The 224626-nt window shown below is 70.3% G+C and carries 210 protein-coding genes, 8 tRNA genes and 1 pseudogene (2 of these 219 cut by a window edge); 135 read left to right on the plus strand and 84 right to left on the minus strand.

The window, feature by feature from the left end; all coding sequences use genetic code 11:
• From AB0M67_RS10205 to AB0M67_RS10215, 3 genes are all read left to right on the plus strand, one after another.
• On the plus strand, nucleotides 1-924 hold the 3' portion of the coding sequence (locus AB0M67_RS10205) for an ABC transporter ATP-binding protein (RefSeq protein WP_365744590.1). The gene continues 423 nt to the left of window position 1, outside the view; 924 of the gene's 1347 nt are visible here — the last part of the coding sequence; the start codon falls outside the window, past its left edge; it ends in the stop codon at nucleotides 922-924.
• A gap of 92 nt (nucleotides 925-1016) precedes the next feature.
• Nucleotides 1017-2429 (plus strand): aldehyde dehydrogenase family protein, encoded by a 1413-nt coding sequence (locus tag AB0M67_RS10210; protein ID WP_365744592.1) that lies wholly within the window; start codon nucleotides 1017-1019, stop codon nucleotides 2427-2429.
• A gap of 17 nt (nucleotides 2430-2446) precedes the next feature.
• Nucleotides 2447-3535 (plus strand): zinc-binding dehydrogenase, encoded by a 1089-nt coding sequence (locus AB0M67_RS10215; RefSeq protein ID WP_365744594.1) that lies wholly within the window; start codon nucleotides 2447-2449, stop codon nucleotides 3533-3535.
• 59 nt (nucleotides 3536-3594) lie between these two features.
• On the opposite strand, the gene AB0M67_RS10220 is transcribed toward AB0M67_RS10215, so the two are convergent.
• Genes AB0M67_RS10220 through AB0M67_RS10230 form a run of 3 tightly spaced genes read right to left on the minus strand, consistent with a single transcriptional unit; the run spans nucleotide 3595 to nucleotide 6100 of the window.
• On the minus strand, nucleotides 3595-4581 hold the full coding sequence (locus tag AB0M67_RS10220; RefSeq protein ID WP_365744596.1) for a DMT family transporter: 987 nt from the start codon (nucleotides 4579-4581) through the stop codon (nucleotides 3595-3597).
• A 32-nt stretch (nucleotides 4582-4613) separates the two neighbouring features.
• On the minus strand, nucleotides 4614-5384 hold the full coding sequence (locus AB0M67_RS10225) for a winged helix-turn-helix domain-containing protein (protein ID WP_365744598.1): 771 nt from the start codon (nucleotides 5382-5384) through the stop codon (nucleotides 4614-4616).
• Between the two features lie 14 nt (nucleotides 5385-5398).
• Nucleotides 5399-6100, minus strand: coding sequence for a TetR/AcrR family transcriptional regulator (locus AB0M67_RS10230; RefSeq protein ID WP_365744600.1), 702 nt, complete (start codon nucleotides 6098-6100; stop codon nucleotides 5399-5401).
• Nucleotides 6101-6176: 76 nt separating this feature from the next.
• Here AB0M67_RS10230 and AB0M67_RS10235 point away from each other — a divergent pair, with 76 nt between their 5' ends.
• The 3 genes from AB0M67_RS10235 to AB0M67_RS10245 all read left to right on the plus strand — a co-directional run bounded on the left by AB0M67_RS10235 (nucleotide 6177) and on the right by AB0M67_RS10245 (nucleotide 8430).
• Nucleotides 6177-7328, plus strand: a complete 1152-nt coding sequence (locus AB0M67_RS10235; protein WP_365744602.1) for an acyl-CoA dehydrogenase family protein — start codon at nucleotides 6177-6179, stop codon at nucleotides 7326-7328.
• Between the two features lie 59 nt (nucleotides 7329-7387).
• On the plus strand, nucleotides 7388-7675 hold the full coding sequence (locus AB0M67_RS10240) for a YiaA/YiaB family inner membrane protein (RefSeq protein WP_365744604.1): 288 nt from the start codon (nucleotides 7388-7390) through the stop codon (nucleotides 7673-7675).
• 128 nt (nucleotides 7676-7803) lie between these two features.
• The gene (locus AB0M67_RS10245) at nucleotides 7804-8430 is read left to right on the plus strand and encodes a TetR/AcrR family transcriptional regulator (protein WP_365744605.1); all 627 of its coding nucleotides are present in this window, start codon (nucleotides 7804-7806) and stop codon (nucleotides 8428-8430) included.
• Nucleotides 8431-8538: 108 nt separating this feature from the next.
• Here the strand turns inward: AB0M67_RS10245 and AB0M67_RS10250 are convergent, their stop codons facing one another.
• Nucleotides 8539-9000 (minus strand): MaoC family dehydratase, encoded by a 462-nt coding sequence (locus AB0M67_RS10250; protein WP_365744607.1) that lies wholly within the window; start codon nucleotides 8998-9000, stop codon nucleotides 8539-8541.
• A 148-nt stretch (nucleotides 9001-9148) separates the two neighbouring features.
• Here AB0M67_RS10250 and soxR point away from each other — a divergent pair, with 148 nt between their 5' ends.
• Complete coding sequence (gene soxR, locus AB0M67_RS10255; protein ID WP_365744609.1) at nucleotides 9149-9631, plus strand: redox-sensitive transcriptional activator SoxR; 483 nt, start codon at nucleotides 9149-9151, stop codon at nucleotides 9629-9631.
• 106 nt (nucleotides 9632-9737) lie between these two features.
• Here soxR and AB0M67_RS10260 read toward each other — a convergent pair whose 3' ends face one another.
• Nucleotides 9738-10349, minus strand: a complete 612-nt coding sequence (locus AB0M67_RS10260) for a hypothetical protein (protein WP_365744611.1) — start codon at nucleotides 10347-10349, stop codon at nucleotides 9738-9740.
• A 240-nt stretch (nucleotides 10350-10589) separates the two neighbouring features.
• Here AB0M67_RS10260 and AB0M67_RS10265 point away from each other — a divergent pair, with 240 nt between their 5' ends.
• Nucleotides 10590-13436, plus strand: coding sequence for a penicillin acylase family protein (locus AB0M67_RS10265; RefSeq protein ID WP_365744613.1), 2847 nt, complete (start codon nucleotides 10590-10592; stop codon nucleotides 13434-13436).
• Between the two features lie 122 nt (nucleotides 13437-13558).
• Complete coding sequence (locus tag AB0M67_RS10270) at nucleotides 13559-15130, plus strand: protein kinase (RefSeq protein ID WP_365744615.1); 1572 nt, start codon at nucleotides 13559-13561, stop codon at nucleotides 15128-15130.
• Nucleotides 15131-15195: 65 nt separating this feature from the next.
• On the opposite strand, the gene AB0M67_RS10275 is transcribed toward AB0M67_RS10270, so the two are convergent.
• Complete coding sequence (locus AB0M67_RS10275; RefSeq protein ID WP_365745153.1) at nucleotides 15196-16515, minus strand: MFS transporter; 1320 nt, start codon at nucleotides 16513-16515, stop codon at nucleotides 15196-15198.
• Between the two features lie 118 nt (nucleotides 16516-16633).
• Entirely contained in the window at nucleotides 16634-17977 is a 1344-nt protein-coding gene (locus AB0M67_RS10280; RefSeq protein WP_365744617.1) for an exo-beta-N-acetylmuramidase NamZ domain-containing protein, read from the minus strand.
• 265 nt (nucleotides 17978-18242) lie between these two features.
• Here AB0M67_RS10280 and AB0M67_RS10285 point away from each other — a divergent pair, with 265 nt between their 5' ends.
• The 4 genes from AB0M67_RS10285 (at nucleotide 18243) to AB0M67_RS10300 (ending at nucleotide 21842) form a co-directional block, all read left to right on the plus strand.
• The gene (locus tag AB0M67_RS10285) at nucleotides 18243-19031 is read left to right on the plus strand and encodes an SDR family NAD(P)-dependent oxidoreductase (protein WP_365744619.1); all 789 of its coding nucleotides are present in this window, start codon (nucleotides 18243-18245) and stop codon (nucleotides 19029-19031) included.
• Nucleotides 19032-19247: 216 nt separating this feature from the next.
• The gene (locus AB0M67_RS10290; protein ID WP_351419582.1) at nucleotides 19248-19841 is read left to right on the plus strand and encodes a TetR/AcrR family transcriptional regulator; all 594 of its coding nucleotides are present in this window, start codon (nucleotides 19248-19250) and stop codon (nucleotides 19839-19841) included.
• Between the two features lie 182 nt (nucleotides 19842-20023).
• Entirely contained in the window at nucleotides 20024-20677 is a 654-nt protein-coding gene (locus AB0M67_RS10295; protein WP_365744621.1) for a hypothetical protein, read from the plus strand.
• Between the two features lie 325 nt (nucleotides 20678-21002).
• Complete coding sequence (locus AB0M67_RS10300) at nucleotides 21003-21842, plus strand: LuxR C-terminal-related transcriptional regulator (protein WP_365744623.1); 840 nt, start codon at nucleotides 21003-21005, stop codon at nucleotides 21840-21842.
• A gap of 40 nt (nucleotides 21843-21882) precedes the next feature.
• Here the strand turns inward: AB0M67_RS10300 and AB0M67_RS10305 are convergent, their stop codons facing one another.
• From AB0M67_RS10305 to AB0M67_RS10330, 6 genes are all read right to left on the minus strand, one after another.
• On the minus strand, nucleotides 21883-23097 hold the full coding sequence (locus AB0M67_RS10305; protein ID WP_365744625.1) for an acyl-CoA dehydrogenase family protein: 1215 nt from the start codon (nucleotides 23095-23097) through the stop codon (nucleotides 21883-21885).
• Nucleotides 23098-23106: 9 nt separating this feature from the next.
• Nucleotides 23107-24138: a phosphotransferase family protein gene (locus tag AB0M67_RS10310; protein WP_365744627.1), complete on the minus strand. Its 1032-nt coding sequence runs from the start codon at nucleotides 24136-24138 to the stop codon at nucleotides 23107-23109.
• 159 nt (nucleotides 24139-24297) lie between these two features.
• Nucleotides 24298-25209, minus strand: coding sequence for an MBL fold metallo-hydrolase (locus AB0M67_RS10315; RefSeq protein WP_365744629.1), 912 nt, complete (start codon nucleotides 25207-25209; stop codon nucleotides 24298-24300).
• A 109-nt stretch (nucleotides 25210-25318) separates the two neighbouring features.
• Complete coding sequence (locus AB0M67_RS10320) at nucleotides 25319-25654, minus strand: DUF202 domain-containing protein (protein ID WP_365744631.1); 336 nt, start codon at nucleotides 25652-25654, stop codon at nucleotides 25319-25321.
• Nucleotides 25654-26046: a DUF202 domain-containing protein gene (locus AB0M67_RS10325; RefSeq protein WP_365744633.1), complete on the minus strand. Its 393-nt coding sequence runs from the start codon at nucleotides 26044-26046 to the stop codon at nucleotides 25654-25656. The genes AB0M67_RS10320 and AB0M67_RS10325 overlap by 1 nt, the downstream gene beginning before the upstream one ends.
• Before the next feature lie 10 nt (nucleotides 26047-26056).
• Nucleotides 26057-26587, minus strand: coding sequence for an NUDIX domain-containing protein (locus tag AB0M67_RS10330; protein ID WP_365744635.1), 531 nt, complete (start codon nucleotides 26585-26587; stop codon nucleotides 26057-26059).
• Between the two features lie 95 nt (nucleotides 26588-26682).
• Here AB0M67_RS10330 and AB0M67_RS10335 point away from each other — a divergent pair, with 95 nt between their 5' ends.
• The 5 genes from AB0M67_RS10335 to AB0M67_RS10355 all read left to right on the plus strand — a co-directional run bounded on the left by AB0M67_RS10335 (nucleotide 26683) and on the right by AB0M67_RS10355 (nucleotide 32593).
• On the plus strand, nucleotides 26683-28341 hold the full coding sequence (locus AB0M67_RS10335) for an FAD-binding dehydrogenase (RefSeq protein ID WP_365744636.1): 1659 nt from the start codon (nucleotides 26683-26685) through the stop codon (nucleotides 28339-28341).
• Nucleotides 28342-28602: 261 nt separating this feature from the next.
• Complete coding sequence (locus AB0M67_RS10340; RefSeq protein WP_365744638.1) at nucleotides 28603-29565, plus strand: hypothetical protein; 963 nt, start codon at nucleotides 28603-28605, stop codon at nucleotides 29563-29565.
• Between the two features lie 42 nt (nucleotides 29566-29607).
• Entirely contained in the window at nucleotides 29608-31155 is a 1548-nt protein-coding gene (locus AB0M67_RS10345; RefSeq protein WP_365744640.1) for an APC family permease, read from the plus strand.
• Between the two features lie 156 nt (nucleotides 31156-31311).
• Nucleotides 31312-31977, plus strand: coding sequence for a molybdopterin-dependent oxidoreductase (locus tag AB0M67_RS10350; RefSeq protein WP_365745155.1), 666 nt, complete (start codon nucleotides 31312-31314; stop codon nucleotides 31975-31977).
• Nucleotides 31919-32593: a cytochrome b/b6 domain-containing protein gene (locus AB0M67_RS10355; RefSeq protein ID WP_365744642.1), complete on the plus strand. Its 675-nt coding sequence runs from the start codon at nucleotides 31919-31921 to the stop codon at nucleotides 32591-32593. Before AB0M67_RS10350 ends, AB0M67_RS10355 begins: the two co-directional genes overlap by 59 nt.
• Before the next feature lie 63 nt (nucleotides 32594-32656).
• On the opposite strand, the gene AB0M67_RS10360 is transcribed toward AB0M67_RS10355, so the two are convergent.
• Together AB0M67_RS10360 and AB0M67_RS10365 are read right to left on the minus strand one after the other, a co-directional pair.
• On the minus strand, nucleotides 32657-34054 hold the full coding sequence (locus AB0M67_RS10360) for a gluconate:H+ symporter (protein WP_365744644.1): 1398 nt from the start codon (nucleotides 34052-34054) through the stop codon (nucleotides 32657-32659).
• A gap of 20 nt (nucleotides 34055-34074) precedes the next feature.
• A complete protein-coding gene (locus AB0M67_RS10365) occupies nucleotides 34075-34584 on the minus strand; it encodes a gluconokinase (RefSeq protein ID WP_365744646.1) in 510 nt (169 codons plus the stop codon).
• Nucleotides 34585-34738: 154 nt separating this feature from the next.
• Between AB0M67_RS10365 and AB0M67_RS10370 the strand changes: the two genes are divergently transcribed.
• The 3 genes from AB0M67_RS10370 to AB0M67_RS10380 all read left to right on the plus strand — a co-directional run bounded on the left by AB0M67_RS10370 (nucleotide 34739) and on the right by AB0M67_RS10380 (nucleotide 37281).
• Nucleotides 34739-35440, plus strand: coding sequence for an FCD domain-containing protein (locus AB0M67_RS10370; protein WP_249951194.1), 702 nt, complete (start codon nucleotides 34739-34741; stop codon nucleotides 35438-35440).
• Nucleotides 35441-35566: 126 nt separating this feature from the next.
• Nucleotides 35567-36652 (plus strand): S-(hydroxymethyl)mycothiol dehydrogenase, encoded by a 1086-nt coding sequence (locus AB0M67_RS10375; RefSeq protein ID WP_365744648.1) that lies wholly within the window; start codon nucleotides 35567-35569, stop codon nucleotides 36650-36652.
• Nucleotides 36652-37281: an MBL fold metallo-hydrolase gene (locus AB0M67_RS10380; protein WP_365744650.1), complete on the plus strand. Its 630-nt coding sequence runs from the start codon at nucleotides 36652-36654 to the stop codon at nucleotides 37279-37281. Before AB0M67_RS10375 ends, AB0M67_RS10380 begins: the two co-directional genes overlap by 1 nt.
• Here AB0M67_RS10380 and AB0M67_RS10385 read toward each other — a convergent pair.
• Complete coding sequence (locus AB0M67_RS10385; RefSeq protein ID WP_365744652.1) at nucleotides 37275-38210, minus strand: pseudouridine synthase; 936 nt, start codon at nucleotides 38208-38210, stop codon at nucleotides 37275-37277. The genes AB0M67_RS10380 and AB0M67_RS10385 overlap by 7 nt on opposite strands.
• Nucleotides 38211-38394: 184 nt before the next feature.
• Between AB0M67_RS10385 and AB0M67_RS10390 the strand changes: the two genes are divergently transcribed.
• The gene (locus tag AB0M67_RS10390) at nucleotides 38395-39264 is read left to right on the plus strand and encodes a DMT family transporter (protein ID WP_365744654.1); all 870 of its coding nucleotides are present in this window, start codon (nucleotides 38395-38397) and stop codon (nucleotides 39262-39264) included.
• Between the two features lie 405 nt (nucleotides 39265-39669).
• The gene (locus tag AB0M67_RS10395; RefSeq protein ID WP_365745157.1) at nucleotides 39670-41949 is read left to right on the plus strand and encodes a glycosyl hydrolase family 18 protein; all 2280 of its coding nucleotides are present in this window, start codon (nucleotides 39670-39672) and stop codon (nucleotides 41947-41949) included.
• A 117-nt stretch (nucleotides 41950-42066) separates the two neighbouring features.
• On the opposite strand, the gene AB0M67_RS10400 is transcribed toward AB0M67_RS10395, so the two are convergent.
• A complete protein-coding gene (locus AB0M67_RS10400) occupies nucleotides 42067-42513 on the minus strand; it encodes a PAS domain S-box protein (protein WP_365744656.1) in 447 nt (148 codons plus the stop codon).
• A 590-nt stretch (nucleotides 42514-43103) separates the two neighbouring features.
• On the opposite strand from AB0M67_RS10400, the gene AB0M67_RS10405 reads away from it, so the two are divergent.
• The 7 genes from AB0M67_RS10405 (at nucleotide 43104) to AB0M67_RS10435 (ending at nucleotide 48208) form a co-directional block, all read left to right on the plus strand.
• Entirely contained in the window at nucleotides 43104-43313 is a 210-nt protein-coding gene (locus tag AB0M67_RS10405) for a hypothetical protein (protein WP_129768018.1), read from the plus strand.
• Complete coding sequence (locus AB0M67_RS10410; RefSeq protein WP_365744658.1) at nucleotides 43297-43809, plus strand: DUF6879 family protein; 513 nt, start codon at nucleotides 43297-43299, stop codon at nucleotides 43807-43809. Before AB0M67_RS10405 ends, AB0M67_RS10410 begins: the two co-directional genes overlap by 17 nt.
• Complete coding sequence (locus AB0M67_RS10415; protein ID WP_266808650.1) at nucleotides 43806-44639, plus strand: helix-turn-helix transcriptional regulator; 834 nt, start codon at nucleotides 43806-43808, stop codon at nucleotides 44637-44639. The genes AB0M67_RS10410 and AB0M67_RS10415 overlap by 4 nt, the downstream gene beginning before the upstream one ends.
• A 492-nt stretch (nucleotides 44640-45131) precedes the next feature.
• A complete protein-coding gene (locus tag AB0M67_RS10420) occupies nucleotides 45132-45269 on the plus strand; it encodes a hypothetical protein (protein WP_169435287.1) in 138 nt (45 codons plus the stop codon).
• Between the two features lie 14 nt (nucleotides 45270-45283).
• A complete protein-coding gene (locus tag AB0M67_RS10425) occupies nucleotides 45284-46471 on the plus strand; it encodes a cupin domain-containing protein (RefSeq protein ID WP_266808652.1) in 1188 nt (395 codons plus the stop codon).
• 29 nt (nucleotides 46472-46500) lie between these two features.
• Nucleotides 46501-47373, plus strand: coding sequence for an aldo/keto reductase (locus AB0M67_RS10430; RefSeq protein WP_365744661.1), 873 nt, complete (start codon nucleotides 46501-46503; stop codon nucleotides 47371-47373).
• The gene (locus tag AB0M67_RS10435) at nucleotides 47354-48208 is read left to right on the plus strand and encodes a hypothetical protein (protein WP_266808656.1); all 855 of its coding nucleotides are present in this window, start codon (nucleotides 47354-47356) and stop codon (nucleotides 48206-48208) included. Before AB0M67_RS10430 ends, AB0M67_RS10435 begins: the two co-directional genes overlap by 20 nt.
• Nucleotides 48209-48229: 21 nt before the next feature.
• Here the strand turns inward: AB0M67_RS10435 and AB0M67_RS10440 are convergent, their stop codons facing one another.
• The 4 genes from AB0M67_RS10440 to AB0M67_RS10455 form a co-directional block, all read right to left on the minus strand.
• Nucleotides 48230-49066: a recombinase family protein gene (locus AB0M67_RS10440; RefSeq protein ID WP_365744664.1), complete on the minus strand. Its 837-nt coding sequence runs from the start codon at nucleotides 49064-49066 to the stop codon at nucleotides 48230-48232.
• A gap of 239 nt (nucleotides 49067-49305) precedes the next feature.
• Nucleotides 49306-49908, minus strand: a complete 603-nt coding sequence (locus AB0M67_RS10445; protein ID WP_365744666.1) for a hypothetical protein — start codon at nucleotides 49906-49908, stop codon at nucleotides 49306-49308.
• Nucleotides 49909-50591: 683 nt separating this feature from the next.
• On the minus strand, nucleotides 50592-50942 hold the full coding sequence (locus AB0M67_RS10450) for a hypothetical protein (protein WP_365744668.1): 351 nt from the start codon (nucleotides 50940-50942) through the stop codon (nucleotides 50592-50594).
• A gap of 103 nt (nucleotides 50943-51045) precedes the next feature.
• Nucleotides 51046-51228, minus strand: a complete 183-nt coding sequence (locus AB0M67_RS10455; RefSeq protein ID WP_365744670.1) for a helix-turn-helix domain-containing protein — start codon at nucleotides 51226-51228, stop codon at nucleotides 51046-51048.
• Nucleotides 51229-51366: 138 nt separating this feature from the next.
• Here AB0M67_RS10455 and AB0M67_RS10460 point away from each other — a divergent pair, with 138 nt between their 5' ends.
• Both AB0M67_RS10460 and AB0M67_RS10465 read left to right on the plus strand, forming a co-directional pair.
• A complete protein-coding gene (locus AB0M67_RS10460) occupies nucleotides 51367-51903 on the plus strand; it encodes a hypothetical protein (protein ID WP_365744672.1) in 537 nt (178 codons plus the stop codon).
• 31 nt (nucleotides 51904-51934) lie between these two features.
• Nucleotides 51935-53206: a tyrosine-type recombinase/integrase gene (locus AB0M67_RS10465; RefSeq protein WP_365744674.1), complete on the plus strand. Its 1272-nt coding sequence runs from the start codon at nucleotides 51935-51937 to the stop codon at nucleotides 53204-53206.
• 88 nt (nucleotides 53207-53294) lie between these two features.
• Here AB0M67_RS10465 and AB0M67_RS10470 read toward each other — a convergent pair.
• A tRNA-Leu gene (locus AB0M67_RS10470) sits at nucleotides 53295-53382 on the minus strand.
• A 244-nt stretch (nucleotides 53383-53626) separates the two neighbouring features.
• Here AB0M67_RS10470 and AB0M67_RS10475 point away from each other — a divergent pair.
• The 3 genes from AB0M67_RS10475 (at nucleotide 53627) to AB0M67_RS10485 (ending at nucleotide 56302) form a co-directional block, all read left to right on the plus strand.
• Nucleotides 53627-54952 carry a M20/M25/M40 family metallo-hydrolase gene (locus AB0M67_RS10475; RefSeq protein ID WP_365744676.1) on the plus strand — a complete coding sequence of 442 codons (1326 nt, stop codon included), beginning with the start codon at nucleotides 53627-53629 and terminating at the stop codon, nucleotides 54950-54952.
• A 150-nt stretch (nucleotides 54953-55102) separates the two neighbouring features.
• Nucleotides 55103-55336: a chaplin ChpH gene (chpH, locus tag AB0M67_RS10480; RefSeq protein ID WP_365744678.1), complete on the plus strand. Its 234-nt coding sequence runs from the start codon at nucleotides 55103-55105 to the stop codon at nucleotides 55334-55336.
• Nucleotides 55337-55477: 141 nt separating this feature from the next.
• Nucleotides 55478-56302 (plus strand): chaplin family protein, encoded by an 825-nt coding sequence (locus AB0M67_RS10485; protein ID WP_365744680.1) that lies wholly within the window; start codon nucleotides 55478-55480, stop codon nucleotides 56300-56302.
• A 110-nt stretch (nucleotides 56303-56412) separates the two neighbouring features.
• On the opposite strand, the gene AB0M67_RS10490 is transcribed toward AB0M67_RS10485, so the two are convergent.
• Nucleotides 56413-56601: a DUF5703 family protein gene (locus AB0M67_RS10490; protein WP_365744682.1), complete on the minus strand. Its 189-nt coding sequence runs from the start codon at nucleotides 56599-56601 to the stop codon at nucleotides 56413-56415.
• A 47-nt stretch (nucleotides 56602-56648) separates the two neighbouring features.
• Here AB0M67_RS10490 and AB0M67_RS10495 point away from each other — a divergent pair, with 47 nt between their 5' ends.
• Nucleotides 56649-57299, plus strand: coding sequence for a hypothetical protein (locus tag AB0M67_RS10495; protein ID WP_030354640.1), 651 nt, complete (start codon nucleotides 56649-56651; stop codon nucleotides 57297-57299).
• A gap of 90 nt (nucleotides 57300-57389) precedes the next feature.
• Here AB0M67_RS10495 and AB0M67_RS10500 read toward each other — a convergent pair whose 3' ends face one another.
• Together AB0M67_RS10500 and AB0M67_RS10505 are read right to left on the minus strand one after the other, a co-directional pair.
• Nucleotides 57390-59666 (minus strand): ATP-dependent RecD-like DNA helicase, encoded by a 2277-nt coding sequence (locus tag AB0M67_RS10500; protein ID WP_365744684.1) that lies wholly within the window; start codon nucleotides 59664-59666, stop codon nucleotides 57390-57392.
• Entirely contained in the window at nucleotides 59663-60646 is a 984-nt protein-coding gene (locus AB0M67_RS10505; protein WP_365744686.1) for an aldo/keto reductase, read from the minus strand. The genes AB0M67_RS10500 and AB0M67_RS10505 overlap by 4 nt, the downstream gene beginning before the upstream one ends.
• A 128-nt stretch (nucleotides 60647-60774) precedes the next feature.
• Here AB0M67_RS10505 and AB0M67_RS10510 point away from each other — a divergent pair, with 128 nt between their 5' ends.
• Entirely contained in the window at nucleotides 60775-61827 is a 1053-nt protein-coding gene (locus AB0M67_RS10510; RefSeq protein WP_365744688.1) for an LLM class F420-dependent oxidoreductase, read from the plus strand.
• Between the two features lie 347 nt (nucleotides 61828-62174).
• Nucleotides 62175-62960, plus strand: a complete 786-nt coding sequence (locus AB0M67_RS10515) for a ferritin-like domain-containing protein (RefSeq protein WP_365744690.1) — start codon at nucleotides 62175-62177, stop codon at nucleotides 62958-62960.
• Between the two features lie 20 nt (nucleotides 62961-62980).
• Here AB0M67_RS10515 and AB0M67_RS10520 read toward each other — a convergent pair whose 3' ends face one another.
• Entirely contained in the window at nucleotides 62981-64021 is a 1041-nt protein-coding gene (locus AB0M67_RS10520; protein WP_365744692.1) for a magnesium and cobalt transport protein CorA, read from the minus strand.
• Nucleotides 64022-64105: 84 nt separating this feature from the next.
• Here AB0M67_RS10520 and AB0M67_RS10525 point away from each other — a divergent pair, with 84 nt between their 5' ends.
• The 4 genes from AB0M67_RS10525 (at nucleotide 64106) to mshC (ending at nucleotide 67702) form a co-directional block, all read left to right on the plus strand.
• Nucleotides 64106-64792 (plus strand): histidine phosphatase family protein, encoded by a 687-nt coding sequence (locus AB0M67_RS10525; protein WP_365744694.1) that lies wholly within the window; start codon nucleotides 64106-64108, stop codon nucleotides 64790-64792.
• A 138-nt stretch (nucleotides 64793-64930) separates the two neighbouring features.
• Complete coding sequence (locus AB0M67_RS10530; protein ID WP_249951178.1) at nucleotides 64931-65521, plus strand: DUF3090 domain-containing protein; 591 nt, start codon at nucleotides 64931-64933, stop codon at nucleotides 65519-65521.
• Nucleotides 65485-66312, plus strand: coding sequence for an SCO1664 family protein (locus AB0M67_RS10535; RefSeq protein ID WP_365744696.1), 828 nt, complete (start codon nucleotides 65485-65487; stop codon nucleotides 66310-66312). The genes AB0M67_RS10530 and AB0M67_RS10535 overlap by 37 nt, the downstream gene beginning before the upstream one ends.
• Before the next feature lie 160 nt (nucleotides 66313-66472).
• Complete coding sequence (mshC, locus tag AB0M67_RS10540; RefSeq protein WP_365744698.1) at nucleotides 66473-67702, plus strand: cysteine--1-D-myo-inosityl 2-amino-2-deoxy-alpha-D-glucopyranoside ligase; 1230 nt, start codon at nucleotides 66473-66475, stop codon at nucleotides 67700-67702.
• A gap of 120 nt (nucleotides 67703-67822) precedes the next feature.
• On the opposite strand, the gene AB0M67_RS10545 is transcribed toward mshC, so the two are convergent.
• Nucleotides 67823-68914 carry a PAC2 family protein gene (locus AB0M67_RS10545; protein ID WP_365744700.1) on the minus strand — a complete coding sequence of 364 codons (1092 nt, stop codon included), beginning with the start codon at nucleotides 68912-68914 and terminating at the stop codon, nucleotides 67823-67825.
• A 250-nt stretch (nucleotides 68915-69164) separates the two neighbouring features.
• On the opposite strand from AB0M67_RS10545, the gene AB0M67_RS10550 reads away from it, so the two are divergent.
• Genes AB0M67_RS10550 through AB0M67_RS10570 form a run of 5 tightly spaced genes read left to right on the plus strand, consistent with a single transcriptional unit; the run spans nucleotide 69165 to nucleotide 75000 of the window.
• A complete protein-coding gene (locus tag AB0M67_RS10550) occupies nucleotides 69165-70484 on the plus strand; it encodes an enolase C-terminal domain-like protein (protein ID WP_365744702.1) in 1320 nt (439 codons plus the stop codon).
• Nucleotides 70481-71269 (plus strand): SDR family oxidoreductase, encoded by a 789-nt coding sequence (locus AB0M67_RS10555; RefSeq protein ID WP_365744704.1) that lies wholly within the window; start codon nucleotides 70481-70483, stop codon nucleotides 71267-71269. Before AB0M67_RS10550 ends, AB0M67_RS10555 begins: the two co-directional genes overlap by 4 nt.
• A 43-nt stretch (nucleotides 71270-71312) precedes the next feature.
• The gene (locus AB0M67_RS10560) at nucleotides 71313-72386 is read left to right on the plus strand and encodes a sugar ABC transporter substrate-binding protein (RefSeq protein WP_365744706.1); all 1074 of its coding nucleotides are present in this window, start codon (nucleotides 71313-71315) and stop codon (nucleotides 72384-72386) included.
• Between the two features lie 2 nt (nucleotides 72387-72388).
• Nucleotides 72389-73975 carry a sugar ABC transporter ATP-binding protein gene (locus AB0M67_RS10565; RefSeq protein ID WP_365744708.1) on the plus strand — a complete coding sequence of 529 codons (1587 nt, stop codon included), beginning with the start codon at nucleotides 72389-72391 and terminating at the stop codon, nucleotides 73973-73975.
• Entirely contained in the window at nucleotides 73972-75000 is a 1029-nt protein-coding gene (locus AB0M67_RS10570) for an ABC transporter permease (RefSeq protein WP_365744710.1), read from the plus strand. The genes AB0M67_RS10565 and AB0M67_RS10570 overlap by 4 nt, the downstream gene beginning before the upstream one ends.
• A 55-nt stretch (nucleotides 75001-75055) precedes the next feature.
• Here AB0M67_RS10570 and AB0M67_RS10575 read toward each other — a convergent pair whose 3' ends face one another.
• From AB0M67_RS10575 to AB0M67_RS10595, 5 genes are all read right to left on the minus strand, one after another.
• On the minus strand, nucleotides 75056-75727 hold the full coding sequence (locus tag AB0M67_RS10575; protein ID WP_365744712.1) for a FadR/GntR family transcriptional regulator: 672 nt from the start codon (nucleotides 75725-75727) through the stop codon (nucleotides 75056-75058).
• 101 nt (nucleotides 75728-75828) lie between these two features.
• Nucleotides 75829-77445, minus strand: coding sequence for a glycerol-3-phosphate dehydrogenase/oxidase (locus AB0M67_RS10580; RefSeq protein WP_365744714.1), 1617 nt, complete (start codon nucleotides 77443-77445; stop codon nucleotides 75829-75831).
• A 54-nt stretch (nucleotides 77446-77499) separates the two neighbouring features.
• The gene (gene glpK / locus AB0M67_RS10585) at nucleotides 77500-79050 is read right to left on the minus strand and encodes a glycerol kinase GlpK (RefSeq protein WP_365744716.1); all 1551 of its coding nucleotides are present in this window, start codon (nucleotides 79048-79050) and stop codon (nucleotides 77500-77502) included.
• Nucleotides 79051-79087: 37 nt separating this feature from the next.
• Nucleotides 79088-79879 (minus strand): MIP/aquaporin family protein, encoded by a 792-nt coding sequence (locus AB0M67_RS10590; protein ID WP_365744718.1) that lies wholly within the window; start codon nucleotides 79877-79879, stop codon nucleotides 79088-79090.
• A 223-nt stretch (nucleotides 79880-80102) separates the two neighbouring features.
• Complete coding sequence (locus AB0M67_RS10595; protein ID WP_365744720.1) at nucleotides 80103-80867, minus strand: IclR family transcriptional regulator; 765 nt, start codon at nucleotides 80865-80867, stop codon at nucleotides 80103-80105.
• Between the two features lie 236 nt (nucleotides 80868-81103).
• On the opposite strand from AB0M67_RS10595, the gene metH reads away from it, so the two are divergent.
• The 3 genes from metH (at nucleotide 81104) to AB0M67_RS10610 (ending at nucleotide 87656) form a co-directional block, all read left to right on the plus strand.
• Nucleotides 81104-84613, plus strand: coding sequence for a methionine synthase (gene metH / locus AB0M67_RS10600; protein WP_365744722.1), 3510 nt, complete (start codon nucleotides 81104-81106; stop codon nucleotides 84611-84613).
• 229 nt (nucleotides 84614-84842) lie between these two features.
• Nucleotides 84843-85544, plus strand: coding sequence for an HAD family phosphatase (locus AB0M67_RS10605; RefSeq protein WP_365744724.1), 702 nt, complete (start codon nucleotides 84843-84845; stop codon nucleotides 85542-85544).
• A 507-nt stretch (nucleotides 85545-86051) separates the two neighbouring features.
• Nucleotides 86052-87656 (plus strand): ABC transporter substrate-binding protein, encoded by a 1605-nt coding sequence (locus AB0M67_RS10610; RefSeq protein WP_365744726.1) that lies wholly within the window; start codon nucleotides 86052-86054, stop codon nucleotides 87654-87656.
• Between the two features lie 118 nt (nucleotides 87657-87774).
• Here the strand turns inward: AB0M67_RS10610 and AB0M67_RS10615 are convergent, their stop codons facing one another.
• A complete protein-coding gene (locus tag AB0M67_RS10615) occupies nucleotides 87775-88446 on the minus strand; it encodes a response regulator transcription factor (RefSeq protein WP_046498782.1) in 672 nt (223 codons plus the stop codon).
• Nucleotides 88447-88588: 142 nt separating this feature from the next.
• Nucleotides 88589-89464: a PD-(D/E)XK nuclease family protein gene (locus AB0M67_RS10620; RefSeq protein ID WP_365744728.1), complete on the minus strand. Its 876-nt coding sequence runs from the start codon at nucleotides 89462-89464 to the stop codon at nucleotides 88589-88591.
• 106 nt (nucleotides 89465-89570) lie between these two features.
• Here AB0M67_RS10620 and AB0M67_RS10625 point away from each other — a divergent pair, with 106 nt between their 5' ends.
• The 3 genes from AB0M67_RS10625 (at nucleotide 89571) to AB0M67_RS10635 (ending at nucleotide 92556) form a co-directional block, all read left to right on the plus strand.
• Entirely contained in the window at nucleotides 89571-90818 is a 1248-nt protein-coding gene (locus tag AB0M67_RS10625; protein ID WP_365744730.1) for a site-2 protease family protein, read from the plus strand.
• 61 nt (nucleotides 90819-90879) lie between these two features.
• Nucleotides 90880-91782, plus strand: coding sequence for a tRNA (adenine-N1)-methyltransferase (locus tag AB0M67_RS10630; RefSeq protein WP_030354613.1), 903 nt, complete (start codon nucleotides 90880-90882; stop codon nucleotides 91780-91782).
• 180 nt (nucleotides 91783-91962) lie between these two features.
• Nucleotides 91963-92556, plus strand: a complete 594-nt coding sequence (locus AB0M67_RS10635) for a hypothetical protein (RefSeq protein ID WP_365744732.1) — start codon at nucleotides 91963-91965, stop codon at nucleotides 92554-92556.
• A gap of 44 nt (nucleotides 92557-92600) precedes the next feature.
• Here AB0M67_RS10635 and AB0M67_RS10640 read toward each other — a convergent pair whose 3' ends face one another.
• On the minus strand, nucleotides 92601-92921 hold the full coding sequence (locus tag AB0M67_RS10640) for a ferredoxin (protein WP_365744734.1): 321 nt from the start codon (nucleotides 92919-92921) through the stop codon (nucleotides 92601-92603).
• Between the two features lie 253 nt (nucleotides 92922-93174).
• Between AB0M67_RS10640 and arc the strand changes: the two genes are divergently transcribed.
• The 6 genes and pseudogenes from arc (at nucleotide 93175) to prcA (ending at nucleotide 98972) form a co-directional block, all read left to right on the plus strand.
• Entirely contained in the window at nucleotides 93175-94941 is a 1767-nt protein-coding gene (gene arc, locus AB0M67_RS10645) for a proteasome ATPase (RefSeq protein WP_365744736.1), read from the plus strand.
• A gap of 243 nt (nucleotides 94942-95184) precedes the next feature.
• Nucleotides 95185-96696, plus strand: coding sequence for a depupylase/deamidase Dop (gene dop / locus AB0M67_RS10650; protein ID WP_365744738.1), 1512 nt, complete (start codon nucleotides 95185-95187; stop codon nucleotides 96694-96696).
• Between the two features lie 134 nt (nucleotides 96697-96830).
• Nucleotides 96831-97049: a ubiquitin-like protein Pup gene (locus AB0M67_RS10655; RefSeq protein ID WP_030754525.1), complete on the plus strand. Its 219-nt coding sequence runs from the start codon at nucleotides 96831-96833 to the stop codon at nucleotides 97047-97049.
• Between the two features lie 94 nt (nucleotides 97050-97143).
• Nucleotides 97144-97241, plus strand: a pseudogene (locus AB0M67_RS10660) (recombination endonuclease VII); the annotation flags it as partial.
• On the plus strand, nucleotides 97223-98038 hold the full coding sequence (gene prcB, locus AB0M67_RS10665) for a proteasome subunit beta (protein ID WP_365745159.1): 816 nt from the start codon (nucleotides 97223-97225) through the stop codon (nucleotides 98036-98038). The pseudogene AB0M67_RS10660 and the gene prcB, both read left to right, overlap by 19 nt.
• Before the next feature lie 52 nt (nucleotides 98039-98090).
• Entirely contained in the window at nucleotides 98091-98972 is an 882-nt protein-coding gene (gene prcA, locus AB0M67_RS10670) for a proteasome subunit alpha (protein WP_365744740.1), read from the plus strand.
• 95 nt (nucleotides 98973-99067) lie between these two features.
• Here prcA and AB0M67_RS10675 read toward each other — a convergent pair whose 3' ends face one another.
• Nucleotides 99068-100105 (minus strand): LacI family DNA-binding transcriptional regulator, encoded by a 1038-nt coding sequence (locus AB0M67_RS10675; RefSeq protein ID WP_365744742.1) that lies wholly within the window; start codon nucleotides 100103-100105, stop codon nucleotides 99068-99070.
• Nucleotides 100106-100254: 149 nt separating this feature from the next.
• Here AB0M67_RS10675 and AB0M67_RS10680 point away from each other — a divergent pair, with 149 nt between their 5' ends.
• From AB0M67_RS10680 to AB0M67_RS10730, 11 genes are all read left to right on the plus strand, one after another.
• A complete protein-coding gene (locus AB0M67_RS10680; protein WP_365744744.1) occupies nucleotides 100255-101514 on the plus strand; it encodes an MFS transporter in 1260 nt (419 codons plus the stop codon).
• A 9-nt stretch (nucleotides 101515-101523) separates the two neighbouring features.
• Nucleotides 101524-102885: a Pup--protein ligase gene (pafA, locus tag AB0M67_RS10685; RefSeq protein WP_030354603.1), complete on the plus strand. Its 1362-nt coding sequence runs from the start codon at nucleotides 101524-101526 to the stop codon at nucleotides 102883-102885.
• A gap of 121 nt (nucleotides 102886-103006) precedes the next feature.
• Nucleotides 103007-103942, plus strand: a complete 936-nt coding sequence (locus AB0M67_RS10690; protein WP_365744746.1) for an FKBP-type peptidyl-prolyl cis-trans isomerase — start codon at nucleotides 103007-103009, stop codon at nucleotides 103940-103942.
• A 43-nt stretch (nucleotides 103943-103985) separates the two neighbouring features.
• Nucleotides 103986-104360: an FKBP-type peptidyl-prolyl cis-trans isomerase gene (locus AB0M67_RS10695; protein WP_351391100.1), complete on the plus strand. Its 375-nt coding sequence runs from the start codon at nucleotides 103986-103988 to the stop codon at nucleotides 104358-104360.
• 121 nt (nucleotides 104361-104481) lie between these two features.
• Nucleotides 104482-105438, plus strand: coding sequence for a WYL domain-containing protein (locus AB0M67_RS10700; RefSeq protein ID WP_351391103.1), 957 nt, complete (start codon nucleotides 104482-104484; stop codon nucleotides 105436-105438).
• A 17-nt stretch (nucleotides 105439-105455) separates the two neighbouring features.
• Entirely contained in the window at nucleotides 105456-106421 is a 966-nt protein-coding gene (locus AB0M67_RS10705; RefSeq protein ID WP_365744749.1) for a WYL domain-containing protein, read from the plus strand.
• 27 nt (nucleotides 106422-106448) lie between these two features.
• The gene (locus AB0M67_RS10710; RefSeq protein WP_365744750.1) at nucleotides 106449-106709 is read left to right on the plus strand and encodes a hypothetical protein; all 261 of its coding nucleotides are present in this window, start codon (nucleotides 106449-106451) and stop codon (nucleotides 106707-106709) included.
• An 84-nt stretch (nucleotides 106710-106793) separates the two neighbouring features.
• Entirely contained in the window at nucleotides 106794-106991 is a 198-nt protein-coding gene (locus tag AB0M67_RS10715; RefSeq protein WP_365744752.1) for a hypothetical protein, read from the plus strand.
• Between the two features lie 209 nt (nucleotides 106992-107200).
• Entirely contained in the window at nucleotides 107201-107494 is a 294-nt protein-coding gene (gene tatA, locus AB0M67_RS10720; RefSeq protein WP_129772623.1) for a Sec-independent protein translocase subunit TatA, read from the plus strand.
• A gap of 63 nt (nucleotides 107495-107557) precedes the next feature.
• The gene (gene tatC, locus AB0M67_RS10725) at nucleotides 107558-108511 is read left to right on the plus strand and encodes a twin-arginine translocase subunit TatC (protein WP_365744754.1); all 954 of its coding nucleotides are present in this window, start codon (nucleotides 107558-107560) and stop codon (nucleotides 108509-108511) included.
• Nucleotides 108512-108648: 137 nt separating this feature from the next.
• Nucleotides 108649-111477 (plus strand): DEAD/DEAH box helicase, encoded by a 2829-nt coding sequence (locus AB0M67_RS10730; protein ID WP_365744755.1) that lies wholly within the window; start codon nucleotides 108649-108651, stop codon nucleotides 111475-111477.
• Between the two features lie 149 nt (nucleotides 111478-111626).
• On the opposite strand, the gene AB0M67_RS10735 is transcribed toward AB0M67_RS10730, so the two are convergent.
• Nucleotides 111627-112196 (minus strand): XRE family transcriptional regulator, encoded by a 570-nt coding sequence (locus AB0M67_RS10735; protein ID WP_365745161.1) that lies wholly within the window; start codon nucleotides 112194-112196, stop codon nucleotides 111627-111629.
• Nucleotides 112197-112311: 115 nt separating this feature from the next.
• On the opposite strand from AB0M67_RS10735, the gene AB0M67_RS10740 reads away from it, so the two are divergent.
• Both AB0M67_RS10740 and AB0M67_RS10745 read left to right on the plus strand, forming a co-directional pair.
• Nucleotides 112312-112938, plus strand: a complete 627-nt coding sequence (locus AB0M67_RS10740; protein ID WP_365744757.1) for a class I SAM-dependent methyltransferase — start codon at nucleotides 112312-112314, stop codon at nucleotides 112936-112938.
• Nucleotides 112939-112994: 56 nt separating this feature from the next.
• Nucleotides 112995-113495 (plus strand): DinB family protein, encoded by a 501-nt coding sequence (locus AB0M67_RS10745; protein WP_365744758.1) that lies wholly within the window; start codon nucleotides 112995-112997, stop codon nucleotides 113493-113495.
• A gap of 69 nt (nucleotides 113496-113564) precedes the next feature.
• Here AB0M67_RS10745 and AB0M67_RS10750 read toward each other — a convergent pair whose 3' ends face one another.
• On the minus strand, nucleotides 113565-114926 hold the full coding sequence (locus AB0M67_RS10750; RefSeq protein ID WP_365744760.1) for a deoxyribodipyrimidine photo-lyase: 1362 nt from the start codon (nucleotides 114924-114926) through the stop codon (nucleotides 113565-113567).
• 205 nt (nucleotides 114927-115131) lie between these two features.
• Between AB0M67_RS10750 and AB0M67_RS10755 the strand changes: the two genes are divergently transcribed.
• From AB0M67_RS10755 to AB0M67_RS10765, 3 genes are all read left to right on the plus strand, one after another.
• Nucleotides 115132-115866 carry a PadR family transcriptional regulator gene (locus tag AB0M67_RS10755; RefSeq protein ID WP_365744762.1) on the plus strand — a complete coding sequence of 245 codons (735 nt, stop codon included), beginning with the start codon at nucleotides 115132-115134 and terminating at the stop codon, nucleotides 115864-115866.
• A 221-nt stretch (nucleotides 115867-116087) separates the two neighbouring features.
• Entirely contained in the window at nucleotides 116088-117197 is a 1110-nt protein-coding gene (locus AB0M67_RS10760; RefSeq protein WP_365744764.1) for an ATP-binding cassette domain-containing protein, read from the plus strand.
• Nucleotides 117194-117973, plus strand: coding sequence for an ABC transporter permease (locus AB0M67_RS10765; protein WP_365744766.1), 780 nt, complete (start codon nucleotides 117194-117196; stop codon nucleotides 117971-117973). Before AB0M67_RS10760 ends, AB0M67_RS10765 begins: the two co-directional genes overlap by 4 nt.
• A gap of 102 nt (nucleotides 117974-118075) precedes the next feature.
• Here AB0M67_RS10765 and AB0M67_RS10770 read toward each other — a convergent pair whose 3' ends face one another.
• A complete protein-coding gene (locus AB0M67_RS10770; protein ID WP_365744768.1) occupies nucleotides 118076-118924 on the minus strand; it encodes a siderophore-interacting protein in 849 nt (282 codons plus the stop codon).
• A 48-nt stretch (nucleotides 118925-118972) separates the two neighbouring features.
• The gene (locus tag AB0M67_RS10775) at nucleotides 118973-119878 is read right to left on the minus strand and encodes a 5'-3' exonuclease (protein WP_365745163.1); all 906 of its coding nucleotides are present in this window, start codon (nucleotides 119876-119878) and stop codon (nucleotides 118973-118975) included.
• 391 nt (nucleotides 119879-120269) lie between these two features.
• Here AB0M67_RS10775 and AB0M67_RS10780 point away from each other — a divergent pair, with 391 nt between their 5' ends.
• The 4 genes from AB0M67_RS10780 (at nucleotide 120270) to AB0M67_RS10795 (ending at nucleotide 125512) form a co-directional block, all read left to right on the plus strand.
• Complete coding sequence (locus AB0M67_RS10780) at nucleotides 120270-121355, plus strand: betaine/proline/choline family ABC transporter ATP-binding protein (protein ID WP_365744770.1); 1086 nt, start codon at nucleotides 120270-120272, stop codon at nucleotides 121353-121355.
• A complete protein-coding gene (locus AB0M67_RS10785; RefSeq protein ID WP_365744771.1) occupies nucleotides 121348-123984 on the plus strand; it encodes an ABC transporter permease/substrate binding protein in 2637 nt (878 codons plus the stop codon). Before AB0M67_RS10780 ends, AB0M67_RS10785 begins: the two co-directional genes overlap by 8 nt.
• A 236-nt stretch (nucleotides 123985-124220) precedes the next feature.
• Nucleotides 124221-124766, plus strand: a complete 546-nt coding sequence (locus AB0M67_RS10790) for a helix-turn-helix domain-containing protein (protein ID WP_249951135.1) — start codon at nucleotides 124221-124223, stop codon at nucleotides 124764-124766.
• 11 nt (nucleotides 124767-124777) lie between these two features.
• Nucleotides 124778-125512, plus strand: a complete 735-nt coding sequence (locus AB0M67_RS10795) for a helical backbone metal receptor (protein ID WP_365744773.1) — start codon at nucleotides 124778-124780, stop codon at nucleotides 125510-125512.
• Here the strand turns inward: AB0M67_RS10795 and AB0M67_RS10800 are convergent.
• On the minus strand, nucleotides 125451-126602 hold the full coding sequence (locus AB0M67_RS10800) for a TDT family transporter (protein ID WP_365744775.1): 1152 nt from the start codon (nucleotides 126600-126602) through the stop codon (nucleotides 125451-125453). The genes AB0M67_RS10795 and AB0M67_RS10800 overlap by 62 nt on opposite strands.
• Before the next feature lie 71 nt (nucleotides 126603-126673).
• Between AB0M67_RS10800 and AB0M67_RS10805 the strand changes: the two genes are divergently transcribed.
• A complete protein-coding gene (locus AB0M67_RS10805; protein ID WP_365744777.1) occupies nucleotides 126674-127738 on the plus strand; it encodes a LysR family transcriptional regulator in 1065 nt (354 codons plus the stop codon).
• A gap of 65 nt (nucleotides 127739-127803) precedes the next feature.
• Here the strand turns inward: AB0M67_RS10805 and AB0M67_RS10810 are convergent, their stop codons facing one another.
• The 3 genes from AB0M67_RS10810 to AB0M67_RS10820 all read right to left on the minus strand — a co-directional run bounded on the left by AB0M67_RS10810 (nucleotide 127804) and on the right by AB0M67_RS10820 (nucleotide 130954).
• Nucleotides 127804-128508 carry a gamma-glutamyl-gamma-aminobutyrate hydrolase family protein gene (locus AB0M67_RS10810; protein ID WP_365744779.1) on the minus strand — a complete coding sequence of 235 codons (705 nt, stop codon included), beginning with the start codon at nucleotides 128506-128508 and terminating at the stop codon, nucleotides 127804-127806.
• Nucleotides 128509-128563: 55 nt separating this feature from the next.
• Nucleotides 128564-130048, minus strand: a complete 1485-nt coding sequence (gene eat, locus AB0M67_RS10815) for an ethanolamine permease (protein WP_365744781.1) — start codon at nucleotides 130046-130048, stop codon at nucleotides 128564-128566.
• A 174-nt stretch (nucleotides 130049-130222) separates the two neighbouring features.
• Nucleotides 130223-130954 (minus strand): FCD domain-containing protein, encoded by a 732-nt coding sequence (locus AB0M67_RS10820; RefSeq protein ID WP_365745165.1) that lies wholly within the window; start codon nucleotides 130952-130954, stop codon nucleotides 130223-130225.
• 99 nt (nucleotides 130955-131053) lie between these two features.
• Here AB0M67_RS10820 and AB0M67_RS10825 point away from each other — a divergent pair, with 99 nt between their 5' ends.
• From AB0M67_RS10825 to AB0M67_RS10835, 3 genes are read left to right on the plus strand one after another with little or no spacing between them, the layout of a single operon-like run.
• Nucleotides 131054-132418, plus strand: coding sequence for a glutamine synthetase family protein (locus AB0M67_RS10825; RefSeq protein ID WP_365744783.1), 1365 nt, complete (start codon nucleotides 131054-131056; stop codon nucleotides 132416-132418).
• Between the two features lie 8 nt (nucleotides 132419-132426).
• On the plus strand, nucleotides 132427-133803 hold the full coding sequence (locus AB0M67_RS10830) for an aldehyde dehydrogenase family protein (RefSeq protein ID WP_365744785.1): 1377 nt from the start codon (nucleotides 132427-132429) through the stop codon (nucleotides 133801-133803).
• Between the two features lie 6 nt (nucleotides 133804-133809).
• The gene (locus AB0M67_RS10835) at nucleotides 133810-134601 is read left to right on the plus strand and encodes a 3-oxoacyl-ACP reductase (RefSeq protein ID WP_365744787.1); all 792 of its coding nucleotides are present in this window, start codon (nucleotides 133810-133812) and stop codon (nucleotides 134599-134601) included.
• A gap of 114 nt (nucleotides 134602-134715) precedes the next feature.
• Here the strand turns inward: AB0M67_RS10835 and AB0M67_RS10840 are convergent, their stop codons facing one another.
• Nucleotides 134716-135918, minus strand: a complete 1203-nt coding sequence (locus AB0M67_RS10840) for an amino acid deaminase/aldolase (protein ID WP_365744789.1) — start codon at nucleotides 135916-135918, stop codon at nucleotides 134716-134718.
• Nucleotides 135919-136632: 714 nt separating this feature from the next.
• Here AB0M67_RS10840 and AB0M67_RS10845 point away from each other — a divergent pair.
• Together AB0M67_RS10845 and mycP are read left to right on the plus strand one after the other, a co-directional pair.
• Entirely contained in the window at nucleotides 136633-137499 is an 867-nt protein-coding gene (locus AB0M67_RS10845; protein WP_365745166.1) for a hypothetical protein, read from the plus strand.
• A 104-nt stretch (nucleotides 137500-137603) separates the two neighbouring features.
• Complete coding sequence (mycP, locus tag AB0M67_RS10850; RefSeq protein WP_365744791.1) at nucleotides 137604-138815, plus strand: type VII secretion-associated serine protease mycosin; 1212 nt, start codon at nucleotides 137604-137606, stop codon at nucleotides 138813-138815.
• Here the strand turns inward: mycP and AB0M67_RS10855 are convergent.
• Nucleotides 138790-139479 (minus strand): serine hydrolase, encoded by a 690-nt coding sequence (locus AB0M67_RS10855; protein WP_365744793.1) that lies wholly within the window; start codon nucleotides 139477-139479, stop codon nucleotides 138790-138792. The two genes, mycP and AB0M67_RS10855, sit on opposite strands and share 26 nt — an antisense overlap.
• A gap of 41 nt (nucleotides 139480-139520) precedes the next feature.
• On the opposite strand from AB0M67_RS10855, the gene AB0M67_RS10860 reads away from it, so the two are divergent.
• Entirely contained in the window at nucleotides 139521-140255 is a 735-nt protein-coding gene (locus tag AB0M67_RS10860) for an SseB family protein (protein ID WP_365744795.1), read from the plus strand.
• A gap of 78 nt (nucleotides 140256-140333) precedes the next feature.
• Here AB0M67_RS10860 and AB0M67_RS10865 read toward each other — a convergent pair whose 3' ends face one another.
• The gene (locus AB0M67_RS10865) at nucleotides 140334-140696 is read right to left on the minus strand and encodes a DUF1844 domain-containing protein (RefSeq protein ID WP_365744797.1); all 363 of its coding nucleotides are present in this window, start codon (nucleotides 140694-140696) and stop codon (nucleotides 140334-140336) included.
• Nucleotides 140697-141072: 376 nt separating this feature from the next.
• Between AB0M67_RS10865 and infC the strand changes: the two genes are divergently transcribed.
• The 10 genes from infC (at nucleotide 141073) to AB0M67_RS10915 (ending at nucleotide 152247) form a co-directional block, all read left to right on the plus strand.
• Nucleotides 141073-141735, plus strand: a complete 663-nt coding sequence (infC, locus tag AB0M67_RS10870; protein ID WP_326612879.1) for a translation initiation factor IF-3 — start codon at nucleotides 141073-141075, stop codon at nucleotides 141733-141735.
• A 128-nt stretch (nucleotides 141736-141863) separates the two neighbouring features.
• The gene (gene rpmI / locus AB0M67_RS10875) at nucleotides 141864-142058 is read left to right on the plus strand and encodes a 50S ribosomal protein L35 (protein WP_030355333.1); all 195 of its coding nucleotides are present in this window, start codon (nucleotides 141864-141866) and stop codon (nucleotides 142056-142058) included.
• A gap of 103 nt (nucleotides 142059-142161) precedes the next feature.
• Nucleotides 142162-142548 (plus strand): 50S ribosomal protein L20, encoded by a 387-nt coding sequence (rplT, locus tag AB0M67_RS10880; RefSeq protein WP_030355332.1) that lies wholly within the window; start codon nucleotides 142162-142164, stop codon nucleotides 142546-142548.
• A 107-nt stretch (nucleotides 142549-142655) separates the two neighbouring features.
• Nucleotides 142656-143495 (plus strand): RNA methyltransferase, encoded by an 840-nt coding sequence (locus tag AB0M67_RS10885; protein WP_365744799.1) that lies wholly within the window; start codon nucleotides 142656-142658, stop codon nucleotides 143493-143495.
• 186 nt (nucleotides 143496-143681) lie between these two features.
• Nucleotides 143682-144785 (plus strand): ATP-binding protein, encoded by a 1104-nt coding sequence (locus AB0M67_RS10890; protein WP_365745168.1) that lies wholly within the window; start codon nucleotides 143682-143684, stop codon nucleotides 144783-144785.
• 123 nt (nucleotides 144786-144908) lie between these two features.
• Entirely contained in the window at nucleotides 144909-146036 is a 1128-nt protein-coding gene (gene pheS, locus AB0M67_RS10895) for a phenylalanine--tRNA ligase subunit alpha (RefSeq protein WP_365744801.1), read from the plus strand.
• Nucleotides 146036-148564, plus strand: a complete 2529-nt coding sequence (gene pheT, locus AB0M67_RS10900; protein WP_365744802.1) for a phenylalanine--tRNA ligase subunit beta — start codon at nucleotides 146036-146038, stop codon at nucleotides 148562-148564. Before pheS ends, pheT begins: the two co-directional genes overlap by 1 nt.
• Nucleotides 148565-148768: 204 nt before the next feature.
• Nucleotides 148769-149893, plus strand: a complete 1125-nt coding sequence (locus AB0M67_RS10905; RefSeq protein ID WP_365744804.1) for a PP2C family protein-serine/threonine phosphatase — start codon at nucleotides 148769-148771, stop codon at nucleotides 149891-149893.
• 396 nt (nucleotides 149894-150289) lie between these two features.
• Nucleotides 150290-151630 (plus strand): transcriptional regulator, encoded by a 1341-nt coding sequence (locus AB0M67_RS10910; protein ID WP_365744806.1) that lies wholly within the window; start codon nucleotides 150290-150292, stop codon nucleotides 151628-151630.
• 86 nt (nucleotides 151631-151716) lie between these two features.
• A complete protein-coding gene (locus AB0M67_RS10915; protein ID WP_249951113.1) occupies nucleotides 151717-152247 on the plus strand; it encodes an NUDIX hydrolase in 531 nt (176 codons plus the stop codon).
• A gap of 12 nt (nucleotides 152248-152259) precedes the next feature.
• On the opposite strand, the gene AB0M67_RS10920 is transcribed toward AB0M67_RS10915, so the two are convergent.
• Together AB0M67_RS10920 and AB0M67_RS10925 are read right to left on the minus strand one after the other, a co-directional pair.
• Nucleotides 152260-152517: a hypothetical protein gene (locus AB0M67_RS10920; protein WP_365744808.1), complete on the minus strand. Its 258-nt coding sequence runs from the start codon at nucleotides 152515-152517 to the stop codon at nucleotides 152260-152262.
• A 174-nt stretch (nucleotides 152518-152691) separates the two neighbouring features.
• On the minus strand, nucleotides 152692-153564 hold the full coding sequence (locus AB0M67_RS10925) for a 3-hydroxybutyryl-CoA dehydrogenase (protein ID WP_365744810.1): 873 nt from the start codon (nucleotides 153562-153564) through the stop codon (nucleotides 152692-152694).
• Nucleotides 153565-153744: 180 nt separating this feature from the next.
• On the opposite strand from AB0M67_RS10925, the gene AB0M67_RS10930 reads away from it, so the two are divergent.
• Nucleotides 153745-154986, plus strand: coding sequence for a family 10 glycosylhydrolase (locus AB0M67_RS10930; protein ID WP_365744812.1), 1242 nt, complete (start codon nucleotides 153745-153747; stop codon nucleotides 154984-154986).
• A gap of 78 nt (nucleotides 154987-155064) precedes the next feature.
• On the opposite strand, the gene AB0M67_RS10935 is transcribed toward AB0M67_RS10930, so the two are convergent.
• Nucleotides 155065-156018 (minus strand): DMT family transporter, encoded by a 954-nt coding sequence (locus tag AB0M67_RS10935; RefSeq protein WP_365744814.1) that lies wholly within the window; start codon nucleotides 156016-156018, stop codon nucleotides 155065-155067.
• Here AB0M67_RS10935 and AB0M67_RS10940 point away from each other — a divergent pair.
• Together AB0M67_RS10940 and AB0M67_RS10945 are read left to right on the plus strand one after the other, a co-directional pair.
• The gene (locus AB0M67_RS10940; RefSeq protein ID WP_365744816.1) at nucleotides 156017-157453 is read left to right on the plus strand and encodes a PLP-dependent aminotransferase family protein; all 1437 of its coding nucleotides are present in this window, start codon (nucleotides 156017-156019) and stop codon (nucleotides 157451-157453) included. The two genes, AB0M67_RS10935 and AB0M67_RS10940, sit on opposite strands and share 2 nt — an antisense overlap.
• A gap of 111 nt (nucleotides 157454-157564) precedes the next feature.
• A complete protein-coding gene (locus AB0M67_RS10945) occupies nucleotides 157565-158140 on the plus strand; it encodes a histidine phosphatase family protein (protein ID WP_365744818.1) in 576 nt (191 codons plus the stop codon).
• 20 nt (nucleotides 158141-158160) lie between these two features.
• Here AB0M67_RS10945 and AB0M67_RS10950 read toward each other — a convergent pair whose 3' ends face one another.
• Complete coding sequence (locus AB0M67_RS10950; RefSeq protein ID WP_365744820.1) at nucleotides 158161-159030, minus strand: hypothetical protein; 870 nt, start codon at nucleotides 159028-159030, stop codon at nucleotides 158161-158163.
• Nucleotides 159027-160967, minus strand: coding sequence for a DNA helicase RecQ (recQ, locus tag AB0M67_RS10955; RefSeq protein WP_365744822.1), 1941 nt, complete (start codon nucleotides 160965-160967; stop codon nucleotides 159027-159029). Before recQ ends, AB0M67_RS10950 begins: the two co-directional genes overlap by 4 nt.
• Before the next feature lie 145 nt (nucleotides 160968-161112).
• Here recQ and AB0M67_RS10960 point away from each other — a divergent pair, with 145 nt between their 5' ends.
• Nucleotides 161113-161889, plus strand: coding sequence for a VOC family protein (locus AB0M67_RS10960; protein WP_365744824.1), 777 nt, complete (start codon nucleotides 161113-161115; stop codon nucleotides 161887-161889).
• A 110-nt stretch (nucleotides 161890-161999) separates the two neighbouring features.
• Here the strand turns inward: AB0M67_RS10960 and AB0M67_RS10965 are convergent, their stop codons facing one another.
• The 4 genes from AB0M67_RS10965 to AB0M67_RS10980 all read right to left on the minus strand — a co-directional run bounded on the left by AB0M67_RS10965 (nucleotide 162000) and on the right by AB0M67_RS10980 (nucleotide 165044).
• A complete protein-coding gene (locus tag AB0M67_RS10965) occupies nucleotides 162000-162191 on the minus strand; it encodes a DUF1059 domain-containing protein (protein WP_249951105.1) in 192 nt (63 codons plus the stop codon).
• Between the two features lie 93 nt (nucleotides 162192-162284).
• On the minus strand, nucleotides 162285-163538 hold the full coding sequence (locus AB0M67_RS10970) for an RNA polymerase sigma factor (protein ID WP_365744826.1): 1254 nt from the start codon (nucleotides 163536-163538) through the stop codon (nucleotides 162285-162287).
• A 48-nt stretch (nucleotides 163539-163586) separates the two neighbouring features.
• Complete coding sequence (locus AB0M67_RS10975) at nucleotides 163587-163943, minus strand: YciI family protein (protein ID WP_365744828.1); 357 nt, start codon at nucleotides 163941-163943, stop codon at nucleotides 163587-163589.
• A gap of 141 nt (nucleotides 163944-164084) precedes the next feature.
• Nucleotides 164085-165044, minus strand: a complete 960-nt coding sequence (locus AB0M67_RS10980) for a MarR family transcriptional regulator (RefSeq protein ID WP_365744830.1) — start codon at nucleotides 165042-165044, stop codon at nucleotides 164085-164087.
• Nucleotides 165045-165299: 255 nt separating this feature from the next.
• Between AB0M67_RS10980 and AB0M67_RS10985 the strand changes: the two genes are divergently transcribed.
• Entirely contained in the window at nucleotides 165300-166214 is a 915-nt protein-coding gene (locus AB0M67_RS10985; RefSeq protein ID WP_365744832.1) for an ABC transporter ATP-binding protein, read from the plus strand.
• 5 nt (nucleotides 166215-166219) lie between these two features.
• The gene (locus tag AB0M67_RS10990) at nucleotides 166220-167086 is read left to right on the plus strand and encodes an ABC transporter permease (RefSeq protein WP_365745169.1); all 867 of its coding nucleotides are present in this window, start codon (nucleotides 166220-166222) and stop codon (nucleotides 167084-167086) included.
• A gap of 134 nt (nucleotides 167087-167220) precedes the next feature.
• Here the strand turns inward: AB0M67_RS10990 and AB0M67_RS10995 are convergent, their stop codons facing one another.
• Nucleotides 167221-167583, minus strand: coding sequence for a hypothetical protein (locus tag AB0M67_RS10995; protein WP_365744834.1), 363 nt, complete (start codon nucleotides 167581-167583; stop codon nucleotides 167221-167223).
• A 107-nt stretch (nucleotides 167584-167690) separates the two neighbouring features.
• The gene (locus AB0M67_RS11000; RefSeq protein WP_365744836.1) at nucleotides 167691-168614 is read right to left on the minus strand and encodes an LLM class F420-dependent oxidoreductase; all 924 of its coding nucleotides are present in this window, start codon (nucleotides 168612-168614) and stop codon (nucleotides 167691-167693) included.
• Between the two features lie 283 nt (nucleotides 168615-168897).
• Here AB0M67_RS11000 and rox point away from each other — a divergent pair, with 283 nt between their 5' ends.
• Nucleotides 168898-170322, plus strand: a complete 1425-nt coding sequence (rox, locus tag AB0M67_RS11005; protein WP_365744838.1) for a rifampin monooxygenase — start codon at nucleotides 168898-168900, stop codon at nucleotides 170320-170322.
• A gap of 180 nt (nucleotides 170323-170502) precedes the next feature.
• Here rox and AB0M67_RS11010 read toward each other — a convergent pair whose 3' ends face one another.
• The 6 genes from AB0M67_RS11010 to AB0M67_RS11035 form a co-directional block, all read right to left on the minus strand.
• Nucleotides 170503-170883, minus strand: coding sequence for a hypothetical protein (locus AB0M67_RS11010; RefSeq protein WP_365744840.1), 381 nt, complete (start codon nucleotides 170881-170883; stop codon nucleotides 170503-170505).
• Nucleotides 170884-171356: 473 nt separating this feature from the next.
• Entirely contained in the window at nucleotides 171357-172928 is a 1572-nt protein-coding gene (locus tag AB0M67_RS11015; protein ID WP_365744842.1) for an AAA family ATPase, read from the minus strand.
• Between the two features lie 563 nt (nucleotides 172929-173491).
• A complete protein-coding gene (locus AB0M67_RS11020) occupies nucleotides 173492-175321 on the minus strand; it encodes a TniQ family protein (RefSeq protein ID WP_365744844.1) in 1830 nt (609 codons plus the stop codon).
• Between the two features lie 8 nt (nucleotides 175322-175329).
• Entirely contained in the window at nucleotides 175330-176547 is a 1218-nt protein-coding gene (locus AB0M67_RS11025) for a TniB family NTP-binding protein (protein WP_365744846.1), read from the minus strand.
• Between the two features lie 53 nt (nucleotides 176548-176600).
• A complete protein-coding gene (locus AB0M67_RS11030) occupies nucleotides 176601-178649 on the minus strand; it encodes a transposase (protein WP_365744848.1) in 2049 nt (682 codons plus the stop codon).
• Nucleotides 178649-179491, minus strand: coding sequence for a TnsA-like heteromeric transposase endonuclease subunit (locus AB0M67_RS11035; RefSeq protein WP_365744850.1), 843 nt, complete (start codon nucleotides 179489-179491; stop codon nucleotides 178649-178651). The genes AB0M67_RS11030 and AB0M67_RS11035 overlap by 1 nt, the downstream gene beginning before the upstream one ends.
• A 234-nt stretch (nucleotides 179492-179725) precedes the next feature.
• On the opposite strand from AB0M67_RS11035, the gene argC reads away from it, so the two are divergent.
• From argC to AB0M67_RS11060, 5 genes are read left to right on the plus strand one after another with little or no spacing between them, the layout of a single operon-like run.
• Nucleotides 179726-180763: an N-acetyl-gamma-glutamyl-phosphate reductase gene (argC, locus tag AB0M67_RS11040; RefSeq protein WP_365744852.1), complete on the plus strand. Its 1038-nt coding sequence runs from the start codon at nucleotides 179726-179728 to the stop codon at nucleotides 180761-180763.
• Nucleotides 180760-181944 (plus strand): bifunctional glutamate N-acetyltransferase/amino-acid acetyltransferase ArgJ, encoded by a 1185-nt coding sequence (argJ, locus tag AB0M67_RS11045; protein WP_365744854.1) that lies wholly within the window; start codon nucleotides 180760-180762, stop codon nucleotides 181942-181944. The genes argC and argJ overlap by 4 nt, the downstream gene beginning before the upstream one ends.
• Nucleotides 181941-182846, plus strand: a complete 906-nt coding sequence (gene argB, locus AB0M67_RS11050) for an acetylglutamate kinase (protein WP_365744856.1) — start codon at nucleotides 181941-181943, stop codon at nucleotides 182844-182846. Before argJ ends, argB begins: the two co-directional genes overlap by 4 nt.
• A complete protein-coding gene (locus tag AB0M67_RS11055; RefSeq protein WP_365744858.1) occupies nucleotides 182843-184036 on the plus strand; it encodes an acetylornithine transaminase in 1194 nt (397 codons plus the stop codon). Before argB ends, AB0M67_RS11055 begins: the two co-directional genes overlap by 4 nt.
• Nucleotides 184037-184050: 14 nt before the next feature.
• Nucleotides 184051-184587: an arginine repressor gene (locus AB0M67_RS11060; protein WP_249951093.1), complete on the plus strand. Its 537-nt coding sequence runs from the start codon at nucleotides 184051-184053 to the stop codon at nucleotides 184585-184587.
• A 42-nt stretch (nucleotides 184588-184629) separates the two neighbouring features.
• Here the strand turns inward: AB0M67_RS11060 and AB0M67_RS11065 are convergent, their stop codons facing one another.
• The 5 genes from AB0M67_RS11065 to AB0M67_RS11085 form a co-directional block, all read right to left on the minus strand.
• Nucleotides 184630-185403: an FAD:protein FMN transferase gene (locus tag AB0M67_RS11065; RefSeq protein ID WP_365744860.1), complete on the minus strand. Its 774-nt coding sequence runs from the start codon at nucleotides 185401-185403 to the stop codon at nucleotides 184630-184632.
• Nucleotides 185403-185942, minus strand: coding sequence for an FMN-binding protein (locus AB0M67_RS11070; protein WP_365744862.1), 540 nt, complete (start codon nucleotides 185940-185942; stop codon nucleotides 185403-185405). Before AB0M67_RS11070 ends, AB0M67_RS11065 begins: the two co-directional genes overlap by 1 nt.
• An 8-nt stretch (nucleotides 185943-185950) precedes the next feature.
• A complete protein-coding gene (locus tag AB0M67_RS11075; protein ID WP_365745171.1) occupies nucleotides 185951-187318 on the minus strand; it encodes a ferredoxin reductase family protein in 1368 nt (455 codons plus the stop codon).
• A gap of 97 nt (nucleotides 187319-187415) precedes the next feature.
• On the minus strand, nucleotides 187416-188147 hold the full coding sequence (locus AB0M67_RS11080; protein ID WP_365744864.1) for a hypothetical protein: 732 nt from the start codon (nucleotides 188145-188147) through the stop codon (nucleotides 187416-187418).
• A 123-nt stretch (nucleotides 188148-188270) separates the two neighbouring features.
• Nucleotides 188271-188852, minus strand: coding sequence for a pyridoxamine 5'-phosphate oxidase family protein (locus AB0M67_RS11085; protein ID WP_365744866.1), 582 nt, complete (start codon nucleotides 188850-188852; stop codon nucleotides 188271-188273).
• 136 nt (nucleotides 188853-188988) lie between these two features.
• On the opposite strand from AB0M67_RS11085, the gene AB0M67_RS11090 reads away from it, so the two are divergent.
• Both AB0M67_RS11090 and argH read left to right on the plus strand, forming a co-directional pair.
• Nucleotides 188989-190182, plus strand: a complete 1194-nt coding sequence (locus tag AB0M67_RS11090; protein WP_365744868.1) for an argininosuccinate synthase — start codon at nucleotides 188989-188991, stop codon at nucleotides 190180-190182.
• A gap of 83 nt (nucleotides 190183-190265) precedes the next feature.
• Nucleotides 190266-191693 (plus strand): argininosuccinate lyase, encoded by a 1428-nt coding sequence (gene argH, locus AB0M67_RS11095; RefSeq protein WP_365744870.1) that lies wholly within the window; start codon nucleotides 190266-190268, stop codon nucleotides 191691-191693.
• 69 nt (nucleotides 191694-191762) lie between these two features.
• Here the strand turns inward: argH and AB0M67_RS11100 are convergent, their stop codons facing one another.
• Nucleotides 191763-192296, minus strand: coding sequence for a hypothetical protein (locus AB0M67_RS11100; protein ID WP_365744872.1), 534 nt, complete (start codon nucleotides 192294-192296; stop codon nucleotides 191763-191765).
• Between the two features lie 106 nt (nucleotides 192297-192402).
• Here AB0M67_RS11100 and AB0M67_RS11105 point away from each other — a divergent pair, with 106 nt between their 5' ends.
• Both AB0M67_RS11105 and AB0M67_RS11110 read left to right on the plus strand, forming a co-directional pair.
• Complete coding sequence (locus tag AB0M67_RS11105) at nucleotides 192403-192951, plus strand: TetR/AcrR family transcriptional regulator (RefSeq protein WP_365744874.1); 549 nt, start codon at nucleotides 192403-192405, stop codon at nucleotides 192949-192951.
• Nucleotides 192948-194489 carry an MFS transporter gene (locus AB0M67_RS11110; protein ID WP_365744876.1) on the plus strand — a complete coding sequence of 514 codons (1542 nt, stop codon included), beginning with the start codon at nucleotides 192948-192950 and terminating at the stop codon, nucleotides 194487-194489. The genes AB0M67_RS11105 and AB0M67_RS11110 overlap by 4 nt, the downstream gene beginning before the upstream one ends.
• A 60-nt stretch (nucleotides 194490-194549) precedes the next feature.
• Here AB0M67_RS11110 and AB0M67_RS11115 read toward each other — a convergent pair whose 3' ends face one another.
• Nucleotides 194550-195179, minus strand: coding sequence for a lysophospholipid acyltransferase family protein (locus tag AB0M67_RS11115; protein WP_365745173.1), 630 nt, complete (start codon nucleotides 195177-195179; stop codon nucleotides 194550-194552).
• Between the two features lie 290 nt (nucleotides 195180-195469).
• On the opposite strand from AB0M67_RS11115, the gene AB0M67_RS11120 reads away from it, so the two are divergent.
• From AB0M67_RS11120 to AB0M67_RS11130, 3 genes are all read left to right on the plus strand, one after another.
• Complete coding sequence (locus AB0M67_RS11120) at nucleotides 195470-196633, plus strand: glycerophosphodiester phosphodiesterase (protein ID WP_365744878.1); 1164 nt, start codon at nucleotides 195470-195472, stop codon at nucleotides 196631-196633.
• 74 nt (nucleotides 196634-196707) lie between these two features.
• The gene (locus AB0M67_RS11125) at nucleotides 196708-197322 is read left to right on the plus strand and encodes a sigma-70 family RNA polymerase sigma factor (protein WP_365744880.1); all 615 of its coding nucleotides are present in this window, start codon (nucleotides 196708-196710) and stop codon (nucleotides 197320-197322) included.
• Between the two features lie 37 nt (nucleotides 197323-197359).
• On the plus strand, nucleotides 197360-197878 hold the full coding sequence (locus AB0M67_RS11130; RefSeq protein ID WP_365744882.1) for a GNAT family N-acetyltransferase: 519 nt from the start codon (nucleotides 197360-197362) through the stop codon (nucleotides 197876-197878).
• A 105-nt stretch (nucleotides 197879-197983) separates the two neighbouring features.
• Here the strand turns inward: AB0M67_RS11130 and AB0M67_RS11135 are convergent, their stop codons facing one another.
• A complete protein-coding gene (locus AB0M67_RS11135) occupies nucleotides 197984-198397 on the minus strand; it encodes a hypothetical protein (RefSeq protein WP_365744884.1) in 414 nt (137 codons plus the stop codon).
• A 4-nt stretch (nucleotides 198398-198401) separates the two neighbouring features.
• Nucleotides 198402-198761, minus strand: a complete 360-nt coding sequence (locus AB0M67_RS11140) for a hypothetical protein (RefSeq protein ID WP_365744886.1) — start codon at nucleotides 198759-198761, stop codon at nucleotides 198402-198404.
• A gap of 583 nt (nucleotides 198762-199344) precedes the next feature.
• Here AB0M67_RS11140 and AB0M67_RS11145 point away from each other — a divergent pair.
• The 8 genes from AB0M67_RS11145 to AB0M67_RS11180 all read left to right on the plus strand — a co-directional run bounded on the left by AB0M67_RS11145 (nucleotide 199345) and on the right by AB0M67_RS11180 (nucleotide 210560).
• Nucleotides 199345-200436, plus strand: coding sequence for an ATP-binding cassette domain-containing protein (locus AB0M67_RS11145; RefSeq protein ID WP_365744888.1), 1092 nt, complete (start codon nucleotides 199345-199347; stop codon nucleotides 200434-200436).
• Nucleotides 200433-201104, plus strand: a complete 672-nt coding sequence (locus AB0M67_RS11150) for a methionine ABC transporter permease (protein ID WP_365744890.1) — start codon at nucleotides 200433-200435, stop codon at nucleotides 201102-201104. Before AB0M67_RS11145 ends, AB0M67_RS11150 begins: the two co-directional genes overlap by 4 nt.
• Nucleotides 201105-201185: 81 nt before the next feature.
• Nucleotides 201186-202046: a MetQ/NlpA family ABC transporter substrate-binding protein gene (locus AB0M67_RS11155; RefSeq protein WP_365744892.1), complete on the plus strand. Its 861-nt coding sequence runs from the start codon at nucleotides 201186-201188 to the stop codon at nucleotides 202044-202046.
• Nucleotides 202047-202193: 147 nt separating this feature from the next.
• Nucleotides 202194-202832: a GNAT family N-acetyltransferase gene (locus tag AB0M67_RS11160; protein ID WP_365744894.1), complete on the plus strand. Its 639-nt coding sequence runs from the start codon at nucleotides 202194-202196 to the stop codon at nucleotides 202830-202832.
• Between the two features lie 169 nt (nucleotides 202833-203001).
• Nucleotides 203002-204222, plus strand: coding sequence for a precorrin-6y C5,15-methyltransferase (decarboxylating) subunit CbiE (gene cbiE / locus AB0M67_RS11165; protein ID WP_365744896.1), 1221 nt, complete (start codon nucleotides 203002-203004; stop codon nucleotides 204220-204222).
• A 345-nt stretch (nucleotides 204223-204567) separates the two neighbouring features.
• A complete protein-coding gene (gene cobT / locus AB0M67_RS11170) occupies nucleotides 204568-207837 on the plus strand; it encodes a nicotinate-nucleotide--dimethylbenzimidazole phosphoribosyltransferase (protein ID WP_365744898.1) in 3270 nt (1089 codons plus the stop codon).
• Nucleotides 207838-208466: 629 nt separating this feature from the next.
• On the plus strand, nucleotides 208467-209696 hold the full coding sequence (gene cobA, locus AB0M67_RS11175) for a uroporphyrinogen-III C-methyltransferase (RefSeq protein WP_365744900.1): 1230 nt from the start codon (nucleotides 208467-208469) through the stop codon (nucleotides 209694-209696).
• Nucleotides 209697-209741: 45 nt separating this feature from the next.
• Nucleotides 209742-210560 (plus strand): RNA methyltransferase, encoded by an 819-nt coding sequence (locus tag AB0M67_RS11180; RefSeq protein WP_365744902.1) that lies wholly within the window; start codon nucleotides 209742-209744, stop codon nucleotides 210558-210560.
• Between the two features lie 19 nt (nucleotides 210561-210579).
• On the opposite strand, the gene AB0M67_RS11185 is transcribed toward AB0M67_RS11180, so the two are convergent.
• Nucleotides 210580-211806 carry a protein kinase gene (locus AB0M67_RS11185; protein WP_365745175.1) on the minus strand — a complete coding sequence of 409 codons (1227 nt, stop codon included), beginning with the start codon at nucleotides 211804-211806 and terminating at the stop codon, nucleotides 210580-210582.
• Between the two features lie 199 nt (nucleotides 211807-212005).
• Here AB0M67_RS11185 and AB0M67_RS11190 point away from each other — a divergent pair, with 199 nt between their 5' ends.
• From AB0M67_RS11190 to AB0M67_RS11205, 4 genes are all read left to right on the plus strand, one after another.
• The gene (locus AB0M67_RS11190; protein WP_365744904.1) at nucleotides 212006-212263 is read left to right on the plus strand and encodes a hypothetical protein; all 258 of its coding nucleotides are present in this window, start codon (nucleotides 212006-212008) and stop codon (nucleotides 212261-212263) included.
• A 202-nt stretch (nucleotides 212264-212465) separates the two neighbouring features.
• A complete protein-coding gene (locus tag AB0M67_RS11195) occupies nucleotides 212466-212672 on the plus strand; it encodes a hypothetical protein (RefSeq protein ID WP_030355447.1) in 207 nt (68 codons plus the stop codon).
• A 187-nt stretch (nucleotides 212673-212859) separates the two neighbouring features.
• On the plus strand, nucleotides 212860-213918 hold the full coding sequence (locus tag AB0M67_RS11200; RefSeq protein ID WP_365744907.1) for a phosphotransferase: 1059 nt from the start codon (nucleotides 212860-212862) through the stop codon (nucleotides 213916-213918).
• Nucleotides 213919-213997: 79 nt separating this feature from the next.
• A complete protein-coding gene (locus AB0M67_RS11205) occupies nucleotides 213998-214306 on the plus strand; it encodes a zf-TFIIB domain-containing protein (RefSeq protein ID WP_030355449.1) in 309 nt (102 codons plus the stop codon).
• Nucleotides 214307-214376: 70 nt separating this feature from the next.
• Here AB0M67_RS11205 and AB0M67_RS11210 read toward each other — a convergent pair.
• The 5 genes from AB0M67_RS11210 to AB0M67_RS11230 form a co-directional block, all read right to left on the minus strand.
• Nucleotides 214377-214448: transfer RNA gene (locus AB0M67_RS11210), tRNA-Val, on the minus strand.
• A 28-nt stretch (nucleotides 214449-214476) separates the two neighbouring features.
• Nucleotides 214477-214548, minus strand: a tRNA-Val gene (locus tag AB0M67_RS11215).
• A 21-nt stretch (nucleotides 214549-214569) separates the two neighbouring features.
• Nucleotides 214570-214641 (minus strand) — tRNA-Val (locus tag AB0M67_RS11220).
• 1 nt (nucleotide 214642) lies between these two features.
• Nucleotides 214643-214716: transfer RNA gene (locus AB0M67_RS11225), tRNA-Cys, on the minus strand.
• Nucleotides 214717-214753: 37 nt separating this feature from the next.
• Nucleotides 214754-214826 (minus strand) — tRNA-Gly (locus AB0M67_RS11230).
• A 156-nt stretch (nucleotides 214827-214982) separates the two neighbouring features.
• On the opposite strand from AB0M67_RS11230, the gene AB0M67_RS11235 reads away from it, so the two are divergent.
• The 3 genes from AB0M67_RS11235 to AB0M67_RS11245 all read left to right on the plus strand — a co-directional run bounded on the left by AB0M67_RS11235 (nucleotide 214983) and on the right by AB0M67_RS11245 (nucleotide 217771).
• Nucleotides 214983-216038 (plus strand): chorismate-binding protein, encoded by a 1056-nt coding sequence (locus tag AB0M67_RS11235; protein ID WP_365744909.1) that lies wholly within the window; start codon nucleotides 214983-214985, stop codon nucleotides 216036-216038.
• Nucleotides 216039-216860: an aminodeoxychorismate lyase gene (locus AB0M67_RS11240; protein WP_365744911.1), complete on the plus strand. Its 822-nt coding sequence runs from the start codon at nucleotides 216039-216041 to the stop codon at nucleotides 216858-216860. It begins immediately after the preceding gene.
• A gap of 71 nt (nucleotides 216861-216931) precedes the next feature.
• Entirely contained in the window at nucleotides 216932-217771 is an 840-nt protein-coding gene (locus tag AB0M67_RS11245; RefSeq protein WP_365744913.1) for a GNAT family N-acetyltransferase, read from the plus strand.
• 19 nt (nucleotides 217772-217790) lie between these two features.
• Here the strand turns inward: AB0M67_RS11245 and AB0M67_RS11250 are convergent, their stop codons facing one another.
• Nucleotides 217791-218303 carry a DsbA family protein gene (locus tag AB0M67_RS11250; RefSeq protein WP_365744914.1) on the minus strand — a complete coding sequence of 171 codons (513 nt, stop codon included), beginning with the start codon at nucleotides 218301-218303 and terminating at the stop codon, nucleotides 217791-217793.
• Between the two features lie 186 nt (nucleotides 218304-218489).
• Between AB0M67_RS11250 and AB0M67_RS11255 the strand changes: the two genes are divergently transcribed.
• Both AB0M67_RS11255 and AB0M67_RS11260 read left to right on the plus strand, forming a co-directional pair.
• Nucleotides 218490-218939 (plus strand): hypothetical protein, encoded by a 450-nt coding sequence (locus tag AB0M67_RS11255; protein WP_365745177.1) that lies wholly within the window; start codon nucleotides 218490-218492, stop codon nucleotides 218937-218939.
• Nucleotides 218940-219133: 194 nt separating this feature from the next.
• The gene (locus AB0M67_RS11260) at nucleotides 219134-219286 is read left to right on the plus strand and encodes a hypothetical protein (protein ID WP_249951066.1); all 153 of its coding nucleotides are present in this window, start codon (nucleotides 219134-219136) and stop codon (nucleotides 219284-219286) included.
• Nucleotides 219287-219292: 6 nt separating this feature from the next.
• On the opposite strand, the gene AB0M67_RS11265 is transcribed toward AB0M67_RS11260, so the two are convergent.
• Nucleotides 219293-219868 carry a CGNR zinc finger domain-containing protein gene (locus AB0M67_RS11265; RefSeq protein ID WP_365744916.1) on the minus strand — a complete coding sequence of 192 codons (576 nt, stop codon included), beginning with the start codon at nucleotides 219866-219868 and terminating at the stop codon, nucleotides 219293-219295.
• 214 nt (nucleotides 219869-220082) lie between these two features.
• Entirely contained in the window at nucleotides 220083-220496 is a 414-nt protein-coding gene (locus tag AB0M67_RS11270) for an SsgA family sporulation/cell division regulator (RefSeq protein WP_003959770.1), read from the minus strand.
• Nucleotides 220497-220686: 190 nt separating this feature from the next.
• Here AB0M67_RS11270 and AB0M67_RS11275 point away from each other — a divergent pair, with 190 nt between their 5' ends.
• The gene (locus AB0M67_RS11275) at nucleotides 220687-221157 is read left to right on the plus strand and encodes a TIGR02611 family protein (RefSeq protein ID WP_365744918.1); all 471 of its coding nucleotides are present in this window, start codon (nucleotides 220687-220689) and stop codon (nucleotides 221155-221157) included.
• 54 nt (nucleotides 221158-221211) lie between these two features.
• Nucleotides 221212-221283, plus strand: a tRNA-Val gene (locus AB0M67_RS11280).
• A 60-nt stretch (nucleotides 221284-221343) separates the two neighbouring features.
• On the opposite strand, the gene AB0M67_RS11285 is transcribed toward AB0M67_RS11280, so the two are convergent.
• Nucleotides 221344-223830 (minus strand): hypothetical protein, encoded by a 2487-nt coding sequence (locus AB0M67_RS11285; protein ID WP_365744920.1) that lies wholly within the window; start codon nucleotides 223828-223830, stop codon nucleotides 221344-221346.
• A gap of 124 nt (nucleotides 223831-223954) precedes the next feature.
• Here AB0M67_RS11285 and AB0M67_RS11290 point away from each other — a divergent pair.
• Nucleotides 223955-224026 (plus strand) — tRNA-Val (locus AB0M67_RS11290).
• A gap of 71 nt (nucleotides 224027-224097) precedes the next feature.
• On the opposite strand, the gene AB0M67_RS11295 is transcribed toward AB0M67_RS11290, so the two are convergent.
• Nucleotides 224098-224626, minus strand: partial view of an exonuclease domain-containing protein gene (locus AB0M67_RS11295; protein WP_365744922.1) — the 3' portion only. The gene runs 206 nt beyond the window's last position; the window shows 529 of its 735 coding nt (coding positions 207-735); the start codon falls outside the window, past its right edge; its stop codon occupies nucleotides 224098-224100.

Below are 224626 nucleotides of genomic sequence, written 5' to 3' on the forward strand. Positions count from 1 at the left end.
CGGGTCGCGATGGGCCGGGCCATCTCCCGGCGGCCCTCCACCTTTCTGATGGACGAACCGCTCTCCAATCTCGACGCGAAGCTGCGCAGCCATCTGCGCGCCGAGATTGCCCAGCTCACCGCCGAACTCGGCGTCACCACCGTCTATGTGACACATGATCAGGCCGAGGCGATGTCACTCGGCGACCGGGTCGCGGTGATGCGCGGCGGAGTGCTCCAGCAGGTGAGCGCGCCGCGCGAGGTGTACGCGCTGCCGGAGAACGTGTTCGTGGCCGCGTTCATCGGCACCCCCCGGATCAATCTGCTCCAGGCCGTGGTGTTCGCGCCACTGGACGGACGGATGTCCATCGACCTCGGCAAACAACGTCTTCCGCTGCCCGAACCCCTCAGCTCCGACCACCAGTTACTCCGTATCCAGCAGGGCAGGCAGATCATCGTCGGGCTGCGCTCCGAGGCGGCCCGGATCGCCGCGCCGAGCCAGGCACGCCCCGGCGAGGTGGCGCTGAGCGGCATCGTCGAGCACATGGAGTACCAGGGCCATGAGGCGCTGGTGCATCTCAACATCGGCTCCCTGCCCGCGATCGTGGCCGACCTCGAATCCCCCCGGCCCAAGTCGCCCACCCGGCGGCGCGGCAGGAGCGGCCCCGGCATGCTGGAGCGGCTCAGGGAGCGCACGATCGGCCGGGTCAGCGGCCCGGTCGTGGCGCTCGACGACCCGGAAGCGCCGCGCCCGGCCACGTACAGCCCGGAGCGCCCCGCCATCTCGGCCAGCGATCTGGTCGTCCGTACCGGCCCCGACATGCGGCTGCGCACGGGCGCGCAGGTGCCGCTCCTCGTCGATCTCGCCCACCTCTATGTCTTCGACGACTACGGCCGCCGGATCTGCCCCGCGCCGAGGGACATGCCGGGACTCGTGGAGATGTGACGGCCTCCCCTCCGGGGCCCCTGGCGCCGTAAAACTCGCACCGCTAGTTTGGTGGTGGCGGGCGAAGTCGGGCACCCCCGGAAGGAATGGCGATGCGGGCATACGACGGGATGTACATCGGCGGCGCGTGGCGGCCCGCGGCGGGGACGGACACGATCGCCGTGGTGAACCCGGCCGACGAGCGGATCATCGCGACCGTCCCGGCCGGTACGGCGGAGGACGTCGACGCGGCCGTACGCGCGGCACGTGCGGCGCTTCCCGGCTGGGCCGCCACCCCGCCCGCCGGGCGAGCCGCCCGTCTCACCGCTCTGCGCGACGCCATGGCGGCCCGTCAGGACGAGATCGCCGCGACCGTCACCGCCGAACTGGGCGCGCCTCTCGCGCTGTCCAGGAAGGTGCACGCCGGGACGCCGATCGCGGTCGCCGGTACGTTCGCCGAGCTGGCCGCCACGTACCCCTTCGAGGAGAAGACCGGCAATTCCACCGTGCTGCTGGAGCCGGTGGGTGTCGTCGGCGCGATCACGCCGTGGAACTATCCGCTGCACCAGATCGTGGCCAAGGTCGCCCCGGCCCTGGCGGCGGGGTGCGCGATCGTCGTCAAACCCGCCGAGGACACCCCGCTGACCGCCCGGCTCTTCGCCGAACTGGTCCATGAAGCGGGCCTGCCCGCCGGGGTGTTCAATCTGGTCACCGGCCTCGGACCGGTCGCGGGCCAGGCCCTCGCCGAGCACGAGGACATCGATCTCGTCTCCTTCACCGGCTCCACCGAGGTCGGCAGGCTGATCGGGGCCACCGCCGGAGCCGCCGTCAAACGCGTCGCCCTCGAACTGGGCGGCAAGTCCGCCAATGTGATCCTGCCGAGCGCGGATCTCGCCAGGGCCGTCGCTGTCGGCGTCGCCAATGTCATGACCAACTCCGGCCAGACATGCAGCGCCTGGACCCGCATGCTGGTCCACACCGACCAGTACGACGAGGCGGTGGAGCTGGCGAAGGCCGCCGCCGCCAAGTACATCGCGGGCGACCCGCTCGACAGCGCGAGCCGGCTCGGCCCGGTCGTCAACGAGAAGCAGCGGGCGCGGATCCGCGGCTATATCGAGCGGGGCGTGGCGGAGGGCGCCGTGCTGGTCGCGGGCGGCCCCGAGGCACCGCACCCCACCGGCTACTACGTCGCCCCGACCGTCTTCGCCGAGGTCACCCCCGGCATGACCATCGCCCAGGAGGAGATCTTCGGCCCCGTCCTCTCCCTTCTGCGGTACGAGGACGAGGAGGACGCCCTCCGGATCGCCAACGGCACCGTCTACGGCCTCGCGGGCGCGGTCTGGGCCCGCGAGGAGTCCGAGGCCGTCGCCTTCGCCCGCCGGATGGACACCGGACAGGTCGACATCAACGGGGGCCGCTTCAACCCGCTCGCGCCGTTCGGCGGCTACAAGCGGTCCGGGGTGGGCCGTGAACTCGGCGCGCACGGTCTCGCCGAGTACCTTCAGACCAAGTCACTCCAGTTCTGAGCCGGGAGAGAACCCTCGTGGTCCGCGCCGCCATCCTGTCCGCCGTCGGAGCCCCGCTGGAGATCGCCGGGATCGAACTCCCCGAACCTGGTCCCGGCCGGGTACGGGTCCGGCTCGCCGCCGCCGGTGTCTGTCACTCCGATCTGTCCCTGTCCAACGGCACGATGCGGATTCCGCTCCCCGCGGTCCTGGGCCACGAGGGCGCCGGAACGGTCGTCTCCGTCGGTGAGGGTGTCACGCATGTGGCGCCGGGCGACGGTGTCGTTCTCAACTGGGCCCCGTCCTGCGGGACCTGCCCGGCCTGTCTGGGCGGTGAGGTCTGGCTCTGCGACAGCGCGCTCGCGGGCGCCGCGGGCATCCATGCCCGCACCGCCGACGGCACGGAGCTCCACCCCGGCCTGAACGTCGGGGCGTTCGCGGAGGAGACGGTCGTCGCCGCCAACTGCGTCCTGCCGCTCCCGGCCGGGGTACCGCTCACCGACGCCGCCCTCCTGGGCTGCGCCGTCCTCACCGGATACGGCGCGGTCCACCACGCGGCGCGGGTCCGCGAGGGCGAGTCCGTGGTGGTCTTCGGTGTCGGCGGGGTCGGTCTCGCCGTTCTCCAGTCCGCCCGGATCGCCGGTGCGGGCCCGGTCATCGCCGTCGATGTCTCCCCGGAGAAGGAGGCGCTGGCCCGCGCGGCCGGAGCCACCGCGTATGTCGTCGCCTCCGACACCACGGCCAAGGAGATCCGCGGGCTCACCGGCGGCCGGGGCGCCGATGTGGCCGTCGAGTGTGTCGGCCGCGCCACGACCATCCGTACGGCCTGGGACTCCACCCGGCGCGGCGGCCGTACGACGGTCGTCGGCATCGGCGGCAAGGACCAGCGCGTCACCTTCAACGCGCTGGAGCTGTTCCACTGGGGCCGTACGCTCTCCGGCTGCGTCTACGGCAACAGCGACCCGTCGAAGGACCTGCCGGTGCTCGCGGAGCACATCCGCGCGGGCCGGTTCGATCTGAGCGCGCTGGTCACCGAACGGATCGCGCTGGACGGCATCCCCGCGGCGTTCGAGAACATGCTCGCGGGCCGGGGAGGCCGGGCCCTGGTGGTCTTCGAGGACGCGTAGACACGCTGGACACGCCCTGGGGCTCCTGTCGACAGACGCTCAGTCCAGCCGGGCGACGCTCAGTCCAGCCGGGCCGCCGCGTCCGCCGCCGTGCTGTCCCCGGCGGCCGTACCGGCCGTACCGCCGTCGTGCCGCGCGACCACGGCGCCGCGGCGCGGACGCGAGCGGGACACCGCCACCCCCGCCAGACACAGGGCGCCGCCCGCCAGCGTGAACAGGCCCGGTATCTCGTCCAGGAGCAGCCAGGCCATCAGAACGACCAGCGCCGGGACCGCGTATGTCGTCGCGCCCATCCGGCCCGCCGTCGTACGGGCCAGCGCGTAGGCCCAGGTCGTGAACGCCAGCGCGGTCGGGAACACGCCCAGATAGACCATGTTGAGCGTGGCCGGCAGCGGGGCGTCGGCGGCCTCGTGGAGCAGTTGTCCGGCGAACGGCAGACAGGCGACCGCGCCGACCAGACAGCCGAAGGTGGTCACCTGGAGCGCGCTCGCCTTCGCCAGCGCGGGCTTCTGCGCCACCACCCCGCCCGCGTAGGCCACCGCCGCCAGCAGACACAGCAGCACCCCCAGTACCGAGGCATGGCCCTCGCCTGACATCGACAGCCCCACCACCACCGCGCCCGCGAACGACACCGCCATGCCCGCCACCAGCCGGGGCGGAAGCGTCTCGCCCAGCAGCCGGGCGCCGAGCAGGGCGATGAGGATCGGGCCCATGTTCACGACCATCGCGGCCGTGCCCGCGTCGACCTCCTGCTCACCCCAGTTGAGCACCACCATGTAGACACCGAACCAGAGCAGACCCGACACCGCGATCCCGGGCCAGGCGGCGCGCGGCGGGAGGCCCTCACGCCGTACGAGCCAGACCGCGCCGAGGACGAGCGCGCCCGCGAGCAGCCGGCCGAGGGCCAGCGCCCCCGGCGAGTAGGCGGTGCCGGCGCTGCGGATGGAGACGAAGGCCGAGGCCCAGAGCACGACCGTGACACCCGCCGCGGCCACGGGCAGCCAGGTCGGAGGGGCGGGGCGGGCGGAGATCGTCGAGTGCGTCATACGGTGAAGGTACGCGGACAACGTGTCGGCGCTCACCGCAGTATCGCGGGCTCGATCCCCAGCCTCTCGTACAGCTCCCGCTCCCCGTCCTCGGTCACCCTCACCGCACGCTCGGAGCCGATCCGTACGCACCATCCGGAGTCCAGGGCATGGCGGCACAGCGCCGCGCCCGCCACCCCGGCCAGATGCGGCTTGCGCTCGGTCCAGTCGAGACACGACCGTACGAGCGGTCGCCGACCGGTGCGCTCAAGGCCGATGCCCTGCTCCCCGAACCAGGCGACGCCCCGGTCGGTGAGGGCGAAACCGGTGTCCTGGCGGAGCAGTCCACGTACGGTCAGCGCGTCCGTGATCGCCAGTCCGAGGCGCCCGGCGAGATGGTCGTAGCAGGTGCGCCCCCGGGCCATGGCGCTGTTCGCCCCGGCCGCGCGCAGTGTGTGGGGCCGCTCCCGCGGGGGCGTGGTGTGCGCGGCCAGATCCTCCACCAACTGGGCGGCGCGCGGGTCGGCGAACCGTACGTAGCGGTGCCGGCCCTGCCGCTCCTCCGTGAGCAGTCCGCCCGCCACCAGCTTTCCCAGATGCTCACTGGCGGTCGACGGGGCGACGCGGGCGTACCGCGCCAGTTCGCCCGCCGTCCACGCGCGGCCGTCCAGCAGGGCGAGACAGAAGACGGCGCGGGTGTCGTCCGCGAGCAGTGACGCCAGGGCGGCGAGCCGGGGGCCCGACCGGCCGGACGGTCCTGACCGCCCGGCGAGGGCGGGGTACCCGGTATGGCTGGAGTGGCTTGAGCTCTCTGTGCGTGCCATGTCTCCAGGATGCGTCAGGGACGGTTCGGCGTGGACCGAAGCGTGGCGCTCGCGGGAGCCGGTCCGGTATCCGTCGCCGACGCGTACCGCTCGTGCTGGATCGCCAGGCCGTCGAGCAGCGCCCGCAGCCCCGTCTCGAAGGCTCCCTCGTCCACCTGCCGCTGCCGCTCGGCGAGCAGATGGGCCTGGCCGAGGTGCGGATAGTCGGCCGGGTCGTACGCCGTCGCGTCGTCGACGAAGCCGCGCGCGAACGAGCCGAGCGCGGAGCCGGTGATGAAGTACCGCATCAGCGCGCCGATATGGGTGGCCTGCGCGGGCGGCCAGCCGGCCCGGACCATGGCGCCGAAGACGGCGTCGGCGACCCGGAGCCCGGCCGGCCGGCGGCCGGGTCCGACGGCGAGGACCGGGACGAGATGCGGGTGGTCGGCGAGCGCCGCGCGGTAGGAGACGGCCCAGTCGTGCAGCGCGGTGCGCCAGTCGCGGCCGTCGCTCTCCTCGAACATCGACAGATCGACCTGCGCGCTGACCGCGTCGGCGACGGCTTCGAGGATCTCGTCCTTGGTGCGGAAGTGGTTGTAGAGGGAGGGCCCGCTCACCCCGAGCTCGGCGGCGAGCCGCCGGGTGGAGACCGCTTCCAGGCCCTCGGCGTCCACGAGCGCGCCCGCCGCCTCGACGATGCGTTCTCTGCTGAGCAAAGGCTTGCGCGGTCTGGCCATGGCGCACATAGTAGGGCCTGCCAACCAGAAACTAGCAGTGCTAATTAACAGTGCTCGTCGACCGTGGGGTGCGCAGGTGAATCTGGAGCTGAGCGAGGAGCACGAGGCGGTACGCACGCTCGCCGGGGACTTCGTCGACCGTGACATCGCCCCGTACGCCGCCGACTGGGACCGGCGCGAGAGCGTCGACCGGGGGATCGTCGCCAAACTCGGCGCGCTGGGCTTCCTCGGGCTCACCGTCCCCGAGGAGTACGGCGGCTCGGGCGGTGACCACTTCGCGTACTGCCTGGTCACGGAGGAGCTGGGCCGGGGCGACTCGTCGGTGCGCGGCATCGTCTCCGTATCGCTCGGCCTTGTCGCCAAGTCCATCGCGGCCTGGGGCGACGAGGAGCAGAAGCGCGCGTGGCTGCCGGGGCTCACCTCCGGCCGTACCCTCGGCTGCTTCGGGCTCACCGAGTCGGGCACCGGCTCGGACGCCGGCGCGCTCGCGACCCGGGCCGCCCGGGACGGCGGCGACTGGGTGATCAACGGCTCCAAGATGTTCATCACCAACGGCACCTGGGCCGATGTGGTCCTGCTGTTCGCGCGCAGCAACGACGCCCCGGGGCACCGGGGCGTCTCCGCCTTCCTCGTACCGGCCGACAGCCCCGGCCTCACCCGGCGCGAGCTGCACGGCAAGCTCGGACTGCGCGGCCAGGCCACCGCCGAACTGACCCTGGACGACGTCCGGGTCCCGGCCACCGCGCTGCTCGGCCCCGAGGGCAAGGGGTTCTCCCTCGCCATGTCCGCGCTGGCCAAGGGCCGGATGTCCGTCGCCGCCGGCTGCGTCGGGATCGCGCGGGCGGCGCTCGAAGCGGCGGTCGGGTACGCGGGGGAGCGCGAGCAGTTCGGCAGGTCCATCGCCCACTATCAGCTGGTCCAGGAGCTGATCAGCGACATCGCGGTCGATGTGGACGCGGCCCGGCTGCTGACCTGGCGGGTCGCCGATCTGATCGACCGGGGCGAGGAGTTCGCCACCGCCGCCTCCAAGGCCAAGCTCTTCGCCTCCGAGGCCGCCGTACGCGCCGCCAACAACGCGCTCCAGGTCTTCGGCGGATACGGCTATATCGACGAGTACCCGGTCGGCAAACTCCTGCGCGACGCCCGGGTGATGACGCTCTACGAGGGCACCAGCCAGATCCAGAAACTGATCATCGGCCGGGCGCTGACGGGTGTGTCGGCCTTCTGAGTAGCGGCTGAGTACGGGTACGGATGTGGCGGGCGCCGGGGCCCTCGATGCTGACCGGTATGACTGAGACTTCCGTCAAGCAGCAGAACACCGCGGCCTTCTACGGTCAGGCCGTCCTCTCCTTCGGCCTGGCGCTGGCGGCCGTGACCGTCGGCATCATCAAGCTCGAAGCCAGCGCGTGGGTGCGCGGCTTTCTCGGTATCGCCGTCCTGTATCTGACGACCTCGGCGTTCACCCTGGCCAAGGTGGTCAGGGACCGGCAGGAGGCCGGGCAGATCGTCAGCCGGGTCGACCAGGCCAGACTTGAGAAGATCCTCGCGGAGCACGACCCGTTCCAGAAACTCTGATCCGCCGGCCCCCGCGAGGGAGGCCCTGCGTCGCTCTAAGCGCTTGCTCACCCTCGGGGTATGGTGTTCGTCCCGCCCGGTGGGCCGGGCGGGACGGGTGAGCCGGATGGAACGGGAAGAGGTGAGCGATGCGCGCGGCGGAGCGGACAGCGGACGGCGAGAACGCGCCGTGGGGTGAGGTCACCCCGGAGGCGGCCAGAAAACTGCTGGTCGCCGCGGTCGAGGCGTTCGCCGAGCGTGGATACCACGCCACCACCACCCGCGATATCGCCGGGCGCGCCGGGATGAGTCCGGCGGCGCTCTACATCCACTACAAGACCAAGGAAGAGCTGCTCCACCGGATCAGCCGGATCGGCCACGACAAGGCCCTGGCGCTGCTGACGGCCGCGGCCGACGGCGAGGGCACGGCGGCGCAGCGGCTCGCCGAGGCCGTCCACTCCTTCGTACGCTGGCACGCCGAGGGGCACACCACGGCACGGGTCGTGCAGTACGAGCTGGACGCGCTCGGTCCCGAGCACCGCGCCGAGATCGTCGAACTGCGGCGGCGCAGCACGGCGGCGGTGCGGCGCATCCTCGTCGACGGGGTGCGGGAGGGGGAGTTCGACGTTCCCGATGTACCGGGCACCACGCTCGCGGTGCTGTCGCTCTGTATCGATGTGGCGCGCTGGTTCAACGCGGCGGGGGCCAGGACCCCCGACGAGGTCGGCGCGCTCTACGCCGACCTCGTCCTGCGCATGGTCGCCGCGCAGAAGTAGAACGCGCGGGAGCTGGACGCGCGGAGTGGAACGCGTGGAAGCTGGACGCGCGGAGTGGAACGCGCGAAGACGGACCGGGCGGAGACAGACCGGGCGGACGCGGAGCCGTCAGAAGTAGTACCGGGAGACCGACTCCGCCACACAGGCCGGCTTCTCACCGCCCTCGCGCTCGACCGTCACGAGCGTGGTGATCTGCACCCCGCCGCCCGCCTCCGTGACCTCCGTCAGGACGGCCGACGCGCGCAGTCGCGAGCCGACCGGCACGGGGGAGGGGAAACGGACCTTGTTGGTCCCGTAGTTGATGCCCATCGTCACGTTCTCGACCCGCAGGATCTGCGGCACGAACGCGGGCAGCAGCGACAGCGTCAGATAGCCGTGCGCGATCGTCGTCCCGAACGGCCCCGCCGCGGCCCGCTCCGGGTCCACATGGATCCACTGGTGATCACCGGTGGCCTCGGCGAAGAGGTCGATCCGCTTCTGGTCGACCTCCAGCCACTCGCTGTGCCCCAACTGCTCGCCGACCCCGGCGCGCAGCTCCTCGGCGGAGGTGAAGATCCTCGGCTCGGCCATGTCCCTGCTCCCTGCCTCTCAAGCCCATGAAGCCCGTCCAGCGCGTCCGGAGCGCGTCCGGCGCATCCGTCTAAGCGCTTGCTCAGCATGTTGGGCGGGCGCGCTCCTGTCAACGCGGACACAGGGTGCACCGCCTAGGGTTTGAGGGGTGCCTCAGATTCCCGAGAAGATCCACGAACTCACCGTCGGCCAGCTGGCGGCGCGCAGCGGTGCCGCCGTGTCCGCCCTGCACTTCTACGAGTCCAAGGGGCTCATCAGCAGCCGCAGGACAAGCGGCAACCAGCGCCGCTACGGGCGCGACGCACTGCGCCGCGTCGCCTTCGTCCGTGCCGCCCAGCGCGTCGGTATCCCGCTCGCGACGATCAGGGACGCCCTGGCCGAACTCCCCGAGGAGCGCACCCCCAACCGGGACGACTGGGCGCGGCTCTCGGAGGCCTGGCGCGCGGAGCTGGACGAGCGCATCACACAACTCGGGCGGCTCCGTGATCACTTGACCGACTGCATCGGCTGCGGCTGTCTGTCGCTGGAAACCTGTGTGCTGTCCAACCCGGACGACATCTTCGGTGAGCGCATGACGGGCTCGCGCCTGCTCCCGGAGCGCCGGACTCCGAAGAGCCCCGACTGCTCCTGACGACCACGCACGGCCATCACCCGTGCCGTGCCGGCCGTGCCACAGGACCGAACCGGTCACCGATTCCGCGGGGGCGCGCCGTACCCGGGGTCCGCCCCCGCAGACCTCAGGCCACCGACGCCAGATCCTTGAACCGCACCCGCTTCGCCCGTTTCAGCGCCTCGGACGTGAGGACGGGCAGTGGTACGACGATGCCGCAGCCCATACAGACAGGTCCCGACCAGGGTTCGCCCGCCAGGTCAGGACGCCAGACGATGTCATGGTCCGCGCAGACCGGGCAGGTCGCCCCCGGGCCCGTCTCCAGTCCGGAGATCAGCCGGCGCAGCACCTCGGCCAGTGACTCGGCCGGATGGACGGCCGGGTCGTCGCACCGGGCGACGCCGTTACCGCCCCAGGTCCGCCGGTGCCAGTCGTCGAAGCTCTTGGGGCGCCGCAGCCCGTCGTACTTCTCGCGCCTGCGCCGTTCCGCGAACTCCCTCTCGTACGCGAGCCAGACGGCCCGCGCCTCCTCCAACTCGTCCAGCGCGGCCATCAGCCGCACCGGATCGGGCGCCCTGTCCTCGGGCTCGATACTGTGCCTCGCGCACAGATGATCCCAGGTCGCCCGGTGCCCATAAGGGGCAAATCGCTCCAAGCACTTGCGCAGTGAGTACCGTCGCAAGGCCAGATCGCATCGCGGGTCGCGCACCTGTCTCGCAAGACTCCGGAATCCGGCCATCGCATGCCACCTCCGTCGCTTCATCGGCGTTGAGGAATGGACGTACGCCTGCCCCATTCGGCTCCATCAAAAAACAGATGGCACCCATGGATTCCGACATTCCGGTTGTTATCGAGCTGAATTCGATGGCGATTCACAGGAACCGGCATGTGACGGTTCGGAAAAGGTGACTGATGTTCATCTTACTGATCGGTCATACCGCCGGTAACCTCCGGGCACCGGCCTCCCCGAGGAGCACCCATGCGACGACGCACCGGAAGACTCGCCAGCGCCACCGCCGCGGTGGTGTTCGCGCTGGGCGCGGCTCTGCTGACCCCGCTGCCACAGGCTGCCGCCGCACCCGTACGGGACCCCGCCCCCGCGGCGGATGCCCGCGGCGCGGCGGCCGACCCCGTCACCGATCACTGCCAGGGCCAGTGCGCCGATATCCTGCCGCCCGGCCAGAACGGCAACGCCACCCTCGCCGACATCCTCGGCAACCGTCTGTTCGGCACGTTCCCCGCCCATGCCTCCGACCAACTCGCCCGGTACGACGCGCTGGTGGCCGGTCATGGCGGACTCACCGACGCGAAGCTCTCCGACTTCTTCAACGACTCCTCCTTCGGGGTACCCGCGGACCAGGTCGAGTCGGTCACCTCCCCGCGCGCCGATGTCACGATCACCCGCGACAAGAAGACCGGCGTCCCGCACATCAAGGGCACCACCCGCTACGGCACCGAGTTCGGCGCCGGCTACGCGGCGGCGCAGGACCGGCTGTGGATGATGGACCTCTTCCGCCATATCGGCCGTGGTGAGCTGACCTCCTTCGCGGGCGGCGCGCTCGCCAACCAGGGCCTTGAGCAGCAGTTCTGGCCCTCGGCCCCGTACACGGAAGCGGAGTACGAGGCCCAGATCGAGCGGATCAGGACCACCGAGGGCGAGCGTGGCGAGCTGGCCATGGCGGACGCGCAGGCGTATGTCGACGGCATCAACGCCTACCGCCAGAAGTCCAAGGACGGCCGCTACTTCCCCGGCGAGTACGTACTCACCGGCAAGATCGACTCCATCACCAACGTCGGCGAGATCCAGCCCTTCAAGCTCACCGACCTGATCTCCATAGCGTCCGTCGTCGGCGGCCAGTTCGGCGGCGGGGGCGGCGGCGAGGTACAGGCGGCGCTCTCGCTCCTCGCCGCCCAGCAGAAGTACGGCGTCGTCAAGGGCACCGAGGTCTGGGAGTCGTTCCGCCAGCGCGACGATCCGGAGGCCGTGCTCACCGTCCACGACGGCACCCGCTTCCCGTACGCGCGCAAGCCCGCCCAGCCGCGCGGCACGGCCATGCCCGACGCCGGCTCGGTCCAGGCCGAACAGCTGGTGTACGACAGGACCGGCTCGGCCGGTACGAACGCCAAGGCCCCGGTCACCGCCCCGGAGAAACTCAAGCCGCTCCAGGGCCTCTTCGACGACGGCGTCGTCCCGCCGGGATCGCTCTCCGCCAAGCGCGGGATGTCCAACGCGCTGCTCGTCTCGGGACAGCACACCGCGAGCGGCAACCCCGTCGCCGTCTTCGGCCCGCAGACCGGCTACTTCGCGCCACAGCTCATGATGCTCCAGGAACTCCAGGGCCCCGGCATCAGCGCCCGCGGCGTCTCCTTCGCCGGAGTCGGCATGTACGTCCAGATGGGCCGCGGCCAGGACTACGCCTGGAGCGCGACCTCGGCGGGCCAGGACATCACCGACACGTACGCCATCGAGCTGTGCGAACCGAACGGCGCGCCCGCCACCAAGGCCTCCACGCACTACCTCTACCGCTCCGTCTGCACCCCGATGGAGAAGATGGAGCGCAGCAACTCCTGGAAGCCGACGGTCGCCGACTCCACCGCCGCGGGCTCCTACCGGCTCCAGGTCTGGCGTACCAAGTACGGCATGGTCACCCATCGCGCGACCATCGGCGACAAGCCCGTCGCATACACCTCACTGCGGACCACCTACCGGCACGAGGCCGACTCGATCATCGGCTTCCAGATGCTCAACGACCCCGCCCACACCAAGGACGCGGCCTCCTTCCAGCAGGCGGCGCACCGTATCGGCTACGCCTTCAACTGGTTCTACGCGGACTCGCGCACGGCCGCCTTCTTCAACAGCGGCTCGAACCCGGTGCGCGCGGCGGGCGTCGATCCGGCGCTGCCCGTCAAGGCCGAGCAGGCATACGAATGGCAGGGCTTCGACCCGGTGCACAACACCGCCACATACACGCCCTTCGCCGAGCATCCGCGATCGGTCGGGCAGGACTACTACATCTCCTGGAACAACCGGCAGGCGAAGGAGTACGACGCGGCGGGCTTCGGCTACGGCGCGGTGCACCGGGGCGATCTGCTGGACGACCGCGTCAAGAAACTGGTCGCGGACGGTGGCGTCACCCGTGCCTCCCTCACCAGGGCGATGGCCGAGGCGGCCGTGACCGATCTGCGCGGTGAGCAGGTGCTGCCGGAGCTGCTGAAGGTGCTGCGCTCGGCGCCCGTCACGGATCCGCAGCTCAGTACCGCCGTACAGCAGCTGGAGTCCTGGCGCGCGGCGGGCTCCCCGCGCAAGGAGACGGCGCAGGGCTCACATACGTACGGGCACTCCGACGCCGTACGGATCATGGACGCGTGGTGGCCGGGGCTGGTGGAGGCCGCGTTCAGGCCGGGCCTCGGTGACGGCCTCTTCCAGGCGCTCACCGCCTCCCTCCCGACCGATGAGTCCCCGGCCTCCAGCCATGGCCCGACGGGCGCGCACAGCGGGTCCGCGTTCCAGTACGGCTGGTGGGGATATGTCGACAAGGACCTCCGTCAGGTCCTGGGCGAACCGGTCCAGGCCCCGACACCGGACACGTACTGCGGGAGCGGCTCCCTGAGCGCCTGCCGTGACGCGCTCCTCACCACCCTGAAGGCAGCGGCGGCGGCGCCCGCCAGTGCCGTCTACCCGGGTGACGACAGCTGCGCGGCCGGCGACCAGTGGTGCACGGACACGATCATCCACCGGGCGCTGGGCGGCATCAACCACCCGAAGGTCAACTGGCAGAACAGGCCGACGTACCAGCAGGTGGTGGAGTTCCCGAGCCACCGTTAGCGGCCCGCGGCCGGGAGCTCGCGCGGCGTCCCCCGGGTACGAAGCGGGGGACGCCGCGGCCGATCACCGTTACAGTGACGGCCGTTGGCGCAGCGGCTGGGGGCGGCGGGGTGGGCGACGACATGAGTGACCGGGTGCGCGAAACACCCCGGCAGGGCCGCCGTTTCGGACCGTTCACGGTACTGGCGGAGCTGGCCAGCGGAGGGATGGGCCGTGTCTACCTGGCCCGCTCCCCGGGCGGCAGGACCGTGGCCGTGAAGACACTGCTGGCGGACGACGCGAGCGGTGTGGTCCCCGAGGCCGACCGGCGCCGCTTCGCCCGTGAGGTGGCGCTCGCGCAGCGGGTACGGGGGGTGTACACGGCGAGCGTCGTGGACGCGGACGCCACGGCGCCCATGCCCTGGATGGCGACGGAGTACATCGCGGCGCCCTCGCTGCGGGATCTGGTGGCCGGCTGCGGGACGTTGAGGCCGGACGCCCTGTACTGGGTCGCGGCCGGTATCGCGGAGGCACTTGTCAGCATGCACACGGCCGGCCTGGTGCACCGCGATGTGAAACCGTCGAACGTCCTCCTGCCCATCGAGGGCCCGCGAGTGATCGACTTCGGGATCTCCCAGGCCGGCGACGTCACCCGGACCCAGGCCGTGCTGGGTACGGTCGCTTTCGCCGCTCCCGAGCAGGCGAAGGGCGAGCCCACCACCCCGGCCTCGGACGTCTTCTCGCTGGGTGCGACCCTCTTCCATCTGGCGGTCGGCAGGGCGCCGTACCGGGACGGCGGCGCGGGTCCCGCCCTGGAGCAGTTGATACGGGCGGCGATGGGCGACGTGGACGTGTCCGGGCTGGCACCCGAACTCGAAACCCTGGTGCTGCCCTGCCTGGCGCTGGACCCGGCGGACCGGCCGACACCCGCCCGGATCCTGGAGATGTGCGCCGGACATCTGCGGCGCCGGCCGGAGGCCCGGGGCGGCGCCGACTGGCTCGACCCGGCCTGGATCACCGAGATCGAGCGATACCGCGAACGCCGCTCCCGGGAGGTGGAGGAGGCGCGGCGGCGCGCCGACCCGGACGCCGCGACCGGCCCGGTGGCCGCACCGCCCCGTACCTCGGTGCTGCCGCCCGCGCCGCCGGGCCCACCACCGCGCCGGCTTGCGCGGACCCGGCTGTGGGCCGCCGCGACGGCCGTCGGGTCCGTGGCGCTCGCGGTCCTCCTGGTGTTACGGCCGTGGGAGAGCGCCGGACCGACGATCGTCGCGCCCGACGAACCGGTCGGGTTCTACGCCGTGGAGCAGAAGACGACCGGAGTGTGCGGCACCGACTCCGCCGCCCGGCCCGCCCCCGATCCGTCGCTCTCCTATACGGCGGACGACCGCGGCGCCTGTGCCACGGTCTCCCGCGCGGGCGGGCTGACCGTACGGAAACTGGACGGTGTCCGCGCGTTCGAGGACCGGGAGTCGGGGCAGGGCTGGGTCGTCGAGATCACCTTCAACAGCGAGGACGCGGCGCGCTTCACCCTGCTGACGGGGCAGGTCGCAGGACGGCCGGAACCGCGCAACGAGATCGCCGTCGTCACCGGCACTCGGCTGCTGGCCAACCCCGTCGTCCTGGACCGGCTGACGAGCCCCACGGTCACGATCGCGACGAAACTCACCGAGGCCCAGGCGCGGTTCCTGGCCGGCGCGCTCGGCGCCCGCTGAGGGGCTGTTTCCTCACGGACCGAACACGGAGCGAACACGGACCGAACGGGGACGGGCCTCACGCGTCAGCCCAGTTCGCGTTCCCGTGTCTCCGGCAGCGCCCGTACGCACAGCAGGGAGACCACGGCCATCCCGCAGACGTACCAACCCACCGACGTCGAGCCGAAGCCGGCCTGGAGGCGCGGCACCACCAGGGGGGAGACCGCGCCGCCCAGGACACCGCCCAGGTTGTACGCGAGCGACGCGCCCGAGTAGCGCACGCGCGCCGGGAAGAGCTCCGGCAAGTAGGCACCCATCGGACCGGACGTCACCCCCAGACAGAACAGCGCCCCACCGAGGGCAAGCGCCATCAGCACCGGTCGCCCGGTGTCGAGCAGCGGGAACAGCAACAGGCTCCAGACCGCGGCCAGTCCGCACCCCCACAGGACCAGTCTCCGCCGGCCGTCCGTGTCGGAGCGGGTGGCGGAGAACCAGATGCCGGCCGCGAGGAAGAGGCACGCGACCAGGGAGAGCGCCAGCATCGTATTGCGCGGCACACCCAGGGTGGTCGTGGTGTACGACAGGCCGTAGGTCATCGACGTGTAGAAGAGCGCGTAGACGACGGCCATCGCGCCCGCGCCGAGCAGCAGTTCACGGGTGTGGCGTCGCAGGAGCTCCAGCAGAGGCGCCCTGCTCGCGGCCCGTTCCGCCACGGACCGCGCGAACACCGGGGTCTCGCTGATCTTCAGCCGTACGACCAGTCCGACGGCGACCAGCAGGAAGGACAGCAGGAACGGAATGCGCCAGCCCCAACTGGCGAAGGCCGCCTCGTCGAGCGACGCGGACACCAGCCAGAAGACGCCGGTGGCGGCGGAGAAGCCGACGGGCGGGCCGAGTTGGGGGAACGCCGCGTACAGCCCGCGCCGCCCGCGCGGTGCGTGCTCCACCGCCAGGAGCACCGCGCCGCCCCACTCGCCGCCGATCCCGATGCCCTGGAGGAAGCGGAGCATGACGAGCAGCAGGGGCGCCCAACTGCCCAGGGTGGCGTAGCCGGGCAGCAGCCCCACCAGCGCCGTGGACACACCCATCAGCAGCAGCGAGATGACCAGAACGGATTTACGGCCGACGCGGTCACCGAAATGGCCGAAGACGATTGAGCCGATCGGGCGAGCCAGAAAGGCCACCGCGTACGTGGAGAAGGACGCGAGCGTGGCGTTGAGGGGGGAGAGGTTGGGGAAGAAGACGTCGTCGAGGACGAGCGCCGCCGCCATGCCGTAGATGAAGAAGTCGTAGAGCTCGATGGTGTTGCCGATGAAGCTCGCCACGGCCACCCGGCGCGGACTCTCCCGGCGTTCGGGAGTGTCCGCGGCGGGCGCCGCGGGAGTGGGGGACAGAGTTTCGTCGATCACGACAGGCACTCTCACGGCCGGTGAACGACATGGTCAACGACGGCTGTTGAACACGCTCGGATATCAGGCCGCTACCGACTGTTATCAGCCGTGTGCTCGCCGACGGGCCGCACGATCACCGGTAGAGCAGATATCCCCGCCGTACGGCGCGGAACGCGGCCAGTTCGCTCTGCCACGCACCGGTCACCTCGTCGGTGTCCGCGCCCGCGTCGATCAGCGTCCGGACCTTCGTCGACCCGGTCAGCTTGTCGATCCAGTTGTCGGAGCGCCAGGCGAATCCGCTCCACGACCGCTTCGCCGTCACCAGCAGCGCGATGCCGGTGCGTACCGGATCGAACGACTCCCGGTCGTGGACATGGAGTTGGACCCCGCCGACCGTCCGCCCCTGGAACTTGGAGAAGGTCGGCGCGAAGTACGCCTCACGGAAGCGCACCCCCGGCAGCTCCAGCGCGTTGGCCGCCGCCGCCCACTCGCGGCCGATGCCCTCCGCGCCCAGCAGCTCGAACGGCCGGGTCGTACCCCGTCCCTCCGACAGATTCGTCCCTTCGAAGAGACAGGTCCCCGCGTACACCAACGCGGTGTCGGGCGTCGGCATGTTGGGGCTCGGCGGCACCCACGGCAGGCCCGTCGCGTCGAAGAAGTCGCCGCGCCGCCAGCCCGCCATCGTGACGACGTCCAGCTCCACCGGCTTCGACGTGAGGAACTCACCGTTGAACAGCCGCGCCAGCTCGGTGACGGTCATGCCGTGCGCCTGCGAGATCGGCCGGCGCCCCACGAAGGTCGCGAACTCCGGCTGGAGAACCGGCCCGAGCGCCGCCCGCCCGGTCACCGGATTGGGCCGGTCGAGCACCACGAACCGCTTGCCCGCGAGCGCCGCCGCCTCCATGCAGTCGTACAACGTCCAGATATAGGTGTAGAAGCGGGCACCCGCGTCCTGGATGTCGAAGACGACGGTGTCGACCCCGGACGCGGTGAAGATGTCCGCGAGAGGCCGGCCGCTCTTCAGATAGGTGTCGTAGACGGGCAGTCCGGTGGCCGGGTCGTCGTAACGGCCCTCGGAGCCGCCGGCCTGCGCCGTGCCGCGGAAGCCGTGTTCCGGGCCGAAGACGGCGACCAGCTTCACCCGCGCGTCGGCGTGCATGACATCCACGATGTGGCGGACGTCGGAGGTGATCCCGGTCGGGTTGGTGACCACGCCGACCTTCTCCCCGGCGAGCGTCCGGTAGCCGTCGGCGGCCAGCCGGTCGAAGCCGGTACGGACCCGTGCGCCGCCGCCGGGGTGCGCGGCCCCGGCCCCGCCTCCCGGGTGCGCCGCGACCGTCTGGCCCGCGACCATCGGACCCGCGACCGCCGGGCCCCCGGCCGTCGGGCTCGCGATCGCGGGACCCGCCCCGCTCGCCGCACCCACGACACCCATCGCACCACCGGCGGCCAGCAATCCCCGTCTGGACAGGCTCATTCCGCTACCTCCGCGCATCGGTTGTCGGCTGTCATGGCCACGCACGCTAGCGTGGCGCTCGGCCGTACGGAACGAGGCCGACCGCACGCCGCGCCGCCACCCCGCCGTCATCCGCGCCGCCACCCCCGCCGCCATCCCCGCCGTCACCCCCGCCAGGACAGGGTCCGGCCCTCTTCCCGCACCACATACCGACCGGTTAGTCTGCCGGGGTCGACGACGCCGTCGGCGAGGAGAAGGAACCGGAACGCCGGAAAGGCAGGTCCCGATGAGCTCGGTGCGCGGTGCGGGTGTTGTGGTCACAGGGGCCGGCGGAGGCATCGGCGCCGCGCTGGCCCGCGGATTCGCCGCCGAGGGCGCCCGAGTGGTGGTCAACGACCTCGACGCGGGGAAGGCCAAGGCCGTCGCCGCGGAGATCGACGCCGTCGCGGTCCCCGGCGACGCCTCCCTGATCGTGGACGGCGCCCGTGAAGCGCTCGGCGGCACCGTCGACATCTACTGCGCCAACGCCGGGCTCGGGTCGCCCGGTGACGCGCTCTCCGGCGAGGACGTCTGGTCGGCCGCCTGGGACGTCAATGTCATGGCGCACGTACGCGCGAGCAGGGCGCTGCTCCCCGGCTGGCTGGAGCGCGGGAGCGGCAGGTTCGTCTCCACCGTCTCCGCCGCCGGACTGCTCACCATGATCGGCGCGGCCCCGTACAGCGTCACCAAACACGGCGCGCTGGCCTACGCGGAATGGCTCTCGCTCACCTACCGTCACCGCGGGCTCAAGGTGCACGCCATCTGCCCGCAGGGCGTGCGTACGGACATGCTCACCGCCTCCGGCACCGCCGGCGAGCTGGTGCTCACCCCCACCGCCATCGAACCGCCCGCCGTGGCCGACGCGCTGTTCACCGCCATGGCGGAGGACCGCTTCCTCGTACTGCCGCATCCCGAGGTGGCGGGCTTCTACCAGGCACGCGCCGGTGACCCCGACCGCTGGCTCGCCACGATGAACCGCGTCCAGCAGAGGTGGGAGGCCGTCGAGGTCGAAGGCGGCGAGGGTGCGCGGGAATGACGAGCGGGTCCGCGCGTACGGCAACCCCGCGCGGTCGCGATCCTGCCCGAGCCGCCCAGGACGGCGGGTGGGAAGATCCTCGGGCGGGAACCGCGTTCCCCCTCGTGGGCGTCACCCCAGGCGTCCCGGCCGGGGGCGGTACGACGGCACGACCGTACGGGGACGGCACCCGGGACCCCACGGGGACGGCATGGAGCGAAAGGCAGGTGACGGCAGATGGCCAGAACGACGGACGGGGACGGTACCCCTGTTCCCCAGCGACTGCTGGCCGCCGCCACCCGGCTCTTCGCCGAGCGCGGCTACGACCGCACCTCGGTCCAGGAGATCGTCGAGGCGGCGGGCGTCACCAAGGGCGCGCTCTACCACTACTTCGGCTCCAAGGAGGACCTGCTCCAGGAGGTCTACGCCCGTGTCCTCCGTCTCCAGCAGGAACGTCTCGACGCCTACGCGGACGCGGACGAACCGGTGGAGCGCCGGCTGCGGGCCGCCGCCGCCGATGTCGTCGTGACGACGATCGACAACCTGGACGACGCCGCGATCTTCTTCCGCTCCATGCACCATCTGAGCCCGGAGAAGAACAAGCGGGTACGGGCGGAGCGCCGCCGCTACCACGAGCGGTTCCGCGCGCTGATCGAGGAGGGCCAGCGGAGCGGGGTCTTCTCGACCGCGACCCCGGCCGATCTGGTGGTGGACTACCACTTCGGCTCGGTCCACCATCTCTCGACCTGGTACCGCCCGGACGGCCCGCTCGCGCCGCAGCAGGTCGCCGACCATCTCGCGGATCTGCTTCTGCGCGCGCTGCGCCCCTGAGACCGCAACCCCCTTGCTCCTGCGGCCCTGTGCGCCCCCTCGGACCGAACGCGGGTGCTCTCCCTACGTACTTGTACGCATTGTGGGCGCCGCGCACCCTGGTCACTATGAGTGTTGTTCGGCCTACGGGGCGTAACGCGCCCCGTGTGTCTGACCACTCGCACATGACTCAAGGGGGACCAGTGAACAAGATCCGCGCGTTCATGCTGAGGGCCACGGTCGGCGTCTTCGCCGCCGGTACGCTCGCGGCCGGCCTGATGACGGCCCCGACGGCCGGGGCGCAGACTCCGCAGGTCACGCAGGCTCCGGGGACCTCTCGGATCTCTCAGGCGTCTCAGATCTCTCAGGCGTCTCAGGCGTCTCAGGCCTCTGAGGACGGCACCCGTGAGGTGTTCACCGCGCAGACCCGACGGGCCGGGCTGACGCCCGCCCAGGCCGACGCGCTCCAGGGCCGGGTCGACGGACATCTCGCGGCGGAGCCGGGCAGCAGACAGGTCTCCGCCAACAGGATCGCGATCCCGGGCGGCGACCTCGTCGTCGCCGCTCCCGGCCAGCGGTACGCACGCGATCTGGCCGGGCCGGCGGCGAGCGGCCGGGCGCCCGCCGCCTGTGCGTACGGACACCTCTGTCTGTACAGGCCCGGCGACTCACGTGACTACTACCGGTGCGGGACATACGGCCTGCCCTGGGTCGGGGACGGCACGTTCAACAACAACCAGACCCGCGGCACCACCGCGAAGTTCCTGAACTCCAACCGCAGCGTTCGCTGGACCTCCAGGGCACCCCAGACCGGCACGGCGACCTGGACGGGTGTCTTCTACGTCGTGCCCTGTTGACGGCCCGAGGGCCGGAAGCTCCTGTGGCGTGAAGGCCGGACGGAGCGAAGGCCCGAGGGCGTGGCGGGCCGGAGGGCGCTGGTGGAGTCGCCATGGCCGTGGCGATTGCATCGCGGGCACCCCCCTCGGCCCAGGGCTCCCGGGGTGGCGGCTGTGCGCGGGCCCCGGGAGCCCCCTGTGAGGGTGGCCGGTTCACCCCTCGGTCGGGCTGTCCATCGAGCGAGGGGTGCGGCACAATGAACACGGAGAGTATTGATTTCGGTGCGCAAAGTCATTTCCGGTGATCACTGGCCAGCACCGGCCAGTCGGGGGCGCGGGGGTTTCGATGGGGTCTGTCCTGTGGCGTGACTACGCCCATATGCTCGGTCTGGCTGTCGCCGTACTGGAACACCCGGACCCGGAGCCCGCCTGGTCCTCGGTCCTCGCCGAACTGGCCCGGGGTATGCACGCGTCGGCCGTCTCGCTCTCCCAGGCCGTCTACGCGAAGCGGACCGGCCGGGTGGTGGCGTGGAAGTCCGCGCACGCGCTCTCACAGGACTATCTGGACGCGCTGACCCGTCGCCAACTCCGCGCGGACAACCCCCTCGTGGCCCACTACACCTCCGCCCGGGACCACACCCCGCTGTCGGCGAGCCAGATCATGGGCGAGCGCTCCTGGCTGCGCAGCCGTAGCCACCGTCTGGCCCGGGGGACTCTCGGTGCCCATATGCTCGGGATTCCGCTGCCCGCCCCGGCCGGCGTCGCCAGAGGCTTTGTCCTGCACCATCCGCAGGACGACTTCACGGCGGAGGAGCTGGCGTACGCCCGCCGCGTCCAGCCGCTGCTGGTCAGCATCGACTCCCACTACAGCACTCTCGCGCGCTGGCGCGCCGCCGCGACCTGCGCGGTCCCTTCCTGTCCCGCCCCGTCTCGTGTCGCCTCCGTAGCGGACCCGGACGAGCGGGCGGCGGAGGCGGGGCTCACACCGCGTCAGCTCACTGTCCTCACGCTGCTCGCACAGGCCATGCCCGCCACCGCGATCGCCCGGCGCCTGCATATCTCCCCGCGCACCGTCCACAAGCACATCGAGGGCATCTATCGCAGACTGGGCACCTGCGACCGGCTCTCCGCGGTCATGCGCGCCCAGTCTCTCGGCCTGCTCCCACCGCCGTCGCCCGACTCCTGAGAGCCGTGTCCCGCGGTTCCGGCTCCCCGCGGTGGGCCACTCAGAGGTACTTCTTCAGTTCCCGCCGCGCCAGCGACCGCTGATGCACCTCGTCGGGACCGTCCGCGAGCCGCAAGGTCCGTGCCGCGGCCCACAGTTCGGCCAGCGGGAAGTCCTGGCTGACCCCGCCCGCGCCATACAGCTGCACCGCCGAGTCGATGATGCCGACCACCGCGCGCGGGGTGGCGATCTTGATGGCCTGGATCTCCGTGTGGGCGCCCTTGTTGCCGACCGTATCCATCAACCAGGCCGTCTTGAGGACGAGCAGCCGCAGCTGTTCGACCGTCACCCGGGCGTCCGCGATCCAGTTCTGGACGACGCCCTGCTGGGCGATCGGCTTTCCGAACGCCGTGCGGGACACGGCCCTGCGGCACATCAGCTCGATCGCCCGCTCGGCCATCCCGATCAGCCGCATGCAGTGGTGGATCCGGCCGGGACCGAGCCGGGCCTGCGCGATCGCGAAGCCGCCGCCCTCCTCGCCGACGAGATACGAGGCGGGCACCCGGACATTGTCGAACACCACCTCGGCATGGCCGCCGTGGTAGTGGTCCTCGTAGCCGTACACCCGCATGGCGCGCCGGACTTCGAGCCCCGGGGTGTCGCGCGGGACCAGGATCATCGACTGCTGGCGGCGGATGTCCTCGCCGTCCGGGTCCGTCTTGCCCATCACGATGAAGATCGCGCAGTCCGGGTTCATCGCCCCGGAGATGTACCACTTGCGGCCGTTGATGACATAGTCGTCGCCGTCCCGCCGGATCCGCGTCTGGATGTTCGTCGCGTCCGAGGACGCCACGTCGGGTTCGGTCATGGCGAACGCCGACCGGATCTCGCCCGCGAGCAGCGGCTCCAGCCACTGCTTCCGCTGCTCGGCGGTGCCGAACTGGGCGAGCAGTTCCATGTTCCCGGTGTCGGGCGCGGCGCAGTTCAGCGCGGTGGGGGCGAGTTGGGGGGAGTGTCCGGTGATCTCGGCGAGCGGCGCGTACTGGAGATTGGTCAGCCCGGCGCCGTACTCGGTGTCGGGCAGGAACAGGTTCCACAGACCCTGGGCGCGCGCCTCGGCCTTGAGGTCCTCGACGACCGCCGGGGTGTCCCAGGGATCGGCCAGCAGGGACCGCTGTTCGTGCGCGACCGCCTCGGCCGGCAGGACGTACGCGTCCATGAAGGCGAGCAGCCTCGCCCGCAACTCTTCGGTACGGGCGTCGAATGCGAAGTCCATGAGGGGTACTCAGCCTTCCTGGAGGGTGGTCAGGCCGTGCTGGATGAAGACGGGTACGAGCGCGCCGATCCGGTCGAAGCCGGGCCCCACGGTCTGGCCCAGGGTGTGGCGGTAGTGGATGCCCTCCAGGATCACGGCGAGCTTGAACCAGGCGAACGCCGTGTACCAGGAGATCGCCGAGGTGTCCCGGCCTGAAGCCGCGGCGTACCGCTCGATCAGCTCGCCGGGCGCGGGGTGGCCCGCCGCCCCGGCCGTCGTACTGATCGGGGACCCCGTCAGCTCCAGGGGCTCGCTGTACATCACCAGCAGCCCCAGATCGGTGAGCGGATCGCCGAGCGTGGACATCTCCCAGTCCAGTACGGCCCTGATCCGGTCGTCCTCATCGATCAGGACATTGTCGAGCCGGTAGTCGCCATGGATCACGGTCGGCGCGGGGGAGCCGGGCAGCGACCGGCCGAGGGCGGTGTGCAGCTCGTCGATACCGGCCAGCTCGCGGTTGCGGGAGGCGTCGAGCTGCTTGCCCCACCGGCGCAGCTGCCGGTCGAGGAAGCCGTCGGGACGGCCGAAGTCACCGAGTCCGACCGCCGCGGGATCGACGGCATGAAGCTCGACAAGCGTGTCGACCAGCGCCAGGACGGCGCCGCGGGTGCGCTCGGGGCCGAGCGGGGCGAGCTGTTCGGCCGTACGGTACGGCGTGCCCGCCACGTACTCCATGACGTAGAAGGGCGCGCCGAGCACGGACTCGTCCTCGCAGAGCAGCAGTGGCTCGGGCACCGGCACGGCTGTCGGATGCAGCGCCTCGATCACGCGGTACTCGCGTTTCATGTCGTGCGCGGTGGCCAGCACATGGCCGAGCGGGGGTCTGCGGACCACCCAGCGGTGGGCGGGATCGGCGGAATCGGTGACGGCGTACGTCAGATTCGACCGGCCGCCCTCGATCAGCCGCGCGTCGAGCGGTCCGTTCACCAGGCCGGGAAGCGCGCGGTCGAGATGGCCGCGCAGCTGCTCGGGAACGAGTCCTGGCGGCGGGACTTGGCTCATCGTGGATACCTCCGTGGGCGCTCGTGGTCGGACACTCATGATGCCGACCAGTCGGTATGTCGTCCAGTGCCCGTGCCGGTGCCGCCGCCACCACCGGTGCCCGGGGCTGCCCGCGGCTGCCCGGGACCGGACCGGCCGGGCGGCCCCGGTCAGGCCCGGTCAGGCGTGACAGGCCGGGATCGCGCCGCCGTTCATCGCGGCCATATCGGTGGCCACGGCGATCAGGGCCAGCGGTGAACCCTCGGGCAGCCCGTCCAGCTCGGCGTACGCCCGGTGCAGATTGACCACCAGCCGCTCGCTCTCCCGCAGCGCGGCGAACTTCCCGAGATCGGCCGTGCGCGCCGTCTCCAGCGGGGTGAGGCCCTTGGCATGGCCCTCCCGTGCCAGCTCGGACACATACCGCAGATACTCCTCCGTCGCGTCGAACACCGACGGGTCGGTGACCGGACCGTGCCCCGGTACGACGACGCTCGCGTCGAGCGAGCGCAGCAGATCCAGCGCCCGCAGGGATCCGCGCAGCGAGCCCGCCAGGACGAACGGTGTACCGCCCTGGAAGACCAGATCGCCGGTGAAGACGATGCCGTGCTCCGGCAGGTGCACGATCGAGTCGCCCCGGCTGTGCGCCACGCCCGGGTGGATCACCCGCGCCTCGGTCCCGCCCACGTGGAGCGTCAGCCGGTCGTGGTACGTCACGGTCGGGAGAGTGATCGGAATGTCGCCGAAGTCCGTCTCCGGCCAGATCAGCCGGAGTTCATGGCCGGCGGCCGACTGCTCGTCGCGACAGGTGTCATGGCCGATGACGGTGGCTTCGGGCACGAACTGAGCGTTGCCGTAGGTGTGATCGCCGTGGAAGTGCGTATTGACGAGCATTCGGGGAAGTGGGACGCCGGTCGTCCGGATCGCTTCGCGCAGCAGCAGCGCGCGGTGCTCGGTGGCGGCGGTGTCGATGAGAAGCGTCGTCTCCCCGTCGCTGACGAAACCGGCGTTGTTGAGGCACCAGCCGCCGTCCGGCTGGACGTAGGCATGCACCTCGGGTGCCAGTCGGACGAGATACGGATCGGTGGCAGGCATCGGACCCCTTGGTGCACGAGTGAACGGACGGGGCGATCCTGCCAGTTGACGATATCCCCGGGGACGCCGCCGTGGCGTCGTGCCCGTTTGATGCCTCCCGGCACTGCCGTCAGGCCAGCACCGCCACCGTGAACAGAGCCAGCAGGATCGTGCACCCCGCCGTGGCGATCGCCGCGCGCGCGGGCAGCGGCCCCGGCGCGGCGGCGTCCAGCGCCAGCATCCGGCGGTGCGCCACGCCCAGAAAGGCCAGCCAGACCAGGGCGCTCAGCGCGGCGCCGGCCACTCCGGCGGCCGTGGCGCCGCCATGGACCGCCTGCCGGGCCGCGAGCACGGCGACCACCGTGCACGAGAGCGTCGTACGCCGCCAGGCCAGCCGGGTCCGTTCGGGCTGGAGTCCCGGATCCCTGACCGGGGCCCCGCCCGCGTCCCCGGGCGGCGCGGCCATCAGCCGGCCCGCCCCAGGACCACGATGACCAGCATCGTGATGGCGACCAGCCCCACCGCCAGACTCAGTACCGTCGGAAACGCGGAGACGGGAAGATCCTCCTCGCGCCGCATCGCCCGCTCGCACCGCACCCAGTGATTGACCGCGCGCAGCGCGCACAGCGCGCCCGCCGCCAGCAGCGCCACCGCGAGCCCGACCCGTACGCCCCAGCGCAGGTCCGGCAGGAACTGATCGACCGCGAAGCCGCCGCCCACCAGCGCGAGCGCCGTGCGGATCCAGGCCAGGAAGGTGCGCTCATTGGCGAGCGAGAATCGGTAGTCGGGGGTCTCGCCCTCCTCGGCGACGCGCCGGGGCGTGAACCACAGCAGCAGGCCGCTCAGAAAGTCGCTCACCCGCCGCACCCTACGCGCGGTGGGCGCGGAGCCGCTCGTACGCCGCGAGCCCGTCCGGTGTCCACTCCCAGGCGTCCGGCCCCTCTCCGAGCCGGCGCTCCAGCTCCGCCTCGGGGAGGAAGCCGTGCCAGGCGATCTCCTCCACCTGCGGACGCACCGGCAGCGTGCAGCGCACCTCGTACACCCGTGACCACCAGCTCCCGGCCCCGGCCCCGTCAGTGGACTCGTACAGAAACGTGAACAGGGGTACGGGCCGGGGCAGTCCCGACACCCCCAGCTCCTCCTCGGCCTCCCGCAGCGCCGCCGCGTCGTAGCTCTCGCCCGCGCCGACGACACCGCCCACGAACATGTCGTACAGCGAGGGGAAGACCAGCTTCACCGGGGTTCTGCGATGGACGAAGACCCGGTCCTCCGCGTCGCGCGCGAGCACGAAGACCGCGCGATGGCGCAGCCCCCGCGCGTAGACCTCCCCGCGCGGTGCCCGTCCGACCACACGGTCTTCCTCGTCGACGATGTCCAGGATCTCGTCAGCAGCGCTCATGAACGCCATCCAACCAGTTGACGGGTTACTCGCACGTACGGAAGATCGGACGATCCAAAGGGCTTCACCGACCCCGCTCGCGAAGGATGGCAGCCATGGCGTACGACGCTGATGTGATCGTGATCGGAGCGGGCCTCGCCGGCCTGGTCGCCGCCGCGGAGCTGGTGGACGCGGGCCGCTCCGTCATCGTGCTCGACCAGGAGCCGGAACAGTCGATCGGCGGGCAGGCGCACTGGTCCTTCGGCGGTCTGTTCTTCGTGGACTCGCCCGAGCAGCGCCGGCTGCGGATCAAGGACAGCCGGGAACTGGCCCTTCAGGACTGGCTCGGTACGGCGGGCTTCGACCGCCCCGAGGACGACCGCTGGCCGCGCGCGTGGGCCGAGGCGTATGTCGACTTCGCGGCGGGCGAGAAGCGGGCCTGGCTGCACGGGCAGGGCATGCGGTTCTTCCCGGTGGTGGGCTGGGCCGAGCGCGGTGGGTACGACGCGACCGGACACGGCAATTCCGTGCCGCGCTTCCACATCACCTGGGGGACCGGGCCCGGGGTGGTCGAGCCGTTCGAACAGCGGGTGCGCGCGGGCGTGGCGAAGGGGCTCGTGACGTTCCGCTTCCGGCACCGGGTCACCGGCCTCACCACCACCGCGGGCGTGGTGGACACCGTGAGCGGCGAGATCCTGGAGCCGAGCGAGGCCGTGCGCGGCACCGCGAGCAGCCGTACGGTCACCGGCGCCTTCGCGTTCAGGGCGCAGGCGGTGATCGTCACTTCGGGTGGCATCGGCGGCAATCACGAGCTGGTACGCGCCCAGTGGCCCGAGCGGCTCGGAACTCCGCCGCGGAAGATGCTCTCCGGCGTTCCGGCACATGTCGACGGACTGATGCTCGGCATCACGGAGGCGGTGGGCGCCCGGCACATCAACCGGGACCGGATGTGGCACTACACCGAGGGCATCGAGAACTGGAACCCGATCTGGGCGCGCCACGGCATCCGTATCCTGCCCGGCCCGTCCTCGCTCTGGCTGGACGCGCGCGGCCGGCGGCTGCCGGTACCGCTCTTCCCAGGCTTCGACACGCTGGGCACTCTGGAGCACATCATGCGCTCCGGCCACGAGTACACCTGGTTCGTCCTCGACCAGCGCGTCATCGGCAAGGAGTTCGCGCTCTCCGGCTCCGAGCAGAACCCCGATCTGACCGGGAAGTCGGTCCGCGGGGTGATCGGACGGGCCCGCGCCGAAGTCCCTGGGCCGGTGAAGGCGTTCATGGACAACGGCGCCGACTTCGTCGTGGAGAAGGACCTGAGCGCGCTCGTACGCGGCATGAACGCGCTGACCGGGGAAGGGCTGATCGACGAGGACGGGCTGCGCCGCGAGATCACCGCGCGCGACCGCGAGATCGCCAACCCCTTCACCAAGGATCTCCAGGTCATGGCCGTCCGGGGCGCCCGGAGGTATCTGGGCGACAAGCTGATACGTACGGCCGCCCCGCACCGCCTGCTCGACCCCAAGGCGGGCCCGCTGATCGCCGTACGGCTGAACATCCTGACCCGTAAGTCGCTCGGCGGGCTGGAGACCGATCTCTCCTCCCGGGTCCTCACCGCGACGGGCGCGCCGCTGCCCGGCGTCTACGCGGCGGGCGAGGCGGCCGGCTTCGGCGGCGGCGGCGTGCACGGCTATCGCTCCCTGGAGGGCACGTTCCTCGGCGGCTGTATCTTCTCGGGCCGTACGGCGGGGCGGGCCGCGGCGAAGGCCGTCCGGTAGCGGCGGAGGCGCGCACCGGCCGGGCGTTGGGGAGGCCACCAGGCCGCCCATCAGGCCGCCCATCAGGCCGCTCACCAGGTCGGGCAGCGATCGGGCCCGGTCGGGCACCGGTACCGCACAGGCCGCGAATGGGGACCAACGGTGCGACGCGGCAGGACAGTTGGCACACTTTGCACCAAGAGGGGCCTTGACGGAAAGCGTTGCCTACCGGTTGGCTGTCCGCGATCATTGCCCGTTTATGTGCCCTGGAGGATTCCGCGGATGTCCCCGCCTCCGCCACCACCCCTGGGCCGTCCACGAAGACGGGGCTCACGCTCCGGCCACCTCTTCGATCCGGCCCTTGATGACGCCCGACTCGCGGCCGTACGGGACCAGTTGGCCCAGGGCCGCTGGTCCGAGGCGCGCACCCTGCTCGCCGAGACCGGCGACGACTGGGACCGGCGAGGCCATCGCGTCGTCGTCCTCGCACGCGCCTCCGGCGCCGCCGCCTGGACCAGGGACTGGCTGCTCGCCGAACCCGAGAGCGCTGACGCGACCACCCTCCTCGCCTGCGCCACCGTCGTCGGCGCACTGCGCGGCAAGCAGTCCGAACAGCGCGCGCGGGACGCCTGCCGCGACGCGATCCGGCGGGCCCCCGCCGATCCCACACCCTGGCTCGGACTGCTGCTGCTCGCCCGAACGCTGGGCACGGACGAGGAGACCTCACAGCTCTTCGACGAGGTCAGGACCCGGCATCCGGACCATCACCACGCCCATCATCTGATGGCGGCGCGGCTCGCGGAGCGCTATCCCGACGCCGGCCAGGACCCGTTGCACGAGGTGTACGACTTCGCGGCCTGGGCCGCGGAACAGGCCCCCGCCGACTCACCGCTCGCGATCCTGCCCGTGGTCGCCCACGCCGAGCGCTATCGCGTCCTCGCCACCGCCGGACAGGAGCCGGGCGACCCGGCGGCGTCCGCGCACTGGACCGGACGCCGCGCCCGACAGGTGCTCAAGGTCGCCTTCGACTGGTGGCTGGAGTGGGAGGCGGGGGAGCATCCGCGCGGCCGGATCGACCTCAACTTCCTCGCCCACGCCCAGTTCCAGGACGGGCGGTTGGCCGAGGCCGCCGCGCTGTTCCAGCGGATCGGTCCGCACCGGACCCCAGACCCCTGGTCGTACCCCGACCGGGACCCCCACAAAGCGTTCCTCGCCGCGCGCGACGCCGCGCTCGGCTTCGCCTGAACACCACTGAATACCGATGAACTCCGAAAGGACCACCCTGTCATGTCGACGGGCAGACCGAGCACGAGCGAGCTCAACGAGATCAATACATACAAAGGGCAGGAACGGGCGCTGCGGGCGGACCGGCTCGGCACGGTGGGACTGCTGCTCTCCGTGCTCGCCGCGAGCGCGCCGATGCTCGTCGTCGCGGGCGTCATGCCCACGGTCTTCGGTGTCATGGGCATCGTCGGACAGCCCCTGCTCTATGTGATCCTCGGCGTCGTCCTGGTGTTGTTCAGCTTCGGGTACGCGGAGATGAGCCGGCATGTGCACAACGCCGGCGCGTTCTACGCGTATATCGCCCGCGGTCTCGGCCCGACCGCCGGCGCCGGTGCCTCGCTCGTCGCCCTCGTCGCGTACAGCGCCATGCAGGTCGGTATCTACGGCATCCTCGGCTTCGAGGTCTCCGGGCTCTTCGCCACCTATCTCGACCTGACCGTGGCCTGGTGGATCCCGGCGCTCGTGGCCGCCGCGATCGTCGGTCTGCTGGGCTGGCTGAAGATCGACCTCAACGCCAAGGTCCTCGGCGTCCTGCTGATCGTCGAGTGCGCGCTGGTCGTGATCTTCGACATCGCCTCCCTCGCCGATCCGGGCGAGGAGGGACTGTCCATGGCCGCCTTCAACCCCGACACCCTGACCGGCGCGGGGTTCGGCACCGCGCTCTGCTTCTGCATCGCCGCCTTCGTCGGCTTCGAACAGGCCCCGGTCTACGCCGAGGAGACGAGCCGGCCGAACGTCGTCGTCTCGCGTGTCATGTTCCTGGCCGTCGGTTACGCGGCGCTCTTCCTGGCCTTCAGCGCCTGGGCGGTGACCGTCGCCGCGGGACCCGGCTCGATCGTCAAAGCGGCGGGGGAGCAGGGTCCCGGACTGCTCTTCGGTCTGACCGAGAGCAGGCTGGGCGGCACCTTCACCGATGTCCTGCACGTCCTGTTCGTGACCGGTATGTTCGCCGCGCTGCTCAGCTTCCACAATGTGGTCGCGCGCTACGCCTTCGCGATGGGCCGCGAGGGCCTGCTGCCCGCCGCCTTCGGCCGCACCAGCAAGTCCAGCGGCGCGCCCGCGTCGGGCTCCGTGCTCCAGTCCGCGGTCTCGATCGCCGTCATCGTGGCCTTCGCCCTCACCGACGACAAGCCGGTCGGGGACCCGACGGCCCCGGTGCTCCATCTCTTCACCTGGATGGGCAACATCGGCGCGCTCGGGGTCATCGTGCTGATGGCCGCGGCCTCCCTCGCCGTCATCGTTTTCTTCGTACGACGGGGAGCGGCGCGCCATCAGGCCGCGCGGCTGGTGGCCTCCGGGCTGGCGGGCATCGCGCTGGTGACCATCGCCGTCTACACGGTCAAGGACTTCGACATCCTCGTCGGGTCGGGGCCCGGCTCCGCGCTCAGCTGGGTGCTGCCCGGGATCATCGCTCTCGCGCTGATCGGCGGGCTGGTGTACGGACTGGTGCTGCGCTCCGTCAAGCCCGAGGTGCACGCCCGTATCGGGCTGGGCAACGAGGCCTTCCAGCTGGAGAAGGCGGCCGAGTCGGAGACGACGGCCGGGGTGTGACGTCCCGCCGTGAGGCGGACAGCACGCTCCTGACGAAAGTATGACGAACACCCGCGGTCCCTGGCTTCAGGGGGCCGCGGGTGTTCTCCTCGACGGGTGACCCATCAACCAAGCCGGCCCGAGGGCACGCCGGTAGGACGGCGCCTGGTGCTCTCCATGCTCGGCCTCGGCGCCGCGGGACTCGTCACGGCGCCCTCGCTCCAGCGCGGTCTCGAAGCCTTCCTCGGCTCGGCCGCCGACAAGGACCCGACCGGTCTGACCGGACTGCTGCCCAACGGCGGCGGCTTCCGGTACTACTCGGTCGCCGCCTCCGTACCCCGCAAGGGCCCGGACACCTACCGGCTGACGGTCGACGGACTGGTCGACCGGCCCGCCACCTACACCCTCGACGCGCTGCGCGCGCTGCCGCAGACCCGGGTCGTGCACGATGTGCAGTGCGTCACCGGCTGGCGCGTCCCGCACACCCCCTTCGAGGGCGTACGGCTCTCGCGGCTCCTCGACGCGGCCGGGGTACGGTCCGACGCCAAGGCCGTCCGCTTCACCTGCTTCGACGGCACGTACAGCGAGAGCCTCACCCTCCAGCAGGCCCGCCGCGCCGATGTGATGGTCGCGCTCAGGATGCGGGACACCCCGATCGAGCATGCCCATGGCGGCCCGGTCCGGCTCTATGTGGCGCCGATGTACTTCTACAAGTCGGCGAAGTGGCTCTCCGGGATCTCCGTCACCTCCGACGTCAGGCCCGGCTACTGGGAGGAGCGCGGCTATGACGTCGACGCCTGGGTCGGCCGGTCCAACGGCCGAGGCGACACCCCCACCGTCTGAGCCCCCGGCCCCCGGAGCCGATGGGCGGATACGGCGCTTCAGCCGGGCGGAGCGCTGGGTGCACCGGGTCACCGGCGCGCTGATGCTGCTGTGTGTGGTGACCGCGGGCTGTCTCTACGTCCCCCAGCTCGCCGAACTCGTCGGCCGTCGCCGACTTGTCGTCACACTCCACGAGTGGTCGGGGCTGCTGCTCCCCCTACCCCTGCTGCTCGGCCTCGGCTCCCGGGCGCTGCGCGCCGATCTGGGCCGGCTCAACCGGTTCCTGCCGTACGACAAGGAGTGGCTGCGCGCGGTACGGCGGCGCGACCCCCGTCCCGAGGCGCGCCCGGCGGGCAAGTTCAACGCCGGGCAGAAGCTCTACGCGGGGTGGATCGCGGGCGCCGTGCTGGTGATGCTCGGCACCGGCCTGCTCATGTGGTTCACCGGCCTCACGCCGGTCCTGTGGCGTACGAGCGCCACCTTCGTCCATGACTGGCTGGCCCTGGCCATCGGCATCGTGCTGCTCGGGCACATCGGGATGGCGTACGGCGATCCGCAGGCCCGGCGCGGGATGCGCACCGGGTCGGTGGACCGCGCGTGGGCGGAGCGGGAGCACCCCCGATGGAAGGAGGAGTGACCCGCCCCGCCCGGACGCGACGAGGTGACATGAGATGAGGCTCTTACAACACCGGTGAGGCTCTTACAACACGAGCGAGAGCAGCAGGACGAAGCCGAGCCCGACCACGGAGATGATGGTCTCCATCACCGACCATGTCTTCAGCGTCTGGCCGACGCTCATCCCGAAGTACTCCTTCACCAGCCAGAACCCGGCGTCGTTCACATGGCTGAAGAAGAGCGAGCCCGCGCCGATCGCCAGCACCAGCAGCGCCGCGTGCGTCGTCGACATGTCCGCCGCGAGCGGTGCCACCAGACCGGCCGCCGAAATGGTCGCGACCGTCGCCGAGCCGGTCGCCAGCCGGATCGCCACCGCGATCAGCCAGGCGAGCAGCAGCGCGGGGATCGACCAGTCCTTGGAGATGTCCAGGACCATCTGGCCCACGCCCGAGTCGATCAGTGTCTGCTTGAAGCCACCGCCCGCGCCGACGATCATCAGCACGCCCGCGATCGGGGCGAGTGACTTCTCGACGGTGGAGGAGATCCGGCCCTTGGTGAACCCGGCCGCGCGGCCCAGGGTGAAGATGCCGACGAGTACGGCGGCGAGCAGTGCGATCAGCGGGGAGCCGACGACATCCGCCACGCGCTGGACGGTGTTCTCCGGATCGTCCACGACGATGTCCACGAGCGCCTTGCCCAGCATCAGCACGACCGGCAGCAGCACGGTGGAGACGGTCGCGACAAAGCTCGGCCGGGTCTTCAGGTCGTCGGAGGTGCGCTGCGGCACCATCGCGTCGGGCGCCGGGATGTCCACCCAGCGCGCGGCGTACCGGGAGAACAGCGGGCCCGCGATGATCACGGTCGGGATGGCGACGACCACCCCGAGCGCCAGCGTGACACCGAGGTTGGCGCCGAGCGCGTCGATCGCGACCAGCGGCCCGGGGTGCGGCGGGATCAGACCGTGCATCACGGAGAGTCCGGCCAGCGCCGGGACACCGATCCGCATCAGGGAGTAGTTGCCGCGCTTGGCGACCAGCAGGACGACCGGGATCAGCAGCACGATGCCGACCTCGAAGAAGAGCGGCAGCCCGATCACCGAGGCGATCAGGACCATCGCCCACGGCATGGCGCGCCCGCTCGCCTTGGCGAGGATCGTATCGACGATCTGGTCGGCGCCGCCTGAGTCGGCGAGCAGCTTGCCGAGGATCGCGCCGAGCGCGATCAGTACGCCCACCCCCGCGACCGTGGAGCCGAGGCCGGCGGTGAAGCTGGTGATGACCTTGTCCAGCGGGGCACCCGCGAAGGCGCCGAGCGCCAGCGAGCCGAGGGTCAGGGCCAGAAAGGCATGGAGCTTGAAGACGGTGATGAGCAGGACGATGACGGCTATACCGGCGAGAACCGCTATACCCAGCTGCGCGTTGCCCGCCGAGGTGATCGGTTCGGCTGCGTCCGCTGCCAGCGTCTCGACACTGAGACTGGTCACGGGAGTCACGGGAACTTCCTTCAGCTTTCGAGCCGGCGCAGCGCGGCGACGGCCCGGTCGGTGATTTCTTCGGGGGTACCGGACACATCGACGGCCACGCCCGCTTCGTCCGCGCCCAGGTTCTCCAGGGCCGCGTACTGCGAGTCCAGCAGCGCGGTGGGCATGAAGTGCCCCTTGCGCCCCGACATCCGGTGTTCGATCAACGGCCGGTCGCCGGTGAGGTGGAGGAAGACGGCGCCAGGCGCGGCCGACCGCAGCCGGTCGCGGTAGGCGCGCTTGAGCGCGGAACTGCTCACCACACCGCCGAGCCCCGCCCGGCTGTGCGCCCAGGCCCCGATGGCGTCCAGCCAGGGCCGGCGGTCCGCGTCGTCGAGCGGGGTGCCGGCGGACATCTTCGCGATGTTCTCCGGCGGATGGAAATCGTCGCCCTCGGCGTACGGGACGCCCAGTGCGGCGGCGAGCAGGGGTCCGACCGTGGTCTTGCCGGTTCCTGCCACGCCCATCACCACGACGACGTGGGGGGTGCTCATCGCATGCCTCGCTGTCTTCCTCGACATCGGCTTCAGTCCGTCCCGGGCATCGGGCCGTCGCGCTACTGAAACCTATTAGGTACGACTTATTCAAGAGGCTGTGATGTAAACGTCGTACTTAATTCCGGCGGGGTGCGCCACGTAGGGTTGTCCCATGACCACTGAAGGCCGGGGCTTGCATACCCGTGTGCTGGACACTCTCGGCCTCGCCATCACCGCGGGCGAGTACCCGCAGGGCAGTGTGGTGCGCACGGACGAGGTGGCCCAGCGCTTCGATGTCTCACGCACCGTCGTCCGCGAGGTGGTCCGCGTCCTCGAATCCATGCATCTGGTGGAGTCCCGGCGCCGGGTGGGCGTGACCGTACGCCCCACCGAGGAGTGGAACGTCTACGATCCGCGCGTCATCCGCTGGCGCCTCGCCGGCTCCGACCGGCCCCGTCAGCTGCGCTCGCTGACCGTGCTGCGCTCCGCGATCGAACCCGTCGCCGCGGGCCTCGCCGCCCGGCACGCCACGCCCGAGCAGTGCGCCGCTCTCACCGAGCAGGCGCTCGGCATGGTCGCCACCTCCCGGGGCCGTCGGCTGGAGGAGTACCTCGTCCATGACATCGCCTTCCACCGGGTGGTGCTGAACGCGTCGGGCAACGAGATGTTCGCCCGGCTCGGCGATGTGGTCGCCGAGGTCCTCACCGGCCGTACGCACCACCAGGTGATGTTCGACGACCCCGACCCGGCCGCCGTGACCCTGCATGTCCAGGTCGCCGAGGCGGTACGGGAGGGCGACGCCGTCCGCGCCGAGGAACTCACCCGACAGATCGCCGTCGGCGCCCTGGAGGAGCTGGACGTACTGGCCCCCTGACGCTCAGGTGCCCGCGCGCGCTTCGGTACGGGAGGGCACCGCGGCACGGGATAGTGGGGGATGACGGAACGTTCGGTGTGTGCGCGTCCGAGCGTGTGACGGTGTGAGGAAAGGCAGGTCCTGGCAATGGCGCAGCAGGTGCAGGGGGTCGTCGCCCCCGGCAAGAACGAGCCGGTGCGGGTCGAGACGATCGTCGTACCGGACCCCGGCCCCGGCGAGGCCGTGGTGAAGGTGCAGGCGTGCGGTGTCTGCCACACGGATCTGCACTACAAGCAGGGCGGTATCAACGACGACTTCCCCTTCCTCCTCGGCCATGAGGCCGCGGGTGTCGTGGAGTCGGTCGGCGAGGGTGTCACCGAGGTCGCGCCCGGCGACTTCGTGATCCTCAACTGGCGTGCGGTGTGCGGGAACTGCCGGGCCTGTCTGCGCGGACGGCCGCAGTACTGCTTCAACACCCACAACGCCGCACAGAAGATGACGCTCACCGACGGCACGGAGCTCTCCCCGGCGCTCGGCATCGGCGCCTTCGCCGAGAAGACCCTCGTCGCGGCGGGCCAGTGCACCAAGGTCGACCCCAGCGTCTCACCGGCCGTCGCCGGACTGCTCGGCTGCGGCGTGATGGCCGGCATCGGCGCCGCCATCAACACCGGTCAGGTCGGCCGGGGCGACTCGGTCGCGGTCATCGGCTGCGGCGGCGTCGGTGACGCGGCGATCGTCGGCGCGCGGCTCGCGGGCGCGGCCCGGATCATCGCCGTCGACATCGACGACCGCAAGCTGGAGACGGCGAAGTCGATGGGCGCCACCCACACCGTCAACTCCCGCTCCACCGACCCCGTCGAGGCGATCCGTGAGCTGACCGGCGGGTTCGGCGCGGATGTCGTCATCGAGGCGGTCGGCCGCCCGGAGACGTACAAGCAGGCCTTCTACGCCCGTGACCTGGCCGGGACGGTCGTCCTGGTCGGCGTCCCCACCCCCGAGATGACGCTCGAACTGCCGCTGCTCGATGTCTTCGGCCGCGGCGGCTCCCTCAAGTCCTCCTGGTACGGCGACTGTCTGCCGTCCCGCGACTTCCCCATGCTCATCGACCTGCACCAGCAGGGCCGGATCGACCTCGGCGCGTTCGTCACCGAGACCATCGGACTCGGCGATGTGGAGAAGGCGTTCGCCCGGATGCACGAAGGCGATGTCCTGCGTTCCGTGGTGGTGTTCTGATGACCGTCCGTATCGACCATCTCGTCACCTCCGGCACCTTCTCGCTCGACGGCGGCACCTGGGACGTCGACAACAACGTCTGGATCGTCGGCGACGACTCCGAGGCGATCGTCATCGACGCCGCCCATGACGCCGCCGCCATCGAGGACGCGCTCGGCGGCCGGACGCTGCGCGCCATCGTCTGCACCCACGCGCACAACGACCACATCGACGCCGCGCCGGCCCTCGCCGCCGCCACCGGCGCGCCCGTACTGCTGCACCCCGACGATCTGCCGCTGTGGAAGCAGACGTACCCCGAGCAGATCCCGGACGGCGAGCTGACCGACGGCGCCACGCTCACCGTCGCGGGCACCACCCTCACCGTGCTCCACACCCCCGGGCACGCCCCGGGCGCGGTCTGCCTGTACGCCCCCGAGCTGTCGTCCGTCTTCACCGGCGACACGCTCTTCCAGGGCGGCCCCGGCGCCACCGGCCGGTCGTTCTCGCACTTTCCGACGATCATCGACTCGATCCGCGACCGGCTGCTCGGGCTGCCGCCCGAGACGGTGGTCCGTACGGGACACGGCGATACGACCACCATCGGCGCCGAGGCGCCCCAGCTGGCGGAGTGGATCCGGCGCGGTCACTGAGGCGGCCACCGGGACAGGGCGAGCCGGCTCTCGAAGCGGTACGGCTCGCCCGTCACCGGATCGGTGAACTCCAGTACCTTCGCCAGCAGTTGCAGCGGCGACGCGTACTCGTCAGGGCCTTCCGCCCGGACGACGGGATACACCGGATCGTTCAGGATCGGCAGCCCGAGCCGGTTCATATGGACCCGCAGCTGATGGGTTCGGCCGGTGGCCGGCACCAGCCGGTACCGGCCGAACCCGCCCCGCCGCTCCACCAGATCGATCCAGCTCTCGGAATTGGGCTCGCCGGGCACCTCCCACGCCGCCAGCACCCCGCGCTCCTTCTCGATCCGGCCGCGCACGGTGACCGGCAGCGCCACGGCGGGGTCGTACGGGGCGAGGGCCTCGTACTCCTTGCGCACCAGCCGGTCCCGGAACAGTGTCTGATACGCGCCACGGTCCCCGGCCCGTACGACAAAGAGCGTGAGCCCGGCCGTGAGCCGGTCGAGCCGGTGCGCGGGCTGCAATTCCGGCAGCCCGAGATCCCGGCGGAGCCGGGCCAGCGCGGTCTCGGTGATATGCCGTCCACGCGGGGTCGTGGCCAGGAAGTGCGGCTTGTCGGCGACCACGATCCGCTCGTCGCGGTAGACGATCCCGATGTCGAACGGCACGCGCTCCTCGCCGGCGAAGTCCCGGTGGAACCAGACGTACCGCCCGGCGGCATACGGCTCCGCCGCCCCCACAGGACCGTCCACCCCGACGAACCGCCCCTCGCGGAACATCGCGTCGACCCGCCCCGCCCCGACGGCGGCACCGAACCGCGCGACCAGATGATCCCGTACCGTCGCCCACTCACCCTTCTCGTCAGCGGGCAACCGGAGCCGTACCGGATCGATCCCGTCCCGCTGGGGAAGGGGCGAGGGGGGAGGGGTGCGATGTCTGCGTGCCACGGGTCCCCGTGTCTTCCTCGGTGTGGTCTCGGCGCCCTCTCCAGGTCGCCTCCGGCGCACGGAGCGTCAGCGCCACGATTCTATCGAGGGCGTACGACACCGGCGTCCCTCGTTCGGCCCCCGCCCCGACCGCGCGCGCCGGGATGAGAGCTGTTCCGGAACGCGTCAGCCGCATGATGGACCGGTGATCAGTGTCCTGTTCGCCGTACTGACCGCGATCAGCAACGGCTCCGCCTCGGTGCTCCAGCGCCGCGCCGCGTCCACCGTGCCCGACGCCGAGGCGATGCGTATCTCGCTGATCAAGCACCTGGCGCGGAAGAAGGTGTGGCTGGCGGGGATCGGGCTGGTGCTCGTGGCCGCGGTGTGCCAGGCGGTGGCGCTCGCCACGGGCCCGATCGCGGTGGTGCAGCCGATCTTCGTCATCGAACTGCCCGCCACCCTGCTGATCGCGAGCTGTGTCTTCCGCCGCCCGCTGGCCGGGTCCGCCTGGCTGGGAGTGGCGGCGGTGACCTGCGGTCTCGCCCTGGGCATGGCCGCCGCCGCGCCGGGCGGGGGCAGCGAGAGCGTCCCCGGGCACGCCTGGATCCCGGCCCTGTTCATCACCGGGATCTTCGAGGCCGTGCTGATCATCTGGTCGCGACGGCTGCGCGGCAACGCCCGCGCCGCGCTGCTCGGACTCGCCGCGGCCTGCGGATACGCGCTGACCGCCGCGCTGATGAAGGACGCCATGTCCCGGCTCGAAAACGGTGGTGTCCCCGCGCTGGTGACCGCCTGGCAGCTCTACGGCACCGCGGTCGCCGGGGTGGGGGCGCTGTTCCTGCTCCAGAACGCCCTCCAGGCCGGCTGGCTGGTCGCGTCCCAGCCGATGCTCACGCTCGGCGACGCGCTGATCAGCATCACCTACGGGGTGACCCTCTTCGGCGAGAGCCTGCGCGCGGGCTGGTGGCTGCTGCCCGAGCTCATCGGGGTCGCCCTGATCGCGGCGGGGTGTGTGGAACTGGCCCGCTCCCCCCTGGCCTCCGGCTCCAAGCCCCCACCGCCCCGCGTCCGCTGACCGGAAGCCCGCGCCCGGACCCACGTAACCCCCACCGACTCTGTCAAGGGACCGTAAAATCCGGGAAATTGGTCTAGCCCTTTCCCGGAGTCGCTCCGCTGGGGCGGGGGGTTGGCGGGGCGGAGCGTACCTGTCATTGGTACAGCCCAATCCCGCGCCGCGCTCATTGACGGGTGTACGACAACTGGCTTCTCTGGACAGCACTTCCACAGCACTTCCACAGCACTTCCACAGCACTTCCACAGCACACGTGTCCGATGCCGGCCACGGCGCAACGGACAGGTGCGCGTCTCCCGACCGTCTCGTCATCGGGCGCCGGCGCACGGACACGCGGCGCGGGACCCCGTTCCCGCCTCCCCCACACCAAGGAGAGCCGTGTTCACCAGACCCAGATCGATCAGATCCATGTCACCGCCCCGGCGGCGGTTCCTCGCCGCGCTCACCGCTCTCGTCCTCGCCCTGGGCGGGCTCGTCGGCATCGCCGCGCCGACGCAGGCCGCGGGCGGGCTCACCGCGTCGTTCACCAGCGCCGACAACGGGCCCTGGTGGAAAGGCACGTTCGTCGTCAGGAACAACGGCGCCGCACCGGTCAACGGCTGGTCCCTGGAGTTCGAGCTGCCGGCCGGGGTCACCATCAGCCAGCACTACAACGGGACCGCGACCGTGAACGGCTCGCATGTCACCGTGGCCAACGCCCACTACAACGCCTCCGTCCCGGCGAACGGCAGTACCGAGCCCTACAGTTACTGGTTCGTCGCCACCGGCCCGATCACCGCGCCGACCGGCTGCCTGATCAACGGCGACAAGTGCGACGGCAGCCCCGCCGCGCCCCCGTCCGCGCCGGGCGGTGTGACCGTCACCGACACCACCGCCCGGACCGTGAGCCTGAAGTGGAACGCCTCCGCCCGCGGTGACTTCCCCGTCGCCGGATACGAAGTGCTGCGCGGCGGCGCCGTCGTCGCGGCCACCGCCACCACCTCCGCCACCGTCAGGGACCTGACCCCGGCGACCGGCTACAGCTTCACCGTCCGCGCCAAGGACACCCGCGGCAACCTCGGTGAGCCGAGCGCGCCCGTCACCGCCACCACCGTGGACCCGGCGACCGACCCCGTACCGCCGACCGCCCCCGGCGGTCTGCGCGCGACCGCCGTCACCGCCGGCACCGTCGCGCTGGCCTGGAACGCGTCGACCGACAACAACCGCGTTGCCGCGTATGACGTGTACCGGGGGACGGCACAGGTCGCCACCGTCCCGGCGGACACCCTGGTCACCACGGTCACCGGGCTGAGCCCCGCCACGAAGTACGAGTTCACGGTCCGGGCCCGCGACGCCGCCGACAACCCGTCCCCGGCCAGTGCCACGCTCGCGGTCACCACACAGGAGGCGGTCGGCAACGGCCGTTACGCGACCGTCGGTTACTTCGTCCAGTGGGGTATCTACGGGCGCCAGTACTTCGTCAGGAACCTGGACACCTCCGGGGCCGCCGCCAAACTGGACGTGATCAACTACGCCTTCGGCAATATCGACCCCGTCAACCTCACCTGCCTCAACGGCGTCGTCAAAGGCGTCTCAGGCAACCCCCAGGACCCCAACGAGGGCGATGGGGCCGGTGACGCCGAGGCCGACTACGGCCGCGCCTTCGCCGCCGCCCAGTCGGTGGACGGTGTGGCCGACGACGGCTGGGGCAAGCTGCGAGGAAACTTCAACCAGCTCAAGAAGCTCAAGGCCAAATACCCCCAGCTGAAGATCGTCGTCTCGCTCGGCGGCTGGACGTTCTCCAAGTACTTCTCCGACGTCGCCGCCACCGACGCGGCACGCAAGAAGTTCGTCAAGTCCTGCGTGGACATGTACATCAAGGGCGACCTGCCCGCGTACAACGGTGCAGGCGGACCGGGCGCGGCGGCCGGGATCTTCGACGGCATCGACCTGGACTGGGAGTGGCCCGGCTCCCCGGACGGCCACCCCGGCAACCACTGGAGTACCGCCGACAAGGCCAACAACACCGCCCTGATCGCGGAGTTCCGTAAGCAGCTCGACGCGCTCGGCGGAGACCACAAACTGCTCACCGCGTTCACCCCCGCCGACCCGAAGAAGATCGACGCCGGCTGGGACGTGTCGAAGATCTTCGGCGATCTGGACTACGCCAATGTCCAGGGCTACGACTTCCACGGCGCGGGCAGCGACAACTCCTGGGAGCCCGGCCGCACGGGCCATCAGGCCAATCTCTACACCGACGCCCAGTCGCCCTATCCCAACGACTTCAGCATCGACGGTGCCGTGAAGGCGTACACCGACGCCGGGGTCAGCCCGCGCGAACTCACCGTCGGCTTCCCCTTCTACGGCCGGGGCTGGAAGGACGTCGCCGACGGCGGCGTCAGCGGCGAGTGGCAGACCGCGAACGGCGCGGCCCCCGGCCAGTTCCCGGAGGAGGCCGGGACTCGCGGCTACCAGAACCTGATCACCAGCTACCCCGGCATCACGGTCGTCCATGACCCCCAGTCGGTCGCCACCTATGGCTATACGGGCAACGGCGGTCAGTGGTGGTCCTTCGACGACACTTGGTCGATCGGGAAGAAGACCGAGTACATCAAATCCAAGGGGCTGCTCGGCGGGATGATCTGGGAGATGTCCGGTGACACTCCGAACGGCACCTTGATCAACGCCCTGTACACCGGACTCCGCTGACTCCGCCGGCTCCGCCGGCGCCCCGGCCCGACCCGGGCCGTCGGTCCGGGCCGGGCCGGGGAATGGCCACCCCGCGCAGGAGCCCGTCCGAGCGTCCGGCGGCGAGCACCGTCCGGCTCAGGAGGAGGCGGCGTGGCCCGGGGTGGCTTCCAGCAGCCGCCGGCGTACTTCCTTCTCCTGGGCCCGTCGCGCGGTGACATCACGGATGACGGCTCCGACATGGCTCGCGTTGCCGTCGGAGTCGGTCAGCAGCACCACGCTGAACTCGATGGAAATGGTCGAACCGTCCGCGGTCAGCGCGGGAACCGCCAGGAGGTCGTTGTCCCCGTACTTACTGGCGCCGGCGGCCATGGCCGCCGCGAAACCGTCCGAGTGACGCTGCCGGTGCTTCTCGGGGATGATCAGATCCAGCTCACGACCGGCGACCTCGGCCGCCGAGAAGCCGAAGATCCGCTCGGCTCCCCGGTTCCAGTAGCGGATCAGCCCCTCACGGTCGACGATCACCAGACCGTCGGGGGCCCGCGCCGCCAGCGCGAGTATCACTTCGGGGTCCAAGTCTCCCATGACGCCTCCGAGTTGCGATGATCCGTCGCCGGCACTCCACGGATCGCCGAAGGGAGTGTATACAGTCGACCGCATCGCGGGCGAGGGTGGGGCCCGGACCGCGTCCGTGAAACACGAAATGGTGCCGACCGAAATTCGGCCGACACCATCAGTGGTTGGATCGCTTGTCAGTGGTATCGCTTGTCTTGTCTGGTGTCCGAGGGGGGACTTGAACTCTCCACTCGGGCACCAGCCCACAACCGATCTGACCTGGGAAAACGCCCGCTGACAGGCTTCATTTCGGCGGGCGCTTCTCCTGTTCTTTCCTGCTGTTTCAGGCCCTCTCGGGCCCCTGTTGGTCACGCGTTGGTCATGTGACCAACCCTCCTCCGAGGCGTCCGTCCCTGGTCAGGCTTCCCGGACGGCGCCACGGGGCTACGCCCAGTCTGCACGGTCGCGTACGTGACCGCGTACCGGGGTGGGCTGGCGCGGTCGGGGACCTGTTTATGCAAGGACACGCATAGTCGCGTTCACGCATAGACGCGTAGCGCCACCCCCTCTACTGTCGTTGGCCAGGCGGCCCAAACGGGGCCAGAGCAAGGGGGTTTGGCATGGCCGAACGTTCGGCACTCACCCGGCTCACGGGCAACGGCAACGGCGAGTGCGGAGAGAAGGACTGTCCGAACGTGTACCGCACGGCTACCGGATCGTTCGTGGTGCAGGGCGACGTGTCCGCCGCCTTCACCCCGCCTGCTGGGGAAGGGCTCGTGGAAATCCCGGAGGCGGTTCTCAGGGAGGCGTTCCGTGCACTTGGATGGTGACGCGTGGAATGACTGCTTCGATTCCATGGAGCGGGAGGCGTGGCGGCTGGAGACGCTGCCCGTCTACACCATGCCCCAGGAAGCGGAGAAGCTGAAGCGCTTTCTCGCCGGGGAGAAGTCGCCGGGTGATTACACCTCGGCGTGGATGGACGAGGTCCGGCAATGGGCCTCGGAAGGAAAGAGCGTTGGCCGGGTGCATGTCGTGACGCGCCCGCTTTCGGATTACCTGCGGTTCGAGTTCGAGTATTACTACCGGCATCACGTCAAGGCGGGCGAGGATATCCGTATCCTCGATCTCACCGACCGTGAGAATCCCGGACTGCCGGATCAGGACTTTTGGATGTTCGATGAGTCCAAGGTAGTTCTGATGAATTACCGGGCGGACGGAACACAGATCAATCGGGAACTGTACGAAGGTGACCCGGAGCCGTACCGACAGTTGAAGCGGATCGCCGTGGCCGAGTCGGTTCCATTCCTGGAGTACGTGAGCGGGTGACGTTCGACCCTGAACAGTTGGGGCAGCCAAAACAGGAACTGGCAGCCCTGCTGAAAGAACTGCGCAAGCGAGCCGGCCTCACTGGGGACCGGCTCGCTCGGCGTTGCAACATGTCCCAATCGAAGATCAGCCGGATCGAGAATGGGAAAATCCTGCCGAGCCTGCTCGACCTGGAGAGAATCCTCCGGGCTGTCGTTGCTCCGCCCGAGGTCATCGAAGAGGTGATTGCTCTCGCTAGACTGGCTAACACCGAGTGGCAAGACCTTCGCTCGCTTCGCCGGAGAGGGCTGGAAAAGAAGCAGACCGAGCTTGCCGCGTTGGAATCCTCGTGTACGGAGTTCCGGTTCTTTCTGCTGTCCATGATTACTGGCCTGCTGTCCACCCCTGAGTACATCCGGGCCAGCCTCGCCCATTCTCCGGCCGACATCACCAAGACGGTAGCGAGGAAGCTGGAGCGGCAGGAAGTCCTTTACGATACGACGAAGCGGTTCACCTTCATCCTCACCGAGCAGGCTGTCAGGTGGCCACTCCTGCCCCCGGCTGCAATGGCGATGCAGATTGACCGGCTGGCCTCGCTCACTCACTTGTCGAATGTGAAGCTCGGGGTGATCCCGATTGCGGGATACAAGCCTATGGCTCCGATGGATACCTTCACCGTCTATGACAACAGGCTGGCCACCGTGGAGAACACGACCGGTGTCGTGATCCTGAGAGACCCGAGAGACATCGAAATGCATCTGGACTTGTTCTCCACGTTGGAGGGCTATGCACTTTTCGATGAGGAAGCAAGGGCTCTTTTGATGTCATGGTCTACTGCCTGCCGTTCATGATCTTTAGTCCATGACGGGAAAGAACTACACAGCCGCCGCTTTCTGGGCCAATGATTTCCTCCATGGCAGCGACCGAGCGAAACGAGAAGCGAGACCGCGACGGCGTGGGCCGGTTGCTCGACTACCGGCAGACGTTCGGCCCTGACGGTGAGGTGCGCTTGTGACCGGGCGTATGACTCTGCGGGTCTCACACGACGGCGGCCGAACGTACGGCCCGGTGCGTGAGGTGCAAGTGGAGCCGCGCAATGCGGTGATCCTCGGTTCGCCGACCAAGTACCCGCCGTGCGGGTGCCCTCGGTGCACGGGCCGCAGCTCGTTGTCCACCAATGCTCTCCGGCCCGTGGCGGTGGAGCCAAAGACGACGTGATGCGTGGCTTGCCGACTGGGCGTTGCGCCACTTCGGCCGGTACGCGGGGCCGCGCTCGCCGCTGTCCCCCTTTGCTTCCTGCCGGATTCCCGGTGGGAGTTCCCCGAGAAGAGAGAGGTAGTCCGATGGTGGAAGAGAACACCGGTTCGGTGGCCCCCGAGGGGGGTGGCCTGCTCGTCGCGAAGCGGAAGATCGTGGCCGCGCGCACCCGCGCTGAGCAGGAGTCTGACGTCAGCAGTGGCCGTTCCGACGGCAACGACTGACGGGAGCGCCCACGTTGCTTGATGCAGCCTCGTGGGCGGGGCGTCTGGGCGGGGACACGTTCCTCGCCCAGACGTACCACCGCTCCTACGCGCACTTCCCCGGGGCCGCCGACACGGCGGGCCTGTTCTCCTGGGACGACCTGAACCGGATCATCGCCACGCAACGGCTGGAACCGCCCCGGCTGCGCCTGTCGGTCGACGGCGAGATGGTCCCGCTGCACCGCTATGCGATCCCCACCACGAACCGCCGCGCGGTCACCTGGTCCCGCATCCAGCCGTCCGACTTCCACGCCCAGCTCAGGGACGGGGCGTCGCTGGTCCTCGACGCGGTGGAGAAGAGCCACCCCGCTGTGGGGGTGGCTGCGGAGGGGCTTGAGCGCTTCCTCGGGACTTCCGTGCAGGCCAACGTGTACGCCTCGTGGACCGAACGGGAGGGCTTCGGCCGGCACTGGGATGACCATGATGTCGTCGTGGTCCAGTTGCACGGCTCGAAGCGGTGGCGCCTGTGGGGGACGACCCGTGAGGCGCCCACCTTTCGGGACGTGGAGTCGCCGGAGGAGCCGGAGGGCGACCCGGTGGCTGACCTCGTTCTGTCCCCGGGTGACGTGCTCTACCTGCCGCGCGGTTGGTGGCACGCGGTCACCGCTGACCAGGGGACAGAATCCCTTCACCTCACGTTCGGCATGGTCCCGCACACGGGCGCTGACCTGATGCTCTGGGTCGTGGATCAGCTTCGGGCGTCCCTCGCGCTGCGCAGGGACATTCCGCGCTTCGGCTCGTCAGCGGAACAGTCGGACTTCATCGACGCCGTACGCCGTGAGGTGGCCGACATGATGGCGGACCCCCGCCTCGTGGAGCGGTGGGCGGAGTCGATCGACACGACCGACCAGGGCCACGCGATTCCTTCCCTGCCGTACGTGGACGGGCTCCCCGCGCGGAGGGAGATCACCGTCAAGCTCACGACTCCGAGGGGCCGCCTGACGCCGAACCGCGCAGAGGGCACGGTCACCTTCTCGGCGGCCGGTACGGCGTGGGACTTCGCCGAGTCCGCAGCACCCGCGCTCGGCACGCTGCTCACCAACCAGCCGACCACGCTCGGCGAACTCGCCGACTCCGCCGGACTGGAGGTCAAGGACGTGGCCGAACTGGTCTCCGCCCTCGTCGAAGGCCATGCCGTCGCAGTCGTGGGGACCGCGCTGTGACCGCCGCTCTCTCCCTGGGGACATACCGCGTGCGTGCCGTCAGTCAGGCGGCACGCACCGCCCTGGCTGCCGGTAGCCCCTGGGTGGACACGGCACCGAACTACGCCCATGGCCGGGCTCATGAGGAGTTGCGCCCGGTTCTCGGGGAGTACCCGACCGTACGGGTAGCCACGAAGGCGGGGTTCTTCACAGCGGAGCAGGGCCGCACCGCCCTCGCTGAGGGTGTGCTGACCCGGGATGAGACGGCCGGTAGGCACAGCCTTGAACGGGGCTTCGTTCGCTGGCAGACGGAGCACTCGTTGGCCGCGCTCGGCCGCGTGGACCTGGTGTTCGTGCATAACCCCGAGCACCACGGGCACGGCCTTGACCGTGCCGCTCTGCACTGGCGTGTGAGGGAAGCCTTCACCGCGCTGGAGGAGTTCGCCCACGCGGGCAGGATCGGCGGGTACGGCGTCGCCACATGGTCGGGCTTGCGCTCCGGAGCGTTCAGTGTTCCCGAGATGCTCGCGCTCGCCCGGCAGGCGGCCGGTTCCGCCGAGCATCACTTCACGGGCTTGCAGATGCCCGTGAGCCTGGTCATGGATGACCCGATCACACAGTCCCTGAACGGCGGTGGGCCGCTCGTGCAGGCGAAGGACGCCGGGCTGATCACGTTCGGCTCCGCTCCCCTGCACGGTGGCGAACTCCTCGATGCCATGACACCCGAACTGGTGAACCTCATCCGCCCCGGCCTGTCGCCCGCAGCCGCTGCCCTGCTGGCTGCTGGCTCGTGCCCTGGCCTCGATGTTGTCCTCACTTCCGCGAGCACCCGCGAACACTGGGACGATGCGGCAAAGGCTCTGGCTGCCCCGCTGACAGCCCAGGAACTGAGGAGGGTGACCGATGAACTCGCCGCTGAATAAGGACGTGCAGGCCCTGATGGAGGCCGCCCACGACCGGGCGGCCAAGGCGCTGGGCCTCGCCTGCACGGGTCCGCTGGCGTGGGGGTTCCTCGGCGTCACCCTCGGACGCCAAGCGGGGGACTGGTGGCTACGGGTGAGCCGGACGGCGAAGCGCAACGCGGGGAGGAAGCAGGGGGAGGGTGTCCTCGGGGCCTCCCTGCTCGTGCCCGACGCTGTCCCGCGCCCGCGCCTGTACGAGGTGCACGACTGGATTGACGGGGAGTGGGCTTTCGAGGCGGAAGTCCTTGACTACGTCACGCAACCCATCGTGTCCCCGGACCGAGCCGACATCGACCACGACCCCGGCTTGCCTGACGAGTGGTGGTCGGACCTTCGCCAAGCCCTTGCCTTGCTCGCTGAAGCGGAGGGGGTGAAGGTCACCGTCCGGGGCGGCTGGATCGAACGGGCCTTCCCCCAGTTCCTCGGCGTCCCGGCCCCCGCGAAGGTGGAGCGGGTGACCGGTCACGGTGACCTGCACTGGGGCAACCTCACCGCCGCACCCCTGTGCCTGCTGGACTGGGAGCGATGGGGACGGGTGCCCTTCGGCTACGACGCGGGACTCCTCCACGCCAACAGCCTGCTTGTTCCCGACGTAGCCGCCCGCATCCGCAAGGAGTTCGCGCCGGTCCTCGACACCCCCGCCGGCCGAATTGGGGAACTGGCAGCCCTGGCCGAGATGCTGCAAGCCGTAGCCCGTGGCTGGTACCCCGACCTTGCACCCCACCTCGTGGCCCGTGCAGAGGCGCTCACCGGAGTGCGCCCGCCCGTCCCGGTGCACTCCGAGGTGAGCGCCTGACTGCGCCCCTGTGCGCCTGTCTCAGGCGCTCTCACCGATGTGCCGGTACAAGGTGGCTCGGGAGATTCCCAGAGCCTTGGCGATGGCGGTGACGCTTTCTCCCTTGGCGTGCCTGGCACGGGCTACGGCTAGCCTGTCGTCGTCCACAACGGTGGGGCGTCCCCCGTGGTTGCCCTTGCGGGCCGCAGCATCAAGACCTTCCAACGTCTTCTCCCGGATGCCCTCTCGCTCGACTTCCGCGCTGACAGCGAGTACGGCGAAGACGATGGCTCCCGCCCCGTTCGGGTCGTACACGCCCGTGAGGGGGCCGGAGAGGAGTTCCAGTTGGATGCCGTCCGCTTGGAGGGTGGCGGACAGGGACATCAGCTCTGCCGCGTTGCGGGCAAGCCGCTTCATCTCGACCACGGTCAGGATGACGGCTTGTCCGGGTGCGGCCTGCCTGATCTCCCGCGCCAGGGTGAGAGCCTTCTCCAGCTCCGGCCGCTCCTTCACGCGGGTACTGATCTTCTCGGAGAACACGCGAGTGCACTGCGCCCCGGCAAGAGCGTCCAACTGGGACTGGAGTTCCTGCCCGACCGTGGAGCACCGGGCATAGCCGAGCCGGATCCCTGCGCCTGGCTTCCCTTCGGGTGCCTGTGCCAGGGGATCGCCCTGTGTCCACGGCTTGCCGGGGTTGCGGTCGGCCGGGGTCTTCACAGTGAGTTCCGCCTTCAAGGCGGGCACGAGGGCGAAGCGCCCCGTGTGGTAGCTGGCTGCCACCTTGCCCGCACCAGTACGGCAAGGGCTTCCGGCAGGGGCCTGGCACTTGGGGCAGTCGTGACGCTCGACCTGTTCGGCCGGGGTGATCTTCTTCGGCATGACCAGACCGTCTCATAAACGCGTCTCGAAAGCCAGGTCGGAGCGGGATCTTTTGAGACGAGTTTCGAGACGGTCAGACAGGGGCTAAATGGACACGGCCCGACGGTTGCCGAATCGTCTCACTAACGATGGTTATTGAGACGCACTTCGGTCATCACTCACTGTGCCGATCGTGGCTGGCTCTCTACGGCGACGGCGGCCGAAGGGAGGCCGTGTGTCGTCGCTTGCCGACACGTGTGTCAGGCCGAGTCTCCCCCGGTCGTGAACTCCTCGGTCTCGTAACGCGCCATCGCCTCTCGGCGTTCCTTCGCGTACTGGGCTTCAACGGCCTCAGCCGTGATGCCCATGCTCTCCATGATGGGGTCCAAAACCCTCTCACTGAAGCGTTCGTCTGTCTGCGTGAGCAGCCGACAGTCCGACTTCAGGTCCGCGCACAGCCTGGTCCGTCCAGCCTCGCTGATCATTTCTTGAATGCGCTCGCGCCAGAAGTTGTGGACCAGGTCGTTACGCCGCTTAAGGCTCCTCGTGAGGTCGTCGACAACCTCTGGATAGGCGCTGGTGTACGGCTCAACTCGCTTGATCAGTTTGCCCATCATGTCCTTGAAGCCTTGAGTCCAAGGGTCGCGGATGAGCTGTTCTCCCTGCTCCCTCGCCGTGATCATCTTGGTGAGCGCCAGAGCGTTGACCAACGAGTGTTCAAGGCAGTTGGCCTTGTAGATGGCCAGCCCGAAGAGGGCGTACACGGTCTTGTGGTCCGTCCCGCTGTCGTACTCGTCGTCCGGCTCAGGCTCCGACTCCTCGCGCCAGGTCGGCTCATGCCTGACCACATACAGTCCATCCATGCCTTCCAGTGTGTTGGCAAGGCGAGCCACCGTGTACCGAATTTTGGACACTTGCTACCCAGCCCCCTGAGTCGGCCGCCCCTCCGGGGTGGGGGATGACCCCTTACGCCCTTCAACGGCGACCGCCACGTCTTGGCAGCTCGGAATATGCCACGGTTCCAAGGGTCGCCAAGGCGACGGCGAAGGGGAGCGCAAACGGAAACGCGCAGGCCAGAGCAACCGTGAGGCTCCGGCCGGCGGGGGAAGCCTGCGCGAGACTGGAGGCTTTCGAGGCTTGACGTAAGTGTCTTCGCTCTGTGGCCGCGTAGCGGCCCCCGGCAGGAAGCGCTTCGCCCTTATGGCTTCGTTCCGTGGGGCGCGGCAGCGCCCCGCCTGAGTAGCTTCGCGGTCTTCCTGATGTCGGCCCCTGCGGGGCCGCACCGGTCGAAGTGTCTTCGCTCTGTGGCGGCGGAGCCGCCCCCTCCCCGGTGACTCTTCCGCCGCTGCGACTTGCGCAGGTGGGGCGCTTCCGCGCCCCGACTTCCCTTCCGCGCTGCACGTGAAGACGTACGTGGCGTGGGTTATTGGTCCCTCCGGGACCCAGGTGTGAGGCCAAATAGATAGAGAGGCGGCGAACGTTTTTCCAGCTCACCGGCCATATGGGTAGCTGTGAGGGAGTTACTGGATACGTGCGTGGGGATTACCTACCGGCCTATGTGGATGCGACAGGGCACGGATGCACCGCTCCCCTTCTGGAAGAGGTGCCCCGGCAGGACGAGGCACGGCACTCCCGATCGGGGCGAAATGAGGCCGAGTCGTTTGGCGTGGCTCACTCTGGCGTTCGCTCCCTGCTTGGTCAGCGGTTCGCTGCCTTCGCTCAGCAGGGCGGCCAGTTCGCCCGGCCGGAAGCTCGCGTGCCCGTCCCTGTCCGCCCACCCCAGAGCGGCGAAGTGCACGCGGAGGTATCCGTCGTACCTGGGGTCTTGCGCCATGCGCCGGTACTCGTGCTGGGAGACGCCGCCCCACGGGCGGCCGGGACCGAAGCTGATAGCCACCGAGCGTGGCTCCTTCCTGTGCGGCGCACGCGAGGTGCGCCAGTGATCCCCGCCGGATGGCGGGACATGTGCCTCCCTTCGTGAGGCGGTGGGCACGGTTCGACTACGCGACGGCCGGGCACTCCCGGTCGATCCAGCGGTCCACGTCCGTAAGGCGGAAGCGCAGATGTCCGCCGATCTTGCGGGCGGGGATGTTGAGCGGCCGGTGGTTGTTGTAGACCCACGCGGGCGTGACGCCCAGGTACTCGGCCAGCTCGGCGACGCTCATCAGGCGGGCGTTGCCCAACGGATGCTCTCCTCTGTCGGCGGAGGGAGAGGTTCCCTCCGGCTCGACCATCCTGCGCTATCGGTCTGGCCCAGTCAAAGCCGGATGGGTCACATCTGGACTTGCCTGATGGGTGGCGGCCTCCGTATGTTGCTGACCATGACAGATGACGTGCCACGCGAAGGCATCACGACGACACAGCGCATCGGCCCCTGGGTCGTCACCATGTATCGCCCCATCGGATTCGCTGCCGGAGGGCCACAGGAGATCCGCGTCGAACCGGCCGGCGATGCCGACCCCCAGGAGATCGCTCGCGGGATCTCCTCCACCGTCCTGCGTCAGATCGTCACGGCAACCCCCGGAGAGCTGGCGCGACAGGCGAGCGAAGAACCCGCACTGGATGACCTGTCCGACACCCTGCGCCAGATGCCAAGGGGGCTCTCGGACGAGTACCTGGCGTTCCTCTCCGCCGTCTACGTCCGGGTGGTGGAGGTCGGGCAACGCGCCCCGATCCAGGACCTTGAACAGGTCACCGGAACCAAACAGGCCACTCTCAAAGGGCATCTCCGAGCCGCACGCCAGCGCGGGTTTCTGACCAAGGTCGAGGGCAGGGCCGGGGGCCAGCTCACGGACAAGGCTCACGCCGTTCTCAAGAGGGTTCAGCCCGGCGGCGTGACCGCCGAGGACGCCCGATAGCAACCGCGACCGAGAGGGGGGAAGCAGCCGAGTGGCGAAGCGCGGCAACGGGCTCGGCGGGACTCCGGTGGAGATCCCGCGTACAGGCAGAGCGAACACCTGGGGTGTACGTACGCCCCTGCACTTCAACAAGGCGACAGGGAAGCGGGAGCGCTACTGGATAGGCCGGGAGTACAAGAACAAGACGGCGGCGGAGAGAGCACTCCGGGTCTGGATCACCGACTACGAGGCAGGCAAAGTCGCCGCCCGCTCGGACATGAAACTCGGTGACTGGCTGGACAAGTGGCTGAGCAACCACAGGAAGGAGGGAACGACCATGGCCGGTTACGAGACGAAAGTCCGCCTGCACATCAAGCCGCACATCGGCGGCGTGAAGCTGTGCGAGGTCACCGACGACACCCTTGACGACCTGTACCGGCTGCTGGAAACGACCCCGTGCCCGACCAACAAGGGCGAGCCGCTCGGGGCCAAGTCGGTGCGCCACGTGCACAACATCCTGTCCGGCGCGTTGGGGGCGGCGGTGCCCAAGCTGATACCCGTCAACCCCGCCGCGACGGCTCACCCTCCCACCGCCCGGCAGATCCGGGCGCAGGAGTCGAGGTATCCGACGCTGGACGACGGTCAGACGGCCCGGTTCCTGGGGACGGTGTGGGAGCCGTGTGGCAACCGGGCCTGTGACGGGGGCCTGACCCACCACTGTCTGCGGGACGCCCCGCTGTGGACCGTGTACGCCGCTACCGGCGTGCGCCGCAGTGAGGCGCTCGGCATGAAGTGGTCCCTCATCAACTGGGATGCGGGGTCCATCGAACTCGGTTGGGTCGTGGTCGAGGAGGGCAACACCTACCGCCTGCGCAAGCTCACCAAGGATGGCGACGCCAACGCCGTGATCTACGTGGACCAGTCCGTGATGAACGTCCTCAAGTGGCAGAAGGAGCGCCAGGACGCGGAGCGCGAACGGCTCGGCTCCGCGTGGGCGGATCACGACCTGGTGTTCGCCCGCGACGGCTTCAAGCTCTACCGGGGCGAAGCAGGAGGCCCCCAGGACCCCGAGAAGGTCTCAGCCCGGTGGCGCACCCTCCGCAACCGGCTGCACCTGCCGGACGACTTCCGTATCCACGACTGGAGGCATAGCAAGGTCACGAACGATCTGGAGGCCGGGGAGAACCCCGTAGAGGTCTCCGCCAACGTCCGGCACCACTCGCCGGGCTACACCATGGCCCGCTACGGGCACAGCAGGAAGAACGGAGCCCGGAAGCTCGCCGCCTCCGGAGCCAACAGGCTTGGCCTGTCATCCCTGGTCTGACCTGGGAAGATTCCGGGCCGTTGGTCACGTGGTTGGTCACGCCACAGCCTGGAAAAGCAGAAAACCCCACGTGAAGTGGGGCCTCAGCTGGTGTCCGAGGGGGGACTTGAACCCCCACGCCCGATAAAGGGCACTAGCACCTCAAGCTAGCGCGTCTGCCATTCCGCCACCCGGACCAGGTGTCTGCCGGGCGGCCATGGGCCGTTCCGACGTGGAAAACCATAGCAAACATTCGACGGTGCCCGATCACGGCCCGTTCCGGGCGACGGCCCCGCCCGTAGGCCGGGTCGCGGTACCGGCGGCGGGCCCTGTGACGGGCGTATGACAGGCCGGGGCCTGCCTTGGGGGGTGGGGGCGGATCGCGGGAGTATGAGGACCATCAAGCGAGGACCACCAGCAACGACCGTGGGAGTGAGCAGCGTGAGCGAGCCGAACGCGGGCAGGACCGTCTCGGGCGAGGACGAGGTCGTCGACCTCTGCCGTGATCTGATCCGGATCGACACCAGCAACTACGGGGACCACTCGGGACCGGGAGAGCGGGCCGCCGCCGAGTATGTCGCGGAGAAGCTCGCCGAGGTGGGCCTCGAACCCCAGATCTTCGAGTCCCACAAGGGCCGAGCCTCCACCGTCGCCCGGATCGAGGGCGAGGACCCCTCCAGGCCCGCCCTGCTCATCCACGGCCACACGGATGTCGTCCCGGCCAACGCCGACGACTGGCGGCACCACCCGTTCTCGGGTGAGATCGCGGACGGCTGTGTCTGGGGCCGGGGCGCGGTCGACATGAAGGACATGGACGCGATGACCCTCGCCGTCGTACGGGACAGGATGCGCGCCGGCCGCAAGCCGCCGCGCGACATCGTGCTGGCCTTCCTCGCCGACGAGGAGGCGGGCGGCACCTATGGGGCGCGGTATCTCGTCGACAAGCACCCCGGGCTCTTCGAGGGCGTCACCGAGGCGATCAGCGAGGTCGGCGGCTTCTCCTTCACCGTCAACGAGAATCTGCGGCTCTATCTCGTCGAGACGGCGCAGAAGGGCATGCACTGGATGCGGCTGACCGTGGAGGGCACCGCCGGGCACGGCTCCATGACCAACCACGACAACGCCATCACCGAACTGTGCGAGGCAGTGGGGCGGCTCGGCCGCCATCAGTGGCCGGTGAGGGTGACCAAGACCGTACGGTCCTTCCTGGACGAGCTGTCCGACGCCCTGGGCACTCCGCTCGACCCGGAGGACATGGACGCCACGCTCGCCAAGCTCGGCGGTATCGCGAAGATGATCGGCGCCACCCTGCGCAACTCCGCCGCGCCCACCATGCTCGGCGCCGGGTACAAGGTGAATGTGATCCCCGGCCAGGCGACCGCGCATGTCGACGGCCGCTTCCTGCCCGGGTACGAGGAGGAGTTCCTGGCCGACCTCGACCGGATCCTCGGCCCGCGCGTCAAGCGGGAGGACGTACACGGCGACAAGGCTCTGGAGACCAGCTTCGACGGCAAGCTGGTGGACGCCATGCAGACGGCGCTGTCGGCGGAGGACCCGATCGCGCGGGCCGTTCCGTACATGCTGTCGGGCGGCACCGACGCCAAGTCCTTCGACGACCTCGGTATCCGCGGCTTCGGGTTCGCACCCCTCAAGCTGCCGCCGGAGCTGGACTTCGCCGGGATGTTCCACGGTGTGGACGAGCGGGTACCCGTTGACGGCCTTCAGTTCGGTGTGCGGGTACTGGATCGCTTCATCGACCACAGCTGACAAGGGAGTTGAGGTTCCGGTAATCGACAGCGTGTGCGTCCGCGACTGAGAAGAGTGAATGCGACCATACGCTCGTAGCCTCATTACTTCCTCCTCGTTACAGGTGTGCGGTCCGCGGCTGGGACCGCATTTGCCAACAAGGAGGAACTAATGATCAAGAAGGTCGTCGCTGCTGCGGCTGTTACTGGTGGTCTGGTGCTCGCGGGTGCGGGCATGGCCGTCGCCGACGCGGGCGCCCAGGGTGCCGCTGTCGGTTCTCCCGGTGTCCTCTCGGGCAACGTGGTCCAGGTTCCGGTCCACGTTCCGGTGAACGTGTGCGGCAACACGATCTCCGTGATCGGGCTGCTGAACCCCGCCTTCGGCAACGTGTGCATCAACAGCTGACGTCGTTTCTCTCACACCTCGTGAGGGTCTGAGCCCGAGTGGCCCCGGAGTGCGTGCCATGCACTCCGGGGCCGCTGGGCATCCTGCCCCGGCACCGATGCCCAGGGCAGCTCCGAAAGGCAAGAGGCAGGGATCGAAGCTATGAGGCAGGTCACGCGCAAAGGCCTGATCACCGTGGCGGCGGCGGGCGGCGTACTCGCGCTCGGCGGCGGCTACGCGCACGCGGACTCGGGAGCGAGCGGCACCGCCGCGAACTCGCCGGGGGTGCTGTCCGGCAACAACGTGCAGGTTCCGGTGCATGTCCCGGTCAACGTGTGCGGAAACACCGTCGATGTCGTCGGGGTGCTCAACCCCGCCTTCGGCAACAACTGCGCCAATGGGTCCGGCAAACCGTCCGGCGGCGCACAGGGTCGTACGCATGACGGGGGCCAGGGCGGCGGGTCCGACGCCGGCGCCCACCCCGGCGGGTCGCACAACGGCGGCTCGCACCCCGGCGCCACCCACACCGTGCCGTCCGGCGGTTCCCACGCCGGAGGCGGCGCGGTCGACTCTCCGGGTGTCGGCTCCGGCAACTCGGTCGAGGTGCCGATCGACATCCCGGTGAACGTCTGCGGGAACTCCGTCGATGTCATCGGCGTGCTCAACCCCGTCCTGGGCAACGGCTGCGCCAACGACGCGCCCGGCCACCCGCCGGTCAATCCCGAGCGGCCCGAGAACCCCGGGGAGCAGGTCGTCCCGCCCAAGCCGGCCACGCCGCCGTCCGAGCGTGCGCTCGTCCCGCCGGCGCCGGGCGTCCCCAGCGCCCCGAACACCCCCGAGACGCACACCGTCGCACAGCCCGAGGGCACCGATGTCCTCGCGCAGACCGGTGCCGACGCGCTCGGGATCGCGATTCCGGTGGGCGCGGGCCTGCTGCTCGCGGGCACCGTCCTCTACCGCCGCTCGCGGTCCCGTTCCGTCGCGTAGTCACACGACCGCACACCGTGGCGAAGTAGGCGGAAAAGCCACCGAAGACGGAACAGGGTAGGACAGGGGCGGGCCTCGTAACAACGGGGCCCGCTCCGTCGTACTCACCCTCACCAGGTGGCGCGCACCTGACGGATGATGCGTCGGCGCAGCCGTACCCTGCGGCTGCCGTCCCGGTGCAGGCTCAGACGGTCCAATTCCCAGTGCCCGTACTCGGCATGGTCGGTGAGCAGACGCGCCGCTTCCCTGCGGGAGACCCCGCGCGGCACGTACACGTCGACAAATTCGTATTCCGGCATCGCATCTATTGTGCGGGCAGAGCCCCGGTACGGATAGCGTCTGCACTATGTCTGATGCTGCGCAGCCCACCGCTGCCGAGGTACGCGCTGCCGCCGAGGCGGTCAAGGTAGCTCTGGACCGCCATCTCGCGGCGGTCGAACACCGCACGGGTGAGGACGACCCGGCTGTTTCCGACGCGTTCAACGCCCTCGCCGTCGCGGCCGAGGTCTATGACGAGCGGCTCTACAACCGGTACGACGAAGTCACCCCCTTCGAGATCCCGGACCCGGACGACTCACTGCCGCCCTACAACGGTCCCGAGGAGCCCAACGCCCTCAGCGTGCTGATCCGGCGTGACTACGCGGTCGTGGAGCCGCAGCGGCTGCTCGCACAGGCACAGCGCATCGCTGATGTGGAAGGGGACACCGACAACGGAGGAGTGGCGGGCGGCAGTGTGCACGCCGCCCTCGGTGTGCTCTTCGGTGAGTACGAACCCGACGAGATCGCCTCCCGGCACAAGGAGTTCGGCCTTGAGGAGGGCGACTCCACCCTCTGGGTGTCCGCCGCGGACGACCTCCCCGAGCCGGGGGAGTGGCTTTCGGCCCCCTTCGACCAGGCCGATCCCCAGCAGGTGGTCTGCCGCTTCGATGTCAGCGCGGTCTTCGACGAGGACGATCTCGACGCGGACATCGACGACCTGGAGGAACAGGACGCCTGACGTCCTCCCGCCCGCGCCGGCCGGGCCCCGGTGGGCGCGGCGCGGGCGGTACGGACGTACCGGACACGGTCTGGTCGATCCGGGCGCGGCTCAGCCCGGCTGCGCCGCCGGGGCCAGCAGGCTCTCGATCAGCGGGCGCAGTCTGGTGGTCCGCTCCTGGGACGGGACGTCCGTCACGGCGCGCGGAAGCGCCTGGTCGACGCCGTGCACCACGGACAGATGGCGGTCGCCCCGGCTGAAGGCCGTATAGACCCATGGGCGGCTCAGCCCCCGCGCGGCATCGCCGGGGAGCACCACGACCGCCGCGGGCCAGCGCATCCCCGCCGCCTGGTGCGCGGTGAGCGCCCAGCCGTGGCGTACGGCCGACTCCACCCGGTCCCTGGGCACGACGACCTCCGCGCCCTCGCAGTCGAGACGCAGCCCCTCGGCGTCCGCGGAGACCACCGCCCCCTGGAGCGTCCGGCCGGGCGAGGGCACGTAGGCGATCCTGTCCCCCGGGTCGAAGCCGCCGAACCGGCCGGGGCCGGGGTTGAGCCGCTCCTTGAGCGCCGTATTCAGGGCGCGGGTGCCGGCCGAGCCGCCATGGCCCACGGTGATCACCTGCGTCTGTCCGGCGGCCACCCCGAAGGCGCGCGGCACCGACTCGGCCACCAACTGCACCGTGCGGTGCACCGCCTCGCCCGCGTCCCGCACCGGAACGATCACGACCTCCTTGCCGGGGGCCTCGACCTGGTGCAGCTCACCGACGCCGATGCCCGAGACCAGCTCGCCGATCGGCCCCGGGTCGGGGGTACGGGAGGCGAGCCGCGGGCACACCGCGGCGGCCAGCAGATCGGCGAACACCCGGCCCGCGCCCGCCGACCACAGGACTCCGGGGTCACCGCTGAGGACCAGACGGCTGCCGTCGGGCAGTGACTCGACGATCATCGCGGCCGTCTCGACATCGAGTTGTGGCGCGTCCAGCACGACCAGGAGATCGAGCGCGAACATGCCGTCCGCGTCCCGTCCGACGCCTTCCGTGCCCGCCAGCAGCCCCGCCACGGTGACGGCTCCCGCCGTCGCGTCCAGTCGGTCACGGCCGTTCTCGCTGTGTGTCGCGACGACCGCGCGCACCCCGAGCGCGCGGGCCGCCCCGGCCAGGGCGACCGGCTCGGCGCGCGCGGCCTCACCACCGGTGTGCAGGACGAGCCCATGGCCGGCGACCGCGCGGATCAGCTCGGCCGCCGCGCGCGGGGCCCCCGCCGCGGCCTCGTCCCAGGAGTCCTCCGGCCCGTTCTTGACCAGCCGCGCGAGCCCGTCGGCAAGGCTCTCCTCGGCGAGCGCGTACCGGTCGAGTCCCAGCAGCACCGGGGCCGGCGGACCGGCCTCGGCCGTGTCCGTACCGTCGGCCGGCTCCTCTTCCGCCACGGCCCCGCCGTCCTCCGCGCCGACGCCGGAACCGTCCTCGAAGCCGTCCTCGAAACCGCCTCCGAAGCTGCCCTCCGCGCCCTCCTGGAACACCAGCACCGCGCCCTCGGCGATCGCGTGCCGCACCGCCTCGTGAGGGTCGGGCACCGCGTGCTCGGCCAGCGCGTCCCGTACCGACGTGGCCTCAAGCGCGGTGTGCCCCTGGAGCGCGGCCCGCTCCAGCAGCCAGCCGACGAGCGCCGCGGCCCGCCGTTCGTCACCGGGGCCGCACGCCGCCCCCAGCAGGGCGCGCGCGAACCCGTCGGCCTGCTCGGGCCTCACCCCGGCGACGGCGAGCAGCTGCCACGGGTCCTCGCGCAGCACCTCCGCCGCCTGCTCCCCGAGCGCGGCGGCGACCTGCCCCGCGAGCGCCTCGGGCGCACCGCCCAGCGCGAGCACGGCCCGTACGGCGGACACCGCCTCTGCCGGGACGGCGCGCGAAGCCGGCGCGGGCGCGGACGAGAGGCCCGACGAGAGGCCCGAGGGAGCGGCCGACGCGGGCTCAGCGGCGCGTGGAGACGGCTGGGCGCGCTCCGGGGCGGCGGACGCGCGCGGGGCCAGCAGCGACCGGTCCACGGGCGCGCCGCTCTCCACGGCCCGTACGGCGGCGAGCAGATCGGCGGCCCGCCCGCTCAGTTTCGTGCCGGCGGCGATGGGGCCGGCCTTCTCCGCCTTGCGCTGCTCGATCCGCTCCCGCAGCTCCCGCTGCGCGGCCAGCTCGGCGGCGGCCTCGGACACCTCGGCCGCTGCGGTCTCGGCCGCCGCCGTCCCGCCCCCGGCCGTCTCGTCCTCTCCGTCCGGCGCGTCCGCGCCGGGACTGTCCGCGCCGGGACCGTCCGTGCTGGGACTGTCCGCGTCCTCCGCGGTGTGCTCGGTGGCGGTCTCGGCCGCCCCCGCGGCGGTGTCGCGGTCCGTACTCACAGCGTGCTCCAGTCCTGGTCGGGATAGCGGTGCACGGGCGCCGACACATCGTCGAGCGCCTGGCAGATCTCGTCAGGAAGACTAAGGCTCTCCACTGACAGGGCGGCCGTGAGCTGCTGCGCGTTGCGCGCGCCGATGATCGGCGCCACCACTCCGGGGCGGTCCCGTACCCACGCCAGCGCCACTTCCAAGGGGGTCGTGGCGAGCCCTTCCGCCGCCGTCGCGACCGCGTCCACGATCCGGCTCGCTGCCTCGTCCAGATACGGCTCGACGAACGGGGCAAGCAGCTCGGAGGCGCCCCGGGAATCGGGCGGTGTGGTGTGCCGGTACTTGCCGGTGAGCACCCCGCGCCCGAGCGGTGACGAGGGCAGCAGCCCGACCCCCAGATCGATCGCGGCAGGCAGCACCTCCCGCTCCACCCCGCGCTGCAGCAGGGAGTACTCCATCTGACTGCTGGCCAGCCGGGTCCGTATACCGGGCGAGGCGAGCTGCCAGGTGGCGGCCTTGGCCAGCTGCCAGCCGCAGAAGTTCGACACCCCCGCGTACCTGGCCCGCCCGCTGGTGACCGCGATATCGAGCGCGTGGAGCGTCTCCTCCAGCGGTGTGCCGGTGTCGAAGGCGTGGATCTGCCACAGATCCACATAGTCCGTGCCCAGCCGCTCCAGGGAGGCGTCCAGCGCGGCGAGCAGATGCCCGCGCGAGCCGTCGAAGCGCCGGTAGGGGTCGGGCACACTCCCGGCCTTGGTCGCGATGATCAGATCGCGGCGTGGAACGAGCCGTTCGACGAGTTGACCGAGCAGATATTCGGCCTCACCGCCGCCGTACACGTCCGCCGTGTCGATCAGCGTGCCACCCGCTTCCCAGAAGGCCTTCAACTGGTCGGCGGCGTCGTGCTCGTCGGTGTCCCGTCCCCAGGTCAGGGTGCCGAGCCCGATCCTGGACACGCGCAGGCCGGTTCGGCCGAGATGCCTCTGCTCCATGGCTGCTGAGATTACTGGCCATGGCCCCACGCGGAGAGAGCCTGTGGACAACCCGCCCCTGACGGATCGCCGTATCGCGCGCTAGAGTCCCGGACACAGGGACGTTACTCATCGGTAAGGGAGTGGTTATGCGGCTCGGCATCAACCTCGGATACTGGGGCGCGGGGATGGACGGCGACAACCTCGCCGTCGCGCAGGAGGCCGACCGGCTCGGCTACGACGTCTGCTGGGCGGCCGAGGCGTACGGCTCCGACGCGCCGACCGTACTGAGCTGGGTCGCCGCGCAGACCGAGAGCATCGACGTCGGCTCCGCGATCCTCCAGATCCCGGCGCGCCAGCCCACGATGACGGCCATGACCGCCGCCACCCTCGACTCCCTCTCCGGTGGCCGGTTCCGGCTCGGCCTCGGCGTCTCGGGACCGCAGGTCTCCGAGGGCTGGTACGGAGTGAGGTTCGACAAGCCCCTCGCGCGTACCCGGGAGTACGTGGAGATCGTCCGCAGGGCCATGACCCGTGAGCGGCTGTCGTACGAGGGCGAGCACTGGACGCTGCCGCTGCCCGGTGGCCCAGGCAAGCCGCTGAAGCTCACCGTCCACCCGGAGCGCGAGCGCATCCCGCTCTACATCGCCGCGATCGGTCCCAAGAACCTGGAGCAGACCGGCGAGATCGCCGACGGCGCGCTGCTGATCTTCCCCTCCGCCGAGCATCTGGAGGACACGGCGATCCGGCATCTGCGGGCGGGCCGTGAGAAGGCCGGGCTGACCATGGACGGTTTCGATGTCTGCCCCACCGTGCCGATCGCGGTCGGTGAGGACGTCAACGCGCTGGCCGATGTCTTCCGTCCGTACACCGCGCTCTATGTGGGCGGGATGGGCAGCCGCAAGCAGAACTTCTACAACCAGCTCGCCCGGCGCATGGGGTACGAGAAGGAGGCCACCGAGATCCAGGACAAGTACCTCGCGGGCGACAAGAACGGCGCGGCGGCGGCCGTACCGCACGAGCTGATCGACTCGACCGCGCTGCTCGGCTCCGTGGAGCGGATCGCCGACCGGATGGGGGCGTACGCCGCCGCCGGTGTCACCACGCTGACCCTCGCGCCGTCCGGCTTCACGCTCGACGAGCGGATCGCCGCGCTCCGCGTCGGTACGGAGGCCCTGGAGCGCGCCGGGCTGGTGTCGTAGCCGCCGAGGCCCTTGTCCGTCCCGGCTGTTGTATCGACCCGTAGCGACCCGTAGTCGGCATAGCCCGAACGGGCTACCGGACCGGCGGGCCCGTACGCGAAGTCCGCGGTGGCGCAGGGAGACGTACGAAGGCGCCCGGCCGGAAGTCCGCGGCCGTGGTGGGGGCTCGGGGAGTCTTCCCCGCCACGGCCGTCATGTACGACAACGCCTCCCGGCCCCGCTCGGTTACGCGCCGGGGCTTCGTTCGCGCTCCTTCTTTCGGCTCAGCCGGCCGGCGTAGCTGTTGCCTGTTCCCCCACACCCCATTTGACTCGGTTTCTGCGGATGTCTGTATGGAGGTGGCAGTGATGCTCTCGGCCCGAAGCCTGTTCCAGGAGATCCTGGACGACGATCGCTCCTTCCGGCTCTTCTGCTCCATCGCGGCCAGCGGCGAGGCGCAGGGAGGGTGGGAGAACGGCCGGATCGCCGCTCTGGTGCCTGAGTCCATGCGGGATCTCGCTCCGAAGATCGCCCGGCACGGCGCCGACGAGGACAAGCACGGCCGGATCTTCAACGCCCTGCTGCGCAGGCGCGGACTCCAGCCGGTCGCCGTGCCGGCGGATACGGACTACACCACGCTGCTGGAGCGGCAGGGCATCGGGCTCACCCACACGAAGCTGCGCCGTGACGAGCCGCTGACCGAGGAGGACATCCTCGTCTATCTCGCACACAGCCGGATCACCGAGCAGCGGGCCGCCGACCAGATGGTGATGCTGGTCAGATACTTCGGCGACAACCCCGAGGTCGGCAAGGCCGTCAAGATGATCAGCAATGACGAGGACAACCATCTCGCCTACTGCCACGAGGAACTGCTGCGGCTGGCCCGCGCGGGCCATGGCCGTACGATCCAGCGCATCATGCGGCACTGCGCCCTGTCCGAGATCAGGGTCTACCGTCAGGTGAGTCTGGCCGTGATGGGCCGGATGGGCCGGATCCTGGGCTGGCCGGCGCCCAAGTCGGCGGCGCTCGCGGCGGGGATCCACGCCATCTACGCGTACGAACGGCTCATCGGCTGGCGGCGGATGGTCACGCTCGTGATGCCGGAGCGGCGCGACGCGCTCGGCGGGTCACCGACCGCCGCGCCGGCCTTCTGAGCCCCTGGGATTCCCGTCCCTCAGAGCCAGCCGCGACGCTTGAACGCCCGGTGCAGCCCGAAGACCACGACCACCATGAACACGAGCACGGCCGGGTACGCCCACACATACCGCAGCTCGGGCATGTGCTTGAAGTTCATGCCGTAGATCCCCGCGACCAGCGTGGGGACGGCGGCCATGGCCGCCCACGCCGAGATCTTCCGCATGTCGTCGTTCTGCCGCACCCCCATCTGCGCGAGATGCGCGGCCAGGATGTCGGAGAGCAGCCGGTCAAGCCCCTCCACCTGCTCATTGGCGTGCAGCAGATGGTCGTTGACGTCCCGGAAGAACAACTGCGAGCCCGTGTCGACGAACGGCACCCCAGGACCCGCCAGCCGGGCCATCGGCGATGCCAGCGGGCCGGTGGCCCGGCGGAACTCCATCACCTGACGCTTGAAGTTGTAGATCCGTTCCGCGGTCGACATCACCGGGCCAGGACCGGACCCCGGCCCCGGCTTGGCCGACCCGGAGCCGCCGTCGCCCCCGTTCGGCGAGAAGACCTGCTCCTCCAGCTCCTCCAGATCGAGCTGGAGCTCCCCGGCCACCTCGATGTAGTCGTCCACGACCGCGTCGCTGACCGCGTAAAGGACCGCCGTGGGGCCGTGCTTGAGGACCTCAGGCTCCGCTTCGAGCCGTTGCCGTACGGCCGTCAGCGGAGCGCCCTCGCCGTGCCGGACCGTCACCACGAAGGAGTCGCCGACGAAGACCATCAGCTCACCGGAGGTGACGACGTCGCGTTCGTCGTCGTACCGCACCGGTTTGAGGACCACGAACAGCGAGTCGTCGTAGATCTCCAGCTTGGGCCGCTGATGCGCGGTGAGCGCGTCCTCCACGGCCAGCGGATGCAGCCCGAACTCGCTGCTCACAAGGTCGAACTCGTGCGCCGTGGCCTCGTGCAGCCCGAGCCAGAGGAACGCGTCGCCCGTGGCGCGCGCCTCGGCGAGGGCGTCGGAGAAGTCGGCGGGGCCGTCGGTACGGCGTCCGTCGCGGTAGATGGCACAGTCCACGATCACGGCGGGCATTCTCCCCTCTCGGCGCCCCGCCCGCATCCTCCGGGCCCGCACCGGCCCATGACGCCGCCGTACCGACCGCCTACGCTGGCGGGCATGGCCACGTTGATCCTCGTACGTCATGGACGGTCCACCGCCAACACCGCGGGGCTGCTCGCGGGCTGGACGCCGGGCGTCGCCCTCGACGAGCGCGGCGCCGCCCAGGCCGCGGCGCTGCCCGGGCGCCTGGCGGGGGTGCCGATCGCTGCCGTCGTCAGCAGTCCGTTGCAGCGCTGTCTGGAGACCCTTCAGCCGCTGCTGGCGGCCCGGCCGGAGCTGGCGGTCCAGACCGACGACCGGATCGGGGAGTGCCACTACGGCGACTGGTCGGGCCGCAAGCTCGCCGAGCTGGCCGACGAGCCGCTGATGACGGTCGTGCAGCAGCATCCCTCCGCCGCGGTCTTCCCCGGGGGCGAGTCGATGCGCGCGATGCAGACACGCGCGGTGGACGCCGTACGGGAGTGGAACGCGCGCGTCGACGAGGAGCACGGCGAGGACGCCGCCTTCCTGATGTGCTCGCACGGCGACATCATCAAGGCGCTCGTGGCGGACGCCCTGGGCATGCATCTGGATCTCTTCCAGCGGATCCATGTGGACCCCTGCTCGGTCACGGCGGTCCGCTACACCCGGCTGCGCCCCTTTGTGGTGCGGCTCGGCGACACCGGCGATCTCGCCGGGCTGGCGCCGCGGGAGAACACCGGCGGCGGCAGCGGGGTCGTGGGGGGCGGAGCGGGAGCACCGTGATCGCTCCGCGCAGTAGGGTGGACGCGCCGTCCGCGCGATCCCGGGGCTTCCCGGGACCCGTGGCCCGCCCATCGCGCTTGCCGACCCATCGCCATGACCGATGTGCCGTTACCGACGATTTCCAAGGGAGATCAGGACGTGTCCCGTCAGGTGTTCCTCTACGACCCACCGGACCGCTTCGTGGCCGGTACGGTCGGGCTGCCTGGACGCCGTACGTTCTTCCTGCAGGCTTCCGCCGCAGGGCGCGTCACCAGCGTCGCCCTGGAGAAGACCCAGGTGGCCGCGCTCGCCGAGCGGATCGATGAGCTGCTCGACGAGGTCGTACGCCGTACCGGCGGCAATGCCCCTGTACCCGCCATGGCGCCCTCCGACGTCTCCGACTCCGCGCCGCTCGACGCCCCGGTGGAGGAGGAGTTCCGGGTCGGCACGATGGCGCTGGCCTGGGACGGCGACGAACAGCGCATGATCGTCGAGGCCCAGGCGCTCGTCGAGCTGGACGCCGACAGCGACGAGGATCTCGCCGAGGCCGAGGAACGACTGCTCCAGGACGAGGAGAACGGTCCGCCGATGCTCCGCGTCCGGCTGACCGGCGCCCAGGCCAGGGCCTTCGCCAAACGTGCTCTGGACGTGGTCAACGCCGGCCGCCCGCCGTGCCCGCTGTGCAGCCTGCCGCTCGACCCGGAAGGACACGTATGCCCGCGCCAGAACGGATACCGCCGGGGAGCGTGACGCCGGTCGATCTTCTCGCCAAGGGCGAGCTGACGGTGCTCGGGCGTATCCGCGAGGCGTCCAACGCGGTGCTCTACTGCTCCGTCTCGTACGAGGGCGAGGAGGCCCACTGCGTCTACAAACCCGTCGCGGGCGAGCGGCCCTTGTGGGACTTCCCCGACGGCACGCTGGCCCAGCGCGAGGTGGCGGCGTACGAGGTCTCCGAGGCGACCGGCTGGGGGCTGGTGCCCCCGACCGTGCTGCGGGACGGCCCCTACGGCGAGGGCATGTGCCAGCTGTGGATCGAGGCGGACACGGACGGCGCCGCGGCACCACTGCTGGCCCTCGTGGCGGACGAGGAGCCAGGCGAGGGCTGGAAGGCGGTCGGCCTCGCCGAAGTCGGCGAGGGGGAGACCGCCCTGCTGGTGCACGCGGACGACGAGCGGCTGCGACGCCTCGCCGTGCTCGACGCGGTGATCAACAACGGTGACCGCAAGGGCGGCCATCTGCTGCCCGCGCCCGAGGGGCGGCTGTACGCCATCGACCACGGCGTCACCTTCAACGTCGAGGACAAGCTGCGCACCCTGCTCTGGGGATGGGCGGGCGAGCTCCTGCCCGCCCAGACGCTGGAGGTGCTCGGCAGGCTGGCGGAGACCTTGGCGGAGGGCGCGCCCCTCGCCACCCGGCTGGCCGAACTCCTCACGCCGGCCGAGACCGACGCCATTCGGTCCCGCGTGGGTGAACTGCGCCACACGGGCCGCCATCCGGAGCCCTCCGGCCAGTGGCCCGCGATCCCCTGGCCACCGGTCTGACCACGGCGCGAGAGCGGCACGGGCACGGGGCGTGCGAGCTCGGGCGCCGGTACCTCCGGCCGCCCCGATCAGCCGGCGGCGGATCGCGCAAGAGGGCCCAACCGGCCAGGACCGCCCATCCGGTTCGTATGCGGAACCGCCATCCGGTTACGCTCATGACATGTATGCCTGGCCCGCTTCCGAGGTCCCCGCCCTGCCTGGCAAGGGCCGCGACCTCAGGATTCACGACACCTCGACCAATGGCCGAGTCACCCTTGAGCCCGGTCCCGTCGCCCGGATCTATGTCTGCGGCATCACGCCGTACGACGCGACCCACATGGGGCACGCGGCGACCTACAACGCGTTCGACCTCGTTCAGCGCGTGTGGCTCGACACCAAGCGGCAGGTTCACTACGTCCAGAACGTGACCGATGTCGACGATCCGCTGCTGGAGCGGGCGCGGCGCGACGGCGAGGACTGGGTCGGGCTGGCGGAGCGCGAGACGGCGCTCTTCCGGGAGGACATGACCGCCCTTCGGATGCTGCCGCCGCGGCACTACATCGGCGCCGTGGAGGCGATACCGGGCATCGTGCCGCTGGTGGAGCGGCTGCGTGACGCGGGGGCCGCGTACGAACTCGACGGCGACGTCTACTTCTCGGTCGAGGCCGACCGGCACTTCGGCGAGGTCTCGCGCCTCGATGCCGAAACGATGCGGCTGCTCTCCGCCGAGCGCGGCGGCGACCCCGACCGGCCCGGCAAGAAGAACCCCCTCGACCCGATCCTCTGGATGGCCGCGCGTCCGGGCGAGCCGAGCTGGGACGGCGGCAGCCTGGGCCGCGGCCGGCCCGGCTGGCACATCGAGTGTGTGGCCATCGCCCTGGACCATCTGGGCATGGGCTTCGACGTCCAGGGCGGCGGCAGCGATCTGGCCTTCCCGCACCACGAGATGGGCGCCTCGCACGCGCAGGCACTGACCGGCGAGCACCCGTTCGCCCAGGCGTATGTGCACGCCGGGATGGTCGCCCTGGACGGCGAGAAGATGTCCAAGTCCAAGGGCAATCTGGTCTTCGTCTCGACGCTGCGCCGTGAGGGCGTGGACCCGGCGGCGATCAGGCTCGCGCTTCTCGCGCACCACTACCGCTCCGACTGGGAGTGGACCGACCAGGTGCTCCAGGACGCCGTCGGGCGGCTGGCGCGCTGGCGGGCCGCGGTGTCGCGGCCCGACGGGCCCTCGGCCGAGGCGCTGGTCGACGAGATCCGTACGGCTCTCGCGGACGATCTGGACGCCCCCGCGGCGCTCGTGGCCGTCGACCGCTGGGCGGCGCTCCAGGACACCACGGGCGGTACGGACGAGGGAGCGCCCGGAGTGGTGTCGCGCGCCGTCGACGCGCTGCTCGGCGTCGCGCTGTAGTCACGCCACGAGGAATCCCGCACGTGGCGGGTACGGGAGCGGGGCGGTGCCAGGAAGGCACCGCCCCGCTCTTGGTTCGTACGTACCGTACGCCCCGGTCTTTCCGCTCCCGAGACGCGTTCAGTCCTCGGAGGAGCCGTCCTCGTCATCGGGACCCGTGTCCCGGTCGGGACCCGGCTCCCCGTCAGAACCCGTGTCCGGCGCGGCTCCTGAGCCCCGCTCGGGACCCGGACCCTGCTCGGGGCCCTTGCCCGTGTCGGGGCCACCGCGCGGCGGTTTCTGCGGGCGGCGCCGGCCACCTGGCGTGTCGCGCAGATAGGACGGACCCTCACCACTCTCCGAGGCATGGCTCGGGGGTCCCTGGCCGGGATCGCCGTCACGCCGCCGCAGATACCGCTCGAACTCCCGGGCGATGGCCTCACCCGACGCCTCGGGAAGCTCCGCGGTGTCCCGCGCCTCCTCCAGCGACTGGACGTACTCCGCCACCTCGCTGTCCTCGGCGGCCAGTTGGTCCACCCCCAGCTGCCACGCCCGTGCGTCCTCGGCCAGTTCACCCTGTGGGATCCGGAGACCGATGAGATCTTCCAGCCGGTTGAGGAGCGCCAGTGTGGCCTTCGGGTTGGGCGGCTGCGACACATAGTGCGGTACGGCGGCCCACAGACTCACCGCGGGCACACCCGCGTGCGTACAGGCCTCCTGGAGAATCCCCACGATGCCGGTCGGCCCCTCGTACCGGGTCTCCTCCAGGTCCATCGTCCTGGCCAGATCCGTGTCGGAGGTGACCCCGCTGACCGGCACCGGCCGGGTGTGCGGGGTGTCGCCGAGCAGCGCGCCCAGGATGACCACCATCTCCACGCCCAGCTCATGGGCGAAGCCCAAGAGCTCGTTGCAGAACGAGCGCCAGCGCATGGACGGCTCGATCCCCCGGACCAGCACCAGATCGCGGGGCTTCTCACCGCCGACCCGCACCACGGAGAGCCGGGTGGTCGGCCAGGTGATCTTCCGCAGGCCGCCCTCCAGATAGACCGTGGGCCGGTTGACCTGGAAGTCGTAGTAGTCCTCGGCGTCCAGCGCCGCGAACACCTCGCCCTTCCACTCCCGGTCCAGATGCGCCACCGCGGTGGAGGCCGCGTCGCCCGCGTCGTTCCAGCCCTCGAACGCGGCCACCATGACCGGGTCGATCAGCTCGGGAACCCCGTCGAGCTCGATCACCCAGTGCCTCCTTCCGAAGTTCCCTCTTGTTACGCACAACCTTACGGCTTCACACCTGCCCGCCCGCAGCCCGTGCCCGGCCGGGTGAACTTCTCCGTACCGGGGCATAGCCCGAGGAGTCACGGTCCCGCACCGACGATTCATCCGAGCTGTGATCGTAATTTTCGTCCCGGCCCTGGACGATCGGGCGCCCGCGACGCTATACATCGGATGACCAAAAGAGATCCGATGTTCTTCTCAAGGGGCGTGTATGAGTCAGACCGTCACGGGATTCGAGGTTCATGACATCCGCTTCCCGACCTCGGAACAGCTCGACGGCTCCGACGCCATGAACCCGGATCCCGATTACTCGGCCGCCTATGTGGTCCTGCGTACCGACGACGGTGCGGAGGGCCATGGCCTCTGCTTCACCATCGGGCGCGGAAATGACGTCACCGCTGCGGCCATCGGAGCGCTGCGCCCCTATGTCGTCGGGCGCCCGGCCCCCCGTACCGCGGCCGATCTCGCCGCGCTCTCCACCGAACTGACCCATGACTCGCAACTGCGCTGGCTCGGCCCGGAGAAGGGCGTGATGCACATGGCGGCGGGCGCCGTCATCAACGCCGCCTGGGATCTGGCGGCCAAGAGCGCGGGCAGACCCGTCTGGGAGTTCCTCGCCGCGATGACGCCGGAAGAGATCGTCTCGCTCGTCGACTTCCGCTATCTGACGGACGCCCTCACCCCGGACGAGGCGCTGGACATCCTGCGTGCCGCGGAGCCGGGGCGCGCCGAGCGCACCGCCAGGCTGCGGGCCGAGGGCTACCCCGCGTACACCACCTCGCCCGGCTGGCTCGGCTACGACGACGCCAAGCTGGTGACGCTCGCCGAGCAGGCGGTCGCCGACGGCTTCGAACAGATCAAGCTGAAGGTCGGCGGCGATCTCGACGACGACATCCGCCGGATGAAGCTGGCCCGCGCCGCCGTCGGCCCCGATATCCGGATCGCCGTCGACGCCAACCAGCGCTGGGACGTGTCCGAGGCGCTGCGCTGGATGTCGGCCCTCGCGCCGTACGAACCGCACTGGATCGAGGAGCCGACCAGCCCCGACGACATCCTCGGCCACGCCGCGATCCGGGCCGGCCAGCCGGTCAAGGTGGCCACCGGCGAGCATGTCGCCAACCGGGTCGTCTTCAAGCAACTGCTCCAGGCCGGCGCCGTCGACTATGTCCAGATCGACGCGGCCCGGGTCGCCGGTGTCAACGAGAATCTGGCGATCCTCCTGCTCGCGGCCAAGTTCGGCGTGCCCGTCTGCCCGCACGCGGGCGGTGTCGGGCTCTGCGAACTCGTCCAGCATCTCTCGATGTTCGACTACATCGCCGTCTCCGGCAGTCTGGAGGGCCGGGTCATCGAGTACGTCGACCATCTCCACGAGCACTTCGCCGACCCGGCGGTGGTCGTCTCCGCGCGCTATCTGGCACCGAGCGCACCGGGCTTCTCCGCCCGGATGCTCCCGGAGTCCATCGCCGCGCACAGCTATCCCGACGGGCCCGTCTGGCAGGCCCGTCGCACCACCGAGGAGGCCGGCGCATGACCGCCGCGGAGTCAGGACAGACGCAGGATTTCGCGGGGCTCGGCGCGCTGGTGACCGGCGGCGCCTCCGGGATCGGGGCGGCGGTCGCGCGGCTGCTGCTCGCCCGGGGCGCCAAGGTCGCCGTACTGGACCGCGAGAGCACCGGAGCGCCCGCGGGAACACTGGCCCTCACCGCCGATGTCACCGACGACCTGGCGGTACGGGCGGCCGTGGACGCGGCGGCCGAGGAGTTCGGCGGGCTGCACACGGTCGTGTCCAACGCGGGGATCGGCGCGATCGGCACCGTCGCGGACAACTCCGACGAGGAGTGGCTGCGGGTCCTCGACATCAATGTGCTCGGCATGGTCCGCACCGCCCGGCACGCCCTGCCCCATCTGCGCCGGTCGGCCACCGAGCGGCCCGGCTGCGTCTCGATCACCCATACCTGCTCCATCGCCGCCACCGCGGGGCTGCCCCAGCGTGCCCTGTACAGCGCCAGCAAGGGCGCGGTCCTCTCGCTGACCCTGGCGATGGCCGCCGACCATGTCCGTGAGGGCATCCGCGTCAACTGCGTCAACCCCGGTACCGCCGATACGCCCTGGGTCGGCAGACTGCTCGACCAGGCCCAGGACCCCGCGGCCGAACGCGCCGCCCTCGAAGCGCGCCAGCCCACCGGACGGCTGGTCGGCGCGGACGAGGTCGCCGCCGCCGTCGCCTATCTCGCCTGCCCGGCCGCCGCCGCCGTCACCGGCACGGCGCTCCCGGTCGACGGCGGAATGCAGGGCCTGCGCCTGCGCCCCGCCTGAGCCGTACTCACGCATGCAACAGGGACAAAGGACGGTACAAACCATGCCGCGACACCCCGTGGAACGCCCCCCACTCCGTAGACTCCGCACGACAAGCGCCTCCGCCTGCGCCGTGCTGCTGGCCGTGACCGCCCTGGCGGGCTGCAACCGCGACCAGGGCAGCGACGCGGCGGGCGGCGGCAAGGTCGGTATCGACCTGCCGCGCAGCGACAGCGACTTCTGGAACTCCTACCAGCAGTACGTCGAGAAGGGCGTCAAGGACGGCGAGGTCGACGCGCTCTCCCTGACCAACTCGCAGAACGACATCGGCAAACTCGTCTCCAATGTCCAGGTCTTCACCGACCAGGGCGCCAAGGCCGTCGTCATGGCGCCGCAGGACACCGGGGCGATCGCGGAGACGCTCCAGACACTGAGCGAGAAGAAGATCCCCGTCATCAGCGTCGACACCCGGCCCGACAAGGGCGATGTCTACATGGTCGTACGGGCCGACAACCGCGCGTACGGCCAGAAGGCCTGCGAGTACCTGGGCGAGCAGCTCAAGGGAAAGGGCAAGGTCGTCGAGTTCCAGGGCGACCTCTCCTCCATCAACGGCCGTGACCGTTCGGAGGCGTTCAAGTCCTGCATGGACCAGAAGTTCCCCGGCATCGAGGTCTTCGAGCTGGCCACCGAGTGGAAGGGCGACGTCGCCTCGGCGAAGCTCCAGTCGACCCTGGCCGCCCACCCCGACATCAACGGCATCTATATGCAGGCGGGCGGTGTCTTCCTCCAGCCGACACTGGCCCTGCTGGAGCAGAAGAAGCTCCTCAAGGCGCCCGGTGAGGCGGGGCACATCACGATCATCTCCAATGACGGCATCCCGGAGGAGCTGGACGCGATCCGGGAGGGGAAGATCGACGCCACGGTCTCCCAGCCGGCCGATCTGTACGCCAAGTACGCGCTGTACTGGGCGAAGCAGGCGCTCGCGGGCACCGAGCCCAAGGAGGGGCCGACCGACCACGACTCCACGATCATCAAGATCCCGAACGGCTTCGAGGACCAGCTCCCCGCGCCGCTGGTGACCAAGGAGAACGTGGACGACCCGAAGCTCTGGGCCAACCAGCTGGAGAAGAAGAGCTAGCCATGGAACAGCAGCAGCGGGCCCCCGCCGCGGTCCACGCGGAAGGCATCGTCAAGCGCTTCGGTCCCACGGTGGCACTCGACGGTGTCCGGCTCACCGTACGGCCCGGCGAGTCCCACGCCCTCGTCGGTCGCAATGGCGCGGGCAAGTCCACCCTGGTCAGCGTCCTCACCGGGCTGCACAGACCGGACGCGGGAGAGGTGACCTTCGGCGGCGAGCCCGCGCCCGCCTTCGGGGACACCTCGGCCTGGCAGTCCAAGGTCGCCTGTGTGTATCAGAAGTCGATGGTCGTGCCCGATCTGACCGTCGCCGAGAACCTGTTCCTCAACGACTACGGGGTGCGGGGATCCGGGCCGGGCGCCCGCCGCCTCATCAGCTGGCGGGGGCTGCGCGGGCAGGCGCGCGAACTGCTGGCCGGGTACGGGGTCGATGTCGACCCCGACGCCCGCGCCAAGGATCTCCCCGTCGAGCAGCGGCAGTTCGTCGAGATCGCGCGGGCGCTGTCCTTCGGCGCCCGGCTCATCATCCTGGACGAGCCCACGGCGCAGCTCGACGCGCGCGGCATACAGCGGCTCTTCGACAAGCTGCGGGAACTGCGCGGCCAGGGCGTGGCGTTCCTCTTCATCTCCCACCATCTCCAGGAGGTGTACGAACTGTGCACCGCCGTCACGGTCTACCGGGACGCCCGCCATGTGCTGACCGCTCCGGTCGCCGAGCTGTCCAAGGCGGAGCTGGTGACGGCGATGACCGGGGAGTCCGCGGGCACGGCCACCGCCTGGCACGCCGCGCGCGCGGACGCGACGGACGGGACGGACCCGTCGCTCGCGTCCGGCGAGCCCGACGCGGGCGACCCGGCCGCGGAGCCCGTGCTGACGACCGAAGCGCTGGCGCTGGAGGGCGAGTTCGAACCGCTGGATCTCGCCGTGCGCCCCGGTGAGGTGCTCGGCCTCGCCGGAGCCGCGGCCAGCGGCAACACCGCGCTCGGCGAGACGCTCGCCGGGATGCGTACGGCCACCTCGGGACGGATCTCCGTACGCGGCCGTACGGTGCGGCCGGGCAGCGTTCCGCACGCGCTGGACGCGGGCATCGGGTACATCCCCGAGGACCGGCACCGCCAGGGGCTCGTCCTGGACCGCAGCGTCGCCGAGAACGCCACGCTCACGGTCACCGACCAGCTCGGCCCGTGGGGGACCGTACTGCCCTCGCGGACCAGGGAGTTCGCCAGAGCCATGATCAAGTCGCTGGACATCAAGACCCAGGGCCCGGAACAGCCGGTCTCGGGGCTGTCCGGGGGCAATCAGCAGAAGGTCGTCGTCGCCCGCGCCCTGGCGCGCGGACCCAGCGTACTGATCGCCCTGCGGCCCACCGCGGGCGTCGACGTCAAATCGAAGGACTCGCTGCTCGGCGTGGTGCGCGGGGTGGCCGACGAGGGCAGCGCGGCCGTGATCGTCTCGGACGAGCTGGACGATCTGCGGGTGTGCGACCGGGTACTCGCCCTGTTCCACGGGCGTGTGGTGGCTTCGTTCGGAAGTGGGTGGACCGACCGGGAACTGGTCGCCGCCATGGAAGGTGTGGGGGAGCGGGAATGACCGAGACGATGCGTCCGCCGGTGGCCGAGGAGGCCGACGGCGCGAACCCGCTGAACCGGCTCCGGCTCATCCGGTGGAGCGACTTCTCGCTGGTGCCGGTGATCCTGGTGCTGATGGTGATCGGCTTCATCGTCTCGCCGGTCTTCCTCACCTCCAGCAATCTGATCAGCGTCGTCCAGCAGTCCTCCGAGCTGAGTCTGCTGGTGCTCGGCCAGGCGCTGATCCTGATCTGCGGCCGGATGGACCTGTCGCTGGAGTCGACGATCGGGATCGCGCCGGTCATCGCCATGTGGCTGGTACTGCCCTCCGAGGGCGGCCGGTTCGCCGGGCTGGACCTGCTGCCGGTCTGGATGGCCATCCCCGCCTGTCTGCTGGTCGGTATGGCCATCGGCGTGGTCAACGGCTTCCTGATGCTCAAGCTGCGCGTCAACGGCTTCATCGCCACCCTCGGCATGCTCACCATGCTGCGCGGACTCCATATCGGTATCACCGAGGGCAAGTCGATCACCGATGTCCCCGAGTCCTTCCGGTACTTGGGCAAGACCGACTGGCTGGGCGCCCCCGCCGCCGTCTGGATCTGTCTGGCGCTCTTCGCGATCGGCGGCGCGGCGCTCGCCTGGCTGCGGCACGGCCGTTCGCTGTACGCCATCGGCGGCAACCCGGAGGCGGCCCGTGCCGCCGGGATCCGGGTGGACCGGATCACCTGGATCGTGCTCGCCGTCGGCGGGCTGCTCGCGGCCTTCGCGGGCGTCCTCTACACCGGCCACTACGGCTCGGTCGCGGCCACCCAGGGCAATGGCTGGATCTTCCAGGTGTTCGCCGCCGCGGTGATCGGGGGCATCAGCCTGAAGGGCGGGCGCGGCACGCTCTTCGGGGCGCTGACCGGGGTGCTGACCCTTCAGCTGGTGGTCAATGTGATGACGCTCGGGGGTGTGCCCGCGCTCTGGAACCAGTTCCTGAACGGCGCGATCATCATCGTGGCGCTGGTCATCTCGCGCTTCGCGAGCGGCGAGAAGCAGGACTGACCCGCTGGGGCCCGCCTCCGGAGGAGACTCGGAGGGCGGGCCCCGCTGCGGCACCTCAGAGGGTGGATCTCAGCCACATCTCCACACTCGCGATATGGACCGTCGCCCAGGACCGGGCCGCTTCGGCGTCCCGGTCCCTGAGCGCTGCCAGGATCGCCCGGTGCTCGTGGAGCGTACGGCTGACCGCGTCCTCCTGGGTCAGCCCGCGCCAGATCCTGGCCCGGGTGGTGGGCCCGGAGAGCCCGTCCAGGAGCGAGCAGAGCACCGAGTTGCCCGACGACTGCACGATCCCCCGGTGGAACTCCAGATCGGCGGCGACCAGCTGCTCCACCGAGGGCCGCTCTCCCAGAGCGTCCAACTGGGCGCTCAGCGAGTCGAGTTCGGCCTCGGTTATCCGGCTGCTCGCCATCGCGGTGGCGGCCGGCTCCAGGATGCGCCGTACGGCCAGGAACTCCAGCACCGTGTCGTCCCGGTGGAAGTCCACGACAAAGCTGAGCGCTTCCAGCAGCAGCTGGGGATCGAGGCTGGTCACATACGTGCCGTCGCCCTGCCGTACGTCGAGGATGCGGATCAGCGACAGGGCGCGCACCGCCTCGCGCAGGGAGTTGCGGGACAGTCCCAGCTCGGCGGCGAGTTCGCTCTCCTTGGGCAGCCGGTCGCCCGGGCGCAGCGCGCCGGAGACGATCATTCCCTTGATCTTCTCGATGGCCTCGTCGGTGACAGCCATGGGGCGACCTCCATACATCCGATGTATCGGCCCCCATTATGCGTCTCCGAACGCCGAGGAGGGGCACCCCCGGCAGGGAGCGCCCCTCAATTCGTACGGATTTACGCTGAGGTCCGTCCGGCGAGCAGCGCGTCGACCCGGGAGCGGATGTCCTCCGTGTCCAGGCCGCGGATCGTCAGCGTCGTACGGCGGCGCAGTACGTCATCCACCGTCTCGGCCCACTCGTGGTCCCGGGCGTAGACGACCTGTGCCCAGATCTCCGGCGCGTCCGGGTGGATCCGCTCGCTCAGCGCCGGGTACTCGTTCGCCAGCCGCACGATGTCGAAGGCCAGCGAGCCGTAGTGGGTGGCGAGATGGCGGGCGGTGTCCACCGCCATCGACGGGCCCGTGCCGCCGCCGTCGATCAGCAGCCGGTGGGCGACCGCGTTCGGGCTGGCGATCCCCGGCAGCGGCAGCTTCTTCGGCAGCCGGGAGACGGGCTCCATGCCCTGGCCGAGCGGATGGCCCGGCAGGGACTCCAGCTTGGCGAGCACCGTACGGCCGATATGGCGGAAGGTCGTCCACTTGCCGCCGGCGACCGACAGCATGCCGCCGCGGCCCTCGGTCACCACCGTCTCGCGCTTGGCCTTGGAGGTGTCGCCGGGACCGCCGGGCAGCACCCGCAGACCCGCGAAGGAGTAGGTGATCAGATCACGGGTCAGCTGCTGGTCGCGGACCGAGAACGCCGCCTCGTCCAGGATCTGGTGGATGTCCTTCTCATTGACCGCGACATCCCCGGGCTCGCCCTCGTACGCCTCGTCCGTCGTACCGAGCAGCAGCATGTCCTCCCAGGGGAGGGCGAAGGTGATGCGGTACTTGTCTATCGGGGTCGCGAGCGCGGCCTTCCACGGGGCGGTGCGCCTGAGCACCAGATGCGCGCCCTTGGAGAGCCGGATGGAGGGCGCCGCGTCCGGGTTCTCCATCTTCCGCAGGTGGTCGACCCAGGGGCCGGTGGCGTTGAGTACGAGCCGGGCGTCGACGCCGAACTCCGTACCGTCCATCCGGTCCCTGAGGTCGGCGCCTGTCACCCGCCCCTGGGTGAAGCGCAGTCCGGTGACCTCTGCGTGGTTGAGGACGGTGGCGCCCGAGTCGACGGCGGCGCGGACCGTCATCAGCGCCATCCGCGCGTCGTTCATCTGGTCGTCGCCGTAGACGGCCACGGCCTTCAGATTGTCCGTACGCAGTTCTGGCACGGCCTGCCGCGCCTTGGCCGGGCTGATCACATGGCCGACACCGTCACCGAACGCGGAGAGCGCGGAGTAGGCGAAGACGCCCGCGCCGAGCTTCGCCGCGCCGTGCGGTCCGCCCTTGTAGACCGGCAGATAGAAGGTGAGCGGATTGGCCAGATGCGGTGCCACCTGCCGGGACACCGCACGGCGCTCGAAGTGGTTCTCCGCCACCAGCCTCACCGCGCCGGTCTGCAGATAGCGCAGCCCGCCGTGGAGCAGCTTCGAGGAGGCGGACGACGTGGCGCCGGCGAAGTCGCCGCCGTCCACCAGGGCCACCCGCAGTCCCGACTGGGAGGCATGCCAGGCGGTGGAGATGCCCAGAATGCCGCCGCCGATCACCAGGAGGTCGTACGTCGCGTTGGACAGTTGATCCCGGGTCTCGGCGCGGGTCGGCAGGGAACCGCCGGCCGGGTGCGTCCCCAGTGCGGGAACGCGCTGCAGGGTGCTCATTCTTCACTCCTCTTCGGATCTCACCGGCTCACCGGCGAATGAGCTGACGGTTGGTCAGCTGCCGTCGTCGTCGAGCCAGCCCATGGTGCGCTCGACGGCCTTGAGCCAGTTCTTGTACTCGCGGTCACGGGTGGCCGCGTCCATCCGGGGCGTCCACTCGGCGGCCCGGCGCCAGTTGGCGCGCAGTGCGTCGGTGTCCGGCCAGAAGCCCACGGCCAGCCCCGCGGCGTAGGCGGCGCCGAGGCAGGTCGTCTCGGCGACCATCGGGCGCACCACGGGTGCGTCGAGGACGTCGGAGAGCGTCTGCATCAGCAGATTGTTGGAGGTCATCCCGCCGTCGACCTTGAGCGAGGTCAGCTCGACGCCGGAGTCCTTGGTCATGGCGTCGCTGATCTCCCGGGTCTGCCAGGCCGTGGCCTCAAGCACCGCGCGGGCGATATGCGCCTTGGTCACATAGCCGGTCAGACCGGCGATCACACCGCGGGCGTCGGGGCGCCAGTGCGGGGCGAAGAGACCGGAGAAGGCGGGGACGAAGTACGCGCCGCCGTTGTCCTCGACCGACGACGCCAGGGTCTCGATCTCGGCCGCGGAGTTGATCAGGCCCATCTGGTCACGCATCCACTGCACCAGCGAACCGGTCACCGCGATGGAGCCCTCCAGCGCGTACACCGCCTGCTGGTCCCCGATGCGGTAGCCGACGGTCGTCAGCAGGCCGTTGTACGAGTTGACCGGCTTGTGCGCGGTGTTCATCAGCATGAAGGTGCCGGTGCCGTAGGTCGACTTGGCCTCGCCCTCGGCGAAACAGGTCTGGCCGAACAGCGCCGCCTGCTGGTCGCCGAGCGCGGAGGCGACCGGGATGCCGTCCAGAGCGCCGCCCTTGGCGTTTCCGTACACCTCGGCGGAGGAACGGATCTCCGGCAGGATCGCGGCCGGGACCCCCATCGAGTCCAGGATCTTCGGGTCCCACGCCATGGTGTGCAGATTCATCAGCATCGTGCGGGAGGCGTTGGTGACGTCCGTGACATGCACCCCGCCGTCGGTGCCGCCGGTCAGATTCCAGATCACCCAGGAATCCATGGTGCCGAAGAGGATGTCGCCGCGCTCGGCGCGCTCGCGCAGCCCCTCGACATTGTCGAGCAGCCAGCGGGCCTTCGGCCCCGCGAAGTAGCTCGCCAGCGGCAGGCCCGTCTCACGGCGGAAGCGGTCCTGGCCGACATTGCGGCCGAGTTCCCGGCAGAGCGCGTCGGTGCGGGTGTCCTGCCAGACGATGGCGTTGTGGACGGGCTCGCCGGTGTTCCTGTCCCAGAGCAGGGTGGTCTCGCGCTGGTTGGTGATGCCGATGGCCTTGACGTCGGCGGAGGTGATGCCCGCCTTCTCGATGGCACGGGCCACGACTTCCTGGACGTTCGTCCAGATCTCCTTGGCGTTGTGTTCCACCCAGCCCGGCTTGGGAAAGATCTGCTCGTGCTCCTTCTGGTCGACCGCGACGATACGGCCGTCCCGGTCGAAGACGATGCAGCGGCTGGAGGTGGTGCCCTGGTCGATGGCCGCGATGAACGGCCCCGTCCCGTGGGAGGAGGTTCCGGTGGTGGTGGTGTGGCTCACGGTGTCTGCTCCTGTTCGATGCGGGGGTGAAGGGGGCTTACACGAGGGCCCAGTTGTAGTAACCGCCCGCCAGCGCCGCGCCGATCAGGGGCGCGACCACCGGGATCCAGGCGTACGTCCAGTCGGAGCCGCCCTTGTTGGGCAGCGGCAGGAGCGCGTGCACGATACGGGGGCCGAGGTCCCGGGCCGGGTTGATGGCGTACCCGGTGGGGCCGCCGAGCGAGAGACCGATGGCCACCACGACGAACGAGGTGATCAGGACACCGAGCGTGCCGAGGCCATTGCCCGAGTTGTTCAGGCCCTGGGTGAGGATCGCGATGACCAGGACGAATGTGGCGATGATCTCCGTCAGTACGTTCTGCAGTACGTTCCGGACCTCGGGTCCGGTGGAGAAGACGCCGAGCACCGGCCCCGCGCCGGGGGCCGTCTTCTGGTCCACGAGCCCTTCGACCGCGGGCTGTGCCTTGAGGATGTCCGGGTCGGTCAGATGCGCCTTGAACTGGCCCATATAGGCCACCCAGACCAGGAAGGCGCCGATCATCGCGCCCAGCATCTGGGAGCCGACGTAGAGCGGGACATCGCCCCACTTGATGCCGCCCTCGATCGCGAGGCCGAGAGTGACCGCGGGGTTGAGCAGAGCGCCGGAGAGGGGGGCCGACAGATACGCGCCGACCATGACGGCGAAGCCCCAGCCGAAGCTGATGGCGAGCCAGCCCGCGTTCTGTGCCTTGGAGCGCTTGAGAACGACGCCGGCGACCACGCCGCCACCGAGGAGGATCAGCAGGGCGGTGCCCGTGACCTCACCTATGAAGATGTCGAAGTTGGACACCCGAGACTCCTTCGTCCAGGGAAAGACAAACCGCCGGCTCACACCAGTGGTCCGTGCCCTCGGGCGAGGGCTAACGGCCCTTGGCGTTGTCACACACTAACTCGTATTGCCGGTAAGTGTTCGACAATGCCGACCGTTGAACGGCAGTTTTGTCCTGTGGTGCAGCGTCGTCAAGGGTTCAGTGGCCGAAACCTCGATCAGTACCGATGATCCGGCATTCGGTTCAAAACCGCCCGGCGCCGATGTCCCTGGAAACCGCGCGGGCGCATTCACGGACTGCCGCGACCAGTTCGGAGCGCAGTTCGCCGGCCGGGCAGAGCCGCTCGACCGCGCCGGTGATGGCGATGGCGCCCACCGGCATCCGTCGTCGGTCGTGGATGGGGGCGGCCACCGCGGCCACGCCCTCCCAGGTCTCCTCTATGTCGGCGGCCCAGCCGCGCGCCCTGGTCAGGTCGAGCACCGATTCGAACTCCGCCAGATCGGTGATGGTGCGCGGGGTGAAGTCCGTACGCTCGCCCTCCACCGCCTCGCTGTGCGCCACCGGGTCGTACGCCGAGAGCACCTTCCCCAGCGCGGTGGAGTGCAGCGGCTGCATGGCGCCCACCTCAAGCACCTGCCTGCTGTCGTCCGGGCGGAAGACATGGTGGACGATCAGGACGCCCTGCTGGTGCACGACCCCCAGATGGACGCTCTCCCCGCTGGACCTGGCCAGATCGTCCGTCCACACCAGGGCGCGGGAGCGCAGCTCGTGCACGTCCAGATAGCTGTTGCCGAGGCGCAGCAGCTCGGCCCCGAGCTGATAGCGGCCCGAGGTGGCGTCCTGTTCGACGAAGCCCTCCGCCTGGAGCGTGCGCAGGATGCCGTGCGCGGTGCCCTTGGCCAGCCCGACCGAGGAGGCGATCTCGGACAGGCCGAGCCGGCGCTCGCCGCCCGCGAGCAGCCGCAGCATCGCCGCCGCCCGCTCCAGCGACTGGATGTTCTTCGCCATCGGACCCGGACCTCCACTACGTTCGACAATGCTGAACACTATCGGTCGATGCCGACCTTCTCTCGCCATCGAGAGGATCTGTCAAGACCGCGCGCCCCGGATCTTCCCGTGCACAGGATGCCGTCCGCCCGCTGGGATGCCGCACCGTAACGGGGCCCGCCCGGCTACGCTGGCCGGGTGCGCCCTGCTCCAGCGGGCGCAAAGCCGACAGCCGTCGCAGCCCCGGGAGTACTTTCATGGCCTCGTCGCCGAGCCCGTCCACCGACAGCCGAACCCGTATCGAAGCCCTCCGCGAGGCGCTCGCCACCCGCGTGGTGGTCGCCGACGGCGCGATGGGCACGATGCTCCAGGCGCAGGATCCGACGATGGAGGACTTCCAGAATCTGGAAGGCTGCAACGAGATCCTGAACGTGACCCGCCCGGACATCGTCCGCTCGGTCCACGAGGAGTACTTCTCGGTCGGTGTCGACTGTGTGGAGACGAACACCTTCGGTACGAACTACGCGGCCCTCGCGGAGTACGACATCCCCGAGCGGGTCTTCGAGCTCGCCGAGTCCGGCGCCAGGATCGCCCGGGAGGTCGCGGACGAGTTCACCGTCTCCACCGGACAGCAGCGCTGGGTGCTGGGCTCGATGGGACCGGGTACGAAGCTGCCGACCCTGGGCCACGCCCCGTATCTCACCCTGCGCGACGCCTACCAGCAGAACGCCGAGGGCATGATCGCGGGCGGCGCCGACGCGCTGCTGGTGGAGACCACGCAGGACCTGCTCCAGACCAAGGCCGCCGTCCTCGGCGCCCGCCGCGCGCTGACCGCCACCGGAACGAATCTGCCGATCATCTGCTCGGTCACGGTCGAGACGACCGGCACGATGCTCCTCGGCTCGGAGATCGGCGCGGCCCTGACCGCGCTGGAGCCCCTCGGTATCGACATGATCGGGCTGAACTGCGCCACCGGCCCGGCCGAGATGAGCGAGCACCTGCGCTATCTCGCCCGGCACTCCCGGATCCCGCTCTCCTGCATGCCCAACGCCGGGCTGCCGGTCCTGGGCAAGGACGGAGCGCACTACCCGCTGTCGGCCGGTGAGCTGGCCGACGCCCAGGAGACCTTCGTCCGTGAGTACGGCCTGTCGCTGGTGGGCGGCTGCTGCGGTACGACGCCCGAGCATCTGCGCCAGGTGGTGGAGCGGGTGCGCGGCAAGGAGCTCACCGAGCGCGAGCCGCACCCCGAGCCGGGCGCCGCCTCCCTCTACCAGACGGTGCCGTTCCGCCAGGACGCCTCGTATCTGGCGATCGGCGAGCGCACGAACGCGAACGGCTCGAAGAAGTTCCGCGAGGCCATGCTGGAGGGCCGCTGGGACGACTGTGTGGAGATGGCCCGCGACCAGATCCGCGAGGGCGCCCATCTGCTGGACCTCTGTGTCGACTATGTCGGCCGGGACGGCGTCGCCGACATGGCCGAGCTGGCGGGCCGGTTCGCCACCGCCTCCACGCTGCCGATCGTGCTGGACTCCACCGAGCTGCCCGTCCTGCGGGCCGGCCTGGAGAAGCTCGGCGGCCGGGCCGTCATCAACTCCGTCAACTACGAGGACGGCGACGGCCCCGAGTCCCGCTTCACCAAGGTCACCGAGCTGGCGAAGGAGCACGGCGCCGCGCTCATCGCGCTGACCATCGACGAGGAGGGTCAGGCCCGTACCGTCGAGCACAAGGTCGCCATCGCCGAACGGCTGATCACCGACCTGACCACGAACTGGGGCGTCCATGAGTCGGACATCCTCATCGACTGTCTGACCTTCACCATCTGCACCGGCCAGGAGGAGTCGCGGGGCGACGGCATCGCCACCATCGAGGCGATCCGCGAACTCAAGCGCCGCCACCCCGAGGTGCAGACCACGCTGGGGCTCTCCAATATCTCCTTCGGCCTGAATCCGGCCGCCCGTATCGTCCTGAACTCGGTCTTCCTCGACGAGTGCGTCAAGGCCGGACTGGACTCGGCGATCGTGCACGCCTCCAAGATCCTGCCGATCGCGCGTCTGGAGGAGGAGCAGGTCAAGGCCGCGCACGACCTGATCTACGACCGGCGAAGCGAGGGCTACGACCCGCTCCAGAAGCTCATGGAGCTGTTCGAGGGCGTCAACGCCAAGTCGATGAAGGACGGCCGGGCCGAGGAACTCCTCGCCCTGCCGCTGGACGAGCGCCTTCAGCGCCGCATCATCGATGGCGAGAAGAACGGCCTGGAGGCCGATCTGGACGAGGCCCTGGAGACCCGGCCCGCGCTGGACATCGTCAACGACACCCTGCTTGAGGGCATGAAGGTCGTCGGCGAGCTGTTCGGCTCCGGCCAGATGCAGCTGCCGTTCGTGCTCCAGTCCGCCGAGGTCATGAAGACCGCGGTCGCCCATCTGGAACCGCACATGGAGAAGAGCGACGACGAGGGCAAGGGCACCATCGTGCTCGCCACCGTCCGCGGCGACGTCCATGACATCGGCAAGAACCTCGTCGACATCATCCTCTCCAACAACGGCTACAACGTGGTGAATCTGGGCATCAAGCAGCCCGTCGCCGCGATCCTGGAGGCCGCGGAGGAGCACCGGGCGGATGTCATCGGCATGTCCGGTCTGCTGGTGAAGTCGACCGTGATCATGAAGGAGAACCTGGAGGAGCTCAACCAGCGTCAGATGGCCGCCGACTACCCGGTGATCCTCGGTGGCGCGGCGCTGACCCGGGCCTATGTCGAGCAGGATCTGCACGAGATCTACGAGGGCGAAGTCCGCTACGCGCGCGACGCCTTCGAGGGACTGCGGCTGATGGACGCGCTGATCGCCGTCAAGCGCGGTGTCCCCGGCGCCGTCCTGCCCGAGCTGAAGCAGCGCCGGGTCAAGGCCAGGCCGGCCACGGAGGTCGAGGAGCGGCCGGCGGAGGGCGCGGTCCGCTCGGACGTCGCCGTCGACAATCCGGTCCCGACGCCCCCGTTCTGGGGCACCCGGGTCGTCAAGGGCATCCAGCTCAAGGAGTACGCGTCCTGGCTGGACGAGGGCGCGCTCTTCAAGGGCCAGTGGGGGCTGAAGGAAGCCCGCAAGGGCGGCCCCAGCTACGAGGAGCTGGTGGAGAGCGAGGGCCGGCCCCATCTGCGCGGCTGGCTGGAGCAGATGCACACCCAGAACATGCTGGAAGCCGCCGTCGTGTACGGCTACTTCCCCTGCGTGTCCAAGGGCGACGATCTGATCCTGCTGAATGACGACGGTTCCGAGCGCACTCGCTTCACCTTCCCGCGCCAGCGCCGCGGGCGGCGCCTCTGCCTGGCGGACTTCTTCCGCCCGGAGGAGTCCGGCGAGACGGATGTGGTCGGCCTCCAGGTCGTCACCGTCGGCTCGAAGATCGGCGCGGCGACCGCCGAGCTGTTCGAGGCCAACGCCTACCGCGACTATCTGGAGCTGCACGGGCTCTCCGTCCAGCTCGCCGAGGCGCTCGCCGAGTACTGGCACGCCCGGGTCCGCTCCGAGCTGGGCTTCGCCGGCGAGGACCCGGCCGAGGTCGAGGACATGTTCGCCCTGAAGTACCGGGGCGCCCGCTTCTCGCTTGGCTACGGCGCCTGCCCCGATCTGGAGGACCGCGCGAAGATCGCGGAGCTGCTGGAGCCGGAGCGCATCGGGGTCGAGCTCTCGGAGGAGTTCCAGCTCCACCCCGAGCAGTCCACGGACGCCATCGTGATCCACCACCCCGAGGCGAAGTACTTCAACGCGCGCTAGGGCGTGTCTTCAACGTAGCGTCGTCCGCCGCCGGGCCCATCAGATGGGGCCCGGCCAGGCTCTCGGCCTGCTCGCGCCGGGCCTTTCGGACCCTCCATGGAGCCCGACCGGCGCGAGCGGCGGACGAGTCGTACACTTATCGGTCCAGCGCAGGCCGGTCGCCTGTCCGGGAGGGGCAACCCCGCGGGCAAGGTGACCGGCCTTCTCGTCCCTCATGGAGGTGTGCCGGATGACCAGTACGGTCCCCGCGTCCCTGACCCGAACGGCCGAAGGCTCCGCGCTTCAGGCCGTCCTTCTCGACATGGACGGCACTCTGGTCGACACCGAGGGGTTCTGGTGGGAAGCCGAGGTGGAGGTCTTCAAGGCCCTCGGGCACGTCCTCGACGAGACCTGGCGCGAAGTGGTGGTCGGCGGGCCCATGACCCGCAGCGCGAGCTTCCTCATCGAGGCCACCGGCGCCGCCATCACCCTCGCCGAGCTGACCGTGCTGCTCAATGATTCCTTCGAGGACCGCATCGGGCGCGACCTGCCCCTGATGCCGGGCGCGAACCGGCTGCTCACCGAGCTGGCCGCCCATGAGGTGCCCACCGCCCTGGTCTCCGCCTCGCACCGGCGCATCATCGACCGGGTGCTGGCCTCGCTCGGGGCCGAGAACTTCGCGCTCACCGTGGCGGGCGACGAGGTGCCCCGTACCAAGCCGCACCCCGACCCGTATCTGCTCGCGGCGCGGGGCCTGGGCGCCGACCCGGCGCGCTGCGCGGTCATCGAGGACACGGCCACCGGTGTGGCCGCCGCCGAGGCCGCCGGGTGCCGGGTGGTCGCCGTACCCTCCGTCGCACCGATCGCCCCGGCGGCCGGCCGTACGGTCGTCCGCTCGCTCGAAGAGGTCGATCTGGTATTCCTGCGCGGTTTGATGACACACGGACACTGAACCGCGTACTGAGCGTCGCGACGGAATGCCGAACGGAAACTCTCGGCATTGGCGCGGATATTTTCCGTTACCTTCGGCGACCGCAATCCAGGCCGGTTCCAAACATCATGGAAGTGACCTTTGTCACGCGCCCGGGCGTCGACAGGGGAGGGCGGGGCTGATCCAGGCCGGTCCGCGGCGGGGTTTCCTGTGCCCTTGTGCCCCGTTTTATGGACGGGTGCGCGTATCATTCCGCGGCCCGGATATCCACGCGCCGCTATTTCCGATCACTGTGTGATTACGTTTCAGATCGGGCCCGGTCCGGCATTCCCGGAGCCTCCGACTAATCTCGTCGCGAGCACTTCGCCGCTTCAACGACGTGTCCCGACGACCCACCAAGTCGCCACGCACACAGGACCGATCGCCCTGTATCCCGGCCCGATCGCATCTGCCCCGAACGGGTGGGCGTGGCGGAGTCTCCCATTAGCACCGCTGTATCTCAGTGCCGGATGAGGGAGTACGTCCAGGATGAACCGCAAGACTTTGGCGCTGTCGGCCGTGATCGGCCTGCTTGCGCCCGTGCTCGCCGGTTGCGGTGGCTCGGACGGTGGCTCCGGCGGCGAGGCCATTGTCGTGGGCACCACGGACCAGTACATCGCGACGGATGAGGCCATCGCCCCGCTGGACCCGGCCGCCGCGTATGACACCGGTTCCTGGAACGTCCTTCGTCAGACCATCCAGACGCTGATGCACGTCCCGCGCGGTGGTGGCAAGCCGGTCCCGGACGCGGCCTCCAACTGCGGGTTCTCGGACCGGGCGAACGAGAGCTTCCGCTGCACCTTGCGTGAGGGACTGAAGTTCGCCGGCGGCGACCCCATCACGGCCGATGATGTGAAGTACTCCATCGAACGGGTTCTGAAGATCAACGACCCCAGCGGTGTGGCCGGTCTGCTGACCAACATCGACACGATGGAGAGCGACGGCGCCCGCGAGATCGTCTTCCATCTCAAGACGCCCGACGCGACCTTCCCTTACAAGCTCTCCACGCCGCCGGCCGGCATCGTCAGCAAGAAGGACTACGAGCCGACGAAGCTCCGCAAGGGCTTCGACGTATCCGGCTCCGGCCCGTACAACTTCAAGCCGGAGATCAAGGGCGACACCGTCACCAAGGCGACCTTCACCAAGAACGCGGATTACAAGGGCGACCTGAACATCCAGAACGACAAGGTCGAACTGCAGCCCTTCAAGGACGCGGACGACATGGGCAAGGCGCTCGACGCGGGCGACATCGATGTGATGACGCGCGCGATGACGCCCGAGCAGGTCCAGGCGATGGTCGAGAAGCCCAAGGACAGCATCCAGCTCACCGAGATGCCGGGTCTTGAGATCCGCTACCTCGGCTTCGACACCGACGCCCCGACCGTCAAGGAGAAGGCCGTGCGCCAGGCCATGGCGTACACCATCGACCGCGGCGACCTGGTCACCAAGGTGTACGGCGCGATGGCCGAGCCGCTGTACTCGCTCATCCCGTCGAGCATCGCCACGCACACCAACTCGTTCTTCAACAAGTACGGCGACCGCAATCTGCCCAAGGCCGCCGACATGCTGGAGAGCGCCGGGATCCAGACCCCCGTGAAGCTCTCGCTGAACTACACCACCGACCACTACGGCGAGGCGACGGCGAAGGAGTTCGAGACCCTCAAGGAGCAGCTCAACAGCAGCAAGCTCTTCGATGTCTCCATCAAGGGCACGGAGTGGAGCAGCTTCCGTCCGAACCAGATCAAGGGTGACTACTCCGTCTACGGCATGGGCTGGTTCCCGGACTTCCCGGACCCGGACAGCTATATCGCGCCCTTCCTGGACAAGGACAACTTCCTCAACACGCCCTACAACAACGCCAGACTGCGCGGTGAGCTGATCCCGCAGTCGCGCCGCGAGGCCGACCGCAGCGCCGCGACGCAGACCTTCAGCCAGATCCAGGACATCGTCGCCGACGACGTACCGGTGCTGCCGCTCTGGCAGGGCAAGCAGTACGTCGCCTCCCGCGATGACATCGCCGGTGTGGAGTGGGCGGTGAACTCCTCGGCGGAACTGCTCCTCTGGGAGCTTCGCCGCGGCCCCGGCGCGTCCTGACCCTCCCGGATCTCCGGGAGACTTCGGGAACCTTCTGAACAGCGGTCCGGCCGCGTGGGCGAGACCCACGCGGCCGGACCGGTCATAAGTGGCGGCCTTCGGCGGCGAGCCGCCGTCGTCACTGCGCGCCGGGACGCACCAGCCCGCTCTCGTACGCGTACACCGCGGCCTGCACCCGGTCCCGCAGCCCCAGCTTGGTCAGCACATGACCCACATGCGTCTTGACCGTGGTCTCACTGACGAAGAGATCCGCGGCGATCTCCGCGTTGGACAGCCCCCGGGCGACCAGCTTGAGCACCTCGACCTCGCGTTCGGTCAGCGTGTGGAGCGTGTCGGGCACCGGCTCCTCGCCGGACGGCAGATGATCCGCGTACTTGTCGAGCAGCCGGCGCGTGATACTGGGCGCCAGCATCGCCTCGCCCGCCGCGACCACCCGGATCGCCTGGACCAGCTCATTGGCGGGCGCGTCCTTGAGCAGAAAGCCGCTGGCCCCCGCGCGCAGCGCCTCCACCACATACTCGTCGAGATCGAAGGTCGTCAGGACCAGCACCTTCGCCGGACCGTCCCGGCCGGGGCCGGTGATCTGGCGGGTCGCCTCCACCCCGTCCATCCTGGGCATCCGGATGTCCATCAGCACCACATCGGGCTGTAGCGCGCGGACCTGATCGATGGCCTGGAGGCCGTCCCCGGCCTCGCCGACGACCGCGATGTCCTGCTCGGCCTCCAGGATCATCCGGAAGCCGGTGCGCAGCAGCGGCTGGTCATCGACCAGTAGGACGCGGACAGTCACGGGGAACTCCTTCACTAGACCGGCCCCATTCTGCCCTGACCGCCCCACCGCGACTCCGCCGGGCGGTAGGGCCTCTCGTCCGGATCTTGCCGGGCTCGCGGGCCCCGGCACCGCGAAAGACCCCACGGACGCCGTCACACGGTTACGCGGTCCCCGGCACGCCGACCGTCAGCGGATAGACCGGAGGCGTACCACCGAATTCCGGACAGACCGCCTGATGGTCGCACCAGCCGCACAGCTTCGTGGGACGCGGCCGCCAGTCACCCGTCTCGGTGGCCAGCCTGATCGCCTCCCAGAGCGCGAGCAGTTTGCGCTCCACCCGCTCCAGATCGGCCTCCACCGGGTCGTAGGTGACAACCTCCCCGCTGCCCAGATACACCAGCTGGAGCCGGCGCGGCACCACCCGCTTCAGCCGCCAGATCACCAGTGCGTAGAACGACATCTGGAACCGCGCCCCGTCGGCGTACTCCGGACGCGGGGCCTTGCCGGTCTTGTAGTCGACGATCCGTACCTCGCCCGTGGGCGCCACATCGACGCGGTCGATCACCCCGCGCAGCCGCAGCCCCGACTCCAGCTCCGTCTCGACGAACAGCTCCCGCTCGGCCGGCTCCAGCCGGGTCGGGTCCTCCAGCGAGAACCACCGCTCGACCAGCCGCTCCGCCTCCGCCAGCCAGCCCGCAAGCCGCTCGCCCTCCGAGTCCTCGGCGAACAGCTCGGCCAGCTCGGGACGGGACTCCAGCAGCCGGTCCCACTGACCGGGGATCAGCGCCTTCGCCCGGGGCGCCGTACGCTCCACGGCCGGCGCGTCGAAGAGCCGCTCCAGCACGGCGTGGACCAGCGTGCCACGGGTCGCCGCCTCGCTCGGCTTCTCCGGCAGCTTGTCGATCACCCGGAACCGGTACAGCAGCGGGCACTGCATGAAGTCGCTCGCACGCGACGGCGACAGCGATGTCGGCGCCTGCCCCGGCGGCGAAGTGGGCGGCGTGCTGGGCGAAGTGGGCGGCAGGCTCGTACTCATGACCCAGACCCTATGACCCGACACTGACAGCGATCCGAATACCATCGACTACAGAGCCACTCGCACCGCATGATCGAGCGAGCGACGCTGCTGACGAAGGGAACCCGTGAAAGAGGACGACGAGCGCGGCGAGAGCAAGCCGTCGCAGCCCGGCAAGGGGGATACGGGCCCCGACGGCAAGCCACCGCGCCGTGAGGACCCGGGCGGTGGCATTCTCATGGGCCGCCCCTTCGGCGTGCCGGTGTACGTCGCCCCGAGCTGGTTCCTGGTGGCCGCGCTCATCACCTGGATCTTCGGCGGCCAGCTCGAACGGATCCTCCCGCAGCTGGGCGGCCTCCGCTATCTGCTGGCGCTCTTCTTCGCCGTCGCCTTCTACGCCTCCGTACTCGTCCATGAACTGGCCCATACGGTCGCCGCGCTGCGCTTCAAGCTGCCGGTGCGCCGGATCCAGCTCCAGTTCTTCGGCGGCGTCTCGGAGATCGAGAAGGAGTCCGAGACCCCGGGCCGCGAATTCATCCTGGCCTTCGTCGGGCCGCTGCTCTCGCTGGTGCTCTCGGGGATCTTCTATCTCGGTCTGCTGGCCGTCGAGCCCGGTACGGTCCCCGGCGTCCTGCTCGCGGGGCTGATGGTCTCCAATTTGATCGTCGCCGCCTTCAATCTCCTCCCCGGCCTTCCACTGGACGGCGGCCGGATGCTGCGCGCGGTCGTCTGGAAGATCACCGGCAAGCCGATGAGCGGCACCGTCGCCGCCGCCTGGGTCGGCCGGGCGCTCGCCGTCGCCGTGCTGATCGGCCTGCCGCTCCTCACCCGTACGGGTGCCCTGGGCACCTCCGCCAGGAACGTCAGCGGGATGGAGACCGTCACCGACGCGCTGCTCGCCGCCATCCTCGCGGCGATCATCTGGACCGGCGCGGGCAACAGCCTGCGGATGGCCAGGCTCCGCGAACACCTCCCCGAACTCCAGGCCCGCGCCCTCACCCGGCGCGCGGTGCCGGTCGAGTCCGCCACCCCGCTCTCCGAGGCGCTGCGCCGGGCCAACGAGGCGGGCGCCCGCGCGCTGGTCGTCGTCGACGGCCACGGCGATCCGACGGCCCTGGTCAGGGAGTCCGCGATCGTCGGCGTACCCCAGCACCGCCGGCCCTGGGTCGCCGTCAGCGGCCTCGCCCAGGACCTCACGGATGGCATGAAGGTTCCCGCGGACCTGGCGGGGGAGGCCCTGCTCGAACGGCTCAGGGCCAGCCCCGCGACGGAGTATCTGGTGCTGGAGGAGACGGGTGAGATCTACGGGGTCCTGTCGACCGCCGATGTCGAACGCGCCTTCGTCGCCGCGATGGCCCGCCCGCAGGGGAAGTGAGCACCTCGGGGCCGTCCGCCGGGCGAACCGGGACCCCGGAAAAAGCGGCTAAGCTTCAAACATGTCCGAACCGACCGGTGCCGCCCGACGTCGCGGCCCCTTCAAGGTCGGGGACCAGGTTCAGCTCACCGACCCCAAGGGACGCCACTACACCTTCACGCTCGAAGCCGGGAAGAATTTCCACACCCACAAAGGGTCCTTCCCGCACGACGAGCTGATCGGTGCTCCCGAGGGCAGTGTTGTCCGTACCACGGGAAACGTCGCCTATCTCGCGCTGCGCCCCCTGCTCCCCGACTATGTCCTGTCCATGCCCCGCGGCGCCGCGGTGGTCTATCCGAAGGACGCCGGCCAGATCCTGGCCTTCGCCGATATCTTTCCCGGCGCACGCGTCGTCGAGGCGGGCGTGGGCTCCGGCTCGCTCAGCAGCTTCCTGCTGCGCGTCATCGGGGACCAGGGCATGCTGCACTCCTACGAGCGCCGGCAGGACTTCGCCGACATCGCCCGGCAGAACGTGGAGCGCTACTTCGGCGAGCCGCACCCCGCCTGGCAGCTGACGGTCGGTGACCTTCAGGACAATCTGTCGGACACGGACGTCGACCGCGTGATCCTGGACATGCTCGCCCCCTGGGAGTGCGTCGAGGCCGTCTCCAAGGCGCTGGTGCCCGGCGGCATCCTCTGTGCCTATGTCGCGACGACCACACAACTCGCCCGCACCGTCGAGACGATCCGGGAGTTCGGCACGTTCAACGAGCCGGCCGCCTGGGAGTCGATGATCCGCAACTGGCATGTGGAGGGCCTCGCCGTACGCCCGGACCACCGGATGATCGGCCACACCGGCTTCCTGGTGACCGCCCGTCGCCTCGCGGACGGCGTCGAGCCGCCGCTGCGCCGCCGCCGTCCCGCCAAGGGCGCGTACGGCGACGACTACGACGGCCCGGGCAGCGGCAGCGGCTCGCGCGGCTGATCGAACACGCCCACAGCGCCGCCGAGTTCCCGTCCGCAACGGACGAACTCGGCGGCGCTTTCTTTACGTTGGCCTTACGGACCCCGCTGTTCCGCCGTGCTGTGACGTGTGGCACGATGCTGTCTCCCTCCCCCCACCGTTGGTTATCCGCCGGTACCGCCTTCACAGGAGACACTCCGCGTGCAGCTCTCCGACGCTCCGGACCTCGCGCACACCCGGCCCCGCCCCGTGCACTGGCTCGCGACTGCCACCGCGATGGCCGCTGTCGTGGCCCTGGCCGGTCTGCTCCAGCCCGGCGCCGCCACGGCGTCCCAGTCGGGCTCGGGATCCCCGAAGACCGCGGCCCCGGACCGGGCCCCGCTGCCCGCCCCCGACCCCTCGGGCGTGGACTTCCCGCTGGAGTGCGGGGACGTGGGCACGACCCTCGCCAAGAAGGCCTCGGGCGACCTCGACGGGGACGGCAACCCGGAGACCGTGGCGGTCGTACACTGCGCGGCCGGCTCCGGCACCCCGCCCAACGGCGTGTACGTACTGACCAGGAGCGCCGACGAGGGCGAGCGGGCCAGGATCGTGGCGACGCTGGTGGACCCGAAGGACAAGCTCACCGTCGGCCCCGACTTCGCGGTACGCGACGGGGAGATCATCGCGACCCTGCTCGGCTACTCGGGACCCACGGTCCCCAGCTGCTGTCCCGACGAGGAACAGCGCGTCTCCTGGCGGTGGCGGAACGGCGCGTTCGTACGCGGCGAGCGGCCCGTCGCGCGGAGTGTGTGAAAGATCACCACGAGTGGCGCCATGAGACGGGCCGTGACGGGGAGTTACGCCGCGTCGGGCCCGTACACCTCGACCCGGTCCGTCACTCGGCGTACATGAATGCAGTCACCGGGACACTCCTTGGCGGAGTCCACCACGTCGCGCAGCAGCGGCAGGGGTACGCGCGTGGTCGCGCCCGGGGCCTGGAGCAGCTCGTCGTCCGGGCTCTTCACATAGGCCAGGCCGTCGATGTCCAGCTCGAACACATCAGGGGCGTACTGCGCACAGATCCCGTCCCCGGTGCAGAGGTCCTGGTCGATCCAGACCTCCAGCGGCTCACCGTTGTCGGTGACGCCTTCGGTGGGAGCCTCCTGCTGCACGGTCATCTCTCCTGCCGTTTACCGCGCCGGGCAGCGCATTATGGAGTAAGTCGCGGCGGCCCTGACGGGTGTTGAACGCTTCGACGATACAACCGACAGCTTTCCGATGTTCCTGGGTGGGTATTCCCCTGGCGTGAGGGAGGGCGCAAGGGTGAAGATCGGACCTACCCCGACAGTCTTTGTGATCTAGGGGTTTCAATCATCACCCACCCAGGTAGGGTCAGGAAGCGTCCAGCTCCCCTTGGAGGAGGTGAGGACCGTGGCAGCCCACGACGACGACATCAACCGCGGCATCCGGCCCGGGCGGGGGTCCGAAGACCCAGCCGGCCAGGTTGCCTATCTCGAGCAGGAAATCGCCGTCCTGCGACGTAAGCTCGCCGACTCTCCGCGGCACACGAGGATTCTCGAAGAGCGGATCGTCGAGTTGCAGACGAATCTCGCCGGTGTGTCCGCACAGAACGAGCGGCTCGCCAATACTCTGCGTGAGGCCCGCGATCAGATCGTGGCCCTCAAGGAGGAGGTCGACCGGCTCGCTCAGCCGCCTGCCGGCTTCGGTGTCTTTCTGCAGGCCAATGAGGACGGTACGGCCGATATCTTCACCGGGGGCCGCAAGCTCCGGGTGAATGTCAGCCCCGGCGTCGAGCTCGACGAGCTCAGGCGCGGCCAGGAAGTCATGCTCAATGAGGCGCTCAATGTGGTCGAGGCCATGGAGTACGAGCGCGCCGGGGACATCGTCACCCTCAAGGAGATCCTTGAGGACGGCGAGCGCGCCCTGGTGATCGGGCACACCGACGAGGAACGGGTGGTGCGGCTCGCCGAGCCGCTGCTGGACATCACCGTCCGTCCCGGCGACGCCCTCCTGCTCGAACCCCGCTCCGGCTATGTCTATGAAGTGGTTCCCAAGAGCGAGGTCGAGGAGCTTGTCCTCGAAGAGGTTCCGGACGTCGACTACGACAAGATCGGCGGTCTGGGCGGCCAGATCGAGATGATCCGCGACGCGGTCGAGCTTCCGTACCTCCACCCGGACCTCTTCAAGGAGCACGAACTGCGACCGCCGAAGGGCATCCTGCTCTACGGCCCGCCCGGCTGCGGCAAGACACTGATCGCCAAGGCCGTCGCGAACTCCCTCGCCAAGAAGGTCGCCGAGGTGACCGGCCGGCCCGCGGGGAAGAGCTACTTCCTCAACATCAAGGGTCCCGAGCTCCTCAACAAGTACGTCGGTGAGACCGAGCGCCATATCCGCCTGGTCTTCCAGCGTGCCCGGGAGAAGGCGAGCGAGGGCACCCCCGTCATCGTCTTCTTCGACGAGATGGAGTCCCTCTTCCGCACCCGCGGATCCGGTGTCAGCTCGGACGTGGAGAACACCATCGTCCCCCAGCTGCTCGCCGAGATCGACGGTGTGGAGGGTCTGGAGAACGTCATCGTCATCGGCGCCTCCAACCGCGAGGACATGATCGACCCCGCGATCCTGCGGCCCGGCCGGCTCGATGTGAAGATCAAGATCGAGCGTCCGGACGCGGAGGCGGCGAAGGACATCTTCGCGAAGTACCTGACACCCTCGCTGCCGCTGCATGTGGACGATGTCTCCGAGCACAACGGCTCCAAGGAGTCCGCGGCTCACGGGATGATCCAGTCCGTCGTGGAGCAGATGTACGCGGAATCCGAGGAGAACCGCTTCCTTGAGGTCACGTACGCGAACGGCGACAAGGAAGTCCTGTATTTCAAGGACTTCAACTCCGGCGCGATGATCCAGAACATTGTCGACCGGGCCAAGAAGATGGCCATCAAGGCATTCCTCGACCATGACCAGAAGGGCCTCAGGGTCTCCCATCTCCTCCAGGCATGTGTGGATGAGTTCAAGGAGAACGAGGACCTGCCGAACACCACGAACCCGGACGACTGGGCCCGTATCTCCGGTAAGAAGGGCGAGCGGATTGTCTTCATCCGTACCCTGGTGACCGGAAAGCAGGGCGCGGACACCGGACGCTCCATCGACACGGTGGCGAACACCGGTCAGTACCTGTAGAGCGCGGACCGGCTGCGGATGTCCGGAAAGGGCATCCGCAGCCGGTTGCTTTCCACGTACCTTCCACCACACCAGGCCAATGACGGAAATGATCTCCCCACCGGCGCAGAGGCGTTCTAGGCTCTTTCCTACCGCCGCGTCGCGCAGTGCGGGGTCGGGCACCGCACACGCACACGCGACGGAGAGACAGCGGTACTTGAGCCGCGCTTCCGGAGGGGAGCGCCGCCGGGCAAGGAGGGCCGCATGACCGTACGGCGAGTAATGGGCATCGAGACGGAGTACGGCATCTCCGTTCCGGGTCACCCGAACGCCAATGCCATGCTCACCTCGTCCCAGATCGTCAACGCCTACGCGGCGGCGATGCACCGGGCGCGACGTGCCCGCTGGGATTTCGAGGAGGAGAATCCGCTGCGGGATGCCCGTGGCTTCGACCTCGCCCGCGAGACGGCCGATTCCAGTCAGCTCACCGACGAGGACATCGGCCTGGCGAATGTGATTCTCACGAATGGCGCACGGCTGTACGTCGACCACGCCCACCCGGAATACAGCTCTCCCGAGATCACCAATCCGCGCGACGCCGTCCTCTGGGACAAGGCGGGCGAGCGCGTCATGGCCGAGGCCGCCGAACGAGCGGCCCAGCTTCCGGGCGCCCAGCCGATCCATCTGTACAAGAACAACACCGACAACAAGGGCGCGTCCTACGGCACGCACGAGAACTATCTGATGAAGCGGGAAACCCCCTTCTCGGACATCGTGCGCCATCTGACGCCGTTCTTCGTCTCCCGGCAGGTCGTCACCGGCGCGGGCCGGGTCGGTATCGGCCAGGACGGGCATGAGCACGGCTTCCAGATCAGCCAGCGCGCGGACTATTTCGAGGTCGAGGTCGGCCTGGAGACCACGCTCAAACGCCCGATCATCAATACCCGTGACGAGCCGCATTCCGACGCGGAGAAATACCGCCGGCTGCATGTGATCATCGGCGACGCGAATCTGTCGGAGATCTCGACCTATCTCAAGCTCGGCACGACCTCGCTCGTCCTCTCCATGATCGAGGACGGCTTCATCAACGTCGATCTCGCCGTCGACCAGCCGGTCCGCACGCTGCACCAGGTCTCGCACGACCCCGACCTCGGCCGGCTGGTCACGCTCCGCAGCGGACGGACACTCACCGCTGTCCAGCTCCAGATGGAGTATTACGAGCTGGCCAGAAAGTATGTGGAGGAGCGTTACGGCGTCGACGCCGACGAGCAGACCAAGGACGTCCTGGGCCGCTGGGAGGACACCCTCAACCGGCTGGAGAACGATCCGATGAGTCTGTCGGGGGAGCTCGACTGGATCACCAAGCGGGAGATCCTGGAGGGCTACCGGCGCCGGGACAACCTGGACTGGGACGCGGCCCGGCTGCACCTCGTGGACCTCCAGTACGCCGACGTACGGCCCGCCAAGGGCCTCTACAACCGTCTGGTGGCCCGCGGCAAGATGCAGCGGCTCCTGGACGACCGGGACGTCGAGCGGGCCAGGACGAAGCCCCCGGAGGACACCAGGGCGTACTTCCGGGGACGGTGCCTGGAGCAGTACGCGGACGACGTGGCGGCGGCCTCGTGGGATTCGGTCATCTTCGATCTGCCGGGCCGTGACTCGCTCCAGCGCGTACCCACTCTGGAGCCGCTGCGGGGCACCCGGAACCACGTCAAGGAGCTGCTCGACCGCTGCCGTACGGCGGAGGAGCTGGTCCGGGTGCTGTCCGGAGGCTGAAATGGTCCCTGTCCGGGAATGATCGAGGTGGTACCCGGACGTTGTCAGAAGTGCGGGGCCGATGTCGGACCCTCCTTGTAGGGTCTGATCATGTAGGTCACATCGAGCGGGGCGAACCGAGCGGGGTGAGGGTTATGGCGACCAAGGACACCGGCGGCGGACAGCAGAAGGCGACGCGTTCCACCGAGGAGACCGAGGAGCAGGCGCAGGAGGCGCAGGCGTCCGAGGACCTCAAGGAGCGCCAGGAGAAATTGTCCGACGACGTGGACTCCGTCCTGGACGAGATCGACGACGTCCTTGAGGAGAACGCCGAGGACTTCGTGCGCTCCTTCGTCCAAAAGGGCGGCCAGTAGCAGCGGTTGTCCGTTCCGGTGCGCCGGTGAAAGCCGGTCGCACCGGGACGGATGACACGCGGCGGCGCGGGTAAGGTCCGTGCACAGTTCTTAAGATCGGCCCGGCGCGAGCGGCGGGCCGCCGCCCATCCGGAAGGAAACGTGTGGAAGCCAACCCTCGTAGCACCGGGCGTCTGCCGGCACCCTTCCTGACGCCCGGCTCGTCCTCGTTCATGGATTTCCTGTCCCACCACTCGCCGGACCTGCTGCCCGGCAAGCGATCGCTGCCGCCCCTCCAGGGCGCCATCGAGGCGCCGCACGGGACGACGATCGTCGCGGCCAGCTTCCCCGGAGGCGTGGTGCTCGCCGGTGACCGGCGCGCGACGATGGGCAACATGATCGCCCAGCGCGACATCGAGAAGGTGTTCCCGGCCGACGAGTACTCGGCCGTCGGCATCGCGGGCACCGCGGGTCTCGCCGTGGAGATGGTCAAGCTCTTCCAACTGGAGCTGGAGCACTTCGAGAAGGTCGAAGGAGCGCAGCTCTCCCTGGAGGGCAAGGCCAACCGGCTCTCCACGATGATCCGCAGCAATCTGGCCATGGCCATGCAGGGCCTGGCCGTCGTCCCCCTCTTCGCGGGCTGGGACGTCGACCGTGCGAAGGGCCGCATCTTCTCGTACGACGTGACGGGCGGCCGTTCCGAGGAGGCGGGCTTCGCTTCCACCGGCTCCGGCTCGATCTTCGCCCGGGGCGCGATGAAGAAGCTCTACCGCGAGGATCTGACCGAAGAGCAGGCGATCACCCTGGTCATCCAGGCGCTCTACGACGCCGCTGACGACGACTCGGCGACGGGCGGACCCGATGTGGCCCGCCGGATCTACCCGATCGTCACCGTCATCACCGAAGAGGGCTTCCGGAAGCTGACCGACGCGGAATCCGCCGAGACCGCCCGCGCGATCCTGCAGCGCCGGCTGGAACAGCCCGACGGCCCGCGCGCCGCGCTGCTCTGATGCCGCTCTCTTCTGAATAAACATGCCTCTGACAGAAAGGGACGGATAGCCGGTGTCGACGCCGTTCTATGTCTCACCCCAGCAGGCCATGGCCGACCGGGCGGAATACGCCCGCAAGGGCATCGCCCGCGGTCGCAGCCTGGTCGTGCTGCAGTACGCCGACGGCATTGTCTTCGTCGGCGAGAACCCGTCCCGTGCACTTCACAAGTTCAGCGAGATCTATGACCGGATCGGCTTCGCGGCCGCCGGCAAGTACAACGAGTACGAGAATCTGCGCATCGGCGGGGTGCGCTACGCGGATCTGCGCGGATTCACCTACGACCGCGACGATGTGACCGCCCGCGGTCTCGCCAATGTCTACGCTCAGACGCTCGGCACGATCTTCTCCAGCGCGGGTGAGAAGCCGTACGAGGTGGAGCTGGTGGTCGCCGAGGTGGGCGCCACGCCGGACGGCGACCAGATCTACCGGCTGCCCCACGACGGCTCGATCGTGGACGAGCACGGCTCGGTCGCGGTCGGCGGCAGCTCGGAGCAGATCGGCTCCTATCTGGACCAGCGGCACCGCGACGGCATGTCGCTCGCCGAGGCCCTGAAGCTGGCCGTCCAGGCGCTCTCCAGGGACACCAATGGCGGCGAGCGGGAGATCCCCGCCGAGCGGCTTGAGGTGGCGGTGCTGGACCGTACGCGACCGCAGCAGCGCAAGTTCAAGCGGATCGTGGGCCGCCAGCTCTCCCGGCTGCTGGAGGCGGACGGCGCGGCCTCCACGCCGACGGACGCGCCCTCGGACACCGAGGAGCCGGACGGCGCCACACCCGCCCGGGCCAAGGCGCCCTCGGAGGCGCCGGAGACCACCGAGAAGCCCGAGTCCAAGGCGCCCGAGGCGCCCGAGGGCAAGGACAGCGGCAAGCCGGACGGAAAAGACGCCGACGAGTAGCCCCGGAGGAAACGTCTCGGCATGCCCCGGCGCGCTCGTACGCGCCGGGGCATCGTCGTATCGCGAGACGTGTCACCGGAGAGCCGTCGGAGGGGTCAGGGGACGGGCCGTGCGAGCGGCGGGGGCGCCGTGGAGTCCCTGACCACCAGCGAGACCGGGAGGTCGCCGGTCTCGGGCCGACGGCCGTCCAGGACCGCCAGCAGGGCCGACATCCCGCGCTCGCCCACCAGCTCGGCGGGCAGCCGTACCGTCGTCAGCTCCGGCTCTACCGCCGTCGCGAGCGCCAGATCGTCGAAGCCGCACACCGAGATGTCCTCCGGCACCCGCAGCCCGAGCCGCCGTACGGCCTTGCAGGCGCCCGCGGCCAGGATGTCGTCGTCGCACACCAGCGCCGTCGGCCGGGGCCCGGGGCCGCTGAGGGCGCGCTCGGTGGCCTCCCGCCCGGCGTCCACCTCCAGCGGCGCGGAGACCGTGCGCACGACCGCGTCCGGTACGCCCCGTACCGTCTCGGCCAGTGCCGCCGCCCGTACGTCGAAGGTCCACGAGGCCACGGCGGAGGACAGATGGAGCAGCCGCCGGTGGCCGAGATCCAGCAGATGCCCGGCGATCTGCCGCATGCCGTCGGCGATGTCCAGATTCACCCGGGCGGCGGCTCCGGGCGCCGCCGGATCGCTGTCGAGCATCACCAGCGGCAGATCCGTGCCGTCCGAGCCGCGGATCGCGTCCAGCGCGCCGGTCGCCATCGAGGAGGCGATCACCCCGTCCAGCGCGGCCCGCGCCGAAGCGAAGGGGGCCTTGGCGGGGCCCACCCCGGCCGGTGAGGGATAGAGGACGACCCCGAAGCCGTGCTCGGCCGCGACCCCGGCCGCTCCCGTGTAGACGCGGGCGAAGAACTCGCTGGTGAGCGCGGGCACGACCAGGAGCGCCGTCCTGGTGGTGCCGAGCCGCAGATTGCGGGCCGCGAGATTGGGCCGGTAGCCCAGGGCGCGCGCCGCGTCCCGCACCAGGGCGGCGGTCCGCTCCGAGACCCTGCCCGGCCACTTGTCGCCGAGGACGAGGGAGACCGTGGCCTGGGACACGCCCGCGGCGCGCGCCACGTCCTTGCTGGTGGGCCTGGCGGACTGCTCTGTCATGACTGCCGTTCTCCGTCGCGCGGTGCGAATCGCGGTGGACCCGCGGACTGCGCACATGGTACGTATAGCGCTGCACGTTATACGTAACACCCCGGACGGGACCGCAGCGCGGCGACCCGGGGGACGAGCTGACGGAGACAAGGGGCGACATGGCCACGGGGTATCTGGACATACTCAAGGCGCCGCACGCCGCACGGCTGCTCACGGGCACGCTGGTGGGCCGGCTGCCGAGCGCCACGGGCCATATCGCGATCGTCCTGTTCATCCGCGCCGAGGGCGGCAGCTACACCCTGGCCGGGGTGCTCACGGCGCTCTACGGCATCACCACGGCCATCGGCCAGCCGCTGCTGGGCCGGGCCGTGGACCTGTTCGGACAGCCCCGCGTGCAGCTCCCCGCGGCGCTGGTCTCGGCCCTCGGCATGGTGCTCTTCGCGGCCGTCGGAACGGAGGCGCCGGCCCTCGCGTACCCGGCCGTGGCGATCGCGGGCCTGTTCACCCCGCCGCTGGAGGGCGGACTGCGGGCGCTGTGGCCGAGCGTCCTCGGCCGGGAGGACCGGGTGCACCGGGCGTACGCCATGGACGCCGTGGCCCAGGAGGTCATGTTCACGCTCGGCCCGCTCTTCGTCACCCTGCTGGTCGCGCTCTGGTCCCCGGCCGCCGCGCTGCTCGTCATCAACGTCATCGGCGTACTCGGCGCGCTCTCCGTCGTCACGTCCAAGCCCTCCAAGGCCTGGCGCTCCGCGCCCCGTGAGGCGCACTGGCTCGGCGCCCTGCGCTCGCCGGGGATGCTCGCCCTCCTCGGCGCCTTCCTCTTCATCGGCATGGCCCTCGGCTCCATCACCGTCGCGGGCGTCGCCTACGCCGACGACCACGGCGACGAGTCCGTGTACGGCTGGCTGATGGCCGCCCTCGGTCTCGGCGCGCTGATCGGTGGCACGGTCTACGGATCGCGGCAGTGGACCGGGGTGCCCGAGCGCCGTCTGCGAGGCATCGTCGCCCTGCTGGCCCTCTGTTACCTACCGCTGACGCTCACCCCCGGTGTGGTCGCCATGACCGCGCTGTCCGCCCTCGCCGGGGTCTTTCTGGCACCCGCGCTGGCCTGCGCCTTCATCGTCGTCGACCGGCACGCCCCGCGCGGCACGGTCACCGAGGCGTTCTCCTGGCTCGTCACCACGTTCGGTGTCGGAACCGCGCTCGGCACCGGCGCCGCGGGACCCGCCGTGGAGCACGGCGGCACCTCCGCGAGCTTCGCCGTGGCGGGGGCAGGCGGTATCGCCGCGCTGCTGGTACTGCTGGTCACCCAGCGGGTCCTCAAGGCTCCCACCGGCCCTTCGGATGCCACCATCCGGACGGAAAATGATCGAAGCGGTGCGGCCCAACCCGGTTTCAGCTCTGGCCATCAGGCGTAATGTTCAGACATGGACCGCCGCATTTTCGGGCTGGAGAACGAGTACGGCGTCACGTGCACGTTCAGGGGACAGCGCCGACTGTCACCTGACGAAGTGGCGCGCTACCTCTTCCGCCGTGTTGTCTCATGGGGCCGCAGCAGCAATGTCTTCCTGCGGAACGGCGCCCGTCTCTACCTCGACGTGGGTTCGCATCCGGAATACGCAACTCCCGAATGCGACAACATCTCCGAGCTGGTCACGCACGACAAGGCGGGCGAGCGCATTCTGGAGGGGCTGCTCGTCGACGCAGAACGCCGCCTGCACGAGGAGGGAATCGCGGGCGACGTCTATCTCTTCAAGAACAACACCGATTCTGCGGGAAACTCCTACGGCTGCCACGAGAACTATCTCGTCGCCCGCCACGGGGAGTTCTCCCGGCTCGCGGACATCCTCATCCCCTTCCTCGTCACCCGTCAGCTGCTCTGCGGCGCCGGCAAGGTACTCCAGACCCCGCGGGGCGCGGTGTACTGCGTCAGCCAGCGCGCGGAGCACATCTGGGAGGGCGTCAGCTCCGCCACCACCCGCTCCCGTCCGATCATCAACACCCGTGACGAACCGCACGCGGACGCGGAGCGCTACCGCCGGCTCCATGTCATCGTCGGCGACTCGAACATGTCCGAGACGACCATGCTGCTCAAGGTCGGCGCCACCGATCTCGTCCTGCGCATGATCGAGGCGGGCACGGTGATGCGCGATCTCACCCTGGAGAACCCGATCCGGGCCATCCGCGAGGTCAGCCATGACCTCACCGGCCAGCGCAAGGTGCGCCTGGCGAGCGGCCGGGAAGCCTCCGCCCTGGAGGTCCAGCGCGAGTACTACGAGAAGGCCGTCGACTTCGTGGAGCGCCGGGGCATCCGCACCGGCACCGTCGACCAGGTCCTGGAACTCTGGGGCCGCACGCTCGACGCGATCGAGGCCGAGGATCTCGACCGTATCGGCACCGAGATCGACTGGGTCATGAAGTACCAGCTCATCGAGCGGTACCGGGCCAAGCACAATATGACGATGTCGCATCCGAGGGTCGCTCAGATAGACCTCGCCTATCACGACATCCACCGCCGCCGGGGTCTCTACTACCTGCTGGAGAAGAAGGGCCAGGCCGCCCGTATCTGCAACGACATGAAGATCTTCGAGGGCAAGTCGGTGCCCCCGCAGACCACCAGGGCGCGGCTGCGCGGCGACTTCATCCGCCGGGCCCAGGAGCAGCGCAGGGACTTCACCGTCGACTGGGTGCATCTCAAGCTCAATGACCAGGCACAGCGCACGGTGCTCTGCAAAGACCCGTTCCGTTCGGTGGACGAGCGGGTGGAGAAACTGATCGCCGGTATGTGAGCCGCCGGGGACACACGCATTGGTGGAATGTGAGGAGGGCCCCGTACGTAACGCGTACGGGGCCCTCGGCACGCCTTAGAGTGGCGGGCAACTACTGTGCCGTCTGAGATCTGAGGAACACGTGCGCCGACTTGCCGGCCTCATCGTCGTCCCCTTGCTGCTGTTGTCGACAGCGGCCTGTGGCAGCGATGGAGGCTCCGACTCCACCTCGTCCAAGAACGGGCTTCCCGCGATCAGCTCGGGTGCCAAGTTCGGTCAGAAGCCGACCCTCGACAAGGGGGAGGGCACGCCGCCCAAGGAGCTGAAGGTCGATGTCCTCAGCAAGGGTGACGGAGCGACGGTCAAAAAGGGCGATGCGATCCAGGTCAACTATCTGGGCCAGAGCTGGGACTCCGACAAGCCCTTCGACAACAGCTTCGACCGTAAGCAGCCGTTCGATCTGACCGTCGGGGCCGGCATGGTCATCAAGGGCTGGGACCAGGGTCTGGAGGGCCAGAAGGTCGGCAGCCGCGTCGAGCTCGGCATCCCGCCGGAGCTCGGCTACGGCGCCCAGGGCCAGGGCGACATCAAGCCCAACTCCACGCTGGTGTTCATTGTCGACATTCTGAAGTCCACCCAGGTCCCGGCCTCGGCCAAGGGGACCGCGGTCGCGCAGGACAACATCGACCTGCCCAAGGTCGGGACGAACGACGACGGCAAGGAACCGACCGTCACCGTCCCGAAGAGCGACCCGCCCAAGAAGCTCGTCTCCAACTACGTGCTGGAGAGCGACGGCGAGACCGTCAAGGACTCGGACACCGTCGTGCTGAACTACGCCGCGTACATCTGGAAGGACCGCAAGCAGTTCGACAGCACGTACAAGACCGGCCGCACGCAGACCTTCCCGCTGCCGCAGCTCACGCTGAAGGGCCTCAAGACGGGCATCGTCGGCAAGAAGGTGGGCAGCCGGATCCTCATCGTGATCCCGCCGGACCAGGCGTTCGGCAACCAGGAGCAGCAGGGCATCCCGAAGAACTCCACACTGGTCTTCGCGGTGGACATCCTGGCGAAGGTGTAAGACTGTCCCGGTTGCCCCGTTCATCATTTAGAGGAGCAGTTCAGTGAGCATCGACAAGCCCGAGGTCGACTTCCCGGGTGGCGAGCCGCCGGCCGATCTGGAGATCAAGGACATCGTCGTCGGCGACGGCCCGGAGGCCAAGGCCGGCGATTCCGTGTCCGTCCACTACGTGGGCGTGGCGTTCTCCACCGGTGAGGAGTTCGACTCCTCGTGGAACCGCGGTACCCCGCTCCAGTTCCAGCTCGGCGCCGGCCAGGTCATCAAGGGCTGGGACGAGGGCGTGCAGGGCATGAAGGTCGGCGGCCGTCGCCAGCTGATCATCCCCTCGCACCTGGCGTACGGCGAGCGCGGCGCCGGCGGCGGCCGGATCGCCCCCGGTGAGGCGCTGATCTTCGTCTGCGACCTGGTCGCTGTCTGATCACTTCCGGACACCCGAGGGCCCATGCTGTCCGGCATGGGCCCTCGGCTTTTACGGCGACACCCCGGGGCGGTACGGTCAGCGGGGAGCGCGGCACGATCAAGAGGGGTGCGAGGCGTCGATGGCCATTGCCAAGGCCGAGCGGCTGATGAATCTGGCGCTGTGTCTGCTCGGGACCCGGCGACCGCTCAGCAAGCGTGAGCTGCGGGGCTCCATCGAGGCCTATCTGGAGGCCGGCACCGACGACTCGTTCAACCGGATGTTCGAGCGGGACAAGGACGATCTGCGCGAACTCGGGCTGGTCATCGAGACGGTGGAGAACCTCGACGGCGACACCGGCTATCTCGCCCGGCGCGACAGCAACCGGCTGCCCGCCATCACCCTCGACGCCGAGGAGGCCGCCGCCCTCGGTCTCGCCGCCAAGGTCTGGCAGCAGGCCCGGCTGGCCGGCGCCGCGAGCGGCGCCCTGCAGAAGCTGCGCGCCGCCGGGATGCCGGAGGCGGAGGACACGTACGAGGCGCACCACGGCGCGCTCGAACCCCGTATCCCCGTCCACGAGGCCGCCTTCGAACCGCTGATGCTCGCCTGCCGCGACCGGCGTCCCGTCGCCTTCGACTACCGCAAGGCCAACGCCGCCCGCCCGGAGCAGCGCCAGGTGGAGCCCTGGACGCTGGAGTGCTGGCGCGGCCACTGGTATCTGGCCGGCTGGGACCGGGACCGTGGCGCCGAGCGGGTCTTCCGGCTCTCCCGGATCACCGGCCGGGTCCGCTCACGCGCGGGTGTCTTCAGCGCGCCCGTACCCGATGTCGTCACCGTACGGGAGACCGTGGAGAGCTGGGCGGGGGAGACCGCGACGCGCTCCGCGCTGATCAAGCTGCGCTCCGGGTGCGGCTATCCGCTGCGGGCCAAGGCGCTGTCGTCACGGGAACTGGGCGACGGCTGGGACGAGCTGGAAGTCCCTTATGGACATGGGCTGGACGCCTGGCTGGTGGAGTTCGGCCCGGACGCGGTCGTACTGGAGCCCGCGGATCTGCGGGCCGATGTCCTGGACCGGCTGCGCGCCGTGGCCAAGGGCTGAGGGGGACTCGTACAACCATGGCAGCCAACGCCATCGACCAGACCCGGCGGATGCTCTCGCTGGTGACCTATCTGCGGGAGCGCCCCGGCGCGCATGTGAGCGATGTCGCCCGCGCCTTCGGCATCACCGAGGACGAGCTGATCTCCGACCTCGATGTGCTGCCCATGTGCGGGACCAGCTTCCGCGGCGGCGATCTGCTCGACATCGACACCGACGGCGACCGCATCTGGTGGCACAACCCCGACGATGTCGCCGAGCCGCTGCGGCTCGCGGCCGACGAGGCCACGGCGCTGCTCGTCGCCGCCCGCGCCGTCGCCACCCTGCCGGGGCTGCGCGAGGGCGACCGGCAGGCGCTGCTGCGCGCCACCGCCAAGCTGGAGACGGCCGCCGGGGAGGCCGCGGGCGCGAGCTCCCGGCTCTCGGTGACCTTCGAGTCCGAGGGCGGGGTGTTCGCCGAGGTCGACCGGGCGATCTCGGAGCGCCGCCGGCTGTGGCTGCGCTACTACTCACCGGCGCGTGACGAGCTGACGGAGCGCGAGGTCGACCCGATCCGGCTGTTCGCCGTGGGGCACACCTATATGGAGGCGTGGTGCCGGCTCTCCGAGGCGCGACGTACGTTCCGCCTCGACCGGGTCGCCGAGATCAGGCTGCTGGACGCACCGGCCGCGCCGCCGGAGCTGGAGCTGAGGGATCTGTCGGAAGGGCTGGTGCAGCCCTCGGCCGAGGACCCCGAGGTGGTGATCGAGGTAGGGCCGGGCGGCCGGTGGGTGGCGGAGTACTACCCGCACGACAGCGCGGTCGAACTCCCCGACGGCGGGCTGCGGATCACTCTGCGTACCCCCGCGCCCGCCTCGCTCAGACGGCTGGCGCTGCGGCTCGGCGGGGACGGACGCATCGTCTCCCCGCCGGAGCTGGCGGACAGCGCGCGGCGGGCGGCGGGCGAGGCGCTCGCGGCCTACGACGACCACCCGGTGAACGGCTGAGGACGAGGACGAGGAGAACCACGCGCAATGTCGACCATAGCTGGGCTGTCCGGACTTTCGACCGTCGTTCCGGTGCTCTTCAAGGCGGCCTGTCCCGAGTGCCGTGCCCGCTTCGAACTCTCCGCGGGCGCCCTGCGCCTGGCGATCGGCGCCAGCGCCAAGACCACCTTCTACTCCTTCACCTGTCCCGAGTGCGAGGCCATGGTGCGCAAGCCCGCGGGGGAGCGCATCGTCGAACTCCTCACCGGCGGCGGGGTGCGTACCCTCCGGCTCCACTCCACCCCCTGAACGACGTCCCTGAAGCACGTCCCGGAAAGACGCCCCGGAAACATGTCCCGAACCCCACTTCCTGAAACGGTCTAGGCTCTGCCCATGTTCTGGCCCATGCTCGCCATCGCCCTGGGTTTCTGTGGTATCGCCGTGCTCGGCGTGCTGGCCGTCCGCGTCTTCCTGGAAGCCCAGCGGCTCGGCCGTCAGGTCGCCAGCACCACCGAGACGATCAACCGGGCGGCCGAGGATCTGGAGCGCGCGGCCACCCGGCTGGCCGCCACGGGCGAGACGTTGAGGTAGCGACGCCCCCTGCTCACCGGCCAGATAGCGGGGTACGCTGCACAGCGTGGCCCCGGCAGCGAGGCGCGGGCCGCCGACGGAAGTACGCACAGGGATTGCCCCGTGTTCACCCCTGCGCGTTACGATCGCTGCGCAACCACGTCGGACAAGAGTCCGGCCGAATCTGTGCAGGCCCCTCCCATGCCGCCTCGGTGAGAAGGTAAAAGCTTATGTTCGGAAGGCTCGGTCCCACCGAGATCATTCTCATCCTCGTCGTGATCGTCCTGCTGTTCGGCGCGAAGAAGCTTCCGGACATGGCGCGTTCGCTCGGCAAGTCGGCCCGCATCCTCAAGAGCGAGGCCAAGGCGATGAAGTCGGAGGGCCAGCAGACGGCCCCGGCGGAGCCGAAGGGCGACGAGACCGCTCAGGACCACGTCGTGCCGCGTACGATCCAGGCCGCGCCCGGCGATGTGACCAGCGCGCGTCCGGTGACCGAGCCGACGGACTCGACCACCAAGCGCTGACACCTGGGCCGAAGCGGGTGCCGCTGTCACCGAACCGCCCGCCGCACGAGATGAGGACGTGGGTTGCTTAAGTCTGCCCGCAAGAAGGAGACCGATCCCGAGGGGCGGATGCCCCTGGTGGAACACCTGCGTGAGCTGCGCAACCGGCTCGCGAAGGCGTTGCTGGCGATCGTCGTCGTGACGCTCGTCGCCGCGTTCTTCTACAAGGACATCATCGAGTTCTTCACCGACCCGGTGCTGAAGTCGGTCGGATGTGAAGTGAGCTTCGCGGATCTGGCCAACCGGGAGCAAGTCACCTGCGCCCGCATTGTCCTGAACGGTCTGCTGACGCCCTTCACCCTCGCGCTCAAGGTCTCCTTGATGGCCGGTGTCGTGGGCTCCTCACCGATCTGGCTGTACCAGCTGTGGGCCTTTGTCGCCCCGGGGCTGCACAAGGCGGAGAAGAAGTACTCGCTCGCCTTCGTGGCGGCGGGCTTCCCGCTCTTCCTGGCCGGCGGCTTCTTCGCGTACAAGACGCTGCCGACGATGGCGAAGGTCCTGCTCGAATTCTCGCCGGCCAACCTGGACAACCAGCTTCCGCTCGATGATCTGCTCGATCTGATCACCCGCATGGTGGTCGTCTTCGGTCTCTCCTTCGAGCTGCCGCTGCTGCTGGTGATGCTCAACCTCGGCGGGGTCATCACCGGCAAGCGGATGGCCGGCTGGTGGCGGGGCATGATCATGGGCATCACCGTGTTCGCCGCGGTGGCCACGCCCAGCACCGACCCGCTGACCATGATGGGCCTCGCCGTGCCGATCTGGGTGCTGTACTTCGTCGCCACGGCGATCTCGCTCCTGAACGACCGCCGCAAGTCGCAGCGCGATGCCATGGGGCCCGGCGACGACGAGGCCTCGGACCTGGATCTGACCCCCGAGGCCGTCGGGGAGATCGAACCCGTCTCGGCGCCGCGCGGTCTGTCCGAGCGGTCGGACGGCGACGGTACGAAGCGACTGAACGGTTACGACGACGTCACCTGACCCCGGTGGTCCCGCCCGCTGACCGGCGGGACCACCACGGTCGTCCATCCCGCTCGCAGGTCCCTGTGGTGGGGGTTTCCAAGGGCGATTAAAGATCGGGCTGACTGTCAGAGGTGACGGGTAGGCTCGACTTCAAGATGACAGAGGACCTCTCACCAGCCGAGCGCTACGCCGCTTCCCGGATCCGCGCCGCCGAGCAGGCCACGGCGCTCGCTCCCTTCCGCGAGATGTACGACTTCGGTCTTGACCCCTTCCAGATCGAGGCATGCCAGGCCCTGGAGGCGGGAAAGGGCGTGCTGGTCGCCGCGCCCACCGGCTCGGGCAAGACGATCGTCGGCGAGTTCGCCGTGCACCTGGCCCTGGCCGAGGGCCGCAAGTGCTTCTACACCACGCCCATCAAGGCGCTCTCCAACCAGAAGTACGCCGATCTGGCCAAGCGCTACGGCGCCGCCAAGGTCGGCCTGCTGACCGGGGACAACAGCGTCAACGCGGACGCTCCGGTGGTCGTCATGACCACCGAGGTGCTGCGCAACATGCTCTACGCGGGCTCCCAGGCGCTCAGCGGGCTCGGCTATGTGGTGATGGACGAGGTGCACTACCTCTCCGACCGCTTCCGGGGCGCCGTCTGGGAAGAGGTGATCATCCATCTCCCCGAGTCGGTCACGCTCGTCTCACTCTCGGCGACGGTCTCCAACGCCGAGGAGTTCGGTGACTGGCTGGACACCGTCCGTGGCGACACCGAAGTGATCGTCTCCGAGCACCGGCCCGTGCCGCTCTGGCAGCATGTGATGGCCGGGCGCAGGATGTACGACCTCTTCGAGGAGGAGACCGACCACGGCGGGCGCGGCGCGGGCAAGCGCGAGGTCAATCCGGATCTCGTCCGGCTGGCCCGGATGGAGAACCAGCGCACGTACAACCCGCGCGAACGACGGCGCGGGAAGATGATCCGCGAGGCGGACCGCGAGCGCGAGCGCCGGCAGCGCTCCCGGATCTGGACGCCGGGCAGGCCCGAGGTCATCGACCGCCTCGACGCCGAGGGCCTGCTGCCCGCGATCACCTTCATCTTCAGCCGGGCCGGCTGCGAGGCCGCCGTACAGCAGTGCATGTACGCGGGGCTGCGGCTCAACAACGACGAGGCGCGCCGCCGGGTCCGCGAGATCGTCGAGGAGCGTACGGCCTCCATTCCCGGTGAGGACCTTCATGTCCTCGGCTACTACGAGTGGCTGGAGGGCCTGGAGCGCGGTATCGCCGCGCATCACGCCGGAATGCTGCCGACCTTCAAGGAGGTCGTGGAGGAGCTGTTCGTCCGCGGCCTGGTCAAGGCGGTCTTCGCGACCGAGACGCTGGCGCTCGGCATCAACATGCCCGCCAGGTCCGTGGTGCTGGAGAAGCTCGTCAAGTGGAACGGCGAGCAGCACGCCGACATCACCCCCGGTGAGTACACGCAGCTGACCGGGCGGGCGGGTCGGCGCGGTATCGATGTCGAGGGCCATGCCGTGGTGCTCTGGCAGCGCGGTATGGACCCGGGCGCGCTCGCCGGGCTCGCGGGGACGCGGACCTATCCGCTGCGCTCCAGCTTCCGGCCCTCGTACAACATGGCCGTCAATCTCGTACAGCAGTTCGGCCGGCATCGCTCGCGCGAGCTGCTGGAGACCTCCTTCGCCCAGTTCCAGGCCGACAAGTCGGTCGTCGGGATCTCCCGGCAGGTCCAGCGCAATGAGGAGGGCCTCGACGGCTACCGGGAGGGCATGACCTGCCATCTGGGGGACTTCGGGGAGTACGCGCGTATGCGCCGCGAACTCAAGGACCGCGAGACCGAGCTGGCCAAACAGGGCGCGGCGCAGCGCCGGGCCGCCGCGGCCTCGTCGCTGGAGAAGCTCAAGCCGGGCGATGTCATTCATGTGCCGACCGGGAAGTTCTCCGGTCTCGCGCTGGTGCTCGACCCCGGGCTGCCGGCCGGCCGCGCCAATGGCCACCGGGGGCTGGAGTACCAGGACGGGCCGCGGCCGCTCGTGCTGACCGCCGAGCGCCAGGTCAAGCGGCTGGCCTCGATGGACTTCCCGGTGCCGGTGGAGGCGCTGGAACGGATGCGTATCCCCAAGTCGTTCAACGCGCGCTCCCCGCAGTCGCGCCGTGATCTGGCGTCCGCGCTGCGTACGAAGGCCGGGCACATCGTGCCCGAGCGGCACCGCAAGCAGCGTGCCGCCGCGGCGGACGACCGGGAGATCGTCCGGCTCCGTACGGAACTGCGCGCCCACCCGTGCCACGGCTGCGACGAGCGGGAGGACCACGCCCGCTGGGCCGAGCGCTACCACCGGCTCCAGCGGGACACCCGCCAGCTGGAGCGCAGGATCGAGGGGCGGACGAACACCATCGCCCGGACCTTCGACCGGATCGTCGCGCTCCTCACCGAGCTGGACTATCTGCGCGGGGACGAGGTCACGGAGCACGGACGGCGGCTGGCCAGGCTCTACGGCGAGCTGGATCTCCTGGCGAGCGAGTGCCTGCGGGACCGGGTGTGGGAGGGGCTCTCCCCGGCCGAGCTGGCCGCCTGTGTCTCGGCGCTGGTGTACGAGGCCAGGCAGTCGGACGACGCGGTGGCGCCCAAGGTCCCGTCGGGCGCGGCGAAGGCCGCGCTGGGCGAGATGGTCCGGATCTGGGGCCGTCTTGACGCCCTGGAGGAGGACCTGAAGATCAGTCAGGCGGAGGGCGTCGGACAGCGCGAGCCCGATCTCGGGTTCGCCTGGGCGGTCTATATGTGGGCCTCGGGCAAGGGGCTGGACGAGGTGTTGCGCGAGGCCGAGATGCCGGCCGGTGACTTCGTGCGCTGGTGCAAGCAGGTCATCGATGTGCTCGGCCAGATCGCCGCTGCCGCGCCGCGTGAGAACAGCACGGTCGCGAAGAACGCCCGCAAGGCGGTCGAGGCGGTGCTGCGCGGGGTGGTGGCGTACAGCTCGGTCGGCTGACCGTGTAGCTGAGGGCCGTGAGTGTGCGGGCCCTGGTGTGAGGGGCGTGAGTGTGGGGCGGTCCCGTCGGGTGGGTTCCGGCGGGGCGCCCGCGCGTTCGGGGCAGGATGTCGCGGGCGTCGCCGGCATCCTCCACGGCCGTGGGTTCGCTACCGACCCGGGCCGACGCGCACATGCGCACGCATCCCCTGTAGGCCGAACAGGATAAGAAGCTCGACCGCGCCGCCGTCCGCGCTGCCCAGCCAGTGCGGCACGGACGTGTCGAACTCGGCCGCCTCACCGGGCGGCAAGGTCACATCGCGCTCGCCGAGCACCAGCCGCAGACGACCGTTGAGCACATAGAGCCACTCGAAGCCCTCGTGAGTCTGCGGGGTCGGTTCGAGCGGTTCCGGCCGGGCCGGGATGATCATCTTGAACGCGTGTATCCCGCCCGGCCGCCGGGACAACGGAACGAAGATCATCCCGAACCGCTGGATCGGCTTCAGATGGATCCGGGGGTCGCCTGTGCGCGGGGCACCGACGAGGTCGTCCAGCGGAACGTCGTACGTACGGGCCAGCGGCAGCAGCAACTCCAGGGTTGCCCGGCGCTGTCCGCTCTCCAGCCGGGACAGGGTGCTCTCCGACACCCCGGTCGTCGCCGCGAGGTCGGCGAGGGTGATGCCGCGGTCGCGACGCAGCGCACGCAGCCGGGGCCCCACCGCGTCGAGCACATCTTCCATTCCACGGTCCACGGGCACATCCTGCCACGGGCCCGTCTTGCCGGAACCGCAAGTTTTCGTGCCAGCTCGTGGTGCGTCTGATGAGACTGGGCGCATCCCGACAGAAGGAGCCCCGATGAGCACCACCGACGCGGTCACGTTCTGGGAAGATGTCTACGCGACCCGACCGGCGGCCACCGACCCGCGGCCGAACCACCGTCTCGCGGAGACGGTGACGGGCCTGCCGCCCGGTGACGCGCTGGACCTCGGCTGCGGCGACGGCGGCGACGCGCTGTGGCTCGCCGGCCAGGGGTGGCGTGTCACCGCCGTCGATATCTCGGCGGTGGCGGTCGAGCGGCTCGCCGGCCTCGCCCGCTCACACGGCCTGGCCGACCGGGTCGTCGCCGAGCGGCATGACCTGCAAGAGTCCTTCCCACAGGGCGAGTTCGACCTGATCTGCGCCCACTACCTGCAAACGCCCTATGACCTGGACCGGGCAACCGTGCTGCGCTGGGCCGCGCACGCGCTGCGTGTGGGCGGGCGGCTGCTGGTCGTCGACCATGGCTCGACCGCGCCATGGTCATGGAACCAGGATCCCGACGTCCATTACCCGACCCCGCGGGAAGTCGCCGCGGGTATCGAGCTGGACCCGGCGACATGGACGGTGGAGCGGGCTGACACACCCCGCCGGATCGCGACCGGCCCGGACGGGCGAACCGCCGAGGTCACCGACCACGTCCTGCTCGTCCGCCGTACCGCCTGACCCGGTCCCACATCCGATCCGGCGCCACGACAGCTCTCCCACGAAGGGGACCACCCATGCCCACCGCTCCCCGCCGCGCCCACCGCCGCGACACCCCGCCTCCCCGGACCGGGGGCAGCGAGACCGAGGTCCTGCGCGGCTTCCTCGACTACCTGCGGATCGCGATGGCCGCGAAGGTCGACGGCGCCCCCGAACCACAGGTCCGAACAGCCGGAGTGCCCTCGGGGACGAACCTGCTCGGCCTGCTCAATCACCTCACCTTCGTCGAGCGCGCGACGTTCCTCGGGGATCAAGTCAGCGACTGGCAGGCGACGTTCCGGGCCGCACCGGCGGACGGCGTGGCCGATGTCGTCGCCCGGTACCGGGAGGCGGTCGAGCGCGCGAACGACGTTCTCGACGGGTGCGCCGATCTCGGCGCACCGGTTCCCCGGCCCCGACCGGGAAGCCCCGCTCCCAGCGTCCGCTGGGCACTCACCCATCTGATCGAGGAGACCGGCCGTCATGCCGGCCACGCGGACATCCTCCGCGAACTGATCGACGGCGCGACCGGGCGCTGACTCCACCACCCGCTCCAGGACCGCGCCGTGGCATCCCCGCACCACGGCCGTCATCGCGGCGTCCCTGGATCAGTCGAGATCCCGGGCCCGGAGGAAGCGGTCGCGGCCCTCCGCGAGATCCACGATCGGGTCCGGATAGTCGAGCCGGGCCCGCTCCCGGCCGTCCAGCAGCCACGGCTGATGGACCGCGGCCCCCGCCACCTGCGCCAGCTCCGGCACCCAGCGCCGTACGTAGTCGCCGCGCGGATCGAACCGTTTGGCCTGGGTGAGCGGATTGAGGACCCGGTTGGGCCGGGTGTCCGTGCCGGTGCCCGCCGTCCACTGCCAGTTGAGCTGGTTGTTGGCGAGATCGCCGTCCACCAGCAGATCCAGGAAGTGCCGCGCGCCGACGCGCCAGTCCGCGTACAGCGTCTTGGTCAGGAAGCTCGCCACCAGCAGCCGCCCACGGTTGTGCATCCAGCCCTCGTACGAGAGTTGGCGCATCGCCGCGTCGACCACCGGAAAGCCGGTGCGCCCGTCCCGCCAGGCGCTGATCTCCTTCTCGTCCGTACGCCAACGATCCCCGCGCGAGCGGTAGTCCGACCACGCGGATGCGGGGCGCGCCGCCAGTACCTGGTGGTGGAAGTCCCGCCAGGCCAGCTGCCGTACGAACGCCGCCGCCCCCGCACCGCTCCGGCGCCGTGCCCGGTGCACCACCTCCGCCGGGGAGAGACAGCCGAAATGGAGATACGGCGAGAGCCGGGAGGTCGCGTCGCCGGCCAGGTCGTCGTGGCGGTCCTCGTACGACTCGATCCCGTCGGCCAGCCAGCTCGCCAGCCGCTCGCGCGCCACCTCCTCGCCGCCCTCGGCCAGACCGGGCGAGACCCCCTCGACGGCACCGCGCGCGGGCAGCGGTTCACCGCCGACCCGCGGCACCCGTACGCTCCTGGGCGCGCTTGTCACCGCGCGCGGGCCCCGCTCCTCCCAGCGGCGGAAGTACGGGGTGAAGACCGCGAAATGGTCCTTGCCGGCCGGGGCGATCTGCCCCGGCGGCACCGCCGTGATCACCGCGTCGTGCACGGTCAGGGCGGCTCCGGCCGCCGTCAGCTCCGTACGCAGCCGCTCCTCCCGGCGCGCCGCGTACCGGCTCACCCCGGCCGCCACATGGACCTGCCCGGCGCCGCTCTCGCGTACCACCCGGCAGACCTGCTCGACGAGATCACCCGAACGAATGATCAGTCGGCCACCGCGCTTACGCAGGGCGGTGTCCAGCGAGGTCAGGGAGTCGGCCAGGAAGGCACGGCGGTTGGGGGCGTCGAAGCCCGCCGCCGCGATGCCCGGATCGCGGACGAAGAGCGGAACCACCTCCTCGGCGCCGTCCAGGGCGGCACGCAGTACCGGCTGGTCGTGCACCCGTAGATCGGAGGTGAAGAGCACCACCGCAACGCTCATGTCCCAGTCCCTCGCTGCCGCTGTCCCCATCACTGCCTTCAGCTCTCCTTCTATCTCTCCCCCTCATCTATCTCTCCCTCATCGCTCGTCCCCTCACCGCTCGTCCGAGATTTACGATGTATCGCGATTGACGCCCGCGGTGATGTCGCGATATGTTCGCAGCCGAGTATTTGGGGTCGAGTAATGGAAGGGCGGGGTGGTCGCCATGGGGGCGAAGCGACGCAAGCTGAGCAATCCGCTGGCGCTCGCGGTGATGGCGCTGCTCTCCGAGCGGCCGATGCACCCGTACCAGATCGCGCAGACGCTGCGGCAGCGCGGCAAGGAGAACAGCGTCAAGATCAACTTCGGCTCGCTCTACACCGTCGTCCAGAACCTGGAGAAGCACGGCTTCGTCGAGGTGGCCGAGGTGCAGCGGCAGGGCAACAGGCCCGAGCGGACGCTGTACGGCCTCACCTCCGCCGGCCATGAGGAGATGCTGGAGTGGATGGCGGATCTACTGGCCGTCCCCGCCCGTGAGTTCCCGCTGTTCGAGTCCGGCCTCTCACTGATGGGTGTCCTGCCGCCGGACGAGGTGATCTCGCTGCTGGAGGAGCGGATGTCGGCGCTGCGCGTCCAGGCCGCAGGCATGCGGGGTGTGTTGGAGCAGCTCTACGGGACGCTGCCGCGGCTCTTCGTCATAGAGACCGAGTTCCGGCTGCACATGATCGAGGCCGAGGAGGCCTGGATCCAGGGGTTCGTCAAGGAGATCGGTGAGGGATCGCTCTCCGGTCTCGACGGCTGGCGGACCCTGCACGAGACCGGACGGCCGCCGCCGGAGTGGCAGGAGCTGGAGCATGAGCGGCCCTGGGACACCGCGGGGGAGTCGGACTCCGCGGGGAAGTCGGACTCCGCGGAGGAGTCGGACTCCGCGGGGGAGGGGGACCGTTCCCGAAAACCCTGACCCGGCCGACTCGGCCCTCCACCGGAACAACCCCGGCGGTCGCTGTTGCAGCAGCTCCCGCCGGGGTCTCTCACCCCGGACCGGGCCACCGTGAGGCCGCCCGGGCGATCGAGGCGCGGCACGCCCAAGGATAGCCCGGCGCTCTTCACGTGGACCGGCTCGGCCGGCCCCGAGCAACCCGCTCCTCAGTACAGGAGAGCTCAGCCATGAGTACCGGAACCATGAGAACCCGATCCACGAGTACCGGAACGCCCGTCGTACAGGCGGACGATCTGGTCAAGACCTATCCCGGCGGAGTCACCGCCCTGAACGGCCTGGGCCTCACCGTCGAGGCAGGCACCGTCCTCGGACTGCTCGGCCCCAACGGCGCCGGCAAGTCCACCACCGTCAAGATCCTCACCACCCTCGCCCGCCCCGACAGCGGTACGGCCACGGTCGCCGGCCACGACGTGCTGCGCCATCCCGGCCGGGTACGCCGCGTGATCGGCGTCGTCGCCCAGAAGTCCGGCGCCGATCCCGCCGCCACCGGCCGGGAGAACCTGGTCCTCCAGGGCAGGCTGTACGGCCTGAGGGGCGCGGAACTGAACCGGCGCGTCGATGAACTGCTGGAGCGGTTTGCCCTCACCGACGCCGCACGGCGGCTGGTCAAGGGGTACTCCGGCGGTATGCGGCGCAGGCTCGATGTGGCGCTCGGACTGGTCCACCGGCCCGAAGTGCTCTTCCTGGACGAGCCGACGACCGGGCTCGACCCCGAGGCACGTACCGCCATGTGGGACGAGATCACCCGGCTCGCCGGTGACGAGGGGCTGACGATCCTGCTCACCACGCACTATCTGGAGGAGGCCGACCGGCTCGCCGAGCGCATCGCGATCGTCGACCGCGGCCGGATCGTGGTCGAGGGCACCCCCGACGCGCTCAAGGGTGAACTGCGCGGCGACGCCGTCCATCTGGAGCTGCGCGCCGACGGTGACCGGGCGGCCCTCACCGACGTACTCACCGGTCTTGACGGTCTGCACGACCTGGCGGTCGACGGCCGCCGGGTCAGCGTACGAGCCGACGACGGCGCCGCCGCCGTGCCCGTCCTGCTCGCCGCGCTGGAGCGCGCCGGAGCGGCCGTGGCCGCCGCCACCGTGGCCCGCCCGTCCCTGGACGATGTCTATCTGCGGTACGCGGGGCGCCGGTTCTCCGAGGCCGAGGCACAGGCGGACACCGCGGGAGCCGGCGCTCACGGCACCCTCGGTACTCCCAGCAGCCCCAGCACGCCCAGCAGCCCCAGCGCTCCCGACGCTCACGACACTTCCGTTCAGGCCACCACCGGAGGCGCCCGATGAGTACCGAGACTCTCGCCCACACCTGGTATATGACGCAGCGTCAGCTGATGGCGATCGTGCGCCAGCCCGTCTTTCTGCTGATCTCGCTGATTCAGCCGGTGATCTGGCTGTTCCTCTTCGGCAATCTCTTCAAGAGAGTGGTCGAACTGGGCGGCTTCGGCACCACGACCTATCTGGACTATCTGGTCCCGGGGATCGTGGTGATGAGCGCGCTCGGCTCCAGCATGTGGGCCGGGATGGGAACGCTGGAGGAGATCGAACGCGGCACGCTCAACCGCTTCCTGACCACCCCGGTCAGCCGCAGCGCCCTCATGAACGCCAATGTCGTGCAGAACGGCATCAGCACGGCCTGCCAGTCCGTGATCATCGTGCTGCTCGGGCTGCTCGGCGGGGCCCGCTACCCGGGCGGGGTGGGCGGGCTGATCGTACTGGTCGCCGCCTCGATCCTGCTCGGTACGGTCTTCGGGGCGCTCTCGAACGCACTGGGCATGCTGGTGCGCGAGCGAGAGTCGATCATCGGCATCAATACGTTTCTGCTGCTGCCGCTGACGTTTCTCTCCTCCGCCTTCATGGCGCCCGCCCAGATGCCGTCCTGGATGGCCACGATCGCGGACTTCAACCCGGTCAACTGGGCGATGGTCGCGGGGCGTTCGGCGCTGGCGGCCGAGCCCGACTGGGGTGATGTCCTCACCAGGGGCGGCGCGCTGCTGGCCCTGGCGGTGGCGGCGGTCTGGCTGTCGACCCGTACGTTCCGCGCGTACCAGAAGTCCGTCTAGAGCATCGCTTCCCAAGACGGGCCCCGAGCCCCTCGGCGCCCAGCCCCCGGCCCTCGGTCCCTGCTCGCGAGCGCGGCACGGGCCGAGGGCGAGGGTGCGTGCTCAGGAGGCGACCGGGGTCTCCTGCTCGCGCTCCACCTGCTCGTTCCACTCCCGCTTGACGGTCCGCCAGGCCTCGTCGGTCTGGCCGAGCCGCCAGTACCCCGAGACCGACATCCGCTCGCGCGGGACATTCCGCTCCAGCCGCAGATGGCGGCGCAGCTCCTTCACGAAACCCGCCTCGCCGTGCACAAAGGCGTGCACGTCCCCGGCGGGGAAATCGAGACCGCGGACGGCGTCGATCAGGGCTTCGCCCACCGGACGCTCGCCGCGGTGCAGCCAGGTGATCCCGGTCCCGTCGGGTGTCGTGATCTTCTGCTCCTCCTCGGCGCCCGAGATCTCGACGAAGGCATGCACGGGAGCGCCGGCCGGTACCCGCTCCAGCGACGCGGCGATCGCGGGCAGGGCGCTCTCGTCGCCCACCAGCAGATGCCAGTCCGCCGCCGGGTCCGGTACATAGAGACCGCCCGGGCCGAGGAACCGTACCGTCTCGCCCGGCCGCACACGCGCGGCCCATGGCCCCGCCAGCCCCTCGTCGCCGTGCACGACGAAGTCGATGGCCATCTCCCGCGCCGTCGGGTCCCAACTGCGCACCGTATACGTGCGGTTGGTGGGCCACTGGTCGCGCGGGAACTCCGCGCGGACGCGCTCCATGTCGAACGGCTCGGGGTAGCTGACCCCTTCGGGGGCGAACAGCACCTTGACGTAGTGATCGCTGAACTCGCCGCACTCCACCGCGGCCAGCCCTTCACCGCCCAGGACCACACGCACCATGTGCGGGGTGACCCACTCGGTGCGTACGACCTGCCCCTCGTGGGCCTTCGGTGACGTGCGGGCCGGCTTCTCTGCCACGGCGGTCTCCCTGACGATTGCGCTGCTTAGGTTTACCTAAGCTAACACTCACGGCTGGAGGGTGGCGAGCAGTCGACGCAGCGCGCCACCCAGCCCCCACCGGGTGGCGAGCGCGTCGACCATGGCCGGATCGCGCGGCCCGGCGGGCAGCGTCGGGTCGAAGTCCGGCAGCGGGACGTCCCCCGCCACCCTCACCACCGTGGGCGCGACCGCCACATACTCCCGGGCCTCGTCCAGCCGCTTGCGCTGGGACGGCGTGAGCTTCGAGCGAGGGTCGTCGACCGCCGCCATGATCCCGGCCAGATCGCCGAAGGCGTCGAGCAGCTTGGCCGCGGTCTTCTCGCCGATCCCCGGCACCCCGGGCAGCCCGTCGCTCGGGTCCCCGCGCAGCAGCGCCAGATCGACATAGCCGGGGCCGTCCACGCCGTACTTCTCGCGCAGCGCCGCCTCGTCGGTGAGATGCAGCGACCCCACCCCCTTGAGGGGGTAGAGCACCCGCACACCACGCTTGTCGTCGATCAGCTGATAGAGATCGCGGTCGCCGGTGACGATGTCCACCGGGCCCGTCGCCCGGCCTGCGAGCGTGCCGATCACATCGTCCGCCTCGTATCCCGCGACGCCGACCCTGGCGATGCCCAGTGCGTCGAGCACCGCCTCGATGATCGGGACCTGTGGCGCCAGCGTGTCCGGGGTGTCCTCCTCGTCGGGCCCTTCCTCATGGGGGCGCGCCACGCGGTGGGCCTTGTAGGTGGGGATCAGCTCCACCCGCCACGCGGGCCGCCAGTCGGCGTCCATACAGGCCACCAACTCGTCCGGGCGGTGGTCCTGGACCAGGCGGCCGATGAAGTCCAGCAGCCCGCGCACCGCGTTGACCGGGGTGCCGTCGGGGGCCCGTACGGAGTCGGGGACCCCGAAGTAGGCCCGGTAGTAGAGAGAGGCGGTGTCGAGGAGCATCAGGCGTCGCGTCACACCCCGATGATGCCCCAGCCCACTGACAACGCTCGCGTACCGCACCCCGGCGGACCCTCACAGGGGCCGAGCGGCACATGGTGACCGACGGTGATCGGGCGGTCCCGGAAAGGCCCTTTCACGCCGAAGTGTTCCCTCAGGAGAGTGACCTGGGACACCTTTCTGTTTGGTCCGTGTAAGCGCGGGCAGGCGCGCGACTGGAGCGAACCAGGTCGCGATCTCACACACCGCGTCCGGTACGCGGACAGAATCCGCCCGCTCCACGGCCCGCCCGCGGGGGTGACGGGCCGTTTTCCGTTCAACGCGTGAGGTGTATGTGTCCAGGCTGCAAGCCGAACACCTGTACAAGGTATTCGGCAGACGACCAGACGAAGCCGTGACGAAGCTTGAGAACGGTACGGACCGTGATGAGCTGCGCTCCGACGGTACGACCGCAGCGGTGATCGACGCCTCGTTCTCGGTCGAGCCCGGCCAGATATTCGTCGTGATGGGTCTGTCGGGCTCCGGCAAGTCCACGTTGCTGCGCATGCTCAACGGGCTGCTGGAACCCACCTCGGGACGGGTGCTCTTCGACGGCCAGGACCTGACCGCCCTGAGCCCGCAGGAGCTGCGCCACGTCCGCTCCACCAAGATCAGTATGGTCTTCCAGCACTTCGCGCTCTTCCCGCACCGCAGCGTTCTGGAGAACGCCGGGTACGGGCTCGAAGTGCAGGGCGTGCCCCGGGCCGAGCGCGCGAAGCGCGCGGCCGAGGCGCTGGAACTCACCGGCCTGGGCGGCTGGGAGGCGTCCTGGCCCGATGAGCTCTCCGGCGGTATGCAGCAGCGCGTGGGCCTTGCCCGCGCACTGGCCACCGACGCCGATCTGCTGCTGATGGACGAGTCCTTCAGCGCGCTCGACCCGCTGATCCGGCGCGATATGCAGGATCAGCTGCTCCAGCTCCAGAAGCGGCTCAAGAAGACCATCGTCTTCATCACCCATGACCTCAACGAGGCCATGCGCCTCGGTGACCGGATCGCGGTCATGCGCGACGGGGAGATCGTCCAGCTCGGCAGCGCCGAGGACATCCTCGTCACCCCGGCCAACGACTATGTCGCCTCCTTCACCCAGGACGTCGACCGCTCCCGGGTGCTCACCGCGGGCGCCATCATGGCCGATCCGGAGACCGCCTTCGGCACCGTCACGGACAGTGGCAAGGAGCTGCGCGACGCGCGGGACGTCCTCGCCGCCGCGCCCGCCACCGTCACCGAGTCCACCCCGATCATCGACCTGTTCACGCCGTGCTCGACCAGCGGGGTCGCCGTCGCCGTCGTCGACGACGCGGGCGCCCTCATCGGGGTCGTACCGCGCGCGCGGCTGCTCGCCGTCCTCGGCGAGCCGATGACGCCCACCGTGCCCGTCGGCGCGCCCGCCGGGATCACGGCCCAGAAGGCCAACACCGACAAGGCGGTGGCCAGTGCCTAGGCTCCCTCTCGGAGACTGGGTCGATAGCACGGTCGACTTTCTCCAGAACCATCTCTCCTGGCTGTTCGACGCGATCGGTTCGGTCGTCTCGGGCATGTACGACGGCATCAACGCGGTGCTCTCCGCCCCAGAGCCGCTGCTCCTCGCGGGCATCCTGGCCATGTTCGCCTGGTGGCTGCGCAGCCTGGTCGCGGGTGTTCTCACCTTCGCCGGCTTCGCGCTGATCGACTCCATCGAGCTGTGGGACGAGTCGATGGAGACTCTCTCGCTGGTGCTCGTGGCGACCATCGTGGTGCTGGTCATCTCGATACCGCTGGGCATCTGGGCCGCGCGCTCCAAGACGGTCAGCTCCATGGTCCGGCCGGTGCTCGACCTGATGCAGACCATGCCCGCCATGGTCTATCTGATCCCGGGCGTCGTCTTCTTCGGGATCGGCGTGGTGCCCGGCATCATCGCCACGATCATCTTCGCCCTGCCGCCCGGCGTCCGGATGACCGAGCTGGGTATCCGGCAGGTCGACGGGGAACTGGTCGAGGCCGCTGAGGCGTTCGGCACCAGTCCCCGTAACACCCTGCTGCGGGTCCAGCTGCCACTGGCCCTCCAGACGATCATGGCGGGTATCAACCAGGTCATCATGCTGGGCCTGTCCATGGTGGTCATCGCGGGCATGGTCGGTGGCGGTGGCCTCGGCGGCGCCGTCTACCGCGCCCTCGGCAACATCGACATCGGGCTCGGCTTCGAGGCGGGTCTCTCCGTCGTCATCCTGGCCGTGTACCTGGACCGGATCACCGGCTCGCTCTCCCTCCAGGTCTCCCCGGTCGGCCGTCGCGTGCTGGCCAAGGCGAAGGAACTGACCGGCGGATCGAAGATCTGGAACCACCGCCCCCAGCCCGTCGTCGCGATCGCCGGTGTGGTCGTCCTCGCGCTCGTCGCGGGCGGCATCGGCATGTTCGGAGGCTCCTCGTCCGGCAACACCACCGCCGACGCCAAGAACGTCGGCCAGGGCAAGAAGATCAGCATGGGGTACATCCCCTGGGACGAGGGCATCGCCTCCACCTTCCTCTGGAAGGAGCTGCTTGAGCAGCGCGGCTACGAGGTCGACGCCCGGCAGTACGAGGCCGGCTCGCTCTACACCGGCCAGGCGGCAGGCCAGATCGATATCCAGACCGACTCCTGGCTGCCGGTCACCCACGCCACCTACTGGGCCAAGTACAAGGACAAGCTGGAGGACATGGGGGCCTGGTACGACAAGACGTCCCTGGAGATCTCCGTGCCCTCGTACGTCAAGGGCATCAACTCCCTGGCCGACCTCAAGGGCAAGTCCTCCACCTTCAAGGGCCGAATCGTCGGCATCGAGCCCAGCGCGGGCGAGATGGGCCTGCTCAAGGACAAGGTGCTCAAGGCGTACGGCCTCGACACCGAGTACCAGCTCATCGACGGCTCCACGTCCGGCATGCTGGCCGAGCTGAAGCGGGCGTACGCCAAGAAGGAGCCGATCGCGGTCGTGCTCTGGTCCCCGCACTGGGCGTACAACGACTACGACCTGACCAAGCTGGCGGACCCGAAGAAGGCCTTCGGCGCGGAGAGCGACGGCGTCCACACCCTGGCCCGCAAGGGCTTCTCGGACGACAACCCGCGGGTGGCCACGTGGCTCAAGGACTTCTCGATGAGCGAGAAGCAGCTCACCAGCCTTGAGGCCAAGATCCAGGTGACCGGCAAGGGCAAGGAGCAGGAGGCCGTCCGCGCCTGGCTCAAGGAGAACCCGGGCGTCGCCGACAAGTGGACCCCGGTCGCCCAGGCCGGGAAGGCGGTCGAGGCCGCGAACGGCAAGGACGAACGCGACCGGCCGTTGCAGGTCGCGTGGTTCCCCTGGGAGGAGGACATCGCCGCCACGTATCTGTGGAAGGCGGTCCTGGAGGAGCGCGGGTACACGATGAACCTCAAGCAGTTCGAGGTCGGTCCGATGTACGCCGCGATGGCCCGTGGCCAGATCGATGTCCAGTTCGACGGCTGGCTGCCCAATACGCAGAAGAGGTACTGGGACAAGTACCACGAGAGTCTGCACAACCTCGGGTCCTGGTACGGCCCGACCTCGCTGGAGATCGCCGTCCCCTCGTATGTCAAGGGCGTCGATTCCCTGGCCGACCTCAAGGGCCGCGAGGACGAGTTCAAGGGCCGTATCGTCGGGATCGAGGCCGGTACGGAGACGATGAACATCCTCAAGGACAAGGTCCTGCCGGAGTACGGGCTCGACAAGTCCTACCAGGTCGTCGACAGCTCCACGCCCAGCATGCTGGCCGAGCTGAAGCGGGCGTACGCGAAGAAGGAGCCCGTCGCGGTCATGCTCTGGACCCCGCACTGGGCCTACAACGAGTACGAACTGACCAAGCTGAAGGACCCGAAGAAGGCCTTCGGCGAGGGCGACCAGCTCACCACCGTCACCAATAAGGACTTCCCCGCGAACTACCCGCAGCTGACCAAGTGGTTCAAGGACTTCAAGCTGACCGAGCAGCAGCTCGCCGGCCTGGAGAACGAGATCCAGAAGCGCGGTACGGGACACGAGGAAGAGGCCGTCAAGGCCTGGATGGCCGATAATCCGGGCATCGCGGACACCATGGCCCCGGTGTAGCGGGGCGTCGCCGGGCAGGCGGAGGGGTGGGCATCGCCGGTGCGAGGACCACCCCTCCCGCATTCCGGTTCGGCCCGCTCGCGCGCATCATTGTTCCAGGGGGCCACACGTCCCTTTTCGCTCGTGTGTGCGCACGGACGGCGGATTCGCCGGGTCGGGCACCGGGTGAGGCAGGACAGCTCTTGTCCGGGCGTCAACTCTGAGAGGATGACGATCCGGGCGGGAGGGAGCCAGTCATGGACGACAAGGAAGCGCTCAGGGTGGGCGCGGCCGTCCGCAGGAGGCGCAGGTCCCTGGGCCTGACGCTGGCGGCGGTCGCGGGCCGTAGCGGACTGTCCGTGCCGTTCCTCAGCCAGATCGAGAACGAGCGCGCCAGGCCGAGCACCCGCTCATTGGAGCGAGTGGCGGACGCCCTGGAGACGACCCCCGCCCAGCTGCACGCCGCCGCCGACTCGGCCCGTACCGTCGATGTCGTACGAGCCGCCCCCGGGCCCGGAGTCCGCCGCGTGGTGCGCGGCGGTCACCAGCTCAACGCCAAGGAATTCACCGGTGAGCAGGACACCGGCAGGGAGTACCAGCACCGCAACGACGAGGTGATGTACATCGCCGACGGCGCCGCGGAGGTCGAGGCCGAGGGCCGGGCCTACCGGCTGGAGCGCGGTGACACGCTGTATCTCTCCGGTGGCGTACGGCACCGCTGGCGCGCCACCGAGCCCGGCACCCGCATCCTCGTCGTGGCCGTCGCCGAGAACATCGACGCGACCATCGACCCACCGCGCTGAGGGCGCGCCCCATGCCCGGTGCGTCCACGCGAGGGCCGCGCGTCGTCTCACTCGTCCCCTCGCTCACCGAAGCGATCGCCGTCAGCGCGCCCGGTCTGCTGGTGGGGGCCACCGACTGGTGCGTCCGTCCGGCCGGTCTCGATGTCGTACGCGTCGGCGGTACGAAGAACCCCGATGTGCCTGCGATCGTCGCGCTCCGGCCCGATCTGGTCGTCGCCAACGAGGAGGAGAACCGCGCCCCCGACCTCGCCGCGCTGCGGAACGCCGGGCTCGATGTACTGGTCACCGAGGTCAGAACCCTGGACCAGGCCCTCACCGAGCTGGAACGGGTGCTCGTGACGGGGTGCGGAGTACGGGCGCCGAGCTGGCTGGCCGATGCCCGGGCCGCCTGGGAAGCGCCCCCACCCTCGTCGTACGGGCCACGCGGGGCCGTCGTACCGATCTGGCGCCGACCCTGGATGGTCCTCGGACGCGACACCTTCGCCGGGGATCTGCTGGCCCGGCTGGGCGTGGTCAATCTGTACGCGAACCACCCCGAGCGCTATCCGCGCGTCCCGCTCGACGAGCTGCGGGCCGCCGGAGCCGATCTGGTCGTGCTGCCCGACGAGCCCTACCGCTTCACCGCGACCGACGGGCCCGAATCCTTCCCCGGTCTGCCCGCCGCACTCGTCGACGGGCGCTTCCTCACCTGGTACGGGCCGTCGCTGGCAGGGGCACCGGCGGCGCTGCGGGCAGCGCTCCGCTGAACACCCGGCGCAGCGTGCACCACCCGGCCGCCGACCAGGCCGCCACCAGCAGCGCGAACAGCCCCACCGCCAGCCACTCCAGGGCCACCAGACCCGTGTGCCGGCCCAGCCCCGCCGCGCCCGTCACACAGGTACCGAGCGGGAAGGTGAAGGCCCACCACGTCATCGTGAACCGCATCCCGCGCCGTACGGCCCGTACCACCAGCGCCGCCGACAGCGCCAGCCACAGCAGGGCGAACCCCATCACCGGTACGCCGTAGACCACGGCGAAGGCGCCCAGCGCGCCCGCGTACGGAGCGCCGATCGCCCCGGGCGCCACATCGGCCAGCTGGTTGACCGCGGTGGTCGACTGCCCCAGCGGGCCGAGCACCAGAAAGAGCAGCGGGGTCAGCGCGAGCGGGAGCGGACCGTGCGCCACCAGCCGGCTGAAGACCAGCGGCAGCATCATCAGCGTGGCGAGCAGGCTCACCCCGAACAGGGCGTAGCAGCCGAGCAGCAGCGCCTCGCGCCCCTGGCCCGCCGCCAGATGCGGCACCAGCAGCGGGCCGACCGCCGCCGAGACCATGGGGGATACCACCGGGAGCAGCCAGACGGGCGACGCGTCAGCGGGCTCGACGCGATGGCGTACGACCATCAGATACGGGATCGCCACGGCGACGACGAGACCGAGCAGTGTCCCCGCGCCGAACAGCACCGCGTCCACGGCGAGCGCCGCCCGCTCGCCCAGTACATCCCGTCCCACCAGCAGCGTGGCTCCGCCGACGGCCAGCAGCGCCATGGCCGCGCAGCCGTAGAACGGCGCCACGGCCGGATCGAGCAGATCGGCGTGCGCCCGGTCGCGGTGGTACAGCCAGTGTCCGGCGCGGGCGGCCAGGACGACGACGAGCAGCACCGCCGACAGCGCCCACACCACGACACAGGCGGGCCGCAGCCCCGGCAGGTCAAGCGGCAGCCCGGCACCCGCGCTCGCCACGATCGCCGTGCCCATCACCGTCGCGTACCAATTCGGCCCGAGATACCGGAGCGCCGGCAGCCGTACCCGCGCGATGGAGCGCGAGGCGGGGGCGGTGGTGTGCGCGAAGGTGGTCATGGCTTCCACCCTCGCGCGCGCACCCGGGCCCCACCAGACCCGTTCTCTCTATGAGGTCATAACCTGGGCTTATGGCCGATGTACCGCCCGCCGCCCCCTCCGCCGGATCGTCCTCGGCGGGTTCGCCCGCCGCCCAGGCCGGCGCCCAGTCCGCCGCCGCCCGGTCCGCCGCCGCCCGGTCCGCCGCCGCCCGGTCCGCCGCCGCCCGGTCCGCCGGTCAGCCCGCCGTTCAGCTCGCGCACCGGGTGCCCGATCTCGGTGCGCTGGAACTGCTGCTCGCCGTCGCCAGGCTCGGCAGTCTGGGCCGGGCCGCCCGCGAGCTGGGGATCTCCCAGCCCGCCGCCAGCAGCCGGATCCGGGCCATGGAGCGGCTGCTCGGGGTCGCGCTGGTCGACCGCTCACCGCGCGGCTCGCGGCTCACCGACGCCGGCTCTCTCGTCACCGACTGGGCCCGGCGTGTGGTGGAGGCCGCCGAGGCCTTCGACGCGGGGGCGCAGGCGCTCCGCGACCGCCGGGACTCGCGGCTGCGTGTCGCCGCCTCCATGACGATCGCCGAGTATCTGCTGCCCGGCTGGCTGATAGCGCTCCGCCGGGCCCGGCCCGATACCGCCGTCTCGCTGCACGCGGGCAACTCCGCCGCGGTCGCCGAGCGGCTGCTCAGCCATGAGGCGGACCTCGGCTTCGTCGAGGGCGTGGCCGCGCCGGAGGGGCTCGACTCCGCCGTCATCGGCCATGACCGGCTGCTGGTGGTCGCGGCCCCCGGCCATCCCTGGGCCCGGCGCCGTACCCCGCTCGACCCCGCGGAGCTGGCCGCGACCCCGCTGATCCTGCGCGAACCCGGCTCCGGCACCCGTCAGGTGCTGGACGCCGGGCTCAGCGCCTACGGCGGCCTCGCCGAGCCGCTGCTCGAACTCGCCTCCACCACCGCGCTGAAGGCCGCCGCGGTGAGCGGGGCCGGTCCCTGCGTACTGAGCGAACTCGCGGTCGGCGAGGAACTGGCGGCCCGCCGGCTCGTCAGGGTGCCGGTCGAGGGCATCCGGCTCCGCCGCGATCTGCGCGCGGTCTGGCCGGTCGGCAATCGCCCCGCGGGCCCGGCCCGGGACCTGCTGTCCCTGACCCGCGGAGCTCTGGACTGACCTGACCTGACCCGCCCGTCAGTCCAGGGCTCGGCCGGTCGGGGACAGCGGGTGCCGATGACCCGTCAGGGCCTTGACTGCGCCCCGGAGGTGCCCGCTGCCTCGACCAGTGCGGTCATGACGCGGGTGTCCTCGGCCATCTCGGGATGCCACTGAACGCCGAGGACCCAGCGGGGACCGGGCAGTTCGACCGCCTCGACCGTGCCGTCCGCCGCGACCGCCGAGACGGTCAGCCCCTTCCCGAGCCGGTCCACCGTCTGGTGATGGTGGGTCGGTACGGCGAACTCCTCCGGCACCAGGGCCCCGTAGCGGGTGCCCGCCACCGGTGTCACCGGATGCTCCCCGAAGGTGCCCGCCACTGGTGAGGTGTGGCCGTCCACATGCTGACGGAGCGTCCCGCCGAGCGCCACATTGAGCAACTGCATCCCCCGGCAGATGCCCAGCAGGGGAGTGCCGGAGGCCAGGGCCGCCTCGATCAGGGCCAGTTCCCAGGCGTCCCGCTCCCGGGCGGGCGGTCCGGTACGGGGGTCCCGCTCGGCCCCGTACCGCACGGGCTCCACATCGGGACCGCCCGCGATCACCACCCCGTCGAGCCGCGCCACCATCCGGGACGCGGCCGACGGATCGTCCGGCGGCAGCATCGCGGCCAGCCCGCCCGCGCGCTGGACGAGCCGGGGATAACCGGCCGGCAGCAGCGCCGCGGGCAGGTTCCAGACGCCCCACGCGGCGGACTCCTCCAGATAGGTGCTGACGCCGATGAGCGGCTTCATGGACCGGGCCTCCGTCGTTCGTCGTATGTCGTCCCCGTGCGCGTACGTGTCCGCGTCAGCCTCGTTCGAGCTCGGCCTCGGCCGCGGCCAGCGCCGCGAACTCCTCTTCCGGGGCCGCCGCGACCAGCCGGTGCCGACTGTAGAAGGTGAAGTAGACGAGGGCGACGACATAGACGCCCAGCGCGATGAACGCCGCGTCCTTGTCCACCAGGAACGTCGCGACCAGCGCGGACAGCGCGAGTACGAACGCGACGCCGGAGGTGAGCATGCCACCGGGCGTGCGATAGGGGCGGGGCAGCCCCGGCTCGCGGCGGCGCAGCACGAGATGCGACAGCGCCATCAGCGCGTACGAGATCGTCGCCCCGAACACCGCGACATTGAGCATCCGGCCGCCGTCGCCGGTGCCCGCCGCGAGGGCGAAACCGATCGCGCCCGGGATCAGCAGACCCAGATAGGGGGCTTTGCGGCCGCTCGTGAGGGACAGGAACCGAGGCAGATAGCCCGCGCGGGAGAGCGCGAACAGCTGCCGGGACCCGGCGTAGATGAGGGAGAAGAAGGAGGCGACGAGACCCGCGAGACCCGCGTAGTTCACGAACCGGCTCAGCGCGGTCGGCTCCCCGTCCCCCTGGAGCGCGACCACCAGCGGATTGCCCGCGTCCTGGACGGCGGCCGAACCGCGCGCCCCCGTCGCCGCGAGGAAGGTGATCAGCGCGAGCAGTACGAGCACGCCCATGGCGATCGACAGGGCCTTCGGCATCGACCGGACGGGGTCCTTGGCCTCCTCGGCGGCCAGTGGTACGCCCTCCACCCCCAGGAAGAACCACATACCGAAGGGGAAGGCCGCCCAGATGCCCAGGACGCCGTACGGCAGCCAGGAGCCGGAGCCGAACGCGTCCTGATCGACGGGGATGTCATTGAGCCCACTCGCGTCGAACTCGGTGAAGGCACCGACCGCGAAGATCAGCAGTGCGGCCACCGCGATCGCCGTCACCACCAGGCTGAAGCGCAGCGCCTCGCCCACACCCCAGAGATGGATCCCGATGAAGATCACGAAGCAGGCGAGATAGACCGGCCAGCCGGCCGTCAGGCCGAAGAGATTGAGGGACTCGACATAGTCGCCGATGAAGATGGAGATGGCCGCCGGCGCGAGGATGTACTCGATGAGGATGGCCGTACCGGTCAGGAAGCCGCCCCAGGTGCCGAGCGCGCGCCGGGCGAAGCCATAACCGCCGCCCGCGGTGGGCAGGATGGCGGACAGTTCGGCGAGGGAGAAGACCAGACAGGCATACATCACCCCCATCAGCAGCGTGGCGATCGCGAGACCGCCGAAGCCCCCCTCGGAGAGACCGATGTTCCATCCCGAGAAGTCCCCGGAGACGACATAGGCGACCCCGAGGCCGGTGAGCAGCAGCCAGCCCGCGCTGCCCCGGCGCAGTGTGCGCCGTCGCAGATACTCGGCGTCCCCCTGGGGCGTGTCCCGCCCGGCGGCGCCGTCGGCCGCGGCGGCCGGTGGAACGCGCGAGTCCGTGCCTTCGGACATGATCCGCTCCTGCCTCGGAGTAATGGTGTGGGGCCATACCTTTGCTCCATGAGCGGCCAGGCGCAAGCCCCATGCGTTAATCGGCTGTTACGGATCGGGAAAGCTCCCGGCTCGGCGCGTCGGGCCCCCGGCGCCGGCCTCCGGGCCGCCGGTTCGTGCTGCCCGTCCTTCCGCTCAGGCCAGGAAGCCGCGCAGCAACGCCGCCGTGCCGCCGCAGTGCTCGCGCGCGATCTCGCGCGCCCCGTCCGCGTCGCCGTCGAGCACCGCCTCGACCAGCGCCGTGTGCTGCCGCTGCGAGTGCTCCAGATTCCGCACCAGCAGCGGGATGCAGTCCAGCAGATCGTTCACCGTCGCCCGCACGGCGGCGTACTGCGCGGTCAGCGTCGCCGACCCGGACAGCTCGGCGATCGTGAGATGCAGCATCGTGTCCAGCCTGCGGTACTCCGTCAGTGGCGCGTCCTCAGTGGCCGCCAGCGCCGAGCCCAGCCGCTCCCGCTGCTCGCCGGTGAGGGGATGCGCCGCGCACAGCCCCGCCGCGCCGACCTCAAGCACCTCACGGAAGCGCAGGACGTCCTCGATGTCCACGCCCGCCACCCGGCGCCGCAACTCCTCCTCAGCCCCTCGGGCGGGCGCATCGGGCCGGGGCCGTACGAACGTGCCGCCGTATCTGCCGCGCCGGCTCTCCAGCAGCCCCTGGTCCTGGAGGACCTTGAGGACATCGCGCAGCGTGACCCGGCTGATCCGCAGCCGCTCCGCCAGCTCCCGCTCGGCGGGCAGCCGTTCACCGCCCGCCACCAGCCCGAGCCGTACCACCTGGAGGATCTGCTCCAACGCCTCCTCGAAACCGTTTCCCGCCCGCACGGGCCGCAGCACCGGTGTCAGCGGGTCCGCGTCCGGCGGGTCCATCGGCTCGTTCGTCTTCGCCACGTGGCCGTTTCCCCTTCCCAACCAAAGGTCTTCAGGAATACCTTATGGCTTCCGGCTGACCGAAGGAGGAGTAATCCCGTGGCAGACCGCACACCCCCGCTCCGCGTCGAGGAGCTGCGCGTCCTCGTCGAGGGCGGCGAGATCGACACGGTCGTCCTGGCCTTCCCCGATATGCAGGGCAGACTCCAGGGAAAGCGGTTCGCCGCACGGTTCTTCCTTGACGACGTCCTGGAGCACGGCACCGAGGGCTGCAACTATCTCCTCGCCGTCGACACCGAGATGAACACCGTCGACGGCTACGCGATGTCCTCCTGGGACCGCGGCTACGGCGACTTCGCGATGCGCCCCGACCTCTCCACGCTGCGACGGGTCCCCTGGAACGACGGCACGGCCATGGTCATCGCCGACCTCACCTGGAACGACGGCACCCCCGTCGTCGCCTCGCCCCGCCAGGTCCTCCGCCGCCAGCTGGAGCGCCTCGCCGGACACGGCTACACCGCGTACGCCGGTACCGAGCTGGAGTTCATCGTCTTCAAGGACACCTACGAGCAGGCCTGGGACAGCCACTACCGCGGACTGACCCCCGTCAACCAGTACAACGTCGACTACTCCATCCTCGGCACCGGCCGGGTCGAACCGCTGCTGCGCCGGATCCGCAAGGAAATGGCCGCGGCCGGACTGACCGTCGAGTCCGCCAAGGGGGAGTGCAACCCCGGCCAGCACGAGATCACCTTCAAGTACGACGAAGCCCTCGTCACCTGCGACCAGCACGCCATCTACAAGAACGGCGCCAAGGAGATCGCCTCCCAGGAGGGCGTCTCGCTCACCTTCATGGCCAAGTACAACGAGCGCGAGGGCAACTCCTGCCATATCCATCTCTCGCTCCAGGACGAGCACGGCACCCATGTCATGGCCGGGGACGGACCCGGCGGGATGTCGCCCGTAATGCGCCATTTCCTGGCGGGCCAGCTCGCCGCGCTCCGTGACTTCTCCCTGCTGTACGCGCCCACCATCAACGCCTACAAGCGCTTCCAGCCGGGATCCTTCGCCCCCACCGCCGTCGCCTGGGGCTACGACAACCGCACGTGTTCGCTGCGGGTGGTCGGCCACGGCCGGTCCCTGCGCTTCGAGAACCGGCTCCCCGGCGGCGACGTCAATCCGCATCTCGCCGTCGCGGGCCTGGTCGCCGCCGGTCTGTACGGCATCGAGAACGAGCTGGAACTCCCCGAACCCTGCGCGGGCAACGCCTACACATCCGCCTACGAACAGGTCCCGACCACCCTGCGTGAAGCCGCCGAGCTCTGGGAGAACAGCCCCATCGCCCGCGCGGCCTTCGGCGACGAGGTCGTGGCGCACTACCGCAACATGGCGCGCGTCGAGGTCGAAGCCTTCGACGCCGCGGTGACCGACTGGGAGCTTCGCCGCTCCTTCGAACGCCTGTGAGGAACGACGTGCACGAACACCACGCCGCCGGACATCAGATCCTCAACCCCGCCACCGGCGAGACCATCGCCACGATCGCCGCGACAACCGCGGCGGAGGTCGACACGGCGGTACACAGGGCCGCGGCGGCCCAACGCGGCTGGGCGGCGACCGCCCCGGCCGACCGCGCACGGCTGCTGCGCCGCTTCGCCGTCGTCGTCGACGAACACAACGAGGAACTGGCCCGGCTGGAGGTCCGCGAGGCGGGGCACACCCTCGGCAACGCGCGCTGGGAGGCGGCCAATGTCCGCGATCTCCTGGACTACAGCGCCGGGGGAGTTGAAAGGCTGACCGGCCGGCAGATCCCGGTCGCCGGCGGACTCGACATCACCCTCCTGGAACCGCTCGGCGTCGTCGGCGTGATCGCCCCGTGGAACTTCCCCATGCCGATCGCCGCCTGGGGCACGGCCCCCGCACTCGCGGCGGGCAACGCGGTGCTCCTCAAACCCGCCGAGACCACCCCGCTCACCGCACTGCGACTGGCCGAACTCGCCCTGGAAGCAGGGCTTCCCGAACATCTCTTCCAGGTCCTGCCCGGAGCGGGTGACGTGGCGGGCAACGCGCTGGTCGAGCACCCGGGCGTCGCCAAGATCGTCTTCACCGGTTCCACCCGCGTCGGCAAACAGATCATGGCGAAGGGCAGCGCTCTGCTGAAGCGCGTGACCCTCGAACTCGGCGGCAAGAGCCCCAATCTCGTCTTCGCCGACTCCGATCTGGAGCAGGCCGCCGCGACCGCCCCGATGGCCTTCCTCGACAACTCCGGACAGGACTGCTGCGCCCGCACCCGCATCCTCGTACAGCGCGAGGTCCACGACCGGTTCCTGGAACTGCTCGCCCCCGCGATCGAGTCGGTCATCGTCGGCGACCCGTCCGACGAGAAGACCCAGATGGGCCCGCTGATCTCGGCGGTCCAGCTGGAGCGCGTACGGTCGTACGTCCCCGACGGCGCGAAGGGCATCCGAGGCACCGCGCCCGAGGGACCCGGGTTCTGGTTCCCGCCGACCGTCCTCACCGATGCCGCCGCAGACTCCCCGGTCGCCACCGAGGAGGTCTTCGGCCCGGTCGCGGTCGTCGTGCCCTTCGAGGACGAGGAAGACGCCGTCCGACTCGCCAACGCCACTGACTACGGGCTCGCCGGATCGATCTGGACCCGCGACGTGGGCCGCGCCCTACGGGTCTCGCGCGCCGTCGCCGCGGGCAATCTCTCCGTCAATTCGCACAGCGCCGTCCGGTACGGCACACCGTTCGGCGGCTACAAACAGTCCGGACTCGGCCGAGAACTGGGCCCCGACGCACTGACCGCCTTCACCGAAACCAAGAACGTCTTCATCAGCACGGAGGCCTGACCCATCATGACCGCCCCCACCAATGACGCCATCTGCCGCCGACTGGTCGGCCGTACCGCCGTGATCACCGGAGCCGGCAGCGGCATCGGCCTGGCCACCGCCCGCCGACTCGCCGCCGAGGGCGCGCATATCGTCTGCGGCGATATCGATGAGACCGCGGGCAAGGCCGCGGCCGAGCAGGTCGACGGCACCTTCGTACGTGTCGACGTCACCAATGCCGACGAGGTCGACGCCCTGTTCAGGATCGCCCATGAGACCTACGGCAGCGTCGACATCGCCTTCAACAACGCGGGCATCTCGCCCCCCGAGGACGACTCCATCCTCACCACCGGCCTGGACGCCTGGCGCAAGGTCCAGGAGGTCAACCTCACCTCCGTGTATCTGTGCTGCAAGGCGGCCATCCCCTATATGCGGCGGCAGGGCCGGGGCTCGATCATCAACACCGCCTCCTTCGTGGCACGTATGGGCGCGGCGACCTCCCAGATCTCCTACACCGCGTCCAAGGGCGGCGTGCTCGCGATGTCCCGTGAGCTGGGCGTGCAGTTCGCCCGCGAGGGAATCCGGGTGAACGCGCTGTGCCCGGGCCCCGTCAACACCCCTCTGTTGCAGGAGCTGTTCGCCAAGGACCCCGAGCGCGCCGCGCGCCGGCTCGTACACATTCCGGTCGGCCGGTTCGCCGAGGCCGACGAGATCGCGGCGGCGGTCGCCTTCCTCGCCAGTGACGACTCCTCGTTCGTCAACGCCACGGACTTCCTGGTCGACGGCGGTATCTCCGGCGCATATGTGACGCCCGTCTAGGTCCTGTCCGTATCCCGGTCCAGGCGTCCCCACCACCGCATGCCGGGGGGACGGAGCCGCCTGGACCGGGCCCGCGACACCCCGCCATGAGGAGCACCTTCGGCGCGGGCGCCCTCAGAGGAAGGTGCGGCCCTCACCCCGGTACGTCGGCACGGCCGCCACCACCCGGTCACCCTCGACCAGCTGCAAGGTGTCGAAGCGCTCGCACAATTCGCCCGCCTTGGCATGCCGGAACCACACCTTGTCGCCGATCAGCAGATCGTCGGCGGCCGGTCCGAGCAGGGGGGTCTGCACCTCGCCGGCCCCCTCCTGCCCGTCGTAGCGCAGCCCTTCGGGCAGATACGGCACGGGCAGCCGGTCCGCCCCCGGCACCCCCGACGCCGGGTAGCCGCCGCCGAGCACCGTCACCACTCCGACACCCGGCCTGCGCACCACGGGCTGGGCGAAAAGCGCCGCCGGACGGCCCGTGAACGATGTGTAGTTGTCAAAGAGCCGTGGAACATAGAGCCCCGAGCCCGCGGCGATCTCCGTCACCGCATCCTCGGCCGCCGTGTGCTGGACGCTGCCCGTGCCGCCGCCATTGACGAACTCCAGCTCCGGAGCGACGGCCCGCACCGCGCGCACCACCGCCGCGCGCCGCTCCGCCAGCTCCTTGCGGGCGGCGGACTGCATCAGCCGGATCGCACGCGATCGCAGCGGCCGTCCTGCCAGGGCGTCCCCTACCCCGGCCACATGTCCCTCGTATGCCATGAGCCCGGCCAGCCGGAATCCGGGGCGTCGGGCTATCGATCTGGCGAGCTCGGCCAGTTGGGCCGGCTCGCGCAGCGGGGAGCGCAGTGCACCAATCCTGACCCGCCCACCGAACAGCCGCAAGGCCGTGTCCAGTTCAAGACAGATCCGGAATTCCTCACGTCCGCCGTTCCGCGCCGCGTCGATGAGATCCAGCTGGGCCGGGTCGTCGATCATCACGGTGACAGCGGCGGCGAGCTTGGGATCGGCGGCCAGCTCCGCGTAGGCGGCGCGGTCCGCCGACGGATAGGCGAGCAGTACGTCCTGGAACCCGGCCCGCGCCAGCCACAGGGACTCGGCGAGCGTGAAGGACATGATCCCGGCGAAACCGTCGCGCCCCAGCACACGTTCCAGCAGCGCGCGGCAGCGCACCGACTTGCTGGCCACCCGGATCGGCTTGCCCGCCGCCCGCCGGACGAGATCGTCCGCGTTGGCGTCGAACGCTTCGAGATCGACGAGGGCGAGCGGGGCATCGAGATGAGCGGTGGCGCGGTCGTACCGTGCCCGGTCAGTGGCGCGCGGAGTCATGGAGCGAGCTTGCCAGACGGGATTACCGCACGGTAGGGGGATGATCTGGGCAGATCACCACGTGCCTTCGCGGTCGTTCCCGCCGGGCCCGTTCCACCCCGTAGAGTGACGCACACGCCGCGTCGAACGGGCCTGTTCCGTACGGCGAATCGGTATGCGGTGGGACCGGTCTGCACAGGTGGCACAGGGGGACGGATGAGTACCGAAGCGCGACGCGCTCCTGTACCGCCCGGCCCGGCGGCGCCACCGCCCGGCCCGGAGTCCGAGGCGTCCAAGGCCGCGGAGGACACGTCGGCCGACACTCCGCGCCCGCCGAGATCACGCATCTCGGACGCCCTGCTGCCTCCGCCCGAGCCGGTGCGGATACCACCACCGCCGTCCGGGCCCCCGGCCGCACCCACTGCCAAGTCCCTTCCCCCGGCGGCGAATCCGGCTCCGCGCACGGCAGTCTCGCCGACGCCGACGAGAGCTCCGGCGCCGACGACATCCCCGGCCCCGCGCACGGCGGTCCCGCCAACACCGACGAGAGCTCCGGCGCCGACGACACCCCAGGCCCCGACGGCAGGCCCGACGCCGAGGAGAGCGCCGGTTCCGCCCGCCGGTACAGCCCCGGCGCCCGTCGAGATCACCACCCGCCTCCGGCCGGTGCCACCGGCCCCCGCCGGAGCGCTGCCGCGCGTGCCGCCCCCGCCGCCCCTGCCCCCCAGGCCGCCCCTGAGCCCGCCCGGGTTCCTGTCCGCGCCGCCGCCGCCGTACCCCTGGCCGGGGCAGCGTCCCGAGACGCCCCAGGAGACCACCACCAGGCTGCGTCCCGTGCCCTCGCGGCACCAGCCCTTCCGCGTTGCCGCCGCCCTGGCCTGCGTCGTGCTCGGGCTCGGGCTGATCGGCGGCGCCGCCACCGGGAGCTGGCTGACCGGAGACTCGGCCGCGGAACCCGCCGCCCGTGACACCTTCGCCACCGCGCGCGGCCTCTGGCACAACGTGCCCGTCGACACCCTCTTCCCCCGCACCCTCGCGGGGGACGGCGCCGGGCCAGGCGGAGCGGACCGTGAGTGGACGAGGATCGGCGTCGCACCCGACAGCGGCTGCGCCGGCACCCTCGACCCGCTGCTGCTCGGAACGCTGCGCCCGGTCGGCTGCGTACGCGTGCTGCGTGCCACCTACGTCGACGCCACGTCCACCAGCGTCACCACCGTCGGGCTGGTCTTCACCCAGGCCGACGCCCTCGCGATGGACACTCTGCGCACCAGGTTCCGTGACGAGAACCTCGGTGAACGCGCCGATCTGATGCCCCGTACCTTCCCTGTCAAGGGCACTGTGGCAGGTGCGTTCGGTGACGCCCAGCGCGCGAGCTGGACGGTGAATGTACTCACCGAGGCACCCGTCGTCGTATTCGCCGTCTCCGGCTTCGCCGACGGACGGAAGGTCACCGCTCCCCAGCCCGTCGACAAGGCCACGGCCAAGGGCGCCACCACCGCGCCCGCGCAGTCCGGTCTCGGCCACGAGGCCAAGGGCATCGCGGACCGGATAGAACGAGGCCTGCGCAAGACCGTCAGCGCCCGAACGGCGACCCCTCAATGACCCCGAACCCTCCCGGCGCACCGATGCCCTCCGCACACTCCCTGCCTCCCGGCCCGCCGAGGCTCCCCGGCCCCCCGGTGCCCGGCGGGTTCTCCGGCGCACCGATGCCCTCCGCGCCCGCCGGCCTGCCTGCGCGCCGTCACCGCTTCGCCGCCGCCCTCGCCGCCGCGTCCGTCCTGCTGCTCGTCCCCGCCCCTCCGGCGCACGCCGACGCGATCCGGGCGCAGCAGTGGGCCCTCGACGCCCTGAACACCGAGGAGGCGTGGCGCACCGCGCAGGGCAGGGGCGTCACCGTCGCCGTCCTGGACACCGGCGTCGACGGCGCCCATCCCGACCTGGAGGGCCAGGTGCTGCCCGGCCGGGATCTGATCGGCTTCGGGGCTCGCGACGGCGATCGCGCCTGGGCCCGTCACGGCACCGCCATGGCCGGCATCATCGCCGGACACGGCCATGGCCCCAACCGCGGGGACGGGGTCCTCGGAATCGCGCCCGAGGCGAAGATCCTCCCGGTCCGCGTCATCCTCGAAGGCACCGACCCCGCCCGCGCCAAGGCCCGTTCCTCCAAGGGCGGCGCCCTCGCGGAAGGCATCCGCTGGGCCGCCGACCAGGGCGCCGACGTCATCAACCTCTCCCTCGGCGACGACAGCGAGTCCGCCCATCCGGAGCCGGGTGAGGACGCGGCCGTCCAGTACGCCCTGGCCAAGGGCTCCGTCGTCGTCGCCTCGGCCGGCAACGGCGGCGAGAAGGGTGACCATGTCTCGTACCCCGCGGCCTATCCAGGGGTGATCGCGGTGACCGCCGTCGACGAGTACGGGACACGTGCCGCGTTCTCCACCCGCCGCTGGTACGCCACCATCAGCGCGCCGGGCGTCAATGTGGTCATCGCCGACCCGGACCGCCGCTACTACGAGGGCTGGGGCACCAGCGCCGCCGCCGCGTTCGTCTCCGGCGCCGTCGCGCTCGTACGCTCCGCCCACCCCGATCTCACCCCGGCGCAGATCAAGAAGCTCCTCTCGGACACCGCGCGCGACGCGCCGAAGGACGGCCATGACGACGCCCGCGGCCATGGCCTCGTCGATCCCGCCGCCGCGATCAAGGCCGGGGCGAAGCTGTCCCGTACGGATCTGAAGCGCGAGGCCGCGCGCGCCGACGGGTACGACAAGCAGTACTTCGGCCCCGGCCCCGACGCCCCGCGCGCGGACTCGGAACCCGCCGCCTGGCTCGCCCCCGCGGTGGGCGGGGCCGGGGCCCTGCTGCTGGCCTGCGCGGTCCTGCTGTGGCGCGGCGGCCTCAGACGAACCGGCGTACGGCGCTGACGGCCGCCTCCTCGACCCGCGCGATCCCCGCGTCCTTTGTCGGATGGCCGTCGGACAACACGGCGACCAGACAGTTCCGTACCCGCCCCACCGAGTGGATGACCCACAGACCGCTGTCGCCTCGCGGCAGCCAGCCGTTCTTCAGCGCCCAGTCGCGGCGATCGCGGTCCGTCGCCGCCGCGGAGATCCCCCAGTCCTGACCGGGCACCACCCGCCCCATCAGCCCCGCCAGACAGCGACGCGACCTCTCGTCAAGACCGGCGGACGCCGCCGGGACCGTCGCAGGGCGCGCCATCGCATCCGCGTCGGCGAACACCGCCTTCAGCAGCGTCAGTTGATCGTGCGCGGTGGTGCGGGTGAGCCCCCAGGCGGGCGCCGCCGACGTCCGGGTCATCCCGAGCCGGGCATGCGCCGCGTCCAGTCCCGCCACGCCCCCGGCCGCGGCCCGCAGCGCGGTCGCCGCCTCGTTGTCGCTGCGCTCGATCATGGCCGCCGCGAGACGTTCCTCGCCGGCCGTCAGCCACCTCCCCGAGTCCCGCGCCCGCAGCAGCAGCGCCGCCAGGACCGCGACCTTGACCACGCTGGCGGTGACATACGTCCGGTCCTCGCCGGACGCCCACTCGCCCCCGCCGGCCAGGTCGTACACCGCGACCGAGAGATCCACCCGATGACCGTACGTCCCGCCACGCCCTCTACGCTCGTCCCGTGGCCCTCAAGAACATCCCCGACCCCGGTTTCTCCGACGACGACGGCACCGCCGCTCCCGAGCTGACGGCGGCCCTCTCGGCCTGGGCCGAGGACCGGTCGGCGGAACCACGCGTCCTGGCGGCGCTCAAGGACGCCCGGCTGCTGGTCCCCGTGGTCGCCGTGCTCGGTGAGACGGAGGAGGACGAGGAGACCGGCCTGCGCCGCGAGAAGACCAGCGACATGGCCGTACCGACCCTCCAGGCGGGCGACCGCCGCGCGCTGCCCGCCTTCACCTCCGTCGCCGCGCTGGCCCGCTGGGACCCGGCGGCCCGGCCCGTCGCCGTACCGCTGCACCAGGCGCTCCGGGCCGCCGCGCACGAGCGGGCGGACACGGTCGTGATCGATCTCGCGGGCCCCGTCCCGTACCAGCTCACCGGCCCCGCCCTGCTCGCTCTCGCCGAGGGCCGCACCAGCACCGATCCGCTCGACGACCCCGCCGTCGGCGCGGCGGTACGGTCCGCCGTCGCCGCGGAGCCGGCGGTGCTCCGCGCGCACCTCGGCCCCGGCAGCGCGGACGGCACCCTCGCGCTCGTGCTGGACCCGGCCGCCCGTCCGGCGGAGGCCGCCCGCAGGATCGCCGAGGCCCTCGCGGCCGATGACGTACTGAGGGCCCGCCTGGTACGCGGACTCGACCTGGCGCTGCTGCCGGCCGAGGCCACACCACCGGGCGAGCCCCTCTTCGTACGCGCCTGAAGCGACAGACCCGGATCAGCTCGTACGCGCCTGAAGCGACAGACCCGGATCAGCCGTGGAGACGCTGAAGCCGGATCATCAGCCGTAGACCGGCCCCGTGTACTTCTCGCCCGGACCGTGCCCCGGCTCGTCCGGTACGAGCGATGCCTCGCGGAACGCCAGCTGGAGCGACTTCAGCCCGTCACGCAGCGGAGCCGCGTGGAAGGAGCTGATCTCCGTCGCGCTCGCGTCCATCAGCCCGGCCAGCGCGTGGACCAGCTTGCGCGCCTCGTCCAGGTCCTTGTGCTCGTCGCCCTCCTCGGTCAGACCGAGCTTGACGGCGGCAGCGCTCATCAGATTCACGGCGACCGTGACGATCACCTCGACGGCGGGGACTTCCGCGATATCGCGGGCCATGGCGTCATAGCCGGGGGTTTCCTGGGGGGAGGTCGCGTCGCTCATGCCCCACACGATAGGCGTACCCCCGAGTGGCCCCGGCCGCGGGAGCGGTCGGGAACGGTGCGGTACGCGGGGTTCGCACCACCCCGGGGGAGCTGCTAACCTTGTGTAACGACCGGTCGGACACGTGCGTGCCCGGCCCACAAGTGGAGGCTCCGATCTCCCACCTGGCCGCTCCTCAGGGGCGGCGGGTCACCGGTCAGGTGGTGCCCATCGTTCCGTACGGACGATGGAACCGCCCGATGCGCCCCGTGGCATACGCGCGGCGGTGCTCCGGTATTCGAGGAGCTCCTGCCTGTGTGCCGTCCGGGGCATTTTTGATGTTCCGCTGCGGTTGGTCTGTATACACAGACGTTACGCGGCTGTCTGCCAGGCAGTCGTGTGGTGCTACCGAGGAGGATCCATCAGCGCCGAGCCCCGCATCAACGACCGGATTCGCGTTCCCGAAGTGCGACTTGTCGGTCCCAGTGGCGAGCAGGTGGGCATTGTCCCGCTCGCCAAGGCCCTAGAGCTTGCGCAGGAGTACGACCTGGACCTGGTCGAGGTCGCGGCGAACGCCCGTCCGCCCGTGTGCAAGCTCATGGACTACGGGAAGTTCAAGTACGAGTCGGCCATGAAGGCCCGTGAGGCGCGCAAGAACCAGGCGCACACGGTCATCAAGGAGATGAAGCTCCGGCCGAAGATCGACCCGCACGACTATGACACCAAGAAGGGTCATGTCGTCCGGTTCCTCAAGCAGGGTGACAAGGTCAAGATCACGATCATGTTCCGTGGTCGTGAGCAGTCCCGCCCCGAGCTGGGCTTCCGACTGCTCCAGCGTCTCGCCTCGGATGTCGAGGAACTCGGCTTCATCGAGTCGAACCCGAAGCAGGACGGCCGGAACATGATCATGGTTCTTGGCCCGCACAAGAAGAAGACCGAGGCCATGGCCGAGGCCCGTGAGGCGCAGGCCGCCCGCAAGGCGGAGCGCCAGGGGTACGCGACCGAGGAATCCGCGGACACCGCGGCCGAGGCTCCGGCCGAGGCATCTTCCGAAGCGTGATCCGAGGGGCGCCGGCAAGCGGCGCCTCGGATCCGGTCCGGACCCGAACCACACACAGAGATATGACGCTCCCGAGCGCCGGCCGACCGGCCGGCTGGGAGCGCCACTGACGAGGAGAGAGCGGCGCCATGCCGAAGAACAAGACGCACAGCGGTGCAAAGAAGCGCTTCCGCGTGACCGGCTCGGGCAAGGTGCTCCGGCAGCGCGCCGGCCGTCGCCACTACCTGGAGCACAAGCCCTCGACGCTGACGCGCCGCCTCGCCGGCACCGTCGAGCTCGCGCCGGGCGACGCCGCCAAGGCGAAGAAGCTTCTCGGCCTGTAGTCCGCGCGTCCCGCCGCCGTGGCGCGGGACCAGGACAGCTACAGGGACCATGCCGTTCTTGGATCACGTCACCACCCGTGATCCAGCTACAAGGAGTTAACAAGTGGCACGCGTCAAGCGGGCAGTCAACGCCCACAAGAAGCGCCGGGCAATCCTCGAGGCGGCCAGCGGTTACCGCGGCCAGCGCTCGCGTCTGTACCGGAAGGCGAAGGAGCAGGTCACCCACTCCCTCGTTTACAACTACAACGACCGCAAGAAGCGCAAGGGCGACTTCCGTCAGCTGTGGATCCAGCGGATCAACGCCGCCGCCCGCGCCAACGGCATCACCTACAACCGCTTCATCCAGGGTCTGAAGGCCGCCAACGTCGAGGTGGACCGCAAGATCCTCGCCGAGCTGGCCGTCAATGACTCCAGCGCGTTCGCCGCGCTCGTCGAGGTCGCGCAGAAGGCCCTCCCGAGCGACGTCAACGCCCCGAAGGCCGCCGCCTGATCCCGTCAGGCCGCCGTACTTCCCGCCGGACCCGCAGGCATCGCGCCTGCGGGTCCGGCGCGTTCCGCACGTCCTCGTACGAGAAGTGAAAGAGAGAGCCGCCGTCCATGGGCACCCCCGAGCCGATCTCCCCGCGTTCCCCGCGCGTCACGGCCGCCAGGAGACTCGCCAAGCGCGCCTTCCGCGGCAAGGAACGCCGGTTCATCGCCGAGGGGCCGCAGGCCGTACGGGAAGCCGTGGCCCATCGCGGTGACGGCGGGGAGCCCACGCTGATCGAGCTGTTCACCACCGTCGAGGCCGCCGAGCGATACGCCGACATCGTCGACGCCGCCCGCGCCACCGGGGCCCGGGTGCACTTCGCCCCCGACGCCGTGCTCGCCGAGGTGTCCCAGACCGTCACCCCGCAGGGGCTGCTCGGGGTGTGCCGGTTCCTCGACTCGCCCTTCGAGGAGATCCTGCGCGCCAGGCCCCGGCTCGTCGCCGTACTGGCACATGTCCGCGACCCCGGGAACGCCGGTACGGTGCTGCGCTGCGCCGACGCGGCGGGCGCCGACGCCGTCGTCCTCACCGACGCCTCCGTCGATCTCTACAACCCCAAATCGGTCCGGGCGTCCGTCGGCTCGCTCTTCCATCTGCCGGTCGCAGTCGGCGTCCCCGTCGAGCAGGCCGTCCAGGGGCTCCGGGACGTGGGCGTACGGATCCTCGCCGCCGACGGCGCGGGCGCGCACGACCTGGACGACGAGCTGGACGCGGGCACCATGGGCGGGCCCACCGCCTGGATCTTCGGCAACGAGGCCTGGGGGCTGCCCGCCGAGACCCGCGCCCTCGCGGACGCGGTCGTACGGGTGCCGATCCACGGAAAGGCGGAGAGTCTGAACCTCGCGACGGCGGCGGCCGTATGTCTCTACGCCTCGGCGCGCGCCCAGCGCGTGCGCGGTACGTGCTGAGGGGGTCCCGCTCCGTCACGTTCAGCTAGTACTGTTGCGCTTTCTGGGGCCCACTGAGCTACGCGGAAGAGGTGGGATGCGGGGATGAGTGTCGGGGCGAGCGGACCCGCCGCGGTCCAGGGAGCCTTATCGTCCCCGTACGGGACCGGTGCGGTCGAGCCGCCCGGCGCGGACGAGCGGACCGGTATGGATGAGCGGATCGGTACGGGCGACTGGGGGATCCACGCCGACGAGCTGCCCGACGGGCTGGTCGTCGCCGACGAGACCGGCCGGGTGATCTGCTTCAACGCCGCCGCGGCCCGGATCACCGCCGTCCCGTGCGTGGACGCCCTCGGCCACCCGCTGGACCGGGCGCTGCCGCTGGAGGATCTGAAGGGCCGCCGCTGGTGGGCGCTGACCGACCCGTACGGCGGCCTCGCCACCCGGGTCGGCCAGCCCGAGCGCAATCTGCTGCTGCCGGGCGGCCGGGAGGTCCTGGTCTCCGCCCGCTATGTCCGCGCGTACCCGACAGGACCCGTACGCCGGCTGGTCATCTCGCTCCGGGGCACGGAGGCGCGGCGCCGTACCGAACTGAGCCACGCGGAGCTGATCGCGACCGTCGCCCATGAACTGCGCTCCCCGCTCACCTCCGTCAAGGGGTTCACGGCGACGCTGCTCGCCAAGTGGGAGCGGTTCACCGACGACCAGAAGCGGCTGATGCTGGAGACCGTCGACGCCGACGCCAACCGGGTCACCCGGCTGATCGCGGAGCTGCTGGACATCTCCAGGATCGATTCGGGCCGGCTGGAGGTGCGCAGACAGCCGGTGGACATCGGCGCGGCCGTCGGACGCCATGTCCAGTCGCACACGGCCGCGGGCCAGTCGCCCGACCGGTTCCTCGTACGGATACAGCAACCGCTGCCCGATCTGTGGGCGGATCCCGACAAAATCGATCAGGTGCTCGGGAATCTGCTGGAAAACGCGGTGCGTCACGGGGAGGGAACGGTCACCATTGAGGTGGCCGCCGCGACGCTCAGCCACGCGGAGCGGCCGGAAACCGAGACGGAGACAGAGAAGGGAACGGCCGTCACCGTGTGCGACGAGGGTCCCGGCATCCCCGAGGAGTCGATGGGCCGTGTCTTCACCCGCTTCTGGCGGGGGAGCAAGCGCGGCGGGACCGGCCTGGGCCTGTATATCGTCAAGGGCATCGTCGAGGCGCACGGCGGGACGATCACCGTCGGCCGCGGACCCGGCGGCGGTGCCGAGTTCCGATTTATCCTGCCCGTCGGCGCTCCGGCCTACCTGTCCTGAGCGGCCCACGGGCTTCTTCACCTTCGTACGACCTTTAGACTCGACTTTTGGCACCTTCGCGCCTTCGCGCTCCCCAGTGATCGAGCAGGGTCGTTTCGCCAGCCAAACGGAAGTACGGAAGAGATGTCGGCACCCAACAAGTCGTACGACCCAGTCGAGGTCGAGGCACTGAAACCGGAAGAGATCGAGCGGATGCGGGACGAGGCGCTCGCCGCCTTCGCCGCCGCCGGTGATCTCGACGCGCTCGCCCACGCGAAGACCGCGCACACCGGAGGCACCTCGCCGCTCGCCCTCGCCAACCGCGAGATCGGCGCCCTGCCCCCGCAGGCCAAGGCCGAGGCGGGCAAGCGCGTGGGCCAGGCCCGCGGCGCCGTCAGCAAGGCCCTGGCCGCCCGCCAGAGCGAGCTGGAGGCGGAGCGGGACGCCCGGGTGCTGGTCGAGGAGGCGGTGGATGTCACGCTGCCGTACGACCGCACCCCGCCCGGCGCCCGCCATCCGCTGACCGGCTTCATGGAGCGGGTCGCGGATGTCTTCGTGGCCATGGGCTACGAGGTCGCCGAGGGCCCCGAGGCCGAGGCGGAGTGGTTCAACTTCGACGCCCTCAACTTCGTGCCCGACCACCCGGCGCGCCAGATGCAGGACACCTTCTTCGTCCAGGGCCCCAAGGGCACGGAGGGCGACGAGTCGGGTGTGGTGCTCCGTACCCACACCTCGCCGGTCCAGGCGCGCGCCCTGCTCGACCGTGAGCCGCCCGTGTACATCGTCTGCCCGGGGCGGGTCTACCGCACCGACGAGCTGGACGCCACGCACACCCCGGTCTTCCACCAGATCGAGCTGCTCGCCGTCGACGAGGGCCTGACCATGGCCGACCTCAAGGGCACCCTGGACCACATGGTCCAGGCGCTCTTCGGCGCGGACATGAAGACCCGGCTCCGTCCGAACTTCTTCCCCTTCACCGAGCCGTCCGCCGAGATGGACATGGTCTGTTACGTGTGCCGGGGCGCCTCGGTCGGCAACCCCGACCGGCCCTGCCGCACCTGCGGCAGCGAGGGCTGGATCGAGCTGGGCGGCTGCGGCATGGTCAACCCCAAGGTGCTCGTCGCCTGTGGCGTCGACCCCCAGAAGTACAGCGGATTCGCCTTCGGGTTCGGGATCGAACGGATGCTGATGTTCCGCCACAACGTCGAAGACATGCGAGACCTGGTCGAGGGTGACGTCCGGTTCACCCGGCCGTTCGGGATGGAGATCTGATGCGCGTCCCGCTTTCCTGGCTGCGGGAGTACGTCGACCTGCCGGCGACGGAGACCGGCCGTGACGTCCAGGCCAAGCTCGTCGCCGCCGGTCTGGAGGTCGAGACCGTCGAGCAGCTCGGCGCCGGCCTCAAAGGCCCCCTCGTCGTCGGCAAGGTGCTCACGATCGAGGAACTGGAGGGCTTCAAGAAGCCCATCCGCTTCTGCACCGTGGATGTCGGCACGGCCAACGGCACCGGCGAGCCGCAGGAGATCGTCTGCGGCGCGCGGAACTTCTCCGTCGGCGACAAGGTGGTCGTGGTCCTGCCCGGCGCGGTCCTGCCGGGCGACTTCGCGATCGCCGCGCGCAAGACATACGGCAAGACCTCCCTCGGCATGATCTGCTCAGGCGACGAGCTGGGCATGGGCGATGACGGCTCGGGCGGCATCATCGTGCTTCCGCCCGAGCACGAGGCCGGCACCGACGCCATCGCGCTCCTGGAGCTGGTGGACGAGGTCCTGGACATCGCCGTCACGCCCGACCGCGGCTACTGCCTCTCGCTGCGCGGAGTCGCCCGCGAGACCGCCATCGCGTACGGACTGACCCTGCGCGACCCCGCGCTGCTCGATGTGCCCGCGCCGAACTCGTACGGCCACCCGGTGAAGATCGCCGACCCTAGGGGCTGCGACCGCTTCACCGCCCGTACGGTCACCGGTCTCGACCCGGAGGCGCACAGCCCCATCTGGCTGCGCCGCCGGCTCCAGAAGGCCGGGATGCGGCCGATCTCGCTCGCGGTCGACATCACCAACTACGTGATGCTGGAGCTCGGCCAGCCGCTGCACGCGTACGACAGCACCCGGCTGGAGGGCGCGATCGGCGTCCGCCGTGCCCACGCGGGCGAGAAGATCACCACGCTCGACGGTGTCCAGCGGGTACTGGACGCCCAGGACCTGGTCATCACCGACGACCGCGGGCCCATCGGCCTCGCGGGCGTGATGGGCGGCGCGAACACCGAGATCGCCGACACCACGATCCACCCGGAGACCGGCGAGGCCCAGGGCACCACCGAGGTGGTGATCGAGGCCGCGCACTTCGACGCGATCTCCATCGCCCGTACCGCGCGCCGCCACAAGCTGGCCTCCGAGGCGTCCAAGCGCTTCGAGCGCGGGGTCGACCCGCAGGCCGCGGCCGCCGCCGCGCAGCGGACCGTCGACCTGCTGGTGCTGCTCGCAGGCGGCTCCGCCGGGGCCGGGGTCACCGAGGTCGTCGCGCCCTCCGCGCCGCACACCATCGTCATGCCCGCCGACCACCCCGACCGGGTCGCCGGTGTCACGTACGGCCGGGAGATCGTCGTACGGCGGCTCCAGCAGATCGGCTGCGACGTCTACGGCCAGGACGAGCTGGTCGTCACCGTGCCGTCCTGGCGGCCCGACCTCGGCGCGCCCAACGATCTCGCCGAGGAGGTCATCCGTCTTGAGGGATACGAGAACCTCCCCTCGACGCTGCCCACCCCGCCGTCGGGCCGCGGGCTCACCGAGCGCCAGCGGCTGCACCGCCGCGTCGGCCGCGCCCTGGCCGGCGCCGGTTATGTCGAGGCGCTGAACTACCCGTTCCTTGGCGACGCGGCGCTCGACGCACTCGGACTGCCCGCCGACGACGACCGGCGCCGTACGGTCACGCTCGTCAACCCGCTCTCCGACGAGGAGCCCGCGCTGCGCACCACGCTGCTGCCCGGCCTGCTCACGGCGCTGCGGCGCAACGACGGCCGCGGGTCGCACGATCTGGCGCTCTTCGAGACCGGACTCGTCTTCCACCCCACCGGCCACGAGAGCGTGCCCGCCCGGCTGCCCGTCGACCGGCGGCCGACCGACGAGGAGGTGGCGGCGCTCGACGCCGCGCTGCCGCGCCAGCCGCGGCACGCCGCCGTCGTGCTGGCCGGGGCGCGCGAGCAGGCCGGCTGGTGGGGCAAGGGACGCCCGGCCGACTGGGCGGACGCCGTCGAGGCGGCCCGTACCGTCGCCCGGGAGGCCGGTGCCGAACTGACCGTACGGTCCGGTCAGTACGAGCCGTGGCACCCCGGCCGCTGCGCGGCGCTGTTCGCCGTCGTGGACGGCGAGGAGACACTGCTCGGCCACGCCGGAGAGCTGCATCCGCGCGTCGTGAAGGCGCTCGGACTGCCGGAGCGCACCTGCGCCATGGAGATCGATCTCGATCTGCTGGAGCGCGCGGGCACCGGTGTCAGCAAGGCGCCGCGGATTTCCACCTATCCGGTGGCCACGCAGGATGTCGCGCTTGTCGTACCGAGCGAGGTCCCGGCCGCCGAGGTGGAGCGGGCGCTGCGCGAGGGCGCCGGGGAACTCCTTGAGTCCCTGCGGCTGTTCGACGTGTTCGCCGGCGAGCAGATCGGCGAGGGGCACAAGTCCCTTGCCTACGCGCTGCGTTTCCGTGCGGCGGACCGCACACTGACGGTCGACGAGGCGACGGCGGCCCGTGACGCGGCCGTCTCGCTTGCCGCCGAACGGACCGGGGCGGTCCTGCGCGGCGCGTGACCACCCTGCCGTGCGCCGTCGTTGTACTGGCTCTCGGCCCTTGAGGGGCGCATCCGGATCATCGGATGCGCCCCTCACTCATTCGGGTGAGAAGTCCGGGCGTGTCACGTCATGGGGCTTCCGTGATCGACACAATCGGACCGGCCGAGACGGTCGACGTACGCCCCACGGCTTAGCGGCCGGGCGGCCGAGGGAGGCCGACGGATGAACCGGACCAAGGCAACAGAGGACGCGCAGGCGGAAGCGCCGGCCTCCTGGGGCCTTGTCGAATGCGCGATCCCGGGCGGTCTGCTCACAGCGGTGATCACCTGGGAGCTGACCCGCCCGGCGGCGGACCGCGACGACCTGCTCTCGCGCGTCGTGACCTGCGTGGTCTTCCTGCTGGTGGTGGCGTATCTGCTGATCCGCGTACGGCGGCGGGCGGCGCGGGAGCTGCGGGAGGTCAAGGCCGTGGCGCGGGCCGCCCAGGAGGTGCTGATCCGGACTCTGCCGCCCCGGCTGGACGGTCTCGCGCTCTCCGCACGCCAGCTCTCCGCCTCGCGCGGCGCCGATGTCGGCGGCGATCTGTACGAGGCGGTGGCCACGGCCTACGGGGTGCGGGTCGTCATCGGGGATGTGCGCGGCCATGGGCTGCCCGCCATCGGGGCGGTGGCCGCGGTGCTCGGCAGCTTTCGGGAAGCGGCCCACGACGAGGCCGGGCTCGACGGTGTCCTGCGCCGGCTCGACCGGGCCCACCAGCGCCATCTGAGGGAGCTGGCGCGCCAGGAGCCGCCCGCCGCCGCGGGCCAGGAGCCGGACTCCCTGTCGGCGGAGGAGTTCGTCACCGTACTGCTGCTGGAGATCGGGGCCGACGCGGAGGTACGGGCCCTCAACTGCGGCCACCCGTGGCCCTACCGGCTCGGCCGGGGCGCCGCGCGGCTGGCCTCCGGCGAACCGCTGCCGCCGCTGGGGGCATTTCCGCTGCCCGCCGATCTGCTCCCGTACCAGTGCGGTCCGCTGCTGCCGGGCGAGGCGCTGTTCCTGCACACCGACGGGGCCGAGGACGCCCGGGACTCGGCGGGGCGGTTCTTCGCTCTGGAGGAGGCGCTCGCGGAGGCCGCGGCGGACCCGCCGCCGGCACCCGCCGCCGTGGTGCGTCAGGTCCACGCGGCGTTGCTGCGGCACACCGGCGGACGGATCGCCGACGACATGGCGCTGCTCGTGCTGCGCAACGACCGCCCACCGGCGGGCGATTCCTCGCGCGTGCCGGCGCAGCCAGGCGGACCGGGCCTGTGCCGTACGTGGGTTCCCGCGCGGGAACCCACCACTCGCGTGCCCGGCCCGGGATGACCGGGCGACCACCCCCGCCGAGCGACCCCTGTGCCGAGCGACCCCTGTGCCGAGCGACCTCTGTGCCGAACGACCCCTGTCGGAAGGCCCGCTGACCGTTCCGACGGCCGCGGACCGCTCCGACGGCTGCTCCCGGCCGCCCCGGTCCCGTACACACGCCGTCCGCTCCGCCGCGGAGTGTCGGGCAGGTCGGCAGGGCGGACGGCGCGGTTGCGGGCCACCGTACCGACGAGGGGGAGCCGGTGGCCCGGCGCCTCTTTTGCGAGGCGATTCAGTCAACCGGTCCCGAGTTCCACGCGGCAGGGTGCACGGGGCGCGGATTCGGGCATTACGTTCACACCCCGTGCGTTTCCCGTTCCACTACGCTGGTTCGGCCGAGCCACCGGAGGGGCACTCATGCACCCCAATTCTCTGCTCGATTCCCTGCTCGACGAGGCGGGTATCTCCCATGCCGGTCTTGCCGCCAGGGTCAACCAGGCGGGCCGGGCCAGAGGCCTCGCCCTGCGCTACGAACACACCGCCGTCTCACGGTGGCTGAAGGGACAGCGGCCGCGCGGCCAAGTGCCCGACCTGATCTGCGCGGTGCTGAGCGAGCGGCTGCACCGTTCGCTCACGCTGGACGACATCGGGCTCGGGGTGACAGGGGAGGTGCTCGTACCGCACGGCACGCCGCTCTCCGGTTTCGTGGAGCGGGCCACCGCGCTGTGGCGCTCCGACGAACAGCAACGTCCGCACATAGTGGGCGCCCCCACCGTCACCGGCACGCCCGCCGTGATGCCCGTCTGGGAGTGGGAGAACCCTCCCGAGGACGCCGATGTCTCCCGCACCGGCCGTAACAAGGTCGGCCCCGCCGACATCAAACTGCTGCGGTCGGCCAGGGCGCACTACGAGTTGATGTACCGGCGGGCGGGCGGAGTCGCCACCCGCGCCAGGATCGTCCGCTTCCTCAACGCGGAGACCGCCCCGCTGCTGCGCGGCGGGTACAGCGACGCGCTCGGCCGCCAACTGCACCGCGCCACCGGCGGTCTGGTCGCGGTGGCCGGTATCTGCGCCTATGACTCGGACGCCCATGGGCTCGCCCAGCGCTACTTCCACCAGGCGCTGCGGCTGGCCAAGGCGAGCGGGGACCGGGGCCTCGGCGCCTATGTGATCGCGCTGCTGGTCAATCAGTCGCTGCACATGGGGGAGTACCGCCAGGCCGTCGCCTTCGCCGAGGCGGCGCTGCGGACGGCCGGGCGCCAGATCACCCCGGCGCTCGCCGCGGATCTGTACGCGATGCAGGCCAAGTCGTATGCGCATCTCGGCGACGGCACCGGGGCGCTCGGCTGTATCCGGCGTGCGGAGACGGAGGCGGAACGCATCCGGCCGGGCCATGAACCGGACGAGACGGGCTACGTACAGCCGGGCCTGGTGAACGTACAGGTGGCGGAGGCGCTGCTCAGCCTCGGTGATCTGGCCGCCGCACGGGCGCACGCGGCGGCGGCCGTGGACACCCCGGCGCACGATCGAGGCCGGGTGCACCGGCTCGCGATGCTCAGCCATATCGAGTTGCGGCAGGGCGAGGCCGACCGCGCCGCCAGAACAGCGGCCGAAATGGCCGAGCGCGCACGGGGGATGGAGTCCCAGCGTCTGCGAGACCGGTTGCGCGCCGTACGGGAACAGCTGGTGGCCAGCGGATCCACGGACGCCGAGGAGACGGCGGAACTCATCGAAGGCGCGCTGCGCGTTCCTCTGTGAGCCCCTTTATGAGCCCCCCGCACGTTTCCGTTCGCCGAGACTGCTGCTGCGATATTGCCATCAACTTGTCGGAAGGTGGCAGAAACGTGCAGTGGACGAAACTTAGCGAACAGACCGTGTACGAGAACCGGTGGTTCCGGGTCAACCTCGCGGACGTCAAACTCCCTGACGGCCGGCATCTGGACCACTTCCTGATCCGGCTACGCCCCGTTGCCGTGGCGACCGCGGTCAACTCCGCCAACGAGGTGCTGATGCTCTGGCGGCACCGCTTCATCACCGACAGCTGGGGCTGGGAGCTGGCCGCGGGGGTCGTCGAGGACGGCGAGGACATCGAGACCGCGGCGGCCAGGGAGATGGAGGAGGAGACCGGGTGGCGCCCGGGACCGCTCCGGCATCTGCTCACGGTCGAGCCGTCCAACGGTCTGACCGACGCCAGGCACCATCTCTACTGGGCGGAGGACGCCACCTACATCGGCCATCCCGAGGACGACTTCGAATCCTCGCGCCGGGAGTGGATCCCGCTCAAGCTGGTCCCCGACATGATCGCCCGGGGCGAGATCCCGGCCGCCAATATGACGGCCGGGCTGCTGATGCTCCATCACTTGAGGCTCGGCTAGCGCCTGGGGCCGCTATCGGCCCAGGGACTGCCAGACCGCCACCGCGAGCGCTCCGAGCGAGCAGAGCGCCGCCACGGCGGGCAGCGGCCACCTGGCGTGCTCCAGGGCCGCGACGCGCGCGGCCAGATCGGTCACATCCTTGTCGGTCTGGTCGTTGCGCTGGGCCAGTAACGCGAGCCTGCCGTCGGTCCTGGCGAGACCGACGTCGAGGCTGCGCCGTAACTCGGCGCACTCTTCGCCGACCACGGAATGGTCAGAGGGGGTGGTCACGAATCCGCTCCTGTTCGGGAAGTCGTACAAACGGTTCTCCGCCCGGCCCCGGTGATGCCGGGACCAAGCGGAACCGAGTCAACTCCCCTTGCGCCCGGGGCAGCAGGGTGTGTGGATGGCATATGCGAGCACCCTTCGCACACGGTGTGCGAATTTCGCGACTCTCCGTAACCCCTACGTGTAGGAGTAGAAGCCCGCGCCCGTCTTACGGCCCAGCCTGCCCGCGTCCACCATGCGCTGGAGCAGCGGGGACGCCGCGTACAGCGGCTCCTTGAACTCCGCGTACATCGAGTCGGCGACCGACGCCACGGTGTCCAGACCGATCAGATCCGAGAGCTTGAGCGGGCCCATCGGATGCGCACAGCCGAGCTCCATCCCGTTGTCGATGTCCTCGCGGCTCGCGATGCCCGACTCGAACATCCGGATCGCGGCGAGCAGATACGGAATCAGCAGCGCGTTCACCACGAATCCCGAGCGGTCCTGGGCGCGGATCGCGTGCTTGCCCAGCACCCCCTGGACCATGGCCTCGGCCCGCTTGACCGTCTCGTCGGAGGTCGTGAGCGCGGGGATCAGCTCCACCAGCTTCTGCACCGGCGCCGGGTTGAAGAAGTGGATCCCGATCACCTGGTCGGGACGTGAGGTCGCGACGGCCAGCTTGACCAGCGGAATGGAGGAGGTGTTGGAGGCCAGGATCGCGTCGGGACGTGTCACGACCTGATCGAGCACCTGGAAGATCTCGGTCTTGACCTGCTCGTTCTCGACGACGGCCTCGATGACGAGATCGCGGTCGGCGAACTCCCCGAGGTCCGTGGTGAAGCTGAGCCTGCCGAGTGCCTCGTCCCGCTCCGTCTCGGTGATCTTGCCGCGTTCGGCGGCCTTCGAGAGGGAGTTGTGCAGCCGGGTACGGCCGATCTCCAGGGCCTCGCCGGTGGTCTCGGCGACCTTGACCTCCAGGCCGCTGCGCGCGGCGACCTCCGCGATGCCTGCGCCCATCTGGCCGCAGCCCACCACTCCGACGCGGGTGATATCGGTGAGGGTGTCGGTCACATCGTGCCTTTCGCTGGTCCGTGTCCCGGCAGGTCCCCCGTGTGATTCCGGCGCCCGCCTCGGGACAGGACGTTACTCCGCCAGGGTGTGTGGACGGGGTGCCGGGGCGGGCATGCTGAGCCCGTACGGCGGGTGGGGTTTCGGTGACCCGGCCGCGCGGACCTGACAAGGGGACGGCGCATGGGGCGGATCGGCAGAAGAGGGTTCGTGGTGGCGGCGACAGGGGTGGTGACCTCGCTGGTCGCCGCCGGGGACGTGGCGGCCGTCGCCGCGTCCGTGCCGCGGCGGCACGCTCCGCGCCGGGAGCTGCGCGGGATGTGGATCGCGACCGTCGTCAACCGCGACTGGCCCTCCGCGCCCGGGCTCACCGCCGACCGGCAGAAGGCCGAGCTGATCCGGCATCTGGACACGGCGGTCGCCCGCGGGCTGAACACCGTCGTCTTTCAGGTACGGCCCACGGCGGACGCGCTCTGGCCCTCGCGGTACGAGCCCTGGTCGCAGTACCTCACCGGCACCCAGGGCAAGGACCCCGGCTGGGATCCGCTGGGTACGGCGGTACGGGAGGCACACGCGCGCGGACTTGAGCTGCACGCCTGGTTCAACCCGTACCGCGTCGCCAACCACACCGACCCCTCGCGACTCATCGCGACCCATCCGGCCCGGGTCCATCCGGAGTGGGTGCTGCCGTACGGCGGGAAGCTCTACTACAACCCCGGCCTGCCCGAGGTCAGGAGATTCGTCCAGGACGCGATGCTGGACGCGGTCGGGCGCTACGACATCGACGCCGTGCACTGGGACGACTACTTCTATCCGTATCCGGTCGCCGGACACGTCTTCGAGGACGACGCGGAGTTCGAGCGCTATGGCGCGGGCTTCCCTGACAAGGCGGCCTGGCGGCGGGACAACACCGACCGGCTGGTGCGGGAGACCGCCGAGCGGATCAAGAAGATCAAGAAGCGGGTGCGGTTCGGGATCAGCCCGTTCGGGGTGTGGCGCAACGCGGCCACGGATCCGCTCGGCTCCGACACCCGGGCCGGGGTGCAGACGTACGACGATCTGCACGCCGACACCCGCGCGTGGGTCAAGAAGGGCTGGATCGACTACATCGTCCCGCAGCTGTACTGGAACATCGGTTTCCCCGCCGCCGACTACGCGAAGCTGCTGAGCTGGTGGGACGGCGTCGTACGGGGGACCGGCGTCGATCTGTACATCGGTGAGGCCCTCTACAAGGCGGGCGATCCGGCCCAGCCCGCCGCCTGGCAGGATCCGGCGGAGCTGTCCCGTCATCTGACCCTCGCCAAGGAGTACGCGGGGGCGCGGGGGCACTGCTTCTTCTCCGCGAAGGAGGTCGGCGCGGATCCGATCGGGGCGATGACGAGGGTGGTGGCCGACCACTACGGGAAGCGCGCGCGGATGAGCTGAGCGACGGCCTCCCGGGCCGGCCCGCCCTGGTCGCCGTCGCTGTTGCTGTTGGTGCCGCTGTCGATGGCGATGCCGCGGTCAGGTGCCGGTCCGCTGGGTGACCGCGATACAGACGAGCACCGCGACAGCCGCGACCGGCGCGGCGGGTGTGAGGTGCTCGCCGAGCAGCAGTACGGACCAGACCAGGGTGAGAACCGGCTGGGCGAGCTGGAGCTGGCTCGCCCTGGCGATCCCGATCGACGCCATGCCCCGGTACCAGACGTAGAGGCCGAAGAACGTCGAGCCCGCGGCGACCCAGGCGAGTCCGATCACGCCGTGGGCTGTCAGCCGGGCCGGTTCGAAGGACAGCGCCACCGCCGCGCCCGCCACCGCGAGCGGCAGACAGCCGATCAGCGCCCAGCCCACCACCTGCCAGCCGGGCATCATCCCGGCCAGCCTGCCGCCCTCCGTATAGCCCGCCGCGCACACCAGCAGGGCGCCGAAGAGATACAGATCCCCGGCGGAGAGGGCCCCGCCGCTCTGCCACACCGCGAACGCGATCACCACGGCCGCACCGGAGAGCGCGGCCAGCCAGAAGGCCCTGGAGGGGCGCCTGCCCGTACGGACGGCGGCGAACGCGGCCGTGGTGAGCGGCAGCAGCCCGACCACCACGGCGGCGTGCGAGGTGGTGGAGGTCTCCAGCGCGAGCGTTGTCAGCAGCGGGAAACCCACCACGACCCCGCCGCCGACGACCGCGAGCCCGCCCCAGTGCCGGCGCTCGGGGACCGGGACGCGGAGGGCCAGCAGGAAACCGCCCGCGATGAGCGCGGCGAGCGCGCTGCGTACGGCGACGAGGGACCAGGGGCCGAAACTCTCCAGGCCCCACACCGTGGACGGGAAGGTGAGCGAGAAGGCGACGACGCCCAGCGCGGCGAGGAGCGTGCCGCCGCGCGTACTGTTCGTGCTCGCGGTGCGGCGGCCGTTGACCTGAGTGTCGGTGTGGCCGCTGACCGCTATCGAGTTGGGTGGAGTAGCGCTATCCTGTGCTGTCATGTATGAGCGTAGCAGCGTGGCGGAACTGGCGAACTCGCTGAGACAGGAACTGAACCGCTACTCACCGGGTGGAAAGCTGCCGTCCAGCAGAACGCTGGTCGAGCGTTACCGCGTCTCTCCGGTGACCGTCTCCCGCGCCCTCGCCAGACTCGCCGCCGAAGGGCTGGTCGTCACCCGCCCCGGCGCCGGGGCCTTCCGGGCACCCGGCAGGACGGCCACCACGCCGCCGGGCGACACCTCCTGGCAGGAGGTCGCCCTCAGCGCCGACGCCGCCACCGAACTCGTACCGCGCTCGGTCGACGCCACCGGAGTGCTGGTCACGCTCGCCGCCCCACCGGCCGGGGTCATCGAGTTCAACGGTGGCTATCTGCACCCCTCGCTCCAGCCGGAGCGGGCGATGGCGGCGGCGCTGGCGCGGGCGGGCCGACGGCCCGGTGCCTGGGGCAGACCGCCCACCGATGGACTGCCCGAGCTGCGCGACTGGTTCGCACGAGGCATCGGGGACACCTGGACGGCCGCCGAAGTGCTGGTCACGGCAGGCGGCCAGAGCGCGCTGACCACCGCGCTGCGCGCGCTCGCCCCGCCCGGTGCACCGGTCCTGGTCGAATCGCCCACCTACCCGGGGATGCTCGCGATCGCCCGCGCCGCCGGGCTGCGCCCCGTACCGGTCCCGGTGGACCCCGACGGCGTACGGCCCGAACTGCTCGCCGCCGCCTTCCGGGCCAGCGGCGCCCGGGTCTTCGTCTGCCAGCCGCTCTTCCAGAACCCCACCGGAGCCGTGCTCTCCCCGGCCCGCAGACCCGAAGTGCTGCGGATCGCCCGGGAGGCCGGGGCGTTCGTCGTGGAGGACGACTTCGTACGGCGGCTGGTGCACGAGGACGCGGGCCCGCTGCCGGGACCGCTCGCCGCCGACGACCCCGACGGCGTCGTCGTCCATGTCTGCTCGCTCACCAAGGCGACCTCGCCGAGCCTGCGGGTCGGTGTACTGGCCGCCCGGGGCCCGGTCCTCGAACGGCTGCGCGCCATCCATGTCGTCGACACCTTCTTCGTGCCGCGCCCGCTCCAGGAAGCCGCCCTGGAACTGGTCGGCTCCGCCGCCTGGAACCGCCATCTGCGCTCCGTCTCCACCGCGCTGAAGACCCGCAGGGACACCCTGACCACCGCGCTGCGCACCGAACTGCCCGAGCCCGCCCTCCCGCACATTCCGTCCGGCGGCTACCACCTCTGGCTCCGGCTCCCTGACGGTACCGACGAACAGACCATCGTCCCGGCCGCCCTGCGCGCGGGCGTCGCGGTCGCCCCGGGCCGCCCGTATTTCAGCGCCGAACCGCCCGCCGCTCATCTGCGGCTGAGCTTCGCCGCGGTGGCGGGGCCCGCGGAGATCACCGAGGGGGTACGACGGCTCCGTACGGCCTGGCACGAAGCGCTCGGCTGACCCCGCACCCGGACGGCCGCCCGGGACATGCCGGCGGACAACCGGAATCGTTTCCTCCCCGCCATCGGCCGTCCCTTGACCGGTCCGGCTTTCGGCTCCACGATCTCGGCCATGAGTGTTCGGGTCACCTTGGTCGCCGCCGCGCGCAGCTCGGACCTGCTCGACGAGCGCTTCGACGACGACCGTCCCCCCGACCGGGCCGGCTGGTACGAGATGCAGCGCGTCGCCCACGCCCTTGTCCCGCTCTCCGCCGCCGACCTCCGCTACTGCTCACCGACGCCGCGCAGCCGTGGCACCGGCGACGCCCTCGGCTACGCGCCGCTCGCCCAACCCGCCCTGCGCGACTGCGACATGGGCCGCTGGCGCGGCTTCACCCTCGCCGAGGTGATGGCCCGCGAACCGGCCGCCGTCGACGCCTGGGTCGCCGACCCGCGCTCCGCCCCGCACGGCGGCGAGACGCTCCTGGCCTTCATCTCCCGGATAGGGGGCTGGCTGGACACCCGGCCCGTCCAGGACATCACCGCGATCGTGGCGGTCGCCGAACCGGCCGTCGTACGGGCGGCGCTGGTGTACGCGCTCAAGGCGCCGCCGCGGACGTACTGGTACGTGGATGTCCAGCCGCTGTCGACCGTCACCCTGACGGGCCTCCCGGGCCGGTGGAGTCTGCGGCTGGACGGCGGAGTCTGAGTGGTCCGGCCGGACACGCCCTACGATGCGCGGCGGTGCCCCGGGGCCAGGACCGGTGGGGACGCGGCATCGTCGGGCGGCGCCGGGAAGTCGGCGATGGCGAGGTCGAGGTCGTCCCGGCAGTCCGCCCGTCCGCACTCGCAGGCGAAGGCATGGACGCTCGTCCGCGCGTCCCCCGGGGACCACGGGCGCGCGAAGAACGCCTCGTACTGGGCGACCGCGGCCCGGTTGGCGTACCGCAGCAGTCGCGCGCGCTCCCCGGCCGTCCCCGCCACCGGGCCCGCGCCCAGGGCCTCCGCGAAGATCTTCTCGACCGCCTCCACGGTCTCCTCGACCTCGCTGTCCCCGTCGATCACCAGCCTCCGGGCGCCGTACCGCTCCACCTCGGCCTCGATCTCGCCGACGAGCGAGCGGTAGAGCGTGAGCGGCCCGGCCGGGAGTCCGCGTTCCCGCAGCCGGGCCCGCTGGACCCCGGCCGACGGCTGGAGCCACACGGACGAGGCCGGACCCCCGGGGACCGTCGCGACGACCGCCGGGGTGATCGGGGTGCCCTCGGCGATGATCAGCGGGGCCGGCGGGAGAGCGTGGAGATCGTCGACGATCATGCGCCCGCGCTCATGGTGCAGGGACATCGCGATCAGCTCCGCCTCGGGCACGGACCAGCGCTCCGCGCGGGGCAGCGCCTCGAACCTGATCGCCGCCGGGTGCCCGGCGGCGATGGCTCGGTCGCGATGCTCCCAGGTGTGGGCGTCGGCGTTGTACCAGCGCAGTCCGTGCCGCCGGGCGATCAGCCGCGCCACGGTCGTCTTGCCCGCCGCCGGCGGCCCGCCGATCCAGAGCACATGCGGCAGCGGTGGCCGTGGTGCGTGAGACGACGGGGTCGGGCTCATTCCGGCGTACCGACCGCCGAGTCGACCGCCGTACCCAGCGTCTCCAGGATCTGCTGCCCGTACTTCGCGAGCTTGTTCTCACCCACCCCGGTGACCGTGCCCAGCTCCGCCAGCGTCGACGGCGCCAGCGTCGCGATCTCGCGCAGCGTCGCGTCATGGAAGATGACATACGCCGGTACGCCCTGCTCCTTCGCCGACGCCGCCCGCCAGGCGCGCAGCGTCTCGAACACCGGCACGGCCTCCGCCGGCAGATCGACCGGTACGGAACGCTGCTTGGACGACCTCTCCGCACGTGCCGGCCTGGCGGCCTTCTCGGGCTCGCGGCGCAGTACGACCGGGCGCCGGCCGCCCAGGACCTCACCGCTCTCGTCGGTGAGGACGAGCGTCCCGTAGTCGCCCTCGACGGCGATCAGACCCTGGGCCAGCAGCTGCCGTGCCACGCTCCGCCACTCGGCCTCGCGCAGCTCCGTACCGATACCGAAGACGCTCAGCGCGTCATGGTCGAACTGGATGACCTTGGCCGTCTTCCTGCCCAGCAGGATGTCGGTGATCTGCCCCGCGCCGAACTTCTGGTTGCGCTCGCGCTTCAGCCTGACCACGGTCGACAGCAGCTTCTGCGCGGGGACCGTGCCGTCCCAGGACTCCGCGGGCGTCAGACACGTATCGCAGTTGCCGCACGCCGTGCTGGACTGCCCGAAATACGCGAGCAGTTGGACGCGTCGGCATTCGACGGTCTCGCACAGCGCGAGCATGGCGTCGACATGGGCGCTCAGCCGCCGCCGGTGCGCGTCGTCACCCTCGGAGGTGTCGATCATCTTGCGCTGCTGTACGACGTCCTGGAGTCCGTACGCCAGCCAGGCCGTGGACGGCAGCCCGTCACGTCCGGCGCGTCCGGTCTCCTGGTAGTAGCCCTCGACGGACTTCGGCAGATCGAGATGGGCCACGAACCGTACGTCCGGCTTGTCGATGCCCATGCCGAACGCGATCGTCGCGACCATCACCATCCCGTCCTCCCGTAGGAAGCGCGCCTGGTTCTCGGCGCGCGTACGGGTGTCGAGCCCCGCGTGATACGGCAGCGCGTCGACGCCGTTCTTCACCAGGAACTCCGCGGTCTTCTCCACCGACGCCCGGGAGAGGCAGTACACGATGCCCGCGTCGCCGGGGTGCTCGGCGCGCAGCAGCTGGAGCAGCTGCCGCTTCGGGTCGTTCTTCGGCGCGATGCGGTACTGGATGTTGGGCCGGTCGAAGCTGGCCACGAAGTGCCGCGCGTCCTGGAGGCCGAGCCGGGACGCGATCTCCGCGTGCGTGGCCTCGGTGGCGGTCGCGGTCAGCGCGATACGTGGCACATCGGGCCAGCGCTCGTGCAGCGAGGAGAGAGCGAGATAGTCGGGGCGGAAGTCGTGTCCCCACTGGGCGACGCAGTGCGCCTCGTCGATGGCGAACAGCGAGATCGTGCCGCGCTCCAGCAGCCGTACGGTCGACTCGACGCGCAGCCGTTCCGGCGCCAGATAGAGCAGATCCAGCTCCCCGGCGAGGAACTCGGCCTCGACCAGGCGCCGTTCGTCGAGATCCTGGGTGGAGTTGAGGAATCCCGCCCGTACGCCGAGCGCCCTCAGGGCGTCGACCTGGTCCTGCATGAGCGCGATGAGCGGCGATACGACGACCCCGACGCCCTTACGCACCAGGGAAGGGATCTGGTAGCAGAGCGACTTGCCGCCACCGGTGGGCATGAGCACGAGCGCGTCGCCACCGGCGACCACATGCTCGATGATCTCCCGCTGGCTCCCTCGGAAGGAGTCGTATCCGAAGACGCGGCGCAGGACCTCAAGAGACTCGCTCGTCTCGGGGTTCGTCTCAGGACCCTCCGTCTCAGGACCCGTCTCAGGACCTGCTTCAGGGCGCGTTTCGGGAGGGGGGCCGGATTCGGGGGAGCTCATCCGCCGATTCTACGAGGGTCCACCGACATCGATCCGGCCGATCGTGATCTTCCCCTGTAGGACATGGTCTGACCTGCATCGCCTCTAGCGTCGGAGACCCGGCACGGAGGAAACCTCCGGGCACGAAGCGATACAGGAGCGAACGATGAGCCATGTCACCCGCAACCAGCCGGCCGGCACCCCCACCTGGACCGACCTCGACGTGCCCGACGTCGGGCGCGCGAAGGAGTTCTACGGTGCGCTGTTCGGCTGGGAGTTCGAGCCGGGTGAGAACGTCTACACGCTCTGCCGGCTGCGCGGCCGGGCGGTGGCCGGCTTCCGGCACGTCCCCGTGTCCGATTCCTCCGCCGCGGCGGACCCCGGCCTGTGGTGCGTGTACTTCGCGACCGACGACTCCGAGGCCACCGCGAAGCGGATCGCCGACGCGGGCGGCGCCCTGACGCGGGGCCCGGTGGAGATCGCGGACCAGGGCCTGCTGTCGCTCGCCACCGACCCGTCCGGCGCCCGGTTCGGCCTCTGGGAAGGGCGCGCGCTCGTCGGCTGCGAGACCGTGAACGAGCCGGGCAGCCTGCTCCGCAACGACCTGACCAGCCCGGACCCCGGACCGGCGCGGACGTTCTACCCGGCGGTCTTCGACTTCACCCTGGACGGCAACGACGATCTCCCCGGCGCCGACTTCACCTTCCTGCGCCGGCCGGACGGCCATGAGATCGGCGGCATCATGGGGGTCCCGGAGGCGCCGTCCGCCGCGTGGCAGACCCTGTTCGAGGTCGCGGACACGGACGCCGCGGTGGAGCGGGCCGTGGCGGCGGGCGGCACGGCGGAGACCCCCTCGGACACGATCTACGCGCGGATGGCGAAGATCACCGACCCCTTCGGCAACGTCTTCGAGGTGGGTGCCCGGCTCGTGAACACGCCGTAGACGAGTAAGTCCGAAGTCCCGTCGGCTGCCCTGTCCTGACGCGTCCCGCCCGGATCGCGTCCCGCCCGGCCCGCGACGCGAGCCGGGCGGGACCGGGGGCAGCGCCCGCCTCAGGCGTGCTGCGGCATCTCGTCCTTGAGCGCGGAGCGGATCTGCTCACGCAGCTCCGGGCTGCTCTTGTGGCCGTGCATGGACACAGCGTGCTCGCTGGCGGCGCGGACCACTTCTTCCTCCTCGCCGGAGATGGCGAGGGTGCAATTCGTCTCGCTCGGGAAATCCCGGCAATCGGCTACCTTGCGCATGATGAACCTCCTCGTCCCAGTTTCCCCCTTTTTTGCTCTTCTGAGGACTGGTGGGGCATTTCGAGCAGAGTGCGGGGTACGGCGCGCGTCGATTCACTCCGGGGCCCGGGCGGAACGCGCGGCCCGGGCGGCCCGTTCCAGGAGCATCGCCCGCTCGCGTCCGTTACGGGTCAGGGACGCCGCCCGCTCGAACTCCGCGCGCGCCTCATCCCCCCGCCCCAGGCGCTCCAGCAGATCACCCCGGACGCTCGGCAGCAGGTGGTAGTCCTTGAGGGCCGGTTCCACCGCCAGCGCGTCCACCAGCGTCAGTCCGGCCGCGGGGCCCTCCGCCATCGAGACGGCGACCGCCCGGTTCAGCTCCACCACCGGGGACGGGGTCAGCGCCATCAGCCGGCCGTACAGCGTCGCGATCGCCGGCCAGTCCGTGTCCTCGTAGCGCACCGCCCGCGCGTGGCAGGCGGCGATCGCGGCCTGGACGGAGTACGGGCCATGGCCCGCGCGCCGCAGGGACTCGACACCGCGGAGGATGAGCATGCGATTCCACTTGTGCCGGTTCTGGTCGGCGAGCAGCACCGGTTCGCCGTCGGGGCCCGTACGGGCGGCGGTGCGAGAGGCCTGGAGCTCCAGAAGCGCGGCCAGGCCATGGACCTCGGGCTCCTCGGGCATCAGGCCCGCCAGGACACGCGCCAGCCGCAGCGCGTCCTCGCACAGAGCCGGGCGCAGCAGATCGTCCCCGGCCGTCGCGGAGTAGCCCTCGTTGAAGATGAGGTAGATGACCTCAAGGACCGACGAGAGGCGGGCGGCCCGGTCGGCGGCGCCCGGGACCTCGAAGGGGACCCCGGCCTTGGCGAGCGCCCGTTTCGCGCGGACGATGCGCTGGGCGACCGTCGGCTCCGGGGCCAGGAACGCGCGGGCGATCTCCTCCGTCGTCAGCCCGCCCAGCAGCCGCAGTGTGAGCGCGACCCTGGCCTCCGTCGACAGCACGGGATGGCACGCGGTGAAGATCAGCCGCAGCAGATCGTCGTCGATGTCGTCCGCGTCCGTGGGCTCGGGCGGCGGCGCCACGTCCTCCAGCGCCCGGCCGACCTCCGCCAGCTTGCGCGCGTACGTCTCCTTGCGGCGGACGAGATCGATGGCGCGGTGCTTGGCGGTGGCCATGAGCCAGGCGCCCGGCTTGTCCGGGACACCCGACTCCGGCCACCGCTCCAGCGCGGCGACCAGAGCGTCCTGCGCCAGTTCCTCGGCGATGCCCACGTCCCGCACGATGCGGGCGACACCGGCGATGATCCGCGCGGACTCGATCCTGAAGACCGCTTCGACCGTTTCGGTCGCGCTTGCTGATGTCACGACCACCCATCAGAGCAGCCGTGCCGGGACGGGGCAAGCGCGGCCCGGTCAGCCCTCGGCGATCTCGCGGACCTCGACGGTGACGGTCCAGTTCGCCGGGTGGACCTCAAGGAACCGCTTCGCCCATTCCAGGGCCTCCGCCTTGTCCTCGCACCGGGTGAGGGAGTAGCCGCCGATGACTTCCTTGCTCTCGGTGAAGGGCCCGTCGGTGTAGCTGAGCTTGCCGTCGGACCAGGTGATCCGGGTGCCCTCGGACGTCGGGGTGAGCGCCGCGGTCTCCAGCATGACCCCGGCCTTGGTGATCTCCTCGAACAGCGCGCCCATACGCGCGTCGAACCCGGGGTCGGGGGCTTCGGTGGGGGCATTGCGCTCGTCAACGCGGACCATCGTCAGAAAACGCGGCATGGTGACTCCTCAGTAGGGAGGGCGGGGGCCTTCCCCGCCTCTCACACCCTTGCGTCGAACGGGATTCGGCCGGATCGACAGCTCCTCCGGAAATCCTCCAAGATTTTTCCGGCGCCCGCCGGTGGGCTCCGCCGCCATGCTCTACGGGCGGCCAAGGGCCTCGCGCTGCGCGGGGGTGAGCCGGCCGGCCCTGGCGACAAGGGTGCAGGCGCCGGTCTCGTCGTACCGCGGGGCGACCGGATCGGCGATGTCGGGGTGCCGCTCGGCGCTGTCCAGGGCGGCGGCGACACGCTCCGGTGGCCAGCCCAGTGCGACCGCCAGCTGGTCCACGGTGCGTGGGGTGACCGCGTGCATCAGCGCGGCGAGCACGGTGAGCGTGTCGCTGAAGACGGCGGCCGTCGGCCCGCCGGCCATGTCGTCGCTGAGCTGTACGAAGAACTCCCGCATCTGGTCCAGCCGGGCTCCGGCGGGGGTGGCGGTATCGAGGATCTCGGCTCCCCGCCGGGAGATGTCCGCCAGCATCGCGTTCGTCCGGGCGCTGGTCAGCCAGGTCCGCAGCCAGACGTCGTCATCGATGAGGTAGCGCTCGCGGCGGTGGTGCGGATCGCGCTCGCGCCGTACCAGATCCAGCCCTTCGAGATAGCCGATGGCTTTGGACACCGACGCGGGGCTGACCCGCAGATGTCGCACCAGTTCGGCGGCGGTCAGGGCGCCCGGGTCGGTGGTGACCAGACGGGCGAGTACCCGCGCCGCCATCCGTGGCAGCCCGGTCGCGACCATCAGCGCGGCGAACTCCTCCGCGAAGGCGCGGACCGCCTCGGGGTCGCGCCCTTCGGCGTCCACGCCGGAGGCGGAGGCGGGCGCCCCGGGGGTCTGGGTCTCCGGGGGCGGGACCGGCCTGCGCCGGCGGGCCCGGCGTTCGGTGGAGTGGTGGGCATGGTCCGCGAGATAGCCGTGCGAGCCGCCGTTCCGGGCCACCTCCCGGCTGACGGTCGATGTCGGCCGGTTCAGCCGCCGTGCGATCTCGGCGTACCCGAGCCCCTCGGCCAGCCCTGAGGCGATGCTCCGGCGGTCCTGGTGGGTGAGCCTGCCTCCCGGCATCGGTTCTCGCCTTCCGTCGGCTGGGGGTGTGGCTGGGGTTCGGAGGGTGGTCGGCCCAGTATGCGTTCACGATCAGTACATTGCAACGATCGATCGGCCGCCGATTGCATTCAGTGTCAATTCCATTGCAATAGTCGCCAGAAGTTATTGGGAAACAAGGGAAGTCGAGCTCTTTGTTGATTGATGGTCGATGAAACGCAACGTAGCCTTCGCGGTGATCTGAAGTGAATTCGGCGACGGCATGAAGGTGAGTTGATGACGGCGAGCGAGGAAGTGGTGCTCGATGTCGACGGGCTGCGGATGCGGTACGGCACGAATGACGTCCTGCGCGAGGTGACCTTCCGGGCGCACCACGGGGAGGTACTGGCACTGCTCGGCCCGAACGGGGCGGGCAAGACCACCACGATCGAAATCCTGGAGGGGTTCCGCACGCGATCGGCGGGCCGGGTGGAGGTGCTGGGCACGGATCCGGCGTACGGCGGAGAACGATGGCGGTCGCGGCTGGGCGTCGTCCTGCAATCCTGGCGCGACCACGGCAAATGGCGGGTGCGTGAACTGCTCGCCCACCTCGGTACGTACTACGCGCCCTACTCCACCGATCTGATCAGGCGGCCGTGGGACACCGACGAACTCATCGAGGCGGTGGGCCTCACCGCGCACGCGGGCAAGAAGATCAAGACGCTGTCGGGTGGGCAACGGCGCCGGCTGGATGTGGCGATCGGCATCGTCGGCCGCCCGGAACTGCTGTTTCTGGACGAGCCGACCGCGGGCTTCGACCCGGAGGCCCGGTACGCGTTCCACGACCTCGTCCGCCGGCTCGCCGAGGACCACGAGACCACGATCCTGCTCACCACACACGATCTGGACGAAGCGGGGAAGCTCGCCGACCGCGTCATGATCCTCGCCGGCGGCCGGATCATCGCGGACGGCTCGACGGACGAACTGGCGCGACGGACCGCGGCCGACGACGAGGTGCGCTGGACCCGCGACGGGCAGCGCTTCGTGGCCTCGACCACCGAGTCGACGCGGTTCGTGCGGGGGCTGTTCAGCCAGTACGGCGGGGCGATCGGCGAACTGGAGGTCCGCCGGGCCTCGTTGGAGGACAGCTATATGGCATTGGTACGCCAAGGGGAAGCCGAGGCGCGTGAGCCGGAAGAGCCGGCCCGGTGACCGCGGTGGCACGGGCGGCCACGGTGGCGCGGGCGACCGGAGCGATACGGGCGGGCCGGCGGCGCGGCCTGATCGAACTGCGGCAGTCGTTCACCAACGGCGGGGATCTGTTGTCGCATCTGCTCTGGCCGGTCCTGATGCTGATTGTCCTGTACTTCCTGCGGGACACGGAGTTCGGGACCGGCGGACCGCTCCTCGGCACCCTGGCCCTGCCGAGCATCCTGGGGATGAATGTCGCGATGGGCATGGTCACCATGAGTCAGGTGCTCACCGCCGAACGCGAGGACGGCACCCTGCTCCGCGCCAGGGCGACACCGAACGGGATGCCGGGCTATCTCGTCGGCAAGGTCGTGACCGTCTCCGGCGGTCTGCTCGCCGATCTCGCGATCCTGCTGATACCCGGGATGCTCATCATCGACGGGCTGACGGTCGGCGGCGCGGGCTTCTGGCTGACCCTGGTCTGGGTGCTGGTGCTCGGCATGGTGGCGACCCTGCCCATCGGAGCGATTCTGGGATCGGTGTTCACCAGCGCGCGCGGCCAGGGGCTGATCCAGCTGCCGGTGCTCGGCCTGATCGCGATCTCCGGCGTCTTCTATCCGCTCGCCTCGATGCCGGAGTGGCTGCAGTGGGTCGCGCAGGCGTTCCCGATCTACTGGCTCGGCCTGGGTATGCGGTCGGCCCTGCTCCCGGACAGCGCGGTCGCCGTCGAGATCGGCGAGTCCTGGCGGCACCTGGAGACCGTCGGGGTGCTGGGCGCCTGGGCCGTGGTCGGTCTGGCCGTCGCGCCGATGGTGCTGCGCCGGATGGCGCGACGGGAGTCGGGTTCGAGCGTGGCCGAGCGCCGGGAGAAGGCCCTGCGGCGCGTCGGCTAGGGCGGGTGACGCTCACGACGGATGGGGCGGGTGACGGTCACGACGGTCGGGGCGGGTGACGGTCACGACGGATAGGGCGGGTGACGGTCACGACGCTCCGATCGTGACCGTCACCCCGTCACCCCGCCACCCCGTCACATGAAGCCGACGATGCGCGGCGGTGCGAACAGATGGCGGGCCCGGTGCTCCAGGGCCATCTCGTCGCGGATCCGTCGGCCCGATGTGTCCGACACACACCGCTCGCACGCCGGGTCGACCGCGGGCACCTCCGACGTGTGTTCGGCGGCGATGTGCCGGGCGAGCCGGATCTGTGTTGTCACCACCGAGTCGAACGGGTCGTAGTCCACCCCCGGCTCACCCGCCGCCCGCGCCGCTTCCACCACTTCGGGCGCGCGCTTCATCGCTCTGTACAGCCTGTTGCACTCGTGGCAGCTCCACATCCAGGAGGGAGGCAGCGGCCACTCCTCCTCAGGGCGGGGCGCGTCCTTGGCGTCCATACCGGTCACCGTAGCGACGGCCGCACGGCGGACGCGGCGGTTCGGCGGAACCTCACCCGTGCGACTGACCGTTCACGGTCGGCCGGAAGCCCCCGCCGGTCGTGGACTCAGCCCGCCAGCTCCCCCAGGAGCGCCCAGGTACGGCGCCGGGCGGCGTCCCCGGCGATCTCCGTCCCGGAGAACACCACCTCCGTCGCCCCGGCGTCCCGGTAGCGCCGTACCTCGGCGGCGACCGTCTTCTCGTCGCCGATCACGGCCACATCGGCGGCCCGTTCGCCGCCGGAGAGTTCGATGACCCGCGCGTAGGACGGGATCTGCTCGTAGAACGCGAGCTGCTCGATGGCCTTCTCGCGTACGGCGTCGATGTCATCGGTGACGACGCCGGGCACGAGGGCCACGATCCGGGGCGCGGGCCGGCCGGCTGCCTCCGCCGCCGCGGTGACGGCGGGGACGATGTGCTCGGCCAGGGCGCGGGGCCCGGCGAGATAGGGCAGGATCCCGTCCGCCAGCTCACCGGTGGCACGCAGCGCCTGTGGCCCCATCGCGGCGACGAGCAGCGGCACACCGGCCTCGGCGCCCGGTACCCGCGCGGGCATCGGAGTGTGCGCGGTGATCAGCTCACCGCTGAAGTCGGCGGTACCGGTCTCGGTCAACTGCCGCAGAGCGGTGAGGAATTCACGCAGACGCGCGACGGGCCGTTCGAACGGGATACCGAAACCACCCTCGGTCAGCAGTTTGGTGCCGAGCGCGAGCCCGAGGTGGTACCGGCCGTGCGTGGCCGCCTGCGCCGTCAGGGCCTGGCTGGAGACGACCAGTGGGTGGCGTCCGAAGACGGGGATCGCGGACGTGCCCACCTGAAGGCCGGGGACCTCACGCCCGACGATCGCCGCGAGTTGAGGCGAGTCGGCGCCGAAGGTCTGCCCGAACCACGCCGACCGCAGCCCCGCCTCCGCGGCCTCGCGCGCCAGCCGCACGGTGGCGTCGATCTGATTGTCGGGACCGGTTGCGTTGAGTGCTACTCCCACAGTCATATGAGGGCCAACAAGCCTCGGCCGCAGTCACATTCCGATCGCCGTGTGACGGCTTCTTGTCAGCTGTGTGAAGCGCGGGCCCGCCGACGCGTGGGCGGGGGCGTCCGCGGCGGACGGTACAAGTGGCGGACGGCACAAGCAAAGGCGCGGATGGCACAAGTAAAGGCAAGGAGGTCACCCGCTCCTTGCCACTCTCAACGTATAGCGCACCGGGGGCCTTGCGGCAAGACCCCGGTCGTGCCGCAGAATCTCCGCTCGAAGCCAGGAACCGCGGGGGGTTGTCATGATTGACGTGATCGTTGCCGGTGGCGGACCGACCGGCTTGATGCTGGCCGGCGAGCTGCGGCTGCACGGCGTGCACGTGCTCGTGCTGGAGAAGGAGGCTGAGCCGAGTGGCCAGTCCCGCGCGCTCGGCATGCACGTGCGCAGCATCGAGATGCTGGACCAGCGGGGTCTGCTGGAGCGGTTTCTCCCGCTCGGCGAGCGGTTCGCCGTGGGCGGTTTCTTCGCCGGCATCGGCAGGCCGTGGCCTGACCGGCTGGACACCGCGCATTCGTATGTCCTCGCCATCCCGCAGGCGGTCACCGAGCGGCTGCTGACCGAGCGTGCCCTCGAACTCGGTGCCGAGATCAGGCGCGGCGGCGAAGTGGTCGGGCTGAGCCAGGACGAGGACGGGGTGAACGTCGAGCTGGCGGACGGCACCCAGCTGCGCTCGCGCTACCTCGTCGGCTGCGACGGCGGTCGCAGTACGGTCCGCAAGCTGCTCGGTGTCGGCTTCCCCGGCGAGCCCGCCAGGGTCGAGACGCTGCTCGGCGAGGTGGAGGTGGCCGTGCCGCCGGAGACGCTGGCCGCCGCGGTGGCCGAAGTCCGTGAGACCCAGGCGCGATTCGGCGCCATGCCCCTCGGGGGCGGGGCGTACCGCCTGATCGTGCCCGCCGAAGGGGTGGCCGAGGACCGTACGGCCGCGCCGACCCTCGATGAGTTCAAGCAGCGGCTGCGGGCGTTCGCGGGCACCGACTTCGGGGTGCACTCGCCGCGCTGGCTCTCCCGGTTCGGCGACGCGACCCGGCTGGCGGAGCGCTACCGGACCGGCCGGGTGCTCCTGGCGGGCGACGCGGCGCACATCCACCCGCCGACCGGCGGACAGGGCCTCAACCTCGGCCTCCAGGACGCCTTCAACCTCGGCTGGAAACTGGCCGCCGAGGTGAGCGGCTGGGCGCCGGGAGGGCTCCTGGACAGCTATCACACCGAGCGGCACCCGGTGGCCGCCGACGTACTGGACAACACCCGCGCCCAGATGGAGCTGCTGTCCTCCGAGCCGGGTGCCCGGGCAGTGCGCCGGCTGGTGTCGGAGCTCATGGACTTCGAGGTGGTGAACCGGTACCTGATCGAGAAGATCACCGCGATCGGGGTCCGCTACGACTTCGGTGAGGGGCACGAGCTGCTCGGCCGGCGGCTGCGGGACGTGCCATTGAAGCAGGGCCGCCTCTACGAGCTGATGCACGGCGGCCGAGGACTGCTGCTCGACCGGACCGGCCGGCTCACGGTGGAGGGCTGGGCGAAGCGGGTCGATCACGTGGTCGACGTCAGCGAGGAAGTGGACGCGCCCGCGCTGCTTCTGCGGCCGGACGGCCATGTGGCATGGGCCGGTGAGGATCAGCGGGATCTGCTCGGTCAGCTGGCCACATGGTTCGGCGCCGCCGCCTGAGCCACGAGGACGAGCCTGAGCACGAGCACGAGGCTGGGAGGATGCGCCCTTGTGACTGAGCGGCCGAGTTGGCCCTTTAGCGCTTGAGTTGGCCCCGCTGAGTGTCGGTGTTGGCACGCAGGGCAGCCAGGCAGGCGGATGGACAGAGTCAGCTTAGACATTCACGATGCGGTGTTCTCGTCAGCGCAGGAACGCGCCACAGCAGAATGCTTCGTCCGCCGCCAAGGTCCGGTATGTGACGCCTTCCCACCCGTTGCGTTGGACGGCTAGTCGGCTGGCTGCTGCGTCCAGGAGGTACGCACGGACCATGGTCTCGCCGCCAGCTCGCAGCTGCCCCGCTAGGGACTGCTGGATGTTTCTCAGAGTCCGGTTGGCTTGGGAGGCATACAGCTTGGCCAAGCCAAAGCGATCGAAGTGTTGGTGGACTCGGGCCACGAGAATATCGTTCCAAGCCGAGGGTGCGGTCACGAAGAAGGCTAGCCGCAACGGGTCGCCGTGGATCACTCGAGCATCCAACCATTGGTCATCATCGACGCGGTCGAGGTAGGGGTGCAGCAGCATCCCGGAAGCGTCGGTGGGCCAGTATTCACCCCTAAGTCGGTTGCATTCTCCACACGCCGGTATGAGGTTCAGCGGGTCAACACAAAGGGCGGGGAATGAGCCCTTGGGAACGAAGTGGTCGAGCTGACTAACTCTGCCCCACCCACACAGGGGGCACCGCTCATCCTCTGCAGCTTCCAAGAGATGCTCGTAAATTGCTCGACCGGGACTCCGTTTGTCGACCATGCCGTTCTTGTAAATCCAGTCGACGGCGTTCCGGTCGGCTACGCCAGGCACCTTAAATTCGGTTTCTTTCAGGTGGTGCAGGTTTTGTGAGTAAGCGGCTTCCCGGAATCTGAAAGCGGCACTATCTATTGCTTCCACGGCGGCTTTCAGCCGAGTTTTTCGCTTCTCCGAGCCCATTTCGCGCGTGCGGGAGATACAGGTCTCGTAACTTCGGCCGGCAAGATGCCGCGGGTGGTCTAGAGGCCACATCAGTGACGATCCCTAGCTGCCTTGTCGGCAAGGAAGATCCTTACGAGTCCCTTGGCTTCCCCGCCGAGCTGGCCGCCGAAGTGAGTGAGAACCTCTTCGTAGGAATCCATTCCTTGGACGGCCTTTTCGATCTCCGCATAGAACCCGGACTCGCGTACTTCCAGTCCAAAGATTTCATGAGTGAGGACTCCGACGTTCTCTCCAAAAGTCTCGATGCGTGGGCGGCGGGGAAGCCCTCCGGGTCGGTTGATCTTCCACACGCACGATCGGGGTACTTCTTGCAGAACCACAGGTGAGTGGGTAGCGACGATGGCGACGCCATTTCGATGGGTGAGCAGGTTCGACAGAGTCCGGATAAACGCTGAAAGCAACGGTGGATGAAGATGGGCCTCGGGTTCGTCGAACAAAACAAGGGACTGCTCTGCCACCAGTTCCACGAGCTTGGTGATCGTGAGCAGGACGATAGCGTGTCCCGAGCTTAGCTCAGAGAAGATCTCCCTGGCGTAACCGGGAGTCCTGTGTTCTTTTGAGGTCAGCAGGCTATGAGGCGGATGGCGTGCATAGTCGTGAATTCGCGAACGAGCAAAATGTGGATCAGTGCTGAGTTGCTCAAGAGCCGTGACCCAATCTTGCCACCTACCCGTCGCCTCGATCTCAAGAGCGGAGAGCTCGAACTCTTCGGCCAGCTCGTCGGGGGACTTTCGTCGGTCAGGGTCGTCTTGGGCTGCCAGTCCCACATATTCGTAGGGAAGCTGGGGGATACCATGGCCGTCCGCAACAGGGAAAGGATCGAATGCGCTAAAAGTGACCGATACTTCGTTCACGAACTGCGCGCCTGCCGTTGTGCCAGCGACGTCAAAATGCTCGATGACGCCGTCTATCAGCGGAGCAATTCCTGGACGGATCACTGCATCTGCAATGTTCCGTAGAAGGGTGGTCTTTCCGGCACCATTCCGGCCAATGAGAATGTGGATGTTGCTGGCTGGGTTGGAGGCCGGATCGACTTCGAACGTCATCGTCTGGGCCGCGCCCGTTTCCCCGTTGACCTGCGCGGGAGACGTGTATCGGAAGCTGTAGTTCGTGAGTGGGGCGCCTCCGTTGGCGACCCGCCGGTATTGGAACAGGACGGTTTGCACTTCGACGCCCCGGAGCAGTGAGCTCTCTGTGACTGGCTGGCCCATAGCTATGTCAAAGGACCGCTCTTGGTAGGCGATGTCGCCTAGGGCGCTAAAGATTCTCTCGCGCGCGAAGTTACTGGCGTAGGTTCGGAGCTCGTCGTAGTAATTGAGGTCTCCTAGGGAGAACCACCGGGGTCCGCCTGCTGCGTTAAGTCTGCGGAACTCACCTTGTGGCAGTGGGCTAGGACCTGGTTGCTGGCCTACGCAGGCGATCTTCACCTTTCCGATGTACTTGGGGCTGCGTCCGAGACGACGTCCGCTGGGAGGAAAGAGCCAAAGGTCAAATGTTGTCCGGTAGTGGAAGTCGTCCCAACTGTCGGGCACAAGTACTACGTCGGTTTCTATATCGGCTTCCTCGGGCCTTTGACCGTAGTCGAGAACTTCGAACTGCACGATGAACCCCAGCGAAGGAAGGGCGGCGCCACTCTCCCTATGGAGTCCCGGGCACCCGGACGTCCCGAACTCTATATCGGCCCTGCCTCCATACGGCCGTTGGACCTGAGATTGGTCACCCTTGCCAACCTCACCATCTCGTTTGGGTGCGGCGGCTGTCAGGGGCGGAAACGCGGAAGGGCCTTCCTGGCCGGGGACGATGAGCCCTGCTGAGGGGTTCTGCCAGCCCAACCACAGTGGCATGCGAATCTCTGGTACCGACGGCGGACGCTCGAAACCGACTGGGCGGCAGCACAGAACAGGTAGGAGCCTCAACACCCGGGGCTCCGACCTGTGAGTTGTCCCAGCCACAGCGAGCATGGGCAGGTTGCAGGCCTATGGCCTGGGCGTTTCGGATGCGGTCCTCGGTTCTCGCGCGCTGGTGGTGCCGCAGCCCGAGGGCTGAGATCGAAGTGTGAGTGGTGAAGCAGGTCAGTCGCCGTCCGTCGGCGTCTTGAGGATTACCCGACATCGCTGGCCGGCCGGGAAGCGGTTGCTGTGTCGCCCCGCCGTGTCATGGGTCATCAGCCGCCCGCAAGGCGAGCGACCTCCCTCGCCCGAGTGGGAGCGGTCCCGGCTTCGATGTCCGCGGCGAACTGGCAAGCGTAGTCGGTAAGTACTTTCCGCAGGTCAGCGTAGTGACGCATCGGATCGGGGCGGGTGAGTTGGAACCACGTGGTGTTTCGGCGCCGCGCCCAGTCTTGCTGGACGTGCAGCGGCTGCTCGGCTTCGATGGGGCGAGGCGCGAACAGGTGCTCACCGCGTGTGATGTGGACCCAGATGAACACGGACGCGTCCTGACGCTTGCGGTCATCGAGGACGGGTTCCTTGCCATGTGGAGGCTCCAGTTGGCTGGTCAGTTCCTGCCAGGTACTGGGGTCAAGGGACCAGTCGCGGAAGGCTTCGCGGCGGTACTGATAGTCGATGAGTCCGCCGGTTCGGCCGCTGAGTTCTGCGGCGAGGTCGCTAAGGGCGATCCTAAAGTCCTGCACTTCGTGAGTGGATTTCATCCAGATGTGAGTGTTGTCTTCGGTGTAGAGGGCCTTCTCGGCTTCAACGCCGAGGTAGCGGGCGGCTTCGGAGATTGACGCTTGAGTGGTCCACTGGACGAGTTGGATGGCCGCGATCCGCCGAAGGATCTTGTGGTCGGTTGGGCCGTCGAGTTTCTGGAAGTGGCGGGCATACCAGTTCGGCTCCAGGTGAGCGGGAATGTTCTCAGCCCGGTAGCCGGTAGAGCGGGGGGCGGTCCACCCAGGAGAGGGAGAGTAGGTGCGGATGAGGGGTGCTGCAGCAGTACGCAGACGCTGTGAGCATGATTTTTCGTACTTGGTGAAGATATGGGCCCATCCCGCGCGAGCCTGCGTGCTGGTAAAGGCCGAACCGAAGAATTCAGCGAGGACATCACGAAGACTGTCGATCTTTAGCAAGGAATGAGCAGCATCGAGGATCGCGCCGCAGGCAATGGGGTCGATAGGGGATGTGTCGTGGACTCGGATACCGCCAAGGGCCCTTCGAGTATCGGCCTCGGGTTCGATGGCCGGGGCCAATATGGAGTCGACTCGATGCCTGCTATTGGGCCACGAGATGCTGATTAGAGCAGTGAGTAGATGCAGGTCGCTGAAGTAATCGCGGACTTCCTGGTTGTCACCCTGGGTATTGAGGAGGCTGAGAAGATGGTGTTGCAGCGCCAGCAGTCGGGGGGTAGGGCGCAAGGCAGGGGTGGGAGCCTGGTCGAGTCGGTTCCCGCAAGGAGGTCGTCTGAGTCTTCGAGCCGTAGCGGGTAACGGATAGCGGCATGCGGTGGGGTGGAGACCGCGAAAGCCGTCGAAGGGGATCAGCCTTGGTGCTCGGTCGTAGTCTGGTGGCTGCCCGCCCTGCGGACAGTGGTGGCGGAGGAAACACTCGTGCTGGGGACAGGCAAAGACGATTCCAAGGTGCCATTCCTTCTTCCAAGGACCGCCGTATTCGCGCTGGATGGGGCTGTTGTCCCCAGCCAGACACTGGGGACAGTAACGGTCGAGTCCGCCCAGGATCCATTTGTCGATCTGTGGGGCTTGGCCGTGCAGCGGCGGCAACCAGCGCTGGATCGGAGGGTAGTTGCGACGCCACGTGCTCAGGGTGAGGAGCCTGGCCTCATCGCGCGACAGCCGGGTAGCTTGGGTGAACTTGTCGAGTGACAGACCGGGGAAACCTAGGACGAGTCGGCGGGGGAGGGAACCGCCGCTGGTGGACACCAGGCCAGTGGTGCGACCGAGCTCACCGGGGGTCAAGTCGAGCCGGAAGGACAGCCTCAATAGGTAACCGGGCAGGGACTCGTCAGGCAACGGATCAAAGCTCCGGGGAAGCGGATGCACTGGCGTATTCAGCTTCCGGTGTCTGCGGCTGCCGGGCCGCGATCGTCGAGCACGGTGTTTCTGGGGCGCTTGCGTTTGGCCGAGCGAGGGCCGGCGGTAGGTCCGCTCTTGACCGACGGGACAGCGGGGATTTCTCCAGCGCCGGGATCACGGGCAGTGTCCCCGTCGACGGTGATGGCGATGCCTTCGAGGAGGCTCTCGGTCAAGCACTCCTCACTCGAATCGATGGCTTCCTGGCAGCCGTCTTCGATCAGCCGTTCCAGCAGGCCGACCACGCCGTTGGTGCGCTCGAAGAGGTACTCGGGCATGCGTCCCCCGGTAAGCATGGCCGAGGGGGCGTCCATCAGCCTGAGCTGGGCTTCGATGCCGGTGAGGTGGTCGATCCAGGCGGTGATCTGTTCGTCGGTGTCGTAGCGGAAATGATCAAGTTCAACGAGGTCGAAGCGCCGCTCGGTCTGTGTCGCCTCCAGTCCGTGAACCTTGGCCTGCCGAGAGGAGGGGAAGATCACCTGGCCTGTGCGGGGATCGTGCCGGCCTTCTCGGAGCAGGCCCGAGCCGGGGATGTCCACTCCGATGAGGACGAGGGTGACGTGCATGCTCATGAAGGCCCGGATCAGGTCGAGCGTGTCCTGATCGTCGGCTCGATGGAGGCGGAGCCTCGTAATGTCGTCCAGTAGAAGCGCCCTCGTTCCATGGTCATGCAGAGAGGCGGCGACCTGCCGGATCAACTCGGGAAGGTCCATACGCGGGTGGATCGGGGCGCCGTAGAAGTTCAGGATGGCCTTGCAAAGACTCTTCGGCTTCGCCGTCACCGGGGTTTGCACGTAGGCGACAGGAATGTGCAGGTCGCGGGCCCCGGCGACGGCATCTGGATTGAGGTGGCGCCGCAGTTCCAGCCAGGTGTCCTCGAACGTCGCCAGGATCTCGCATCCCGTCTCTGTCTTGCCCTGGTATCCCCCGCCTGTGACCATGACTCCGGCCCGGGTGGTCGGCTTGTGCTTGAGTGCATTGGTCATGACCCGCCCATGCAGCAGCTTGGTGACGGCTTTGGTCATCGGGGTCTGTAGCAGTGGGAGATTGGCGTGCGTAGCCGCGCGGTGCAGATCGTGCAGCGTCTTCTTCCTCGGGCTCAGCAGTCGCCATTCAGCCGGACTCAGCCGAGGTGCGGGCACGAAGTCGTGGCGAGTGGTGCGCCAGTGCTCCCAGCCGTCGACCGTGTCCCGCATCGGCGGAGGGCCCGGCAGGACGAAAGGGGCAGATCCTCTGCCGCTCGGAGCACTCATGTGGTCCCCGATCCCGGCTCATCGGCCTGGTCGACGTCCTCGTCGAGCAGCAGGAACAGGCTGCGGGCCCGCAGGGACTCACCCAGCAGAGGAGGCACTGTCGGCGGCTGCGAGACAGCGGCCTCGCGGCGCCGCTGCCGGTCTGCAGTGACGGCTCGCCGAGTGGTGGCGGCCAGCTCAGATGGTGGGACGGGTGGCGGAAGAGTGCTCAACGGAACCGGCGCCCGGTCGGACGCGGCAGCGCGGGCTCGTGCCATCTCGCGGGCCCGCTCGCTCTTCTGCTTGGCGGTCATCTGGGTAGGCCACGCCGCAACCGGCGTGCGTGTGGCCACCAACTTCAGCAGCACGGGCAGCAGTTCACCATCGTCGCGCGGTTTGAGACCGGCGCGGGCCGCCTCGCGCAGCACTTCACGTACGCGTGTATCAGAGAAGGCCGGGACGTCGTCTCCCGGCGGCAGGCCGTTCCAACTCAGGGCATGCCATAGCCCCGGGTGCTTGGGGTCCTCGAAGTAGACCTCGCGGCAATCCCGCGGATCGCGATTGACGGCCCACTTGCCCTCGTGTCGTCCGCTGCGGCCGGAGCGCTGGCCGCGATAGGGGTCCAAAACCGGGTCGGTGCTGCCGTACCAGAGTCCGCCGATCTTCACCCCACGACGGCGGTCGATCTTCACGAAGTGTGCCGGCAGAAGCTCGTAGTACAGACTCGGCAAGGGGATCTCCAGACTGATCCCGTCCCGGGCCGCCGCTGCGGCGAAGAGCGTGTTTGGACTGTGTCGCCCGCCCGGGTCCCAAGCAGGCGAATACTGATCGAGTCTCCGGTTTTGCCACACTGCGACAACCCAGGTTGCCAACAGGTGCTCCATTTCCGCCAGCGTCCAGACTGCGTCCCCCTCCGGGTCCACTCCCCGGTCAGCGATGTCGACGCCGCGGAACCCGAGCAGGAGTTCCAGCAGCAGCGACTGGATCCCGGCGAAGGCACGTTCGCAGGCAGCCTTGTCAGTCGGACGCATCGCACGGGCCGGCAACAACTCCATCCCCAACGTGCGCGCGACCTGGACGATCTGGTGATTCTTGTAAACGCTGCCGTGATCGCTGGTCACCGTCTCCGGAGCGAAGAACGGCAGGCCAGCCACTCGGTGCCCAGCGAACTCGGCCACCAGGGCGGCCGGGACGCCGGGGTAGGGCCACTCCATCTCCTCGCCCCAGTCCGGGCGCATCGGTAGCGGCAACAGCACATCCCGCAGCAGCATCGCCACCTCCACCGACGAGTCAGACACCGGCGTGAGACGGAATGCGACCAGCGAATGCGAGTAGGTGTCCAGGGCCAGGGTGAGATGGACGGAGATCGGGGCGCCGAAGACGTCGTCGAGCACCTTCACCGGCAGCGGCGTGGTGTCCAGTGCGACCACCTGCCCCGGCCGGACGATCACCACCTTCGCCTTTCCTGTCTCCACCGCTGCGGCGGAGCGGATGTATCGCTGCCGGGCCCCCTCGGCGCCGAACCACTCTTTCCACACCTTCGCCAGCGTTGTGTAGTGCGGCACCTCCACCTTCTTGCCCTCGGTCTCGAACTTCTCCCGCACGTACTGGTGGATCAACCTCTCCTTCGTCTTCATGCTCAGCTTCGAGCGATGCAGCGACTCGGCATGAACAGCACGGATCGCCTCGGCGACTTCGTCCCCGATCGCCCGGCGGCCTCTCAGGGGTGGCGTCCACCTTCCGTCCGCCAGTCCCATCAACCCGTTCTCGTCGTACTGAACAGCCATGCGTTTCAGCGTGCGCTCACTGATCCACTCCAGCCCCAGCTGTTTGGCCTCTTGGCGGTCCAGATCCTTCAGCTCGGCCACCTTCGCGCGCCGACGCTCGGTCAGCGTGGTCCGCTCCGGGTCGTACTCCACCCTGGGCTCACCGGGCCGGGCCCAGGACCGGCTGCCACTGCGGTAGCCCGTTTCCACCTCCAGCAGATGCGCCATCCGGATCCGGGCCCGCGTCAGGTCGTGCTCTTCAAGATCCTCGCTCCGAGGCCGCTGCCGCGCAGCGCCCATCAGACCCTCCCCACCGGGTAAATCCACGTGGCGTCGTCCAGCGGCTGACTCAGATCCATCGCCAGTCGGCGGTGCCAGAGCAGGTGAACCGCATGTACGCGGGCCACCGCAGGCAGCGACGTCTCCTCCGCCAGCTCTCCGAACCGCCGAGGACGTTCCCGAACCAGCCCCAGCAGCTCTCCCTGAAACCCGAGGCGGTCGGACAGCGGACGCCTCCGCGCGGACAGTGCATCAAGGCCGGTCAGGACCTGGCAGCGCCAGCCGGACACCACCAGGTAGCGCCACCCCACCGCACCAGCTGCCCACTCCGTTGCGGCGAACTTCACCAGGTCCTTGTCCTTGACCAAATGACCGGGCCGGACATCGATCAGTACAGCCGTATCGGGCAAGAGCACCAGGAAGTCCGGCGTGTGGTCCTCACTGCCGTCCGCAGTGGTGAACCGCAGCTTGAACGGTTGCGACAGCACCTCCACCACCTCGCCGGCGAAGTCCAGGGCAAGTAGCAGATTCCGCTCGGCCAGGCTCTCGAAGCCATGCATTCGACCCGTGGCCAGTAGGTACTGCAGTCCGGGACGGTGCCGCTGACCCGCCCGCCAGGTGAACCCGCGAACTGGCACCGACGCGATGGCCGGGACACTGGCCAGCTCTTGGACCGGGCAGATCACCTTCGCCTGCGGGGTCTTCCACCTCGCCGTCCACCGCCGGGTCCACCCAGGCCCCGTATCCAGTCTCTCCGCCACCGCCGGATCGATGGCGTACGTCGAGACGAGGTCATCCAGGGCGCAGCTGTGCGACCAGATCGGGCGGGATTCGATCTCCGGAGCATGGACCGTAACCGTCATGCCTTCAGGACAACGCGCTGCACCGCTTCCCGTACGGCTTCTCTCGAAGCCCCAGCAGGTCAGCGAACCAACCGCTACCCTGCGTGCCAACATCAACACTCAACGGGGCCAACTCAAGCGCTAAAGGGCCAACTCGGCCGCTCAGTCACACCTGTGCCCTGTCCGGCGCGAGCCGTCATTGCATAAAGCTGCGATGAAACGTATAGTCATGCCATCGTTGAGGAGGGTTTTTCGATGGCTGTACGTACGGTACGTGCCGCGGTGGCGGGAGCCAGCGGGTACGCGGGCGGGGAACTGCTCCGGCTGCTTCTCGGCCACCCCGGGATCGAGATCGGAGCCCTCACCGGCAACTCCAACGCGGGCCGGCGGCTCGGTGGGCTTCAGCCGCATGTGCTGCCGCTGGCCGACCGGGTGCTGGAGGCGACCACGCCCGAGGTGCTCGCCGGGCATGAGGTCGTCTTCCTGGCGCTGCCGCACGGTCAGTCCGCGGCCGTCGCCGAGCGGCTCGGTGACGAGGTGCTGGTGGTCGACATGGGCGCCGACTTCCGGCTGAAGGACGCGGCGGACTGGGAGCGGTTCTACGGCTCCGCCCACGCCGGGACCTGGCCGTACGGCCTTCCCGAGCTGCCGGGTGCCCGTGCCGCGCTGGAGGGGTCCAAGCGCGTCGCGGTGCCCGGCTGCTATCCCACCGCCGTCTCGCTCGCACTCTTCCCCGCGTACGCGGCGGGGCTTGCCGAGCCCGAGGCCGTGATCACCGCCGCGTCCGGCACCTCGGGCGCGGGCAAGGCGGCCAAGCCGCATCTGCTCGGCTCCGAGGTCATGGGCTCCATGAGCCCGTACGGCGTCGGCGGCGGACACCGGCACACCCCCGAGATGATCCAGAACCTGAGCGAGGCCGCGGGGGAGCGGGTCACCGTCTCCTTCACGCCCACCCTCGCCCCCATGCCCCGCGGCATCCTCGCCACCTGCTCCGCCAGGGCGAGGCCCGGCATCACGGAACGGGACGTCAGGGCCGCCTACGAGAAGGCCTTCGCGGACGAGCCCTTCGTCCATCTGCTCCCCGAGGGGCGCTGGCCCGCCACGGCGTCCGTCTACGGTTCCAACGCCGTACAGATCCAGGTCGCCCACGACGAGTCCGCGGGCCGCATCATCGCGATCAGCGCCATCGACAACCTGACCAAGGGCACCGCCGGTGGCGCGGTGCAGAGCATGAACATCGCCCTCGGACTCCCCGAGGACACCGGACTTTCCACGATCGGAGTGGCACCTTGAGCGTCACGGCAGCGAAGGGATTCACGGCAGCGGGTATCGCCGCCGGAATCAAGGAGAACGGCGGCCCGGACCTCGCCCTCGTGGTCAACAACGGTCCGCGCCGCGCCGCCGCGGGCGTCTTCACCTCCAACCGTGTCAAAGCCGCCCCCGTCCTCTGGTCCGAGCAGGTCCTCAAGGGCGGCGCGGTGACCGCCGTCGTCCTCAACTCCGGTGGCGCCAACGCCTGTACGGGACCGAAGGGCTTCCAGGACACCCATGCCACCGCCGAGAAGGCCGCCGAGGTCCTGAGCGGCTACGGCGGAGACGGCAAGGGCGCGGACGGCCACAGCGCGGGAGAGATCGCCGTCGCCTCCACCGGGCTGATCGGCCTGCCGCTCCCCATGGACAAGCTGCTCCCCGGCATCGAGAAGGCCGCCACCGAGCTCTCCGCGCACGGCGGCGAGAAGGCCGCCATCGCCATCAAGACCACCGACACGGTGCACAAGACCGCGGTGGTCCAGGGCGACGGCTGGACGGTCGGCGGCATGGCCAAGGGCGCGGGCATGCTCGCCCCCGGCCTCGCCACCATGCTCGTCGTCCTCACCACCGACGCCGATATCGAGGCACCGGCCCTGGACACGGCGCTGCGCGCCGCCACCCGCACCACCTTCGACCGTGTGGACTCCGACGGCTGTATGTCCACCAACGACACCGTGCTGCTGCTCGCCTCCGGCGCGTCCGGGGTGACGCCCGGCCACGAGGAGTTCGCCGAGGCGGTACGCACGGTCTGCGACGATCTGGCGCGTCAGCTGATCGGCGACGCCGAGGGCGCCTCCAAGGACATCCGTATCGAGGTGATCAACGCCGCGACCGAGGACGACGCCGTCGAGGTGGGCCGCTCCATCGCCCGTAACAACCTCCTCAAGTGCGCCATCCACGGAGAGGACCCCAACTGGGGCCGAGTGCTGTCCGCCATCGGCACCACCGGCGCGGTCTTCGAGCCCGACCGGCTCAATGTCGCCATCAACGATGTCTGGGTCTGCCGGAACGGCTCCGTCGGAGAGGACCGCGACCTCGTCGACATGCGGTACCGCGAGGTACGGATCACCGCCGATCTGGCCGCGGGCACGGACTCCGCCGTCATCTGGGCCAACGACCTCACCGCCGAGTACGTCCACGAGAACAGCGCGTACAGCTCATGACCGCCCGTAAGCACACCGCGCTGCCCAAGGCGCAGATCCTCATCGAGGCGCTGCCCTGGCTCACCCGGCACAACGGCAAGACCGTCGTGATCAAGTTCGGCGGCAACGCCATGATCGACGAGGAGCTGAAGGCCGCCTTCGCCCAGGACGTCGTCTTCCTGCGGCAGGCGGGCATCAAGCCGGTCGTCGTGCACGGCGGCGGTCCCCAGATCAGCGCCCAGCTCGACCGGCACGGTCTGGTCAGCGAGTTCAAGGCCGGGCTTCGGGTCACCACGCCCGAGGCGATGGACGTCGTACGGATGGTGCTGGCCGGTCAGGTCCAGCGCGAGCTGGTCGGACTGCTCAACCAGCACGGTCCGCTCGCCGTCGGCATGACCGGCGAGGACGCCCACACCATCTCCGCGACCAGGCTCCGGCCGCGGATCGACGGAGAGCTGGTCGATATCGGCCGGGTCGGCGAGATCACCGCGATCGACACGGGCGCCATCGAAGCGCTGCTGGCGGACGGCCGGATCCCGGTCATCTCCTCCATCGCGCGCAGCGTCGACGACGGCCATGTCTACAACGTCAACGCCGACACCGCCGCCGCCGCGCTCGCCGCCGCGCTGGGCGCCGAGGCGCTGGTGGTCCTCACCGATGTCGAGGGGCTGTACGAGGACTGGCCCAACAGCGACGACGTGATCAGCCGGCTCACCGCCACCGAGCTGGAGAAGCTGCTGCCCGAGCTGTCCAGCGGCATGGTGCCGAAGATGGAGGGCTGTCTGTTCGCCGTACGCAACGGCGTCACCACCGCGCGCGTACTGGACGGCCGGGTCCCGCACTCGATCCTGCTGGAGATCTTCACCGACATGGGCATCGGCACGATGGTCGTGCCCGACGGACAGGAAGGACCCACGAAGTGAGCGGCAACGAGGAGCTCGCGCAGCGCTGGCGTGACGTCATGGCGGACAACTACGGCACGCCGAAGCTGTCCCTCGTCCATGGCGAGGGCACCAGGGTCCGGGACGCGGACGGCGTCGAGTACACCGACTTCGTCGGCGGTATCGCGGTCAACGCCCTCGGCCACGCGCACCCCGCCGTCGTCGAGGCCGTCTCCCGTCAGATCGCGTCTCTCGGCCATGTCTCCAACCTCTTCATCGCCGAGCCGCCGGTCGCGCTCGCCGAGCGGCTGATCCAGCTCTTCGGCCGCCCCGGCCGGGTCTTCTTCTGCAACTCCGGCGCGGAGGCGAACGAAGCGGCCTTCAAGATCGGCCGGCTGACGGGCCGTCGGCACATGGTCGCCACCGACGGCGGCTTCCACGGCCGCACGATGGGCTCGCTGGCCCTCACCGGCCAGCCCGCGAAGCAGGAGCCCTTCCGACCGCTGCCCGGTGATGTCACCCATGTCCCGTACGGGGACGCCGAGGCGCTGCGCGCCGCGGTCACCGAAGAGACGGCCCTCGTGATCATCGAGCCGATCCAGGGCGAGAACGGCGTGGTCGTCCCGCCCAGGGGCTATCTGGAGGCGGCCAGGGAGATCACCCGCGCCACCGGCACCCTGCTGGTGCTCGACGAGGTCCAGACCGGTGTCGGCAGGACGGGGCACTGGTTCGAGTACCAGGCGCACCAGGGCGTCGAGCCCGATGTCGTCACCCTCGCGAAGGGGCTCGGCGGCGGGCTGCCGCTCGGCGCGGCGGTCGCTTTCGGGGAGGCGGCCGAGCTGCTCAGGCCCGGTCAGCACGGCACGACGTTCGGCGGCAACCCGGTCGCCTGCGCCGCCGGACTCGCCGTACTCGACACGCTCGCCGCGGGCGGACTCCTGGACCAGGTGAAGCGGCTCGGCGAGAAACTGCGGAACGGTATCGAGGCCCTCGGCCATCCGCTGGTCGCCCATGTCCGCGGCTCGGGCCTGCTCCTGGGTATCGTGCTCACCGAGCCACTCGCGCCCCAGGCGCAACAGGCGGCTCAGGGTGCCGGTTTCCTCGTGAACGCGCCCGCCCCGGATGTCGTACGGCTGATGCCCCCGCTGATCATCGGCGACACCGAGGTGGACGCTTTCCTGGAGGCGCTGCCCGGCATTCTCGACGCGGCCGACGAGGATGGACGATCCTGAGAAACGAGACGACGATGACCGACGCCCAGGACACCGAGCACGGCGGGCAGTCCGTACCCCAGACCAGAACCGCCCGCCACCGCAGGATCGTTGACATCCTCAACCGGCAGCCGGTGCGCTCCCAGAGCCAGCTGGCGAAGGTGCTCGCGGACGACGGGCTGAGCGTCACCCAGGCGACGCTCTCCCGGGACCTGGACGAACTGGGCGCGGTCAAGATCCGCAACACCGGCGGTGAGTTGATCTACGCGGTTCCGAGCGAGGGCGGCTTCCGTACCCCGCACGCGCCGCTCGGGGAGTCGGCGAAGGAGGAGCGGATGCGCCGGCTCGCCGGTGAACTGCTCATCTCCGCCGAGGCGTCGGCCAATCTCGTCGTCCTGCGTACGCCGCCCGGCGCGGCGCAGTTCCTCGCCTCGGCCATCGACCAGGCGGAGTTGAGCGACATCCTGGGCACGATCGCGGGGGACGACACCCTGATGCTGATCAGCCGCGACCCGGCGGGCGGCCAGGCGCTCGCGGACCATCTGCTGAAGCTGGCCCAGAACGACCGTTGAGAGCGTGAGCGCGGGCGGTCCGGGCCCGGCCGCGGCGCGCGCTCAGGCGCTGACCTTGGCGACATAGCGGTGGAAGCCGCTCGTCGTCCACGTACGGCCGTCGGGCAGCACGGCGAAGCCCTCGGTGCCCGGCAGTTCCTCCAGCCAGCCGCGCGCCCGCGCGCCCATCGCGTACGCGGCCGTCGCGCGGGTGTCGGCCATGGTCAGCCCCTCCGGGCAGACCACGGTGACCGAGGCGAGCCCGCCGACCGGTGGCCGGCCCGTGTACGGGTCGAGGACATGGCAGCCCCGCTCGGCGGGCCCCGAGGTGGCCACGCCCAGGCCGTGCGCGGTCTCGATCACGGTGGCCAGCCCGCCGGGGCGCAGTGGGTCGGAGATCCCCACCCGCCAGGGACCGCCGAGCAGTTGGATATCGCCACCGCCGTTGAGACACACCGAACCGGCACCGGACGAGGCGATCATCCGGACCGCACGCTCCACCGCCCAGCCCTTCACCAGTCCCGTCGGATCGAGACCGCCCGCGTAGCGCGTGGTGAACCATCCCGCGCTCTCCCGCTCCGCCGCCGCGCACAGCTCAAGCACCTCGACGACCTCCCGCGCACATGCGGACAGGGCGAGCTCTCCCCGCCCCAGCCGCAGGATCTGGCTGTCGGGACGGAAGGGCGAGAAGAGCTCGTCGGCGTGGTGCAGCGAGGCCACGGCCGCGTGCAGCCCGGCGCGGACCCGGGGCTCGTCCCGTACCCCGCGGATGTCGAACGAGAAGACGGTGCCCATCGATTCCTCGACATGGCGCAGTCGAGCGGTGTCGGACGCCATCAGGCCCCCGCCTTGTCGAGGGCGCTCTGCAGGGAGTCCCGGTAGCCCTGGCTGGTGTAGCTGGCTCCGGAGACGGTGTCTATCCGGGCGTTCTGGGCGGTGACGGCCGCCCGGTCGAGCCGGGGGACCGCGTCGGCGGTGACCGACCGGCTGCGCGCGTCGGCGCCGGGGGCCTGGACCGCCTCGGACCTGGTGACCCTGCCGCCGGCCACGGTGATCCGGACCTGGACGGGCCCGTACTGGGTGTCCACGGCATCGCCGACCACGGTCCGCGAGCCGTCGGTGACGGGCACCCCGCCCTCGCCCCCGGTCCCGGCCCCGCCCCCGGTCCCGCCCGTGGCCCCGGTCCCGCTCCCGGAGGCGGACCCGCCGGAACCCGCCGTGGCGGACACCTCCGTACCGGCACCCGCCGCCCCCGCACCGGTCACCGGCGACCCGCCGGGCTGCTTCAGCGCGAGCAGCAGGACAACGCCCGATGCGGTCGCGGCGGCACCGATCATGATCCGCCGGAGCGGATGTCGCGTTCTGGTCGGTTTCATCGGCTGCCTCACAGTTCGAAGGACTCGTGATGGATACGACGGGTGGGCACGCCCGCCTCGCGCAGTGCCTCGTACGACTGACGGGCGAGCCCCGGAGGCCCGCAGAGATAGACATCGTGGTCCCCGATGTCCGGCAGCAGCTCCCGCAGCCGCCCCGGGGTGATCTCGGGCCTGACGCCGTCCGGCCCGTTGACGGCGTACAGCAGCCGCGCCCCGCGTGCCGACGCGATCTCCCGCAGCTCGGCCCAGAGCGCCAGATCCTCGGTCTTGCCCGCCCGGTAGAGCAGCGTCAGATCACCGGGCCCGCCGGGCAGCGTCTCGAACAGCGCCCGCATCGGCGTGATACCGGCGCCGCCCGCGATCATCAGCACCTTCTCCTTGCTGCGCCTGGCCGCCGTCAGGGCGCCGTACGGGCCCTCCGCCCAGACCCTGGTCCCCGGCTCCAGCCGGGACAGGGCCGCGCTGTGTCCGCCGTTCGCCTTGACGGTGATCCGCAGCAGATCGGGCCGGGGCGCCGCCGACAGGGAGTACGGATTGGAGCTCCAGCGCAGCCCGTCGGTGAGGAACCGCCAGCGGAAGAACTGGCCGGGCTGGGCGCCGAGCCGGTGCAGCCGCCGGCCGGTGATCAGTACGGAGACCACGCCGGGCGACTCGTACACGACCCTCTCCACCCGCATCCGATGGCGCCGGTTGAGCTGGATCGGGGCCAGCACCCGGTAGCGGAGCAGCAGCGCGCCCGCCGCGCCGTACAGCACGTACCAGACCGTGCGGGCCGTCGGGTTCCCGACGAACTCGGCTCCGGTGGCGAGTTGGTGCCAGAACGTCAGATAGACGGCGACGTAGGTGAGCAGATGGAGGTAGTACCAGGTCTCGTAGCGCACCCGGCGGCGCACCGCCCCCGCCGAGACACCGCCGATCACAAGAAAGAGCGCGGTTCCGACCGCCGCCTCGACCATCCGGGGGTAGTCGAGGACGACGTCGACCCCCTGCGCCACAAGGCCGGTGCCGGCCCCGACCGCGTACCCCCAGACGGTCAGCAGGACATGCGCGATCACCAGCCCGACCGCGTACCGTCCGCCCGTCGCGTGCCAGCGCGTCACCCGGTCGGAGCCCACCCGCCGCTCCAGCGCGGGGATCCGGGCCATCAGCAGGACCACGATCGCGATCGTGTATCCGCCGAGCAGCCCGGTCAGCCGGCCCGCTCCGGTCAGCCACTGAGCCGGGTCGAGAAGGACGACCGGGGTGTTCTGCCACCACAGGGCCATGACGGCCGCCGCGCCCGCCCACCAGACCACCAGCACCGGCAGTGCGCCCGACCGTCGTGGGCGGATCGCGCGCAGGGTCTGTCGTCTGGCGGCCCGGCCGTTGTGCAACATCGCCACAGGACTGCTCCTCCGTTGCCTCCGTGCCCGGCGATACGGATATGAGCGGCGGAGGGTTCAACGGAGGGCCCGGGCATCGGCCGGGGGACGGTCAGGAGGCGCTCTCGGCGGCCCTCACGGAGGTGATGGCCGTCGGCCCCGAGGATGTGCCGACCGCGATATGCGGACGGCGGGCCGGATCGGCCCACGCCAGCACGGCGCTCATCGCGCCGGCCGGTACGGAGACACACCCGGCGGTCGGGCCCTCGCCGTTGACATGCAGAAAGATCCCGGCGCCCCGGCCGCGTACCGGCTGGTCGTAGTTGAAGCCGATCACGAGAGCGAGGTCGTACTGGGACGGATAGTCGGCCAGCCGCTCGGACTCCGTCGCCCGGCAGTCCGACGGCAGCCCTTCCACCCAGCGGTTGTACGCCACCGACTCGGTGTCCTGGCACCACCAGGAGTTCTCCGTCACCGGGCGGTAGCCGACACTCGTCCCGGCCGGCGCGGACGCGAGGCCGAACGCGTACGGCAGGTCGTACATCCCGGTCGGGGTGGTCGAGGTGCCCTGCGTACGCGACCGGCCCTCCACCAGCCCGCCCGCACCGAAGCGGGCCTTGGCGGAACCGGCCGCCACCCACCGCGCGCCGCGCCGGTCCCACCACGTCACCTTGCCGGTGGTGGCTCCGGGCGACGGCGCCTCGGCGGTGATCAGCTGGCTGCCGCCGCCGGTGTCCGCCATCCGCTCGGGCAGCGGCGCGTCGCCGGACGGCGCGCCGGGGGAGGCGGCCGTGAGCGTGGCGACGGTGAGCAGGACGGAGCCGAGTACGAGAGCGATGCGCATGCCCGGACCGTATGCCGCCGGGAGGGCACCGGCCTCTCCGCTGCTCCGAATGGCGGTGCGCCGGGGTGTACGGGAGCGGCGGTGCGCCGGGACGTACCGGGGGCGCGCCCTGCTGTGCGTCCGTCAGTCCGCGCGCGCCGGGAGCGGCAGCGGCAGCGCCGGCAGCCCGTCCAGGCTCACCCCGACATGGTCCTTCTTCGCGCAGTACGCGGCGAACTCCTCGTCCGACTTCCGGCCGAAGTGCTCGGCGTGCTGGGTGCGCTCCTCCCGGTAGTCCATGAAGGGGACGGCGAAACCGCAGGCGTCACTGACGCGCTCGGCGTGGATCACGATGATCGCGCGGGCGCCGGGCCCGTCGGCGTCCGCGAAGAGGCCGATGTACTCGCCCCAGCGCGGGTCGTCACGGAAGACCGGTTCCCCCCGTCCGTGCACCCGCAGCACCTTGGGCGGTCCGGTGAACGCGCACCACATCAGCGTGATGCGGCCGTTCTCCCGCAGATGCGCGATGGTCTCGGCGCCGCTGCCGCCGAAGTCCAGATAGGCGAGGGTCAGCTCGTCGATCACGACGAGGGTCCCGGCCCGTCCCTTGGGCGAGAGATTGACATGACCGTCGTCCGCCAGCGGCGCGGTGGCGGTGAAGAAGACGGGCTGTTCCTCGATGAAGGTTCTGATCCGGCCGTCGATCCGTTCGTATCGCTTACCCATGTGCTGGATTATCGGCGCCGAGAGCCGAGGATGCCGCGGTGTTCGCCGCGGCGGTCCGCGGGAAAGCGCGTTGACAAAACAATACGGTGCATCGCATAGTTATACCTGTCAGTGAATGCACCGTAAGGAGAAACCCGTGACCGAGCGCGTCGTACTCGCCTACTCGGGCGGCCTGGACACCTCCGTCGCCATCGGCTGGATCGCCGAGGAGACGGGCGCCGAGGTCATCGCCGTTGCCGTGGACGTCGGCCAGGGTGGCGAGGACCTGGACGTCATCCGCAAGCGCGCGCTCGCCTGCGGTGCCGTCGAAGCCGAGGTCGCGGACGCGAAGGACGAGTTCGCCGAGGAGTACTGCCTCCCGGCGATCAAGGCCAACGCCCTCTACATGGACCGCTATCCGCTGGTCTCCGCACTCTCCCGGCCGACGATCGTCAAGCACCTCGTCGCCGCCGCGAAGAAGCACAACGCCGGCACCGTCGCCCACGGCTGCACCGGCAAGGGCAATGACCAGGTGCGCTTCGAGGCCGGTATCACCGCCCTCGGCCCGGATCTGAGGTGCATCGCCCCGGTCCGCGACTACGCGATGACCCGCGACAAGGCGATCGCCTTCTGCGAGCAGAAGAACCTCCCGATCGCGACCACCAAGGAGTCCCCGTACTCCATCGACCAGAACGTCTTCGGACGCGCCGTCGAGACGGGCTTCCTGGAGGACATCTGGAACGGTCCGATCGAGGACGTGTACGAGTACACCTCGAACCCGGCGACGCCCCGCGAGGCCGACGAGGTCATCATCTCCTTCAAGGAGGGAGTGCCCGTCGCCATCGACGGCAAGCCCGTCACCGTCCTCCAGGCGATCCAGCAGCTCAACGAGCGGGCCGGCGCCCAGGGCATCGGCCGGATCGACATGGTCGAGGACCGGCTCGTCGGTATCAAGTCCCGGGAGATCTACGAGGCCCCCGGCGCCATCGCGCTGATCACCGCCCACCAGGAGCTGGAGAACGTCACCGTCGAGCGCGAGCTGGCCCGCTACAAGCGCCAGGTCGAGCAGCGCTGGGGCGAGATCGTCTACGACGGTCTGTGGTTCTCCCCCCTCAAGCGCGCCCTGGACGGCTTCATCAACGAGGCCAACCAGCATGTCACCGGCGACATCCGGATGACCCTGCACGGCGGCCGGGCCGTCGTCACCGGCCGGAAGTCGGACGAGTCGCTGTACGACTTCAATCTCGCCACGTACGACTCGGGCGACACGTTCGACCAGTCCAAGGCGCAGGGCTTCATCGAGATCTTCGGCCTCTCGTCGAAGATCGCCGCACGCCGTGACCTCGCCTGATCCGAACCGTTTGACAGTCCGCCTCCCCGTTCCTCCGCGGCGGGGAGGCGGTCGTACTTCCCGATCCCTTCTGAGGAGCAGCAGTGAGCAGCAGCAACGGTGATGTCCGGCTCTGGGGCGGCCGGTTCGCCGACGGCCCGGCGGAGGCGCTGGCGGCCCTCTCCGCCTCCGTCCACTTCGACTGGCGGCTCGCGCCGTACGACATCGCCGGCTCCCGCGCCCACGCCCGTGTCCTGCACAAGGCCGGGCTGCTCACCGCCGACGAGCTGACCCGCATGCTGGCCGGTCTCGACCGGCTGGAGGCCGATGTCGCCGACGGCTCGTTCACCGGCACGGTCGCCGACGAGGACGTCCACACCGCGCTGGAGCGGGGCCTGCTGGAGCGGCTCGGCGCCGACCTCGGCGGCAAGCTGCGCGCCGGACGGTCCCGCAACGACCAGATCGCCACGCTCTTCCGGATGTACCTCCGCGACCACGCCCGGATCATCGGCGCACTGATCGCGGACCTCCAGGACGCGCTGGTGGGGCTCGCCGAGGCGCACCCCGATGTCGCGATGCCCGGCCGTACGCACCTTCAGCACGCCCAGCCCGTCCTCTTCGCCCACCATGTGCTGGCGCACGCGCAGTCGCTGTCCCGGGACGCGGAGCGGCTGCGGCAGTGGGACAAGCGCACGGCGGTCTCCCCGTACGGCTCCGGCGCGCTGGCGGGGTCCTCGCTCGGGCTCGACCCGGAGGCGGTCGCCGCGGACCTCGGCTTCGAGCGCGGCTCGGTCGGGAACTCGATCGACGGCACGGCCTCCCGTGACTTCGTCGCCGAGTTCGCCTTCGTCACCGCGATGATCGGCGTCAATCTGTCGCGGATCGCGGAGGAGATCATTCTCTGGAACACGAAGGAGTTCTCCTTCGTCACCCTCCACGACGCCTTCTCCACCGGCTCCTCGATCATGCCGCAGAAGAAGAACCCGGACATCGCCGAGCTGGCGCGCGGCAAGTCCGGCAGGCTGATCGGCAATCTGACCGGGCTGCTGGCCACGCTGAAGGCGCTCCCGCTCGCGTACAACCGCGATCTCCAGGAGGACAAGGAGCCGGTCTTCGACTCCTGCGACCAGCTGGAGGTCCTGCTGCCGGCCTTCACGGGCATGATGGCGACCCTGACCGTCAACCGGGAGCGGATGGCGGAGCTGGCACCGGCCGGCTTCTCGCTCGCCACGGACATCGCCGAGTGGCTGGTCAGGCAGGGTGTGCCGTTCCGGGTGGCACACGAGGTCGCGGGGGAGTGCGTCAAGGAGTGCGAGACGCTCGGTATCGAGCTGGCCGACCTGACGGACGAGCAGTTCGCGAAGATCTCCGAGCACCTCACCCCCGAGGTGCGGACGGTGCTCAATGTGCCGGGCTCGCTGGCCTCCCGCGACGGCCGGGGCGGTACGGCCCCGTCGGCGGTCGCCGTCCAGCTCTCCGAGGTCAAGGCCGATCTGGTGATACAGCACGCCTGGGCCGACGCCAAGAAGTGACCATCGCCGAGAAGTGACCACCGCCGAGAAGTAACCGGCTCTCCCGGAGCCGACCGGCCATGAGGCCCACTACAGCGCCGCCGCCCACCGCGCGAGCGCGTCGAAGTCCGGACGGGTCAGCCCGATCCCGGGATCGACGCACATCAACAGGGCGGCGGCGAGGTGGCGCTGGTCCGTCCACTCGCGGTCGTACGAGGTGATCTCGTCGTCGACCCAGGCGAAGGGCCGTCCGGCCGCGTACTCCAGTACGTACGGCGTCTTCCAGAACGTCCCGCGAGGTGCTCCGCGCTCCGCGCCTGACCACTCGACGTACGGCAGCTCCGGCAGTCCGAGGACCGGCCCGATCCACTCGTTGGCGTCGTCCTCCCATGTGGTGGCCCAGACCAGCTCGTACCGGTCGGCGAGCGCCAGCAGCTCCACCCCGTGCTCCGGGTTGAGCAGCACGGGCAGCGGCTGATCCGCCGGCCAGCCCGAGGGCCGCATCCAATGTCTGACGTAGCCCTCCGGCACCCCTTCGGTCGCGAGGGCGAGATACGGGTTCAGCGGACCGTCGACATCGATCAGCAGCAGTGGCTTCGTACGCGAGGCCGTACGCGAGCTCATACGCGAGTCCATACGCGACTTCATACGCGGGTTCGTTCCTTCTGGGTAGTGGTTCAGTGTTGTATTAAATGAGACATCTCTGTCTCATGTGGGTTATGGTCGTCTCATGACGGTCGATCGTGAACAGGTGCTGCGCACCGCAGCCGCCCTTCTCACCCGCAGGGCAACCGCCACCATGGACGAGGTCGCCCGCTCCGTGGGGATAGGGCGAGCGACGCTGCACCGGCATTTCGCCGGGCGGGACGCGCTGATCAAGGCGCTGGAGGAGCTGGGGCTCAAGGAGCTGGAGACGGCCCTCGACGACGCCCGGCTGGACGAGGGCCCGGCGGACGAGGCGCTGCGGCGGCTCATCGCGTGCGTCGAGCCGTCCGCCGGGCTGCTCGCCTTCCTCCTCACCGAGAACCAGCTCTTCGAGGGTGATGTCTACGACGGCTGGAGCCGCACCGACGCGAGGGTCTCCGCGCTCTTCCGGCGCGGACAGGAGGAGGGCGTGTTCCGGATCGACCTCAGCCACGCCTGGCTGACGGACGCCCTCTACGGACTGATCAGCGCCTGCGCCTGGACCGTCCAGGACGGTCGCGCGGCGCCCAAGGATTTCCAGTACATGATCGCCGAGTTGCTGCTCGGCGGAGCGCGACGGAGTGTGAAGCCATGACCAGCAGCCATCTCACCGCGACGGAGAGCGATCAGACGCCCCGTCCCGGGCGCTGGATCGCACTCGCCGTACTCGTCCTGGCCGTGCTTCTGGTGGCCGTCGACGCCACCGTACTGGGCCTCGCCACACCCTTCCTCAGCGAGGACCTCAAGCCGACCGGTACCCAGCTCCTCTGGATCGGCGACATCTACTCCTTCGTCATCGCCGGTCTGCTGGTCTCCATGGGCAGCCTCGGCGACCGGATCGGCCGCAAGAAGCTGCTGCTGACGGGTGCGGTCGCCTTCGGCGGGCTCTCCGTGCTCAACGCCTACGCGACCACCCCGGAAATGATGATCCTGGCCAGGGCGCTGCTGGGTGTCGCGGGCGCGACGCTGATGCCCGCCACCCTCGCCCTGATCCGCAATCTCTTCCATGACCCCAAGGAGCGCAGCGTCGCCATCGGCATCTGGGGTGCGATGGCCTCCGCGGGCGCGGCGGTCGGTCCGGTCGTCGGCGGCTTTCTGCTTGAGCACTTCTGGTGGGGTTCGGTCTTCCTGATCAATCTGCCCGTGATGGCCATCCTGGTGATCGTCGGCATCAAGACCCTGCCCGAGTCGAAGAACCCCGCGCCGGGCCCCTGGGACCTGACCAGCGTGCTGCTCTCCCTGGTCGGCATCGTGGGCATCGTCTACGCGATCAAGGAAGGGGCCACGCACGGCCCCGGCTGGAACGTCGTCGTCGTGGGCCTGCTGGGCGTGGGCGCGCTCTACTGGTTCGTACGGCGCCAGCTCACGCTGCCCGCCCCGCTGCTCGACATAAGGCTCTTCCACCACCGGGGCTTCTCCGGCGCGGTACTGGCCGACCTGCTGACCATCCTCGGCCTCTCCGGGCTGGTCTTCTTCCTGTCGCAGTATCTGCAGCTGGTGCAGGGCCGCCGGCCGCTGGAAGCGGGGCTGGCCGAACTGCCCGCCGCCGTCGGCGCGGTGGCGGCGGGACTCCTCGCGGGGACCGTCGCACGCCGTTACTCCGTACGGTCGGTGGTGACCGGCGGGCTCGCGGCGATCGGTCTGTCCCTCGCGGCGCTGGTCACGATCGACCAGTCCACCGGCTATCCGCTCCTCGGCGCCGTGCTGCTGATCGTCGGCGTGGGCGCGGGCTTCTCCTTCACCGTCACCGCCGATGTGATTCTCTCCAGCGTCCCCAAGGAACACGCCGGTTCCGCCTCCGCGGTCTCGGAGACGGCCTACGAACTGGGCGCGGCGCTCGGGATCGCGCTGCTCGGCTCGATCGTCACCGGCGTCTACCGGGGCTTCCCCACCCCGTCCGGGGTCCCGGCCGATGTGGCCTCGGCCGCGCACGAATCGCTGGGCGGCGCGGTGGAGGCCGCCGCCGGGCTCCCCGGGCACTCCGGGGCCGCTCTGGTGGCGGCGGCGCAGGAGGCGTTCGTGGACGGCCTGCGCTTCGCCGCCGGGGTGGGCGCCGTGGTGCTGCTGGCCACGGCGGTGGCGGCCTTCTTCCTGCTGCGCGGACAGAAGCTGGAGGACGGCGTGGAGCACTGACGGCGCGGAGCACTCAAGGCGCGGCGGGAGAGCCCTCCCGCCGCGCCACCCAGGGAGGGGTTACGCCGCCTTCGCCTTCGTGGCGTACATGTCCACGTACTCCTGCCCGGACAGCTCCATGACCTCGGTCATCACCGAGTCCGTCACCGCCCGCAGCACATAGCGGTCGCGGTCCATGCCCTCGTACCGCGAGAACTCCATCGGCTTGCCGAAGCGCACCGTCACCTTGCCGGTCCGGGGCATGCCCGAGCCGTTCGGCTGGAGCTTGTCCGTACCGATCATCGCGAAGGGCACCACCGGGGCGCCCGTCATCAGCGTCAGCCGCGCGATGCCCGTACGGCCGCGGTACAGCCGGCCGTCGGGGGAGCGGGTGCCCTCCGGATAGATCCCGAAGATATTGCCCTCGTCCAGAATCCGACGGCCCGTCATCAGCGCCGCGACCCCGCCCCGGCCGCCGTCGCGGTCCACCGGGATCATGCCCACACCGGTGAAGAACCAGGCCATCAGCCTGCCCTTGAGGCCCTTGCCGGTGACGTACTCGTCCTTGCCGATGAAGAAGACCTGACGGTCACAGACCAGCGGCAGGATCATCGAGTCGATGAAGGTGAGATGGTTCCCGGCGAGGATCACCGGCCCGCTCCCCGGAATGTTCTCGGCGCCTTCCACGCGGGTGCGGAACATCAGGCGCATGATCGGTCCGAGCGCTGCCTTGATGAGCGCGAAGCGGGACAACGGGTCCTCCGGTGTCGTGCGAAGTGTTGGACGGCCGGCCTGGCGGCCACCTCTAAATCTCTGCAGGTGAGGACGGTACTCGCAACTCCACACGAGCGCACATCGAGTTCATCGACCGGATACGCGCTGTTGACGTGAGTTTCTGCCACGTTCGCCCGGGGTCTCCCGTACGGAAGACATGGCCGCCTACGATCGGCCCTCGTTTGGCAGTCGTTGACAGGTGCGGGACATCACATCGAGGAGCGTTCATGACACAGGGTGCGCGGAATACGCCCGGACGGCGGACCGTACTGGGAGCGGCGGTGCTCGGCTCGGCGGCCGTGGCGCTGCCCGCCTCGGCGCAGGCGGCCGAGCGCGCCGCGGAGACCGGCAGGGGCGGCCACGGACCGGCGAAGCCGGCGCTGCCCGTACCCACGATCGTCGGCCACCGCGGAGGCAGCGGCTACCGTCCCGAGCACACCCTCGGCTCGTACCAGCTCGCCCTCGACCTCGGCGCGCATGTGATCGAGCAGGACCTGGTGCCCACCAAGGACGGCCATCTGGTGTGCCGTCACGAGAACGACATCACGGCCACCACCGATGTCGCCGACCACCCGGAGTTCGCGGGCCGCAAGACCACCAAGAGCGTCGACGGCGTCAGCCTCACCGGCTGGTTCACCGAGGACTTCACGCTCGCCGAGCTGAAGACGCTGCGCGCCAAGGAGCGCATCCCGGGCGTCCGGCAGCACAACACCCTCTACGACGGCCGCTGGGAGATCCCCACCTTCGAAGAGGTGCTGCGCTGGGCGGACGAGCAGGGCCGCCGTCTCGGCCGCAAGATCTGGCTGTACACCGAGACCAAGCACCCCACCTACTTCCGCGGTCTTGGCCTCGGCCTGGAGGAGCCCCTCGCGAAGCTGCTGCGCCGCTACGGGCGCGACCGCAAGGACTCCGCGATCTTCCTCCAGTCCTTCGAGCCGAGCAGCATCCAGCGACTGGCCAAGCTGGTCTCCTCGCCGCGTGTCGTCCTGCTCTCCGGCGCGGGCACCCGCCCGTGGGACTTCGAGGTGGCGGGCGACCCGCGCAAGGTCGACGACCTCGTCAAGCCCGAGGGCCTGAAGTGGATCGCGTCCTACGCGCAGGGCATCGGCCCGACGCTCGACCTGATCATCCCGAAGGACGCCACGGGCAAGCTGGGCAAGCCCACCACGCTGGTACGGGACGCGCACGCGAAGGGGCTGATCCTCCACCCCTACACGATGCGCAACGAGAACTCCTTCCTGCCAGCCGAGTTCCGCCGGGGCACGGACCCGAACGCGTACGGCGACGCCTTCGGCGCCTTCCAGGCGTACTTCGCGACGGGCATCGACGGCATCTTCACCGACAACCCGGACACCGGTCTGCTGGCGCGGGCGGACTTCGTCAGCCGCTGACCGCGCGTGCCCCGGTCGGGTGACCGCCCGGCCGGGGAGCAACCGCCCGTCGTCGCGCGGACGTCACGGCGGGCATGACCTCAGTCCGGCCCACCCGGCCCCTCCCCGCTTCCCGACCACCCCAGCCCGCGGCGCACCGCCCGCCGGTATCCGTCCGCCCCTCGGAGTCCGCGCGGTCGTCGGCTCTCGTCCACGCGCTGCTTCCGCTGGTGCGCGCGGAGGCGGCGGCGGAGGCGCCGGGGGCCGGGGCCGAGCCGGGAGATCTCGAACAGGCCGCCTGGGTACGGCTGCTGGAGCGGCCGGCCGGCGAGCCCTGGCCCGGTGACACCGCGCGCCGGGTACGGGATGTCGTACGGGCCGAGGCCCGCCGCGCCCGGCGCACCGCCGCCCGCGAACTCCCGTACCGCTACGAACCCGCCGCCGGGCCCGAGTCCGATCCCGAGCGCGCCGCGCTGCGCACCGACCGGAGGCAGACGCTCCGTGCGGCGGTCGGCCGCACCCCCGGCCGCTGTCCGCTGGTCCTGACCGCGATGCTGTCGCCGGACGATCTCACCTACCGCGAGATCGCGGGTGAGTTGGGTATGTCACAAGGCAGTTTGGGACCGTTACGTTCCAGATGCCTGGGATGCCTGCGCAGAATGCTGGCGGCCGAGGTTCCGGCTCCTGAACTCGGGGGAAAGGAGCGATAGACCACCGGCGGACCAAGTGAGCGGGAGGCATGCACACATGGGCATGAGCGTGACCATCTCAGCGGCGAGCGCGCAGGACGCTGAACAGATCCTGAAACTTCAGTACCTGTGCTACCAGAACGAGGCCGAGCTGTACGGCGACTACACCATCGAGCCCCTGACCCAGACGCTCGACGACCTGAGGGCCGAACTCGCCCAGGGCCACGGCCTGGTGGCCAGGCTCGGCGACGAAGTGGTGGCGTCGGTGCGCGGCAGTATCGACGCGACGGGCACCGCCCGGATAGCCAAGCTCATCGTCCATCCCCGGATGCGGCGCCACGGCCTCGGCGGACGGCTGCTCGACGCCATCGAGACGCACTTCGCGGGACAGCCGGCCGCGCAGCGCTTCCAGCTCTTCACCGGCCACCGCAGCGAGGGCAATCTGCGGCTCTACCGCAGCCGCGGCTACGCCCCGGTGTCGACGGAGCAGGCGGGCCCCCGACTGAGACTCGTCACCCTGGAGAAGGAAGCCTCGAAGGAGGCCGCGGCCGTCGGAGCGTACGTCGCCAGCGCCTGACGTGGGGCGGAATCCCCGGCGGCGCGACCCCAGGGGCACGGCCTCAGGGGTACGAAGGGGGTTCCGCTTCTCGATCACCCGGCACGGACGGCCACGCGGTGGCGCCTACCGCCGCGACGCGCGCAGCCAGAGCATGCCGGTGACCGGCAGCAGTACCGGAATGAAGAGATAGTCCATTCCGTAGTCCGACCAGACCGTGGAGTCCGGGAAGGCCGACGGATCGGCCAGCGTCCACGTCCCGATGGTCAGTACGCCCACCAGTTCCGCGGCGCAGCAGAACAGAGCGGCCTTCCGGGCCGTCTCCCCGCCGCGTGCCAGCGTGTAGGTGATGAAGACGTAGACCACGGCGGCGACGGCGGAGAGCGCGTAGGCCAGCGGCGCGCGGTCGAACTCCGTGGCGATCTGGTAGACGGACCGGGAGACCGCGCCGACCGACATCACGCCGTACAGCCAGACCAGCAGCAGCCCAGGGCCCCGCACCAGCCGGACCGGTGCCCCGTCGGCGCCTTCGGTGGTCATGTCGTCAGCCTTCCCAGATGTCATGCAGCCGTACTTCCAGCACGGCCAGGACGACCGCTCCGGCGGCGACCGTGACCGAACCCCAGCGGGTCCGCTCGCTCAGCGACAGGAACCCGGCCGCGGGCACCGCGAACAGCGCGCCCAGCAGATACGAGACGAAGATCACCGAGCCTTCGTCGGCCTGCTCGCCGCGCGCCAGCCGCACGATCCCCACCACCAGCTGCGCCAGCGCGAGCAGCGACACCACGGCCATCCCGATGAAGTGCCAGTCCTTGGTGGGCTGGTCGCGGTAGGCGGCGAAGCCGCACCAGGCGGCGAGGGCGAGCGCGGCCACGGAAACCGCGACCGTCAGGGCGACAAGCATGGGCCCGAGCGTATTACGGGGCGAAAGGCCCGCCGCGCGCACCCCCGCGAGGCCGCCGCCGCCGAGCCCCGGGACCGTGGCCTTGACCACAGCGCCCGACCGCCCGGGCGGGCTCCGGCCGATGCCGTCCTTCCTCTCTCCCTGATATCCATGCAGGTCACGGCCGATATGGCGGGTGCCCGTACGGACTGAAGGAGACCCGCGCCCGCCGTCCGCTATACGGACAACTCCCCGGCGTCCTTACTCACGTCTGTTTTACTTACGGCATGACCACAACGAGCTACCGCGTCCCCGCGACCGAGGCGAACCACACGCCCGGTGCTCGTTGTCTGTGTCGAATGTGCGCCAACTGAGGGCCCCTGCCTGAGCCTCGCGCCCCGAAGCGAGACCCGACAGCCGAGCCGCGCCCGCCCCCGTGAAGGTCATGAGAGCCATGGCCCGAAGGCCGGCCGGCGCATCGTGCCTGCCCCGCGTGTGCCGCGCCTCCCGGTCACCCACCGCGTCAGCGTGCCATGCCGGAAATGACGAATGCCCCGTGCCCGGCGGACCCCTCGCCGCGCACTCGACAGTGACGGATACCCCTGTGATCACTACTACGGGCCTGACGAAGATCTACCGGTCCGCCCAGTCGCGCGGCCGTGAAGTCACCGCACTCGACGGTGTCGACCTCCAAGTCCGCGAGGGCGAGGTCTTCGGTGTCGTGGGACAGAGCGGCGCCGGGAAGTCCTCGCTCATCCGCTGCGTCAACCTTCTCGAACGCCCCACCTCCGGCACCGTCACCGTCGACGGCCAGGACCTCACCGCGCTCGCGGGCCGTGGCCGGCGGGCGGGCAAGGAGCTGCGCCGGGCGCGCAGTTCGATCGGCATGGTCTTCCAGCACTTCAATCTGCTGTCCTCCCGCACGGTCAGGGACAATGTCGAACTGCCGCTGGAGATCCTCGGCGTGGCGGGCCAGGAGCGTACGCGCCGCGCCCTGGAGCTGCTGGAGCTGGTCGGCCTCGCCGACAAGGCCAAGGCGTATCCGGCCCAGCTCTCCGGCGGCCAGAAGCAGCGCGTCGGCATCGCCCGCGCGCTGGCGGGCAACCCCAAGGTCCTGCTCTCCGACGAGGCGACGAGCGCCCTGGACCCGGAGACCACCCGCTCGATCCTCCAGCTGCTGCGCGACCTCAACCAGCAGCTCGGACTGACGGTGCTGCTCATCACGCATGAGATGGAGGTCGTGAAGACGATCTGTGACTCGGCGGCGCTGATGCGCACGGGCCGGATCGTCGAGTCGGGCACGGTCGGCGAACTGCTCGCCACCCCCGGATCCCAGCTGGCGCAGGAGCTGTTCCCGGTGGGCGGTACGGCCTCGGGCCCCGGCCGTACGGTCCTCGACGTCACCTTCCACGGCGCCGCCGCGACCCAGCCGGTGATCTCACAGCTCGCCCGGACCTACAACATCGACATATCGATCCTGGGCGCCGCGATGGACACCGTCGGCGGCCGGCAGATCGGCCGGATGCGGATCGAGCTGCCCGGCGCCTACGAGGACAACGTCGTACCGATCGGCTTCCTGCGCGAGCAGGGTCTCCAGGCCGAGGTCGTGGACGACACGGACGCCGATACCGACTCCGACGCGGCGGCCACCGTCCCCGCGCCGAGCCCCGCACGTGTGAAGGAAGATGCCAAGTGACCTGGTCGCAGATGCAGCCACTGCTGTCCCAGGGGACCATCGACACCCTCTATATGGTGCTGTGGTCCGCGCTGGTCACCCTCGCCGGCGGACTGCCCCTCGGCATCCTGCTGGTCCTCACCGACAAGGGCGGACTGCTCCAGAACGCCGTGGTCAACAAGGCCGTCGGGGTGGTCGTGAACATCGGCCGCTCGCTGCCGTTCATGATCCTGCTGATCGCGCTGATCCCGTTCACCACTCTGGTCGTCGGCACCTTCATCGGCCCCACCGCGATGATCGTGCCGCTGGCCGTCGGCGCCATCCCGTTCTTCGCGCGGCTCGTCGAGACGGCGATCCGTGAGGTCGACCACGGACTGGTCGAGGCCGTCCAGGCGATGGGCGGCTCGACCCCCACCATCGTCCGCAAGGTACTGCTGCCACAGGCCCTGCCGTCACTGGTGTCCGCCGTCACCACCACCGTCATCGTGCTCATCGGCTACTCGGCCATGGCCGGGGCGGTCGGCGGCGAGGGGCTCGGCTCCAAGGCCGTCACCTATGGATTCCAGCGCTTCGAGAACGGCTTCATGATCGCCACGGTCGTCGTCCTGATCGCGATCGTCACCGCGGTCCAGCTGCTCGGGGACGGGGTCGTACGGCTGCTGGCGCGCCGCGGCCGTACCGCCACCTGACCGGATCGACCCGATCCACCCTCCGGCCCGCACTCCTTGTCCGGGCCATGTCACCCGTATCACCGGAAAGAGGCACTCTTCGTGCGTACCACCGTCAAGTTCAGCGCGGCAGCCGCCGCCACCGCCGCCCTCACCCTCGGCCTGAGCGCCTGCGGCACCTCCTCCGACCCGGGCTCCTCGTCCGCCGCCGGAGCCTCCGCCGACACCTCCAAGCCGCTCGTCGTCGCCGCGTCCCCGACACCGCACGCCGACATCCTGAACTTCGTCCGGAACAACCTGGCGGACAAGGAAGGCCTCAAGCTGGAGGTCAAGGAGTTCACGGACTACGTCCTGCCGAACACCGCCACCCAGAGCGGCGAGGTCGACGCCAACTTCTTCCAGCACAAGCCGTACCTGGACGACTTCAACAAGAAGAAGGGCACCGACATCGTGCCCGTCGTCAATGTCGAGCTGGAGCCCCTCGGCCTCTACTCCAAGAAGGTCAAGGACCTCAAGGAGCTCAAGGCCGGCCAGAGCGTCGCCATCCCCAACGACACCACCAACGAGGGCCGCGCGCTCAAGCTGCTCGCGGACCATGGCGTGATCACACTCAAGGACGGCGCCGGCGCCGACGCCAACCTCGCCGACATCAAGGACGCCAAGGGCCTGGAGTTCAAGGAGCTGGAGGCCGCCACGCTGCCCCGTGCCCTGAACGATGTCGACGCCGCCGTCATCAACGGCAACTACGCCATCGAGGCCGACCTCAAGCCCGCCAAGGACGCCCTGGCCCTGGAGAAGGCCGACGGCAACCCGTACGCCAACTTCCTCGCCGTCAAGCGTGGCGCCGAGAAGGACCCCCGGGTGGAGAAGCTCGCGAAGCTCCTGAACTCGCCCGAGGTGAAGAAGTACATCGAGGACACCTACGAGGGCTCGGTCGTGCCCGCTTTCGGTGCGGCCAAGTAGTCACCGCAGTAACGTTCTTGTCGGCGAGAGCCCCGTACACGCCCGTCGTGTACGGGGCTTCCGCATCCGTACGGACCCGGCCATGCGCATCCGCCACCCGATGCTGCATGCTGTGCATTTACGACGGACTGAGGCATGGAGCTGTGCATGACTACCACCTTTCCGGACGTTTCCATCAGCACGGAGCGGTTGGTGCTGCGCCCCTTCGAGCCGGCGGACATCCCGGCGCACATCGAGATGATGAATGACGAGCTGGTCACGGCCTGGACGCCCGTCCCCCATCCGTATACGAGAAGAGACGCCGAGGAGTGGATCGGTGCGATCGCGCCCGCCGAACGCCTGAAAGGGCGCGGGATCGCCTTCGCCGTCACCGAGTTCCTCACCCAGCGGCTCGTCGGCGTCGTGCGGCTGCGCAGAACCAATTGGCACGCGCTCTCCACCGAGGCCGCCTATGTGACCGCACCCTGGGCGCGTGGTGAGGGATACGCCACCGAATCGGTGCTCGCGGTCGCCCAGTGGCTCTTCCGTGACCAGAAGTTCGAACGCATCGAGGTGCGCACCCCCGCCGACAACACCGCTTCCCAGCAGGTGGCGCAGAAGATCGGCTGCATCAGCGAGGGTGTCCTGCGCAACGCCTGGATAGCGCGTACCCAGACCGAGGACGGGGGCTGGACCGACATCCGCACCGACCTGATCGTCTGGAGCCTGCTGCCCGAGGACCTCGAAGGCGTCGCCGAACAGATGGCGGACGCGACGGGCTACGCGTCCTTCACCGACTGGAACTGACGCTCACCCCCACCGCCCGGTCGCCTCCCGGCCCGGCCAGGTACTCTCACCCTGCGCTCACGACCGTACGGGCAGTGCTCCGTGCCGCGACCGCGATCCACCACCGGCAGCGATCCCCCACCCTGCCCGCTTCTGTCCCGCTCAAGACGACTTACGGAGACTGACGACGATGGCCGACCGCGTCACGGTGATCGGCTGGGACGGCTCGCCCCTCACCGCCGCGGCCAAATCCGCGCTCTCCGCGGCCACTCTGGTGGCCGGAGCCGCCCACCATCTGGCGCTCCCCGAGGTGCCGCCAGGCGCCGAGCGCATCCGCCTCGGCTCGATAGACCTCGCGGCCCGCCGGATCGCCGGACACCGTGGCAGCGCCGTGGTCCTCGCCGACGGCGACCCCGGCTTCTTCGGCGTCGTACGCACCCTGCGCGCCCCGGAACACGGCCTGGAGGTCGAAGTCGTCCCCGCGGTCTCCGCCGTGGCAGGCGCCTTCGCACGGGCCGGGATGGCCTGGGACGACGCCCAGGTCGTCGTCGCCCACCGCCGTACGCTCCGCCGCGCCGTCAATGTCTGCCGGGCGCACACCAAGGTCGCGGTCCTCACCTCCCCGGGCGCAGGACCCGCCGAACTCGCCCTGCTCCTCGACGGGATCCACCGCACCTTCGTCATCTGCGAGGAGCTGGGGACCGAGCGCGAACAAGTCACCGTCCTCACCTCGGACAAGGCCGCCGACCATGTCTGGCGCGACCCGAACGTGGTGATCGTCATCGGCGGAGTCGGCACCGCGGTCTCCCCGGGCAGCGGCTGGATCGCGGGCCGCGACCCCGGATACCCGCCGGCCGAACGCGGCTGGGCACTGCCCACCGAGGAGTACGGCGTCGAGCTGGACGAGGGCGAGTCGACCTGGCTGCGCGCCGCCCAGCTGGCCCGGCTCGGTGCCCGTACCGGCGACCTCGTCTGGGACATCGGCTGCGGCAGCGGAGCCCTCGCCGCCGAGGCGGCCCGCTTCGGCGCGGCCGTCATCGCCGTGGACGACGAAGCGGGAGCCTGCGCCAGTACGGCCGCCGCCGCCCGCCGCGCCGGCGTACAGCTCCAGGTCGTCCAGGGGCGGGCGCCCCATGTACTGGAGCGGCTGCCCGAGCCCGATGTCGTACGGATCGGCGGCGGCGGTCTCGATGTGGTCACCGCCTGCGCCGACCGCCGACCCGAGCGCATCGTCACCCACGCGGCCACCCGGGACGAGGCCGAGGCGGTGGGAACGGCCTTGGCGGCAGGCGGATATGAGGTGGAGTGCGTACTGCTCCAGTCCGTCGGACTCGACACCGGCGACTGGTCGGAGCGTGAGCGCTCCGTCGTCTTCCTTGTCTCCGGACAGCGTCCGGAAAGCGGCCCCTGACCCTGCTTCCGCGCCGCGCGGGGTAGGCTGGCCGATCGTTGTACAGCAGCCGGGCGTTCGTCACTTCGTTCGTCAATGTCCGGAAAAGGGGCCCGTTTTGGACCCTGATGTGGTACGGCGAGAACCGGGGGACGCGCGACGTGGCGCAGTCCACAGCGGGCCGTGGCGGATACCACCGCCAGGGCCCTGAAAGACCGCGGGAGCCCAGACACCAGGGCCGACGCGGGCCTTTCGTGCCGCCCGGCGCCCACGCTCGTTGTTCATGACGGGCGCCGGAAGCGCCGCGGATCGGGCGCCCCGGCGGAAGGGCTGAAGGAGCAGAACCAATGGGCGAGGGGTACGCACATGACTGACACCGGCCAGGTCCCGGTCGAGGGACTGCCGGAGAACGCAGGCATGGTGGAGCAGCCGGGCATCCCCGCTCCCGGCGCGTACACCTACCTCGCCCCCTCCGCACCCGTCACCGAGGACGAAGACCTTCTGCTCATGCCGAGCGCCCAGGGCGGCTGGAACGACCCCCAGGTGGTGCCCGCCGAGGCACCCGTCGCCTATGCCGCGCCCGAGGGGTACGCCACGCCCGAGGGGTACGCCACGCCCGACAGGTACGCCGCCGCGCCGGAGAGCTACGCCCCGGCCGCGCCCGAGGGATACGCCGTTCCCGAGCAGGCCCTGATCCAGCAGCAGATGCCGCCCATAGAACAGCCGGCGCCGATCCAGGAGCCGGTGCCACAGGTCCGGGCCGAGGCGCCGGACGGGTACCAGCCGCAGCCGGAGTTCACCGCCGAGCCGGAGCGGGCTCCGGTCGTGGAGGCCGAGTTCGAGCAGCCGGCCGCCCCCGTGGAACCCGAAGCCCCCGCCGTGTCCGAAGAGCCGGCCGACGTACCGCCGCCCGTCCAGACCCCGCACCAGCCGGGCGCGCACGAGGCCGGTGGCCGGGACACCGGTTCGGTCGATCTCACCGGCGTACGCATCCCGGCGCCCGCTCCCGCGGTCGCCGCGCCCGCCCCTGTCCAGACGCCGGTGCGGCGCCCGCTGCACATGGGTCCGCCGGTGCCCGACCCGACGGGCGGCGTGGTCCGTTCGCTCGCCGACCGAGGACCCGCGGGCGCGCCGACACAGGCCGTCCGGGTACGCGCCCAGGCGCAGGGACCGGCCACCACGGGCCCGGAGTATCTGGATGTCCCGCGTGAGGAGCCCGCCGTCCTGGCGGGGCCGCAGCTGAGCGAGATTCCGCCGCAGGCGGGGACGCCGTGGTCGGCCGAGCCGCCGCCCGCCGAGCCGGTGGCGGTGGCCGTCGCGCCGGAGGCGTCGGCAGAAACGGTCGTCCCGGAGCCGCGGGCCCAGGCCGAACCTGTCCCCGCACCCGTCCCGGCTGAGCCGGAGCCCGTGGAGCCCGCGCAGGTCGCGGCCGTCGAGCCGGAACCGCGGCCCGAGCCGATTGCCCCGGAACCGCCCGCCGCGGAGCAACAGCCGGAACCCGAGCCGGAATCCGAGCCGCAGCCCGAGCCGGTGGCCGAGAGCCCGGCCACCGCCCCGGCCGAGCCGGCCGAAGCGCCGGAGGCACCCGCTCCCGTCGCCGAGCAGGTCGAGCAGCCCACGGAGGAGCCGGTACTCGTACCGGCCCCGGAGCCCGAAGCCGCGCCGGAACCCGAGCCGGTCCAGGAGTCCGCGCCCGAAGCCGCCCCGGAACCCGAGCCCGTACCGGTCCAGGAGTCCGCCCCGGAACCGGCGCCGGAGCCGGAGCCCACGCCCGAACCGGAGCCTCTCGCGGAGACCACCGCCGCCCCGGAGCCCGAGCCGGAGCCGACCGTCGTACCCGTACCCGTACCGGAACCCGAGCCTCAGGCCGAGGCCGAGCCCGCGCCCGTCGCACAGGAAGGCACCGCGGCCCCGTCCGGTTACGACGACGCCGAACGCGACGCCGTGCTCCGTGTGATGCGCGAGCGCCGGGACATCCGTAACGGCTTCCGCTCCGACCCCGTCCCGCACGACGTCCTGCTGCGCGTCCTGGAAGCCGCCCACACCGCGCCCAGCGTGGGCCACTCCCAGCCCTGGGACTTCGTCGTCATCCGCTCCGCCGAGACCCGGCGGTCCATGCACGAGCTGGCGCAGCGTCAGCGTGACGCGTACGCCAAGGCGCTGCCCAAGGGCCGGGCCAAGCAGTTCAAGGAACTGAAGATCGAGGCCATCCTCGACACCCCGGTGAACATCGTCGTCACCGCGGACCCCACGCGCGGCGGCCGGCACACCCTCGGCAGGCACACCCAGCCGCAGATGGCCCCGTACTCCTCGGCGCTCGCCGTGGAGAACCTGTGGCTCGCCGCCCGCGCCGAGGGCCTGGGCGTCGGCTGGGTCAGCTTCTTCGACGAGCGCGAGATGGTGCGCGCGCTGGGGCTGCCCGAGCATCTCGAAGTCGTCGCGTATCTCTGTGTCGGATACGTCGACGAGTTCCCCGTCGATCCCGAGCTGATGCAGGCCGGCTGGTCCAAGCGCCGGCCGCTCTCCTGGGTCGTCCACGAGGAGACCTACGGCCGCCGCGCCCTGCCGGGCGAGGAGCCGCACGACCTGCTCCAGGAGACCATCGCCGGTATCCGCCCGCTGGACGCCAAGGCGCTGGGCGAGGCGTGGGAGCGGCAGAAGCGGATGACCAAGCCCGCCGGCGCGCTCGGCATGCTGGAGATCATCTCCGCCCAGCTCAGCGGATTGTCCCGGCTCTGCCCGCCGCCGATCCCGGAACCGGCCGCCGTCGCGATCTTCGCGGGCGACCACGGCGTGCACGCGCAGGGGGTGACCCCGTGGCCGCAGGAGGTGACCGGCCAGATGGTCGCCAACTTCCTGGGTGGCGGCGCGGTGTGCAACGCGTTCGCTAACCAGGTGGGCGCGGAGGTCTGCGTCATCGACGTGGGCGTCGCGGGCGAACTCACGGCGACGCCGGGCCTGCTGCCCCGCAAGGTCCGCGCGGGTACGGCCGACTTCACGACGGGTCCCGCGCTGAGCCGCGAGGAGGTCCTCGCGGCGATCGAGGTCGGCATCGAGACGGCCCGCGATCTGGTGGCCGCGGGCAACAAGGCCCTGCTCACCGGAGAGATGGGCATCGCCAACACGACCGTCTCGGCCGCGCTGATCTGCGTCTACACCGGCCAGGACCCGGCGGAGGTCACCGGGCGGGGAACCGGCATCAACGACGAGATGCACGCCCGCAAGGTCGATGTCGTCCGCCGGGGTCTCGACCTCCACCAGCCCGACCCGTCCGACCCGGTCGGCGTTCTCGCCGCGATCGGCGGCCTGGAGCACGCGGCGCTGGTCGGATTCCTGCTGGGCGGCGCGTCGTTGCGTACGCCGGTCATCCTGGACGGCGTGAGCGCCGGCGCGGCGGCGCTGGTCGCCCGGGCGATCGCCCCGGAGGCGCTGGCGGCCTGCATCGCGGGCCACCGCAGCGCGGAGCCGGGCCATGTCGCGGCCCTCAACAAACTCGGCCTGCGCCCCCTGGTCGACCTGGACCTCCGCCTGGGCGAGGGGACGGGCGCGCTGCTGGCGCTTCCGGTGGTCCAGAGCGCGGCGCGGGCGATGCATGAGGTGGCGACGTTCGACTCGGCGGGGGTCACGGAAAAATAGCTGTCCGGCGGGGGGCCGTTGTTCGAGGTGCGTTTCGGCTGGGGCCGGTGGTGCGGTGCGGGTTGTCGCCGGTGGTCGCTCCGGGCTCGCGCCCGGGACTGCATGATTTACGGCGCGTAACGGGCCACAGTCAGGAGACGGGCGGTCGCGCGCCACAAATCACGCTCTACGTCCCGGACACGACCCCTGCGCGCCCCCCTTCACCGCCCGCTCAGGCGGCCCGGTCGTGCGCGAGGGGGCCCACGGGCGGGAGGGGGTCGGGGTCGTAGGAGGTGCGTGTCCGGACACTAAAGCGTGATTTGTGGCGCACGGACGCCCGAACCAACGACAGGGCAGAGTCGCGCCGTAAATCATGCCGTCCGGACATGTACCTCCGGAGGCCCCGACCCCCGGCACCACAACGCACCCCCGTGCCGAAGGCGCCCCGCACCACGACCCCCCGCCGGGAGGCGCACCGCACCACACCACGACCCCCCGCCGGAAGGCGCCCCGCACCACGACCCCCCCGCCGGAAGGCGGAGGCGCCCCGCACCACGACCCCCCGCCGGAAGGCGGAGGCGCCCCCCACCGCCCGTAAGCTGGTCACCGCACCCCACCAGCCCCTTCACGCCCGAGGAGCCCCCAGCCACATGCCCGAGCACGCCGAGCACTCGCACCCCGCCTACCCCGTCGGACTCCGCCTCGCCGGGCGGCGCGTCGTCGTCGTCGGCGGCGGGCAGGTCGCGCAGCGCCGGCTGCCCGCGCTCATCGCGGCCGGCGCGGACATCGTGCTGGTGTCGCCGTCCGCCAAGCCCTCCGTCGAGGCCATGGCGGCGGCCGGCGAGATCCGCTGGGAGCGCCGCCGCTACGAAGAGGGCGACCTCGCCGACGCCTGGTACGTCCTCGTCGCGTCGAGCGACGAGCACGCCAACCGCACCGCGTCCGCCGAGGCCGAGCGCCTCCGCGTCTGGTGCGTACGCAGCGACGACGCGGACGCCGCCACCGCCTGGACGCCCGCCACCGGCCGCAGCGAGGGCCTGACCGTCGCCGTGCTCACCGGGCGGGACCCGCGCCGCTCCGCCGCCGTGCGGGACGCCATCGTCGAGGGGCTGCGCGACGGCACGCTCGCCGCCCCGCACCGTCGCAGCCGTACCCCCGGCGTCGCCCTCGTCGGCGGCGGCCCCGGCGACCCGGACCTGATCACCGTGCGCGGCAGGAGGCTCCTCGCCGAGGCGGATGTCGTGATCGCCGACCGTCTCGGCCCGCGCGATCTGCTGGCCGAACTGCCGCCGCACGTCGAGGTGATCGACGCCGCGAAGATCCCGTACGGCCGCGCCATGGCCCAGGAGGCGATCAACGACGCGCTGATCGAGCACGCCAAGGCGGGCAAGGCCGTGGTCCGGCTCAAGGGGGGCGACCCGTTCGTGTTCGGACGGGGTATGGAGGAGGCGCACGCGCTGGCCGCGGCCGGTATCCCGTGCACCGTCGTGCCAGGGATCTCCAGCTCCATCAGTGTGCCGGGGGCGGTCGGAATCCCCGTCACGCACCGTGGCGTCGCCCATGAGTTCACCGTCGTCAGCGGGCATGTCGCCCCCGACGACGACCGCTCGCTGGTGGACTGGGCCGCGCTCGCCCGGCTCCGTGGCACGCTCGTCCTGCTGATGGCCGTGGACAAGATCGGTGCGATCGCCCAGGCGCTCGTGGCGCACGGCAGGGCCCCCGAGACGCCGGTCGCCCTGGTACAGGAAGGCACCACGGCCTCCCAGCGACGGGTCGACGCCACGCTCGCGACGGTCGCGGAGGTCGTGCGGACCGAGGAGGTCCGGCCCCCGGCCGTCATCGTGATCGGTGAGGTCGTCGCCCTGGGGGACGGCAGGTAGCCGTCCGTCCCGCACACCACTCATCTGACAAGGCAGTGTCACCCCGTGGCTGAACTCATCACCATCGACGACCCCGACGACCCGCGCCTGCGCGACTACACCGGTCTGACCGATGTCGAGCTGCGCCGTCGGCGCGAGCCCGCCGAAGGGCTGTTCATCGCCGAGGGCGAGAAGGTCATCCGCCGGGCCGGCCAGGCCGGCTACCCGATGCGGTCGATGCTGCTCTCGGCCAAGTGGGTCGACACCATGCGGGACATCATCGACGAGGTCACGGCCCCGGTGTACGCGGTCAGCCCCGAGCTGGCGGAACGGGTCACCGGCTACCACGTGCACCGCGGCGCCCTCGCCTCCATGGCCCGTAAGCCGCTGCCCACGGTGGACGAGGTGCTCCGTACGGCGCGCCGCGTCGCCGTCATGGAGGCGGTCAACGACCACACCAATATCGGCGCGGTCTTCCGGAGCGCCGCGGCTCTCGGTATGGACGCCGTCCTGCTCTCCCCGGACTGCGCGGATCCGCTCTACCGCCGCTCGGTGAAGGTCTCGATGGGCGCGGTGTTCTCCGTGCCGTACGCCCGGCTCGACGGCTGGCCCCGGGCGCTGGACGCCGTACGGGCGGCGGGCTTCCCGCTGCTGGCGCTCACCCCCGACGAGCGGGCGGTCCCGATGGACGAGGCCGCTCCGCACCGGCTGGAGCGTGTCGCGCTGATGCTGGGCGCGGAAGGCGCCGGACTGTCGGGGCGCGCGCTCGGGGCCGCCGACACCTGGGTCCGTATCCCCATGGCGCACGGCGTGGACTCGCTGAACGTCGGTGCGGCGGCGGCGGTCGCCTTCTACGCGGTCACGACGGGCCGCCCGGAGAGCTGACCGGACACGGCCCGCCGGCTCAGAGCTGCTGGGCCGCCGCGATGCCCAGCGCGACGATCAGGGTCACGACGACGAAGACGATCAGCCGCTGGCGCAGCAGACGGGGGTTGGCGGGCCGTAGCTTGCCCGAGCTCGTTCGCGGACCCGGCTTCGGCCGGCCGCTGCCCGTACGCGCGGCGCCCCGGGACCGCGGCGGGCGCGGTGAGCCGTTGCGGGGGGAGGAACCGCCGGTACGGGGGGAGGAGCCCGTGCTCCGGGAGGGCCCGGGACGCGACGCCGGGCCGCCGGAGACTCCCGGCGTACGGCTCGGCGCGCCGGGTCCTGGGGCCCGCTCCGTATAGCGCTCGGTCAGCCGGCCGGTCGTCAGCTCCTGTCCGTTCCGCGTCCGCTGTACGGGCGGTCGGCTCTCCGAGAGCCCCTGGGCCTCCCGCGCCGCGATCTCCTTGAGCCGCATCGACAGCTGGAGCGTGCTCGGACGTTCCTCCGGGTCCTTGGCCAGACAGGCCCGCACGAGTGGCGCGAGCGCGTCCGGCATCCCGTGGAGATGTGCCTCCTCATGCACCACCCGGTAGAGCATGACCTCGGAACTGCCGTGCCCGAAGGGGGAGTCGGCGGTCGCCGCGTAGGCGAGCGTGGCGCCCAGCGAGAACACGTCCGTGGCCGGGGTGACCGCCGCCCCGCGCACCTGCTCCGGTGCGAGGAAGCCGGGCGATCCGACCGCGGTGCCGACATGCGTCAGCGTGCTCGCGCCCGTCGCCCAGGCGATACCGAAGTCGATGATGCGCGGGCCCTTGGGGGAGAGCAGGATGTTCGACGGTTTGAGGTCGCGGTGTACGACGCCCGCCTCATGGACGGCCACCAGCCCCTCGGAGAGCGCGGCACCCACCGAGGCGACCTCGGCCGCGGAGAGCGGGCCCTCCTCGTTGATCTTGTCGTGCAGTGAGGGGCCCGGCACATACTGGGTGGCGAACCACGGGCGGTCCGCGTCCAGATCCGCGGCCACCAGCCGTGCCGTACAGCCGCCCCGGATCCGCCGCGCGGCGGAGACCTCGCGGGCGAACCGCGACCGGAACTCCTGATCCTCGGCCAGATCCGGCCGGATCACCTTCAACGCGACCCGCTGACCGCGCCGGTCGGAGCCCAGATACACGACCCCCATCCCGCCGGCGCCCAGCCGCCGGTGGATCCTGAACGAACCGACGACACGCGGGTCCTCGCGCCGGAGCCGCATCATCGCCATGTCCATCCCCGCTGCCCGGTCGTCCGTGTGACGTGGCACAGCTTACGTACCCGCGCCCCGGCGCGCTCATAGGCCGCGCCCTCGCGCACCGACCGATTGTCAGTGCCGGGTGGGAAACTTGAGTGGTGGTCAGGGGAGCGGCGGAGCCCAGGTCCCCCGACCCGTGCGTGATCTCAAAGGTCGGACGCAGAAGGGGGATTGGATCGTGAAGGGTGACCGAGTGGAGATAGTCGTGGACGCGGGGGACACGACACGGACCTACGAAGTGGTGGCGAGCCGGGCGGGCCGCAGGGTGGAGACCGCGGTGCGCCGGGGAGTGGTGGAAGTGAGCGAAGTCACCCGCGGTGGCGGGGTGGTCAGAACGGCGCGGTTCATGGCCACGCGGGTTCTCGCGCTGGTCGAGCAGCCGGTGCCCCGGGTGGACTCCTCGGGGCGCTCCGGAGAGACGTCCTCTCGGGGATGACCCGGGGGTCCGGACCCTCCTCTCCACCCAGGGGAGTACGTGACGGGTGTCCGGCTCATCCTCCGGGAGGCCCGGCAATCGGTACGCGGGCATGACGACCGGGGCCCGCCGGATCCCTAATGTTGAGGTCAAGCGGCGGGTGCGGTACTCGTCCCCCGAGGTCAGACACTCGCCGCTCTCGGAACAGGACAGGAGAAGGACCATGGCGGACACGGCATCGCGGGCGATGATCCGTACGCAAGGACGCAAGGCGTTCGCCGCGTTCGGCGGGCGCCGGTCCGGCACCCGCCACCCCCTGGTGGCGACCGCCATGGTCCTTCCTCTGGCAGCCCTGCTGGTGGTCGTCTTCGGCGGCTGGGAAGCAGTGGTGACACAAGCGTCGTCCGTGGGCGTGATGCTGGGGCGCTGAGCGGCGCTTCGGATCCGGGAGAGCGGCCCGGGTCGGGGACATCCGGCCAACAACCCCGTGGGGACGGGGGTGCGGCGGACGGCAGCGTTTGGCCGGTCAGCTGGGGAGCTGACCGGCCATCGCGCTGTCCGGGCCCGGTTCCACCGCCGTACGCTCGGCACGGAACACCACGCATCCGGGGGCCTCCATGACCACATCCGTCGTACGGGCCCTGGGCCTCGTCGCCCGCGACACCGCCCACCCGGCGGTGCGTGCCGCGGACCCGGCGGGGTGCCGGGGCTGCGGCCGGGGGAGCACCGTGCTCGCCGACCGGCCGGACGGGACGGTCGTACGGCACGGCGAGGTCGTCGCCAAGATCCACGCCGACGGTACGGACCCGGCCGGGCACCGCGTCAGGCTCGCCGTCGCCGCGCATCCCCTGCTCGCCGGTGTTCTGCTGCCGCCGCTTCCGGCCGCCGCCGAGGAACTGCGCGGTCGGCCGGTGACGGCGTGGCCGTACGGCACCCCGGTCGACCCCGCCGACCCCGACGCCGCCCCTTGGGAGCAGGCCGGCACACTCATCGCCCGGCTGCACACGCTGCCGCTCGCGGCGCTGTCCGAAGCCGTGGCCGAAGCCGCGACGGGAGCCGAAGCCGCCGTGGGATCCGCAGCGGTACCCCCGGCCGGTTCGGGCTCCGGCCACCGGCTACCGGACATGCGGGGACCCGCCAAGGCCGCCCGCGCCGTCGCCCGGATGCGCGCCGCGGGACCGCACCCCGCCGCCGCTCCCGTGGAACGCGCCTGGCGGTGTCTGCCCGCCTGGGCCCGTGGTGAGGCGCGCGCGCCGGGACCGTACGCGCTCTGCCACGGCGATCTGCACCTGGGCCAGCTCGTACGCCACCCGGCCCCCGACGGCCCCTGGCTGCTCATCGATGTCGACGACCTCGGACTCGGCGACCCGGCCTGGGACTTGGCCCGCCCCGCCGCCTGGTACGCCGCGGGACTGCTGCCCCCCGAGACCTGGCTGCGCTTCCTCGGTGCCTACCGGTCGGCGCACGGCCCCGCCGTGCCCGCCGACCCCGACGCGGACCCCTGGCCCCGACTGGATGTCCCGGCCCGCGCCCTCACCGTGCAGACCGCCGCGCTGGCCATCGCCAAGGCCGGCGCGGAGGGCCGGGAACCGGGCGAGGCCGACCTGCTGATGATCGAGGCCTGTGCGCGGATCGCGGACCTCGCAACCGAGTTGACGCCCGGGGCGTCGTCGTAGGGTGAGGCATAGGATGAACACACGGCCGCCGGGAGCGCGTTACGGCGATGCCGGACGAATGGCGAGGAGCGAGCAGACCATGCAGTGTCCCAAGTGCCACGCGGCGATGCACACATACAACCGCAACGGTGTCCAGATAGAGCAGTGCAGCGGCTGCCGGGGGATCTTCCTCGACTACGGCGAGCTGGAGTCCCTGACCCGCCTGGAGTCGCAGTGGTCGCAGCAGGCGCCGCCCGTCCAGCAGGCCCCGCCCCCGCCCCCGCAGGCGTACCCCGCAGCCCCCGCCCCCGCCTGGGGCGCGCCTCAGCACGGCGGCGGTCATTACGGAGGCCACCACGGCGGGCACCACCGCCAGAAGAGCTTCGGGCGGATGCTCTTCTCCTCCTGAGGTCCTCCCGAGAAACGACAGGCACATGACGAAGCCCCCGGCCATGGAGACGGCCGGGGGCTTCTGTCGGTGCGCGATACTGGGATTGAACCAGTGACCTCTTCCGTGTCAGGGAAGCGCTCTCCCGCTGAGCTAATCGCGCGGGAAGGACCCACGTGTACTGCACTGCGTGCGCGATACTGGGATTGAACCAGTGACCTCTTCCGTGTCAGGGAAGCGCTCTCCCGCTGAGCTAATCGCGCGGGGAATCCGGATGGATCCAGTGGACGATACTGGGATTGAACCAGTGACCTCTTCCGTGTCAGGGAAGCGCTCTCCCGCTGAGCTAATCGTCCTTGGAGGTGGAGACGGGATTTGAACCCGTGTAGACGGCTTTGCAGGCCGTTGCCTCGCCTCTCGGCCACTCCACCAGGAGTACGGGGGTTCGGGAAGGATCCCCCATATTCGAGCGGACGACCAGGTTCGAACTGGCGACCTCAACCTTGGCAAGGTTGCGCTCTACCAACTGAGCTACGTCCGCGTATCGTTTCCGGCCCGCTCGTACGGCCCGGCGACGTGTTGAACTCTAGCGGATTCCGGGGCCAGCACAAAAACGCGTTTCCGCAGCGTGCTGGGGTGCGTTCGCCGTACGTTCAGCGCGGAGCGGCCCAACGGAGGCTGTTCTAGACTCGCAAGCGTGCACGACCTCGCTCCTTTGGCCCGCTTCGGCGGCCTTGTCGCCTCCGGTCTGCGGGATGTCACCCATGATCCGGAAGCGCTTGACTCCGCCGGGTTCTGGGCCGTCGCGGCGGACTTCGAAGGCCGTCTCACCTGCGCTCGCTTCGACGAGGTACGGACGGAACCGGTGCCCGCGCCGGTGCCGGGGCAGTGGCGCGGGCCCGCCTCCGGTGACTGGACGTCGTCGCTCGACCGCGACGCGTACACGAAGGGCGTCCACCGGATCCGCGAGTACATCGCGGCGGGCGATGTCTATCAGGTCAACCTCTGCCGGGTGCTCTCCGCGCCCCTGCCCGCTCCCGACAGGGCCGATGTCGACGCGCTGACGGCACTGCTCGCGCGCGACAACCCCGCTCCGTACGCCGGAACGATCCGGCTGCCCGAGCACGGAGTGGAGATCGCGACCGCCTCGCCCGAGCTGTATCTGAGCACGGCCGGCCGGACCGTCGAGTCCGGCCCGATCAAGGGCACCGCCCGTACCGCCGGCGAGCTGCTGGAGAAGGACTACGCCGAGAACGTGATGATCGTGGACCTCGTCCGCAATGACCTGGGCCGCGTCTGCGCCACGGGATCCGTGACGGTCCCCGCGCTCTGCGCGCTCGAACCGCACCCCGGACTGGTCCATCTCGTCTCGACCGTACGGGGCGAGCTCGACGGGAAGGCGGGCTGGCCGGAGCTGCTGTCCGCGACGTTCCCGCCCGGCTCGGTCAGTGGCGCCCCCAAGTCCAGCGCCCTGCGGATCATCGAAGAGCTGGAGGCCGCCCCGCGCGGCCCCTACTGCGGCGGTATCGGCTGGGTCGACGCCGACCGTGGGACGGCGGCGCTCGCGGTCGGGATCCGTACCTTCTGGATCGACCGCGACGCGGCCCCGGGACCCGTCCTGCGCTTCGGCGCCGGAGCGGGCATCACCTGGGGATCCGACCCCGAGGGGGAGTGGGAGGAGACCGAGCTGAAGGCCGCCCGGCTGCTCGCGATAGCGTCGGGCGCGTACGAAGCGAGCGGAAGGACCGGGTAGATGAAGATCTGGGTCAACGGCGGACTGCACACGGCCGAAGGCGCCCTTGTGTCCGTGCTCGATCATGGGCTGACCGTGGGGGACGGCATCTTCGAGACGGTCAAGACCGTCCAGGGCCGGCCCTTCGCCCTCACCCGCCATCTGGACCGGCTGGGCCGCTCCGCCCGCGGACTCGGGCTGCCGGAGCCGGATCTCGACGAGGTACGCCGCGCCTGCGCGGCCGTTCTCGACGCCAACCCGGTGGACCTGGGGCGACTGCGGATCACCTACACCGGCGGACTCTCCCCGCTCGGCTCCGACCGGGGCGACGCGGGCCCGACCCTGGTTGTCGCCGTCGGCGGGACGAAGCGCCGCCCCGACACCACCGCGGCCATCACCGTCCCGTGGACGCGCAATGAGCGCGGCGCGGTGACCGGCCTCAAGACCACCTCGTACGCGGAGAATGTCGTCGCCCTCGCGAGGGCGCGGGAACAAGGCGCGAGCGAGGCGCTGTTCGCCAATACCGTCGGCGCGCTCTGCGAGGGCACGGGCTCCAATGTCTTCGTCGTCCTCGACGGCGAATTGCACACCCCGCCGCTCGCGTCCGGCTGCCTCGCCGGGATCACCCGGGCCCTGACGGTCGAGTGGTGCGGTGCCCATGAGACGGATCTGCCGCTGGACGCCCTGGAACGCGCGGACGAGATCTTCCTGACCTCCACGCTGCGCGACGTACAGGCGGTCCACCGCCTTGACGACCGTCAACTGCCCGCCGCCCCGGGGCCGGTGACCACCAAGGCGATGCGCGTCTTCGAGGAGCGGGCCGGCGCCGACCTGGATCCCTGAGGCCCGGCGAGCTTCGTGGCCGGTCCGAAAAGCGGATGACGCCGCACCGCGCGACGGGTACAACTCCCCTGATGACCACCACCCTGCGGCCGACCGGGCCGCTTCAGCAGGCCGACGACGGCGAGAAGTCACGCTCCTACGAGGTCTGCGTGAACAGCCGCCGCGTCGGCACGATCGAACTCGGTACGGACCCCGGCTTCGGTCACACGGCCGGGATCATCCAGGCCCTCGGTATCGATGAGCCCGATCGCAGACGCGGCCGGGGGACCGTCGCCGCGCTCGCCGCCGAGGAGGTGCTGCGCGGCTGGGGCTGCGGCCAGGTACTGGCCTCCGTACCGCCCGACGCGGTGCCCGCGCTCCGCATGCTGGAGTCCCTGGGCTATACCGAGCGCAGCCGCAACATGGACAAGGCGGTACCACCCCGGGCTCCGGAGCTGCCGGCCGATGTCGAGGGCCGTCCGATGAACGACACGGAGTACGCGGTCTGGGAGGCGCGAGCCCTCGACGAGTACGCCCGCAACTGGATGGCCAGGGGCGTGCCGTCCGAGCAGGCACGCGCCAAGGCGGAGACGAGCCACCGCGAGAACCTCCCCGAGGGCCTGGCCACCCCCGGCGTCTCGATCAGCGTCCTCGTCCACGCGGGAACGGTCGTCGGCCATGTGTGGGTCGCACCGCGCGAGGTACGGCCCGGCGAGTGGGGTTCCTGGGTGTACGACGTGGCGGTGTCCGAGGACCAGCGCGGCAAGGGCTACGGCCGCGCGCTGATGCTGCTCGCCGAGCGGGCGGCGCTGGAGGCCGGGGACAGCCTGCTGGGGCTGCATGTGTTCGCGAACAACACCCCGGCGATCCGGCTGTACGAATCGCTCCAGTACGCCACCACGCACCGCAACTTCTTCAAGCAGCTGCTCTGAGCGCCGCCCCTGACACGCCCTAAGCGCTCGCCAGCAGCCGGTCCACGATCTCCTCGATGCGCCCGCGCAGCCCCTCCTGGCTCTTGCCGCCGTCCAGCCGCTCGTCCCCGATGACATAGGTGGGGGTGCCGGTGACCCCGATCGCCTTGCCCTCGGCCTGATCGGCGTCGACGGCCAGGAGGTGCCTGCCGTCGATCAGCGCGGTGTCGAACTCCTCGGCGTCCAGCCCCAGCTCACGCGCCACCTCCAGCAGGAGGGGCTCCCCCTTGGCCGTCAGCTCCGCCGTCCTGGCCAGCACGGCTTCGACATACGGCAGGCCGCGCCCCTGCTCCGCGGCTTCCTCGGCGGCCTGTGCGGCGGCGTAGGCGTGCTTGTGCTTCTCCAGGGGGAAGTGCCGCAGCCGCACCTCCAGCCGGTCCTCGTAGCGGGCGCGCAGCGCGCGCAGATCGTCCAGGGCCCGGTGGCAGTCGGGGCACTCAAGGTCGCACCAGACGTCGAGGACGACGGGGCGGATGGCGGGGGAGTCGTTCATCAGGCCAGTGTTCCAGTTCGCCGTACCCCGGCCGACCGGGACCTCGGACCTGGGGAGGAGCCCGTCCCGGAGATCTCCCCCAGATCCGCCCGGCCTCGCCCCGCACCGTGGCCCTCCCGGGTCGCGAGGTGCAGGATGGAGAGCGAGAAGTGTTCGGCCGATGAAGCGCTCTGCCTGGAGGACCTGATGATTGCCGAGACCATTTGCGCAGCGGTGTCAGCAGCGGGCCTGGGTATCGCCGCGATCACGGCGTACCGGAAGCGCTTCCTCGCCGCGGCGCGCATCGCCGCCTATGCGCTGGTACCGGTGGCGCTGGCGATGACCGGCATCGTGAAGTGGGCGGCGAATACGGCGTTCAGCCCGATGGCCTGGGCGGGCTTCGGGGTCCTCGCGGTGGCGTGGCTGCTCTTCATGACGACCCGGGCGGTGGAGCGCCGGCGCGGTGGCACGCGCAAGGAGCGCAGGGCGGCGGCCAGGGCCGCGCGCCAGGAAGCCGCGGTCGAACCCGCCGCGTCCGCGCCCTCACTGGGCCCCGGCACCAGGCCGGCCGCTCAGCCCAAGGCCAGGCAGCCCGCGGCGAAGCCGGGTGACGACTTCAGCGATATCGAGGCCATCCTCAAGAAGCACGGCATCTAGGGCGTGTCCTCAAAGTAGCTTCGCGGGGCGACCGGAACGCTCTCCCCCGTTTCCCGGAGTGCGGGGCAGCATCGCAGGTGAGACGGGATTCGGCGGGATTTCGGGGATGTTTTCCACGGAATATGATGAACTCCCGGCCCGAGGACGCGTGTTGGTCAACGGCCCGGTTCGGGGTACGCCATGATCGCCCCGAGATGCTCGATACCTCACGGGGTGAACCCCCCGCACCCACCGATGAGCAGCGCGGTTGTCTTTTCGCGCTCTCCCAGCCGCCGTTGATGATCTTCCTGGCGGTGATCGGCTCGCTGCTGCTGATGGCGGCGGTGCACGATCTCTTTCTGCTGTGAGTGCCGTCAGCCGGCCGCTGCTTCCTTGCGGCGTGCCCGGTACGCGGCCACATGCAGTCGGTTGCCGCAGGTGCGGCTGTCGCAGTAACGGCGCGAGCGGTTCCGCGACAGGTCGACGAACGCGTGCCCGCAGTCCGGGGCCTCGCAGCGGCGCAGCCGTTCCTGTTCCCCGGCCACGACCATGAAGGCCAGCGCCATGCCGCAGTCGGCGGCGAGATGATCGGCGACGGAGGCGCCCGGCGCGAAGTAGTGCACATGCCAGTCGTAGCCGTCGTGATCGGTCAGCTGCGGCGTCGTCCCCGCGGCGGCGACCAGCTGATTGATCAGATCGGCCGCGGCGCGCGCGTCCGGCGCCTCGAAAACCTCGGCGAACCGGGCCCGTACGTCCAGTACGGCCCGCAGATCGCCGTTGCCGAGATCGCCCACCCCGCTGATGTCATGGGTCCGTACGAAGACGTACAGCGCCTCGACGTCCCCGAGCCCGTCCGTACTGCCGACGCCGCCCGAATCCTCCTCCGGTGCGGTGTTCACCAGATCGACAACGGTGTCGAGGGCGATCCGGGTGTCGTGTGGAATCAGCACGATCCGCTCCCTGGCCTGCCGCGGGCCGGTGCCCGCCGAATCCCGCCGACTTTAGTCGCTGACCGCGCCGGACGGGGCTCAGCTCAGCAGGGAACGCACCGGCGCCGTCGTCGCGGTGGGTTCCGCGGCGACGGCGCCGGTGTCCTCCGTATGCGGTTGTCCGCGCGGCGCCGTCTCCCCGAGTCGGACGGCGCCGTGCAGCTCTCTGCCTGGCTCAGCTCTCGGCCAGGATGTGTGAGAGCTCCGTATCGAGATCGAAGTGACGATGCTCGGTGCCGGGTGGCACCGCGGCGTCGGTCCGCTTGAGGAACGACTCCAGGGCCCGCGCCGGGGCCTCAAGCAGGGCTTCGCCCTCTGGGGAGCTCAGTGCGATGCAGACGACGCCCTGACCGTGACTGCGGGACGGCCAGACTCTGACGTCGCCGGTGCCGGTGGGCCGGTGCAGCCCCTCGGCGAGAAGGTCGCGGGCGAAGACCCACTCGACCGTCTCTTCGGCTCCGGTGTGGAAGGTGGCGTGCACGGCATAGGGATCGGCCGTGTCATACCGGAGGCCCGCGGGTACAGGCAGTGAGGACTCGCTCGATACAACGAGGCGCAGGTGCAGCTCGCAGCTGACCGTGGTGTTCATAAGCGCCAGGGCCTTTCGCTCAGTGTGCGCTCGGGGATTCGCACGTCGGCGAAATCGACATGCCACCTACGGTGCCGTTGTAAACCCCTCTGTCTGTTTTGTGATTCTTCGGGTAGCTCGTACGGCCGTGTATGACTTCGGGTTATACGGCCATTCCGGTGACACGGGTGATTCCGGTAGGTTGGGCCTTATGCATGCGGAGAGTGACGAGCGGGGGCATGTCGTGGTGCCGACGGCCGAGCGGCCCGTACCGGGGGACGTGGCGGAGGGTGGGAAAGAGGATCCGGAGCGTGAGCTCGGGTCGCGTGCGCCCGGATTCATCAAGAAGTCGCGGACGCTCCATCTGAGCTGGCAGGTCGGCGTGTTCGTCGTCGGCCTCGCGGTGGTGGCCGCGGGCGTCTCCATGCTCGTGCTGCCGGGGCCCGGCTGGTTGGTGATCTTCGCCGGAATGGCGATCTGGGCGACCGAGTTCGTCTGGGCGCAGTTGGTGCTGCGCTGGACCCGGCGCAAGGTCAGCGAGGCGGCCCAGAAGGCGCTCGACCCGAAGGTCCGGCGGCGCAACATCATTCTCACCACCATCGGTCTCGTGATCATCGCCGTACTGGCCGGGATCTACCTCTGGAAGTTCGGGATCGTCATGCCCTGGAAGATCGACCAGTGACCCGGAACGCGTCCGGGGACGCCGCTGACATGGGGTAATGTGTGCGGTGCGTCCGGGCGATTAGCTCAGTGGGAGAGCGCTTCGTTCACACCGAAGAGGTCACTGGTTCGAACCCAGTATCGCCCACCCGGGAACCGAGGCTCCGAAGACCGGCAAGGTCTTCGGAGCCTCGGTCGTTCCCCCGGCTCACCGCATCCGGCCCAGCGTCCCGCGCAGTCGGCGGGCGTCCCGCAGCCGCTGTTCGTAGGTCGCCCCCACCGCGAGGAGCAGCAGCCCGGCCAGGGCCGGTGGCAGCCAGCGCGGCAGCAGGCCCACCATCTGCGCGACGTACGGCGCCAGCTCGTGCAGCGCGTCCAGGGCGAGCGCCGCGCCGCCCAGCACCAGCGGCGCCTGGAGCCGCAGCCGGGCCCCGGCGAGCGTGGCGGCCAGCGCCGCCAGGCCGAGCGACAGCGGCCTCGGCCAGTCCGGATCGCCCCAGGCCGCCAGCAGGCTCGGCAGTAGCGTCGCCGCCAGCCCCGGGCCGTACGCCGTCCACGAGGAGGCCGCCGGGTCGCGCCGGCGCCGCAGCAGCCCGACGGCGAGCGCGGGCACGGTCACCGGCAGGGTGTACGCCTCGGGAGCCGACACGCCGGACGAGGCCAGCCGCACCCAGGTGGCGAGGACGAAGAGCGCCGTCGCGGCGTACCCGGCCACCCGCCGCCGCTCGGTCCGTACCGCCGTGCCCGCCGCGATCACCCCGCACAGCGCGAGCACCAGCGCCAGTACGGGCGCCCGGTCCGAGGCGAGGACCACGGCGAGCACCGCGGCCCCGGCGGAGGTCAGCTCGATCGGCGGCGCCACCGGATGACGACGCAGCCGGGCGCCCAGCAGCGCCACGGCGCCGGGTACGGCGAGGAGCGCTAGGGCGGTGCGCTCGGCGGGCAGTCCGGCAGCCGGGCAGGCCGCGGCCACCAGCGCGGTCGCGTACCCGACGGCCACACAGGCGAGGAGCGCGCGCACCGCCGGCGACGGCCGGGAAGCCGCCTGGACGCCCGCTGCGGCGCCTCGCGCGCGTACGGTCTGCCCGGCTATGGCCGCCCCCGTGAACAGCGCGCACAGCGCCGCGAGCGCCGTCACCGTCGCGGTCCGGGTGGCGAGGGACAGCAGCGACACGGAGATCGAGCCCGCCAGGGCGCAGACCAGCGCGGTGATCGTCACCGCCGTACCCACCGGAGTGCGCGGGCGCACGACGACCGCCAGCAGGGCCGCCGTCAGCACCAGGGGTGCGGCCACCGCCGCCGGATACCCCAGGTCCAGCGCGGGCGGCGCCACCAGAACGGCGGCCCAGCCGAGCGCGACAGCGCCGCAGAGCGCCGGAACGCGCCACTGCCGCCCACCGCCGGAGTCCGGTGGCGCCGGCAGCAGGCGGTACGCGCCGGCGGCTGCTCCCGCCGCGATCAGCAGCACCAGCGGCGCCGTCGGCTGCCGCGTCCAGGGGAGATCGATACCGAACGCCGCCCAGGCACCGCTCGGAGCACCCGTCCAGATCGCGGTGACCCCGCTCAGCGCGCCCAGCGGCACCATGGCGAGCGCGGGCAGCGTCCACAGGACGGAAGCCGCCGTCACCGCCCCGGCCGCGCCGGCCAGACCCCGTACCACCGCGCGCGGCAGCCGGGTCCGTACGACCATCAACAGCGCGATCCCGCACAGCAGATACCCGAGTACGGCCCAGCCGTCCGGCACGGCCGTACGGACCGCGCCGCCTGTCGCCGCGACCGCCGCCAGACCCGCCATCACCGCGCACGCGGACGCCATACGGCTCACGCGCCACGCCGTGAACAGCCCGAGCGCCGCCGCCGCGAGCAGCAGTCCGCCGGGCCCGGACGCGGCGAGCGGTGTCCCGGCCGCCACCGACAGCGAACCACCCGTCAGCAGCGCCGCTCCCGACGTCACGCAGGCGGCGACCACCGCGACGGACCGTACGGACCCCGGCTTCAGCCGCAGGGCGAGCGCGGTGTCCAGCGCGGCCGTCACGAGCAGCGCCCAGGCCGTCGTCAGCGCGGAGGCGTCGACGGCCAGGGAGCCGAGAAACAGCGGGAGTTGGGCTGTCACCACCGCTACGGGCAGCGGCAGCCGGAGCCGGCCGAGCGCCGAACCGTATCCGGCCCAGAGGACGGCGAGCACGGCGGTGGCGCCCGCCGTGTAGCGGAGGCCGTCGGTCCTGGGCAGCGCCACCTCATGGAGCGCGTACGCGTCCAGCGCCATCAGCGCCAGTCCGAACGCGGCCACGGCCTCCGCCGTCGAGGCCAGCCCCCGGCGCAGCAGTACGGCGGGAACAGCCAACGCCGCGAGGGTGACGACCGTCAGCACCGCCGCCCGGCCGCCCACGCCCAGCTGCCCCCAGCTGACCAGAGTGAAGGCGATCGCGGCGACGGTCAGCAGCACCCCGCCCAGCGCGAGCAGCACATTCTGCGCGCCCGGCGGGGTCATCTCCGCGGCGGCGGAGCGCGGGGCGGGTGACGGCCCCGGGCGGGGCGGCGCGAGGGGCGCGGACGGCCACGGCGGCGCGGACCGCGCGAGGAGACTCACCAACTGGGCCCTGCGCACCAGCAACTGGCCCCTGCGCGCGTCGAGTCGGACCAGCTCCTGGTCGATCATCGCCAGCTCCCGGGCGGGCGGTGGAATGTTCTCCATGGACAGCGAGTGTGTCCGGCGCCACACGGTCCGCCATCGGTAGACGTACTCAGATACGGGGGTGAGTACGGCGCATTCGGTTTGAAGGAAGCCCGCGAGGGCCTGTATGGTTCAGTCCGTTCCCGGGCGATTAGCTCAGTGGGAGAGCGCTTCGTTCACACCGAAGAGGTCACTGGTTCGAACCCAGTATCGCCCACCGGGAAAGGCCGGTCCGTCGTCGACGGACCGGCCTTCGCGCGTTCCGGCCCCGGGAGGCGACCGTCCGGATCAGGCTGCCTCGGCGGGCAGTTCGGGCCGCAGGGGCCAGGCCGGATCCGTCGAAGCCTCGCCGCCGCGCGAGAACCAGGTCTGCTGCCCCCGGGTCTGTGCCGTGTGCCAGACGGCCTGGAGCGTATGCAGCTCCGTGGCGCTCAGTCGCTCCATCCGCGCGGAGAAGCGCCGTCCGATCGCGCGCACGACGTCGAGCGCCGCCTGTGCGGCCAGCTCGCCACCGGTCGCGTCCCGTACCCCGTCCAGCTCGATCTCGTAATGGGCGCAGAGGTCGGCGAGCGTCCGGCCGCCCTTGCGATAGCGGTCCAGATGGTTGTCGAGGACCAGGGGATCAAGCACACACAGCGGTATGTTCTGCAGACACTCGGCGAGGGACGAGGCGCGGTGGCGGCGCAGTTCACGGTCGAGGACCGTCAGATCGAACGGCGCGTCCATCACCACGAGCGGCCGGCCCGCCGCGCACTGGGCGGCCAGCGCCCGCGCCGTCTCCTCCACCGCCGGGGCCGGCCAGCGGCCGTTGCGGTGC

It is taken from the genome of Streptomyces sp. NPDC051662, assembly GCF_040681655.1.
GTDB lineage: Bacteria > Actinomycetota > Actinomycetes > Streptomycetales > Streptomycetaceae > Streptomyces.

What these genes read in the sequence shown, in the direction of transcription:
- AB0M67_RS10210 (WP_365744592.1), top strand. Translation starts at nt 1,017, where the DNA reads ATGCGGGCATACGACGGGATGTACATCGGCGGCGCGTGGCGGCCCGCG.
- AB0M67_RS10220 (WP_365744596.1), bottom strand. Translation starts at nt 4,581, where the DNA reads ATGACGCACTCGACGATCTCCGCCCGCCCCGCCCCTCCGACCTGGCTG.
- AB0M67_RS10225 (WP_365744598.1), bottom strand. Translation starts at nt 5,384, where the DNA reads ATGGCACGCACAGAGAGCTCAAGCCACTCCAGCCATACCGGGTACCCC.
- AB0M67_RS10230 (WP_365744600.1), bottom strand. Translation starts at nt 6,100, where the DNA reads ATGGCCAGACCGCGCAAGCCTTTGCTCAGCAGAGAACGCATCGTCGAG.
- AB0M67_RS10240 (WP_365744604.1), top strand. Translation starts at nt 7,388, where the DNA reads ATGACTGAGACTTCCGTCAAGCAGCAGAACACCGCGGCCTTCTACGGT.
- AB0M67_RS10245 (WP_365744605.1), top strand. Translation starts at nt 7,804, where the DNA reads ATGCGCGCGGCGGAGCGGACAGCGGACGGCGAGAACGCGCCGTGGGGT.
- AB0M67_RS10250 (WP_365744607.1), bottom strand. Translation starts at nt 9,000, where the DNA reads ATGGCCGAGCCGAGGATCTTCACCTCCGCCGAGGAGCTGCGCGCCGGG.
- AB0M67_RS10260 (WP_365744611.1), bottom strand. Translation starts at nt 10,349, where the DNA reads ATGGCCGGATTCCGGAGTCTTGCGAGACAGGTGCGCGACCCGCGATGC.
- AB0M67_RS10265 (WP_365744613.1), top strand. Translation starts at nt 10,590, where the DNA reads ATGCGACGACGCACCGGAAGACTCGCCAGCGCCACCGCCGCGGTGGTG.
- AB0M67_RS10270 (WP_365744615.1), top strand. Translation starts at nt 13,559, where the DNA reads ATGAGTGACCGGGTGCGCGAAACACCCCGGCAGGGCCGCCGTTTCGGA.
- AB0M67_RS10280 (WP_365744617.1), bottom strand. Translation starts at nt 17,977, where the DNA reads ATGAGCCTGTCCAGACGGGGATTGCTGGCCGCCGGTGGTGCGATGGGT.
- AB0M67_RS10285 (WP_365744619.1), top strand. Translation starts at nt 18,243, where the DNA reads ATGAGCTCGGTGCGCGGTGCGGGTGTTGTGGTCACAGGGGCCGGCGGA.
- AB0M67_RS10290 (WP_351419582.1), top strand. Translation starts at nt 19,248, where the DNA reads ATGGCCAGAACGACGGACGGGGACGGTACCCCTGTTCCCCAGCGACTG.
- AB0M67_RS10300 (WP_365744623.1), top strand. Translation starts at nt 21,003, where the DNA reads ATGGGGTCTGTCCTGTGGCGTGACTACGCCCATATGCTCGGTCTGGCT.
- AB0M67_RS10305 (WP_365744625.1), bottom strand. Translation starts at nt 23,097, where the DNA reads ATGGACTTCGCATTCGACGCCCGTACCGAAGAGTTGCGGGCGAGGCTG.
- AB0M67_RS10310 (WP_365744627.1), bottom strand. Translation starts at nt 24,138, where the DNA reads ATGAGCCAAGTCCCGCCGCCAGGACTCGTTCCCGAGCAGCTGCGCGGC.
- AB0M67_RS10315 (WP_365744629.1), bottom strand. Translation starts at nt 25,209, where the DNA reads ATGCCTGCCACCGATCCGTATCTCGTCCGACTGGCACCCGAGGTGCAT.
- AB0M67_RS10320 (WP_365744631.1), bottom strand. Translation starts at nt 25,654, where the DNA reads ATGGCCGCGCCGCCCGGGGACGCGGGCGGGGCCCCGGTCAGGGATCCG.
- AB0M67_RS10330 (WP_365744635.1), bottom strand. Translation starts at nt 26,587, where the DNA reads ATGAGCGCTGCTGACGAGATCCTGGACATCGTCGACGAGGAAGACCGT.
- AB0M67_RS10335 (WP_365744636.1), top strand. Translation starts at nt 26,683, where the DNA reads ATGGCGTACGACGCTGATGTGATCGTGATCGGAGCGGGCCTCGCCGGC.
- AB0M67_RS10340 (WP_365744638.1), top strand. Translation starts at nt 28,603, where the DNA reads ATGTCCCCGCCTCCGCCACCACCCCTGGGCCGTCCACGAAGACGGGGC.
- AB0M67_RS10345 (WP_365744640.1), top strand. Translation starts at nt 29,608, where the DNA reads ATGTCGACGGGCAGACCGAGCACGAGCGAGCTCAACGAGATCAATACA.
- AB0M67_RS10350 (WP_365745155.1), top strand. Translation starts at nt 31,312, where the DNA reads ATGCTCGGCCTCGGCGCCGCGGGACTCGTCACGGCGCCCTCGCTCCAG.
- AB0M67_RS10355 (WP_365744642.1), top strand. Translation starts at nt 31,919, where the DNA reads ATGACGTCGACGCCTGGGTCGGCCGGTCCAACGGCCGAGGCGACACCC.
- AB0M67_RS10365 (WP_365744646.1), bottom strand. Translation starts at nt 34,584, where the DNA reads ATGAGCACCCCCCACGTCGTCGTGGTGATGGGCGTGGCAGGAACCGGC.
- AB0M67_RS10370 (WP_249951194.1), top strand. Translation starts at nt 34,739, where the DNA reads ATGACCACTGAAGGCCGGGGCTTGCATACCCGTGTGCTGGACACTCTC.
- AB0M67_RS10375 (WP_365744648.1), top strand. Translation starts at nt 35,567, where the DNA reads ATGGCGCAGCAGGTGCAGGGGGTCGTCGCCCCCGGCAAGAACGAGCCG.
- AB0M67_RS10380 (WP_365744650.1), top strand. Translation starts at nt 36,652, where the DNA reads ATGACCGTCCGTATCGACCATCTCGTCACCTCCGGCACCTTCTCGCTC.
- AB0M67_RS10395 (WP_365745157.1), top strand. Translation starts at nt 39,670, where the DNA reads ATGTCACCGCCCCGGCGGCGGTTCCTCGCCGCGCTCACCGCTCTCGTC.
- AB0M67_RS10400 (WP_365744656.1), bottom strand. Translation starts at nt 42,513, where the DNA reads ATGGGAGACTTGGACCCCGAAGTGATACTCGCGCTGGCGGCGCGGGCC.
- AB0M67_RS10405 (WP_129768018.1), top strand. Translation starts at nt 43,104, where the DNA reads ATGGCCGAACGTTCGGCACTCACCCGGCTCACGGGCAACGGCAACGGC.
- AB0M67_RS10420 (WP_169435287.1), top strand. Translation starts at nt 45,132, where the DNA reads ATGGTGGAAGAGAACACCGGTTCGGTGGCCCCCGAGGGGGGTGGCCTG.
- AB0M67_RS10435 (WP_266808656.1), top strand. Translation starts at nt 47,354, where the DNA reads ATGAACTCGCCGCTGAATAAGGACGTGCAGGCCCTGATGGAGGCCGCC.
- AB0M67_RS10440 (WP_365744664.1), bottom strand. Translation starts at nt 49,066, where the DNA reads ATGCCGAAGAAGATCACCCCGGCCGAACAGGTCGAGCGTCACGACTGC.
- AB0M67_RS10445 (WP_365744666.1), bottom strand. Translation starts at nt 49,908, where the DNA reads ATGGATGGACTGTATGTGGTCAGGCATGAGCCGACCTGGCGCGAGGAG.
- AB0M67_RS10460 (WP_365744672.1), top strand. Translation starts at nt 51,367, where the DNA reads ATGACAGATGACGTGCCACGCGAAGGCATCACGACGACACAGCGCATC.
- chpH (WP_365744678.1), top strand. Translation starts at nt 55,103, where the DNA reads ATGATCAAGAAGGTCGTCGCTGCTGCGGCTGTTACTGGTGGTCTGGTG.
- AB0M67_RS10485 (WP_365744680.1), top strand. Translation starts at nt 55,478, where the DNA reads ATGAGGCAGGTCACGCGCAAAGGCCTGATCACCGTGGCGGCGGCGGGC.
- AB0M67_RS10490 (WP_365744682.1), bottom strand. Translation starts at nt 56,601, where the DNA reads ATGCCGGAATACGAATTTGTCGACGTGTACGTGCCGCGCGGGGTCTCC.
- AB0M67_RS10495 (WP_030354640.1), top strand. Translation starts at nt 56,649, where the DNA reads ATGTCTGATGCTGCGCAGCCCACCGCTGCCGAGGTACGCGCTGCCGCC.
- AB0M67_RS10505 (WP_365744686.1), bottom strand. Translation starts at nt 60,646, where the DNA reads ATGGAGCAGAGGCATCTCGGCCGAACCGGCCTGCGCGTGTCCAGGATC.
- AB0M67_RS10510 (WP_365744688.1), top strand. Translation starts at nt 60,775, where the DNA reads ATGCGGCTCGGCATCAACCTCGGATACTGGGGCGCGGGGATGGACGGC.
- AB0M67_RS10515 (WP_365744690.1), top strand. Translation starts at nt 62,175, where the DNA reads ATGCTCTCGGCCCGAAGCCTGTTCCAGGAGATCCTGGACGACGATCGC.
- AB0M67_RS10520 (WP_365744692.1), bottom strand. Translation starts at nt 64,021, where the DNA reads ATGCCCGCCGTGATCGTGGACTGTGCCATCTACCGCGACGGACGCCGT.
- AB0M67_RS10525 (WP_365744694.1), top strand. Translation starts at nt 64,106, where the DNA reads ATGGCCACGTTGATCCTCGTACGTCATGGACGGTCCACCGCCAACACC.
- AB0M67_RS10535 (WP_365744696.1), top strand. Translation starts at nt 65,485, where the DNA reads ATGCCCGCGCCAGAACGGATACCGCCGGGGAGCGTGACGCCGGTCGAT.
- mshC (WP_365744698.1), top strand. Translation starts at nt 66,473, where the DNA reads ATGTATGCCTGGCCCGCTTCCGAGGTCCCCGCCCTGCCTGGCAAGGGC.
- AB0M67_RS10550 (WP_365744702.1), top strand. Translation starts at nt 69,165, where the DNA reads ATGAGTCAGACCGTCACGGGATTCGAGGTTCATGACATCCGCTTCCCG.
- AB0M67_RS10555 (WP_365744704.1), top strand. Translation starts at nt 70,481, where the DNA reads ATGACCGCCGCGGAGTCAGGACAGACGCAGGATTTCGCGGGGCTCGGC.
- AB0M67_RS10560 (WP_365744706.1), top strand. Translation starts at nt 71,313, where the DNA reads ATGCCGCGACACCCCGTGGAACGCCCCCCACTCCGTAGACTCCGCACG.
- AB0M67_RS10565 (WP_365744708.1), top strand. Translation starts at nt 72,389, where the DNA reads ATGGAACAGCAGCAGCGGGCCCCCGCCGCGGTCCACGCGGAAGGCATC.
- AB0M67_RS10570 (WP_365744710.1), top strand. Translation starts at nt 73,972, where the DNA reads ATGACCGAGACGATGCGTCCGCCGGTGGCCGAGGAGGCCGACGGCGCG.
- AB0M67_RS10575 (WP_365744712.1), bottom strand. Translation starts at nt 75,727, where the DNA reads ATGGCTGTCACCGACGAGGCCATCGAGAAGATCAAGGGAATGATCGTC.
- AB0M67_RS10580 (WP_365744714.1), bottom strand. Translation starts at nt 77,445, where the DNA reads ATGAGCACCCTGCAGCGCGTTCCCGCACTGGGGACGCACCCGGCCGGC.
- AB0M67_RS10595 (WP_365744720.1), bottom strand. Translation starts at nt 80,867, where the DNA reads ATGGCGAAGAACATCCAGTCGCTGGAGCGGGCGGCGGCGATGCTGCGG.
- metH (WP_365744722.1), top strand. Translation starts at nt 81,104, where the DNA reads ATGGCCTCGTCGCCGAGCCCGTCCACCGACAGCCGAACCCGTATCGAA.
- AB0M67_RS10605 (WP_365744724.1), top strand. Translation starts at nt 84,843, where the DNA reads ATGACCAGTACGGTCCCCGCGTCCCTGACCCGAACGGCCGAAGGCTCC.
- AB0M67_RS10610 (WP_365744726.1), top strand. Translation starts at nt 86,052, where the DNA reads ATGAACCGCAAGACTTTGGCGCTGTCGGCCGTGATCGGCCTGCTTGCG.
- AB0M67_RS10620 (WP_365744728.1), bottom strand. Translation starts at nt 89,464, where the DNA reads ATGAGTACGAGCCTGCCGCCCACTTCGCCCAGCACGCCGCCCACTTCG.
- AB0M67_RS10630 (WP_030354613.1), top strand. Translation starts at nt 90,880, where the DNA reads ATGTCCGAACCGACCGGTGCCGCCCGACGTCGCGGCCCCTTCAAGGTC.
- AB0M67_RS10640 (WP_365744734.1), bottom strand. Translation starts at nt 92,921, where the DNA reads ATGACCGTGCAGCAGGAGGCTCCCACCGAAGGCGTCACCGACAACGGT.
- dop (WP_365744738.1), top strand. Translation starts at nt 95,185, where the DNA reads ATGACCGTACGGCGAGTAATGGGCATCGAGACGGAGTACGGCATCTCC.
- AB0M67_RS10655 (WP_030754525.1), top strand. Translation starts at nt 96,831, where the DNA reads ATGGCGACCAAGGACACCGGCGGCGGACAGCAGAAGGCGACGCGTTCC.
- AB0M67_RS10675 (WP_365744742.1), bottom strand. Translation starts at nt 100,105, where the DNA reads ATGACAGAGCAGTCCGCCAGGCCCACCAGCAAGGACGTGGCGCGCGCC.
- AB0M67_RS10680 (WP_365744744.1), top strand. Translation starts at nt 100,255, where the DNA reads ATGGCCACGGGGTATCTGGACATACTCAAGGCGCCGCACGCCGCACGG.
- pafA (WP_030354603.1), top strand. Translation starts at nt 101,524, where the DNA reads ATGGACCGCCGCATTTTCGGGCTGGAGAACGAGTACGGCGTCACGTGC.
- AB0M67_RS10700 (WP_351391103.1), top strand. Translation starts at nt 104,482, where the DNA reads ATGGCCATTGCCAAGGCCGAGCGGCTGATGAATCTGGCGCTGTGTCTG.
- AB0M67_RS10705 (WP_365744749.1), top strand. Translation starts at nt 105,456, where the DNA reads ATGGCAGCCAACGCCATCGACCAGACCCGGCGGATGCTCTCGCTGGTG.
- AB0M67_RS10710 (WP_365744750.1), top strand. Translation starts at nt 106,449, where the DNA reads ATGTCGACCATAGCTGGGCTGTCCGGACTTTCGACCGTCGTTCCGGTG.
- AB0M67_RS10715 (WP_365744752.1), top strand. Translation starts at nt 106,794, where the DNA reads ATGTTCTGGCCCATGCTCGCCATCGCCCTGGGTTTCTGTGGTATCGCC.
- tatA (WP_129772623.1), top strand. Translation starts at nt 107,201, where the DNA reads ATGTTCGGAAGGCTCGGTCCCACCGAGATCATTCTCATCCTCGTCGTG.
- AB0M67_RS10730 (WP_365744755.1), top strand. Translation starts at nt 108,649, where the DNA reads ATGACAGAGGACCTCTCACCAGCCGAGCGCTACGCCGCTTCCCGGATC.
- AB0M67_RS10735 (WP_365745161.1), bottom strand. Translation starts at nt 112,196, where the DNA reads ATGGAAGATGTGCTCGACGCGGTGGGGCCCCGGCTGCGTGCGCTGCGT.
- AB0M67_RS10740 (WP_365744757.1), top strand. Translation starts at nt 112,312, where the DNA reads ATGAGCACCACCGACGCGGTCACGTTCTGGGAAGATGTCTACGCGACC.
- AB0M67_RS10745 (WP_365744758.1), top strand. Translation starts at nt 112,995, where the DNA reads ATGCCCACCGCTCCCCGCCGCGCCCACCGCCGCGACACCCCGCCTCCC.
- AB0M67_RS10750 (WP_365744760.1), bottom strand. Translation starts at nt 114,926, where the DNA reads ATGAGCGTTGCGGTGGTGCTCTTCACCTCCGATCTACGGGTGCACGAC.
- AB0M67_RS10755 (WP_365744762.1), top strand. Translation starts at nt 115,132, where the DNA reads ATGGGGGCGAAGCGACGCAAGCTGAGCAATCCGCTGGCGCTCGCGGTG.
- AB0M67_RS10760 (WP_365744764.1), top strand. Translation starts at nt 116,088, where the DNA reads ATGAGAACCCGATCCACGAGTACCGGAACGCCCGTCGTACAGGCGGAC.
- AB0M67_RS10765 (WP_365744766.1), top strand. Translation starts at nt 117,194, where the DNA reads ATGAGTACCGAGACTCTCGCCCACACCTGGTATATGACGCAGCGTCAG.
- AB0M67_RS10775 (WP_365745163.1), bottom strand. Translation starts at nt 119,878, where the DNA reads ATGCTCCTCGACACCGCCTCTCTCTACTACCGGGCCTACTTCGGGGTC.
- AB0M67_RS10790 (WP_249951135.1), top strand. Translation starts at nt 124,221, where the DNA reads ATGGACGACAAGGAAGCGCTCAGGGTGGGCGCGGCCGTCCGCAGGAGG.
- AB0M67_RS10795 (WP_365744773.1), top strand. Translation starts at nt 124,778, where the DNA reads ATGCCCGGTGCGTCCACGCGAGGGCCGCGCGTCGTCTCACTCGTCCCC.
- AB0M67_RS10800 (WP_365744775.1), bottom strand. Translation starts at nt 126,602, where the DNA reads ATGACCACCTTCGCGCACACCACCGCCCCCGCCTCGCGCTCCATCGCG.
- AB0M67_RS10805 (WP_365744777.1), top strand. Translation starts at nt 126,674, where the DNA reads ATGGCCGATGTACCGCCCGCCGCCCCCTCCGCCGGATCGTCCTCGGCG.
- AB0M67_RS10810 (WP_365744779.1), bottom strand. Translation starts at nt 128,508, where the DNA reads ATGAAGCCGCTCATCGGCGTCAGCACCTATCTGGAGGAGTCCGCCGCG.
- eat (WP_365744781.1), bottom strand. Translation starts at nt 130,048, where the DNA reads ATGTCCGAAGGCACGGACTCGCGCGTTCCACCGGCCGCCGCGGCCGAC.
- AB0M67_RS10820 (WP_365745165.1), bottom strand. Translation starts at nt 130,954, where the DNA reads ATGGACCCGCCGGACGCGGACCCGCTGACACCGGTGCTGCGGCCCGTG.
- AB0M67_RS10835 (WP_365744787.1), top strand. Translation starts at nt 133,810, where the DNA reads ATGACCGCCCCCACCAATGACGCCATCTGCCGCCGACTGGTCGGCCGT.
- AB0M67_RS10840 (WP_365744789.1), bottom strand. Translation starts at nt 135,918, where the DNA reads ATGACTCCGCGCGCCACTGACCGGGCACGGTACGACCGCGCCACCGCT.
- mycP (WP_365744791.1), top strand. Translation starts at nt 137,604, where the DNA reads ATGCCCTCCGCGCCCGCCGGCCTGCCTGCGCGCCGTCACCGCTTCGCC.
- AB0M67_RS10865 (WP_365744797.1), bottom strand. Translation starts at nt 140,696, where the DNA reads ATGAGCGACGCGACCTCCCCCCAGGAAACCCCCGGCTATGACGCCATG.
- rpmI (WP_030355333.1), top strand. Translation starts at nt 141,864, where the DNA reads ATGCCGAAGAACAAGACGCACAGCGGTGCAAAGAAGCGCTTCCGCGTG.
- AB0M67_RS10885 (WP_365744799.1), top strand. Translation starts at nt 142,656, where the DNA reads ATGGGCACCCCCGAGCCGATCTCCCCGCGTTCCCCGCGCGTCACGGCC.
- AB0M67_RS10890 (WP_365745168.1), top strand. Translation starts at nt 143,682, where the DNA reads ATGGATGAGCGGATCGGTACGGGCGACTGGGGGATCCACGCCGACGAG.
- pheS (WP_365744801.1), top strand. Translation starts at nt 144,909, where the DNA reads ATGTCGGCACCCAACAAGTCGTACGACCCAGTCGAGGTCGAGGCACTG.
- pheT (WP_365744802.1), top strand. Translation starts at nt 146,036, where the DNA reads ATGCGCGTCCCGCTTTCCTGGCTGCGGGAGTACGTCGACCTGCCGGCG.
- AB0M67_RS10905 (WP_365744804.1), top strand. Translation starts at nt 148,769, where the DNA reads ATGAACCGGACCAAGGCAACAGAGGACGCGCAGGCGGAAGCGCCGGCC.
- AB0M67_RS10910 (WP_365744806.1), top strand. Translation starts at nt 150,290, where the DNA reads ATGCACCCCAATTCTCTGCTCGATTCCCTGCTCGACGAGGCGGGTATC.
- AB0M67_RS10930 (WP_365744812.1), top strand. Translation starts at nt 153,745, where the DNA reads ATGGGGCGGATCGGCAGAAGAGGGTTCGTGGTGGCGGCGACAGGGGTG.
- AB0M67_RS10940 (WP_365744816.1), top strand. Translation starts at nt 156,017, where the DNA reads ATGTATGAGCGTAGCAGCGTGGCGGAACTGGCGAACTCGCTGAGACAG.
- AB0M67_RS10935 (WP_365744814.1), bottom strand. Translation starts at nt 156,018, where the DNA reads ATGACAGCACAGGATAGCGCTACTCCACCCAACTCGATAGCGGTCAGC.
- AB0M67_RS10945 (WP_365744818.1), top strand. Translation starts at nt 157,565, where the DNA reads ATGAGTGTTCGGGTCACCTTGGTCGCCGCCGCGCGCAGCTCGGACCTG.
- AB0M67_RS10950 (WP_365744820.1), bottom strand. Translation starts at nt 159,030, where the DNA reads ATGAGCCCGACCCCGTCGTCTCACGCACCACGGCCACCGCTGCCGCAT.
- recQ (WP_365744822.1), bottom strand. Translation starts at nt 160,967, where the DNA reads ATGAGCTCCCCCGAATCCGGCCCCCCTCCCGAAACGCGCCCTGAAGCA.
- AB0M67_RS10960 (WP_365744824.1), top strand. Translation starts at nt 161,113, where the DNA reads ATGAGCCATGTCACCCGCAACCAGCCGGCCGGCACCCCCACCTGGACC.
- AB0M67_RS10965 (WP_249951105.1), bottom strand. Translation starts at nt 162,191, where the DNA reads ATGCGCAAGGTAGCCGATTGCCGGGATTTCCCGAGCGAGACGAATTGC.
- AB0M67_RS10975 (WP_365744828.1), bottom strand. Translation starts at nt 163,943, where the DNA reads ATGCCGCGTTTTCTGACGATGGTCCGCGTTGACGAGCGCAATGCCCCC.
- AB0M67_RS10980 (WP_365744830.1), bottom strand. Translation starts at nt 165,044, where the DNA reads ATGCCGGGAGGCAGGCTCACCCACCAGGACCGCCGGAGCATCGCCTCA.
- AB0M67_RS10985 (WP_365744832.1), top strand. Translation starts at nt 165,300, where the DNA reads ATGACGGCGAGCGAGGAAGTGGTGCTCGATGTCGACGGGCTGCGGATG.
- AB0M67_RS10995 (WP_365744834.1), bottom strand. Translation starts at nt 167,583, where the DNA reads ATGGACGCCAAGGACGCGCCCCGCCCTGAGGAGGAGTGGCCGCTGCCT.
- AB0M67_RS11000 (WP_365744836.1), bottom strand. Translation starts at nt 168,614, where the DNA reads ATGACTGTGGGAGTAGCACTCAACGCAACCGGTCCCGACAATCAGATC.
- rox (WP_365744838.1), top strand. Translation starts at nt 168,898, where the DNA reads ATGATTGACGTGATCGTTGCCGGTGGCGGACCGACCGGCTTGATGCTG.
- AB0M67_RS11010 (WP_365744840.1), bottom strand. Translation starts at nt 170,883, where the DNA reads ATGCTGCTGCACCCCTACCTCGACCGCGTCGATGATGACCAATGGTTG.
- AB0M67_RS11025 (WP_365744846.1), bottom strand. Translation starts at nt 176,547, where the DNA reads ATGCGGGACACGGTCGACGGCTGGGAGCACTGGCGCACCACTCGCCAC.
- AB0M67_RS11030 (WP_365744848.1), bottom strand. Translation starts at nt 178,649, where the DNA reads ATGGGCGCTGCGCGGCAGCGGCCTCGGAGCGAGGATCTTGAAGAGCAC.
- AB0M67_RS11035 (WP_365744850.1), bottom strand. Translation starts at nt 179,491, where the DNA reads ATGACGGTTACGGTCCATGCTCCGGAGATCGAATCCCGCCCGATCTGG.
- argC (WP_365744852.1), top strand. Translation starts at nt 179,726, where the DNA reads ATGGCTGTACGTACGGTACGTGCCGCGGTGGCGGGAGCCAGCGGGTAC.
- argB (WP_365744856.1), top strand. Translation starts at nt 181,941, where the DNA reads ATGACCGCCCGTAAGCACACCGCGCTGCCCAAGGCGCAGATCCTCATC.
- AB0M67_RS11060 (WP_249951093.1), top strand. Translation starts at nt 184,051, where the DNA reads ATGACCGACGCCCAGGACACCGAGCACGGCGGGCAGTCCGTACCCCAG.
- AB0M67_RS11065 (WP_365744860.1), bottom strand. Translation starts at nt 185,403, where the DNA reads ATGGCGTCCGACACCGCTCGACTGCGCCATGTCGAGGAATCGATGGGC.
- AB0M67_RS11070 (WP_365744862.1), bottom strand. Translation starts at nt 185,942, where the DNA reads ATGAAACCGACCAGAACGCGACATCCGCTCCGGCGGATCATGATCGGT.
- AB0M67_RS11075 (WP_365745171.1), bottom strand. Translation starts at nt 187,318, where the DNA reads ATGTTGCACAACGGCCGGGCCGCCAGACGACAGACCCTGCGCGCGATC.
- AB0M67_RS11080 (WP_365744864.1), bottom strand. Translation starts at nt 188,147, where the DNA reads ATGCGCATCGCTCTCGTACTCGGCTCCGTCCTGCTCACCGTCGCCACG.
- AB0M67_RS11085 (WP_365744866.1), bottom strand. Translation starts at nt 188,852, where the DNA reads ATGGGTAAGCGATACGAACGGATCGACGGCCGGATCAGAACCTTCATC.
- AB0M67_RS11100 (WP_365744872.1), bottom strand. Translation starts at nt 192,296, where the DNA reads ATGAGCTCGCGTACGGCCTCGCGTACGAAGCCACTGCTGCTGATCGAT.
- AB0M67_RS11105 (WP_365744874.1), top strand. Translation starts at nt 192,403, where the DNA reads ATGACGGTCGATCGTGAACAGGTGCTGCGCACCGCAGCCGCCCTTCTC.
- AB0M67_RS11110 (WP_365744876.1), top strand. Translation starts at nt 192,948, where the DNA reads ATGACCAGCAGCCATCTCACCGCGACGGAGAGCGATCAGACGCCCCGT.
- AB0M67_RS11115 (WP_365745173.1), bottom strand. Translation starts at nt 195,179, where the DNA reads ATGCGCCTGATGTTCCGCACCCGCGTGGAAGGCGCCGAGAACATTCCG.
- AB0M67_RS11120 (WP_365744878.1), top strand. Translation starts at nt 195,470, where the DNA reads ATGACACAGGGTGCGCGGAATACGCCCGGACGGCGGACCGTACTGGGA.
- AB0M67_RS11125 (WP_365744880.1), top strand. Translation starts at nt 196,708, where the DNA reads ATGACCTCAGTCCGGCCCACCCGGCCCCTCCCCGCTTCCCGACCACCC.
- AB0M67_RS11130 (WP_365744882.1), top strand. Translation starts at nt 197,360, where the DNA reads ATGGGCATGAGCGTGACCATCTCAGCGGCGAGCGCGCAGGACGCTGAA.
- AB0M67_RS11135 (WP_365744884.1), bottom strand. Translation starts at nt 198,397, where the DNA reads ATGACCACCGAAGGCGCCGACGGGGCACCGGTCCGGCTGGTGCGGGGC.
- AB0M67_RS11140 (WP_365744886.1), bottom strand. Translation starts at nt 198,761, where the DNA reads ATGCTTGTCGCCCTGACGGTCGCGGTTTCCGTGGCCGCGCTCGCCCTC.
- AB0M67_RS11160 (WP_365744894.1), top strand. Translation starts at nt 202,194, where the DNA reads ATGACTACCACCTTTCCGGACGTTTCCATCAGCACGGAGCGGTTGGTG.
- cbiE (WP_365744896.1), top strand. Translation starts at nt 203,002, where the DNA reads ATGGCCGACCGCGTCACGGTGATCGGCTGGGACGGCTCGCCCCTCACC.
- cobT (WP_365744898.1), top strand. Translation starts at nt 204,568, where the DNA reads ATGACTGACACCGGCCAGGTCCCGGTCGAGGGACTGCCGGAGAACGCA.
- cobA (WP_365744900.1), top strand. Translation starts at nt 208,467, where the DNA reads ATGCCCGAGCACGCCGAGCACTCGCACCCCGCCTACCCCGTCGGACTC.
- AB0M67_RS11185 (WP_365745175.1), bottom strand. Translation starts at nt 211,806, where the DNA reads ATGGACATGGCGATGATGCGGCTCCGGCGCGAGGACCCGCGTGTCGTC.
- AB0M67_RS11195 (WP_030355447.1), top strand. Translation starts at nt 212,466, where the DNA reads ATGGCGGACACGGCATCGCGGGCGATGATCCGTACGCAAGGACGCAAG.
- AB0M67_RS11200 (WP_365744907.1), top strand. Translation starts at nt 212,860, where the DNA reads ATGACCACATCCGTCGTACGGGCCCTGGGCCTCGTCGCCCGCGACACC.
- AB0M67_RS11205 (WP_030355449.1), top strand. Translation starts at nt 213,998, where the DNA reads ATGCAGTGTCCCAAGTGCCACGCGGCGATGCACACATACAACCGCAAC.
- AB0M67_RS11240 (WP_365744911.1), top strand. Translation starts at nt 216,039, where the DNA reads ATGAAGATCTGGGTCAACGGCGGACTGCACACGGCCGAAGGCGCCCTT.
- AB0M67_RS11245 (WP_365744913.1), top strand. Translation starts at nt 216,932, where the DNA reads ATGACCACCACCCTGCGGCCGACCGGGCCGCTTCAGCAGGCCGACGAC.
- AB0M67_RS11250 (WP_365744914.1), bottom strand. Translation starts at nt 218,303, where the DNA reads ATGAACGACTCCCCCGCCATCCGCCCCGTCGTCCTCGACGTCTGGTGC.
- AB0M67_RS11255 (WP_365745177.1), top strand. Translation starts at nt 218,490, where the DNA reads ATGATTGCCGAGACCATTTGCGCAGCGGTGTCAGCAGCGGGCCTGGGT.
- AB0M67_RS11260 (WP_249951066.1), top strand. Translation starts at nt 219,134, where the DNA reads ATGCTCGATACCTCACGGGGTGAACCCCCCGCACCCACCGATGAGCAG.
- AB0M67_RS11270 (WP_003959770.1), bottom strand. Translation starts at nt 220,496, where the DNA reads ATGAACACCACGGTCAGCTGCGAGCTGCACCTGCGCCTCGTTGTATCG.
- AB0M67_RS11275 (WP_365744918.1), top strand. Translation starts at nt 220,687, where the DNA reads ATGCATGCGGAGAGTGACGAGCGGGGGCATGTCGTGGTGCCGACGGCC.
- AB0M67_RS11285 (WP_365744920.1), bottom strand. Translation starts at nt 223,830, where the DNA reads ATGGAGAACATTCCACCGCCCGCCCGGGAGCTGGCGATGATCGACCAG.